The organism is Leuconostoc aquikimchii, from assembly GCF_040838325.1.
GTDB classification, from domain to species: domain Bacteria; phylum Bacillota; class Bacilli; order Lactobacillales; family Lactobacillaceae; genus Leuconostoc; species Leuconostoc aquikimchii.
On record NZ_JBFPER010000001.1, the window covers coordinates 1,730,142 to 1,960,827 of the forward strand.

The window sequence follows — 230,686 nt, forward strand, 5'->3', positions numbered from 1 at the left end:
TTTGGATATCGCGCGCTTCTTCTAATACGCGATCGTTAAATGCTAGCCAACTAATTTCACGATTCACATAATATTTTGCACGTTTAAGATCAACCATTACACTCTTCTCCCTTTTCGCTTCAACACAATGGGTAACCCAAACACCGTTTCAAAAAATTTCGCTTTTTGCGCAAACATATAAATTTCAAGTTGCAAATCAACGATTGTCTGTCCTATAATCGTAATGCTATCATCTGACATAGATACAGTCAGCTTATTAATTTTTTGTAGCCGACTATCGTCCAATGCATCAGCCAATCGTAACAATGCCGCTAGTTTTGCAATACGTAATCGTTGTTGTGGTGAGAAATCTTGCACTGTGCGCAAGGCATTATCTGGTGTCTCAGCACTATGATAGCGAGCTATGGCTGCAATCATGCGTTGCTCAGAGGTGGATAAGCCATGAAAATCAATGCCTTCAAGAATTTCTTCTGAATACTGGTAATGTTTTTGAGAATTAATAAAACCACCGACATCATGCACTAAAGCTGCAACCCCCAACAATAACCGATCACGTTTATTCAAATGATGAATCTTTTTCAAACGATCAAATAACTGTCTTGCATAAATCAACACAATTTCACGGTGTTTCTCTTCAACCATATAACGGTCGGCAATACCACGTGCAGCCGTAATAATATCATCTTCAGCATGGTCATCAATGACTGACAAACCATCTAATACCGTTAGATTACTAATTTGCAGTGTATTAACGCCAATTGCAGTCATAATATTCATTAATAACAGCATTTCCGTTAATGCAAATGGTACGTCATTTAAATCAACAGCATATTTTCCAATGATTGCTTGATCATTCATAATTGCTAAATCATTAATCACAATTTGTAATTGTTCTTTTGATACAACAATCCAGGGTTCATTTTTTGGTGAAAATATACGTTGCGCTGAATCAGCACCCAATAAAATGAGTGTTTCAGTTTGTTTAAATGGTGGTAACATATGCCAAAAATCAGCTAATTTACTACTAATGAACTCACTAGCCAATGATTTTTCCTGTGCAACTTCAACTGACATGCCATTAATCGCTTGTGCTAGTTTAACTGGACCGACTGATGAATGTTGCGAAAACTCAAAGCGATTCTTCTCAAAATATCCTAAATCAATACGCCCTGAACTCATACCAAGTACAAAAGTATTTTTTTCAATTAACACGGTATGCTGAATTTCTTGTGCATGACGCACAGCAAGTTGCCGATAATAACTTTCTTGATTGCCATTTAACCAACTAATTCTAAGTCCTGTGGTACTTTCTATTTGATCTGCGAAATACACTGCATTTTTCACTTGTGATAAGGCTTCACTACCAAATAATCGTATATCATTGACGCCATAATCACGTAATAATTGTTGAAAACTTTGAACCTGTTCTAGTATACGTCGCATGATCTCAATTGAAAACGTTGGCGTATTAATGTCACTTTCACTAAACTCACGGTTAACATTTTCAATTTTTTTGCCATTTTTGACATCTATAATCTGCAATGCCGCTGTGCTGGAATTTATTAATATGATACCCTCTAATTTCGCCATATTCATCCCTACCTCTAATGTGTATGCTACCTTTAGTTTATCACATGTTTGTCTTTTTTCACTCATAAATTTAACAAAAAATTAACTTCGTAATATATTTTGGTTTATTTATGATACTTGAATTCACAAGTAATTTCATGATCATTAATAATTCCCATACCCTGTAAATATGAATACACAGTCACAGGACCTGTAAATTTAAACCCGCGTTTTTTCATATCTTTTGCAATAATTTGAGATAACGTATTTTGAGATGGTATGTCTTGATTAGCCATAACCTGATGATCTATTATGTCATTCTTTGTAAAATGCCACATGTAACTCGAAAAACTATTAAATTCATCTTGTATATGTTTTATGGCCTGCGCATTAGTAATTGTTGCCGCGATCTTCATGCCATTGCGAATAATATTTGGATTATTTTTTAGCGCTAATCTGTCTTCCTCTGTCATCCGAGCCACTTGTGTTATGTCAAAATTATGGAAAGCTGTTTTTAATCCTGACCTTTTTTTAAGTGAAATCTCCCAACTTAATCCTGCTTGAAAGACCTCCAGTGTCAATAATTCAAATAACAATTGATCATTCCCTTGTAAGGGGTGCCCCCATTCTTGATCATGATATTTTATCATAGCATCAGACACGTCATATTTTGCGACCCACTGACAACGGACAACGTCTTTTATACCCATTAAAATACCCTTTTCAGTGGATTATGTCGCTTTTTTTCATCATCTCGCGTGTGCCAATATATCACATGCGCCATTGTTGCTAAAACAACAGCAGTTACAGCGACTAAACATATCTTTTTATTAATCATATAGGCATCTCCAGTATTTTTATGTACTAAAAAATCATCCCAAAATGGCATGATTTTATAATTATTTAAATTACTTGTTTTGAATCGTTTCACGAGCAGCAGCTGACAAGTTATAGAATGACTGAATGCCCTTATACTTAGCAGTTGTATCCAATAATTCTTCAATACGAATCAATTGGTTATACTTGGCAATACGATCAGTACGTGACAATGAACCTGTCTTGATTTGACCAGCATTAGTAGCCACAACAAGATCAGAAATTGTCGTGTCTTCTGTTTCACCTGAACGATGAGAAACAATAGCTGTGTACCCAGCTTCTTTAGCCATTTCGATAGCTTCAAAAGTTTCTGTCAAAGTACCAATTTGGTTAACTTTGATCAAGATTGAGTTAGCTGCACCCATGTTAATACCCTTTTCAAGATATTGTGTGTTAGTAACAAAGAAATCATCACCAACTAATTGCACTTTTTTACCTAATTCAGCAGTAATTGTAGCCCAATCTTCCCATTCGTTTTCATCAATAGGATCTTCAATTGAGATAATTGGGTAACGGTCTGCCAAATCTTCAAGATACTTAATGAATTCAGGTGTTGTGAATTCATCACCAGTTGACCAACGCAACTTATATGTCTTTGATTCTGCATCATACAATTCTGATGAAGCAACATCAACGGCAATAGCAATATCTTGTCCTGGCTTATATCCAGCAGCTTCAATTGCACGAATCAAATACTTTAAAGGTTCTTCGTTATCAGCGAAATCAGGTGCAAATCCACCTTCATCACCCACTGACGTTGCCTTACCATCTGCTTCTAATAACTTCTTCAAAGCGTGGAAAGTTTCTGAACCGTAACGGATTGCTTCCTTAACGGTTGGGGCACCAACAGGCATAATCATAAATTCTTGGAAATCAACTTTGTTAGCTGAGTGAGCACCACCATTGATAACGTTCATCATAGGTGTTGGCAATACGTATGAATTTGCGCCACCCAAATATGAAAACAAAGGTACACCTAATTCATCAGCAGCAGCACGAGCAGCAGCAATCGAAACAGCCAAAATAGCGTTTGCGCCTAACTTGCCCTTATTTTCTGTACCGTCGAGTTCGATCATAGCTTGATCGATTGCACGTTGGTCAGTGACATCGAACTTACCTACCAAAGCTTTAGCGATAGCATCGTTAACATTGGCAACAGCCTTTGTTGTCCCCTTACCACTGAAACGTGACTTGTCACCATCACGTAATTCAACAGCTTCGTGTTCACCAGTTGAGGCACCTGAAGGTACCATTCCGCGACCGAAACCACCTAATTCTGTGATGACTTCTGCTTCAAGTGTTGGGTTTCCACGTGAGTCCAGGACTTCGCGTGCGATAATATCAGTAATTAAAGACATATGTCTAATTCTCCTTTGGTTTATGGTTTTATACCATGTATATTATATCACAGGGAAGTGACTGAAACACATATTGTGTACACAATATTTTATTGCGATTTAGAAATTGCCGTGTGCAGCGCTTTTTTAAAACGGTATTGCATTTGTTCAAAACGACGTGTTGTAATCTCTGAATTAGGATTATCAATACCCAAAAGTTGTCGCACCGTTTGTTTAAATTCAGGCGTTTTCGCAATTTCTGTTGTACTTAACATATCACGTAACAAGCACAATTGCTCCGGATTATAGGTATCCGTTCCAATATTAAATAAGTTTCCTGAATCGTCACTATTTTCCGAAATAACATTTTTTTCAAAATCTGACTTTGCCGTATAATACGTCCGTACCAAATCCGTCGCGTGATTTGATAGTGCAGTAATAAAATATGTTGAGAATTTAGCACGTGGATTCACCGTATCGAATTTATTAACACACTTTATCAACACTTCTAAACCATCTGAATACCAATCATCTGCAGTAATACGACTGCTAATTTTTCGTCGATGTACATCATAAACTGCCCCACGCAAATGTTTAATGAGTACGTCATATGCAAATTCGTGTCCATTTTGTGCAGCATGAACAACTGCTATCAATCTATCTTTCCCCAATGTTCTTCTCCCACTATAATCGTGTTTAAAGTAATGTTTACTTGTAATCGCTCACAAACAAAAATCACTTGTACACTTTTTTATAATGGATTACGCGAGCTAAATCCTTGATACATTAGCAAACTTGCAGCAACACTGGCATTCAAACTTTGAACATGACCGGTCATTGGAATTGTTAACATGCTATCGACTTTTTGCTTTAGTAATGGTGAAATGCCTTTTCCCTCATTACCAATAATCAAAGCAGTCGCTCCCTTTGCATCCCATCGGCGGTAATCTTCCCCAGTTACATCTGTTCCAAACACCCACATACCACGATCCTTTAGTTCACTAACTGTGTTAACTAAATTGGTTACACGAGCAACAGGCACATGTTCGATTGCGCCAGTAGAAATTTTAGCCACTGTGGCTGTCAACTGTACTGCCCTTCGCTTTGGAATAATAATACCATGTACACCAGCAGCATCAGCTGTTCTTAAAATCGAACCCAAATTATGTGGATCTTCAATACCATCTAGAATTAAGAAAAATGGCTCTGCCGATTGTTTTTTAGCATTTTCAAATAAGTCATCAATTGTGGCATAATTAAATGCTGCAACACTCAGAACAACCCCTTGATGATTGCCACCATCTGTCAGCTCATCTAGTTTTGATTTTGGTGCTTGTTGTATGACCAATCCTTTTTTCCGAGCCAGTTGCGTTACTTCATTGCGGATTTTGTCCTGTAATCCTGTTTGTAACCACACTTTATTAATTTCTTGTGTTGATTTTAACGCTTCGACACTGGCATAATGGCCATAGACAAATTCTGTTTGATCCGGTTTTTGTTGTTCTTGTTGTTCTTGCTTCATTTGCTTGTTCTCCCTGATTCTACTTGTTCAAAAATCCATTTCATTAATTCACTAATGCGATCAGGTTGCCCCGACAAATGCAAAAATCCAAATAACGCCTCGACACCAGTTGATATACGATATGTCACAACATCTGTGTTTTTAGCTTTTGTATGTGATTTTGCATTTCGCCCACGTTTGAAGTAAATTAATTCATCGTCTGTTAATAGGCTATCTATCATCATACATTCAAACAACGCAGCATGTGCTTTAGCTGAAACATAATGTTTGCTGCGTTTTTGCAGATCATTGACTTTTGTTAAACCTAACAAGAGCAAGTGCTGACGCACCTCAAGTTCGTAAATTGCATCGCCGATATACGCTAACGATAATCCATTCATCTGTTCATATTGTAAATTTTGCATATCTTTATTATACGCGAGATTTGAACTGCACGTATAAGTTTCGTGTGTGTTCTGCAGAACTATTTTAGTGTAAATGAAAAAACCAATTATGGCTATACTTTTGGCCTAATTGGTTCTGTTTTTGGCCTAATTGGTTTTTTAACCGCCATTTAGTGACATAAAAAAGCTGCCCATGACTTTTCATGAGCAGCTACTTTTAAATCTTTAAAAAAATTAGTACTTATTCTTCAAACGTCTTTGCAACATCATCTAACTTAGGAATATCTGAGGCAGCTTCGTTAGCAACTTCAGGTTGTGCAATAATATTACCAACAACCTTACTCTTAATCTTACGATATTCAGCCATACCAGTTCCAGCAGGAATAATTTTACCAATAATAACGTTTTCTTTCAAACCTACCAATGGATCGTTCTTACCGCGAATAGCAGCGTCAGTCAAGACACGTGTTGTCTCTTGGAACGATGCAGCTGATAAGAATGAATTTGTTTCCAAAGCAGCTTTTGTGATACCAAGCAGCACAGGACGTGCAGTTGCTGGTACAAGGCCTTCAAACAATGCTGGTTCATTAGCACGTTGGAAGTCCGCAATATCCATTAACATTCCTGGTAGAAGGCTTGTTTCACCCGGATCCATGACACGGATTTTACGTAACATTTGACGAATCATAACTTCGATATGTTTGTCAGAGACTTCAATACCTTGCAAACGGTAAACCTTTTGAATTTCCGTTAACATGTATGATTCTGTTGTCAATGTATCAGTAACAGCTAGCAATTCCTTCGGATCAACTGGTCCTTCGTTAATTGCAGCGCCACGTTGAATATCGTCACCTTCAGCAAAACGCATGCGTGCTGCTAATGGCAAAGTATACGTACGTGTATCTGTTTCACCTTCAATCGTCACAGCCTTGGTACGTTCAGCTGGATTTTCTTCAATAGAAACAACGACACCAGTAACTTCTGAAATTTCAGCACGTCCCTTAGGAATACGTGCTTCAACAATTTCTTGCACACGAGGCAAACCTTGCGTAATATCGTTACCACCGGCAACACCACCCGTATGGAAATTACGCATTGTCAATTGTGTACCTGGTTCTCCGATTGATTGTGCAGCAACAGTTCCAACTGCTTCACCAACTTCAACTTCTTCACCTGTAGCCAAGTTACGACCATAATCAAGCACAGAAACACCGTGTTCTGTTGTTGATGTGAAGACCGAACGAATTGTTACTTCTTCAATACCAGCAGCAACAATAGCCTTTGCAACGTCTTCATCAATCATTTCGTTACGTGAAACAATCTTGTCTCCAGTTTCTGGATTAAAGACTGACTTCATCGCATAGCGACCCAAAATACGATCATAAAGTGGTTCAACAACGGAATTACCATCCATGATTGCCTTAACAGCAACACCACGATCAGCATTGTTGTTCCACTCACGAACAATAACATCTTGTGCAACGTCGACAAGTCGCCGTGTCAAATAACCAGAGTTGGCTGTCTTCAAAGCTGTATCAGACATACCTTTACGCGCGCCGTGAGTAGAAATAAACATTTCCATCACTGTCAAACCTTCTCGGAAGTTAGCTGTAACAGGCAATTCAATAATCTTACCGCCAGGTCCAGCCATTAATCCACGCATACCAGCCAATTGAACGAAGTTCGAAATGTTACCACGCGCCCCTGAATCTTGCATCATGAAAATAGGGTTTGTTGGTTCAAACAAATCAATCAACTTATCTTGAATAACATCTTTAGCTTTAGTCCAGATTTCAGTCACACGTTGATAACGTTCTTCATCTGTAATCAAACCACGACGGAATTGCTTTGTAACTATCGCAACCTGTTTATGCGCATCTGCCAAAATTGCTGGTTTTTCTGGTAATTCAGTCACATCGTTCATTGAGACAGTCAAACCAGATTCAGTTGACTTTTCATAGCCCAAATCTTTCATACGATCCAACAATAGCGATGTTTCTGTCACTTTGTAACGCTTATAAACTTCAGCAATGACATCTGACAAGAAACCTTTCTTGAAAGCAGTAACCGTTGCTGTATCGGCCAAATAGTCATGAATATCTTCACCCGATGCAATGAAGAAAGTATCATCAATACCTTTAAAGTTATCTTCAGATGGTTCGTTAATGTATGGGAAATCAACAGGTAAAATTTCATTGAAAATTAACTTACCAACTGAAGTCACCATAATTTTTGAACGTTGTGCATCTGTAAATGGCTTTGCTTCAGGGAAAGATGACGTCTGAATACCAATACGTGTATGGTAATGAACAACCTTATTTGCAAAAGCAATTTGTGCTTCTTCTACAGATGAGAAGATCATACCTTCGCCTTCACGGCCAATTTCTTCAGCCGTCAAGTAATAGTTTCCAATAACCATGTCTTGCGATGGTGCAACAATAGGTTTACCATCTTTAGGTGCCAAAATATGACCAGCGGCAAGCATTAATAGACGTGCTTCAGCTTGTGCTTCATCAGACAAAGGTACGTGAATGGCCATTTGATCGCCATCAAAATCGGCGTTATACGCTTCTGTAACCAATGGATGCAGACGCATTGCTTTACCAGAAACTAGTACTGGTTCAAAGGCTTGAATTCCTAAACGATGTAATGTCGGTGCACGATTCAAAAGAACTGGATGTTCTTTAATAACGTCTTCCAATACATCCATAACATCTTCATCAGCCTTGTCAATCTTACGCTTTGCAGATTTGACATTACCAGCCAACTTACGTGTTGTTAGTTCTTTCATGAGGAATGGTCGGAATAATTCAATTGCCATTGGTCGTGGCAATCCCATCTGATTCATTTTCAAGAAAGGTCCAACATCAATAACTGAACGACCAGAATAATCGACACGTTTACCCAACAAGTTTTGACGGAATCGACCTTGCTTTCCCTTCAACATATGTGAAAGTGACTTTAATGGTCGGTTTCCTGGTCCAGCTACTGGTCGACCACGACGACCATTATCAATTAATGCATCAACAGCTTCTTGCAACATACGTTTTTCATTTTGCACGATAATGCCAGGTGCATTCAAATCAAGCAAACGCTTTAAACGATTGTTACGGTTGATCACACGACGATACAAGTCATTCAAATCAGATGTCGCAAAGCGACCACCTTCTAATTGAACCATTGGTCGTAAGTCTGGTGGGATAACTGGAATAACATCCATAACCATCCATTCAGGCTTATTGTTTGATTGGAAGAACGCTTCAATGATATCCAAGCGACGTACCGCGCGTACACGTTTTTGACCCGTTGCTTCTTGCAATTCACGTTTCAGTTGATCTGCTTCAGCAGCTAAATCAACACTAGCCAACAAATCTTTTATTGCTTCAGCACCCATGCCAGCTTTAAAGCCAGCACCATATTCGCGCTTCAATTCACGGTATTCACGTTCCGTCATTAATTGTTTCTTTTCGACAGGTGCATCACCAGGTTCGATAACAACATATGAAGCAAAGTAAATAATTTCTTCAAGTGAACGAGGTGACATGTCTAGAACGAGACCCATACGTGATGGAATACCCTTGAAGTACCAAATGTGTGTAACAGGTGCAGCTAATTCGATGTGACCCATACGTTCACGACGAACTTTTGATGATGTAACTTCAACGCCACAACGATCACAAACAATTCCTTTATATCGGATTCGCTTATATTTACCGCAGGCACATTCATAATCTTTTGTTGGTCCGAAGATGCGTTCATCGAACAAGCCATCTTTTTCTGGCTTAAGTGTGCGATAATTAATCGTTTCTGGCTTCTTTACTTCACCATGAGACCATGAACGGATCTTATCAGGAGAAGCCAAACCGATTTGCATGCTTTCAAACTTATTAACATCAATTGCCATCTATTTGCTGTTACCTTTCATTATTTATTACGTCAACGTATATGCACAGTATGCACGTTTGCTATCAGCTGCTTGCTAGTATGATGATAATCAAAAGCACCTGATAACAAACGTGCAATATCTATACTGACACGTTATGTTTTATATTAAACTTCGTCGGTTGCTTGCGTCGTATCTTGCGATGTGACTTTCAAGAATGCTGCAGCAACTTCATCATCTTCTTTATTCAACAAATCAGGATTTGAACGCACTAACTTTTCAAGTGCATCAACTGGTAAGATTGAATCATCTTCATCCATTTGACGTAATTCAACCTCTTCTCCGCTACCATCCAAGACTTGCATATCCAAACCAAGTGCTTGTAACTCTTTTACAAGGACACGGAATGACTCAGGCACACCTGGACGAGGGATTGGTTCACCCTTGATAATTGATTCGTAAACTTTTACACGACCAGCAACATCATCTGACTTATATGTCAAAATTTCTTGCAAAGTATATGCAGCGCCATACGCTTCAAGTGCCCAAACTTCCATTTCACCGAAACGTTGGCCACCGAATTGTGCTTTACCACCCAAAGGTTGTTGTGTGACAAGTGAATAGGGTCCTATTGAACGTGCATGGATTTTGTCATCGACCATGTGGGCCAACTTCATATAATGCATAACACCAACACCAACACGCTTATCAAAGGCTTCACCCGTGCGTCCATCGTAGACAACTGACTTACCATCTTGTGGCAAACCAGCTTCACGCAACGCAGCTTCGATTTCATCATCGCTCGCCCCGTCAAAGACAGGTGATGCAACATGAATACCTAACTTTTTAGCAGCAAAACCAAGATGCATCTCAAGCACTTGACCAATATTCATACGCGAAGGCACACCCATGGGTGACAACAAGATATCAATTGGTGTACCATCTGGCATGTACGGCATATCTTCCTCAGGGACAACAACGGAAACAGTTCCCTTGTTACCATGACGACCGGCCATTTTATCACCAACTTGAATCTTACGCTTTTGAGCGATGTAAACACGCACCATCATGTTAACGCCTGGTGCTAATTCATCACCATTTTCTGGTGTATAGATACGCACGTTTTGAACAACGCCACCACCACCATGAGGCACACGAAGTGATGTATCACGAACTTCACGGGCTTTTTCACCAAATATGGCATGGAGCAAACGTTCTTCAGCCGATAATTCTGTCACACCCTTAGGTGTCACTTTACCAACCAAAATATCACCGTCATGCACTTCAGCACCGACACGAATAATACCATCAGCATCTAAATCCTTCAACTGATCTTCACCAGTATTCGGAATTTCACGTGTCATTTCTTCCGGTCCAAGTTTTGTATCTCGTGCTTCTGAATCATATTCTTCAATATGAATCGATGTATAGACATCTTCACGAACCAATCGTTCGTTCAAAACAATGGCATCTTCGAAGTTATAACCTTGCCAAGTCATGAATGCAATCAATGGGTTTTGACCCAAAGCTAGCTCACCTTGTTCCATTGATGGCCCATCAGCCAAAACCTCGTCAGATTCAACATGTTCACCTTCATGAACAATAGGCTTTTGGTTATAGTTTTTTCCACCGTTAGAACGGCGGAATTTCATCAATTCGTAATGATCTAATTGCCCATCCTCACGACGAATACGAATTTCATGGCCGTCAACATATTCAACCATACCCGCTGCACGTGAAATCATGGCAACACCCGAATCGTGGGCAGCCTTGTACTCAATACCTGTACCAACAAGTGGTGCATGTGGGTCAAGCAATGGTACCGCTTGACGTTGCATGTTAGCACCCATCAAGGCACGGTTAGAATCATCATTTTCCAAGAAAGGAATAGCAGCAGTTCCAACAGAAACAACTTGTTTTGGCGACACATCCATATAATCAATACGATCAATTGGTGTTTCAATGTTTTCTTCACCAAATCGAGCCATAACTGTTTCAGAAACAAAGCTACCATCATCATTCAATGGTGAGTTTGCTTGTGCAACAATAAAGTTATCTTCTTCATCAGCTGTCAAATAATCAATTTTGTCGGTAACCATATGCGTTGTCCAATCGACACGACGATATGGTGTTTCGATAAAGCCATATTTGTTAATACGACCATATGTAGCCAACGAGTTGATTAAACCAATGTTTGGACCTTCTGGCGTTTCAATTGGGTCAATACGGCCGTAATGTGTGTAGTGCACATCTCGCACTTCAACACCGGCACGGTCACGTGTCAATCCACCAGGTCCAAGAGCTGATAAACGACGCTTATGGTTCATTTCCCCTAATGGGTTTGTTTGATCCATAAACTGTGACAATTGTGAGGAACCGAAAAATTCCTTCACAGCAGCAACAACAGGCCGGATGTTAATTAGTTGTTGTGGTGTGACTGTGTTGGCATCTTGAATGGACATACGTTCACGTACAACACGTTCCATACGAGTCAAACCAATACGGAATTGATTTTGTAACAATTCACCTACTGAACGAATACGGCGATTTCCCAAATGATCGATATCATCGACATTCCCGACACCTTCTTGCAAATTGAGGAAGTAGTTCATACCTGCCAAAATATCCGCAGGACGTACCGTACGATCGGTTTCGTCAATATGACCGTTACCGATTAATACCAAAGTCTTTTCAGGATCTTCAGGTGATTCAATTTTAATTTTTTGAAGTACCACAGGTTCTTCAAGTACAGCATCCCCTGAAGGCGTATATGTTGTGGTCTTAAAGTCTTCACGTTCCAAGAATGGACTCAACTTTGACATCACTGTTTTATCAACTATTGTGCCTTTTTCAGCAATAACTTCACCAGAATCTGGATCAGCCAATGTTTCAGCCAACGTATAGTTCAACAAACGTGTCTTCAATGAGAGCTTTTTGTTAATTTTATAACGACCAACTGAAGCCAAATCATAACGTTTTGGATCAAAGAATCGTGCAACCAATAACGCACGTGACGAATCAGCGGTCTTTGGTTCACCCGGACGCAAGCGTTCGTAGACGTCTTTCAAAGCTTCTTCAACACGTGAATCAGACATATCTTTATGGACATCTTTTTCCAAAGTCATGTTCAAAGCATCATATTGATCTGAGAAAATATCAAGAATATCTGAATCTGAACCAAATCCAAGCGCACGTACTAGTTCAGTCATCAATAACTTACGCGTACGGTCAATACGAACGTTAGCAATGCCTTTGGCATCTGTTTCGTATTCTAACCATGCACCACGGTTAGGGATAACAGTCGTGCCATAACGCGGACGACCATTTTTGTCATTTTCTTGGTTATAATAAATTCCAGGAGAACGCACCAATTGTGAAACGATTACTCGCTCTGCACCATTGATAATAAACGTTCCTTGTTCTGTCATCAATGGGAAATCACCGAAGAACACATCTTGTGACTTGATTTCACCAGTTTCGTGGTTCGTCAAACGCAAAGTTACATGTAACGGTGCTGAATAATTGGCGTCGTGTTCACGCGCCTCATCAATATTATATTTCGGTTCCATCAATTGATAGTCGACATATTCCAAAGACAATGTGCCTTGGAAGTCGTCAATTGGCATGATGTCGCCAAACATTTCTTTGATACCATCATCCAAGAACCACTGATATGATGCCGTTTGAATTTCAATCAAATTAGGCACATCAAGTACTTCTTTGATGCTAGCATATGAACGACGGGTACGATGCTTACCGTACTTTACTAAATGTCCTGCCACATTTATCACCTCACTTGTTTTTCACTGCGTTCTAATTGTTACAATTTAGTTACAAAATCGTTTTTTCTTCTGATTTTGTTCCCGCATAGGCACAAAAAAAGCAATCGCCGCTGTTTCCGCAGATAACGTTTGCTTCAATATAAAGGTATTGCGGACAATATTTCGCAAAATGCCGTATTTATTCACAGTATTACTATTAATAATTATACGCTTTTAACAATATTTTGCAAGCCAGTTCAACCAATAATAAACCATTATTATTTAAAATTTAAAATCTGTTTTTTAAACGTGATCTATATCAAATTCTGGCACGTTTGGGTCACGCGCAATCTCAACTAATTGTAAAAACTGCACCGGATCTAATGCCGCTGTCCCCACAAGCACCCCATCTATATCTTTTTGTAACATGATTTCACGCGCATTATTAGGCGTTACCGAACCCCCATACAGAATCCGAACTTTCTCCGCAATTACCGGCGAATATAACTTGGCCAACGTTTGTCGGATCAGGTGAGCTGCTTTTTGCGCTTGATCAGCACTGGCCGCTTCACCAGAACCAATGGCCCATGTTGGCTCATATGCAATGGTAACATTTCGAATTTGATCTACAGAAACGCCCGCTAATGCTGCAGCTACCTGTGCAACGGAAGGTTCGGCATCCATAAACTGTGCATACGTGCTCATATCCTCATCAACATCGATAATTGGCCGTAAGCCATTTCGCAAGGCTGCCGTAACTTTCAAATTCACTGTGGCATCTGTTTCGTTGAAAAACTTACGCCGTTCAAAGTGGCCAATCAGCACATATTTTGCGCCAATGTCTTTCAATGCTTTTGGTGAAGTTTCACCTGTATAAGCGCCATTATCTTCCCAATGAACATTTTCGGCCACAACATGAATCGGTGAATCCGCTGTCGCTCTCACCATGTCTGCTAAAAACAAATCTTGCGCTGCAATCCCTATCTCGACGACTCGTTGATCAGGCACTTTACCATTAATTTGTGCCAAAAAATCAACGACATCTGCCTGTAACTTATTAATTTTCCAATTCGCAACCACGAAGGGTACACGTTGCGTTTTATGCGTCTTAGTCATTATTTATCCCCGCCTTTTAACATCACAAACATAAATGCTGCCTCTATTAAAAGTAACATCGCTATGTATTGTGAGTCTTCATTAAGTATATACAACACCGCAAAACTAATAATTAAAACACTCAGTCCTATACTTGTTTTAACCAAGGATTGATAGTATTTACTGCGTGTCAACTGTTCGATTAAATGCTGATTTTTTTCAGTTAATTCTGATACATCCAGCTTTAATGTTTCTAATTGATCTAACAATTGATCATTTTCTTGCTGGATTGTATCAAGGGCCGTACGCGAAACAACATCTTCATCTAGCTGTGAGTCATTATTTTTTTTAGTTCGTTTAAAGAGTAACATATTATTCTCCATTGTTTTTATTTTACCACAACAGATGTCACATGAACTAGAAAATCAAACGCTTTCATACATTAACCACGCCGTTTGACAATTGCGTTAAAAGTATTCTTAGATTAATCATAATTATAGAAAAGCAAAAATAATGACTATACGGTGAACCCAATAGCTTTTTAGACAACTTTTGTCCAAATTATCCGGCGCGCTACAATTACCTATTTATACATTTTCATCGTTCAAGGCTCCCATTTGCTTGGTCAACAATACCATTCAGAGCTAATCTTAATTGTCGATTATCAGCGATCAATTCGTTAATTTTTTCATCCTCACTACCAAAAATATCATACCCACTAACGTTCAATGCATTCATTAATTTAAATAACGTTGAGACAGACATATTCGTATGTTTTTTGGTTTCAAGTGTTGAAATTGTGCCAACGCTAACATTCGATAATTCACTCAGTTTCTCAATCGTTATACCTCTTTGAATGCGTTTGTTCCTTAGGGTTTCGACAACTGCTTCTAGTGTTATTTTCATAATAATGAACCACCTTCCATGCTTCAATTTAAGCAAGGTATGCTTAAAAATTACATATTATTAATTGAAAGTATATTCATTATAGTGAATAAGTGTGGTATTATTGTTTTCATAAAGTATGATGCTAAAAATAATTGGAAGAGAGTGAACGAAAAACATGCACGAACAACAAGTGGTCATGGTGACCAACAAGAAGAACGGACTAGGATTAACCGGTTTCGTTTTAGCGATTATTGCCTTATTTGTCGGAGAAATACCGATTATCGGTTGGGTTGTTTGGCTATTAGGCGCTGTGTTTAGCGTTATTGGCCTATTTAAAATGCCACGTGGTTTCGCCATTGCCGGTACGATTATTTCATTTATTGGACTAATCATGATTATTGTCATTGGTGGTATTATTGCGTCAATATTTGGCGCAAACATGTAAACAAAAATAGATTTAGTGAACTAAAGAGGAGAAGAAATTTGATTATTGTTAAAAAAATTAACGAAGATGAACAACAAGTGATTGTGAGTGAAGATGGTATTATTCAAGAAATCAATATAAACAAATTTCTTACGATACCTAAAATAGATGATGTGGTTACCATTCAACAGAGTGTTGATGGTCCATCAAAATATGTCATCATAAACTCAATTCTTGAATCGACACGCATGTCACCTAAAAGTAAATTAGTTGCTGGTCTTTTAGGGATATTTCTAGGTGGTTTAGGTATTCACAACTTCTATATTGGTCGTACAGGAAAAGGTGTTGTTCAATTACTTTTAGGCATATTCGGTTGGCTTGTGTTACTAGGCTGGATTGCTAACGTTTGGGGTCTTATCGAAGGTATTTTGATTTTAACTTCAACTATAGGTTCAAATTGGCATAAGGATGCCCAAGGTTTGGACTTACAAGATTGATATGTTTACCTCACGATTGGCACTTGAACTTTCAAATAAAGTATATTCACATACTACTTTAAATAAAACAGTCGTTGATGTACACTATGCTGGGAAAAAATTTCGGTTTTTTGTTTTGGATAAAATAAATACTTCTCAAAAACTAACCGGCGGCCTTGAAGCATTAGCTTTGTCATTTGAAAATAACCTCGTTTTTGTTATTAGAGGAGCAGATGTCGGTATCGGCCGTAATGTCTTTAAAATGATATCTGCTGAAGAAAAATTCATTCCATCAGGCTCAGGCCCAAATGTTTTTAAATCATCTTTTCAAGATTGGTTATGGAACGGCCTTTTGGGTTCTCTAGGTATTGTAAGATTGACACAATATGATGACATGAAAATATTTTTCAAAAAAAATGTCAAACAGTTCTCAAATCATCATATATTCATAGTCGGACATTCGTTAGGTGGTGAAATTGCGCAAAGGTTATCTCTAGATTTCCATGCCGACACGATTACTTTTGGAGCAATCAGCCCGTGGTGGTCTCTCAGTCATATCGAGAGAAAGAAATTTCTAAACAATGGTATAAAAGATGATAAAATCAACAACTTTTATTCTACTAAAGACCCTTTTCACTATTTTCCTTCAAGAAAGCTTGGTAATCAAAATAGCATAGTATTAAAAGACTATACTTCTAACTCAACATTAATGGCCATGTTCGTTGAAAGAATTTACTGGGCACACGGCCTAAACTTTTACGAGTTCAACAAATACGGGGAAATCATCATTATGCAAGACGCTTCAAAATACGAAAATTTTTTTAATTATTTAAACAAAAAATCAATCCATACTTTTTGGATTGATTTATTTATTGTGCTTTCAGGTGTTTTACCAACCATAGTCATGTGGTTAACTGTTCAGCTAGGTATCGAAAAAATATTTCCAAATTATGCGTTATCTAACATCAGCATATCACTGCTAGTTGGCATGTCTCTACTAGGTTTAATGTCTACTATTATATATATGTTACCAACTTTTATCGTTCATTCAAGATGGAAATATCTTATTTGGGCCTTAAATTTAACATTAAGTTGGACAGGTATCGGATGGTTTATTTTGTTAATCATTGCTTTTATACTTAATAATTCATACACCAGTAAGAACATTGCTACTCAGAATAAGTTTTAATCATACAACACAATGGTAAACCTAACATACTTTCATAAACCGTTTAAGGAAAAAACACCTCATTAATTTTTATTTTAACTTCTCAATTGCAATTCACATTGTCTAAAATCATCACGAAAACTCAAATCACAATGCATTATTATAACAAACATAAAGACTCTGCAACTCATGACTAGTTTATCATCTCAAGAACGCACTGTCATTCAAACTTTGCTGGAACTAAATTATTCTGTTCGTACCATCGCTCGCTTCATTCATCGTTCACCGTCAACTGTCTCAGTTGAAATTCATCAAGTAACACCCTATAAATCTGATATTACACATGAATTGGCATTAAATAAACGTCATCTGCGTGGCCGACATTGTAAAGTAACATCAGATATGACTATCCTTCTCAATCACCACATTGGTGTTTTAAAATGGTCACCAGAGACAGCTGCTCATGTACTAGGACTGCCTTTCAAAACCATCTATAACTGAATTAATAACGGTTTACTGAAATTGACAATATCTGATTTACCTGACAAAGGTATTCGTCACAAGCGTAATCTGATAGTAGACGATAAATATTTGTTCATGGTCGTTCTATTGAAACGAGGCATAAAAGTGTTCAAAAGCGACAAATATTTGGACGTTTTGAAGTTAATACCATGCAATCTGGTAAGCAACGTGATGATGTGCTAGTGACAATCACTGAAAGACTGAGCCGAACAACATGTTGTTCGGCATGTAAGTGGTCGCAATAGTCAGGCAGTGACACCAGCCTTAATTAATTTCTTTCATGGCATAAAGAATGCTCAATCAATCACTGTTGATCGTGGACGAGAATTTGCTAAATATGACGAAATTGAGCAAGTGCTAAGCATTCCAGTTATTTTGCACATCCATATTCACCAGAAGAACGTGGTAGTAATGAGATATTAAACAGTTATGTCCGTCGTTTTATACCAAAAGAACGAAAAATTGAAACAGTTAGCGCCAAGGAATCAGATCAAATTAACCATTGGATCAATGCACGACCAATGAAAACACTCAACTGGCAATCACCACGAAAAGTCTTTCAGCAATTCGTAGTGTTCGGTTAATTCTTGCAATCTACCAATGTAATAAAATAATTACTATTACAATTATAACTATTAGGAGAAATATTTTGAGAAATAAAGTGTATGGTATATCAACATTATTAATAATAATCATTGTTTTTTTATTAATAACCTTTGGAATTAAAAGTCCAAAAAGAGATGTGACCCATGATGTTACTAAGCAATCTGGGGAAAGTGCAACGCAGTTATCATTAGGCGATATTGTAAAAAGTAATAAATTAAAACTATTTTTCATATCGAAAGGTAATGTAACACGCAAGTCAACTATATCCCAACTAGTCGCAGTTAAAGGGAAAACGGCTGCCATTTATAACCTGAATGATGAGTCTCAACATAGAGAACTTACTGATGGGTTTGCAGATGAAGACTTTATTAATAAGTATCAAAAGCTTCAGTCAAAGGATGTTACAATTAAAGATTTGGAGAAGTTGTCGGAAGATGAAATTTTGAAGTTAGCAAGAGATAGAGACAAAGAAAGCTTTAATTTAACGAAGTTTTTAGCGCAAGATACTTTAAAGCAACAACAAAACACTGAAGTAGAAGATTCTGATAGAGCTGAAAATAGTGTTGTTAAGGACAAAGTAACAAAAAAAGAAGCAAGTGCATCATATGCTTCTCCGAAATATGTTGATTTTAAAGTCGTTGGTGAAGATAACGGAAGAGATGAAAAGTTAGTCAAGGAAATAGTCACCTTTTATAGTACTAATACTTGGAAAGCTACGTTAGATAGCAACGATCCTGTTAGTCAGGATGTTGAAGTTACAATGTATGGCGGACAACAGAACTTCAAAGCAACTGTTGATGAGACGAATTTTATTGGCATAGGATCAACTTCAGACTCAGACGATACAATGATGTTTTCAAAAACAAACAAAATATCAAATTCCTTTGTTTTAGATAAATACCACAATTCTATTATATCCTCAATAAGTGAGTCAGATGATTAATTAGACCTGTATCAAAAAAAATGACTAGAAGTTAATCCAAAAAAGATGTCCGTGACCGTAGTTATGCACTATTATATTAGGTACTTTTGATATCAAAAATAATTATAAAGAAAATTGAACCACTCCCTATCAAGAAGGTTAGTAAAGAATAAAATTAAAAGCTATCGTTTGAAGTGAACCCGATAACTTGGACAGAATAAAAATCTCTTCAGAAAGTGATGTGTACCCTGAAAGTTAAACAAACTTTCAGGGTTTTATGATAACAAAATGTTCAAATGAATTTAAAATAATAGTTGTTAAAGAATAACTTTTGTCTACTTTTACATCATAGGACCAATATAAGAGCGCCCCTAAATTTGAACAAATTAAAAAATCAATCACAGAATAAGAACAACATGGCACATTGCCATGTTCCCCCCTTAACAAAATAACAGACTTATTTTGTGATAGTATAAGTAGCTTAATCACAGAAATGTATTTAAGCTACTTTATTTTTGTGCCATCTAATATTTGACATAAATCGGTCAGTTTAAAAAACAATGAACAGCACACACTAACCCGCCTCGAAATGTAAGTGTTACAGAGCTATTTAGCTGACGTAGCCATGATGAATGTGTTACATTAACGGTACCTATATTAATCGGTTTAGTACAATCAAAAAAAAAACATCATTTGCCTGACAAATTAAGAAACCATGGTCCGTCTTCATGAATATTAGAAAAATTAAAAAATCACTGATGGCTGACAAACAAAAATTAGCCATCGCTGCTGTGATTATCGTTGTTGCACTTGTGCTTGGTGCCTCTACAAATTACGATCAGCAAACAACTCATAATAACGCTAAAATAACAGCCACTAATTTAAACAGACAATTGCAAAATACGTGGTCTAAGGTTGACACAGACGGTATTACAAACGCTCAGATTGCAGTGTATGACAAAAAAACAAGTAAAGTGTATACATATACCCATGGTTCTAAAAACAGCTATCCCACGGCTAGTATCATCAAAGTGTTTATTCTCACATATAAAATGTCCTTGGGTGAACTAACCAACGATGACAAAGATTTGGCAACACAAATGATTGAAGAATCAGACAATGAAGTCACCACTGAAATGGTGACTTCATTTGGTGGTATTTATCAATTCCCCAAATTATTCAACAAACTAAGGATGACGCATTCTAATGTTAACCAAACGTGGGGATTGACTCAAACGACGGCCACAGACCAGTTAAAATTATTAAATGAGCTATTCTACAACCATAAAATATTATCTCAATCAGACAGCAATTATATTGCCAATTTAATGAGCCACGTAGATGACAATCAAAACTGGGGTGTATCATCAGGCGTTGCTGATGATACCATGATACAACTTAAAAATGGTTGGTTACCACTAGATGATAACTACCAAAATGCGATTGTTAACAGCATTGGACATGTCCAAGACGACAACGTTGATTATACAATTGCTGTGCTGTCCAATGGTGACAGCACACAAGACGACGGCATTGATTACGTGAGTGCTTTATCGCAGGCTACGTATAAAGCACTCTCAAGATAAAAAACTATCATCTGTATAGCGACCCCCATGTGTTAGACCAAAAAATCTAACACATGGGGGTCGTTATTTTTACCATACAGAGCAGAGTTTTGTATTATATAATACAAACGAAAAAAGGACTTACTTGCTTATTCAAAAAGTTTCGTTAAATACTTACCATTTTGTGTGAAACACAGTGCAATTTTTTTCATAAGAAAAGGCGCTACATCAAGGTTTTGAAACCTGATGCAACGCCATGACATGTGATTATGCAGCTGGCGGGAGTCGAACCCGCACGCCCTTAACGGGCACAGGATCCTTAATCCTGCGCGTCTGCCAATTCCGCCACGGCTGCAATGTTATCTGTATTGACAACTATATAATTTTATCGTTAATAGATACCCTTGTCAAGGTTCATATTTTTTAAAAAGGTAATAATAACCTGTTCTATCGGACTTTCTAAACACAATTCTGGTATGCTATTTCTCCCCTACTAACAATGTTTATTATTTCGCTTGCTTATTTTCACCAGTATGCTATACTAGGTCTTGTAATAAAAGTTTTTGATTTTGATTTGTTTTTCTCGGAAGGCGCTCAAGTACCAATTATTTAAGTTACAAAATAAAATTATTGGTGGAGCACACCAAAGGAGAAACATATCATGGAAAAAGGCACAGTAAAGTGGTTTAACGGAGAAAAGGGTTACGGTTTCGTAACTCGTGAAAACGGAGAAGATGTATTTGCACACTTCTCAGCTATCCAAGGTGACGGCTTCAAGACTCTTGAAGAAGGTCAAGCTGTTGAATTCGAAGTTGAAACTTCAGACCGCGGTTTGCAAGCTGCTAACATCTCAAAGTTGTAAGATTAAGTTCTAATACTTTGAAAACTCGCTTAGGCGAGTTTTTTTGTGTCCTCTTTTCGTGGTATAATATAGTCGTTAAATTAAACACAAACTAAGGAGTTTAGCACACATGGCTAAGTTAGTATTAATCCGTCACGGTCAAAGTGAATGGAACGCATTAAATTTGTTCAACGGTTGGGTCGACACAAAGTTATCAGACAAAGGGATCGACCAGGCCAAAGAAGCTGGTGAGCTATTGGCTGCTGAAGGCATCCAATTTGATCAAGCTTATACATCAGTTTTGACACGTGCCATCACAACATTGCATCTTGCATTAGAAGAAGCTGGCCAATTATTCATTCCCGAAGCCAAGTCATGGCGTTTGAATGAACGTCACTATGGTGCCTTGCAAGGGCAAAACAAGGCCGAAGCCGCTGAAAAATGGGGCGATGAACAGGTTCACATTTGGCGCCGCTCATACGACGTATTACCCCCATTGTTGGACAGCTACGAAGAAACTGTTGAAGTACAAGGTACAACTTACCCTGCTTTTGATCGTCGTTACGCCGATGTGCCTGAAGGTGAATTGCCTTTAGGTGAAAATTTAAAGATCACTTTGGAACGTGTTTTGCCATTCTGGGAATCAGATATTTCAAAAGACTTAAAAGCTGGTAAAAACGTTGTCATTGCTGCCCACGGTAATTCTTTACGTGCCTTAGCAAAACATCTTGAACATATTTCAGATGATGATATCCTCAATCTTGAAATTGCCAACGGACAACCTTTGGTATACGATTTAGATGATAATTTAGAAGTTATTTCTAAGAAAACATTAAGTAAGTAAGTACAAAAGCCGTTACTGGTTGACCAGTAACGGCTTTTGTACTTTACACAATAAAAAAAGAGCTTTTCAGCTCTTTCAATGATTGCCCCTGCTGGATTCGAACCAGCGCATAGCGGTACCAAAAACCACTGCCTTACCACTTGGCGAAGGGGCAATAGTTAATCTTTTTAGCCGTTAACTATTAAATCGGCTATGGGAGCGGTAGGATTCGAACCTACGAACCCGAAGGAACGGAGTTACAGTCCGTCGCGTTTAGCCAGACTTCGCTACACTCCCATATCTCAAACAACTATATAATCATATCAAATTTTGGCAAGGTTGACAACCCCTATTTAAAAATCCTTGTAATAACACATTTTTTTGACTGATTAGTAGTCGTTAAATTTAATAAACAGATTATTATTGATTTGCTCACCTAATAACCTTGTTTATGTCGGTATCTTTCATTATACTAGAGTAAGGTAAAAATCCGCATTTGGAGTCGTACATTATGATCATATCTATTACAAACAAACAAAGTCGACAAGCAATTATCAGTGGTATTGTTGCTATCGTCTTGGCCGTCCTGATTAAATTTCACGTCATATTCCCAACCATAATTGATAACATCATTCACAGCTGGTTTACCAACATACAAACTGGATACGGCGACGTCGTGATGGCTATTGCTACTTTTGTGGGCAACCCTGTGGTGGATGTTGTTTACATACTCATTTTGGCCGGCGTTCTTATTATTGCCAAATTGCATATACCAGCTATTTGGATCGTTGCCACTATTCTATCAGGTGATATCTTTCTAGCCATAGTAAGGGCAATTGTTGGCCGTACACGGCCAGTGGGACATCTACTTTCTGATAGTTCATCTTCGTTTCCAAGCCCCCATGTCTTTGGTTTATTTATTGTCATATTTATTATTGCAATTCTCGTGACACCTAACATTAATTCTACGTACACACAGATACTTATTAATTGGATTAGCATCATAATAGGTTTAATGACAATTCTAAGCCGCATTTATTTTAATGCGCATTTCCTTAGTGACACTGTAGCAGCTGTATTGTTTGCTTATAGTTGGGTCATTTTGTCCGCCGCGCTCTACCCGAAACTAGCTGTATTTTTACAAAATCACATTGCAATATTCAAACACGACGAAATATAAAATAAAGCCCGGTAACATCAGAAAATGATGTTACCGGGCTTTATTTTATATTTAATTATTGCCAATGCTATAATCGTCTTCTTCCATCGCTTCAACCGCACCAAGTAAATAGCCATTCCCTACACCTGAGAAAAAGTCGTGGTTAGCTGTTGAAGTTGAAATACCATTCATAACAACTGGGTTGACATCATCTGCACCGTCTGGAAACATTGGTTCTTGACCCAAATTCATCAACGCCTTATTAGCATTATAACGCAAGAAGGTTAACACCTGCTCCGTCCAACCTAAATCATCATACAATTCATGTGTATACTTTTCTTCATTTTCGTATAATTCATAAAGTAAGTCATACATCCAGCTTTGTAATTCACTTTTTTCTTCCGCTGGCAATTGATTGAACCCTATCTGAAACTTGTAACCAATATATGTGCCATGAACAGATTCGTCACGTATAATCAATTTAATGATTTCCGCCACATTCAGCATTTTATTATGCCCCAAAAAATATAACGGCGTATAAAATCCAGAATAGAATAAGAAAGTTTCCAAAAATACCGAGGCTATTTTCTTTTGCAATGGTGATCCTGTCTGATAAATACCATTAATACGATTGGCTTTGTATTGCAAAAATTCATTCGTATCAGCCCAATCAAAAATAGCTTCAATTTCTGTTTTCTCATTCAAAGTTTCAAAAATTGATGAATATGACTTAGCATGAACTGATTCCATAAATTGAATATTATTCAACACAGCTTCTTCTTTTTGATTAACAACATCTAATTTCAATTGCGCCATGCCATCTTGTGATTGCAATGTATCCAAAGTTGTCAGGCCACCAAATACCAAATTCATCGTTTGACGTTCTTGATCTGACATATTACCACGCCATGTTTTCAAATCATTTGAAATTGGAATACGTGTATCAAGCCAAAATTGTTGTGTCAATTTTTCCCAAGTCGCCTTGTCCAGTTCATCTTCAATTGTATTCCAGTTAATTGCTGTATATGAGTTATCTTTTAAATGTTCCATGGGTTTTATTCTCCAAATAAAGGTTTAATTAAGTTGTAGGCTTTCTCTGCCTCAAATATGCTACCACGTAGTTCATAGGCAAATATCATTGGTACATGAAATTTGTCAGCATAACGTAACGCCGTTAAATTAAATTGTACATTAAAATTACGGTTTCCTGATCCAATAATCCCTTTTAAATACTGACTATTGCGCCCAAATGATAAGTAATCTCCTAAAGCATTCGTGAAAATTTCCGTAACTTCCGGACCAGTCCCTGTGCCCCCAGTCAAATATGTGGGGACAATGGCAACATACGGTTCTGTTTCATTCGCATACTCTGTCTCATCACCAACCATACGTGTTTCAAGTACATCACCATTTTTTTCAGCAAATGCTTGTAATTTTTCCACAAAAGATTGTGTATTCCCCTCAGTGGAGGTATATAAAACGTTAATTTTTGTCATAAATATAGTCCTTCAATCGGCGCCATGCTGTATGTACAAACAAATCATCTGATTAAAATAACTAGACGATTTATTTTTAAACTAAATTGAGCAGCTTTCGCACTCATTCACGCCTGATTCTTGATTATCATCTGTAAATGTTCGCACATAATACAATGACTTAATCCCTTTATTAAAGGCATAGTGACGTAAAATAGTCAAATCACGCGTTGTCATTTTGTCTGTCCGGCCTTTTTTCCACTCATACAAGTCATGTGACAACGTTGAACGCATAAACAGGGTTAATGCCATGCCTTGATCAATATGTTCCTGAGCAGCAGCATAGATGTCAATAACTTTACGCATATCGATATCATATGCTGACACGTAGTATGGCATTGTTTCATTATCCAACCCAGGTGCTGGATAATAAACTTTTCCAATCATGCCTTCTTGACGCTCTTCTATTCTATTAACAATTGGTAATAATGTTGCTGTTGTATCATTAACATAAGAAATAGAACCAGTTGGCGCAATAGCATGACGATACGCATTGTACATACCATATTTCGCAACGTCAGCTTTTAACGCCGCCCAGTCATGTTTCGTCGGAATATTATGTTGAGCAAATGATGCAATAACTTTTTGTGTACGTGGCGACCAATCTTTCTTTAAATACTTATCAAAGTAAGACCCATCAGCGTACGTAGATTTTTCAAATTCAAAAAAAGTTTCATGACGTTCTTTAGCAATCGCCATCGAAGCTTTAATTGAATAATAATTTAAGGTCATGAAAAATGTCGTTGTAAAGTCTAGCGACTCATCATCCCCATAATACATTTTATTTTGAGCAAAATATGCAGCCAATCCCATGGCGCCCAAGCCAATTGCATGCTTTTCAGTATTACCTTTTGCAATTGACGGGACAACATCTAAGTTCGATGTATCTGACACATATGTCAGGGCACGCACCATTGTGTCCACTGATTCACCAAAGTTAGTCGTGGCCATCATGTTAACAATGTTGATCGATCCCAAGTTACAACTCACATCTGAACCTAAGCGTGTATATTGCTGCCCATTATCAAGTTCAGAGGGTGTTTGTACTTGTAAAATTTCTGAACACAAGTTGGATGAAATAATTTTACCAGCAATCGGATTTGCACGATTAGCAACATCAATGTTAATGACGTAAGGATAGCCAGACTCTTGTTGTAACTTTGAAATTTCTTCTTCCAAGAAACGTGCATCAATATGATATTTTGTAATCTTATCGTTATTCACCATATTATCATATTCAGCTGTAATATCAATATAGTTAAATGGTTTACCATAAACTTTTTCAACATCCACTGGGCTAAATAAATACATCATATCATTTTTACGTACCAAATCATAAAACTTATCGGGAACTGTCAGGCCCAACGATAACGTTTTGACACGAATTTTTTCATCAGCATTTTCTTTTTTAGTTGATAAAAACGATATAATATCCGGATGGAACACAGACAAATAAACAACCCCAGCACCTTGTCGCGCCCCAACTTGAGAAGAAAAAGTAAAGGAATCTTCCAATAACTTCATAATAGGCACAATGCCACCAGCAGAGTTAGCAATCCCCATAACTGGTGCGCCAGCTTCTCGCACATTTGACACGTTAATACCAACACCGCCACCCATTTTTGACAATTGTAATGCCGAGTTAATAGTTCGGCCAATTGAATTCATATCATCGGATGTTTGAATAATAAAACAGGATACCAATTCACCACGGCGCGCACGACCAGCATTCAAAAAGCTTGGTGTAGCCGGTTGGTAACGCTGATGAATCATTTCATCAGCCAAACGTAATGCCAATTCCTCACGGCCATCAGCATAGTACAAAGCATTCATGGCGACACGGTCTACATATGTTTCAACATAGTGTTGTCCATCATTAGTTTTCAACGCATATTGATTATAAAACTTAAATGCTGCCATAAATGATTTGAAATTAAAATGTTGACTTTCTAAATAAGCGTACATTTTTTCGATAAATTCAAGACGATATTTTTCGATAAAGGTACGTTCTAAAAAATTGTTTTCAAATAGCCAATCAAAACGGTCTGCTAATGAATCAAACTGGATCACATTTGGCCAAACATTTTCCTTTAAGAAAGCATCAAGTGCTTCTTGGTCTTTTTCCAACTGAATTTGATTGTTTTTGGGAATGTTGACTTGGTTATTTAAGTCAAAATACGTCACTTGTTCTAAGTTAAGTTCTTTTAATGGCATGAATTTTGTCCTCTATGGGTCTAAAAATTTATAATTCTAAGTGAAATAAAAAAACATCGGTTGATTGCCTCACGATGTTAATGTCCTTCAGTTTAAGCTGAAATCTGTTTTAGTACATCTGGACGAAAACCAGAAAACTTCGGCATACCTTCAATTGAAACAACCGGTGTCTGACGGAAACCATCTGCTTTTAGTGTATCAACATATTGTGTATCCTCTTCAATGTTGATTTCCTTAAACGGAATACCTTGAGCTTCCAAAAACTTCTTGGTCATCTTGCATTGCACGCAATCATACTTTGTATATACTGTTACTTTTTCCATAAGCGCCTCTTAATTATATCTATTATTTTTCATCACAAAATCAAATATCTGTTACTTGTTAGTTTACCTGCTTTTAGAAAAATAACAAGGACAACATGCGTCCTTAGCAAACAATTGTTCGACACATTCCCATGAGTTCAACCTATACAAAAGAAATACTACTATAATTTTCACAAATTAAATACACGAACGTTATAAACACTGTTATATCAGCACTAGTTATCAAAAACAACAACTTAAATTAAACGTCAAAAATTTAGAAAAGTCGTCAAAAGTGCGCAATATTAGACTTTAAACACGGCAGTCAATAATTTAATAAATAATCAGCCCGAAATTTTGTTCGATTTTATCTCTTATTAATATGTTGTCACCATTAATTGTTCGTTTTTTAAAAACTTATAATTTTGATAAACAGCTTAGCTTTTTCACTATTTTCTGGTATAATAGCGGGTAGTTATACATTAGAAAAGAGGTTTACGAATTTGGATTCTGGTCCGTCTATGCTCCTCAACTTTGTCATTATCGTTGTGGTGTTACTACTCGCTATTCTGTTTACATTAACAGAATATTCTTTGGTTAAAGTCCGCCTTAGTGCTTTACGGGATTTGCAGGAAAATCGTGAAAAGCCTTCACGAAATATCGCAAATGCCATTCACATGGTGACTCACCTAACTGAATATTTATCGACTGCACAAGTTGGTATTACATTAACAAGTTTGATATTAGGTTGGGTCGGTGAAGAAACTGTCGCTAATATTATTCTAAATTCAGGTGTCTTACCACCTGAATATGCGCGTGCAGTAGCCTCCGTTTCGGCCATGATTATTTTTACAGTGGTTCATGCTGTATTTACTGACTTGGTCCCAAAAAATATCGCTATTGAGTCGCCTGTTAAAGTTTTACTCTTTATTGTTCGGCCTGTTCGCTTTTTCCACATTACACTCTTCCCAATGATTTGGGCCCTAGATCATTTATCAAACGTTATCACACACATGTTGGGATTTCGTACTGATGGTGAAGAAGACATTTACTCACAAACTGAGATTTTATCTTTGTCTAAGAATGCGGCAGCTGCAGGAGAATTAGATGCAGAAGATTTAACCTTTATGCAACGTGCCTTTGAAATGAATGATAAAGTTGCCGTTGATATTATGATTGATCGTACATCTATGACAGCGGTCGACGTCAAAACACCAATTGCTGATGCACTTAACTTGTATTTGCAAGAACGTTATTCTCGTTTCCCCGTCATTGCAGATAATGATAAAGACAAAGTTCTCGGTTATGTCTTTAACTATGACTTAGTCAGACAAGCACGTATTAAAGACACTGATCCTGTCTCTAAAATTATGCGTGACATCCCAGCCGTTCCCGAAAATATGGATTTACATGATGTCATGGATGAAATGATCATTAAACGTTCACCAATCGCCATTGTCGTTGATGAATATGGTGGTACAAGTGGTTTAATTACTGATAAAGACATTTATGAAGAACTTTTCGGTACAGTTCGTGATGAGATTGATGATGTCTCGGATGATTATATTGAAAAACTTGGTGATCATCATTATAAAGTTTCTGGTAAAATGACACTGTATGATTTTGAAAGATATTTCAGTCAGAATGTCAAAGAATTAGAAGATAATGACGCCGTCACTTTGACTGGTTACGTACTAAATGAAGATCCTGAGTTTAGAGCTGGTGACACAATGAAAGTCGCTAACTTCGAGCTGACGGCACTAGACTATGATAATGCATATATCTCTCAGTTTACTGTCAAAGTATCCCCTACCCCACGACAAGACCGTAATAATAATGGTGTCTTTGATGAGGAAGAAAATAAATCGGCTGAAACATCTTCAGTGGGCATAAATTAATTGAATTAATTCAAAAACCGCTTAAGCGGTTTTTTTGCGCAAGAATTTATCCCAATTAAATGTTAAAATAGATATAATAAACTTTAGGAGGAAACGCACTTAACGCATGTGAAGTGCACACCCACGATTATGGCTATTAATCTTTATATTGTGCGTCATGGTGAAACCTATTTTAATTTTTTACATCGTTTTCAGGGCTGGTCAGATGCCCCATTAACACCAAAAGGTATTCAGCATGGACTGAATGCAGGTACTAGATTAGCTAACATTCATTTTGATGGTGTATACTCTTCAGACTTAACCCGTGCCGTCCATACTGCACGTTATATATTAAAAAATAATACTGCCAATTCACCGCTCGAACCAAATGAACTACCTGATTTCCGAGAACAATTTTTTGGTTCGTTTGAAGGCATTGACAGTGAAGCTGTCACAACGACGCTTAGCGCGTATACAACAAAAACCTTTGATACCTATTCAGACCTTATTACAGGCTATGGTATGGCTGAAACGATGAACACAATTCGATTAGCTGATCCCTTCACTTTCGCAGAAAATGATGAACAATGGTGGCAACGGGTATCACATGGCTTTGATGATATTCGCAACCGGCATCACGATGGTGACAATGTGCTCATCGTATCACATGGCACAACAATACGCGGTATTGCTGACAAATTAAATCGTCATGATCTTGCAAGTAACGCTGTTAAAAATGGTGCATTAATGCAAATTGAATTAATGTCAAATTCAGCAAATATCTCTCGTTTTAATGATGATACAACAGTTTTTTAATGGACAATATCTTCAAAAACTGTTACACTAACATTAACTTAAATAAAGGAAGTACAATACATTGTTGACTAAATTTTAAGATTCCGCATACAAAGATAACTTGACTATTTTTGTGTGTACATCTTGAGATTGGTTTGCAATTTTGCCTTTAACACGTCAAAATGCCCCCAGTCTCATATATACTGGAGGTATTTTTTTATGACACAGCAACACTCAAATATTGACACACCACGCCAGATTTTTCTGGTTGGATTAACCACGAGCAACACAAACTTAACCTATGAATTAGAAGAACTAGCAAATTTAACGACAGCTAATAATCTCGATCCAGTTGAAACATTTACGCAAAAACTAGAAAGACCGAATCCCGCTACCTATTTTGGTAAAGGAAAAGTCGAAGAACTAGCTGAAGCTGTTAAAAGTTATGATGTTGATATGATTGTCGCAAATGACGAATTATCCCCTTCGCAAATTCGTAACTTAGAAAAAGCCACAAATGCAACTGTACTCGACAGAACAGGCTTAATTTTAGATATTTTCGCACAACGTGCGCAAACAAAAGAAGCCAAGCTACAAGTTCAGTTAGCAAGATTACAATACCAGCTCCCTCGTTTACGTACCAGTATGTCTGTCAGTTTAGATCAACAAACTGGTGCGGGTGGCGGTGGTTTCACTTCTCGTGGCTCAGGTGAAACTAAGTTAGAAGAATCACGTCGTCGCATTACAGCACAAATGGTCCATATTCGTCAAGATCTATCTGACTTAACAAAGGGAGATAGCACACGGTCTGCACGTCGTCATGAAAATGACTTGCCAAACGTTGCCCTAGTCGGATATACCAACGCTGGAAAATCTACTTTAATGAACCGTCTACTTGAACGATTTGGTGTTGGCTCTGATATAGCAGATTCTAAACAAGTTTTTGAAAAAGATATGTTATTTGCCACCTTAAATACAACGGTCCGCCAATTAACTTTGCCAGATAAAAAACAATTTTTATTGAGTGACACCGTTGGCTTTGTCTCAAAATTACCCCATAATCTAGTAGCAGCCTTTAAGTCCACTTTGCAAGAAGCTGCAAATGCAGACCTCTTGTTACATGTTGTGGACGTGTCTGACGAACATTATAAAGACATGATGGCAACCACCGAAAAAACACTGTCTGAAGTTGGTGTCACTGATGTCCCTATGATTACAATTTACAATAAAGCTGATCGTACCGAGCTAACTTATCCTGAACTATCAGGCGAAAATACCATTACGATTTCAGCACTAGATTCAGATTCTCAAACCGCATTAATTGATTTAATTAAAAAACACATTTTTAACGATGTTGAAACAGTTATTCTGCACATTCCCTTTGATCAAGGTGCTATACAGGCACAATTAGCAGCTAAACATACCTTCTTAGCAGAATCATACGACGAAACAGGCGCCCTCTTAACCGTCGAACTTTCAAAATTAGAGCGTGAATTATTTGCAACATATATATATATTGTTTAATTAGTTTGTTTTTAAAAAGCGAAGCGCTGATTTTCATGTCAACGTTTCGCTTTTTAATTTGTCAATATTATGCAATTGCAACAGAATGTTCCCCTAGTACTGATTAATCATTAAAATGGCCATCAGCAATTTCAGCTAACGTATCACGAGAAGGAATAAAAAATAACTGACCAGATAAAATATCAGAAAAGCTCAATAAATAATCAGATTTTTCAAGCATATTTTCCAACATGCCCTTCGTAATTGTCCAATGACGTGAATAACCCATAAAATAAGTCCCAGTTTTACCAGATGCTGGTTCTGAAAACGGGACGTTCATTCGAATAATTTTTTGCTCTTCTCCATCTTTTTCTAATTTAGAGGTGACATTATGGGCATTCTTAAACTTATCTTCATCTGCCAACTCAAGATCTGTAAATTTTTCACGACCAATAGCCTTCTCCTGCTCTTCCGTCTTAAGATGCTGCCATATAGCCATATTATGAAGCCATTTTTGTGCGAAAGCATATGATCCGTTGATAAATTCTTTATCTTCATCACCAACTAGAGCATATGGCGCTGCATCTTCAACCGCTGGTGCCTCTGTCCCATCTATAAATCCAATAATTGCGCGTCCTTCAAAATAACGGAAACCTTTGGTCTCATCGACAACGGTTGTCACTTCTTTTATGAATCGCATAAATTGTGTCTGCGCTTCATACACAACAGCTTCATTACTGGCACGAATATGAAAAAATAGATCACCCTCAGTTGCCGGCATACTATACTGTGGTCCTGATAACGATTCATACGTTTCTAATTCAACCGGTTTCGGCTGATCAGGAAATAAAAAATCCCACGCAGAGTTACTGAATCCAAAAGATACCTTTAATTCTGATCCAGCTGATTTTGAATCACGAATTCTTAAGGATCTAATGATTGCTTGAGAGCGATCGGCAAATTCTTGAATCGCTTCCTGTACTTCAGTTTGGTTGGTCCGCTTTAATTTTAAAACAGTGAATTGGACATGCTCACCAATATCTTTCCAAACATCTTGTGCTTTTGATGGTTCGATTGTCATTTTTGATTCCCCCAAATATTTATTCTTACTCTATAATACATCATATTTTATTTTTTATCAAGAATGATTCTAAATTAAAGTTAATACTATTATTATCGAGTTTTTTATTTAATCGCTCACATGTTGAAATATTCAATGAACTAGTTTAGAATTATTATAAATAAGACCAAAAAGGAAGTCATTATGTTTAAAAACATCCGTCAACTAACACCATTTTCATTGATGTTACTAACCATTTCATTTATCATGTCAATTAGTCAGTCAACAATGACTACAGCCTATCCAATATTAATGCAAAGCTTCAACGTTGGCGCCACTACTGTGCAGTGGCTCACGACAGGTTTTATGGTGGCAATGACGCTGGTCATGCCGCTGAGCCCTTGGTTACTAGACAATATAAACTTGAGGCCTTTACTAAATAGTATTGTCGCCGTTTTTTTAGTCGGTACGGCCATAGCTATGTTGTCAACAAATTTTTTAGGCATTATTATTGGCCGTTTGCTTGAAGGTATGGCTGTAGGTGCCCTATTTCCAACATTTCAAAGCGTCATCATGGAAAACACAACAAAAGAACAACGCGGTCTCACAATGGGTGTTGTTGGACTCGTGATGGGATCAGCACTGGCTGTCGGTCCTATTATTTCTGGTGTTGTTTTACAATGGGTGTCTTGGCGAGCTTTATTCGCCTTGTTTTTCTTTGCCTTATTGATTGTAGTCATTGCCTTTCAGCACGTAATCAAAAATACGCATCCCATGCAACAGTCCAATTTTGATTGGTTGTCTGCCACAACACTCATTGGTTTTGGTGGCATTTTGTACGCTATTGCAAGTCTCCCCAGCACCGGTTTTAATTTAAACTGGTGGCTTATTTTGATAGTAAGTATCCTCCTACTGATTGTTTTTGTTGTACGTCAGCAAAAACAATCACACCCTTTTTTAAATTTAACCGTCTTTAACTATCAAGGCTTTTTACCCGGTTTACTCCTAACGGGTATATCGTATTCTGGTTTGATTATTGCAACTGTATTGATGCCACTTTTTTATCAACGTGTCTTTTATTTGTCACCATTGTGGTCAGGGCTATTAATGGTGCCGGCGGCAATTTTTCTCAGCCAACTCAACCCACGTGCAGGCCGTTTATTAAATCAAATTGGTTTGAAGAAGTTAGTTTATATTGGTATGTCTATGATGATCATCGGTTACGCCTTACTTGCCGTTGCCGGAACGACTTCTTGGTTCTATGGGCTAGTCGCTGCTATGCTGTTAGAAGGCGGTAACGCGTTTGTTATGATGCCATCTGTCACGGCTGCTAACAACGCCTTACCAAAAAATCTAGTCAGTCATGGTACGGCACTGATTACGACCATGCGCCAAGTTATTGGGGCTAGTAGTGTTGTCGTAGCAACTATTTTAATAACTTATTTCAATGAACACGTTTCAATTGGCCACTCGTTAGTACAAACTAGTGGTTGGTTTATCATCGTCCCAGTTGTTGGTTTGTTATTAGCCACTAGGCTTAAAAACCATTCTCAAGACTAATTATAACTGTCAATTGGGGGTTCATTTTTTAACGAAAAAGTTGTTACGCATGAAATAATGCGTAACAACTTTTTATGTTGGTATTTGTTTAATATAGACATATTTTATAAATTAGGTAACCAAAGATATCGAGCCAAATCATCAATAACAACATACTCATCTCGTCGTTAATAAATTTCTTGCATTGATTCAGCTGAGTTGTCAAACGATACCCTTGTTGCTTAGCTTTTTTAATACGAGTTGCATCTGACTTCCCAGATAATGTTGTTTCCTGATGAAACGACTGCCCTTCAGCTATATACGATCGCATTTTTAGCACAGCATTTTTTTGCGCCAGACGCTTGGTCATATGAATCATCTGAATTTCCACCCAAGCACACTAACTCTTCATCAGCATTCACACGATTTCCGCGAGTATTCTTAAACCAATCATTTTCTATACCATACAACGTTGATTTCCCGGCACCGTTAGTCCCCCGCAACTAAGATGTAGTTTTTCATAGAACAAACTTGCTTACAATAATCTTCTTCTGATCTTGCGCACGGTAATAATCTTTTAACTTCAATAGAAATTCTAATTTATCTTTAGGTAAATTAGATTCTAACAGTTCCCCAAAATCACCGTTATCATACATTTTACGCAATTCATCTTGCATATCTGAAATTTTTCTTCTTTAGTCATTTATATAGCACCTCCTGCAATTATTTTTATTCTATTGTCTCACACAAATACAAATAAACCTATTCACACACTTTTTCAACTAAATTCCATTCTCGAACATCTTCGTACCTATTATTTAAACCAACTGATTTTAAAGACACAAAAAAACACTAACTGCATAAGCAACTAGTGTTCTTAAAATTTGAAGCGTCTAACACTTCACGAATCCGCTAAAACATTGATAAAATAAGGCCTGAGCCAAATGTTTATTAACGCTTTGAGAATTGAGAAGCCTTACGAGCCTTCTTCAAACCTGGCTTCTTACGTTCCTTCATACGTGAGTCACGAGTCAACAAACCTGCTGCCTTCAATGCTGCACGAAAATCAGGATCTACTGTCAACAACGCACGAGCGATACCGTGACGTGTTGCACCAGCTTGACCAGAATAACCACCACCAATAACGTTAACTAATACATCGTAGTTACCTAATGTTTCAGTCGTGTTAAATGGTTGCAAAACAACTTCACGCAAGTTAGCGAAAGGAATATATTCTTCGATTGACTTGCCGTTCATTGTGATTTGGCCATTACCTGGAACCAAACGCACACGAGCAACTGAGTTCTTACGACGGCCTGTGCCGGCATATTGTACTGCTGTAGCCATAATTTAGATTCTCCTTTCTTAAATCAACGTGTTGATGTCAAGTGCTTGAGGTTGTTGTGCCGCATGACCATGTTCTGATCCTGCAAACACATGCAAGTTCAAGCCTTGCTTACGACCCAAAGTGTTCTTTGGTAACATACCGTGTATTGATAATTCAAGCAACTTTTCAGGGTTGAATTCACGATAGTTTCCAGCTGTGCGAGCCTTCAAACCACCTGGGTGGTTTGAGTGATGATAATAAATCTTATCAGTGGCCTTTTTACCAGTCAACTTAACTTCGCCTGCATTAATAATAATAACATGGTCTCCCATGTCAACGTTTGGTGTAAACGTTGGCTTGTTCTTTCCACGTAAAATTGAAGCTACTACTGTTGACAAACGTCCCAAAACGACGTCTTTGGCATCAATAATATACCACTTCTTTTCTATTTCACCTGGTTTTGCTAAAAATGTTGTACGCATGTTTGCGCTCCTTTGATTAGTTGTTTACAGGCGTGACCGTTCCTTGTCACGCAATGACAATAAGTTTCCGGGGCTTATCGTGAGGTAAACAATACCGTGTATAATCTTACCTAAAATAAGACGTTTTGTCAATGATTTTAACTAAAGTCACTGACTTATACAGTACATATTAACTATTTAATTTATTTTTTAATAAAAACGATGCTTTAACCTTATCATTTAGCTTATTCTTATGACTTAATCATAATAAATTTCATCTAAATACAGGCCACTTGCAGGTGCAGTGAATCGTGCTTGTTCTCGATCCTTAACGGCAATTAAGCGGATAATATCGTGCACGTCACGTCGGCCGTTACCAATTTCTAACAGGACGCCCACCATGATTCGAATCTGATTGTACAAGAAAGCATTCCCTTCAAAAGTAAAAATCAACTCTTGCTCGCCACTGTTTACCCTCACATCGGCACGTGTAATTGTACGTATCGTAGTGGTAGTTTGATTGCCCGATGCTGCAAAACTAGCAAAATCATGCTCGCCCAATAAATCAGGCAAAGCAATTTTAATACGATCAACGTCCAACTGCCACTGAAAGTGTCCGGTGTAATAGCGTTTAAATGGATCTGTAAAATCTTGTGTCGATACCCGGTACACATACCGTTTAGCGTGTGTATTAAACCGTGCATGAAAATCATTCGCCACTTTATCAACAGATTGAATGATAATATCTCTTGGTAACAGTGTATTTAGTCCCTTGCGTACACCAATGACATTAATATCAAATGGTAAGTCAAAATGTACAACTTGTCCAAAAGCATGAACGCCAGTATCTGTTCGTGACGCGCCAACGACTTTAATGTGATTTGTTGGATTTTTAGCCATTTGGTTTACTGCCTTGTTCAACTCACCTTGTACCGTTCGTTGTCGTTCAACCCCATGCTTAGTTTGGACTTGAAATCCAGAAAATCCTGATCCATCATAGGCTATTATCGCCTTGTATCTTGGCATATTATTTAACCGTGTGCCAAATTATTTTTAAGCACACCTTTCCTCCACTAATTTAACCCACAGATCACCTTAAAAATTATCCATGTAGCCACTCTTTAATTACAAAAAAAACAATAACAAATCCACCAAGTGCGATAAAGGCCATCTTATCTATTTTTTGATAACTCAAAATACGGTATTTGGTGCGCTGTACAGCATCCTTAAACCCACGAACTTCCATCGCATTAGCCAAATCTAAGGCGCGCTGAAGTGCGCCTACAAAGAGCGGTATCAGAAGTGGAATAATAGCTTTTGCCCGTTTGATCGGCCCACCTGTTGAAAAACTCATGCCACGTGATTTTTGCGCATTCATAATTTTTTGCGTTTCATCCATTAGTAGTGGGACAAAACGGAGCGCAATAGCCAGCATTAAAGCTAATTCTGCTACTGGTACCCCAATTTTTTTGAACGGACTGAGAAGAGATTCCAATGCATTGGCAATGCTAGTTGGCGGCGTTGTCAGTGTCAAAATTGTAGACATCAAAATAATCAACACAAAACGTATCATCACATAAATAGCATTTAAAATACCTGGTACTGTGACGTGTAACGGCCCCGCACTAAATAATACGGGCGTTCCTGGTGTAAAGAGTAACTGCAGCACAACAGTAAATAAAATCAACCAAAAAATAGGTTTTAAACCATCCCAGTAAAGCTTGAATGGCTGATCTGTTAATTTAACCATTGCAACAACAAATGCTGCTGTCCAGGCATACGTCTGCCAATTATTCGCCCAAAGCATCACAATGATGTAGATAAAAGTTATTACCATTTTTGTGCGTGGATCTAAACGATGAACCAAGGAATTTCCCGGCACGAAGCGCCCAATCATAATATTATTCATGACTAACCTCCGTATTTATCAAACGCGCTAACTCATTTAAAATTAAGGGCCGTCTGGACAAATGAATGCCATTAGCTTTCATTTTTTCTGCTAACTGCCCAGCCTTTGGTAAATCTAACTTCATCTTCTTAAACCACGCGGCGTCGCGATTAAATAACTTTTCTGGTGTTTCTTGCGCCACCACACGTCCCTCATGCATAACGACGACTTGGTCTGCAACTGCAACAACATGATCCATTTGATGAGAAATAAGAATAACTGTTTTACCTAAACTTTTTAGTTCTAACACTAATTGTAATAACTCAGTCTGCCCTTTAGGATCTAATCCGGCAGCTGGTTCATCCATCACCATTACACTAGGATTACTGGCCAACGTTCCCGCCATAGCAACGCGTCGCATTTGCCCACCTGACAACTCAAAGGGCGATTTGTGCCACAAATCCACCGCAACTCCGACACGTCTTAAAGTGTCCTCTGCAGCCAATTTAGCCTCTGCCTTTGTTGCACCAAAATTTAAGGGCGCGTACATCACATCTTCTAAAACCGTATTAGCAAACAGCTGATTTTCAGGGAATTGAAACGAAATACCAACTTTTTGTCGTAATTTAACTAATTCTTTTTCTTTTGTATGTTTAGTTAATTCAAAATGATCAACAATAACACGACCACTGGTTGGTTTTAACAGGCCATTAATATGTTGAATCAGCGTTGACTTGCCAGAACCCGTTTGCCCAACAATTGCAGTTACAAGGCCTGTTGGCATCTCGAGTGTGACATCATGTAAAATACTTTGCGCCAAGACAGTCCCGGCACCATAACTAAAATTTACTTTTTCAAATGTGATAGCCATTGTATTAATTCTCTCTCATCTAAATAACCATCAGGTTTTGAATCTAATCGCACTGCTAATTCTCCAACAAAGGGTAATTCTAAACCATTACGATGCATCACATCATATTGACCGAACACATCTGAAGGCGAGCCATCTAAAACAAGTTGTCCGTCATTAATGACCACCACTCTATCTGCTAACACGGCTTCATCCATGTCATGTGTGATAGTAATTAATGTTAATTCTGCCCCAAACTGTTGCTTTAAATGCTGAAGTGTTGCCATAATTGTTGCACGACCGTCCGGATCAAGCATTGCTGTTGCTTCATCTAAAATAATGATTTTTGGCTGTAAAGCTAAGACACTGGCTAGCGCCACACGTTGCTTTTGCCCACCAGACAACATATGTGGTTCGCGATCTTTGAAATTTTGCATACCAACTATTGTCAAAGCCTTGTCAATAACGCTAGGCATTTCAATACTTGCCATTTCTTTATTTTCTAACCCAAACGCGACGTCATCAGCAACGGTTGCACCAACAAATTGATTATCAGGGTTTTGAAATACCATGCCAATTTGTTCTCGCACATGATGCACCGTGTCAATATTTAATGGTTCACCAAAAACCGTAATTGTGCCGTTTGTAGCTTCAATTAATCCTAAAATCAATTTTGCCAACGTCGATTTCCCTGAGCCATTATGACCTACTAATGCTACCCATTGACCAGATTCGATTTCCAGGTTAAAGTCATTAAACACCGAGTCGTTATCATCGTAATTGTATTTTAAATTGTCTATTTTAATCGCTTGAGTCATTAGTTATTATTTTATCATAAGTTACACCATTTAGACTATATTTAATTCACGCCCTATACAATGCGCATAATTGATATTTCACAAAGAACTTTTACCCTAAACCCTTTTAAAATAACGATAATTAGTCTATAATTAAATAGATATTTCACAATAATATTAGATAATATACAAAAGGAAGAAAATAGTCATGGCAGAAAAAAATATTGTCATCGTTGGCGCTGGCTTTGGTGGCGTATTTGCAGCAAAAACTTTGTCAAAGAAGTTAAAATCACACAAAGAATACAATATCATTTTAATTGATAAGCATTCTTACTTCACGTACATGACCGAATTACACGAAGTTGCATCTCAACGTGTTGCGCCAAAACACGTACAAGAGGACTTAGAGCATCTCTTTTATCAAGATAAAAACGTTAAGTTGTTAACTGCTGAAGTTAACGGTATCGACAAAGAAGATAAAATTGTCAAAACAACTCATGGCGATATCAACTACGAAAAATTAATTTTAGCAGTTGGTGGTCAATCCAACGACTTTGGTACACCTGGTGTTAAAGAACATGGTTTCGAAATGTGGTCAATGGAAGAATCACTACAAATTCGTAATCATATTGAAAACATTATCGGACAAGGTGCAGCTGAACTCGATCCAGCCAAACGCGCGCAATTATTGACAATTGCGGTCGTCGGCTCTGGATTCACCGGCGCTGAATTAATGGGCGAATTTATCGAACAGCGTAAGGTACTCGCACAAAATTATAAATTAGATGAAAAAGAAATTAAACTTGTCTTACTAGAAGCCGCACCCTCAATTTTGAATATGCTAAAAGATCGTAACTTAGCTGACAAAGCATTTAAATACATGGTTAACAATGGTGTTGAAATTCGTTTAAGTGCTATGGTAACAGGTGTTGACGAAAACGGTGTTCTCTTCAAAGATGGCTCAACTTTGCCAACAAAATCATTAATTTGGACGGCTGGCGTTAAAGCAAAATCCTTTATTTCTGACTGGGGCTTCAAATACGGTCGTGGCGGACGTATTGAAGCAGACGATTACATGCGTGCAACACTAGAAAATGAAGAACCAGCACAAGATATTTACGTGGCTGGAGACACATTATCATACGTTGACGAAAAGACAGGACCTGTCCCTCAAACCGTTGAAGGTGCAGAAAGTGCCGCTCGTGCAGCAGCACATAATATCTTAGCTGATCTTGGTTTTGGTAAAACAAAAACATTTTCTGAGGCTGTCAAGTATCATGGTTTCGCCGTTTCTATCGGTTCTCATTTTACAGTTGCTAGTTTAATGGGTTTGAACTTCTCTGGATTTTTTGCAAGTATTGCAAAACATGGTATCAATTTGTTTTTCTACTCACAAATACGTTCCATGTATTCAATTTTCCACTATATGCTGGATGAATTCTTCCGTACTGAAAATGGCCGTAATCCATTTAGAGGCACAATCTCTCGTCTTGGTAACGTTTTATGGTCCACGCCTTTACGTATCTTCCTTGGGCTCTTTTGGATACTTGCAGCCTTGGGAAGCCTTGGTAGTTTAAATGATTTATTTTGGCAACATGGCCTAGTTAGTTTTATTGAAATTATTACGGGTGCTGGTATTTTACTTGGTTTATTGACTTGGCCATTAGCAGTTGTTTCAATTATTTTAGCGATTACAGCTTGGGCCGTAAATGGATTTGACATGACGCACTGGTTCCTGATTTTTTCAAGTATTGCTGTCATGAATGGTTCTGGCCGTGGCTTTGGTTTAGACTTTTACGTTGTACCGCTACTACACAAACTCTTTGGTGGTCTCTGGTATGGTAAAGCAAAATCGTTGTACGATGAATTAGATAAATAAGTTATAATAATAGCATGCGGAAATTAATTTTTTCGCACGCTGTACATAAATATACGTATACCTGTGTATACATGAGAGAAGTAGAAAAATTGATATGGCAACGCCTACCCTACCTAAAATTTGGGAAACATTCCCTGAACTATCTGACCCACTTCACGCTGTTTTAACAGAAATCTCTGCTAGCTGGCATATTGGTTTTGAAGAAATTGATCGTGCTATTCGCTCACAATTAAATGCCGGTAAACTCGTTCGTCCGGCCCTAACACTTATTTTTTCGCAATTATCAGATCAGGCATATAATAAAAGCGCAATATCTCTTGGTGCTAGTGTAGAACTATTACATCTTGCAACATTAATACATGATGATGTCATTGATGAATCCAAACTTAGGCGTGGCCACGAAAGTATTCAAAGCCAATTTGGTAAGGACACAGCCGTCTACGCTGGTGATTATTTGTTAACTGGTATGTTCTCACTATTAGATAGTGCTAACAGACCCTTTGCAAACAAACTTGCATTATCAGCGTTACAAGATATTTTGTTTGGTGAATTAGTCCAAAAACAAAACCGGTATAATATTAACACAACTTTTCCAAATTATTTTTCTCAAATAAAAGGTAAAACAGCAGCACTTTTTAAATTGAGTGCCACTTTTGGACTAGTTAGTAATAATACCTATAATGAAAATTTACTCGAAACAGTTACTAAGTTAGGCGAAAACATTGGGATTACCTTTCAACTACTAGATGACTACTTAGATTTCGAATCAATGACAGATAATTTAGCATTAGGAAAACCAATTGGTCAAGATATAAGAAATGGCATTTACACCGCACCAATACTATTCGCTTTAGCAGATAGTGATGTCAATACGTCTGTTAAATCTTTGCTTCTTAAACGCGATGACATTTCTGATTCAGATATGATTCTACTACATGAGCTGATTAATAGCAGTAATGCCATGTCCAAATTAGAATCAATACTAACGGAATATAGCGATTCACTAATGACATTAATTACTGCACTTCCTGACACACGCATGCAGGATCAGTTAACTCAACTTAGTCAATTATTATTAAATCGTCATAATTAAAAAAAGTTCTTGAAAGTTATAACTTTCAAGAACTTTTTTTATTGATAACTTTGACTAGTAATTAATCAACGAGTTCCAAGATGACCAATTGAGCGGCGTCGCCACGACGTTGGACAGTCTTGAGAATTCGTGTATAACCACCATTACGTTCAGCAAAACGAGGTGTAACGTCATCAAACAGCTTTTGTAAAGCTGATTGTACTTTAACGTTGTCGCCTTCTTCAATAACATCCGCAACTTCGTTACGGACAAAGGCAGCGGCTTGACGACGAGCTGCCAAGTCACCACGCTTACCTAATGTAATCATCTTATCTGCGGTCTTACGAACTTCTTTAGCGCGAGCTTCAGTAGTTGTGATACGACCATTAATCAAAAGATCAGTAGTCAAATCACGTAACATAGCTTTACGTTGCGAAGACGTACGACCCAATTTACGATATGGCATTGGTGAATCCTCCTTTATTAGTAATTTAAAGACATGTTTTAATCTTCCTTACGGAATCCCAAACTCATTTCAGTAAGTTTTTCTTGGATTTCGTCAAGTGATTTCCGACCGAGATTACGCACCTTCATCATGTCAGCTTCAGTGCGATCCGTCAACTCAACAATAGTGTTGATACCGGCCCGTTTGAGACAATTATAAGAACGAACTGACAAATCCAAATCTTCAATTGGCGCAGAATCCGAAGCATTAACTGCAACAGGTTCTACTTCAACCATAACATTGGCTTCAGCTGCCACTGGAGAAATATCCATGAACAAGTTTAAATGTTCAGCCAAAATTTTTGAACCAAGACTTAATGCATCACTTGGCTTAATTGAACCATTGGTCCAAATATCAAAAGTAAGCTTATCATAATCGTCACGTGAACCTACACGTGTGTTTTCCACATGGTAGTTTACACGTTCAATCGGTGTATAAATAGAATCAACTGCTAAAACACCAATAGGCATTTCATCACGCAATTGTTTATTTTCGTCTGCTGATGAATATCCACGGCCTTTAACTGCTGTGACTACCATATGCAATGACTTACCTGCAGCAACAGTGGCGATATGTAATTCAGGGTTCAAAACTTCGACATCAGCACCTGCTTGCAAATCCGCAGCAGTAACATCAGCCGGTCCTTGAATATCAACTTCAAGGCTACGTTCTTCATCTGAATCAATCGCCAACACAACTTTTTTAAGATTCAAAATAATTTGTGTGACATCTTCGACAACGCCGTCCACTGTTGAAAACTCATGAACAACACCATCAATTTGAACTGTATTAACAGCTGCTCCTGGAAGCGAAGATAACAAAATACGACGTAATGAGTTACCTAACGTTGTACCGTATCCACGCTCAAGAGGCTCTATGACAAATTTGCCATAGCGGGCGCCCTCTTCGATGTTATGAATATTTGGCTTTTCAAATTCAATCATCTGTAATTCTTACCCCTTCTTTCAAAGCAAGAGCAATGAAAATCAATTAAACACGACGACGCTTTGGTGGGCGTGATCCGTTGTGGGGAACTGGAGTAACATCTTTAATTGATGTTACTTCCAAGCCAGCTGCGGCCAAAGCACGGATAGCTGATTCACGACCAGAACCTGGTCCCTTAACAGTAACCGCAACAGTGCTCATGTTCATTTCCATGGCACTTTTTGCTGCTGCCTCCGCTGCCATTTGAGCAGCGAATGGTGTTGACTTACGGCTTCCTTTGAAGCCAAGCGCACCAGCTGATGACCAGGCAACTGCGTTACCCTGGACATCAGTAATCATGACGATTGTGTTGTTGAATGTTGAGTGAATGTGAGCCACACCAGCTTCAATATTCTTTTTTACACGACGCTTACGCGTTGTACGACCTGCCATAATGTTTGCCTCCTTTTCAATACTTTTTGTATAATTTCTCGGGTTAATTTTTTAACCAACATTACGCAACTATGGTTGCGATAATCATGTGCCGTATCGATGAGGATACAACTGAAAGAAATAAATTAAATATTATTTCTTTCTACCAGCAATTGATTTAGCTGGGCCTTTACGTGTGCGGGCGTTGTTCTTTGTATTCTGTCCATGAACTGGCAACCCTTTACGATGACGAATGCCACGGTATGAAGCGATTTCTTGCAATCCTTTGATATCTAATGATATCTTACGACGCAAGTCACCTTCAAGTTGTAAGTTCAACTTGTCAACTGTTGCACGGATGGCATCTTCTTGATCTGCTGAAAGATCACGAACGCGGACGTCTTCTGAAACGCCTGCTTCAACCAACACTTTTTGTGCAGTATTATTACCGATTCCGTAGATGTAAGTTAAGCCAATGACAATACGCTTGTCACGTGGCAAATCAATACCTGCTATACGAGCCATAACAATTTACCTCCTAATTAGTATTTTGAAAACGACAATTATGTCTATTTACAATAAATTTTAAACGATACTGAAAATTTACTTTCCAGCACGTTGCTTATGCTTGGGGTTAACTGCGCATATGATCATTGTGCGACCATTACGCTTTATAACACGACAAGCATCACACATCTTTTTAACTGATGGACGTACTTTCATAATCGATTCCTCCTATTCGGTTAACTGATTAATCCAAATCATTTCTTAACGGAAACGATAGGTAATACGACCTTTTGTTAAGTCGTAAGGTGACATTTCAACTGTGACACGATCACCTGGCAAGATTCGAATAAAATTCTTACGAATTTTACCTGAAACATGTGCTAAAATAACCGCCCCATTTTCTAATTCCACCTGGAACATCGCATTTGGTAAAGTTTCTTTAACTTTACCTTCAATTTCGATGACATCGTTGGCCATGCACTTAACCTCCTGTGCTAATAATGTTCAACATTGATGATAAGTGCTTAACCTATCAAATTATACCAGATAAGCTAGTACTTCTCAATGTAATTTTAGAAACTTTCATAAGCTATCTAAAATGTTTCTCACATCATGATACACCTCAGTCAGTTCACGATCGCCATCGATTGTGTACAAAACGCCTGCTTTTTTGTAATAATCTACTAAAGGCAAGTTAGCAGCTTTATTGACTTCTAAACGGTTGTCAATAACTTCAGGTGTATCATCTGCGCGCCCACGCCCTAAAAGACGATCACGCAACAATGAATCAGAGACTTTAAAGTAAAGCGTTGCCAAAATTGACTTACCATTCTCAGCCAAATAATTATCCAGAAACGCAGCTTGTGCCTCATTACGTGGATAACCATCTAACATAAAACCATCAGATTCAACATCTACTTGACTTAAACGATCAGCAACCATTGCGTTTGTAATCTCGTCAGGAACTAAGTTTCCAGCATCCATGTATTCACGTGCTTGCTTACCCAATTCAGTATCATTAGTTAAGTTAGCTCGGAAAATATCTCCTGTAGAGATATGTACTGTTGCGTAGTCCTTAACAATAAAATCTGCCTGTGTACCTTTACCAGCACCTGGCAAACCCAACAAAATTAAATTTTTAACCATTAGTTGTCTCCCGAATTGCTAACTGATTTTTTTGTAATAAACCCAATATAGTTTCTTTTTTGCATCAAACCATCAATTTGTCGAATCAGGTCCAAGGCAACACCAATTGCAATAAGCAAACTTGTACCACCAAGACCAATTTTCTCATTCAAACCCCAAATATTTGAGGCGACAAGTGGTACCAATGCAACAAATCCCAAAAAGAGTGACCCAACAAAGCTTAAGTTTAACAACAATTGTGAAACAAATGATTTTGTCTCATCACCAGGACGAACACCTACAATGTAGGCCCCCTGTTTTTGCAAATTTTCAGATAGTTTTTCAGGATTAACTTGTACAAATGCATAAAAATAAGTGAATACAATAATTAATACTGTATACAAAATCGCACCTGGTAACGTTGTCATACTAAAAATTTGTTGCAACACTTGATACCATTGTGCTGAAGCATATTTTTCCTGAAATGCCATCATAATTGTTTGCGGGGTACTAATAAATGACGAAGCAAAGATTACTGGAATAACTCCTGAAACGTTAACTTTCAAGGGTAAATAAGCCTCACTGCCATAAGACGTCGCTGACCGCGTGTATTGCATCTGCAGACGCCGAGTTGCTTCATAAAACCATGTTGTAATTGCAATAACCAAAATCATGGCTATAAGTAATACAACCATGAAAACAACTCCATTTGTTAAATCATCTGATCCAGCTTGTAAAATATTTTCTTTAAAAATTTCGTACAAGCCTTCAGGGGCTTGCGCAATAATTCCAGCGAAAATAATCATAGAAACACCATTTCCAAGGCCCTTTTCAGTGATCATTTCACCAAGCCACATTGCGAAAAATGTTCCAATTGTCATAACTGAACCAATGATAACAAACGACATTGCATTATTTGTTTGGCTAACTAATCCATATGCAGAAAGTGAGTTAAATCCTGCTGTAATACCAACAGATTGAACAAAAGCAAGCACAAGTGTTAACCAACGCGTGGCGTTGTTCAACTTTCGCCGACCAACTTCCCCCTGCTTACTCCATTCAACAAAGCGAGGCACGATATCTAATTGCAAAAGTTGCACAACAATTTGTGCCGTCACGTATGGTGAAACACCCATTGCAAACAATGAATAGTTCATCAAGCCACCACCAGAAAAGATATTTAAAATATTCATCAATCCCGAGTTAGCCATATTCGCCATAGCTGATGGATTTACACCTGGCACAGTAATATGCGTTCCAATTCTGTAAATAAACAAAATTAGTAGTGTCCAACCCATCTTTCTACGAATATCTTTTTCACGTACTGCATTAAATAACGTGCGTAGCATTACATCACCTCAGTCGATCCACCGGCTTGCTCAATAGCAGCCTTTGCAGCGCTTGAAAACTTATGCGCCTTAACAATTAACTTTTTGTTAAGTTGACCAACAGCCAAAATTTTAATTCCTGACTTTTGATTTTTAACAATACCGTTTTCAATCAAAAGTGTTGGTGTGATTTCTGTGCCATCTGTAAATGTATTTAACTTTTCCAAGTTAACAACAGCAAATTCTTTACGTGAAATGTTAGTAAATCCACGCTTTGGAATACGACGGTACAAAGGCATTTGTCCACCTTCGAATCCTAAACGTACTTTGCCACGGGCTTTTTGACCCTTTTGACCACGTCCAGATGTCTTACCATTTCCTGATGACGTACCGCGACCGACACGGTTACGCAACTTGCGTGAACCTTCAGCAGGTTGTAATTCGTTCAAGTTCATCTTTCGGTACCTCCTATTTTAATTGTTATTACTTTACTTCTTCAACACTTACCAAATGTGCAATATGAAAAATTGCGCCACGGGTAGCTTCGTTATTAGGCTTCACCACTGAGCTCGATACACGACCAAGTCCAAGAGACTTAACAATCGTACGTTGCTTAGGTAAACGATGAGCCACACTCTTAATCAAAGTGATTTTCAAATCAGCCATTTTATCGCTCCTTATTCAGCCAAGTGTTCCAAAGAAACACCACGCAAAGCTGCTACTTGTTCAGCATCCTTCAAGCTTGTTAAAGCGTCAAAAGTTGCACGAACAACGTTCACTGGTGTAGATGATCCAAGTGATTTTGCAGTCACATCTGTGATACCTGCTAATTCCATAACAGAACGTGCAGCACCACCAGCAGCAACACCAGAACCTTCTTCAGCTGGCTTGACCAAAATCTTACCACCGCCCCATACGCCAAGAACGTCGTGAGGAATAGTTGTTGAAACTGTAGGAACAGTGATCAACTTACGTTTAGCATCTTCAATAGCTTTACGGATAGCTTCAGGAACTTCTTGTGCTTTACCAGTACCAAAACCAACGTGTCCTTGCTTATCACCTACAACGACCAACGCTGCAAAACGCAAACGACGGCCACCTTTGACAACTTTTGTGACACGATTAATAGCAACAACGTTTTCTTCTAATTCACCAAGTGACTTAGGGTTAACGAATTCAACCATTTTATATTCCTCCTTTCCTTAGAACTTCAAGCCGTTTTCACGGGCTGATTCTGCCAATGCTTGAACACGACCATGGTACAAATAACCACCACGATCAAAGATAACATCTTCTAATCCTGCAGTTTTTCCACGTGTAGCGATCAATTCACCAACTTTAGTTGCTTGTTCTGTTTTTGAGCCTGATACTTCTGCATCATGGCTTGAGGCACTTGCTAGCGTTACACCCGCTACGTCATCAATTAATTGCGCGTAGATGTTTGCATTAGAACGGAATACGTTCAAACGTGGGCGAGCAGCAGTACCAGAAATCTTACCACGTACGCGCTTGTGGCGCTTTACGCGGAGCTTGTTTTTATCTGGTTTTGAAATCATAGCTGTGCTTTCCTTTTCTTATGGCATTTGCCATTGTAAATTTATTATTTAGTAGAAAATAATACTGAGATAGTAAAAGAATATAATAATCTTTTACTTACCAGTCTTACCTTCCTTACGACGAACGATTTCGCCTTCGTAACGAATACCTTTACCTTTATAAGGTTCAGGTGAACGTACGGCACGAATTTCAGCTGCTAAATCACCAACTCGTTGCTTTGAAATACCTGCAATTTTAATAGTTAATGCGTCTGGCACATCAACTGTTAAATCTTCACGTTCTTCAAAATTAACGGGATGTGAATAACCAACTGCCAAAGTCAATTTTGACCCTGACTTTGCTGCACGATAACCAACACCGACAAGCTTCAAGGTTTTAGTGAATCCAGTGGAAACACCTTCAACCATATTAGCAACGTTTGCACGAGTAGTGCCATGCAAAGCTTTAGTTTTGTTGTCATCGCTTTCGCGTGAAAATGCTACTGTGTTATCAGTAACAGACATTGCAATTTGTGAAGAAATTTCACGAGACAATGTCCCCTTAGGTCCTTTAACAGTTACAATAGTACCTTCTTGAGATACTTCAACACCTGTTGGCAATGTAATTGCTTTATTTCCGATACGACTCATGGTAAGTCTCCTTTCTTAGATATATTACCAAACGTAAGCGAGAACTTCGCCGCCAATTTGCTTTGATCTTGCTTCCTTGTCAGTAATAACACCAACAGAAGTAGACACAATAGCAATACCTAAACCATTCAAGACCTTTGGTAATGAATCAGATTTAGCATACTTACGCAAACCAGGCTTTGAGATACGCTTAATTCCTGTAATCACACGGTTACGGTCTTCACCGTACTTAAGAAATACACGAATAACACCTTGCTTGCTATCCTCAATGTACTCTACGTCGCGGATAAAACCTTCTGATTTCAAGATTTCAGCGATGCTTTTTTTAATTTTTGATGCTGGAATTTCAACAATATCGCGGTGCGCCAAGTTGGCGTTACGGATACGTGTTAATAAATCAGCAATCGGATCAGTCATAGACATCTATCGATATCCTCCTTTAATTTTTGAACGAGACATAATTAAATGACACGCTCTTAACTATTATAGACTATTTTAGTCAATTACAGTTAAAAACGTGTCACTCTATTTAATTTTAAGAGCGACAGTCGTTTTTAGAATACAATTACTTAGTAAATGGCATTCCTAGGAGTGTCAACAATTCACGACCTTCTTCATCGTTTTGTGCTGTTGTAACAACAACAATATCCAATCCGCGAACGCGGTTAACTTGGTCAAAATCGATTTCAGGAAAGATTAGTTGCTCACGAATACCTAAAGTGTAGTTACCACGACCATCGAAGGCCTTTGATGATACACCACGGAAATCGCGAACACGAGGCAATGAAATATTGATCAACTTGTCTAAGAAATCGTACATACGCTTACCACGTAATGTAACCTTAGTTCCGATTGACATACCTTCACGCAAACGGAAACCAGCGATTGACTTCTTTGCTTTTGTGATAACAGGCTGTTGCCCAGCAATCAACTTCAATTCTTCAACCGCTTCATCCAAGTTCTTAGAGTTTGAAACTGCATCACCAACACCCATATTAAGAACAATTTTATCGATCTTAGGTGCTTGCATTGATGATTTAAAGCCAAACTTTTCGATCAAAGCAGGTTGAACTTCATTAACATATTTTTCTTTTAATGCGTTAGCCATGAAAATGATTTCACCTTTCAAAATTAGCCTAGTATGTTACCAGACTTTTTAGATACGCGAACTTTCTTGCCATCTTCAATTTTGAACGCAACTTTAGTTGGTTCGTTAGTTGAAGGGTCAAGCAGTTGCACGTTTGATACATGGATAGGTGCTTCAATATCGATAACACCACCCTGTGGGTATTCGTTAGAAGGTTTTTGATGCTTCTTAACGATGTTCACGCCTTCGACAACTACGCGATCTTTTCCAGCAACAATTTTAGCAATTGTGCCTTCTTTTCCCTTATCTTTGCCGGCAATGACGCGAACTTTATCACCTGTTTTTACAAACATGTTTTGGCTCCTCCTTGTCAGTATTAGAGCACTTCTGGTGCCAATGAAACGATACGCATGAAATCACTGTCACGTAATTCACGTGCAACAGGACCAAAAATACGCGTACCAACTGGTGACTTATCTTCTTTCACGATAACAGCGGCATTTTCATCAAAATTGATGTATGAACCATCTGTACGACGAACGTCAGAAACAGTACGAACGATGACTGCCTTAACGACATCACCTTTCTTTACGTTACCACCAGGGATAGCTTGCTTAACTGTGGCAACAATCATGTCACCCACACCAGCAAACTTACGGCCTGAACCACCGAGCACTTTAATCGTTAAGATTTCACGTGCGCCAGAGTTGTCAGCCACTTTTAAACGACTCTCTTGTTGAATCATGGTTCTTCCTCCTTAGTTAGCAATTAATTACGACGATTTAGTATCGAACCTATTAGAGAACTACTGCCTCTTCAACGATCTTTACCAAACGGAAGTGCTTAGTTGCAGACAAAGGACGTGTTTCCATAATTTGAACAATATCATTCATCTTAGCGCTATTGTTTTCATCATGACTTTTAAATTTCTTCGTGTACTTAACACGCTTACCATAGACGGCATGTATTACATAAGTATCAACAGCGACAGTAATTGTCTTGTCCATCTTATCTGAAACAACACGGCCTTGGTAAACCTTGCGAGCATTACGTTCTTCACTCATTTTTCAGCTTCTTCCTTTCGTCTTATTTACTGGCGTTTGCCAATTCTTGTGCACGGATAACTGTCTTAACCCGTGCGATGTCCTTACGAACTTGTGCGATACGCGCCGTGTTTTCAAGTTGACCAGTGGCCAATTGAAAACGTAGGTTGAATAATTCTTCCTTGAATTCGGCTTCGCGCTTTTGCAAATCCGCAAGTGACAATTCTTTCAATTCACTTGCTTTAGCCATTATTCAGCCTCCCGAGCAATAATCTTTGTACGTACAGGCAACTTGTGTTGTGCCAATCGTAATGCCTCACGCGCAGTTGCTTCAGAAACTCCTGCGACTTCAAACATTACCTTGCCACGCTTAACTGGTTCAACCCAACCTTCGGGTGCACCTTTACCGTTACCCATTCGAACACCAACACCTTTAGATGTATACGACTTATGGGGGAAGATTTTAATCCAAACCTTACCTCCACGCTTCATATAACGTGTTATTGCAATACGGGCAGCTTCAATTTGACGACTTGTAATCCAGCTTGATGTTGTTGCTTGTAAGCCAAAATCACCGAACGTTACCGTCTTTCCACCCTTTGCTTCGCCACGCATGTGGCCACGGTGTACACGACGGAATTTAACACGCTTTGGTACTAACATGTTCGCTTCCCTCCTTACTTACTGTTCTTTTTTTGTGGTAAAATATCGCCACGGTAGATCCAAGTCTTGATACCCAAGTTACCATAAGCAGTCATTGCTTCGTCCCATGAGTAGTCGATATCAGCGCGCAAAGTATGCAAAGGAACAGTTCCTTCAGTGTACTGTTCGATACGAGCAATATCTGCTCCATTCAAACGACCTGAAACCATAACTTTGATACCCTTAGCACCTGAACGTGTCGCACGTTGGATTGCGCCACGCATAGCGCGACGGAAAGCCACACGGCGTTCCAAATCACCAGCGATTTGTTGTCCAACCAAGTGTGCTGACAAGTCAGGCTTCTTGATTTCAACAATGTTGATAAAGACACGTTTTGAGCGTCCCTTTTCATCAGCATTAGTTAACTTAGCCAATTGTGTACGAAGCTTTTCAACTTCAGAACCACCCTTACCAATAACCATTCCTGGCTTGGCGGTATGGACAGAAACGTCAACACGTGATTTTGTGCTGCGTTCGATTTCGATGCGATCAACTGCGGCGTCCGCTAAGTTCTTTTCGATGTACTTACGAATACGCAAGTCTTCGTGAAGTTGGTTAGCATAATCAGCCTTGTCAGCAAACCACTTTGCATCCCAGTCGCGAATAACTCCGACACGGAATCCAGTAGGGTTAATCTTTTGACCCATTACTTTGCCTCCTTCTCAGCAACCACAATAGTGATGTGACTTGTACGCTTGTTGATAGGTGAAGCAGAACCTTTGGCACGGGGACGGAAACGCTTTAGCGTTGGTCCTTCGTTAGCAAAGGCTTCCTTCACGATAAGATCTTCTCGGTCTAATGAGAAGTTATTTTCAGCATTAGCAACTGCTGAGTTCAAAACCTTATAAATATCTTCAGTAGAAGTGTTAGGTAGGAACTTCAAAATTGCATATGCTTCGTTAACGCTCTTACGACGAATTGTGTCAAGAACTAGGCGTGCCTTGCGTGGGGCAACGCGAACGATCTTAGCTGTCGCGCGAGCTGAAGTAATTTGTTCAGCCATTTTTCAATTTCCTCCTTTATTTTTTAACAGTTTTCTTATCATCAGCTGTGTGGCCTTTGAATGTACGAGTTGGAACGAATTCACCCAACTTGTGTCCAACCATATCTTCTTGCACAAAAACTGGAACGTGCTTGCGCCCATCATAAACGGCAATTGTAAAGCCAACAAAGCTTGGGAAGATTGTTGAACGACGTGACCAAGTCTTGATCACTGACTTTCTTTCAGAAGCTGCTTGCGCTTCAATCTTCTTAAGCAAGTGTGGGTCCGCAAATGGTCCCTTTTTTAAACTACGAGCCATTAGTTATCTCCTTTCCCTTACTTACTTTTACGACCACGAACGATAAGCTTCGTTGAAGCCTTCTTCTTATCGCGAGTCTTCTTACCAGCAGTCTTCTTACCCCATGGTGACATAGGACTTGGACGACCAACTGGTGCTTTACCTTCACCACCACCGTGCGGGTGATCGTTAGGGTTCATAACTGATCCACGAACGTGTGGACGCTTTCCACGCCAACGGTTACGGCCAGCCTTACCCCAGTTAATTAATGAGTGTTCTGCATTACCAACTTCACCGATTGTTGCACGGTTTGTTGCCAAAACTAAACGTACTTCGCCTGAAGTCAGACGAACGATGATATACTTACCATCTTTACCCAAAATTTGTGCTGAAGTCCCAGCTGAACGTGCCAATTGACCACCTTTACCAGGCTTCAATTCGATGTTGTGAATCAAAGTACCTTCAGGGATATTACTCAATGGCAAGGCATTGCCGGGCTTAATGTCGGCATCAGGACCAGATTGAACTTTATCGCCAACCTTTAATCCTTTTGGCGCCAAGATATATGACTTAATACCATCTTCATATACTAACAAAGCAATGTTTGCTGTACGATTTGGATCGTATTCGATAGCTTTAACAGTAGCTGTCTTCTCGTCTTTAATACGTTTGAAGTCTACCAAACGGTAAGCTTGCTTGTGTCCACCAGCATGGTGGCGAACTGTCATACGACCGGAGTTATTACGTGCTCCAGTTTTTGACTTTTTGGCCAACAAACTCTTTTCGGGCGTTGACTTCGTGATTTCAGCGAAATCTGAAGTCGTCATGTTACGACGTCCGTTAGAGGTTGGCTTATACTTCTTGATAGCCAATGTCTTATCCTCCTACTTTAGATTTAACCTTCGTTAAAGATTTGAATATCTTTTGAATCTTTTGACAACGTTACAGTCGCCTTCTTCAACTTACGTGTGTAACCAACGTAACGACCCTGGCGCTTTAACTTGCCTCGGACATTAGCTGTGTTCAAGCCTGAAACTTGAACGTCAAAAATTTCTTCAATAGCCTTTTTAATTTGAGGCTTTGTTGCTCGAATATCAACTTCGAAGACATAGCGCTTACGTTCTGTTTGCGCCATAGAAGCTTCAGTGATAATAGGGCGACGGATAATATCGCGTGCATCCATTAGGCAAGACCTCCTTGGATTTCTTCGATTGATGATTGAACAACCACCAGCTTATCTGCATTAACAACGTCGAGTACGTTGATACCCTTTGTTGTCATAACTTTAACATTAGCCAAGTTACGTGCTGACAAAATAGCATTTTCATTGTTTTCATCAACTACTACTAATGTCTTTGTGTCAGCTGACAAGTTAGCTAAGACCTTCTTGAAATCTTGTGTTTTTGGTGCTTCAAATGACAAAGCATCAACTACTACTAACTTACCATCAGCAACCTTTTGAGACAAAACTGACTTCAAGGCCAGTTGATATGCTTTACGGTTAATACGATATGCGTATGAACGCGGTGAAGGCCCGAAAACAATACCACCACCACGGAATTGTGGTTCACGAATTGAACCAGCACGTGCACGACCAGTACCCTTTTGCTTCCAAGGCTTACGTCCACCACCAGAAACCGCTGAACGGTTCTTGACAGCATGTGTTCCTTGACGCATTGATGCGCGTTGCATCAATACAGCATCTGTGATAACGGTGTTGTTAGGTTCGACAGCAAAGACTGCATCGTTTAATTCGATTTCAGCAGCTTGACTACCATCTTGCTTTAATACAGCAACTTTAGTCATGATTGATTGTTCTCCTTTCTAATAGTTTATATTAAGCTTCTTCAGTTACAGCAGATGTAGATACACCAGCCATTTTAACTTCAGGATGCTTTGCGTTAACTTTAACAGTTGATTTTACTGTTAATAGTGACTTATTTGCACCAGGAACATTGCCCTTCAATAGCAATAAGTTGTTTTCAACGTCAACATGGACGATGGCAACATTTTGCATTGTGCGCTTGTGATTACCCATGCGACCAGGTAAAAGCTTACCCTTGAAAACACGGTTGATAACAGCACCCATTGAACCTGGACGACGATGGAAACGCGATCCGTGAGACATAGGCCCACGAGATTGGCCATCCTTTTTAATATTACCTTGGAAGCCATGCCCCTTCGTAATACCGGTTACGTCAACGTATTCACCTGCTTCGAATGTATCAACTTTGATGACATCCCCTGCGTTAAATTCGCCTTCCGCATTGCGGATTTCACGAACGTAGCGCTTAGGGGTCGTATTTGCTTTAGAAGCGTGACCTTGTTCAGGTTTGTTTGACAAAACTGTGCGCTTGTCTTGGTAACCGAGTTGTAGTGCACTATATCCGTCTGTTTCTGCATTTTTAACTTGCAAAACAACGTTTGGTGTAGCTTCAACAACAGTTACGGCGATCAATTCACCAATTTCAGTGAAAACCTGAGTCATACCGACTTTACGGCCTAAGATACCTTTAGTCATGACTAATCTCCTTAATTATTTTGTTTGACAATATTTTCGTCTCATTATTAATGAGACGCGAAGTGTATTCCGTAGAATTACAACTTGATTTCGATTGCAACACCAGATGGCAATTCAAGTTTACGCAATGCGTCAACTGTCTTGTCAGTGGGGTTCACAATGTCAATCAAACGCTTGTGCGTACGCATTTCAAATTGTTCGCGACTATCCTTATGCTTATGTGGTGAACGTAAAATTGTATATAATGTACGTTCAGTTGGTAGCGGAATAGGACCAGCAATTTCTGCGCCCGTGCGCTTAGCCGTTTCAACAATTTTTTCTGCTGATTGGTCTAAGATGCGGTGCTCGTATGCCTTTAAACGGATACGGATTTTCTTTTGTGCCATTCTTTCGTGCCTCCTCGTTGATTTTGTAAATCAGCTAACTTCGATTAAAAACCGACAACACTGCTTGTGTTCTGCGCGCCCATGGCAACGCGGCCGCGCGTGTCGCAACCTTAATCATCATCGCTAAACATTGATACACCAGGCTTTCGGTAGGTTTATGTGACTACTGTTCCAAAAGCGTACTTATTTATAATACCAGAACCTTCACTATAATGCAACAGTTTTTATAAACTTATCTCTATGATTTCAAGACTTTCATTTTTATTATTCACACGATTAAACTATTGCGCACAACCATTTCATGCTTTTTCATCTTGGCGTCATTTTAAATTCTAAGAAAGCATCATTGTATCGTTCTGTCCATAGTTGCCCTAAATCATCATATACTTGTAACCGACTCACTGTTTGATTATCTGGATAAAACTGTTTATCATCACGGATCGCACGAGGTAACAACGCTAGTGCCGCTTTATTTGGCGTTGCATAGCCAATGTATTCCGCGTTTTGGGCGGCGTTTTTAGGTTCACTTATAAAGTTAAGAAAAGCATACGCAGCCGCTTTATGTTTCGCAGTTTTTGGCATAACAATATTGTCAAACCAAAGATTTGATCCTTCACTTGGCACGATATAGTGTAAATGTTTATTATTACTCAATGCCTCAGAAGCCTCTCCTGAATAAGTAACCGCAATTGACGCCTCATTTTGAGCCATATACATTTTAATTTCATCAGCCACGATAGCTTTGACATTCGGCATCAACTGACGCAATTTTGCTTGCGCTCTAGCAAGATCTGCACGAGATTTATCATTCACTGACCTATTTTGTGTAATTAACGCTATAGCAAGCGCATCACGTGCCGAATCAACAAGCATGATTTGATTCTTAAATCTTGGTGACCAGAGATCATCCCAATGTTGAACATCTTTGGCCTTAACATATTGATCATTATAAATGATACCTAATGTTCCCCAAAAATAAGGTAAAGAATAGTGATTATTTTTATCAAACGCTTGATTTAAGAAACGCTTATCATAGTTGTTCATACCCGTTAGTTTATTGTGATCTATGGGTAAAAGTAAGTTTTCACGCTTCATTTTTTGAATCATATAGTCCGAAGGCACCGCTAAATCATATGATGTGCCACCTTGTTTAATTTTAGTGTACATGGCTTCGTTTGAATCAAATGTTTCATAGCTGACCTTATATCCCGTTTCCTTCGTAAACTTCTTAAGTAACGCAGGGTCAATATAATCACCCCAATTATAAAGGTTTAAAACTTTAGACGATGAAACGCCTGTACCAGTTTTTAATGACAAATAACGTTGTGTCCCAAATAATATGAGGACAACTACGAGAATAGCCATAATACTCGTTAGTATTTTTCGCATATCACAATCCCTCAGATGCTGGCAGAACAAGTCTTGTGCCACGCTTTTTATTCTTTACAGCACGCGTTGAAATAACATAGTAAAACAATACCAGCACCAACGACACCATAAACATCATTGCTGATAACGCATTGATCTCGAGACTGACCCCTTGACGTGCACGAGAATATATTTCTACCGACAAGGTTGTGAAACCATTCCCTGTCACAAAAAAAGTGACTGCAAAATCATCAAGTGAATAAGTAAATGCCATAAAAAATCCCGCCAATATACCCGGTGAGATAACCGGTAAAATCACACGAGAAAGCATTTGCCAATTATTTGCCCCTAAATCCTTCGCCGCTGCGACCAATGATTGATTCATCTCCTGTAAACGTGGTAGCACCATTAGCACAACAATCGGAATACTAAAGGCAATGTGTGATAACAAAACCGATGTGAACCCCAGTGCAAACCCCATCACTGTAAACAAAATTAAAAATGATGCACCAATAATAACATCTGGAGAAACCAATAAAATATTATTTAAGGAAAGAAAAACGTTTTTCACTAATGTATATTTTAAATTATAGATATATAATGCACCCGCCGTACCAATAATACTAGCAATTAGTGATGATAAAAGTGCAATCAAAAATGTACTCACAACAATTTCTAATATACGTGTGTCTGCAAACAACTCACTATAATGTTTTAAGGAAAAGCCATCCCAGCCTTGCATCGCATCCCCAGCATTAAAAGAATAGACAATTAGGAAAAAAATAGGGAGATACAATAGTATAAAAACAACCCATAAATAAAGATTAGTCCATTTAAATTTTCGACGCATTTATTTAACCTCACTTCCTAGCTGACTTCGGTCCACGATCACGTGTCAAAATCATAGTAATCACCATAGCTACAATCAAAATAACACCAATTGTCGATCCTAGTTGCCAATTTTGTGTGACTAAAAAATGTTCTTCAATGGCTGTCCCCAAAGTAATCACACGATTTCCGCCTATCAGACGTGTAATCATAAATAAAGACAGGCTTGGAATAAACACTGCTTGGATACCAGCCTTAATACCAGGCATTGATAGTGGCATGATGACACGTCGCAATGTCTGCCACCTATTAGCACCTAAATCTCTGCTCGCTTGTTCCAACCTTGGATTAATGTCAGCTAAAGAATTGAAAATTGGTAATATCATGAACGGAATTTCAATATAGGCCGCAACTAATAGAAAACTCCAATTTGAAAAAAGTAATTGTTGCGGTACAATACCAAATAAACTAATAAAATTGTTAACCGTCCCTGTTTTTGACAGTAGCCCTATGAAAGCATAGGTTTTTAACAGTAAATTAATCCAGGTAGGTAAAATAACTAATAACAACCAAAACTGTTTTTGCTTTAATTGATTCAGTAGATAAGCTGTAGGATAGCTAATTATTAAAGTGATGACAGTAATTAAAAAGGCATACCAAACAGAATTGAAAGTCATCAATAAGTACGTGGCACTAGAAAAATAGACAGCATAATTATGTAACGTAAAATGCCCATTTTGTGTTGTTAATGACTGGAAAAGTAATAAAATCAACGGCGCCACCACAAACAATAAAAGCCATATACCGTAGGGAATCAAATAAAACAATTGCCGTTGTTTCTTACTTTTTGGCATCATCTCCATCACCCTCATAACTTTCCAAGCGCGCGTCAAAATCATTTTCAGATTCATTAAATCGCATAATATGGATATCTTCAGGATCAAACGTCAAGCCAACACGCTCATCTATTGTCACTTTATTTGTCGCTTGCACTTGCCACTCATTACCATCATCATCTATTGCCGTAATTTCATAATAATCTCCGCGAAATGATTGATCAGCAATAGTAACAATTAATTTGCCATTCTCAACTGCTGTTAAATCTAAATCCTCTGGACGCAACACCACTTCAACACGTTCATCTTGTCGCATACCAGCATCGACATTTTCAAAATCTTTTCCTGTAAAGTGTACAAGATAGTCTGACTTCATAATGCCCTCTAAAATATTTGATTCGCCAATAAAATCAGCAACAAAATGATTAATTGGTTCATCATATATGTCTTCTGGTGAACCATTTTGTTGAATGACTCCGTCATTCATCACAAAAATCCAATCAGACATTGCCAATGCTTCTTCCTGATCATGCGTTACAAAGACAAATGTTATGCCAAGACGCTGTTGAATTTCTCGTAGTTCATATTGCATTTCTTTACGTAATTTATAATCCAACGCAGATAATGGTTCGTCCAATAATAGAACTTCAGGGTCATTTGCCAAAGCACGCGCTATTGCAACACGCTGACGTTGCCCACCGGATAGTTCTGTAATTTCTCGATCAGCATATTGGCTTAATTTAACCAAAGCTAACATTTCTGTCACTTTAGCTTTGATAGCTTGTTTGCTCATCCCTTTAATGCTTGGACCAAACGCGACATTTTCAAAAACGGTCATATTTGGAAATAAACCATAATCTTGAAAAACCGTATTCATATGCCGCTTTTCAACAGGTACGTCATTAATAACATTCCCCTCAAATAAAATATCACCGTGTGTGACAGTCAGTTGACCCGAAATTAAATTTAAGATAGTTGTCTTACCTGATCCTGAAGGTCCCAACAACGTATAAAACTTCCCTGCCTCCAACTCGAGATCAATGTTCTTCAAAACCTCGTCATCGCCATAAGACAATCCGACATTTTTAAATTCAATAATTGGTGTTGATGTGTTAGTCAATTCTCAACCCTCACTTTTATTCAATAAATCTATTGTAACAAGAAAAGCATGCAACTTCACTGGTTACATGCTTTTCTCGTTACAATATTTTATCTTTTCTTTCAACTATAACCATCGCAATAATCATTAATATAAATAATATCAAAATGACCACAATTTGTGGTGTCCAACTATTAAACCAAGAAAAAGCATACCCAAATAATGCAGGACCGAGCGCCGCAATTAAGTAGCCCCCAGTCTGGACCATACCTGATATTTGTGCTGTTTGACTTGGACCGCTTGTCTTCAAACTAAACGTGGTTAGTAAATAAGGAAATAAGCCAGATGTACTAATACCAATTAATAAATTAACCACTAACCAGTAACTAAAAGTACCCGAAGGATACAATAATAACAAATAGCCAATCACACCAGTCAAAGAAATAATACTCATTAAAATTTGCCGTTGTTTACGCGTCAATCGTGCAATTATGGTTGGTATAACCAGTGCAAATGGTAAACCAATCAACGAATTCAAACCAGAAAATATCCCAGCAATAGTTGGTGATAGGCCTGACTGCACCGCCATAGTCGGCCCCCACGCCATCAACACATAAAACATTGCCGATTGCATGCCACAAAAGAATAATAACAACCAAGCATATTTATTTTTCCAAACGTTTATTTTTTCTGTCGTTCGAATGGCATGCTTTTCTAGTGTTTTCTTTTCTATGTGCTTTTTGGCAAATATTTCATTCGGTAACCAAATAATGAGCGCCAGACACAAAGCTATGGTCAACATAATGATAAATATATGCCAATTTGTTACAGCCGTAATCGGCGCTGCCATGCTGGCACCAAAAGCTGTTGCCAACATCATGCTAAATGTGAACAATGATGTCATCGGCCCAATTCTCATTGGAAAATATGTGCGAATAACACTTGGCAACAACACATTCAAATGCGCAATACCAATACCAATCAATAACGTACCTATGTATAAGAGTGGCGTATTGATCACTCTTATAATGGAACCAATAATCATCAAACCCAACATTAAGGCAAACGCGCGTTCTAAACCAAACTTTTGAGCGGTCTTCGGCGCAAGAGATGAAAATGCAGCAAATGCTATCAATGGAATTGTTGTTAACAGACCCAATTGTCCAACTGACACATGCTGTGATTTAGCAATGCTGCCAAGAATTGGTGGAATAGATGTAAATGGCAAACGCAGCACCATTCCCACCACTATAATCCCTGGAATTAAAAATTTACTATGTTTTTCGTTCATATTGTTCTCTATTTTCTTTCAAATAAAACGGCATCACTCCAAAGAGTGATGCCGTTTTTACTGAACCATCGGTCAGTTGACTTAAAAAAATGTTATTTATATATTACTTTAAGTATTAATCTTCTTTACCGCTGTTTTTAATAATTTCTTCTTGAATGTTCTTAGGAACAGCTTCATAGTGATCAAATACCATTTGGAAAGTTCCACGACCTTGTGTAGCTGAACGTAGCGTTGTCGCATATCCAAACATTTCTGACAAAGGCACCTTGGCCTTAACAGCCAAAACAGGTCCACGTGATTCTTGCCCTTCAATCATGCCACGACGTGCAGAAACGTGTCCCATAACATCGCCAAGATTGTCTTCAGGTGCAACAATATCAACAGCCATGATTGGTTCCAAAATAACGGCACCAGCTGTTTTAGCAGCTTCTCTCAAGGCCAATGAGGCAGCAATTTTGAACGCTGCTTCAGAAGAATCGACATCGTGGTATGATCCGTCATACAACTTTGCCTTCAAATCAACCAATGGGAATCCAGCTAAAGGACCAGCGTTTAATGAGTCCTTCAAACCAGCTTCAACTGAAGGAATATATTCACGAGGAACAACACCACCAACGATGGCATCATCGAACTCAAATCCGGCGCCTTCTTCGTTTGGTGAGAATTCAATATAAACATCACCATACTGACCCTTACCACCCGATTGACGCTTGAAGTAACCACGCGCTTGCACTGTTTTTGTGAATGCTTCACGGTAGGCAACTTGAGGTGCACCAACAGTAGCTTCAACGTTAAATTCACGACGCATACGGTCAACCATGATATCCAACTGTAACTCACCCATACCAGCAATTAAAGTATCACCAGTTTCAGGGTTTGTTGTTGCACGGAATGAAGGATCTTCTTCAGCTAACTTTTGAATAGCATTAGACAACTTGTCTTGATCCGCTTTTGTTTTTGGCTCAATAGCTAATTCAATAACTGGTTCTGGGAACTCCATTGATTCAAGAACCAATTGATGATCAACAGCTGTTAATGAATCACCAGTTGTGGTATTCTTCAAGCCAATAGCTGCAGCGATATCACCAGAGAACACTTCTTCAATTTCTGTACGTGATGTCGCATGCATTTGCAACAAACGACCAACACGTTCACGTGTATCCGAAGAAGTATTTTGTACGTATGAACCAGACTGTAAAGTACCAGTATAAACACGCATAAATGTCAAACGACCAACGAAAGGATCAGTCATGATCTTAAATGCTAAGGCAGCAAACGACTTGCTATCATCAGCAATCAAATCAATTTCTTCACCAGTCTTAGGATCGTTAGCAATATATGCCTTAACATCTAAAGGTCCTGGCAAATAATCAACAACAGCATCCAACATCATTTGGACACCCTTATCTTTATATGCTGAACCAGCAAGTACTGGATAGAACTGCAAAGCCAATGTTGCACGACGAACAGCAGCTTTCAATTCTGCAACTGAAATGTCTTCGCCTTCAAGATACTTTTCCATCAAGTCATCATCAACATCAGCAACAGCTTCAATCAATGTGTTACGCTTTTCCTCTGATAAATCTTTCAATTCTGCAGGGATATCGCGTGCTTCCCACTTTTCACCCAATTCATCAACTGGATAATAAGCTTCTTGTGTAATCAAGTCAATCACTGCTTCAAAGTCATCTTCAGCACCAATTGGCCATTGGATTGCTTCTGCATTAACTTGTAAACGTTCATGTATTGAGTCAACTGACATTTGGAAGTCAGCACCCATCTTGTCCATCTTGTTAACGAACACGATACGTGGCACATCATATGTTGTTGCCTGACGCCAAACAGTTTCAGTTTGTGGTTCAACACCTGCAGCGCCATCCAAAACAGCTACAGCACCATCCAAAACACGTAAGGCACGTTCAACTTCAATTGTGAAGTCCACGTGACCTGGTGTATCGATGATGTTAACACGGTAAGGCGTCTTTTCGAATTGGTCAAAGAAACCATGCCAAACAGCTGTTGTAGCAGCTGATTGGATCGTGATTCCACGTTCCTTTTCTTGTTCCATGAAATCCATTTGTGAAGCACCATCATGTGTTTCACCGATTTTGTGAATTTTACCTGTGTAGTACAAGATACGTTCCGTAGTTGTTGTCTTACCCGCATCAATGTGGGCCATGATACCAATGTTACGTGTACGTTCTAGTGGGTATTCACGTTTTGCCATTGTGAGTTATCTCCTGGTTTTGTTCTGTATGCAACAAAAAGCGACACAGAATTGTGTTCGCTTTTTGACGGTAAACACTGGCAGCGTATTACCGTCTACTCTCATTTTACGCTATTTATTGTGTTTGTGAATAATTAAATTCGTAACAATTATAAACAACGCTAATCACACACTACGTAATATGACATTACGTAGTAAGTTTTACCAACGATAGTGAGCAAATGCGCGGTTAGCTTCGGCCATCTTATGCGTATCTTCACGCTTCTTGACAGATGCACCAGTATCATTGGCTGCATCCATAATTTCTTTGGCCAAACGTTCGTCCATTGTATGTTCGTTACGCAAACGTGAATAGTTTACCAACCAACGTAGTCCTAATGTTGAACGACGGTCTGGACGGACTTCAATAGGCACTTGGTAGTTAGAACCACCAACACGGCGGGCCTTAACTTCCAAAACTGGCATAATGTTTTCCATGGCTTTTTCGAAAACTTCCAATGGTTCATTACCAGTAGATTCCTTAATACGATCAAAAGCATCGTACAAAATAGTTGAAGCTGTACCACGTTTACCATCAAGCATTAACTTGTTGATCAAACGTGAAACGAGTTTTGAATTGTAAATTGGGTCAGGTAAAACTTCCTGACGCTTAGTATAACCTTTACGTGGCATTAGTCAGTCTCCTTCTTACTTCTTTGGCGCCTTTGTGCCATATTTTGAACGTGATGTCATACGACCATCAACGCCCGCAGTATCCAATGCACCACGGATAACGTGGTAACGTACACCAGGCAAATCCTTAACACGTCCACCACGGATCAAAACAACCGAGTGTTCTTGCAAGTTATGTCCAATACCTGGAATATAGGCAGTCACTTCATACAAGTTTGAAAGACGCACACGAGCATACTTACGCAAAGCCGAGTTAGGCTTCTTAGGTGTCATTGTACCAACACGCGTGGCAACACCACGCTTTTGTGGTGCAACATTGTTTGTTGCTTTCTTTTTCATTGAATTATAGCCGAAGTTCAAAGCCGGTGACTTTGACTTAGTCACTAGTGACTTACGAGGCTTGCGAACTAATTGATTAATTGTAGGCATTCTACGATCTCCTTAAGATTTTTATTAATAACACAGTTCCAGGTGTATCATTATTGTACTTAAACAAAAATGACCACTGAAAATCTGCTGACAATTGCCTTTACAGCGCTATTCAGCACGTTGTGATGATATCACAGAACAGATTACTTAAAAGCACGTTCAATATAATACCAGATTGAGCATTATTGTCAATAGGTAACAACATACTTTATTTATTTTTGTTGCTTAGTTAATTATTTTTGTGCGTTTATCATTATTTTACGTATCATTCAGCATGGAAAACTTACTCATTATTATTTTAAATGCCGTTCTCGTATCAACCGTCATGTGCCTTGCTGACCGTGTAAACAATCATATTCATATTTTTGTTAAACGCTCATTTTGCATGCAATGTGGTCATTTTTTGCGCTGGTTTGATTTAATTCCTATATTATCGGCCGTATTAACTCGCGGTCGTTGCCGTTACTGCCACAATCATTATGGTGTGCATTACGCATATCTTGAATTCATTGGTACGATTATAGGTAGTTATTTATTTTCTGACCCTTTAACTTGGATAACAGCCTACTTATTGTTATTTCTTGCCTTAGAAGATTGGCACTCTGAAAGTATTCATGCAGATATTTTAATTCCCGGGATTATTTACTTATTTATTAGCAATTGGGGTGATCTAAAAATATTGACGACTTGTGCCATACTAATTATCAGTTTATTTCTAGTATACTATCGTCAAGTTATGGGTAGTGGTGATATTCCGGTACTGGTGTTGTTAGCGTTGACTACGACCTCACAGAGCTTTTCACTGACTTTACTTTTGGCTTCAATATCGGGGCTTCTATATCTTATGACACATCATGCTCGCCGTCTACCGTTTGTCCCATTTCTTTATTTTGGTTGGCTCGGTGCTATTTTATTTGAAAAAATCATTATATTTAATAGTTTATGAAAAAATTTAATATTATGCCTTCGTTGGTAATTTTTCAAGCGCCTTGATATTAATTTTAATGGCGCCATTTTTTGCACCAATTGTCACAGAACTTTCAGTCGTAATATTGCCGCGTAGCAATTCTTCGCTCAATACGTCTTCAATCTGAGTCTGCAAAGCCCGTCGTATTGGACGTGCGCCATATTCAGGATCAAATCCAGCGCTAGCAACAACATCAATTGCTGCGGGCGTTATTTTGACAGAAATTCCTTGCTCTGCCACACGTTGCAAAACTGATTGGCTCATCAATTTCACAATTTGATGTAATTCATCTTTTGTTAATGAATCAAAAACAACAGCCTCGTCCAAACGATTAATAAATTCTGGACGGAAGGTTTCCTTTAATGTTTCGCGGATTTTTTCAGCAACAGCCTCATTGTTATTCTTTAAATCAACGGCACCAAACCCCATTGACTTTTCATCACGTAAACGTGTAGCGCCCAGGTTAGACGTCATAATAATGATTGTATTTCTAAAATCAATTTTACGACCTTTCGAGTCCGTCAGGTAACCATCATCAAACACCTGCAACATGAGATTAAATATGTCTTGATGTGCTTTTTCTGCCTCATCTAATAAAACAACAGAATATGGATGATTTCGCACTTGTTCAGTTAATTGACCACCTTCATCATAACCAACATACCCTGGCGCTGAACCAACCAAACGTGAGGAAGACCATCTTTCCTGGTACTCAGACATATCAATTCGAATCATATTATCTTCACTACCAAACATAGCTTCAGCCAATGCTTTAGCTAACTCTGTCTTACCAACACCGGTTGGCCCTAAGAACATAAACGCACCAATTGGACGACTCGGATCCTTTAAGCCAGATCGCGCACGTCGAATTGCACGTGCGACAGCTGAGATGGCAGTTTTTTGTCCAATAACACGTTTACCCAAAACAGCTTCTAAGTTTACCAAGCGTTGTTGTTCACTTTTTTCAAGTTGTGTTAAAGGTACACCTGTTTGCTGTGAAATCACTTCACTAATATCTTCCGCTGAGACATGTAGATTATATTTGGGTTGATCATTATTTTCATCAACTGACAATTTTGCAGTCATTTTATCGATTTTTGTTTTTAACTTCATTTCTTCTGCACGCTGCTTGGCCGCTTCTTCAAAATTAAGCGCTGTAATTGCTTCATCCTTAGCAGCCGTCACTGCCACCAAACGTGCCTTACTTCGGCTCATTGGCGTTGGCTTATCAATTGCATCAATACGTACTTTTGCGCCTGCTTCATCCATCAAATCAATCGCTTTATCTGGCAAAAAACGATCGGTAATATAACGAGATGACAACTTAACTGCCGCTTCAATGGCTTCATCATCAATTTGAACCTGATGATGCGCTTCAAACTTGGGACGAATACCTGTTAATATTGCAATAGCATCCGCTTGTGTCGGTTCATTCACTGTGACCGGTGCAAAACGACGTTCCAATGCGGCATCAGATTCGACATACTTTTGATATTCATCAAAAGTTGTCGCACCTAATGTTTGCAATTCTCCTCGTGCTAAAGCTGGTTTCAAAATGTTGGAAGCATCAATTGCCCCCTCAGCACCACCCGCACCAATGAGTGTGTGTAATTCATCGATGAATAAAATAACATTACCATCTTGATAAATTTCATCAATGATTTTCTTTAATCGATCCTCAAATTCACCTCGGTATTTTGTTCCTGCGACCAATGATCCCATATCCAAAGCCATTAAACGCTTGTTTTTTAAAGTTGCCGGCACATCATCATTAACAATTTGTTGCGCTAAACCTTCAGCGATAGCTGTTTTCCCAACACCAGGTTCGCCAATTAGCACTGGGTTGTTTTTAGTACGACGAGATAATATTTGAACAACCCGTCGAACTTCTTTTGAACGACCAATAATTGGATCTAACTTCCCTTCTTTAGCCATTTGTGTCAAATCGCGGGCTAATCCATCCAAAGTTGGCGTCCCTTGTGTTTGTTGTTTATCACGTTGTTTCAATTGTTTGCGCACATCAGTGATGCCTAATTTGCGTAAAATAGCACGTTTCATGTCTTGTAAATTAGCATCTAAGGCAAGTAAAATACGTGATGACAAAATACTTTCATCCTGTAATAGTGCCAACAAAATATGCTCTGTGCCAACCTTTGGCTGTCCTAACGTACGTGCTTCCTCACCTGACTGACGTAAAATATCAGAGGCTTTTGGCGAATATGGCAAGTAACTATTTTTATCATAGCGTGTGGTCATACCGTATCCAGTAAAGTGTTCTATTTCTTCACGAATATCATCATCCGCCACATTAAATTGTCCAAGTATTTTACTGGCGATACCTTCCTTTTCAATAGCTAAGGCAAGTAATAAATGTTCTGTTCCCACGGCTTGATGTTTGAAATATTTAGATTGTTCTTGTGCTAAAACTAATACGTTTTGTGCACTTGGTGTATAGTTGGTATCCATATTTTGCCCTCCATTTATTAGGCAGTTAATGTCTAATGTTGACTTATATTATAGCGCATTACACGCACATTAGAAACTAATTTGTTTCATAATTCAAAAAGCCGAAACTAATTGTTTCGACCTTCACTCATTTTAATTTGGGTTTTTCAAACTTAATTGCCATTGTAGATAAGCATTTATAAAAGGATCTAAATCGCCATCTAATACTTGTTGTGGTTGATTAGTTTCATAGTCTGTTCGATGATCTTTGACCATTTGATATGGATGCAGCACGTACGAACGTATCTGAGATCCCCAGCCATTCTCTAATTTTTCACCTGTTAGTGCAGCACGCTCTGCCTCTTGCTTTTCCAGTTCGAGTTGGTATAGTTTACTTTTTAACAGACGCATGGCATATTCACGATTACCATACTGCGTACGATCTACTGTCGATGATACGACAATACCCGTTGGTTCATGAGTCAAACGCACACCAGTTGACACCTTGTTCACGTTTTGTCCACCGGCACCACCGGAACGGAAAACGTCCATTTTAACATCATCATCACGTACTTCTACTTCAATTGTGTCATCTAATTCTGGCATAACCTCGACACTCACGAAACTTGTGTGACGACGTCCCGCTGAATCAAAAGGTGAAATACGTACAAAGCGATGAACGCCTTTTTCACTACGCAAAAAGCCGAAAGCATTATGCCCAGTAATTTTAATCGTTGCACTATCAATACCAGCCTCATCACCAGAGTGATAATCTAAAACGTCAACTTGGAACCCATGTTGTTGTGCCCAACGTGTATACATACGATACAAGTTTGCACCCCAATCAGTTGACTCTGTGCCACCCGATCCTGGATGTACTTCTAAAATGGCATTATTGGCGTCATATGGTTCTGTTAACAACTGCTCTAAATTGTATGTTTCAATGTCCTTTTGTGCTTTAGCGACAGTTTCTTCAAGTTCTGCCACTACTTCAACATCAGTGTCATCTTCTGAGAGCATCTCAATTAACAACTCAATTTCTTCAGCTTGATTCGTTAAATTCAAAAATGAATCACGACGATTTTTTAATACGTTGTTTTCTTCAATTACTTTTTGTGCCTTGACGTTATCATCCCAAAAACCAGGCTCTGTCATACGATTTTCAAAGTCGGCAATTTCTTCTGTCAACGCTTCTAAATCTAATGTACCACGAAAGCGAGCGATATTTTCTTGAATATCTGCTGCAGCATGCTTTGCATCGATAATTTCCATTATTACTGTGTCCCTTCAAAACAAAAAAGTGTACTATGCTTGTTATCCTTAATGTTGCTTTCTTCAGCAGCAATCATTATGAGCGTCTACTAATAACAAACCATAACTATTGTTTACGCTTTCAAATTCTGACGGATTTCAGCCTTCATAAACGTTCGAGTTGCATCATATTCAACATCAACAATCATTTTATTAAAGTTTGTAAATGCTTCGTTTTGATACTCTATTAGTGGATTCAATTGGCCATAACCACGTAGTCCCACACCTTGTCTTAGACGGTCTAATGAATCAATATGATCCGTCCAGTGTTGATCAACAGCACGTAAAATAACAACTTTTTCAAATTCCAACATTTGATCTGGGTCGTATAGCTGTCCTTTTTTAACTTTATAATTTGTCTTGGATAAGTCCAACAATGTCGTCTGAATCTCGTCACGAGACAAGTCTTGTAACTGCTTCACCGTCACGTCACCATCACGGACTAGTGCATTATTTGCAAAAATAATGATTTGATCTAAATGCCACTCTGCTGTTTTTTTGCTTTTTGTCTGCGCGTCTACAACACGATTAATTGTCCGCTCAACCATGGGCATCAAGACCCACTCAAGGGACTTCTTTTCATCAATAACGATATCTCGTTGTTGATAAATAAGCTCTCGTTGTTCACGTACAACGTCATCATATTGCAAAACATTCTTACGTGTATCATAGTTATTACCTTCAACACGTTTTTGAGCTGATTCTACTGAACGTGTTATCAAACGATTCTTAATAACCGTCTCTTCTTCATCAAGATTCATCCGTTCCCAAAGTACTCGAATACGATCAGCGCCAAAACGGATCATTAAATCATCTTCGAGTGATAAAAAGAATTGTGAAAATCCTGCATCACCTTGACGCCCTGCACGACCACGTAACTGATTATCAATTCGACGTGATTCATGTCGTTCAGTCGCAATAACTACCAAGCCACCCAAATCAGCAACACCTGGGCCAAGTTTAATATCTGTCCCACGACCTGCCATGTTTGTTGCAACAGTGACAGCCCCTCGTTGTCCTGCATTCGCAATGATTTCTGCTTCCTTAGCATTATTTTTAGCATTTAAAACATTGTGTGGTACATTTTGTGCCATCAAAATCTTAGATAACAGTTCAGAAGATTCTACCGATCCAGTACCAATCAAAATTGGTTGCCCCTTAGTGTGCAAATCCTGTATCATTTTAACAACAGCATTATACTTTGCACGAATTGAAGGATATAGCAAGTCAGCGTAATCCACGCGTTTAATCGGACGGTTTGTCGGAATAGTAACGACTTCCATATTATAAATTTCGCGTAATTCTTCCTCTTCGGTTTTAGCGGTTCCAGTCATACCTGACAACTTTTTATACATACGGAACAAATTCTGATATGTAATTTGTGCCATAGACTTATTTTCTTCTTGAATATCCACGCCTTCTTTGGCTTCAATCGCTTGATGGAGACCATCTGATAGCCGTGTGCCTTCTGAAATACGTCCAGTTGATTGGTCAATTAATTTAACTTCACCCGCTTGCACGACGTAATCTTTATCGTTAATATAATTCAAGTTAGCTCGTAATGCTTGATCAATATGATGCGTTAAAGCAGTATCACCAGCATCATATAAATTATCCAAATTGAAGAAAATTTCACCTTTATGAATGCCTTCATTTGTTAACATCGTTGTTTTGGCTTCTTCATCAATTTTATAATCTTCCTCGTTTTGTAATGTTTTTACAAAACGATCGGCACGGGCATATAGTTGAGAAACACCCGAACCTGGTCCTGAAATAATCAAGGGGGTACGTGCCGTGTCAATTAAAATAGAATCAGCCTCATCAATTAACGCAAAATTCAAGCCACGTTGCATCACACGTTCATCTGCACGACGTACCATATTATCACGCAAATAATCAAAACCAATATTAAAGTTAGTTGAATACGTAATGTCGGCGTCATACGCCGCACGTTTTTCATCTGCGGGTGAATCACCAACGTTAACACCTACCGATAAACCAAGCCAATTATATAATTGGCCCATCTGTTCTGCATCACGTGCTGACAGATAATCATTTACAGTAACAACATGAACGCCACGTCCAGATAACGCATTTAAATAAACTGTCATCGTGGCTGTTAAGGTTTTTCCCTCTCCAGTACGCATTTCAGCTAAATTGCCATCATGTAACGCCGCAGATCCCATTATTTGGACATGAAATGGGTACAATCCTAAAACTCTTTTTGCCCCTTCACGTGCCACAGCAAAAGCCTGAGGCAAAATCTCATCCAACGTTTTTGCCAACATTTTATTTTGTTTGTCTTGGCCCTTTACATCAGCCATTGCATCCGCAATAATTTGCTTAAACATTGGCGTCTTTGCTTGCAATTCTTCATCAGACATCGCAGCCATTTGGTCAGCATAACTTTCTACTTGATCAGCAATATGACTTAATTCTTTTAATTGTTTTTTAGAATTATCAACTAATTTACGTATTGGATTTGCCATTATTTTTAACACACAACATTATTTTATCGTGTGTTTCTCCTCTGAAGTCTTAATTTGTGTAATTTTGCGCACAATAGTCTACTGTCAATTATATCAAAAAAGCCTGATAAATACAGGTTTTTCATGATTAATGATGTGACGTAGCAACTAATTTATCTTGCTCACCCATGTATGGTCGTAAAGCTTGAGGAATTGTTACGGATCCATCTTCGTTTTGATAGTTTTCTAAAATTGCTGCAACAGTCCGGCCAACTGCTAAACCAGAGCCATTCAGTGTGTGCACAAGTTGTAACTTATTATCATCATCTCGATAAGTAATATGCATGCGACGTGCCTGAAAATCCTCAGTATTTGACACCGAAGAAATTTCACGGTACAAATTTTGTTGTGGCATCCAAACCTCTATATCATATGTTTTAGCAGCAGAAAAGCCCATATCTCCTGTTGAAAGCATAATAACGTGGTAAGGTAACTCTAATTTTTGCAAAATGTTTTCTGCATTCGCTGTCATACTTTCCAATTCAGTATAAGATTGTTCTGGCTTAGTGAACTTGACCATTTCAACTTTATTAAATTGATGTAAGCGAATCAATCCACGTGTATCTTTACCAGCAGCACCAGCTTCTTTTCGGAACGAAGGCGACAATGCTGTCAACTTAATAGGTAAATCAGCAGTAGGCAGTGTTTCACCTGAATAATAGTTTGTTAAAGGTACCTCAGCTGTTGGGATATACGTTTGTTCCAAACCAGCCACACGATAAGCATCATCTTGAAATTTTGGATATTGACCCGTACCAAACATAGCAGAATCATTCACCACAATAGGGGTAATCATTTCGGTATACCCCTCTTTACGATGTTCGTCCAGCATAAAATTATAAATTGCTCGTTCTAATCTTGCTCCATCGCCAACATAGTAAAGAAAGCGTGCCCCTGATACTTTTGCTCCACGTTCAAAGTCTAAAATACCTAACTGTTCACCAATATCATAATGTGCTTTTAACCATTCGGGTGTCTTTAATAGCACCTGTGGACGCTGTTGATAATCAGCTGGTTCCCAGACACGTTGCTCAATATTAGATGATTCATCTGGTCCTATGGGCACATCATTTGCCGCTAAATTAGGAAAATGCGCCGCTAAATTTTGTACTTGCTCATTTAATTCTAACTGGCGCGCGTCTAATGTTTTAATCTCCTGACTAACCTTTTGCATCATTGCAATGATTTGACTTGCATCTTCATGATTACGCTTAGCATATGCAATTTTTTCAGATGTAGTATTTCTATCAGCTTTTAAATTTTCAACTATTTGAATTGTTTCACGTCTCTCTTGGTCTAACGTCAACAATGTTCTCACATTTTCTGGTGCAACACCACGATTCTGAAGCTTTTGTGTGACCTCCGTGATATTTTTACGCAAATATTTCATATCTAACATAACTTTCTCCTCCATATAATATACTTAATATTAAAAAACGTATTTTCATCCCATCCAAAAAGGATAAGGGACGAAAATACGCTTCCGTGGTACCACCCAGATTCTATGTACGTTAATACATAACACTCGTTATCTGATAACGGTGAATGACCGAGCGGTATTACCCCACTACTGAGACTTACTGGAATTTCAGCTCGTTGCTTTTCATCATCCAACAACTTTCTTAAATAGCCTACTTATGGTAAGTTAATACGTTTATTGTATCGAAAACGAACAAAAAAAGCAAGCTTCAATCGAAACTTGCTCACCAATGGGCCATCCAGGACTCGAACCTGGGACCTCTGCGTTATCAACACAGCGCTCTAACCAACTGAGCTAATAGCCCATTCTCTCTTTATGCGCATCGGTGCATAAAAGCGAATGACGGGAATCGAACCCGCATAGCCAGCTTGGAAGGCTGGAATTCTACCATTGAACTACATTCGCATCACTTCTACCAATGTACCTTCGCACATCTATGGCGCTGGACGGAGTCGAACCGCCGACACTACGAGCTTCAATCGTATGCTCTACCAACTGAGCTACAGCGCCATCTTACTTAGCATGTGTTCGTCACACTAAACGGTCACAGCGGGGCTCGAACCCGCGATCTCCTGCGTGACAGGCAGGCGTCCTAACCAACTGGACCATGCGACCAATTGCGGGAGCAGGATTTGAACCTGCGACCTTCGGGTTATGGGCCCGACGAGCTACCAGACTGCTCCATCCCGCGATAATTTTATGTCGGTATCTCTACCTAAGGAGAATGTGGGATTCGAACCCACGCGCCGATTTCTCGACCTGACGGTTTTCAAGACCGTTCCCTTCAGCCAGACTTGGGTAATTCTCCATCTTCTGTTCCCATACAGCCTAGTCCTGCATGGACCTTGTTGGACTCGAACCAACGACCGGACGGTTATGAGCCGTCTGCTCTAACCAACTGAGCTAAAGGTCCTTTATCAAGCCTATCGCGGCAGGGGGGATCGAACCCTCGACCTCCCGGGTATGAACCGGACGCTCTAGCCAGCTGAGCTACACCGCGATCTTCTTTGACAACACTGTTTGTTGCCAATCGGGACGACAGGATTCGAACCTGCGACCCCCTGGTCCCAAACCAGGTGCTCTACCAAGCTGAGCTACGTCCCGATAAGTTCTATCAGAGCACTGCCCCTTTAAACTTAAAAAAAGAGTTTGAATCACTTCAACCTCTATGCACCTAGCAGGAGTCGAACCTGCAACCTCCTGATTCGTAGTCAGACGCTCTATCCAATTGCGCTATAGGTGCATATATGCCGACGACCGGGATCGAACCGGTACGATATCTCTATCGCAGGATTTTAAGTCCTGTGCGTCTGCCTATTCCGCCACATCGGCATATAAGCGGAAGACGGGATTCGAACCCGCGACCCCCACCATGGCAAGGTGATGTTCTACCACTGAACTACTTCCGCATAATAATCATGCCGACTAAAGGACTCGAACCTTCGACCCCCGCTTTACAAGAGCGATGCTCTACCAACTGAGCTAAGTCGGCAACGCTTTCGACGTGCCAGGGTGTTCTTTTTGGCTTTCGCCAATGGACGCTACAGGGATCGAACCTGTGACCCCCTGCTTGTAAGGCAGGTGCTCTCCCAGCTGAGCTAAGCGTCCATAATGGAGAGGAAGGGATTCGAACCCTCGAAACAATTCCTTGCTTACATAGTTTCCAACCATGCTCCTTCGGCCAGACTCGGACACCTCTCCCGATTCTTCCTTACCCTCGTGTTACTTTTCTTTCTCTTGAAACCAAAAATACCCTTCTCAGAGTACTCTCTATGTACGGCACCGCATCTTCCTATCCTCGCAGCCAGCGATCCGGCAACTACTTTCGGCGTGATAGAGCTTAACTTCTGTGTTCGGAATGGGAACAGGTGTGTCCTCTATGCTATCAACACGACACCTTTGAGTTTTACACTCAAAACTAAATAGTATCAAATTCTTCTTCTAAATTTTGCCACTCATATCTTCTCTTGAACTTCCGTTCTTGACTTTGGTTAAGTCCTCGACCTATTAGTACTAGTCCGCTACATTGATCGCTCAACTTCCACTTCTAGCCTATCTACCTCATAATCTCTAAGGGGTCTTACTTCTTACGAATGGGAAATCTCATCTCGAGGCGAGTTTCACACTTAGATGCTTTCAGCGTTTATCTCTTCCAAACATAGCTACCCAGCGATGCTCCTGGCGGAACAACTGGTACACCAGCGGTTTGTTCACCCCGGTCCTCTCGTACTAAGGGCAACTCCTCTCAAATTTCCTGCGCCCGCGACGGATAGGGACCGAACTGTCTCACGACGTTCTGAACCCAGCTCGCGTACCGCTTTAATGGGCGAACAGCCCAACCCTTGGGACCGACTACAGCCCCAGGATGCGATGAGCCGACATCGAGGTGCCAAACCTCCCCGTCGATGTGGACTCTTGGGGGAGATGAGCCTGTTATCCCCAGGGTAGCTTTTATCCGTTGAGCGATGGCCCTTCCATGCGGAACCACCGGATCACTAAGTCCTACTTTCGTACCTGCTCGAGTTGTTGCTCTCGCAGTCAAGCTTGCTTATGCCTTTACACGCTACGAATGATTTCCAACCATTCTGAGCAAACCTTTGAGCGCCTCCGTTACCTTTTAGGAGGCGACCGCCCCAGTCAAACTGCCCGCCAGACACTGTCCACGATCACGTTGAGTGACCAGTGTTAGAATGTTCATACAACGAGGGTAGTATCCCACTTTGTGACTCCGACTAGACTGGCGTCCAATCCTCTTCGTCTCCTACCTATTCTGTACAAGCAGCACAAACATTCAATATCAAGCTACAGTAAAGCTCCATGGGGTCTTTCCGTCCTGTCGCGGGTAACCCGCATCTTCACGGGTATTTAAATTTCACCGAGTCCCTCGTTGAGACAGTGCCCAGATCGTTACGCCTTTCGTGCGGGTCGGAACTTACCCGACAAGGAATTTCGCTACCTTAGGACCGTTATAGTTACGGCCGCCGTTTACTGGGGCTTCAATTCGTACCTTCGCCGAAGCTAAGCACTCCTTTTAACCTTCCAGCACCGGGCAGGCGTCAGCCCCTATACTTCATCTTACGATTTTGCAGAAACCTGTGTTTTTGATAAACAGTCGCCTGGGCCTATTCACTGCGGCTCATCTTTTACAATGAGCACCCCTTCTCCCGAAGTTACGGGGTCATTTTGCCGAGTTCCTTAACGAGGGTTCTCTCGCTCACCTTAGTGTTCTCCACTCGACTACCTGTGTCGGTTTGCGGTACGGGCAGTGTAATACTTCCTAGAAGCTTTTCTCGGCAGTGTGACATCTCAGACTTCTCTACTTTATTTCGATCCGCATCACAGCTTGTTCTTATCAGTAAAAAGCATTTCACTCTTCGCCAAACTTACTGCTTGCACGCACTCATCCATCGGTGCGCTTCTGTTAGCCTCCTGCGTCCCTCCATCGGTCAAACGCATTACTACTGGTACAGGAATCTCAACCTGTTATCCATCGACTACGCTTCTCAGCCTCGCCTTAGGTCCCGACTAACCCTGGGAGGACGAGCCTTCCCCAGGAAACCTTAGTCATTCGGTGGACAGGATTCTCACCTGTCTTTCGCTACTCATACCGGCATTCTCACTTGTAAGCGCTCCAGTAGTCCTTACAGTCTACCTTCATTGCCCTTACAACGCTCTCCTATCGCGTACTTTTAAGTACACCCGCAGTTTCGGTAATATGTTTAGCCCCGGTACATTTTCCGCGCAATGGCACTCGACTAGTGAGCTATTACGCACTCTTTAAATGGTGGCTGCTTCTGAGCCAACATCCTAGTTGTCTATGCACTATCACATCGTTTTCCACTTAACATATATTTAGGGACCTTAACTGGCGATCTGGGCTGTTCCCCTTTCGACGGTGGATCTTATCACTCATCGTCTGACTCCCATTCATACATAGCTGGCATTCGGAGTTTATCAAACTTTGGTAACCCGAGATGGGCCCCTAGGCTTAACAGTGCTCTACCTCCAGTATGCTTATAATGAGGCTAGCCCTAAAGCTATTTCGGAGAGAACCAGCTATCTCCAGGTTCGTTTGGAATTTCACCGCTACCCACAGTTCATCCGAGCATTTTTTAACATGCACCGGTTCGGACCTCCAGTAAGTTTTACCTCACCTTCATCCTGACCATGGGTAGGTCACCTGGTTTCGGGTCTACAGCATCGTACTATTCGCGCTATTCACACTCGCTTTCGCTGCGGCTCCGGTCTTTCCACCTTAACCTCGCACGATACCGTAACTCGCCGGTTCATTCTACAAAAGGCACGCCATCACCCATTAACGGGCTCTGACTTCTTGTAGGCGTCGTGGTTTCAGGAACTATTTCACTCCCCTTCCGGGGTGCTTTTCACCTTTCCCTCACGGTACTGGTTCACTATCGGTCACTAGGGAGTATTTAGCCTTACGGGATGGTCCCCGCAGATTCCGACCGGATTTCACGTGTCCGGCCGTACTCAGGATCCTGAAAGAAGTGTGCTTTATTTCGCGTACGGGGCTATCACCCTCTTTAGCCAAGTTTCCCAACTTGTTCTGCTATAAAACACTTTTGTAACTCCTATTTATCAGTCCTACAACCCCAGAATGCAAGCACTCTGGTTTGGGCTCTTCCCGTTTCGCTCGCCGCTACTTGGGGAATCGATTTTTCTTTCTGCTCCTGCTGCTAATGAGATGTTTCAGTTCACAGCGTGTTCCGTCAATAATCTATGTATTCAATTATTGACAACTCTTTTCGAGTTGGGTTTCCCCATTCGGAAATCTCTGGGTCATAGCGTACTTACCGCTCACCAAAGCTTATCGTAGTTAGTCACGTCCTTCATCGGCTCCTAGTGCCAAGGCATCCACCACGCGCCCTTATTAACTTAACCGTCACAACCGTAGTTGTGCTTTAAGTTTATGAGTTGGTCTTCTTTCAGACCTGCGTTTTTTATCCATTCCTGTTACAGAATTTCTTTTTTGCTTTGTTTCTCGGCTTAATTTATTAATAATTTTACTTATCTTTAAAAGAATTTGTTACTATTCAGTTTTCAATGTGCAACTCCGGCAGCTTTGACACTGCCTATGGAGAATAGCGGGTTCGAACCGCTGACCCCCTGCTTGCAAAGCAGGTGCTCTCCCAGCTGAGCTAATTCCCCATAGGTGTCATCTTTGACCATGATCCCTATGTCGGTATCACACTCAAAACTAAACAAAACTTTGAACTTCTCGAATTTGACAATCTAATGCCCCTGCTACTTTCCGTTTATCCTTAGAAAGGAGGTGATCCAGCCGCAGGTTCTCCTACGGCTACCTTGTTACGACTTCACCCCAGTCATCTGTCCTGCCTTAGACGGTTCCCTCCTTACGGTTAGGCCACCGGCTTTGGGCATTACAAACTCCCATGGTGTGACGGGCGGTGTGTACAAGACCCGGGAACGTATTCACCGCGGCGTGCTGATCCGCGATTACTAGCGATTCCGACTTCGTGCAGTCGAGTTGCAGACTGCAGTCCGAACTGAGACGTACTTTAAGAGATTAGCTCACCTTCGCAGGTTGGCAACTCGTTGTATACGCCATTGTAGCACGTGTGTAGCCCAGGTCATAAGGGGCATGATGATCTGACGTCGTCCCCGCCTTCCTCCGGTTTGTCACCGGCAGTCTCGCTAGAGTGCCCATCTGAATGCTGGCAACTAACAATAAGGGTTGCGCTCGTTGCGGGACTTAACCCAACATCTCACGACACGAGCTGACGACGACCATGCACCACCTGTCACTTTGTCTCCGAAGAGAACACTTCTATCTCTAAAAGCTTCAAAGGATGTCAAGACCTGGTAAGGTTCTTCGCGTTGCTTCGAATTAAACCACATGCTCCACCGCTTGTGCGGGTCCCCGTCAATTCCTTTGAGTTTCAACCTTGCGGTCGTACTCCCCAGGCGGAACACTTAATGCGTTAGCTTCGGCACTAAGAGGCGGAAACCTCCTAACACCTAGTGTTCATCGTTTACGGTGTGGACTACCAGGGTATCTAATCCTGTTTGCTACCCACACTTTCGAGCCTCAACGTCAGTTACAGTCCAGTAAGCCGCCTTCGCCGCTGGTGTTCTTCCATATATCTACGCATTCCACCGCTACACATGGAGTTCCACTTACCTCTACTGCACTCAAGTTGACCAGTTTCCAATGCCTTTCCGGAGTTGAGCTCCGGGCTTTCACATCAGACTTAATCAACCGTCTGCGCTCGCTTTACGCCCAATAAATCCGGATAACGCTTGGGACATACGTATTACCGCGGCTGCTGGCACGTATTTAGCCGTCCCTTTCTGGTATGGTACCGTCAAACTACAGTCATTCCCTACTCTAGCTGTTCTTCCCATACAACAGTGCTTTACGACCCGAAAGCCTTCATCACACACGCGGCGTTGCTCCATCAGGCTTTCGCCCATTGTGGAAGATTCCCTACTGCAGCCTCCCGTAGGAGTTTGGGCCGTGTCTCAGTCCCAATGTGGCCGATCAGTCTCTCAACTCGGCTATGCATCATTGTCTTGGTAAGCCTTTACCCCACCAACTAACTAATGCACCGCGGATCCATCTCTAGGCGACGCCGTAGCGCCTTTTAACCAGTCATCATGCGATCACTCGTCTCATTCGGTATTAGCATCTGTTTCCAAATGTTATCCCCAACCTTGAGGTAGGTTATCCACGTGTTACTCACCCGTTCGCCACTCGCTTGAAAGGTGCAAGCACCTTTCGCTGCGCGTTCGACTTGCATGTATTAGGCACGCCGCCAGCGTTCATCCTGAGCCAGGATCAAACTCTCAATTTAAATGAATTTAAATTCATCGCTTGAAGATGTACTCTTCGATTAAACTGACTTTTGCTATATCTCTATAACGTTTATCCGTTTTTTTGTTTGTTACGAATTGACTTCGCAAATTTGTTACTTCTTAATGCTCTCGCATTACAGCAACAGATTCGTTTGTTCAAAGTTTTGTTCAGTTTTCAATGTGCTACGCGCTATCTCTCTCTGAGACAACTATACTATCTTACCACGCTCATTTCGCTCTGTCAACTACTTTCTGAAGCAATTTTTCTTCGCTTCTTACTTCATAGTCGCTCGCTCTTGCTTCGCGTTGTCCTGCGTTAGAACATATACTAATATACCAACTCTTTCCTCCCTCGTCAATACCTTTTTAACGCTTTTTTCTTACCTTTTCTTTACTTTCGCTTTTTGCCCTCTTATCTGCTTTTTTCCTCACTTCCCGTTCGTTTTTATTTCCTTTCTCCCCCTGACATTCTTACTCTCGTTCTTCTTTTTTATTCCCACTTTACGCTTTCTTATCCTTTTCTATAGTTCTTAAAAATAAAAAAACCGCTGAAGCGGTTTTTTTATGCTTGATGCCAACGTTGTCCTTGCGCAGTGTCTTCTACGATTATACCTACCTCACTTAATTGCTGACGTATTTGATCCGACAAATCAAAATCATGTGATGCGCGCGCTGATTCACGCGCATCTAATAGCTGTTTTTGCATGTCTGTTATTTGTGGCTCGCCACTTAACCCAGTTATTCCGAATATTCCCATAAACAGGCGTATCGTATCAAGCAAGTGCTTTACTGTATTAGAGTGAACTGCTTTATCTTCAGCATATCTATTTGCCAATGTCACGAGTTCAAACACTGACGCTAGTGCGTTCGGTGTATTCAAATCATCATCCATTGCTGATTCAAAAAAAGTTATTTGTTTTTCGATAGCTATTTCAACAACGTCATCTTGACCAACTGCTGCTTCATTCAAACGGAACAATAGATTACGATAGCCCGTGCGAATGCGATCTAACGCGACACGCGCTTGTGCTAAAGTGTCAGGCGAATAATTGATCGGGCGCCTATATTGCGTAGTCGCTAATAAAAAACGGATTGTCATTGGATCATCGTAATGTTTTAACATATCATGAACAGTGGTGAAATTGCCTAATGATTTAGACATTTTTTGATCATTAACATTGACAAAGCCATTATGCATCCAATAGTTGACAAATTTTTGTCCCGTATGAGCTTCTGATTGCGCCATTTCATTTGTATGGTGCGGAAAGGCTAAATCAATTCCGCCACCATGTATATCAATCGTATTTGCTAAATATTTTTGCGCCATGACGGAGCACTCAATATGCCAACCCGGTCGCCCGTCGCCCCATGGAGATTGCCATGAAATTTCATCTTTTTCATGTGTCGCTTTCCAAACAGCAAAGTCAATCGGATCTTCTTTTCGTATCAATTCATCGTCATCTAATCGACCCGCAGCATTTTCTGTCATTTCATTGAGATCTTGATGCGCTAATATGCCATACCCTTTAAATTTTTTTGCTCGAAAATACACATCCCCCTCTGATTCATACGCATAACCTTTTTCAATTAAATCTTGTACAAATACAATAATATCAGGAATGACTTCTGTTGCACGAGAGCGTACTGTTGCCGGCTTAATGTTTAAAGGTAATGTATCTTCCTCGAAAGCATCAGCATATTTGTTAGCAATCGTCATCTCATCCACGCCTTCTTCACGGGCACGTTTAATGATTTTATCATCAACGTCCGTAAAATTTGAGACGTAATTCACCTCATAACCACGGTATTCAAAATAACGTCGCACAACATCAAATGCAATTGACGAACGTGCATTGCCAATATGAATGTAGTTATAGACTGTTGGTCCACACACATACATGTTAATTTTACCCGGCGTAATTGATTTGAATATTTCTTTTTCGCGGGTTAAAGTATTATAAACTTGAATCATGGCGCACCCCTTTTTTGTTACTTAATACCTATTATACAGGACATCACAACAGTTTTACCAGCCACATGTCTGACCATTAATCCTCCCTATAAACCTAGTCACACATGAATTTAAAATGAACAGATAACAAAAAGTACCCCAAACCTAACTGGTTTGGGGTACTTTAATATCATACATTTTTTACTTTTCAGATATAGCAGCGATACCAGGTAATTCCTTACCTTCAAGGTATTCCAATGATGCGCCACCACCAGTTGAAATATGCGATAGCTTATCAGCAACACCCAATTGTTGTACGGCTGCAGTTGAATCACCACCACCAACAATAGTTGTGCCACCATTTTCAGTTACTTTAACAAGTTCTTCACCAATAGCCAAAGTACCCTTGGCAAATTTTGGCATTTCAAAAACGCCCATAGGACCATTCCAAACAACCGTCTTAGCATCAGCTAAAGTTTCTTGCAACAACTTGATTGACTTAGGCCCAATATCTAGACCCATGTAACCATCTGGAATACCAGCTTCAGCGTCAACAATTTCAGTCTTTGCATCGTTTGAGAAAGCATCGGCTGCAATTGAATCAACAGGCAAAACTAACTTGTCACCAGCTTCAGCCATCAATTGCTTCGCCAATTCAACTTTATCAGCTTCAAACAATGAATTTCCGATCTTGTTGCCTTTAGCAGCATCAAACGTATAAGCCATGCCGCCACCAACAATCACCTTGTCAGCTTTGTTTAACAATGACTTAACAATTTCAATCTTATCAGAAACTTTTGCACCACCAATGATGGCCACGAAAGGACGAACTGGGTTAGCGACCGCATCACCCAAAAACTTGATTTCTTTCGCCATCAAAAGACCAGCTGCTGCTTGAGAAACATTTGCTGAAATCCCGACGTTTGAAGCATGGGCACGATGCGCTGTACCAAAAGCATCATTGATAAACAAATCATCCCCTAGTGAGGCCCAATACTTACCCAATTCAGGGTTGTTCTTTGATTCGTTTTTAACTTCTTGGCCGGCCACAACGTCTTCAAAACGCGTGTTTTCAACCATCAAAACTTCACCATCTTGCAAAGCGTTAATAGCAGCTTCTAATTCTGTACCACGTGTTTGTGGCACAAATTTAACAGCCTTACCCAATAGTTCGCTCAAACGCGCAGCAACTGGTGCCAATGATAATTCTTTCTTGTCATCTTCAGACTTAATACGACCCAAGTGTGAAAACAAGATTGCGCGGCCATTGTTTTCAAGCACATATTTAATTGTTGGCAAAGCTGCCACAATACGGTTATCGTTCCCAATAACACCTGCCTTGATAGGCACGTTGAAATCAACGCGCATTAATACTTTCTTACCTGAAAGTTCCAAATCCGAAACAGTCAATTTAGCCATGATAGCCTCCAAAATTTTATAGTTACAACTCTATTATAAAACAAAAAACGTCAGTTGTGTTGCGATATGTGAAATGCTACTCAAATTATGCCAACATGTAATTTGTGCGTCGAGAAACCAAGTGCTTTTAAACTATCAAAATCACTTTGTGTGACAGTCACTTGTCGTATTTTATGCGTCACGTCTCGCAGTATGAGAGCTAAATTCGGCCAAACTTTGCCTTTTTCATCCAAAACACCACCAACTATTGTTAACCTTGTATTTTGCGGTGCAAAGTTAATTTCACGGCCTAATTGCGTCACGTTAAAAGTATCTAGAGAAAACTTGTTGCCAACTTGCGCGATATAATCCTCGGCTAATGCATATTTTTGATCATTCGCATAGACAAAGTTACGATGATTTTCAAAATAAAAATCTCTGACTTGAACCGATTCATGACCAAAATAGAAATCTGATGTCAGCAAATTTCCTGCGCTAAAATATTGCTTAGCAAATAGTTTGCCATCGCGTCGGTAAATATCTTTATAATCAATTTTACCGTCTAAATCGTACCAAACAACGGCTTGCACGATACGTTTTGAATCATTAAACCATCGGACACGCGCGAGTTCATGGCCACGACTGATAATACTTTTAGTCCGATCCTTATTAATGACAAACTGCGCATTATTAGGCACTGGTAAATCCGTCCACCAAATACCGTTTTTACTGTCAATATTTTCCAGATAGCACTGCGCATACATGTCATAAACAAGCGCAGGGTCAAGACCTATTTTTGTCAACAAATAAGCAGCATCTTCATGCGGCGTCGCCAGCCACAGTGCGTCACTTTTGCCTGCCTTCACTTGTTCAATTTGCCAGGCAATGCCCGGAAAATTAGTATAGGATAATGAGTTAATAATTTCAATTGTCATAGTAATTTTACGATCACCTTTTGCCATTGATCAGCAATAATTTCATTGCTAAATTGCTTCGCCACTTCGGCTGCTCCCACTGACAGTTCATCGTAATGATCACACACACGACGCATTGCATCCATCAGTTGCTTGACATTGGCTACTTCATCCGTATTTTTTGGCCCAAATGTTGCCAAATGACCATTGACGCCGTCACGAACTAGCGTTTGTGCCCCGTATAAATTTGCATACGTTGCAATGGGCATCGCATTGCTAATCGCTTCAATGTACGTTAACCCAAAACCTTCAGAATAGGAAGCAGACACAAATACATCATATGCTTGCATATCTTGTATCATATTTTGACTCAAGCCTTTCAACTGTATAAATTGCGACAAATTAAGCGACGCAATATATGATATTAACTGCTTCTCCTCACTGCCAGCCCCATAAATTGCTAGTGTTGCAGACATCCCTTGCAAACGCAGTTGGCTGATTGCTTGAATAATGTGTATGATGTGTTTTTCTGGATGTAATCGCGAAGCTGTCACAAATTGGATCGTTTCACCATCCCACTTTTTAGGTGTTATCAAGGCAGGTGAAGACACCCCACCAACAGCAATCGCTATAATTTTTTTTGACACATCTATCATACCAATGGCAGTTAATTGGGAGATCATCGCCTCCCTCTGTAACTGTGTGGCAACAACAATCAGATTAATATCATTGAAGTGATCAAACATGTACTGATAATAATTATTCCACAGTGGATGCGCTGCATCCCATGCAACAAAATGTGCAGCATGAACAACATCGACTATTTTTAAAGGTATGCCTTGCTGTTTCATACGAATCAGCGTCTCTTCATTTTCCGAACCGCGGTCGATAATATAGACATTATCTTCAAATCGACGCTGTAACTCTAAAAAAAAGAAATCAAGTAACTCTTCAAAAGTTGTGAATAAGTAATGCTTACCACGAAAGTTATCCACTCTAATATTTGTCGCGCGCTTACCACGCGATCCCTCATTACGATAATGCCAAGAGATTTTATGACGGCCATTGTCAAGTATGACACGATCATCTTCTATACGATAAACATTTTTTTCCTTTAAATATTGTTTGCGGCGTTGCACCGTCTCTGTATAATGTCCGGTTGCCTGTCGTCTAATGAGACGCTGTGTGTCAGTTGTATCCCACAGTACTTCTTCGTAGAAATCATGTGTGTGCTGCTCGCCTACCTGTAAATAATTGTCTGGATCATCACTCAAAAAATAATCATATATGCCGATGACTTCTGACTCAGCAATGTGCCACTCTTTCATATGCTGATGTAATTGTGGTAAACGATCGGTAAAAATTAATTTAAAGGGTATATTTTTCTCACGAAAGCGTTCCGCACGATAAAATTGCGCGTGCTCAACGCCACTATTACCATGCCCCATACTTTTATTCACAAAAAAATTCATCGGATTTTTGCTCCCTGACGTTGATTATTTTTTCTAAGATCATATCTACTTATCATTCATTTGCCATTATCATAGCACAAAAGCGACAATCTCTGAAATAGAGATTGTCGCTTTTTGAGTGTTTATTACCATGATTAATCAATTTTTAAAACACTTTTAATTTGATTAACTTCTAGTGTCGCAGCCTTATCTGGATTAACTTTTGCTAAGTCTGAAAGCTGTTTTTGTTGTTGCTCTGCAATTGTTCTCTCAGCCGCGCTTTTTGGCGCTAATTTACTGGCTAACGACTGCGCTTGCGTTGTTGTCAACGCTACCCATGTTGCTGGTAATTGATAGGTAATTTGACGATGTTTGACTTGTTTATCATTATCTGCAATACCAAACAAGAGGTTAAATACCTTAGATTTGTACACATATCGTGTTGTGCTAGCAACGCGATAAGCTTGATTACCTGAAACATTGACGCGTTTAGATCTCGTATCCAAATCAGGTTTAGATACTGTCGTTTTTTTGTCATTTGCCGATGCGCGATAAATATAAACGTTTTCTTGTCCATTGGTTCCAACATTTTGATACAATAACATACCAAAGTTTTGTGTACTTGGTCCAGCTGAATAAATTTCTCTTTTGGTGGTGGTTGTGACTGATGTCATGCCATAATGATCATGCATGTTTGCAATCATCGCAATCACACTTAAAATCAAGCCGGCGAACATAAGCAGTGTCACAGTGTAACGTATACCAGCTTTTTTGATGGTCATGTTAGCAAAAAACGCAAATAGTGCAAATAGTGCCATAATTAGGATAATCATTTTAAGCTTCCTCCTTGATTGGTATATTCACCTTGCCACTATGCAATAAGAATGTTACAAGCAAGGCAACGACGGCAAACACAGCAGCCAGAAGGAATGACGCATGAAAACCACTGAGCGTTGCATCTAAAGCGCGGCGACCAAATTCTATTGGATTTTGGCCCTTCAAAGCGTCTTTGGGCATATTATTTTTTGTAACAGACTGCATAACTGAGGCCAATACTGCCGTCCCCAATGACGAAGCAATTTGACGCATTGTATTGTTGGCAGCCGTTCCTTGGGCAGCTGTTTTTGGCGACAATGCACCCATAGCTGATGCAGTTAATGGCATCATCGTCATAGCAATACCAAACATACGCAATGTATATAGCGCTGTAATATATATGGTTGGTGTCGTAGCTGTCATATAAAATAGTGGCACAGTACCAATAATCAAAACTGTAAACCCTGTCATGGCTAATCGCTTAGCTCCATGCTTATCATAAAATGAACCAGCAATCGGTGAGATAATTCCCATCATCAAGGCTCCAGGTAACAATGTTAATCCTGAATTAAGTGGCGTTAAGCCACGAATGTTTTGCATATAAATAGGCAAAACCATTTCAACGCCAATCATTGCCATCATTGCCAAAGATACCAAAATGGTGGTAATGGTAAACTGTTTTGATTTAAAGACTGACATATCCAAAAATGGCTTGTCCATTCTTGATTGATGCCACATAAATTCAACCACAATGATAAGCCCAACAATTAATGGCAAAATAACATTGACACTGCCCCAACCGTCTGTTGCAACCATGGCAAAACCATACAATACTAAACCAAATCCTAATGTTGATTCAATCAATGACCGTACATTTAATGTCACTTTTTGTGTTGGTAAGACATCGTGGAAGAAGAAAAATGACGCAATCATCACAATAATGACAACTGGTAAGACAACGCCAAAAATTGACCGCCATGAATTTTGTAACGTCAATCCTAAAAATGTATGATCTTTTTCTAAAATCCATCCCGATAGCGTTGGACCAATGGCTGGCGCCATACCAACTACTAAACCACCAAGGCCCATGGCTTTTCCACGTGATTGGGCATCAAACAACGACAACGATACAACTTGCATCAATGGCATCAAAATTCCTACGGCCATTGCCTGCAAGACACGTGCAACCATTAACAACCAAAACGCATTAGTTGGCGTCACAAAAGCCACTAATGTGCCAATTGTGAACAGACTTAACGCTGATAAATATAATCTTTTCGTTGGAATACGTGTTGTCAGAAAAGCTGAAACTGGCACCATAATGCCGTTAGCCATCAAGAAAATCGTTGTTAACCACTGTACTGTTGAGGCGTTCACATCGAACGCTCGCATTAACGCTGGTAAAGCTGTGCCAAGCGCAGTCTGCATTAACATTACTGAAAAGACGCCGACTAGTAAAACCAGCATCATCGCTACACGATTGACTGGATTACCATGTCTATCAAGTATTTCTTCACTCATATTTGTTTTCCTTTTTTAATTACTCATTGACCAAGTAGTTCTTAAAAATATTTGGTCTAATTACTTAAATTATCTTACGCCTAACTAAATAGATTGTCAACAAAGTTGACAATCTATTGTAATTATTTTATTGTGATACGTTGAATATCATGGTTTTCATCAAGCATAACTAAGGCATCTGCACATTGCTTAGTCGGTAAAATATAACGATCCAGATTTACCTGATTCGTCTCGTCCCAAATTGTCATCACCAAATTTGAGAATTCACCAATCGGCATCTGCGCATACTGATAACGCCACGATGTTGGATCATTTTTTGACAATGCCGTCATTTCTAGTGTTCGCGTTAAATACCACGACTTAATATCTGACAAATCAGCATCTAAATAAATCTTAAAATCTGTTTGCTGTAATTGTAACGCAACAACACCTTCAATGATAAGAATTTCAGGTCTTTGAATTATTTGTGTTTTTTCCGGATGAATGTCAGCCGCTTCTTGTGTATAGTAAGGTATCTCAACTGATAATTCTCCAGATTGAAAAAGTGTCATAACCCGTTCTAATTTTGCCATATCGTACGTTTGCGGAAAACCTTTTTGATTAAAAAGGTTTTCCGCATGTAGCACGCTATTTGGCATTAAAAAATCATCTGTACTAATGACTGTCGCTTGTTGCGTCAAAGATTGCGCTAATTTGTTAGCAAATGTACTTTTCCCAACAGATACCGATCCCGCAATAGCAATAGTCATAAACTTATGTTGAAATTTTTGATTAATTTTTTGAATTAGTTCGTCCATCATTTGGCCTCATATAAATACTTTGGTACCTCATTTAATAAAATGGACGCACTGTTTTCGGCCAACAGTGTCAATGTATGCATAGCACGACTTGCCACAGTGTACAACAATCGGCGTTCAGAATCATCCCCATAACGCGAGTTATCAGCGTGCCAAATAATCACGGCATCAAACTCCAACCCTTTGGCTAGATATGAAGGAACAATAATCGTCCCTTTTGCTAATCGCTGATTTTCTGATTGAATCAATGTCACTTTTTTATCGTCAAGTTGCGCGGCTAAAGCCTGAGCATCTGCACGTGTTTTGGTAATGATTGCCGTTGTATCTTGATTTAACACGTGTTGTTCTACTTGTGCACGTAGTCTTAATAGCATGTCGGCTTCACTTGGTAACGTGTAAAGCACTGGCTTTTTACCATCACGATTAAAGGCATCAATGTCTTGGCCATCGCGTAAAATGTATTTCGTAAAATCAGTGATTTGCTGCGTTGAACGATAAGTTTGTGTCAGCTTAACATTTGCAACACGTTCACTATCAAATAACGACGCAAAATCAACTTGTAGATTTGTCGCATTATCTTTGGTGAAAATTGCTTGGTTCAAATCACCCAAAACAGTAAATTTAGCTCTAGGGAAACTAAACTTTAAAAATGCCAGTTGGAACGGCGTGTAATCTTGAATTTCATCAATAAATAGGAAACGAATGTCACGCTCACCACTTTTACCCGTGATCAAATCATATAAATAAAGGTATAACGTGGTGTCAGTCAATGATAATTGTTTGGCACGTAATGACGCAATAACTGTTTCCACATGGGCTAACCAGTCAGAATCAGTAATATTAAAAGTTTTCAAATCCAAATAATGATGCGCTTGTCTTAGAAAATCAACAAATTGGGCGTTAATATTTAAAAAGTTTGCGCGACGTATTTGACGCGCTAACGGCCTTAATGATTGGTTAACAATTTGCCTAGACAAAAATTGACGCTCTGCTTTTTCACTTGCAAACTCACGTTCTTTGGGGCCATCCCCAAGTTGCGCTTGTCGTGTCATTGCTGCAGCATCCTGCTCTTGATCGTCACCTATGCGTACTTTACCTGCACCAACAAGTTCGTCATATTCTTGCTTAGATAGATTTTCAATGGCTAATTCAACCCAATCTTTACGCACTTCTAGGCCAACTTGCGAACTTAATATACGCATCAAAGTATCTCGTGTCGCTTCTATTCGTTGGCCTAACTTATAGTTTTCATTGTATTGATAATATATTTCAGTAATACGTTCTTTTGAGATTAACGGCTCGCCACGAAACATAACACTGCGAACTCGCACATCTGAACGATTTAGATGCTCTGCGTATGCCGTGACAGCCTCAAACATAGCCAAACTGCCCTTGGCAAAGTTAATCGTTGTATCCTTTGCATCGTGCTCAAAACGCGTCTGCAAAGTCTCAACGTCAATTTTAGGTAATCGGCGTGATGCATATTGATAAAATGTCATCTGCACCATATTTTGCTCACCAAGTTCCGGCAAAACATTATCAATGTAATCATTAAACAACTGGTTGGGACTAAATAATACAACTTGTCCTGATGTTAATTTCCCACGATAACGATAAAGTAAATAAGCAACACGCTGTAATACAGCTGCTGTTTTACCAGATCCGGCAGCACCTTGAACAAATAATAAATCGGCACTTGTATTACGAATAATTTTATTTTGCTCTTTTTGAATCGTTGTGACGATGGATTTCATTTTAGTTGATGATTCACCGGACAGCGCATTCATCAACATCGCATCCCCAATTGCTTCTTCCGTGTCAAACAGCGTTACAATCACGCCATCTTCAATTTGGAATTGACGTTTGAGTGTCACGTTGGCTTGTTGCGTGCCATCAGGTGTTAAGTAGTCAACATCACCAATACCGCCGTCATAGTAAATTGAGGCAACCGGTGCGCGCCAATCGTAAACTAAAAAGTGATTCTTTTCATCGCTAAATGAGCCCAGTCCAATGTATATTGTTTCTTGTTCAGGATTTTGACTAGAAGATTCACTAAAATCAATACGAGCAAAGTACGGCTTATCAATTTGCTTCGTCAACGTGGCAAAGCGACGTTCCGCACGCGTTTTGGAGTTCTCACGTTCAGATAGCATTTGCTGTTGCTGACGAATTGAAGCAGCCGTTTCCACGATGCCGGAGTAGGTATCTGTTTTTAGGCGAACATCACCCCAGTTGCGAGCAACTGAGTCGATATTTTTATTCGTAGCTTTAATTTCAGATGCTGTCATTTGCAACGATTTTTCCATCGCATGTTGTGTTTTATTGAGATATTGCGTTTCATCAATTTTAATTTTATTGTCCAAAATGAGTCTCACTCTCTTCAAATTCAGTGCTTTAATTATACGCTTTTTAGTGATAAAACACAAAAAATGGTTGCATTAAAACGCACATAAAAAGCCGCAACCGAAGTTGCGACTTGATATAGCTCGTGAGAGAATCGAACTCTCGATTCCGCCGTGAAAGGGCAGCGTCTTAGCCGCTTGACCAACGAGCCATGGTCAGTGATGTCTGATATCTACCAGACAACTATACTAGTATAGCAAGAATTAAATTAATCGTCAATACTTTTTTAAAAAATATTTTTGTTTTTTCTAAAAACAGCAAATATACCGCATTATTGCCGCTTTTTCAACGTCATTAACTGTGTCGGATCAATCGGTTTAGGCGTTTGAATCACAGCATGTTTATAATACTGCCATGGTTTCATCGGATCAAATTCAAAATCTGTCGTAATTGGTAGACCATTTCTAAAGCGCGTTAACAACCATTTTTCTAATATTTTGGGTATGCCAAGTAACTCAAAATCTGATGGTGATAAGGCATAACGAATTGCCGCTTCATCGTTATTTTTAACTTTTTGTACCCAATTCGGTTCAATAATCAATTCACGTCCTAAAGCCGCAAAAGTACCTGCGCCACCTGTGTCTAACAACGACTCTACCTGCTCTGGTTTTTTGAGTAATCCGGCCACGAAAAGCGGATAATTTTGTGGCAAAATCGCTCTGTAATAATCAATGATTGCTTGCGTATCTGCTTGATCTCGAAAAGGAGATTGAAAAGCATCCTTTAACGATAAATGAAGGTAATCAACAGACAACGTCGTTATTTGCTTAGCGAATTCAAGCGATTCTTCTAGTGTTATGCCAGGTGTCATCGGTTCCTCCGGTGATTGACGATACCCTAATAGAAATGGTTTATCAGCATATTTTTCAATTGTCTGTGCCACTTTAGCCGTAACTGCTAAACCGAAGCGCCGGCGTTTTTCAACGGTACCACCCCAAAGATCATCACGTCTATTACTATCTGGTGAAAAAAACTGCTGCATGAGATAAAGATTTGCACCATGTAATTCTACGCCATCAAATCCTGCCAAAATTGCCCGTTTGGTAGCTTGGGCAAAGTCTGCAATCGTTTGAGAAATTTCGTCGTGGGTCAGAGCACGTGGCACTTCATGCTCACCATGTGGATAAGCTTGCTGTGAAGCAGATACCGGTTGCTGCCCGCGTAAAATGTCAGTTGTTGTTTGTCGACCGGCAGCAAAAATTTGTAAAATAGCTTTAGCACCACCTGACTGGATTGTGCTGGCCAAGCGACGCAAGCCAGGAATTTTATCATCATCAGAAACGGAAATACCGCCTTCCCAGCCACGACCAAGATCGTTAACATAGGCCGTCTCAGTGATAATCATCGCCGGACCCTGAGCACGCATACGATAGTAATTTAATTCATTATCACTGACACTACCATCTGCCAATGACGCTCGTAACGTTGTCGGTGCCATAACAATATGGTTGCGTAAAGTAACAGCCTTATTGTTAAAAGTATAATTGTCTAAAAAATCATAATTAATTTGCATAGTTTCATTATACAAAAAAAATTGTTTTTAGGCGAATTTACGGGTAATAAAATCAATATTTAAAATTTTATTCAAATTAAAAAACGACCAATTGTTTTGGTCGTCACTTTATCTATTTTTTATAGTGCCTAGAATATCATATTTTTTATATATACCCAACACTATACCACCAAAAATGCTGCCCATAGCAACAAGAAAAATACATGAATTAATTCTAGTGGGCAATATGAATCGGTTTTCCCAACTACTGATCAATGAAAACGCCACCAGCAATAATAGCGTACACATATATATCACATTTAATTTTTGCGTATCAAGATGTGATAAAAGATTGAATCGTTTCACAACATACATGCCCATTAATGTTGTAATCGCAACCATTGAGATCAATGTGGCTAATAACGCGCCAATTGTCCCAGTCAGATAAATCATTATTGGTTGGCACAATAATTTAACAACCATGCCAATACCGATAGCTCTCAAAGCGACGAGCGTCTTGCTAAGCCCCTGTAGTATCATGGCCAGAACTGTAGTCAATCCCATAAGTAAGGCAATAAAAGCCGAAATTTGAACCATCGGCATATATTGCTGTGGCTGAGCATAATTACCATAGAACACGATATAAATCGGTCTAGCTAACGTGTAAAGTGTTGCACAAGCAGGCAAAGTGATTAAACAAAATAATAAATATGATTGACTAATATATTGTTTCAAAATCTGTGAATCAAAGCGATGTTTAGTCACAAGTGGTAAAACAGTAGCAGCAATAGATACAGAAAGCGAGACAATAATCATAATTAATTTATTGCTATTAAAATTAAATATACCAAATATTGTTTCAATTTCTTCGCTAGATACATTGGCATAAAATTTTGCCATCAAAGGATGAAAACTAAATTGATCAATCCATTGATATGTCGACAAAAAGCCACCGATAAGCACAAATGGTACTGCTTGAATAAGTATATGCCGTAATTTGATTTCTTGATTGGCAGGTACCTGTTTTATTGATTGTTTCAACGGTATACTTTTATTTGAACCATAAATACGAAAAACCAAGAAAATAGTTGCTAACCAAGCACCCAGAGAAGCAGCAAAAGTCGAATGGACTACAACCGTTATCCAGCTACCATGTTGAATGTTCAAAATAAAATATGCTGATGATAACATATAAACTACTCGGAAAAACTGTTCAATAATATCAGACTTAGCAATGTCTACCATTTTAAGTTCACCCTGCAATTGCCCCCGTAAAACCGATAGAAAGGGAAAAATAAGCACCGCAAATGATAGCGAACGTAAAACAGGCGTCACGTTTTGATCCCCCATTGACAAAAGTGGTGCTAATATCCAAAGTAATAGGCTACATAGCAGGCCTGCACACAAACTAATTAAAGTTGCCTTATAAATAAATTTATGTTTTTCATATCCCTGCAGCTGCGCCGTTAGTTTGGCAACAGCTGAGGGTAATCCAGCTGTCGAGAGCATTAAGAAAAACTGATATAAATTATATCCTTTTCCCATCAGTGTGTTTGCCTGCAAGGACAATGTCCCTAACATGAGTGTCCATGGAATAACATAAAGTGCACCTAATACTCTGGAAGTAATGTTACCAAATGCAAGCCAAGCTGTTCCATTAGTTAACTGATTTTTTGGTTGATTAGTTTGTTTCATGAAAATTTGTTCACCTTAGCCATCATAACGATCATTCTTCCAACTCTTTTCAAGATATTAATGCTCTATGTCATGTCGCATTAGTCATATTTTAACACGAAAAAGTTTGAATACTTCAAAAGTCTGTTAAATTCAGTCATATTTTATCGAAAAAAAAAACGCCAAAGCGTTTTTAAATTTTGTATCTATACAATTATGAATAAAATTCTAATTAATACCAACCATTAGCTTGTGAATGTGCCCAAGCATTTTCAGCACTACCGTAACGGGCGTTGATGTATGACTTCATGGCGTTCAATTGATCATTGTAATCAGCAGAGTTACCACCGTACATTGCACGTGCTTGTGGTGACAACTGACCAATACCATAGTATTGACCGTTTGTGGCGTTAACATTGCCACTTGATTCACGTGAAATTAATGAATCCAAAGCAGAAGACGATGCCACTTGTGCTTGTGGCGCCGGAGCTGCTACTGGTTGTTGAACCTGTACTGTAACGTTGTTGACAACAGGTGCTGTTGGTTGTTGTACAGCAGGTGCTGGTTGTTGTGCTTGTGGGGCAACAGCAGCGACTGCTGCTTTTTGAGCGAATGCCAAATGTTGACCAACCAGAATAACATCAACATTACTAATGTTATTGTTAGTGGCAATTTGTGCCACAGATAGGTTGAATTCTTGAGAAATTTTATTCAGCGTGTCACCCGACTTAACAACATAATCTGTTGGTACGTTTTGTGAGCTATTTGTTGTATCAGCGTTAACGTTTGAAGCACCGAATGCGAATGCGCCGGCAACACCAGCAGCGATTGTTAATGACTTTGTAAAACTAAACATGTATTATCTACCTCATAGATTTATTTGATTTCTTTTGTCTTGTTGTATGTAGATAAGTTTATGCTTTGAATATAATAGCGAAACATCGAGATGATGTCAATTCTATTACGTTCTGTTATTTAATAAACATTTCGCGCATTTTTGTTTAAAATTTAACGTTAAAATGTAATTTTGGTGTTTGAGGTAGTTGTTTATTTGTCTTAAAAAACGTCGTAAGCATATCTTGTATTGCCTGATCACCAGCTAAAATTGTTTTAGATTGCCTATATTTGGGATAATTTCCACCCCCAACAGCACGATAGTTGTTCATTGACACTGTGAGCACATCATTATCTGTCACTTCAGCACCTTGATAGATTAATTTTGTCACACGTTCCCCCACGGAACGAGAGATATCAAATTCGTAATCAATGCCATAAGCTAAATCATAATTATAATGTTCTACTTTGGGTACTAACCATTCCGGATTAACCGCCAATTGCTTGTTTAACATGCTAAAGTAACTTGCCGTGTGTTCCAAGCTGAGGCGTAAATCATGTCCTGTCACTTGTTTTGTGACCAGTGTGTTATCAAACGGATAGTTTTGCAAGATACTGCGAACAGTAACATGTTGTGGGAGATTCGACGAATTATTATTTAAACTGACTAAAGTAATGTCTGCTGCTGATGCTAGGAGTTGCACATTAGCAACCCACTGTAAAATTTTATTGCCATGTTGTGCTAAGTACAAAGGTGGTTTCACTTCAATACTGTCATCTAATTGTGCTATCGGTTGATCCAACCAATGTTCGACTTGAGTTTGCAAGGGTTGTAGTGCCGCGGTTATATCAGGTTGACTAACGATACCAACTGATTTTGTTTCAGCCCTGATTTGCCACTTATCATTTATTTTGCTCCCCTTAATCTCGGCATACATTTGTGCTTGATTGGGCATTTGTAAGGTCAATACGCCATTGACGACTTGTGGTGGCACGTTGCCATGCTGATGACCCGTTAATAATACATCCAGATCAAGTTCATTTGTCAATTGCCATGCAATATTTTCTGTGGTCTCACTGACAACATTACCCGTTACCATGTCACGTTCATATCCGCCATGATAGACACCAATCACAACGTCTACTTCTTGACGTAATTTTGAAATAGTGTCCGCTGCCTTAATCAAAGGTGATTCAATATTAATTCCTTGCAAATGTTCTGGCTTTTCCCAAACATTGATATAATCTGTTACCAACCCAATTAAGCCAACCTTCGTGCCATTCTCAAGAACTTTCACCTGTGCTGGATAAATTGTTTTTCCTGCCTCATCGACGACATTTTCAGCAATAACTGTTGCATCTAGATGAGATAAATGCTTTTTTAACACATCATAACCAAAATTAAAATCATGATTGCCCAACGTGACATAATCATATCCCGCCAAGTTCATCGCTATTGTAACCGCATCTATACCATTATTTTTTTGCAGGTACTGTAACATTGGTGATCCTTGATACATATCACCCCCATCAACAATAATTGTATTGCCATCCTTTTCGTAATTAACTGCGACATTGCTCAACCCAAGCGGCTGACTACCATTTTTTATATAGTCTGTTGGCAACAAATAACCATGTACGTCAGATGTATAATAAATTTTAAACTGTGTCATATTTTTCTCCAAAAAAAGAACGACATCAGCCGTCCCCTTATATACTTAACCATGTAGAATCTTTTGGCGCAGTTTGTCTGATAAAATCTCAACAACAAAAACCAAAAGGAACAAACCAATCAATATTGCCCCCACTTGATGCCAATGGTAAGCACTTAGAGCAAAAATCATAGGTGCCCCAATACCACCAGCGCCAACAAGACCCAAAATAGTCGCTTCACGTAAATTCATATCAAATCGATACACTAGGATTGAAATAAAATCTGATCCAAGCTGTGGCAAAATGCCATATCTAATTTTTTGAAACAATGTTGATCCAAAGGCATCTAATGATTCCAGAATGCCAGCATCTAAATCTTCAATTGTTTCAATAAAGAGTTTTGAAATCATACCAATGGATACAATTGCCAATGTCATGACGCCAGCAAAAGGCCCGGGACCAGTTACGCGAATAAACATTAAACCATATACCAATGAGGGTACCGTACGGATTGCCATAATGATAAACCGCGTGACTAACACAACTGGTCGTGGCACAATGTTTGTCGCTGATATAAATGACAATGGCACAGCAATCACTGCACCAACTAGTGTGCCTAAAAAAGCAATTGCAATAGTTTGTAATATCAAATAGGCAACACCACTGTCCCCTAAACCGAACAGCAAACTTGTATCAGGCGTAAAAATACCAGTTAAGATGCTCCAGCCAATTTCAAACCCTTTAGATGTCATCTGTGCACCGCCCAATGCAGGAGCAGATGATACTAATAATATCAAAAGAATAGCAATTGTAACACTATACTGCACTCGGCGACTTGGTTCCTTACTGAGAACAGCCTCTAATTTCTTGTTCATGTTGTTCTCTCCCTAACTCAAATGCTTCCGTAGTTGTTGGCTAACTGTTTCAATAATGACCACAGCAACGAATATGGACAACAGAATCATACCGACACTTTGGAATTCACGCCAGCCAATTTTTTCATTTAAAATCATACCAATACCACCAGCACCGACATAACCCAGAATGGCTGCATAGCGTACATTACCTTCAAAAGCAAATAATGCCGTTGAAAGATAGGTAGGTAAAATTTGCGGGAAAATGGTTGTCACAAATGCACGTGGTGTATTTGCACCCGTAGCAGTCAACGCTTCATAGGCGCCCATGTCAACTGTTTCCATATATTCAAACAGTTGCTTACCAACAAATGAAAAACTAAATAGAAAGATGGCAACAGTACCAGCAAATGTGCCTAAGCCAAAGATATAGGTGGCAATTAAGGCGGAAACTAGTGTTGGTATGGTACGTACGACGGTTAAAACAAAGCGCACAATAATATTAATTATACGATTATTGGTGATGTTACTGGCCGCCAAAATAGCAAATGGTAAAGCCATTAAAGAGCCAAAAAACGAACCAAAAAACGACATTTGAATAGTCATCAATAACGGCCGCCATACTTGTAAAAAATATGACAATTTTGGCGGAAACATACTACCAAAAAGATGCCAAAAACCAGCAATATTTGCAAATAACGTCACCAAACTAAAACCGGTCACCCACACAGATACAGCAATACCAATCACCATTAAGAGTATGATTAATGGTATGCGCGTAAATTTTCGAGATACAGTTTTACCATTGGCCAGCGTAAAACTTTCAGCTTCAAATAATTTATCATACCAACCCATTATTCAGCCTCATCTTTACTATAAATTAAATCTAAAATATCTTTTGTCACACCAGAAACTGGGCCATCATATACAATCTTACCCGAACGAATACCCACAATGCGCTTAGAATATTCCAGAGCTAAATCGACATGGTGAATATTAATCAAAACTGTTTGTCCTAGTTCTTCATTAATTCGTTTAAAATCATTCATTACTTCATGTGCCGTAACAGGATCCAGGGCTGCTACTGGTTCATCAGCCAATAACACACGTGGATTTTGTGCCAACGTTCTGGCTAAAGATACACGTTGTTGCTGACCACCAGATAATTGGTCAGTACGCACAAAAGCTTTTTCTAACATTGAAACACGGTCTAATGCCTCCAAAGCACGGATTTTATCTTCCTTTGAAAACAGACCAAACATAACACGCATCAATGACATATCAGGTACTAACGAACTCAAAACATTTTTGATGACCGAGATACGTGGTACAAGATTGTATGATTGGAAAATCATGCCTACTTTGCGACGATATTGACGTAACGCTTTGCCCTTTAATCCAGAAATCTCTACGCCATCAACTGTTAATTGTCCCTCAGTTATGTTATTTAAACGATTGATTGTTCTAATGAACGTTGATTTACCCGCACCGGACATACCGATGATACCAATAAATTCACCATCTTGAATTTCTAAATTAATATCTTGTAGTCCCTTTACGCCATTGGGATATGTTTTTGAAACATGTTCAAATTTAATCATGATTGCCATCCTAAAATTTTATGTAGTTACGCCTTAATGGCTCTAACGCAAGAAAAGCGGCGCTGTTTGCGCTGCTTTTCTGACGTCTTAATTACTTTTGAGAATCTCGTAATAATTTTTGTGCTGCACGTTCACCATCATAATTAGATGACTTCGCTGGGACATACCCTTCATGTGAATAAATGGCAATCACTTTCTTGCCTTCTTTAGTTTTTGCTAAGTTAATAAATGCCTTTGACAGCGCCTTTTCAAGTTCAGTTGTCATTGTCTTAGACTTCTTTGATACTGAAATTGTATCATTATAAATTTCTTGTGACACACCGATAACATTTGTTTCTGCCCAAATTGATTTTGGTTGCTTATAGTCTGTTGTCCATGCAGTCGCAAAGTCACGACGTGCATCACCATAAGTAGGCATAATATCAATTTGACCTGAAGCCAAACGCGCCATACCTGAACCATATGAGTCAACTGTTACGGTACTTTTTAAATCTGCAACAGTTTTCTTATAATTTTTATTCAACCACAATGATGGGTAAATATAACCAGCTGATGAGGTTGTTGATGACAATCCCCACTTGGCTGAATTAACATCTTCCCATGTTAACTTTTCACCAGAATTGATTTTTTTAGCCAATTCTTGTCCCTTTTTTGAAGGGCCTGCGATGAACAACGAACGGTAGGTTGACGCTTGTTTAGTGACTAGTTCAGTGGGTTTCCCATCATTCCATTTCGCCGCATTTGAGAAATCTTTGTTTAAGCCAGCACGCGTGGCTGTCAATAATGGTTTGACACTATCTTGATACATCACATAAGTGCCACCAGGAATGAAACCTATATCGGCCGTGCCAGAAGAAAGCGCCTCACCAGCAGCCTCATAACTTGTCCCAACTTTGATATCAACATTTTTAACATCATAGCCTTCTTTTTTCAATTCTTTCGTCAACAACCCCTTCATAGGTTTTGTCATCGTCACAATTTGATCAGGCTGTTTTGAAGGCACAAAATAAATTTTTAAATCTTTTATAGATTTGTCAGATGACGCCTGTGATCCAGTATGCGTGAATCCGAAGTATGCTGCAATTGCAATGACAACAACGATGACGATCCCTACGAGTGTTTTCGTGTTCTTACTCATAATGCTTTCTCTCCTGTATGCCTGTTGGCAGTTCATCTGTCAAAAATAGTACAATTTAACTATATTAAAATCGAGTCAACATAACGTTTCTTTTTTGTAAAGATATTGTATATTCCCTCGATTACTAATATAACAGAAAAATAGCCCGTGAAACCTTTTTCACAGTTAGAATCATCTCATTTAAATATGGAACGTCCGGCACATGACGAACATTAAACGAAAATATAGCCACATTTCCGAACGTTTGGTTTTTACACCGTTTTCCTGCACATGATTATGCCAGATTATTACTGTCAAATACAAAAAAGCCGAATGTTTTCATTCGGCTTTCAATATCAACTTCAATACTGATTTTGCATCTCTGTTAATTATTTACCTTGTCTAATTGCAGCAACATGAATACGGTTTACGGCACGCATCAAAGCAACACGCGCACGCATCAATTCTGCATCATTGTTGTCATTTTGTGCATGTGCAATACGTGTTTCAGCACGTTCTTTTGCATTTTCAGCACGTGTCATATCAATATTGCCAGATGTTTCAGCACTATCTGCGACAACAGTCAACAGATCGTTAGAAAACTCAGCAATCCCGCCATTAACAGCTAACGTCTCCGTTTGACCATTACTTTTAACCAGCAGTTCATTGATTGTCAAGGCAGCCAACAACGGTACATGCTTACGCATAATACCAATTTGCCCACCTTGCGTATTTACAATAGCCAATTCAATATTGCTCTCATTATAAATTTCACCAATAGGTGTTACAATTTGCACTGTGATACCCGTTGTTGCTACAGTAGCTGTTTCATCTGCCATTTTTCAATACCCCCTTATTGGGCCATTGTTTTGGCTTTTTCAACAACTTGTTCAATGGCACCGACATTACGGAAGGCGTCTTCAGGCAAATCGTCATATTTACCATCTAAGATATCCTTGAACGAGCGCACAGTTTCAGCAACTGGTACATATTCACCATTGATACCTGTAAATGTTTCAGCAACAGAGAATGGTTGTGATAAGAAGAACTGAATACGACGTGCACGATTAACAGTCGTTTTCTCCTCGTCTGACAATTCATCCATGCCCAAGATTGAGATAATATCTTGCAATTCACGGTAACGTTGTAGCGTCCGTTGTACTTCTGTTGCAATTTCGTAATGTTCTTGACCAACAATTTGAGGATCAAGCGCAGAAGAAGTTGAAGCCAACGGATCAACAGCTGGATAAATACCCTGTTGCGTCAATGAGCGTTCCAAGTTCGTTGTCGCATCCAAATGCGCAAATGTCGTTGCAGGCGCTGGATCAGTATAATCATCGGCAGGCACATATACGGCTTGGATTGACGTCACTGAACCCTTCTTTGTCGACGTAATACGCTCTTGCAATTGTCCCATCTCTGTTGCCAAAGTTGGTTGATACCCAACGGCAGAAGGAATACGACCAAGCAAGGCTGAAACTTCAGACCCAGCTTGTGTGAAACGGAAAATGTTATCAATAAACAATAACACATCCTTACCTTCATCATCACGGAAGTTTTCAGCCATTGTTAAACCAGTCAAGGCAACACGCATACGTGCGCCTGGTGGTTCATTCATTTGACCATAAACCATGGCAGTTTGTTTCAAAACACCTGACTCTGCCATTTCATGATACATATCATTTCCTTCACGTGTACGTTCGCCGACACCCGTAAAGACAGAAATACCATTGTGACCTTGTGCAATGTTGTGAATCAATTCTTGAATCAGAACTGTTTTACCAACACCAGCACCACCAAACAAACCAATTTTTCCACCACGAACATAAGGTGCGAGTAAATCAATCACTTTGATACCCGTTTCCAAAATTTCCGTAGAGTTGGCTAATTCATCATATTTAGGTGCTTCACGGTGAATAGAATGTCGTGGAGTTTCGGCAGAAAGATCACCGTTATTATCCACTGGTTCTCCCAACACGTTGAAAACGCGACCTAAAGTAGCCTCTCCAACTGGCACTGTAATTGCATCGCCAGTATCAGTTACTGACATACCACGTTGGAGTCCATCCGTTGAATCCATAGCAATTGTACGGACGATCCCGTCACCCAATGCCAATGAAACTTCAACTGTCAATGTTTGGCCTTCGCCCTTATCGATCTTAAGCGCATTATTGATATCAGGCACTTGTTGCCCTGCTTCAAACGCAACATCGACGACCGGACCAATCACTTGTACGACTTTTCCAGTACTCATTGTCGTTTTCCTTTCAGTTTAGAGCGAGATAATGTATGCTTTACTGTTGCACATTATCTCTCACATTACTGCCCGAAAGCAGTTAATTTAATAGTAGTCATATGTCTTTTTCATAAACACGTTCGCGCTGACAAGTGCCAGTGTGAACAGGCTGTTTACTCCAATGCAGCCATACCACCTGTAATTTCTGTAATTTCTGTCGTAATCGCTGCTTGACGTGCACGGTTGAACTGCAATTCCAAGCGACCGATTAGGTCTTTGGCATTATCTGTAGCCCCCTTCATCGCTGTAGATGAGGCTGCATGTTCAGCTGTTTTTGCGTCAAGAACTGCTTCATACACTAGACTTTGTGCAAATTGCGGCAATACAACATTTAAAACAGCTGTTGTATCAGGCTCAATTTCATACGCACTTTGAATATTCAATTCTGCTTTTTCAGCTTCTGTACCACCCATGGCATTCAATGTATCACCAGTCAATGGTAGTAATTGCACATCACGATACTCACTCGTCATACGGTTTACGAAGTGATTATATACGACATGAAGTGCATCAAACACTTCAGTCTCATACAAACTCGTCACCGTTTTAACAACTGAGCGAATTTCATTAAATGATGGTACATCTGAAACACCGCGGTGTTCTAAAATGACTTCAAAGCCACGTTTCTTATAGAAATCAGCCCCGTTACCACCAACGGCAAGAATTGTCGTGTTGGTGGTATTCAAATTCAATCGTGCCATCAAAGCATTTGTTTGCTTGATGACATTGGCATTATATGAGCCAACTAATCCACGATCTGATGTCACAACTAAGATGCCAGTTTTTTCGATGGTCCGTTGCGCAATCAAGGGAATATGATTAGCATCTGCATTATCAAAGAGATGAGCAGATACAAGATGCTCCACAATCGCTTCCAAACGAGCAGCATAAGATTGGTAACCTTTACTGTAACGTTGAATTTGTCCTAATTTAGCCGTTGAGACCATTTGCATGGCACTCGTAATTTGACGCGTCTTTTTAGTGGATGAAATACGACGCTGAATATCTTGCAAAGAAGCCATTGCAGCGTCCTCCTATTATTCCGCTGTTGAACCAGCAAATCCAGCCTTAAAGGCTTCGATTGCTGAATTCATTGCAGTTTCTTCAGGCAAATTCTTTGTCTCAAGAATTGTCTTGAACAAGTCATTGGCATTGGCATCAACATAAGCAATCAATTCGTCTTGGAAACGTTGAATGTCCGCAACAGCAACATCATCGATATAACCACGTGTCAAAGCATACAGTACGACAACTTGTTGCTGTACTGGCATTGGCTTGTGCAATGGTTGCTTCAAAATTTCGACTGTACGACGACCACGCGCTAGCTTAGCTTGCGTTGCCGCGTCCAAATCAGAACCAAATTGCGCGAAACTTTCGAGTTCACGGAATGAGGCTAAGTCCAAACGCAACGTGCCAGCAACCTTTTTCATTGCCTTAATTTGCGCATCACCACCAACACGTGAAACAGAAGTTCCAGCATCAATGGCAGGACGAACACCTGCATAGAATTGATCAGCATCCAAGAACACTTGACCATCAGTGATGGAAATAACGTTCGTTGGAATATATGCTGAAACATCCCCGGCCTGTGTTTCAATAAATGGTAATGCAGTCATCGAGCCACCACCAAGTTCGTCAGATAACTTAGCCGCACGTTCTAACAAACGTGAATGCAAGTAGAAGACATCACCTGGGTAGGCTTCACGTCCGGGCGGACGACGAAGAATTAATGACAACTCACGATAAGCTGTGGCTTGTTTTGACAAATCATCGTACACAATCAAAACATGTTTGCCGTTATACATAAATTCTTCACCCATGGCTGCGCCAACATAAGGTGCCAAATACAACATTGGTGCTGGTTCTGAAGGACCAGCATTGACAACAATTGTATAATCCATTGCGCCAAGTTGACGTAATGTCTCAACTTGTGTACGTACAGTTGAGTCTTTTTGACCAATAGCAACATAGATAACAATCATGTTTTGATCTTTTTGGTTCAAAATTGTATCGATGGCCAAAGAAGTTTTACCTGTCTTACGGTCTCCGATAATCAATTCACGTTGCCCACGTCCAATTGGAACGAGTGCATCGATTGCTTTAATACCTGTTTGCAACGGTTCAAAGACTGACTTACGTTGCATCACACCAGGTGCTTTAACTTCGACAGGACGTGTCTTGTCTGTTTTGATTTCACCCAATCCATCGATTGGTTGACCCAAAGAGTTGACAACGCGTCCAATTAATTGTTCGCCGACCGGCACTTCCATGATGCGGCCAGTACGCTTAACTGTATCACCTTCGCGAATGTCATCATAACCACCAAGAATGATGATTCCAACTTCACTTGAGTCGAGGTTTTGGGCCATACCGAATGTGCCATTAGCAAATTCGAGCAATTCACCAGCCATAGCATTTGCTAGACCAGTTGCACGAGCCACACCATCACCAATATAGGTAACAGTTCCCACTTCTTCTACAGTTAGCGTTGTGTCGAACTTTTCGAGCTGTTGCTTAATTAAAGCAGAAATTTCTTCAGCTTGAATAGCCATTATTCTTCCTCACTAACCTAATAATTGTGCCTTCATTTTGGCAATTTTTGTTTGTAAGCTACCATCAATTAATGTTGACTGTGACTTTAAAATCACGCCACCAAGTATGCTTTCATCCACAACATTTTTTAAATTCACGTGTTTTGCACCTGTTTTTGATGCAAACACAGCTGCTAATTTATCTAAACGCGTTTCGTCTAGCGCAACGGCTGTGGTTGCCGTAACATCCACAATACCATTAGCGTCATTATAACGATCATCAAACGCATCAACAACCTGCAATAAAAGGTTCAAACGCTTATTGTAAGCCAGCAACTTAACCAAGTTTTGAATTGGTTCTGATGCTCCGCTTGTCAATGTTTGTAACAAATTATCACGTGAGGCCATATCAACATCATTGGACGTTATCACCATAACGAAGTCAGGATTATCGTTTAGAACGCTTTTTATAACGTTCAAACTCGCCCTAGTTTCTTCTATGCTGTTTTGTTCACTAGACAATTCAAAAATTGCTTTGGCGTACTGGTCAGCTATATCTTTAAGATTTTTTGCCATCCCAATACTCCTTATTTAGTTTCTAAATCTGAAATGTAAGCATCAATCAATGCTTGTTGATCATTTAACGATAGTTCTTTTTGCATAAGTTTTGAAGCAATCGCTACTGATAGCGATGCCACATCATTCTTTGCGTTAGAAATCGCGTCTTCCTTGAGCTTTTCAGCATCAGTTTGCGCTTGCTTATTAATTAAAGTAGCACGGTCAGAAGCAGTAGAAATTAATGAATCACTCTGCTTTTGCGCGCTGGCCTTTGCATCAGCAACGACTTTTGTCGCTTGTTGACGTGTATCTGCCAGTTCACTTTGCCGTTGTACCGCTAACTTTTCAGCATCTTGACGTGCCACTTCGGCACCATCAATATCAGCAGAAATTTTATCAGCACGTTCGTCAAGAACCTTTGTCAATGGCCCGTAAGCCACCTTCTTCAAAATGAGCATCAACAAGAGGAATGAAATGATAATAAACAACATATTACCCAATGGCAATTTATTTGCTGCTAAGGTTGTTAAACCAAACATAATTTTCCTCCACTATATACTTGTGATTACTTGCCCATCAACATGAAGGCGAAGACAATTGACAAAATCGGCATAACTTCGACCAATGCGACACCCAAGAACATACGTGACAACAATCGGCTTTCAAGTTCAGGTTGACGACTCATACCTGCCAAGAATTGTGAAATCAAAACACCGTTTCCAACACCACCACCAATAGCGGCTCCAGCGGCCGCAAGGCCCGCTGCGATTACACCAAGATTGTGCAAATCCATGAGATTACTCCTTATTGTACAGCGTTTGGCAGTTATTGACTCAACATTTGAACGCAAACTATAGTTATCAACCTGAGTTGAATCAGTGAAAAAAACTATCATTCGTGTCCGCATAATTAAGTACCACCAAACGCGACTCCATTTTAATTGGATGAAACGCTCCCGCGTAATTCACAAACCAACTCGTGTCATAACTTGATTATCACTAGTCAAATTGTGGCACAAATCTCATTTGCTTGAACACTCTTTATTCATCACCTGACAATTGTGAAATAAATACACCTGTCAAGATAACAAACACGTAGGCTTGTATCCCACCAATAAAGAGTGAAAATCCTTGCCAGACCATTTCAATCGGCAACGCTAACACAGTCACGAACCCATTTAAGTGTCCAGGCCATGCTAAGCTATTGGCCACGAGTGTTAATAACATCTCGCCAGCGAAAATGTTACCAAACAAACGCAGTGATAACGTCAAGAAGTTAGCCAATTGTTCAATGATATTGAGCGGTAACATCCAAGAATATGGTGTAAGTAACATATTTTTAAGGTATCCCTTAAAGCCAAGTTTCTGTACACCCATTCCATGTGCGACCATCAAAGACATAATTGCTAACGTCATCGTTACGATCGGGCTCGCTGTTGGTGATTTAATATAAGTCACACCATCAGTTCCCTGCAATTGAAGTAACAAGCCCATTTCGTTTGATACTACGATGAAGAAAAACAACGTAAAGGCATACAAACCAAATTGACGCGCCTGCTTCTTTTGCAATTGTCCATTAACAATACCATTAGTAAAATCAAGTAAGTATTCAATCACATTTTGTCGCTTACCTGGTCTTATTGTTGGTCTTCGTGTGAGTACAACCGATACAATCACAACGATTGCCATAGCCAGCAACGTTGAAAGTATCGTGCCCCAATCAAATGTGAGGCCAAGAAACTCAAACGGTGCCGTAGGGTCATCCATGCGCCTTCTCCTTTCTCAATAAATTTGGCGAAATGGTCGTAAACGGCTATTCGTCTTAACATATAAACCTATAATACGCCTTTCAAAATGAAATACAACCATTTTATGGCACTTTTTCACAAAGAAATAAGACAGTATCGCTCAGAGTATTGCTGGGCTGGTTGATAGCGGTTGATTATTAAAAATCGTTTTGCTTTTAATTAGCTCTATCCCGCTAAATTTTTAATGAATTCAGGTCAAACCTTACTTTTTTCGAGTTTGATTAACGACACTCACGCTTAGTATACTGATTGATAAACACCCTTTTTTAGGCCTATCAGCAGCGTATTCTTATCAAATCTCTGCGTAATCTGGCATGATTTTGTGATGAAACAAACAAAAATCCGATACTAGTATCGGATTTTTAGTTTGTTTTATTCATTTTTCACTTGCTGCTATTTTGGGTAAAATAAGATTCAAAATAATGCCTAATAACGTTGCAATAGCAACCCCCGAAAAATTAACTTGCGTACCAAGTTGTAGGTGGAAATCACCAATACCAACAACCAAAATAGGTGCTGCAATCATCAAATTGCGCTTCTGGCTGTAATCAACTTTATTATCCACAATGACTTGTAAGCCTGCTGCTGCAATGACACCATAAAGCATAAAGCCAACACCACCAGTGACAGCACCAGGGATAGTTGAAATCAGTGCTGATAATTTACCTATAAAGCTAAAGACTACTGCAAAGAACGCCGCACCACCAATAACCCAAACTGAATAAACACGACTGAGCTGCATCACACCAATATTTTCACCATATGATGTGACTGCTGGTCCACCAACTAGGCCAGCAACAACAGAAGCTGCGCCATCTCCGGTTAGCGTCCGCTTTAACCCAGGATTAGCAAAAAAATCATGGCCAGTAATTTTTGATAACACCATCAAGTGACCTAAGTGCTCAGATAAAGTAACCAACGCTAATGGTGCCATACTCAAAACCGCTGCCGGATAAAATTTAAAACCATCTTTACCAATAAATGTTTCGTAGTCCGGCAATTGGAACCAGTGGGCTGTGGCGATTGGCGATAAATCAACCAAACCAAACAGCAAAGCGACAATATAACCAAAAATAATCCCTAATAAAATGGGTAACAGACCAAGGAACCCCCTCAAAAACATGTTAAAGGCAATTGTAGCCAATAAGGTAATGAGCGCCACCACGAAAATCTTCCAATCGTATTTACCATTCATTGTTGTTGCTGAACTGGCAGCTGAACCAGCCAAACTCAGACCAATGACCATAACGATTGGTCCAACGACTTCTGCTGGAAAAATAGCATCAATCCATGAAGTTCCAGTGAAAGTGATGATGAAAGCCACGATCAAGTAAACTAAGCCAACCGAAATAATTCCCTGCGCCACTGCTGGATAGCCGATTGTTTTCATGAGTGATGCCATTGGAATGATAAAAGCAAAACTCGAGCCCATGTACGCTGGCACTTTACCCCGTGTAATTAACAAATGAAGTAATGTTCCCACACCCGAAGTAAACAGCGCCACACCAGGGTTTAAACCAACTAATAGCGGCACCAAAACTGTCGCCCCAAACATCGAAAAAAGATGTTGTAATGATAGACCTAACCATGTGAAAAATGGTGGTTTATCATGTAGGTCATAAATTGCATTATTTTGTTTCGTTGCCATGTTTTTATTGTGTACGGCTCCATTACCGTACACTTCCTCCTAAAATATTTCAAACAATATACTGATCGACAAAGTGTCAAACAGATTAATTATAAACTAAAAACCCGACATAGTGTTTTACTATGTCAGGTCCTCAGTTTATTTAATTATTAGCTGCGCTGCAAACGCATCGTTGTTGCTGAAATATCCACAACTGGTTATTATCTTGCTTCTTACCAATTCATCACGGCTGCACAGTCGCTATTTGGTGTCCAGACATTTTTGGGTCTGCGTTTAATTTTACTATTTGCAGCTGGTGAATTTTTATAACTCTAGTTAATCACTCAACTCATTTGTTAATGTTATTCCTAAAGGAATTTACTATATTATTAACTGTCGTCTACAAGATAATAGCCCATGAAGTTTCAATTTCTGTCAAATTGTTTTGCGTCATTCATGGCCTCCTCTTCATTTGTTAACTTTATTATAGCACATTTTGTAAGCGCTTACAACATTTTTTGACTAAAATAGCATCTCAGCTATTTTAGTCAAAAAGAACCCATGAGACCGCGTTTGTCACTTACATTTTTTCTTCTAAAACAACAGCTGGGTACTTATCATGGAACCAATTCATAGCAAATCTGTTTTCAAACAAGAAAACTGGTTGGTCATAGCGATCTTTTACTAATAGATTACGACTCGAAGCCATCTTTTCATCTAGTTGCTCTGGTGCAACCCATCGTGCTACTTTTGAGCCGATTTGCTCAAATTGTATCTCAACATTATATTCATTTTCCATACGAAATTGAAACACTTCAAACTGCAATTGACCCACAGCACCAATAATATATTCACTACCTTGCCATGACTTATAGAGCTGAATCGTACCTTCTTGGACCAACTGTTCAATGCCCTTATGATATGATTTTTGTTTCATCACATCTTTAGCAATCACGCGATTAAATAATTCAGGTGTAAATGTTGGTAAATCAGGGAATTGTACCGCTTTTTTCCCAGCATAAATCGTGTCCCCAATTTGGAAATTACCGGTATCATAAACACCAATAATATCACCTGGTACAGCTGTTTGAACATTTTCACGTTCTTCCGCCATAAATTGTGTGACGTTGGATAGTTTTAATTTTTTATTGCTTCTTTGCAGTATGACATCCATCCCGCGATTAAACTCACCAGATACAATACGCACAAATGCAATGCGATCGCGATGACGTGGATCCATATTAGCTTGAATTTTAAAAACAAAACCTGTAAACTGTGTATGATCTGGTGCGATTATATCACCATTAATGGTTTTAATAGCAGCGGGTGCGGGTGCATATGTGAGATACTCACGTAAAAATTCTGTCACCCCAAAATTGACCAAAGCAGAACCAAAAAATACAGGCGTTAATTTGCCATGCGCAATTGCTTCTTGATCAAAAGTATTGCCAGCATCACGTATTAATTCAACTTCATCCATCGTCTCTTCAACAACCTCTGGATGTGCAGTCGCTTTTTTAAATGGTACCATTGTGTTCTTTTGTAAATCATAAATCCCTTGTAATATTTGTCCTGAACCAACCGGCCAGTTCATTGGATAAGCTTGAATGCCCAAAATCGTTTCTAATTCATCAAGCAAATCTAAAGCTGGTCTGGCATCACGATCAATTTTGTTAAAAAACGTGAAAACAGGGATACCACGCTGTGCAACAATTTCAAATAATTTTTTAGTTTGTGGTTCAATACCTTTAGCAGCATCAACAACCATCACAACCGAATCAACAGCCATTAACGTTCGATATGTATCTTCTGAAAAATCTTCGTGACCAGGTGTGTCCAAAATATTAATACGTTTGCCATCATAATCAAATTGTAACACGGAAGACGTAACCGAAATACCACGTTGCTGTTCTATTGCCATCCAATCAGATGACGCTAATTTATGTGACCCACGGCCCTTAACAGTTCCTGCTTCACGAATAACACCACCATGTAGTAATAGCTGTTCTGTTAACGTTGTTTTACCGGCATCCGGATGAGATATAATAGCAAAAGTGCGACGATTTTTTAATTGTTCTTGAAAGTTTTCCATAATGTTTAGTTTACCTGATATAACAGTGTTTCACAACAAAAAAATGAATCATTTTGTGACACGAACCGACAAGACGTTACGCCCAGCAATATCTTGCACGTCACGATAATTGGCAGGATAATGCTCATGTATCACTGCTAAATCAGCAACGCCTACTGGAATTGCTTCCGTCAGTATTACCCAAGTGACATCTTGACCGAGCGGGGGTGTTGTCAACGAGCCAACATAACTATAATATGAATGGCTTTTGGGTAACCAATTAGCCAATATTTTTGCATCTATTGTGTCTGAAAATACATCTTGAATATGCGTATCAATTGGTTCATTTGACACATCACCTAATACTGCCAAAACTAAAATGCGATCCTCAAGCCGGTAAACAAAATGAATTTCGACATCATGACGCATGCCATCTATAACATGTTCAGCGCCATCATGGAAATGAAAGCGTTCTAATGACCAGACGTTTCCTCCAATCATCAATTCTCCAGAAACTAAAAATTGTTCCCCAACGATACGATCATCGTATTGTGTCTGACCAGTAAAAGTAAGCGATAAATCAGACGCCATAGCAGTTTGTGTTTGTTGACTATGAATAGCAATAGGTGATTGTAACGGTGTATCACCTGCTTCACGCCAAGCCTCTTGTTGGCTGTAATCTAAGTGTTTCATAATTACCCTCGCAAAACATTTATTTTATATTGTATCAAATTTAGACACGAACATTACAAAATCTCATAAAACACGTCCACTTGTCCGCCATTATCCTGTATAATAAAAATAAGATTGAGAAAGAAAAGTGACTATAATGCAACTTGTAACTGCTTCTGAAATGCAAACAATTGATAATTATACTATTGAAACGATTGGTATGCCCCAAGATGTGCTCATCGAACGTGCGGCCCTGTCAGTAATTGATGTTATTGGTGCGGGCCATTTTAACTTAGATCATATTTTGGTGCTAGCTGGACTCGGCAACAATGGTGCGGATGGTGTCGCCATCACAAGACTTTTATACGCACAAGGTTTTAACGTTTCCTTGCAATTTGTTGGTAATGTCTCGCGTGCTAAAGACAGCGTGCAGCGACAACTAGCAATCATTGAAAAATATGGTCTTGTTCGCGCTGAAAAGAGTGACTTCAATGAAGCAACCTTAATTATTGACGCCATATTTGGTACCGGTTTAAATAACATTTTGCCGGAAGGTCTGCAAAAAATGATTAAGGCTGCTAACCACATCGAAAAAGCAGTGATTGCTGTGGATACACCCACTGGCATCGACGCAACAACTGGCGAAGTCCGCGGTGCGGCTTTAAAAGCACATACAACTGTTACATTTGGCTATAATAAGATTGGTTTAACACAACGCGTTGGTGGTTATTTATCAGGTAATGTGATTGTGAAAGACATTGGCTTATTGACACCAGCTGATTTTTTGTTTTCAAATACTGACAATAAAAATGCACCTACAAATGTCTAACAGTAAGCGTATAAAAAATACGATACCATCATATCGCGAGACGATGGTATCGTATTTTTATGTTTTCATATATGAAAAACGTTTATGCGCTTACTATATATATTATTTAATAAATCCAGCAAAACCAAGTAGCAAGAAGATAGCACCAATTGCAATACGATACCAACCAAAAATCTTAAAGTCGTTGTTTTGAATGTATCGCATCATAACTTTAATTGCAAAGAACGCCACAATCCATGACACGACGAACCCAACGAACATCACAATACTTTGCATACCTGTAAATCGGCCACCATGCAGCAAGAATGTGCCAACCTTTAAAATTGTGACACCAAACATAATTGGAATAGACAAGAAGAATGAAAATTCTGCCGCAACAAATCGTGAGGCACCCAAGATAACAGCACCCAGAATTGTGGCCCCTGAACGTGATGTACCAGGAACCAAGGACAAAACTTGGAACAGCCCAATGAACAATGCCAGCTTAAATGTTATTTTATTAACATTTGTAATTTTTGGCGCAATATTTTTTTGACGATTTTCGATCAAAATAAAGGCAACACCGTAAATAATTAAAGTTGCGGAAACAACCCAGAAATTAAGCAAGTGTGCATCCATAAAATCATTGAGCAATAAACCAAATACCATTGCTGGTATAACACCCACAACCACTTTTATCCACAAACGCCACGTTTGAAAACGTTCTCTTGACGTTTTTTGTGGTGAAAATGGGTTTAATCGGTTAAAGTAAAGCTGAATGACAGCGAAGATTGCGCCAAGCTGAATCGCGTAATCAAAGACTGGCTTAAAGCTATTTGTCCAAACGTTACCACCAGGTATACCCATTAAAGCTTCTGCCAGAATAATGTGCCCCGTAGATGATACGGGTAGGAATTCGGTGATGCCTTCAACAATACCAATGATAATTGATTTTAATATATCTAACATATGCTATAGTGCGTGTGAGCTGGCCATAGGGGTACTTCCACCTAGACGAGCGTCACGTTTCCTTCCAATTTAACTCTCTTTATTCTATACTATATTGCAACGTTGTGCCACAATTCGCCTGTTTCCAAAAAAGTGTTGTAATTTAAAAATTCACATGGTATTATATTATATGTTGTTTAAAAGATAATTATTATATGGACAGCTAGCTCAGTTGGTAGAGCAACGGACTCTTAATCCGTGGGTCCAGGGTTCGAGCCCCTGGCTGTCCACTAAGTTAAACCAGTAAATTTACTGGTTTTTTTAATTAATTTATGACACTAAAAAATCCGAATCAGTTGATTCGGATTTTTTGTTTACAAACTGATATAAATACTAGCAAACATTAAACCAGCGCCACCTAAAACAAACACATGCCAGTAAACATGTCCCATTGGGATTTTGGGTACAAGATAGAAAATAGTGCCGGCAGAATATGTCAAGCCTCCAGCGACTAACAGCCAAAAAGCAGTATGCGACAATATCCCCCATAGTACCGGCATGGCCAAAACAATCAACCATCCCATAGTAAGATAAATCGTTACCGAGACCCACGGCCATCTGCCAACAAAGAATAGATCATAGGCAAATCCAGCTATGGTCATCGCTAGGATTGCACCCCAAATTGTCCATCCTGCCCACCCCTTCATTAACAACCAAGTATATGGTGTGTAACTTCCTAAAATAACCAAATAAATCCCAGCATGATCAAAAAACTGGAAAACTTTCGCTGCCCTTGTAAATACAAGCGAATGGAACAACGTTGATGCCAGTAAAAAGAAACCGACCGTTGTAACATATATAGCAATAGCAGTCATTTCAAAGGCCGTTACAGGCCGTCTTAAAACATGAAAAATCAGGGCAATGCCTGCTAACACAGCTAGTAAAAATCCTAGCCCATGTGTTACAGCATTTAAAACTTCATATGTAATTTGGTAACGTTTAGATCGTTGCATTTAGTTGTCCCCATAAATCAATTTATTGTTAATATTATAACATGATTCCCAATTTTTATTAATCATAAAAACCCCACAACTTTCTCAGTTATCGGGTTAACATCTAACTTGCAGAATGATTGACTACGAATTTTAAATAAGTGTTTCCCAATCACGTGCCCATATAACGCCCATGGCACCATCCCCAGTATGTACACCAATATAAGCACCAATCACACCGCGTTCGAACTTAACTGTCGGATAATCATGCTGCAAGTCCTTCAACCACTTATCGCCAAGTTTAGCATCATTCCCATCTACGACAACTGCGCGAACTGGAAAATCAACTTGCGTCAAATAGTGATTAAGCGCTGTCTTAATGTCTTTTAGGGCACCACTCATTTTACGTGCTTTACCAACCGCACCGATTTTACCTTCATCTTGAATATCCATAGACAAAATAGGTTTAATGTTAAGCAAGCCACCAACTAAGGCTGCCCCACGAGACAAACGACCCGTGCGTTGTAAATGCGAGATATCATTAACGACAAAGCGTACATCAAATGTCTTTTGCAAAGCTTGTAAGGCCGTTATAATATCATCTAATGTCTTGCCGTTTTCTGCCATGACTGCTGCCATGACCGCCTGCATACCAGATCCCATTACCGCAAATTTTGAGTCCCATACCCGAACATCTGATAGTCCGTCATATGACTCTGCCACAAGGTGCGCTGTTTGATAAGCACCTGATAAACCTGAAGAAATTGGTATAATTAACGCTTTATCATAGCCAGACGCCTTGGCAACGCTTAAAACCTCTTCCCAGTCGCCTGGCGCTGGTTGAGACGTTGAAGCCACCATCTTTTTATCTTTCATCATCTTAACTAACTCGCCAAGATCGTGAATATCCACTGATTCTTTATACACTTCTTCCCCAAAAATAATTGGGTCATTCACTTGGAAAATATGATAACGATTACGAATCGTTGCTGGTATTGCTGAAGCTGAATCACTAATTATTGCTATTTTAGACATTTTTTTCTCCAAAAATCACACACCGATCGGTGGCGTGCGTCATTATCTCTGTCATTGTTTTTTAAAATATATTGATTAATGCGACACCCACCATAAAACATAGTATACCGCCAATCAATTGTACCATGAGATAAATTAATTGCTTGTAAAACGGCAGTTGCGCGCTTTGAACCATCATTGTACTAAATGTCGTCAAGCCACCTAGTAGACCAACAGACCAAAAATTGTGCATATCAGATATTTGATTACTTGCAAATATGATGCCCATAAATAATGCCCCAACTAGGTTAATCGCAAAAACAGCTGTAAAAATGGGTGTATGAAATGGCCAAAACATGATAACCAAGTATCGCAACATTGCCCCTAGTGCAGCACCAATAAATACCGATAATAAAGTCATCGCGCACCCCCACCTATTCTTCGACCAATATGTTGCCCGATAGTGACCATGACAACACCACCAAATACAGTCAATAAAATATATAACCACGCGACTTGCACATCATTGCGAAGTAATTGATTAAATTGTAAAATCATTGTGCTAAATGTGGTAAACCCACCAATAATCCCTGTGCCAATGAACGGTTGCCATTGTGCTAAGTGGTTACTATTTCTGGCTAAATACGCACCAAGAGTGGCCAGTAATAGGGCCCCTAACCAATTAATTCCCATTGTTATAATTGGTAGATGCCCAATAATCGGGATCACACTGAGTGCGTAACGCAAGCTACCACCAATGCCACCACCGAGTCCAACAAGCAGCAATTCACTTAAAATTTGACGTTGTTTTTGCATAACTATCATTTTAACAATTTTAAGTGTGATGAGCAAAAAAAATGCTTGTCACATTGCTTTTTTATCGGGTTCATGACACAATATAATGGTTGATTTTTTCTTAAATGACAACCAATTGAGTGAGGGGTTCCTATGTTTTCCTATTATATTTTACCAACCATCTATATGTTATTGCTCTTTATTTTTTCACTACTCAAACCTGAACGTTTTGCAATCACAGCGTCTGAATTTCAACGCGTCACAATGAAGGCAGTGTTGTTCGCCATGTTGGCACTCACACTGACAACAAGTACGCTCACGCAATTCTACGGCTTTTGGTTCAATATCACATTACTCTTGTCATTAATCCGTGTGGTAATGCGTATCCGACAACAGAAAAAATAATAATACTTGCTAAAAAACATTGATTGAAAATTTTCAATCAATGTTTTTTAGCTTATCTTGTCTTGTCGTTATGAATATTTTTTATAGAGCGTTATTGTGGACTATTATTCGACTCGTTCAGTAATCGCTTCTAAATATTTCTGTTGTTGATCCCGTATTCTTAAATAAAATACTATCAATTCTTTGTAAGTAATTATTCAAATTATCACTCCTAACCTACAGATTTCTTTGTAAAAATACCACTTTTTATATACAAAATCAAAGAGAATAGAACCATTATTGCCGCAAATAGTGCTATACCAAAGAATCCATAAAACACGTGAAACAAAACACCACCAAGAATACCAGCAACTGTTTCACCAAAGTACATAGCTGCATTAGAAAGTGACGAAATAGTACTTCGCGCATTTTCGGTAGTACTTTGTAATGTAGCCATAAATAGAGGAAAAATTAATCCATTGAATAAGAACACAACTGTAAGTAATATTTCGGCTTGCCAAAAGGTTCTTGTAAATGGCATTGTTAAGTATAAAATAATCAAAATTATTAATTCAAAGAAGAATGCTTTTTCAAGACCTATACGGTTGACCAAGTGACTCCCCAATAATGATCCAATGAGGTTACCAGCGCCAATGGCAATCATAGCTGTACCAACCTCCGATAATGTCAATCCAAAACTACTTGTGAACCATGTCGAAATAAACGTCATAGAAGTAAAAGATCCCGTTTGAAATACAAAATACGCTATTAAGTAACTAACTGATTTATGGTTCATCAAAACATTTTTATATGTTTTGATAAATGAAAAATGTTCTCTCTTTTCAATTTCCAAGGTAGGTAGAACAAAGAAAATTAGCAACAATAAAACTAATGAGGCAAACGAAATTATTAAAAACGGTGCATGCCAGCTAAAAACAGCTAAGTAACTACCAATAGGAATTCCTACAAGTTGAGAAACTGATAAGCCAGCTGTTGCATACCCCATCACCTTTACAATGTCTTTTTTTTGAATCACTACTGGTATTGAGGACCATATTTGGGGTGTGACAAATGATGCACTGACCCCCGCTAAAAATCTGAATAAGAGCATTAATTGAAAATTTACCGCATATGCACAAAGAAAGGTGGCAACAGTAAATGCAACTAATCCCCAAATCATGACTTTTTTCCGATCGTGTCCATCAATACATTATAATTAGCTTTACAGGAATTTGAAACGGCTAATTGGCTGAAAAGAGGTCACTTTAATACTGACCTCTTTTCAGCCAATTTTATCTTACCCATTTATTGTTAATAATAAATAAATGCCACTTTGTAACATATCTTGAAAATAGTTTATTACGATCGTGTTTTAAACTGTTTTTGTGGTCAGATTTAATAATTAGAGCCCATAGTAAAACCCTTGAAGCTAGACTTGTTCTAACTTCAAGGGTCGAATGCACAATTATGTGATTATTAGTAAACTTAAACAAGATAATAAGGCATGCGCAAATACTTAAACAAAAGATATTTTGTATAAACTTATATCAATTGGACACAGTTGACTTGGAATTAATTTTATGTTTGATGAGATAAAAATCAAACCATAAATTTTTTAACAATTAAAAATTTTCATCGCCATAAATATTTCTGATGAAATATTCGTGTCAGGCTTTTTACTGCATCCCCGCCTGTAACTTGACTTAATTGTTCTTGGCTCAACACTTTAACATCTTTTATTTCTGACATAACATTCTCTTTTCTAACTTAATTTTATATTACTATTATCAATAATATGATTCATAAATCAAAGGTATGCAACATGACTGGTTAGTATTTGACACTAAATGGTAGAATATAACATTTTCCTTAAAATATAGTAAGCGTTTATCTTTTACTGTACAATATTAAACAGAAGGAAACGGGGAAGTATTGTGCACTTACTGTCAATTTTTAATATTATACTAGCTATTTTTTTCGTATCAGTAGTTGAATACACTGTATTTATTTCTCTTTTAAAATTAAAATTTTCATTCACTCATTATTTAATTTTTTTGCTTTTGGGAACATTAACAACAATAACCATTGGCGCATCTGGCCGTATTTTTCATGTGATACTTTTGGTTCTGATAGCTAGGTTTATTTTAAAATCCTCTCAAAATATCAATTTACTTTTCTTTTATGCACTGTACACTATTATATCCATAACCGTTTTCGGTGCAATAACACAGTCGCTAGAAAAGCTACTCTTTCCTAATGTGTTTGTACAGGATACGCCCTCTATTTTTGACGCAACTGTGACCCCTATTTTTCTAATTATTATCCAATATTTTATCATAAAATATATCACACCTAGTCTGCTTATTTTAAAAAAAACCGACGATTACAACAAAATTTTGTATTTAAATTAATGAATCTACTTTTATTTTTAAGTTTAATATTTTATACGGCTACGTATATTTTTAATATGGACAGTTACAAGCACACTGTTAATCTCTTTTTTGCCTATGGTTTAGCCATTGTTCTGGTCTATTTGCACTACATCACACGCAGCCACCTTAATCAGCAAATCATTGATCAAAAGCAACACCAACTAGACAATTTAACTCATTATACACAGCAAATTGAAAATCTTTATCACAGTCTCAATGCTTTTCGACATGATTACGCCAACCTCATGATTAGTTTAGATGAAAGCATTCAAACAAATAATATGGCGCATGTTCGTCACATTTACAATGATGTTCTAAAAAATGCCAAAATTAAATTACAACATAATGACTATTCTTTAAGTACACTCAGAAAGGTTGAGATCCCCGCTATTAAGAGCGTTTTATCTCATAAAATCATCTATGCTTTGGAAAAAGGCATTCGTACCGAAATTGAACTTGAACAACAGTGGACAAGCTGTCACATGGATACGCTTGATTACATTCGAATTCTTGGCATTTTACTTGATAATGCTATCGAAGCAAGCGAAAAAAATGCCAACGCGTTTATTCGTATTGCCGTCATTACTGATCCTATACATCAAGAAAATCGCTTCATCATTGAAAATGCCACCACCGAGGAAAAGAGCCCAATTCATCAGCTTTTTAAACATGGTGTCACAACAAAAGGAAACAATCATGGCACAGGGTTACACAACGTGCAACAAATTTTAATCGATTATGAACAAGCACACTTAGAAACAGCGCATGCCAATCATAAATTCAGCCAAACGTTGGTTACACAAGGATAATGCTTATGAATATCAATATTTTAGAAGATGACATTATACAACAACAAAAATTAAGACGTTATTTAGATGACATTATGCAGGAAAATAATTGGTCTTATCAGCAAATCAATACGTATTCCAGGCCAGAACAATTACTCGCTAATTTGACTAGTCGTGGCACGCATCACGTCTATTTTCTTGATGTTGAAATCAAAGGTTCCGATAAAAAAGGGTTCGAGGTTGCCAAACAAATCAGAAAGCATGATCCGTATGCCACCATTATTTTTGTGACGACACACTCCGAATTTTTATTACTCACTTTTAAATATCAAGTATCTGCACTAGATTTCATTGCAAAAGATCAAGATGCCAATGATTTTAAACAACAACTTAAAAATAATTTGCAGCATATCGTTGAACAATTCAACATAAACACGCCCATTGACTTATTCCAATTCAACACACCAAAAGCCAACTTTCAAATACCCTTTAATGATATTCTGTATTTTGAAACACAACCCGGCACACGACAAATCATACTCGTTGGCGTTAATAAGCGTATTGAATTTACTGGCCAATTACAAGACATTGAGGCAACGGATAGCCGTTTATTCCGCAGCCATCGTGCTTATCTTGTTAATGTTAATCATATTGAACAGGTCGATAAGGTTAACAATGTCATTATTTTTAAAAACCAATCAAACTGCTTGATCTCGCGCCGAAAAATGAAATCATTGATAAATATTTTATAACTAAAAACCGTTGAAAACGCTACTAATAGCGCTGTCAACGGTTTTATGCTGTGTATATCAACTCAAACGATAATTGTTAATGATGCTTAACCGAACTGCCCCCAGACAAAACAACGGTCCAAACTATTGAATGAGAAACATACCGTTATTTGAAAAAAGTTTAGTGACTAACTTACTTAAGAAGCGATTCACCACAACCAACTAATGTTACTATATACAGCAATAAATAATTATCAATTTTTTGTAAAAATCCAATATACATGAGTAGCGTGATAATAGTCATTGATATTACTATCAATGTACCGCTAACTCTCATGACTTTTTCCCCTGTTATAATCATAGACACCTCCTTATTAAAAGTTACTATCCTTCTTACGAATAAATTAGCGTCTTAATCCTTTTTCTACAGTATACCCCAACGCAAAGGTGCCACCGACATAGCCAGATTCTTTAAGAATGAGCGCATCACCATTGGTGTTAATTGTGTAAAAAAATGAGGTTTTTCCTATTATTAGTACAAAAATGATCATATCATGTGCTAAAGTTTCATTATTCTCACTGCTTCATTTTTAAATAGAATATGTAACTGGCTATAATCAAGGTGAAATATATTGACAAGCCACCAACAATTATATTTATGATAAAACTGTCAATAATTTTGATAATTAAACTATTTAAAAAATCTCCAATGCTGATTCCAATTAAAATAACTATTACAACATAAATCGGATGTACATTGGCAAAGAAACGGGTGACTTTCTTCTCCATATGGATTTCCTCTACTTTTTTAATTCCCTTAACAATTTGATCTGTATGTGTCCATCCATCTTTCAAAAGATACAGGCCTACAGCTCTGGTAATAACGATTGGTACCAAATCACAAGGAACTTCACTATTAGATAATTTTTTATAGTCTTGATAATTCAAAGTTTTTCCTATTTTACTTAAACGGTAGATTGTAAAATTAAACCGAACATTTGAATAAAAAATTCGTAACCTAGTTTTTTTTACTTGGTATCTGAGCGATTATGTTAATTTGACTTCCTGTTATTAATCCACAGACTAACTGCCGCAAGGGTCGTAAGCAATACGTTAACGTAAGATAGCTGATTCAACGTTAATCCTAATCCTAAAAAAACTAGAAGATAAGATATATCTGATGATTTAAACTTTGTTTGATTCGACTTTAATCCATGTAGGACAACATCTATAAACGATGCCATAGTCAGAACACCTATGCATGCCTGAATTACTAATATCATCATATTAAATTATACAGTCTCCCCGAAATGAACATCAATAACAGCTCTAACTAGACCTACTGATCCTATAACATTACCTTGCCATGTGTTTTTCACACCTGTCACTTCATCCAATTCGATTTCTGTTAAATATTTGAACCCGTCGTTCATGATATTACTCTGCATAATACTTTACCTCTTTTTATTTTATACTCTCCATTAAATTACAATAAAACTATTTCTTTTTCTCTAAATATACTGCTAACATTGTTGCAGATCCTATTGCTAAAATAGCATAAAAAAAGTAAGCAGTTAGACTCATTTCCGAAAATATATTATTGATTATCGTTCCTAAAATTACTATGTAAAGAACTAATACTAAAGTTATGTTTTTTTTCATAGTCATTCTAACCTCCTAAATATGAAATCATGAAAGCGATATATTAAGCAATATGTGATCCCATACTAAAATTCAGAACGCCTTTATTTCTCAAGCACAATCTGAGGTAATCTGAACAACACTAACTATGTATGTCGGTCTCTTTTTACGATTAACATTGTTATCCCAACCAAAACCGCATTTACAAGCATCAGCAATGTATTCATACTACAATTGATTTTGTTATATTTAACACCAATTACTGGGATAAAAACTAACCATTTTTGTTTATAAACACTAAAATTTATGATTGGATACTAATGAATAAGCAGTACAAAATTAATGCAGTAATATAGTTTTGGTCAACTAGCTTAACATTTGGCATAAGACCAGTATCGCCCAATATTAGAACATTTATCATTGTATTTGTTACTATTTTTTTAATTGGTGATATGAATGCTACAAAGTGATACTTAATAATATAAAATCTCCGCCTTATGCTTTATTTAACACCTACCGTAAAGTTAAAAACGAAGTAGAAAAACATAACAGTATCGCTATTGTCAATGTGTCATCGTTTGTGACCCACCCCATTAACGATGCTATGAGATAACAGGCGTAAAAAACGATACTCAATTTTAAACTGAATTTCATAACCATATCTGATGTAATAATCATCTTGATTGGTCGTTTTTAATTTTGATGTTTAATTTTCATATGATAGTTTCTCTTATCTTTCATTGATATCAGTAGTGCAAGGACTTGAGTTACTTTTTTCTTTTAAATAACAAAACACCAATGATACCTGTAAATAAAAATACATCCCGCAAAGATTTTCCCCTAAAATACTGTGACAGAGTATTTTGCATTTTATCAGACAAATATGCAGATATCAGTAACAACCAAAATTCTAACGCCAGCAAAACATTGCGCATCGCAAGCATCAATTGATGCGACAGCATATCGAACTTCTGCTGATCGCTCAGCCCGATTAATACCATTAATAAAAATGAACCCATAATTATCATTAATTGTAAAAAAAGTAGTATCTTTTTCATTAACTTTGACTCCTTTAACTCGGTAATTGTTATGACAAATTACTCACTATTCAATATACACAAATCTATTCTGAATGCCCATAAAAACAACATGAATGGTCACTTTTTGACGCTAAATGGTTACAATACATTCAGGCAGACATCACTATAACGCACTGAATGATCAAATAATTAACTTAAAAAGCCTTATTTTAATCAATTCTTAAATGTCTTCTCTAAATTACGTCATTTGGCAATATTAATTTTATTCTTATCACGGAAAGTGGTATCATTTTAAGAATAATGTCACGGAGGACACATGGACACACATCATAGAAAAAAGATCGGATTATTCCAATTAATCATGCTGGGATTAGGATCACTTATCGGATCAGGTTGGCTATTTGGCGCTTGGGAAGCTTCAAAAATTGCCGGCCCAGCATCAATTATTTCTTGGGTAATTGGTGGAATCATTATCGGTACGATCGCTTACAACTACGTCGAATTAGGTGCCATGTTCCCACAATCGGGTGGCATGAGCAAGTATGCACAATATACCCACGGGGCATTGCTTGGCTTTATTGCTGCTTGGGCCAACTGGATATCATTAATTACCTTAATCCCTATCGAATCGGTTGCAGCTGTACAATACATGAGCTCATGGCCTTGGTCATGGGCCAATTGGACACAGAATTTTATCTCAAACGGTTCGATTACAACAACTGGTTTACTCGTTGTGTTTGCTTTTATTGTCATTTTCACATTACTCAATTATTGGTCTGTCGCACTATTAACTAACTTCACAAGTGTGATTTCCATTTTCAAAATTGGTGTGCCTATTCTGACAATCATCATGCTCACGTTATCGGGATTTCACCCAGAAAATTATGGCACTAGCCTGCACGAATTTATGCCTTATGGCACGGCACCTATATTTGCTGCAACGACAGTATCAGGTATTATCTTCTCATTTAACGCTTTTCAAACAGTGATTAATATGGGTAGTGAAATTGAAAATCCCAAACGTAATATTGGGCGTGGCATTGCCTATTCCCTTATTATTAGTGGTATTTTATACATTTTACTGCAAAGTACCTTCATTACATCACTTAACCCAGCTATGATTGCTAAAAACGGTTGGCATGGCATTAACTTTGCATCGCCTTTCGCTGATTTGGCGATTTTGTTAGGCATCCATTGGCTTTCAGTGCTACTATACATGGACGCCTTTGTGTCACCTTTTGGGACCGGTGTATCGTTCGTGGCATCTTCAAGTCGAACTTTGGCAGCAATGGTGTCAAACAATCATATCCCCAAATTCGTAGGTAAAATAAACCAACACTATGGTACCCCACGTATTGCTATGATTGTCAACGCAATTCTGAGTATGCTGATGGTATCAATTTTCAGATCATGGGGAACCCTTGCCAGTGTGATTTCAACATCAACCCTAATTGCTTACCTCACTGGGCCGGTAACGGCAGTCTCATTACGTGAAATGGCACCTGAATTCACACGACCCTTCCGTGGTAAAATGTTAAAATATATGGCACCTTTATCTTTCGTTCTCGCATCTCTGGCTACTTATTGGGCCATGTGGCCGACAACCGTTGAAGTCATTTTAGTGATTCTATTAGGTCTCCCATTTTATTTTTATTATGAATGGCGTAGTGGCTTTAACAAAACTGGCCGTGCATTTAAAGGCAGTTTCTGGATGATCGGTTACTTAATTTTCATTTCTATCATGTCTTACATCGGATCAAAAGAATTTAATGGTCAAAATTGGATTCATTATCCGCTTGACTTTGTCTTCATAATTGTTGGTTCCTTACTATGTTTCTATTGGGGAACCGTTAGTTCGGTGATGACAAAATACTTTAAACAGGCACAGCGGGTTAATGCAAAAGTGAAGAAGTAACTAGTCAACATAAACCTGTAGACTAAAATACCGGACAAGAGAAATCTGTCCGGTATTTTAGTCTATTTTTTTATGATGGTAACTATCAACTATGCACTAAAGATTGCATGTCATAACCTTATACGTGCGATATATGCGTCACTGATTGTGCCGATCCTTGTCCATAATAAGCATTAGCCCCATGTTTACGATAATAATGTTTATCTAATAGGTACTGTGGTACGTGGATATCTGATCGTGTTGATTGCAGTGCATGATAACTAATTTCAGCTGATACCTCTAATACTTTAGCGTTATAAACTGATTTTTCAGGTGTTGGTCCCCAGGAAAATGGGCCATGTTGGCTAACCAATGCCGCTGGTGTTGCATCAGGGTCTATCCCTCGGCGTTCAAATTCTGATACAATGACTGCCCCTGTGTTCAACTCGTAGGCTGATCGAATTTGCGCTTCATTGAGTGCCGGTACACATGGAATATCACCATAAAAAGTATCTGCATGTGTTGTACTCACCGCTGGAATGTCCATTTTTGCTGCTGCAAAGGATACGCCCCAAGGCGAATGTGTGTGCGTAATGCCACCAATATTTTTAAAATGGCGATACAGATAAGCATGCGTTGGTGTATCGCTTGATGGGTTTAAGTCACCTTCAACAACGTCGCCATCTAAATTAACCACAACCATATCATCAGGTTTTAGTTGCTCATATGCAACACCAGATGGTTTAATAACAAATAACCCTTTTTCACGATCAATACCTGATACGTTTCCCCATGTAAACGTGACGAGCCCTAACTTAGGCAATGACATATTGGCATTGTACACTTCTTGTTTTAGCTTTTCTAACATATCATTATCCTTCCACTAATAAACCAGCTTGCGTTAATAAATCAACAATGAAATCATGGGCAAAAATAACCTTGCTAGCAACATCCTCATCGTTTTCTGACCACATCTCAATGGTGAACGTGCCTTGGTACCCAACCCGCTTTAATGCCTTAAACAAGCCTAGAAAGTTAACATCCCCTTCACCAAATGGGACATCTTTAAATTTTCCAGATGTTTGTTCAGTCACAGATAACACATCTTTTACATGAATGGCAATAATGCTATCTAAACCTTGCGTCAAATCTTCTATTGGTTTATTATCTGGCCAAGCTGAAATATTTCCTAGATCAGGGTAAGCTTGTAACCAAGGTGATACAATAGATTTTTTGACATTCTTTATTTTAGCAATTGAATTGATGAAGCAATCATCCATTGTTTCAATAGAAATCATGACTTGATGTTCGGCTGCAAAATTCACGACACGTTGCAAATTTTCAATAAAGTTTTCATGCGTCAATGGTGTTTTTGAACCGTAATACTCATCATAACCAGCAATTTGAATATTGCGTATACCGAGATCTTTGGCTAAGATAATGGCTTTTTGACACATATCAAACGATTGGGCATAGATATTCTTGTTTTCTGAACCAAGTGGCAATTTTCTGAGTGCCGACAACATCATCGTATCAATGGGGACACCAGATTGATAAATATCTTTAACTAAATCAAATCGCTGCTCTTTGTCCCAATTCAGGCGCGCAATACGTGCATCAGTTTCATCAATAGACATCTCTACAAATGAAAAGCCTTGATTTTTAGCAAAATTTAATTTGTCCAACCATGACATCGCGGCCGGCAATGATTTTTCATTGATTCCAAGTTTCACCATTATTATGACCAGTACTTTTTAATTTCATCTTGGAAGTCTTTGGCAGCTGCAGCAGGATCAGTCTGACCAGTAATCGCACGGCCAGCAATAAATGTATAAACCGGCACGTCTTTAAATAGTTTGATTGTGTCTAAGTTTAACCCGCCTGTCACAGAAACCTTAAATCCCATGTCAATAAATTTTTTGACAATATCTAAATCTTTTTTACCCCATACTTCTCCAGCAAGTAGTGCATCTCGACTTTGATGATAAATAACTTGTTCAATACCAATTGCCTGCCACTTTTCTGCTAAATCCCAATTCCATGCCGAATATAACTCAACTTGAATACCATCTAACACTGATTTTGCCGACTTCATCGTCGCAATCGTTGCAGAGTCAATCACAGTCATCAAATCAGCACCGGCATCTTTAGAATTTTGTGCGACTGTTCCGCCAGCATCGGCACATTTTGTGTCAGAAGCAATGATTTTATCCGGAAACATTGCTCGAAGCACACGAATTGCATCTTGCCCTGCTTGTAATTCTAAAATCGTTCCCACTTCAACAATGTCAACAATAGCGCCAGCTAAATGGGCTATTTTAACTGCTTCCGCTAACGTATTTTGATCTAAGGCTATTTGTAAATTAGGTTTTGTCATTTTTCTATCCTCACTTTTTATATTTTTCTTCAAAATCGGTTTCGTCAATAATGCGCTGTGTAATTTCTTTATCACTCATAACGTTTTTCACACCGACAACTGTGACACCTTTTTTAGCAACATCTGCAAACATGTCGACAAAGTTTAAAGGGGTAAAAACTGCATCATATTGGGCAGCTGTGGACTTACCTTCAGCAATGCTCGTGTGGTTAATCTTCGTTACTGGAATGCCTAGTTTCTTCATTGATTTTTCGACACTCTTCATCATCATTAAACTGGTACCAGAACCGTTAGCACAAGATACTAAAATATTCATTATATTTCTCCATTTCTATTTGTGTAAAAAGTATGCTTAATCAATACCTTTATTCTTTTTATAAGCTTCATAATCTTCAACCATCAAAAAGTAATTTTTAGGATCTTTACGATACTCAAGTTGGGGAATAATCAGTAACAATGCGGCTATAACAACAACCCCAAAGTAACCTAAATACTTCAAAATAACTGCAAATCCTGGCCAAACAGTATCCCAATCGAACATGCCTAAGTAACCACCAAATTTTGACATGCCAATCCATGTGGAGATTAAAGCAGCGCCGAACACTTGAATGAGGCCAGAGAAGAATGGCAAGATCATAGCAGCTTTGGCCCCTGCACGATTATTGGCGATAACACCGAAGACAGCGTTATCAAAGAATAAGGGAATAAAGCCAGCAATAATAATCGTCGGTGAATGGAAGACCATCAACGCACCAATCGCCAAGAATTGTCCTAATGCACCAAATAAAAAGCCAATCGTTACAGCATTTTGCTCACCAAAAGCAAATGTTGCTGCAACATCAATACCAGGAACTGAATTGGGTAAGATTGTATCACTGATACCAGTGAAACTTTCTGTCAACTCACCAACGAATGTTCGTACACCTAATTGCAGAATAGCTAAATTAACCGCAAATCCCAATGATGTCGTCAAAATATAGAAGAAGAAACTTGCGCCACTAGCTAATCCAGAGGCACCATTACTGGTAATAAACACTTGATGGAAATAACTTGGTCCTAAAACAACCATGATAATTCCGAAAAACAAAAACATTAAAATAGCGGTTGCGACCATATTTTCATTAAATATTCTCAAAAATCCTGGTAAGGTGACATCTTCCAAACGTTTTGATGGCTTATGATCCTTTTTATCTGATGCTTTTTTCATTTTGTCAGAAATCCAAGCCACAAGCGCTATGCCAAACATTTGTTGATGGGCAATCGCAAAACCACCACCATCAGTTAATTGCTGTATTGGTTTAATTGTCATATTTGACCCAACAGCCCAGTACAAACCAAGGATAACACCCATAACTAGCAACACTTCAACGCGTCCTAAACTCGGAATGGCAAACAATAAAATCCAAAATGCGGTTGCTGCTTGTTGTACTTGTACATTTCCAGTTGTGAAGACAGCACGTAACTTCGTATATTTTGAAAAACGTACCAACAAAATGTTGAAGACAAAGGCAATCAACAATAGGATCATGACATCCCCAAATGAGCGACCAAATGTTTTTTCTAGACCATCTGTCACAGCATTTTGACCAAAGTACGGATCAATCACTGTTGCCGTTAGATGAAAACGATCTTTCAAACCAGTTAAAATGGGTCGGAAACTCGTGACCAATCCGCCTGAACCAACCATCAAAATCATATAACCAATTGTTGCTTTCAAAAAACCAGCTAGACTTTCATACCACGGTTTCTTTTCTAACATATAGCCAATCAGTACAATGAATCCAATCATATAGGCTGGCTGAGTCAAAATATTATTGGCAAAAAATTCCCAAATGTTCAATATTCCTGCAAATATACTACTCATAATTTTCTCCTCATTGCTCCGCAGGGGTATTTTCAAATTGTGCCATCACTTGAACAAAATCTGATAGTGTGGCAATATTTGATAAGGCTTCAATCATGCCATCCGTCATTAATAATGCCATCAAATTTTGAATGTTTTCCAAATGCTGTGTCTCGTCTTTAGCTGCTAAAGTAAAGAACAATTTGCCTTGTTTATCCGGATTACCCGCTTCGAATGACACTGGCTCACTAAATTTAGCAAAACCTATTCCTGTTCCTAATACGCCTGGACCCGTCGCCAATGCGTGTGGCATGACAACTCCTGGCGTTATGACAATGTAGGCGCCATTTGTGTCGACATTTTTGATGATTTCATTGACATAATCATCGGTTATAATGCCTTTTTCTTTCAAATTTTCACTGGCTACACGTAATGCTACTTGCCATTGTTTAGGCGTTTCATCGTAAATGCGTATCAAATCATTGTCATAAAAATAATTAAGCATTGTCATTTTCTTCTCCTTATAGAAATGATGGAAATGGCACGTCATTGTCTGTTGAAAAGACATCTGAGAAGCCTCGGTCATAGTGATATTGGACTTTGTCTTTATCTTGTGGAAACGTATAACTGCCACCAACTTTCCAAACAAACGGATGAAATTTATAGTCCAGTGTATCCTTTTTCATTTCCCAAATTTTTACAATTTCTTGGGGATCAGCATCAAAGTTAGACCAAATATCGTAATGCACTGGAATAACAACCTTTGTCTTCAAATCTTCTGCCGAGCGTAAGACATCTAATGATGTGACTTTATCAGTAATACCACGAGGATTTTCCCCATAATTGATTATTTCAACATCAACGTCATTTTCATTACCATGCTTAGCAAACATATTCGACATATGCGAGTCAGCTGCATGATACAAATTGCCGCCTGACGTTTTGAATAAATAATTGACTGCAATTTCATTCATATCTTGAGGTAATGAATCTTTTATTTTAACATCTGAGTCTACTGTCAAAAGTGCTGTGCGATCAAACGCTTCCAATGCTTTAATTGTTACTGACTTCACTGTGACTTCGTCACCGGGATGCACAACAACTGTGCGCTCTGCTGGCACACCCCAACTTTCCCAAATATCAACCACAGCTTGTGGTCCAATAAATTTTGTTTCCGGACCACTATTTTGTAATACGGCAGCTGCTGTATTAATATCTAAGTGGTCAGAATGAATATGCGTCACAAGTAAGGCATCAACATTTTTAACAGCATAAGGATCAATAACAAATGGTTGTAACCTTAAATTAGGTTGCATCTTTTGGACACCACTCATTCGCATCATCTGATGCCCTTTTTTCATTAGCCCTGTACCATGCGTTTGTTTTCCTGTACCGTTCCATAAATCAACTAAAATATTTGTATCTTCGTGCGTTTTCAACCAAATGCCGTTATTTGCTAACCACCACATTTTAAAATTCTTTTCAGGTACATTGGCCTGCTCAATTTCTTCGTTCAACCAAGTTCCCCACTCCGGAAATGTGTTCTCAATCCAATTTTCACGTGTTGCTTCTTCGATGTTTGTTGCTTTTGCCATGATGCAATCCCTTTCTAATTTCTAAAGTATTATCTTAAAATGTATGCGCTTACATTTATTTGGTACAATTACATTATCTGTTATCATGATATAAAAAAACAGTCTCATTGTCCCACAATAAAATTGCCTTAATGAGACTGTATCGCTTATCAAACAAGTCGTATAATAAACGTGAACCAAATTAGGTTCATTTAGAGAAAGGATTGTCGCCATGCAAGTGTCTGGTATGAACTATACAAAATTCATCAATTATATCTCTACACAACAGTTACTACCAAGTGTTCAAACAATTGCAAATCATCTCAACCTATCAAGCCGTAAAATTTATTATCTGCTACAGGCTGCTAACTCTGAATTACGCTCAGCACATCAACCTTTTTTAGTGCCACATTCAAAAATTACTGATCAGCAAGTGTTGGCATTAACAACTAAATTATCAATTGCTGCTACTAACGAATATATAAATTCTTACGATCGCCAACTTATTATGTCTATTTGTATCGCATTACCTTTAAAAAAATGGACGTTATCTGAATTCCAGTCACTGTTTGATGTCTCACGTAACACTGTTTTACGAGATATAACCGAGCTAAAACAAAGAAAAAAATTCAAACCCGAATTTTCTAAAAAAAATGGGTTTGAATTTAAAGAATCTTTATTTGATTTGTTGGTTAACGTGTACAATAATTTAATCTTATTACAATATCACGCTAGCGCTTTAGATCATTTCATTCACACCTTAGACAACCAACTTTCTTATTCCAAGTTTCTATTAGTCAGCGATAAGTTAAAAAATATGTACAAAAGTTCTTTAAAAAAACAAATATCAGCTTCCGATGCTATGACACTCACTATTTTTTGTGTCTTAGCTTCTCTATATAATAAGCATCATCCAATGACAGCCGTCACGCCACTTTTTAATAATACTGATATTGCATCCTTTAAAAAACGTCAAGAAAATCATATTATCAATGATTTTGCGCTGATTGTAACAACAAATTTCACTATCACTATGCCAACTTCAGTAAAGTTGTTTCTAACGTTGCAACTACTTAGTGTCACCAAAGAACAGGATGAACATTTTAGTTCACATTCTTTCCAAGACCTACTCATACTTAGTGAGCATATCGTTAACTCGTTTATGGCTACTGCTCATATGACTAGTACCCCTTCTGAAAAAAAGGCGCTCACAAGGGACGTTCAAACCCAGCTAAAGCCTTTTTGGTATTCAGTTCGATATCAAAGTATCACGGTATATGATTATTTGTTCCACGAACCATTTTTTGAAAACTATGTCAAAAAATCACTAAGTCATTTACCTGACCATGCTCTATATAATCGTCTTTTTCCATTTGGTTTATTACCAGACCAAATTTCAATTCTTGCCATGATATTTTATAATTTCAACCTACAGCATCAAGAAGTGCTACGACTGAAAATACTCATGCTTACCTCGTTACCAATATATAGCCAGAATCTATTTCAAACGGTCATTGAAAAAAACAATGCGACACCTTGTGATTTAACAATAAGACATTTAACCAACACTAAAACATCTATCATTGATGACAATAATTTTGATTTAATCATCACTGAATCAACTGATATTGATACTAAAATACCCACTTTCCTAATTGATCGAGAATTAACAACGACTGAATTTGATCGATTAGGAACAGTTTTATCCCAACTTTAAATAATGGAGAACACACATGGAAAATATTAAAATGATTGCTTTAGATATGGATAACACGTTACTTTTACCCAATAAAACACTATCTGAACGAAACACTCACGTGCTCAAAAAATTACATCAAGCTGGTAAAAAAATCGTTTTAACTACTGGCCGGCCATTACCTAATGTTAAGCCTTTTATTGCGCAGTTAGGGCTCAATCACCCAGATGATCACGTCATTTTATTTAATGGTGGGTTAATTAAGAACAGCTTCACTGATCAAAATATTTTAGACAAACATTTTACCCTTGAGGATGTTAACCTGATATTTAACGTGATAGCTAATTTGAATTTACCGATCGATATTGTAGCGCAAGATAGCGTTTTTTCAATTAAAGATTTTGGCAAATCACATTATGTTGATTTGGTGGGCCAATTAATCTCCTATTTTGAATCGACATTGAGGCAATTACCACAAACCATAACATTCAATAAATTCGTTGTTTGTGCGGATGAATCCAAGTTAGATTATTTAGAAACTGTTCTGCAACACACGCCACATCTAACGCAAAACCTATCTTTTGTTCGTTCAAGGCGCATATTATTAGAATTCGTTCCTCACGGCGTTAATAAAGGCACTGCTTTATCAAAATTACTGGCTCATTTTTCGTTAACATCAGACAATCTGATGGCGTTTGGTGATGAGGAAAACGACTTCTCCATGCTTAAACTAGCAAAAGTTAGTGTCGCTATGGCTAATGCCATTCCAAGTATTAAACAAGTTGCACATCATACAACTAAAAGTAACCAGCAAGATGGTGTCGCTGTGTTTTTGGAAAAATATTTTGAATAATCGCTAAATGGTGGCATATTCTGTCTACCAAAATACCCTAGCTGGTCATTATTTGACTTTGAATGGTCAAATAAATCAATACTGTGTAAAAGTAAGTTGATTTTATCCAGTAATCCACAATTTAGAAATGATTTAAATTATTAATCTATTTCCAATAGCTAATCTTTGTGAATATTTTACTTTTTGAATAGTTTCTTGTATAATAATAAATTGTGATTAAAAAAACAATATTACTAGGGGAAAATCATGACAAAAACAAGACAGCAGCAACAGATTATTGTTGCACTTAGCATAAGTATAGCAACATTTAGCTTCTCACCTTGTGTTAATGCAACAACAATTCCTGCAAGTTTGCAACGGGCTTCACTAGAATCAGCCGACGCTTCACAAGGATTTGCTGCCGGTACAACAGGTGGTAGTAAATCCGATAGTGCACATACTTATCAGGTTAGTAACCGCACGCAATTACTCAGCGCTTTAGGAAACGAAACAAACCAAACGAACAAAATTATTTATGTTACTGGTACGATAGACATGAATACTGATGGTACTGGCAAAACCTTAACTGCCAATAATTATGCTAATGGGACTGGTTATAATCTTACTACTTATTTAAAAGCTTATGATCCCAGTACCTATGGCAAAAAATTACCTACCGGCTCACAAGAGGCGGCACGTAACACAGCTCAAAAGAATCAGGCTAAACAAGTTCAATACAAGGTACCGTCCAACACAACGATCATTGGCACTAGCAATGCTAAAATTACCGGTGGCAATATGATTATTAACGGCCAAAATGTCATTGTCCGTAACATCATATTTGAGAACGCTTATGATTTTTTCCCACAGTGGGATCCGACAGATGGGGCTAGCGGTAACTGGAATTCACAGTATGATAATTTGACTGTCGCTGGTGGATCAAAGGTATGGTTAGATCATAATCGTTTTTCTGATGGTTCACAGACCGATAACCAAAATGGTTCATACTATGGCCGAGAGTACCAACATCATGATGGTTTAGTGGACATTGTTAATGGTGCTAATAACGTTACACTTTCATATAATACCCTGCAAAATCATGACAAATCCATGAACATTGGTAATAGTGATAGTAAAACAAGCGATGCTGGCAAATTGCACGTGACAATGCATCATAATCGCTTTGATAACCTTATTCAACGCCAACCCCGTGTCAGATTTGGTCAAGTTCATATGTACAATAATTACTATTCAGCAACTAATCCATCTATTTACAAATTCATGTATGCTTTTGGCGTTGGTAAACAATCTCAAATTTACGCGCAAAATAACATTTTTGATATACCCAATCTTGCTACTAAAGACATTGCCAAAACATTTGGTGGTTCCAATCTTACTGATAGTGGCACACTATTAAATGGTCAAAAAGTAACTGGTATAGCAGCAGGCAATAAACTCAGTCCTGCATCTTGGACCCCCCAGTATAAAAACACCTTGCAGGATCCAGTCGTTGCCAAAACTGCTGTATCTAACGGCGCGGGTCCCACATTAAAATAATAGCCCATATAAAAATTCGTAACCACCATCATTAAGGGTGTTACGAATTTTTATATACAACTAACAGTCTTTTGCATTTTTCTCTACTTAGTTGTTATGCCCTTTTCAAATGATACTGGTATGACGGTTGTCTCTCCCAAAAAAGTAGGTTTATTTTTAGAGTCAATTTGTAATAATAATTTTTCAACCGCATATTTTGCAATATGAGCAGTTGACTGTTTGATTGATGATAAGGTAATTCTTTGTCTCGCATACACGCGCGAACCATCAAATCCAATAATCTGTACTTGGTTGGGCACCTCAATGCCTGCCTGCACGAGTATATTGTAGAAATCACTTGCATACTCATCAGAATCAGAAAATATCCCGTCATAAGGAAACTGATGATCAACTGCATTGTCCTTAACAAATCGTTTAAAATCACTAATAAAATTTGTTTTCTTTCTGGCTAAAAAAACGTCAGCAACAATATCATTTTCTTGACAATAATCCAAAAAACCTTTTTCTCGCACTGCTGAAATATTTCGCACTGGCTTTTTAGAAACAAATAGCAATCTCTTTGCCCCTAATTTCGTCAATTTTTCTCCAGCAAGTCTGCCACCTATATAATTATCTGATATAATTAACGGCACATTTTGAGATACACGCTTTTCTATAGAAACCAACGGAATATTAGTATCGACTAAGTTAGCAACATTTGCATAAGACATCGTGATTAACCCCGCTACTTTTTGTGCATTGGCCATCTGGATATACGCAATTTCTTCTTCTGAACGATTATTAGAATTACATAAAATCATTTTATAGTCATGATATTGTAATTCCTGTTGCATATGATAACTCAATTCCGAGAAAAATGGTGAATTAACTGTCGGAATAATAAATACAACAAAATTCGATTTGCTCGTTTTTAACGATCTTGCCATGGCGTTAGGCACATAATCCAAGGCAGCAATAGCTGATTTTATTTTAGCCTCTGTACTTGCCTTAGTCTTTTGACCGTTAATGTAATTAGATACTGATCCTCTTGAAACACCAGCCAAGCTAGCGACATCATTCATATTTACCAATTTCAATGACCTTCTCTAAATTAATGATTTAATAAAAAAATGCCTGACGGCATTTTTTACAATGATTATGGTGTAAATCTTCCTGATAACATTTTATCAAATAAATCTAACATTTGCTGTTGTTTCATCTTACCAATTTGATCAACTTCCAAACGATTAAAATCTTCGATCAAGAAGTAGGCCTCTAGATAAAGCGTTAATTGTTTTTTAATAAATGCTTGATTGGTCATACTATCAGATTGCTTGACATCTTTGATCAATCCCATTGCAAATTCATTAGGATCAATGGTTATTTTTTTATCACTCATCTCTTACCCCTTTACATCATTTATAACTGCTGCATTATCTTCTGAATCTTCCCTGGCGTGCTTTGCATTAATATAACGTGTCATTTCTACTTCCTTTTCAGGCGTTAAGCGATAAAATAATATTAAGATAAATGAAATAACTAAGGCAATCAATGGCACCCAGACATAATTTGCTTCGATACTAAATAACGCTGATGCCGTTTGGGTTTTATTCGGTGCATAATGGCCAATTGATAGCAGCATACCAGTTATGGCACCACCAATACCCATACCAAACTTAGCGGTGAAACTAGAGGCAGAAGTCACAATACCTTCCGCACGAACACCATTTTTCCATTCACCGTAATCCACGGAATCTGCTAGCAAAACAGCAATTAATGCGCCAACAAATCCGTTACCAAAGTTACCAACAATTGTGCCAATAATAACTAAAGGAATGTTCAACATTTGTGCACCAACACCTAAAATTAATTGACCAAAAATACTCATTGCTAAGCCTGATAATATTGTCCGCTTTTTACCAATTTTCATCACAAGCTTTGGTGTCAAAAAGACAGATATCAGACCCACAGCATTAAAGAATAGCGCAAGTGATGCAAGACCAGGCTTGTCCAAATTATATTTGAAGAAGTAAATTGTTACCTGACCTTTTGTTTGCATCCCCAACCAGTAAATAAAATTCAAGCCGACCACAACAACCCAAGGCCAATTGTTTTTGAGTGCTTTTAGAGATGTTTTAATAGGTAACGCTTTTTGGGACTGTCGCGTTTGCACATGTTCACGTAAATTAGCAAAAACAACCAGATAAATAACGAAAAATACTAGCGCGGCCATAACAGCTAACCAGAAGAAACCGCGCCGCGGATTATCATTCCCACCAAATAGTGCCACCAATGGTAATGCTATAACTGAAATTAATGTGCCACCAAAATTAGAAAATAATGAACGAATTGTTGAGAGTAAGACACGCTCATCAGGATCAGTTGTCATACTTGGCAAAATTGATGTCAAAGGAATATTGACTGCCGAATACAAAATACCTATGCCAATATACGTGACATATGCCCAAACAATTTTCCAATTCATAGGTAAGTCTGGCGTCGTAAAACACAACACTGTAAATATTGTAAATGGCGCATTGAACCACAATAAGTAGGGCCGACTACGCCCCCACTTTGTATGTGTATGATCGATCATAATGCCCCAAAATGGGCCATCGAACGCATCAATCACACGAGCAACCAACATTAATGTACCAACTGCTGCTGCTGTGATACCAAAAACATCGGTGTAAAAATACATCAGATAAGTACCGATCAAACTAAACGTGAAACTACATGCAAAATCACTGGCACCATAGCTTAACCGTTCATTCCAAGGTGTTTTACCTTGGCCTTCTCTTATCGTTATTTTTGCATTGTCAACCATCTTACTAACTCCCTTCCTTATATGGATTCAGCGTTTTAATTAGGAAATAGGTATACTCTAACTTCATACGGTCTCAGTGTTGTGCTTGTCACATCTGGATAATTTTGAATCAAAAGTTCACTATCTTGCGGTATATTATAGTCTCGACTAACAGACTGGGCCGTGAAATTTGCTATCACCAACAGGCCTTCGGTGTCATTTTTTCTGGTATATGCAAATACGGCTTCGTCTTTGTCATTTTCTGGGACTAAATCAAAAATACCATCAGTAATAACAGGTAATTCGTGACGTAAGGTAATTAATTTTTGATAGAAATAAAATAATGACGCTTTATCTTTTAACGCTGCTTCAACGTTAATGGATTCATGATTAGCATTGACTTCTAGCCAAGGCGTGACATCACTAAATCCTGCATAAGCTTTGTTGTTCCATTGCATAGGCGTACGTGAATTATCTCTTGAGCGCTCCCGTAAATAATTCATCATCACGTCAGCAGGAATTAAATGCTCTTGTTCAACGAGTTCATGATAAGCATTGATTGACTCAAGGTCTTTATACTGCATCATTGTCTGGAAATTTGCATTTGTCATGCCAATCTCCTCACCTTGATAAATATATGGTGTGCCTTGCATAAAATGCAATAATGCCGCAAGCATCTTACCTGAAACTACCCGATACTCAGGCGAATCATTTCCAAATCGCGATATGGCACGCGGTTGGTCATGATTGTTCCAATATAAGCTATTCCATGCTTTACCAGCTAATGCCTTTTGCCATTTGACCAAATTACTGCGCAGTGCCGTTAATGAAACATGTTCATCAGACCATTTACCAAGCGTCGGATTATGATTACCATCTAAACTAACGTGTTCAAATTGGAAAACCATATTGAGTTCTGTGCCGTCGAGATTAGCATATTTTTCGGCCTCACTGGTTGTGACGCCCGCTGTTTCTCCCACAGTAATCCAATCATGTTTTTGTAAGACCTGTTTGTTCATTTCGGTTAGATAGTCATGAACATGTGGTCCATTAGCAGCTTCATCCCCAGAATTGCCATACAACGCCCCTTCTGCAACGGGTGCGTTTGGCAAACCTTTAGGCTTTGAAATTAAAGAAATAACATCCATTCTAAAGCCATCAATGCCTTTAGAAGCCCACCAATTCATCATGTCAAAAATAGAATTTCTCACTGCTTGATTATCCCAATTTAAATCTGGCTGTTCCTTAGCAAATAAATGCAAATAGTATTGACCGGATTTTTCGTCATGTGTCCATGCGGGACCTGAGAAAAAAGAGCCCCAATTGTTTGGCTCATGCCCATCAACAGGATCACGCCAAATATAATAATCACGGTATTTGTTATCTTTACTGTCATCTTGCACACTTTTTTGGAACCATTCATGCTCAAAAGAACTATGATTAACCACAAGATCCATCATAATTTTCAGGCCTTTTTGATGCGCTTTATCAAGAAGTTCTTCAAAATCAGCCATATTACCAAAGGTAGGATTAATTTTTTGATAATCTGAAATGTCATATCCACCATCAATGTTTGACGTTTTATAAATTGGATTTAACCAAATGACATCAACACCTAATTGCTTAATATAATCTAACCGATTGATAATTCCTCGCAAATCACCCATGCCATCATGGTCACTATCTTGAAAGCTTTTGGGATATACTTGATAAACAACCGCTTTTTGCCACCACATTTCTTCTGTCATCATTTCTCCTTTTTTACATTTGGAACGTTCCATTTCTACACTGCAAGTATAAAACAATAAAAAAGATATTGCAAGCGCTTACATTATATTTTTTTATTAACTTTAATTATTCAGATAAAAATTAAAAAACTACCGCAAAGGTAGTTTTATGTTGTCCCAATATTTTTTAAACTTGATGAAATTCATCACCGTTCTACTACAATTCACCATGTTTCTTTCCGATAATGACATGTGCCACATGTTGTTTTGTAGAGTTGATGACATTCAGAATATGTGGATCGTTTAATTGATATAAACTTTTTTTACCGACTTTTTCTGCACTCACTAACTGATGTTCTTTTAAAATCGCTAATTGGTGAGACACTTGTGGTTGTGTAATTTGAAGTTGTTGAACAATATCATTGACACTAAGTTGTTCATTTTCTAGTAACACTAAAATATTTAATCGGGTTGGGTTACTCAATAATTTGAAAATGCGTTCCATTTCACTTTGATACTGTTCATCGTTATTTTTTTCCATTATATGTTGACTCCTTCATATGTTAATGTTAACATATGTTTATACTGATATATCTTAAGTATATCATGAACAGGAGAAACATTATGCCAGATTTACCACTAGTAACAATGCTATTCATTGGCGTCAATTTAGATTTCTTTGTTATTTTATTATTTTTATTACAAAAATACCGTTTTAGAGATAACCTCATTGGGTATGAATTAGGCATGCTACTTGTTTTTGCTATCAGTGCGGTGGCTGGCCAATTAATTCAGACTGTTATCCCCACATGGACAATTGGGTTCCTGGGTTTACTGCCAATTTATATGGGTATCAAAGGTGAAGATGATGATGATCCTTCAAAGTCAACGTCAAAAAAAGGTATGATCGCCGTTTTACTCATGTACCTGATCAGTTGTGGCGCTGATAACATTGCTGTCTATGTCCCTGTTTTAGCCACAATGACGACAACTGCTATTCTACTAACAACGGGTTACTTTATTATTCTGACTGCCATATCATTAATATTAGCCTATCTCTTTGGCCAAATACCAATCATCAAGCATGTTTTTGAACGATGGGGATCACCAATAAGTCGCATCATTTATATTCTAATCGGACTTTTTGTGATGTTTGATACGGGACTTATTCAGTTTATTTTCAATTTACTTTAAGGATCGTTGTTAGATTTGTATATCAACCCTCGCCACTCAAATTCAAGCGACTATTTATTCCGATTATCCATACAAATCTGATGACTGTTGTAAACAAAATAAAACTCGGCAGCATAAGTACGATAAATTACCGAACTTATACTGCCGATTCGACTACACAATATATTAAATTTTTAGTTGCCACTTCAAAAAACAAGCTTACACTCTGCAACAAACTCTTCGCAATATTGTTTTGAAATTTGTGGTAACTATTCAGACACATTTGACTTACTTCAAATTAGAATTTAGTCATACCACCATCAACACCTATTGTTTGTCCAGTGACAAATCCAGCGTCATCCGAAGCCAGGAACAACACAACTGGCGCGATATCTTTTTCAGAATCTCCAAACCTGCCTATAGGGACAGCTTTTAATAAATCAGCATAAATATCAGGTGTATTCTTCTTAAGCGTTTTTGCACTCTCAGTTAATCCTAATGGTAAGATTACATTTGCAGTAATACCATATATACCATTTTCATTTGCTACAGTTCTAGTAAATCCACGGATAGCTTCTTTGTTAGAACCATAAGCGCTGAACTTGGCCAACCCAGCAACACCAGCATTGCTACCAATATTGATAAATCTTCCAAACTTCTGCTCCCTCATATATGGCAAACTGGCCTTTGTAAACAAATATGTCCCAAATAGCCCTGTCTCCCATATTTTTTTCATTTCAGCAGGTGTGGTATCTTCAACATTACGCGTGATACCCATGCCACCCTGCGCATTATTGATAACAACGTCGATTCGTCCATACTTGTCAATTGTTTTGGTAACAACATGATTGACATCTTCTTCATTGGAAACATCACATTTGATAAATAGCGCTTCGCCGCCTGCTTCTTTGATTGCTGCCTCGGCAGCAACGCCTGTCTCTTCACTGTACTCGGCAATGACAATTTTCGCACCTTCACTTGCAAAAGACTTTGCATAGATAAGTCCTATACCCTGTCCAGCCCCAGTAATAATTACAACTTTATTTTCAAATCTCATATTTTTTCCTCTTAGTCCATTTTTTTCTTATTTAAAATATTGGTAGTCTCTACCCCTAATTATAGAAGAAGTGGCTCCTGTGTCAATTAATCGGTCTACACAGTATTGAAACTTTTCAGCGTAGTGGTCATTACGATGCCGCACAGCTGTTAATTAAAATTAACACTGGCAATATCTTAACAAGCAATTTTATACCCTATCGCATGCTAATTTATTAACTTTTATTCATTCTATGATTGTGGTGAAAGACGTGGCAAGTTCACGTAAATGCTTATGGCCCAAAGTAGTTGCTTTCCCTACTGGTAACAACAAAATTGGTCGCCATTCTCTAGGTAACGCAAGGATCTTCATAACACCTGAAAAATCCACACCTCGCATTGGAACGGAATCATAGCCAAAAGCGCGTAACACATGCATTAAGTTCATACTAAATAGCCCAACATCAAATCTCAGGCCAGCCTCTTCCTTATCTTCTGGGTGCAGTGTAAAATATGTTTTAATTCTTTGTGTCTTTTCCGCAATTTGTGACTCTCATATTAGCCCATATTTTACGCCTCGGCTTATTAGGGTATCAATCTGATATACTTGTGGATCTCCTAGAATTAGAAATACTGCTGAAGCCTGTCCCACCTGTTCTTGATTAAAAGAAAGTTCTTGTAATCTTTTTATTAAATTTTTTTCTTTAATCACGACAATTTTCCACGGCTGTGCATTGTTACTCGACGGTGCATGCGCAGCATGATTTAATATTTCCAAAATTTCAGCATCGCTGATCTTCTGATTGACATCAAAATGGCGAATTGATTTTCTTGCATCTAAGTTTTCTAAAAAATTCATTTCCACTCTCTCTTCTATTAAGTAAGTAAAATAAGTATAATCAATATTATATAGATTAACTAGTAGGCACAATTTTGATACTTAGGAGATATTTGATAATGCAATCAACAGATAGCTGGTCATGTGGCATTTCAAAAATTATGGATACCTTATCTGGTAAATGGCGACTCAACATTATTTGGGTCATATCTAAACACGACAACATTGGTTTTAATCAATTAAAAAATAATTTGCCTGGCATTACAAATATGATGCTTATGCGATCACTTGAAGCGTTGACGTCAGAAGGATATGTGTCAAAAAATTTATTTGGCGATAAACCACCACTTCATTCAGAATATCATTTAACTATAAAATCCCACAAACTATTGCCATTACTGTTAAAGTTGAATGACTTAGAAAGCAGTTAAGACGAAACAAAACAAATACATCATAAGTAAACAAACTGCCCCCACATTATTTTTGCAAACATGTTATTAACTCAGATTTCATGATGATTCATCTATTAATCGTTTTAATTTCAAAAAACCTATTGACAACTCATCAAATTCTTAGTATTCTTAACCTATAAATAACTCGGAGATAACACATGCAAAAAGTAGTAGCACAATTTAACAACGCCTGGTGGCGTCGGTAAAGTCGGCTTTTCGGTAACGGATAAAGCTGATGTTTAAAACATTTGTTTTATCCATACCGACGCATTTTGTGTAGCAATCGGGTCTGTATGGGAATATGCCATGCAGACTTTTCTTTTGACCTTGGAAAGCCTTGTGTGGCCGTCCAAGGTCAATTTTATTTTAGAGGAATTTCGGAGAAAAAATTATGAATAAACGTCTCATATCTACCATTGCAATTATCGTTGCTTTTCTAGCAGTTGCTTTTGTCGTCACTGGCAAACCTGCCCAGCAAACCAAAAACAAGGATTACGTGCCAACAGTTGGCATACTACAGCTCGTCACACACCCTGCACTTGACGAAATTCATCGCGGCATTGTGGCTGGTTTGAAAACACAAGGTTATACGGGTAAAAAAATTAAAATTGATTATCAAAATGCGCAAGCTAATCAGGCCAACCTCAAAACGATGTCTCAAAAATTCACTAATGAGAATGCTGATTTGACACTTGGTATCGCAACACCGGCAGCCTTATCTTTGGCTAAAACAGCTGATGGTAACAGCCCAGTCATTTTAGCCGGCATTACCGATCCAACTGGTTCTGGGTTGGTCAAAACCGCGCAACGGCCGGGTGCAAATGTTACTGGTACATCAGGCGATTCTCCCTTAGAACAGCATCTTAGTGTCATCAAACAAGTGGTACCCAATGCTAAAAAATTAGGCATCATCTACACCACATCTGATCATGGTGGTGAATATAATGCTAAAAAAATGGCACAATTGGCGAAAACAGCTGGCTATGACGTGCATATGTATACGATTTCCACAACGAACGATATGCAACAAGTGGCCGAAACAATGGCCAGTCAGGTGGATGTCGTGTACGCGCCACAAGATAATGGTGTGGCCAGTGCCATGAAGACACTCATTAATATCACTAATAAAGACAATATCCCAGTCATTCCAGCTGTTGATACAATGGTAAAAGATGGCGGTGTGGCAACAATTTCAGTTAGCCAATATGATATTGGTTATCAAGCAGGTATTATGGCGGGGCAAGTGTTAAAAGGTAAAAACACTGCAACTTATCCTGTCAAAACAATTACCAAGGGCGACATGGTGATTAACTTAAAACAAGCTAAATTACTTGGTTTGCGGTTACCAGCAGACATGATAAAGACAGCAGAAACTAAAGGTGAGGTATTCAAATGAGTATAATTGTATCTAGTATTGGACAAGGACTTCTCTGGGCTGTACTTGGGGTAGCCTTGTTCCTCACATTTAGAATTTTAAATTTCCCTGATATGACTGTCGAAGGCTCTTTCCCCTTAGGTGCAGCCACGGCAGTTGCCATGATTTCTCATGGCATTAATCCCTATTTAGCGACACTAGCAGCCTTTGTTATCGGTACCATTGCCGGACTGGCTACTGGTTTGCTCTACACTAAAGGCAAAATTCCAATCCTATTAGCTGGTATTCTTGTCATGACAGCTGCACTCTCGATTAACCTGCGTATTATGGGTTCAGCCAACATTTCACTCTTAAATCAAAAGTCGATCTTCTCATCCCCACTGTTACAACACTTACCAAAAAACTTTGATTCTGTTCTGGTAGGCTTTATCATTATTACGGTCATCACATTGGCACTCATATTTTTCTTACAAACAGAAATTGGTCAATCTTTTATTGCTACTGGTGATAATGCGAACATGGCACAATCCATTGGCATTAAAACAGATCGTATGACAATCATGGGCTTAATGTTATCGAACGGCTTAATTGCTTTCGGTGGTGCGGTGATTGCCCAAAACAACGGCTACGCCGACATCAACATGGGTATTGGCATTATTGTCATTGCTTTAGCATCTATTATTATTGGCGAAGTCGCTTTTGGCGACTTGTCACTTAATGGCCGTCTTGTTGCGGTTATTGTTGGCTCAATTCTATACCGTCTTGTGCTGTTAGCCGTACTCAGTCTTGGCTTTTCGACAAACGATTTGAATTTGATTTCAGCAATTGTGCTGGCTGTCGCTATGATGCTCCCACAATTACGTAAAGCACTGAAGCTCGATACAGTAATCAAGAAAGGTGTGGCTACACATGACTGACCCTGTTTTCTCACTTAAAGATATTATTGTCACTGTTGGTGACAACGTACAAATCTTAAAATCACTTAATCTCGATATTTATGAGGGCGATTTTATCACTGTTCTTGGTACAAATGGTGCTGGTAAATCAACTTTGTTTAATACGATTGCTGGTAATTTAGCCATTGATTCTGGGCAATTGCTACATCACGGTCACAATATTGCGCATGAATCTGCTGTGACGCGTACAAATTATATCGCGCGTGTGTTCCAAGATCCAAAAATGGGTACCGCACCACGTATGACCGTTGCTGAAAACCTGTTGCTTGCTGAAAAACGTGGTCAAAAACGCACATTACGCAGCCGTGGTTTGACTAAAGAAAAACTCAGCGAATATGCTAAAATCACGCAAGTGATGGGCAATAATTTAGATACACGTCTGAATACAGCCACTGGTAATTTGTCCGGTGGTCAACGTCAAGCACTTAGTTTTCTCATGGCAACCCGCGTAAAACCTGAACTGCTACTGTTAGATGAACATACAGCAGCGTTAGACCCAAAAACTTCTGAACAACTGATGTTAGCCACTAATCAGCAAGTCACTGAGAACCAATTAACTGCACTGATGATTACACATAATTTAGCAGACGCATTAAAATACGGTAATCGCCTCATTATTCTCAATGCCGGTGACATTGTGCTTGATGTGCGTGGTGACGACAAAGCAGCCTTAGATGAAACACAAATTCTAAAGTATTTTATCGCCTAATCGATCAATAAAGCAGGGGTTATGTTTCACGTGAAACATAACCCCTGCTTTATTTTAAATAGGCATCGTACTTGATTGAATTATATGATTGTATTAATATAGCATATAGTTTTGATTTCATAGCGAAAACAACAGACGTGATAGTGTAAAGGCTTACTATTCTAAATAATAATTTGGTAAATTATCAAAGAAACTCGGTATAAGATTTGTAATAACTGGTGTGATTTTGTACAACACATATTTCCCTACACGTCTATGTGAAACTAAATCCGTTGCCTTCAATAGTGATAAATGATGTGCGACATTAGATTCACTCAAGCTCAATAATTGCGCCAAGCCTTGTGTTGTATTTTCAGTTTGTTTCAAAAAATTAAGAATTTGGATTCGTGTTGTATCACCAACAGCACTTAAAATCAGCTGCATTTTTTCAGGTGTGAAATTATTTGTAATTGGTAAATTGACAGCATATGTAATCCCTGTTCCGCCTTCAACAGCTGACACAAATAAATGTGGCCAAACAAAATAGCTCGGTAAAAAATATATTTTGTCTTTGACACTCAACTGTATATTTTTTCTTAAGGGTTCATATAACATTAATTTTTTTCCAGCCCAATAAATCTTGTCGTTCTTTAATGCAATAATAGTTGCACTAACGCCTTGTGTTAAAATATTTTGTGATTGCTTCACGATTTCTTCAGTTAAAATATTCTTTATATGTGATTCTTCCCAAATATCGTTAAAAATTAATTCATTGTACTTTCGTAGAAACGAAATAAATCGATCGCTAAATTCTTTGGGACTTTTCAAAAAAATATCTTGAATTTTTTCAAATTCACGTGAATTATAGTTAATTAATTCTAACTTTTTTTCCTGAACTTTTAAAAATTCTGAACGTTTAATTTTTTCTACCACTAAAAAATAATCAATTATCTCTTCTTTTTTAATATTATATAATCGATTTTGTAATAATTTAAATTCAGTATTCATACTTATTGTTTTATTCGTTAATATTGGCAGCATAAAACTAGGTATTGTGTAATCGAAAATAGGCCCAAAAAAGTCAAAATCATTTTGTAAAATATTTTTTATTATTACTTGCGCTCTTAATTCCCAAGAAATCATCGTTTCATGATTTCTTGGTGTTCTCAATACATGGAGACTACTAAACAATTCATTCATCGGTGAAAAAGTAAACTGAATTGTTTGCTTCAATTGCCGACTATTTTTTATAATCGTCGCGGGAAACTCAATTTCAATTGTCAAAACCAATCCCCCCTCTATACTTCAAAACTTCGTTAACAAATACCATTATAGCAATTTTTTATTTTTGTATCGTTGTATTGACATTTATTGGCTTAAGTAATGTACGTCGAAGCATAACATTATTTAAAATAATTGATCCAATTGTTAAGAGTGCCCCAATCAGTTCAATCAGCGATAAGTTATATCCTTGTAGTATCTCAATCATAAACGTTACTATTGGTACTAAGTTCATAAAAAGTGATCCGTTTTGTGGTGTTAAAATCTTATTCCCAACATTCCACATTAATACACCCAAGACCCCAGCAATCAGACTCATATACAAAATCTGCCATTTAATGTCTACCAATATTGTCATTGTTGGCATTTTAATAAAATGAGTTTGTGTCATAATAACAACTAATATAATTGACGCAACATCTCCAAATAAACAACTTAATGTTGTATATTTAATTGATGACCACGCTTTAAATCTTGAACCACCAATTGTGTACAGAACCCATGCAATCACACTAATAACCATTAACGAAATAGGAAATACAAGTCTCGCATCCTTAACAATAACATCTAAACTCCCTTTTGTAATAACTAGCACAACACCAAGAAGTGATGTTCCTACAAAAACAAGCGTCATCTTGCTTGGCCTCTTTTTATCTATCAACCATACCATTAAAACAGATACCATTGGAATGAGTGCCATCAGTAAAGACGCCAATATTGTACCACTAGTTCCAGCCATTTTTTGCCCTGCAAAAACTAAAAAATTATAAACACAAAAGGCCAATGTTCCCATAACACTTACTGATAAAATTTGCTTTTTTTCAATTTTAAATCCATTTTTTCCTTCAGTTAAAAATAAAATAATTGATAAAACAATTGCAACAATTGAATATCTAATCAATGTAAAGTAATATGGATCTATTTCTTTCAACGCACTGCCTGCTACTGGCCATTGTGTCCCAAAAGCAACTCCGGCAATTGTACATGCTATAACACCTTTAATCATTTTATTCATAATATTAATCCTCAATTTTCAATAATTTTGCCAACTCTTTAAAAGCAACATCTACGCAATATTGCCTAAAATCATTTCTACCTAAACTTGCATCATTGACTAAATATGTCTTCATCTTACCTTTGATGTTTATGCCAATCCATGCTGTTCCTACTGAGTTCCCATTAACGGCTCTTGGACCAGCAGCACCTGTAAACCCAATGCCAATATCACTCTGCATAACACGCATACAACCGGTTGCCATTTCGGCAGCAACCTCACTACTAACAACACCGTATTTATTTATTAAATCAGATGAAACACCTACCAACTTGATCTTTGACCACTTTGAATAAAGTACTAATCCACCTTCAAAAACTTTTGAGGCACCTGGATACTGAACAATTGTTGATTGAAATAATCCACCTGTTAAGCTTTCAGCAGCGCTAATCGTTAATTCATTAACACGCAAATATTCAATTACTGCTCTTTTACGATCTGTCATATTTAATCTTCCAATCTATCAATTAGTTTTTTATTTCATTTTAGCGCACGCTAAAGATTTTAATATAGGTTAACAGTTCGCTTTAATTACGCTCGTCTGACATGGATCAACTTATACAATATGCTAGCCATTACTTCAATTTTCATTTTTTGTTTGCCCTCCCCTGTTGCAATCTAGAATATACCTTCTAATTATCAAGTGCAATCAATTCCATATATATAGAATCGATTGACCAATAATGACTTATATGCATGATTAAAATTTAGTCGTATCAATACTAGAATTCAATCCAAATTAAAAAGCCAAAAACCGATACAATAACGGTTTTTGGCTTTAAAATACACACTTGGGAACAGAACCTACAATTTGCTAATACATATGATTCAATTACTATCAAACGCAACAATATCCCTCATAGATAGCTTTGTGAGCGATAAAAATTTAGGACTGAACGTTTCAATTTTTTCGGGAATTGGCTGAACTAGCCATGCAGAAATAACTGCAATTGTCATTTTAACAACTAGATCCTTCGCAAATGATTGTGACACAGGTAAAATAACATTAGCGTAGTTATTCATATAATCTTCTGCCCAATCATGATACTCTTTTTCTAAAAATGAAAGCCACCGACCATTAGCATAATTACCACTATAAAGAATTTTCAATTCATCACTACGTTCATAAAGCACTGGCAACACTGCATACGCTAAAATTTTAAAAGGATCAATGTGATCACTATGTGCAATAGCAAGTTTAACTTCTTCATCAATGCCTATCATAATGTAATCTAAAATTTCATATTTAGAATTATAACATTGTGACTGATCATTAAGTGCCATTCCAGCGCTTTGCCAAATGAGTTGTAATGTCAGCTCATCCAAATTATGAGTCGTTAGCAATGACAGAAATGTTCGCGCAATAACATCCTTTTGTGCTGTTTTAATAAAAGCAACATGTTCAATTTCGGCCACTATATCTGCTAAAGCAACGTTGAATTCATCTGAAAGCGACATCAATGTTTCCAACGACGGTATCGCAGTCCCTTTTTCCCATTTTGAAACAGTTTGATGAGAAATATATAACCGTTCTGCAAATGCTCTCTGTGACAATTGACGTACTTTTCGAAAATTAAAAATATAGTTCCCGAATCCAGAAAACCCCATTTTCCAGCCCCCTTAAAATTAAATTTGGCACTTATTATGTGCCAATTAGTTTATGTATTAATGATATAGTTAAGCTTATCAAATGAAAGAGGGAAACACAAATGAAAAAAGGAATCATTCTAACAACAATGTTGTTAGGCGGATTAGCTGTCGCTTCATCAGTAAGTGCTGCAACCGTCACCAATCCAAACAACGGTCATTCTGGATCATGGAATTACGGACACGATTGGCGGATCGTTTATACTTATTCAGAGACAGGATCAACATACTACTATCATTCAGCTTCTGTAGATAGCACTCAGTCTGGTTCACAAAGACCTGGTGTCAGAGCACACGCTGAAAAAATAGGCGGTTCAGGTTACTACTGGTGGATTTCATAAAGGAATTTCACTATGAAAATAGCTAAATATTTTGGCATTATTGTCGCAAGTTTGACACTCGTCATTGCGGCTATTTTGTTTATACAATTTAATGATTCTGAAAAATGGTCCAGCAATGCACATCAACCGACCGTTGCTAACCAAATCATCAATATCAATTCAAGTGATACACCACAAGAGCAACAAAATATTTTAACAGCTTTTCAAACTATCGCTGATAAGTATCAACTAGGTGTTATCCGTATTGACGATCAAGTAAGCCAATCCGCTAGTTACGCAATAGGCGTTTATGACCCCAAAAATAAAATCAAATTTACTAACCTATCCGGTCATTTAGAAAATTCTGGTATCAATACGATGACCAGTTCAAAAATCTGGTCGACACAACAATTAGACCGTAAACACCAACGGCTATTTAATTTATTAAATGGTAGTACAGTTCAAATTACAGCTTTACAAGCTATGCGTAATCATACCCAAACGATTAACGGTCAATACCAACTGTTTGGCAGTAATACGGTTAATTATACGCAAGTATTGACTAATTTTTCTCAAGCATCAGATATCTCATTAAAAAACTTAACCACACAACATGCCTTTAAGCGGCACAGTATCTCAATGTATTTTAATTTAATTCTGTTGCTATCTGTTTTAATGGGTCTTCTCATTATTGTCAGTGGTCTATTCACTGTATATCATAATGGTAAACTTATTGGTGTCCAAAAATTGCTCGGTTACTCGAATTTAGCTATTATCAAATCAGATGCGCAAAATGCTTTATTGGTTATTATCTTGTCACTCTTTGCAGAAATTAGCTTGATTAATTTCTTTTTCAAAAATATTAATACATCAGTCTATCCCATACTGATTGGCTCACAAATACCGCTTATTCTAACAGTTGTTATGAGTTTTCTGATACAATATACGTTAATTAATAAACAAAAATTATCTGATTTTATTAAAGGTAATCTTAAAGCAAAATTCATGTTAGTTGTCGTCGGCTTTATATTTGTTATTGCGACGGCCTGCTCAGCTTATACCTTAAAAGTCATTGATTATCAAGCAACACAGCTCTATTTGAACGCTAGAAAAATGACTAACTGGTCACAACGACAAAATTTTCAGGTCCTATCAGAACTCAGTACCGGTAATGATGCTGCCAGCTTTACTTATCAATCTTCAAAATTAGGTCATGATTTTAAAAGTTTTTATAGCAAACTAGCTGATACACCAGGTGTTTATTGGGCAAATTCGATGTGGTTTGAAAACAATCACCAACAACAAGCCGCTCTGTACCAGTACTGGCACCTGCCAAATATCAATACATTTTCCTTACTACAGTTTTCCCCATCAGCGCTTGAAAAGTATCATCTCACTGATGGTAACAATAAACCAATAACTATTGAAAATTCCGATCATAATCGCTATTATTTACTTCCCGAAAAATTCAAAAGTCAGCCCACCTATACAACATTTTTTAATAAATACCCTGTGTTAGCCAGCTCGATTGAACCTACTGATTCAAAAGCAGTGACTCAGTTTTTAGCAGCACATCCGGTTAAAATTCTATACTATCACGAACCGAAATCTTTTAATTCATGGAGTACGGCTGACAATAGGCAACTTACCTCTCCTGTTATTGAAGTCATCACAAGTGAAAACATGACTTCAATTGATGCCAGTAATTTGAATGTTATTGGCGTGGATAATCCGCTGCGATTGACTAATAAAGTTACCAAATCAACACCATTCAAAGAAGCACTGAAATCTTCCGATTTAGAAGATAATCATCTCGTGTTTAGCAGTATTAAAGATACGCTATCAGCGAATCAGTCGCTTTTTTATAAAGCCTTATTCGCGGGTGCTTTGTTTCTTGTTATTCTGCTCGTAGTTATTTGGTACACAATTATAGTCCTGAATGAAATTTGGCAAGCTGTTCATCATAAGACACTTATGGTCAAGCGATTCCTAGGCTATAAAAAATGGCATAAATATCGTGGCTTTTATTTACTAATTGGCAGTGTTAACTTACCAATTATCATTTTGGGTAGCGTTCTGAAATCTAATTTTATGATTTTAGGTTTCATAATCATTTCACTGCTCGAACTAATCATTATGAATCATAGTATTAATCAAGTTGAACAACGCAAAATTAACGACACAATGAAAGAATAACGATGGCCATACAACTCTCAAACATTAAAAAAACTTACAATAGTCGTCTCATTATCGACGACTTTAATTTAACAGTGAATGATGGCGATTTCGTTGGTATCATTGGTAAATCCGGATCTGGTAAATCAACGATTTTAAACATACTTGGTTTATTTGAAACATTTAATTCGGGTCAGTATTTAATCGATGGTCAACCAGCGCCAAAAATTAACTCGAACAGTAGTAATCGATTAATCAGACACCACATCAATTATCTATTCCAAAACTTTGCCCTCGTTGATGAACTTTCTGTCTACAAAAACCTCGAGATGGCATTAAAATATACAAAATTATCAAAGTTGGATAAACAACAACAAATCACAGACGCCATGAATCAAGTCGACTTGATTGACCGTGAAAAAGACATTGTCGCAACCTTATCAGGTGGTGAGCAGCAACGCGTTGCCATTGCACGCGCTATTATCAAACCGGGGAATCTCATTTTAGCCGATGAACCAACTGCCTCTTTGGACGAAACTAATCGCGACTTAGTTTTCCAATTGCTAAAGCAATTGAACTCAGCAGGTAAAACCATTATTATGGTAACACATGATTTAACATTAGCTGATCGTATACCAGTAGTTGTGCAGCTATAAAAAACAGTATAGCGTGCACGCCAAAAATGCTATGTATCCTGAAAGTAACTTTCGGGATACATAGCATTTTTTATTTTCTAAATTTAATCATGCTTATCACTTACTATCCCAACTAACCACGGTTACCTTGCCAATCATATGCCCTGATTCTACATCAGCGTGTGCTTGTTTCATATTTTCAGCATTAATTGGCTGGTAAGTTTTTGTTACAATGGGTTGTAGTTTTTCTTCCTCATACAACTTTGCCAAGTGGCCTAAAATGTCATGCTGACTAATCATATCTTCAGTCTGATAGTATGATTTGCTGTACATCCATTCCCAACTAAAAGTCACCCGCTTTTTGGTCAATTTTTGAAGATCAATTAATCTGTGGTTTTCTGTCGTAGCAACAACCTGCCCATCTGGCTTGATTAATTCAGCAATTTCAAACCAGTGTGCATCTAAATTGTTCAGATTTAAAATGTAGTCAACATATTGATGACCAGTTTTGTGAACTTGTGTGATTAAGTCTTCATGATGATCGACAACATCACTTGCACCTAACTTTTTAACCCATGCCACTGATTCTGGTTTTGAAGCAGTGGCTATGACAGTTAACCCAGCTAATTTTGCAAGTTGAATAGCTATAGAACCCACACCACCAGAACCATTAATAATTAAAATGGTCTTTTTAGTATTATTCCCAGACCAATTAATATTGAGCTTTTCAAATAGTGATTCATAAGCAGTTAACCCTACTAACGGTATCGCTGCTGCCTGTGAATCTTCTAAATTATGAGGTGCTAAACTAACAATTCTTTCATCCACCAATTGCTGTTGTGCGTTACTACCTGACCGTGTAAAATCCCCTGCGTACCATACGCGATCACCGATATTAAAAAGTGATACGTTATCACCTTTTGCAATAACTGTCCCGACAGCATCCCAACCAATAATTTTTGGTTTGACTAATTTATTTTTTCGGCCACCTTTACGAACAAATGTATCAACAGGATTAACTGAAACACCATCAACTTTAACGAGAATATCATGCCCGCTGGTATCTGGTGTATCAATTGACACATCCTCAAAGCTATCGCTATCCATAATAGGTAAGTGGCGATAAAATCCAACTGCCTTTACTTGTTTTGTCATTTTCTTGCCTCCCGACAAAACTAATGATAACCCTTTTAAAAAAATTGTTAAGACGTGAATTTAATGACACTAAGTGCCTGAATATAGACTAGGTGCCTTTTAATTCACCTGATTTTTCTACCTGATACATGCTATGATAAAGTCAGTAAAAATTAAAGGTGATCTGAAAATGAAAGAAATTTATGATTGTGACTTAGGCTGCCCCGTTCAGAACACACTGCAATTCATATCTGGAAAATGGAAAAGTGTCATACTTTATCATATTTTTAAAAATGATGTTTTGAGATTCTCAGAATTACAAGCAAAGCTACCTTACGTTTCGAAAAGAATGCTTGCAAAGCAGTTATCAGAATTGGAAGCAGATGGTATTTTAGATAAACAAATTTATCCCGTCATTCCGGTTAAAACCGAGTATCGGGTTACTAAATTAGGCAGTAGCCTCTATCCTGTTATTGAAGCGATGGAAATATGGGGAACCAACTACACCCAAATAGTTAAGTAAGCATTTTTGATCAACACAGTTAATGTCATTTTTTAAGCGTTCAAATCAATTTATTGATATTTATTCTAGGTCTGGTATAATTAAGGCATAAGAAAAAGCACCTACTTGTAATAGGTGCCCACAACGTTACTATATCAAATTGTTGTTAAAAAATAACCTCAACCGGTCAAAGTTAAGTGGTTATTTTTTTGTGCTGTTAATTATCAATATTATAAGGCTTAGCAAAGCAATGATAAACATACCAAAACTGAACATAAGTCCTATAGCTGACTCAATAGACACAAGGGCTTTTCCTTTCCTAGAATCTGATACAACGGTTTTAACACCATACGCACCACCGCCATTTCCGGATAGCCACCACTTAACTTATAACGCTGTGTTACTAGTATATCATATATACTTTTTGGCTTTAAAATTATAAATTATTGCACGTACTAATACGTATTAATTGATCTGAGTTAAATAGAATTTTTCGTGACTATGTCTAACAAAAACAAGATAATATTTAGTTGCCTTGTTCAAAATCGGTGTTGTCATTTCGATTTTGTTACGACCTAAAGTCAATTTTTTACTGTCTTCCTTACCATTAATTTTAAATTTCAGAAAGCTATTTGGCGCATATGGTTGCCCGCTTTTTTCAGAATATAATCGAAAAGACTCAACCGGGAACGTCATATTGGGATTTGTGACATTGACTGTTAAATTTGCCATATATAAATCAGCATTTTCATCAACACCATGCTTGATTATTTTCTGTTGATTCTGTAATAAAATAATGTTTTTATTTAACACAAAATCAGATTTTTCTAGATTAACACTGGTTTGATTAACGCCAAATCCAATATATTTCTTTTGCATTTGCGACCTAACTATAAGCAATGGCACTAATAAACAAATGATAACTATTAATACATACTTCTTCATAGTATTTGTTCACCGACAATAGTGCCTTCATTAAACTTAAAAATATGATCAGAAACTCGATTCAAAAAAGTTTTATCATGGCTAGATATCAAAATCGTCTTACCCTTTAACTTTAAATCGTTAATCAGCGCAACAAGAAATTCTTGTCCCGCATCATCTAACGCGTTGGTTGGTTCATCAAATATTAAAATATCATTATCATTTAAAAGCGCAACCGCTATTAATAATCTTTGCTTCATACCAAGTGAATAGTTCTTAATTTTATCTTTATTGTTATGGTCCAAACCAACATATGACAATAATTGTTGCATACTCATATCAGCTGTCTCTGCATTATTATTCAACATATTGAGCAAAACTAGATTTTCTGTCGCTGTTTTATCTCCTAATACACCATAATCTTGCATTGAAAAACCAATATTTTCAGCAAACATCGTATCTTTTCTTATTCGTTTGCCTGCCACGATCACTTCACCATTGGATGGTTTGATAAACCCTAATATTGTTTTAAATGTCAGCGTTTTTCCTGCACCATTGGGACCACTAAACCCATAGACCTTATTCTCATAAACCTTTAAATTTATGTTATGAAGCACATTTTTCCCTCTAAATTTTTTATTAACACTGCGTAGTTCAACAACAATTTGTGCCATTTTTATTTCCTTATCTGTGTAAATTCTATCAATCGAATGCAACTAAACAATATGATCACGATTAAAATTAAAATAATTGTGTTAAGCAAGTTAACCATTAAATTTGAATCAAACCGGCTAAGCATAAATTGAGATAGTATTGGCAAATTATTATTCGCAATTGTCATCATTGTTAACAGTATAGCTATAAAATATACAATAGCTGGTGGTAAAAACAAGCTGATTAATGAGAAAATAAATATGCCCAAACTGACATTTAAAAACAAGATCAAACTAAACCAATAATAATGATTACTCCCAGGTATTAGAATCCATAATAGCCAAAACATAAACAACATTTCAGATATGATTTGAAATATACTGAAAACATACATGCCCAATCCCACACGATTCAACAAGGGATATTCTATCTTCACTAATTGATTGAAACTGTCGCCAACAACAATAATCGGCAATAATATCATGAAAAACCATTGAATTGGCATGACGAAATCATTTGGTGCTTGTACGACACCATAAAAAATGCCATAAAATTGTTGCTGATACCTTCCTTGTAACAAAAGCATCACATAAACAAGCGTGACAATTATAAACTTGAGGCGTATTTGCTCCCAATACAAAATACGGTTTCTTTTTAATAATAAATGATAATGCGGTCGTTTCATAAATTTATACCAACTTTTGCAACCAATTTATTTGAATGATAGATACAGTATAAATATACTGAAAAAATAAGAAAATTGAAGATTAGTAAGCTATTATAACTTTGGGGATCTATCCACAAACCACGAGAAAAAAATAACGTGACATGCAGATTTGTGAATAGAAAATTTTCAAAGAAAAGTAATATGAATCCGAACGTTAGCCCAATTAATTTACTGAATAGAACAGTTATAACATTTAACAATAATACTAAAGTGAATATACTCAGAAAATATAATACTAAAAGTATCAAACTGAAAATAATTGTGCTCTGCTTGATAACATAGTCATGATCTTGAATAAGCACATAAAAAATAAGCAAGGCTGTCATTGATCCCAATAAAAAAAATAAAGCAATTTTAAAAGAATAGTGCCATATAAATTTTCCCAAAGCCTTATTATTAACTAAAATATAAATCTCATGTGCAGTAGGTTTAATGAACATGATTAAAGCCATCACAATTATTATAGGAATACCATAATGCACTTGATTTCTAGGATTCTGAATCGCAGTAAAAAAAAGTTCGAATAAATTATGTTCAGATTTCAAATGATTAGCTGCACTCAAGATACCAAAAAGACATAAAACAGTCCATGTCATAAAAATTAACAGCTCTTTTATTCGTTGTGTGCTCGTTTTTTTTCTAGCAAGAAATTTATTGATTAACATGACGTCTGACTCCAAATATAATTGCTATACAGATAAATAACATTGTAATCACATAGCTAGAAATAACTCGCAGAAAGTTTGGTAAGTAAACAGGACTGGAGGCTATGGAAATTAGGTTTGGCGCATAAAATATATCGGGTAAAATTCCTGATATGACAGATAATACTGATATCAATAGAAAACTAGCTGTGACACTTAAGAACTTTTTTCCTGTAAAACATGCAATCATAGTCGAAAATAAAGCATACATACCGCCAAAAAATGACGGCAGTAAAATATAAAAAATTATAAATAGCAATGGCTTGGTGTAATATGTATTAGCAAAAAAAGTTGTTGCATTTAATACGGTTAAATTTTCGTTAACAACTAAATTCGGCAATAAATATGGTAGAAAAAACCATAAAATAACAAAATCTATTAACAGTGGGATAAAGACAGTTATAAAGCCACTCAAAAATGAAATGATTTCAATGCTTAATATGTATTTTTTTAACGGTTTTTTTTGAACAACATGCCAAACAAAACCAGATTCAATATCATCACTATATATTTGACTACCTGATAAACAACACAAAAGTGGTAAACTCAAAAATAAAAGTAATGTTATTGGTCCAGAATCAATTGAAATCCATTTTGTAAATGGTGTCAATAAAAAAGGTGATTGATCTAAAAATGACCAAATGTTTAAAATTGTTGAACCAGCGTGAAAAATACTTATAACTATAGCTATAAATATGCCTATAAAATATTGTTTTAATTTGAATCGATGCACCCAAAAATTCATTTTACTTCCCCATGTATATCATTATTAATCATAAAAAAAATCCATGAATAAAATTCACAGATGTTTTTGCATCAATCCGCGTACCAACTGCCATTGTTTTGGGAATATGCGTTAATAAATGCATTATTCCCAGTGCCATACCACGCAACTAACTTATTATAAAGATATATATTGCTATATGACCTAACAACATAACTTCGTCCTTCAGAAACATCGACGTTTCCAGGCTGTGGCTTCCAACATGGTTGAGCAAATTTTTTCAATAAAAATATAATATTACAGGTTAATATAAAACTTGTCAATAAAAATTAAATTCAAGCCAGATCATAAAATATACTACGTAATTTGAAATCACATAATTAGTAAAATATTTAATTGCTAGACACACAAAAATAACTACAATTACGACTTTTACAAATATATCCTTCGCAAACAAATATGATACACTATCATATAAGAGATTTATTCAAAATCGGTGAAAACATTCTGATAACAATCGGATAGTCTAATAAACTTATACATTATTAACTGGTACACACCATGGTCTAGGAGAAGCGAGCATGCAAACTTATATTTTTGATTTTGACGGTACCTTAGCAAATTCTGGTAAAACGGGTATTTTAGCCACTCAAGCTGCTTTTAAGGCATTTTCATTTCCTATACCTGAAGAAAGGGTTATTAACTATTACATGGGTATTCCGATCGAAATATCTTTTAAAAAAATGTTACCAAATTATCAATTTTCTACGCAAGAATTTGAAGATTTGTTAACTTGCTTTAGAAACTTCTATCGCAAATATGAATCAGATAATCTAACATTATTTAATGATATTATGCCTGTTTTACAAAGTCTTAACCAACAGGGTAAATTACTCTACATTGTTTCTAGTAAACATTCAACAGCCTTACTTAGAAATTTAGAGAGTTTAAACATTGACCAATTCTTTGATCTTGTGGTTGGATCAGACCATGTCCAAAAATTCAAACCTGCTCCTGACGGAATTTTAGCAATTATCAATCAACATCATCTTGATCCTTCACAATGCGTCATGATTGGTGATGCGATTTTTGACCTTCAAATGGGTCAAGCAGCTGGTGTTCATACTTGCGGTGTATTATGGGGTGCCCATGATAAGAAAGCTTTATCAAATGAACATCCAGATTTCTTATTGACCACTCCTCAAGAATTACTCTCAATATAAAAAATAAGGCACGATAGTTTTTGTAAAAAAATCAAAAACTATCGTGCCTTATTGACGTTATTCTAACTCACACACTAACAGCTAAGCTGCCTTAATATAATTTACACCATCAGCCTTAGGGGCACGTGTCTTACCAAAGAAGAACACGAGCACAATAATTGTTAGGATATAAGGTGCAATTTGTAGCCATATGGATGGCACATTGTTCAATCCTGGTAATTGTGCGCCAACCACCGCTAATGATTGTGACAAGCCAAAGAATAGTGAAGCAAATAGCGCCCCGATAGGATTCCAACGACCAAATATCATGGCAGCCATCGCCATAAATCCTTGTCCAACAATAGTGCTGGCAGAATAGTTCAAGGAAATTGATTGTGCGACAACAGCACCACCAACACCACCCAGTAACCCAGAAATCATAACACCTGAATAACGTAACCGTGCCACGCTTAATCCAAGTGTATCAGCTGCTTGTGGATTTTCACCAACTGATCTTAGACGTAAACCAAATTTTGTTTTAAAAATAATATACCATGAAATGACTGCAACAAGTATTGCCAACCATGCGGGTCCAGACGTCTTTTCAAAAAACAATTGTCCCAATAAAGGAATTTTTGACAAACCTGGTACAGACGCATAACCAAAATCTTGTGCAATGGGTGCAGTTTGACCTTTTCCATAGAGCACTTTGATCAAGAACACACCCAATGCTGGTGCCATCAAATTAATTACCGTTCCTGAAATAATGTGATCGGCGCGTAATGTGACTGTCGCAACTGCATGTAATAGGGAAAATAGTAGCCCCACAATAGCACCGGCTAGTAATCCTAACCAAGGTGTGGCAGCGCCTAAAGTATCTGCAAATGTCAGGTTAAAGACCACGGCGGCAAATGCGCCCATCCCCATGATACCTTCTAAACCAACGTTAACAACGCCGGCACGTTCGGAAAAAGTGCCACCAATTGAAGTGAAAATTAACGGTGCAGAGTAGACTAATGTACTAGAAATAATAAGTGCTAACATCGCCATTAATGTCATATTTATTCACCGCCCTTCTGATTGTTGTCATTGTCCGACCCAACATTTGCCAGTTTTTTGGCTTCGGCTGTTTGAGCGGCCTTCTCATCCATTGCTTTGATACGTGCCTGCATGAGTTTAATCAAGTAACTGGCACCCACGAAGAAAATAATCGAAGCAGTCACAATATCAACTAATTCAAATGGGACACCAGAAGACATTGGCATACCCAAACCACCAATTTTTAATACGGATAAAATAGCCGCAGCGCCAAGAACACCAAGATATGAGCCACCACCCAATAAGGCAACGGCCATGCCATCAAATCCAATTGCTGGTGACCCGTTTTGTGTAAAGAAGTTCAGATAGTTACCTAAACCTTCGATTGTGCCGGCCAAGCCAGCCAAACCACCAGAGATAGCCATAGCCACAACCGCATTACGTTTAGCTGACATACCTGCGTATTTAGCTGCATCAGGGTTTAAACCAACCGCACGAATTTCAAAACCAAGCGTTGTTTTTGTCATAATAAACCAAATGACAACAATCATAATTAATGAAATGAAGATACCCGCTGAAATACTAGAACCTTGGGTTAAATCAGTTAACCATTTCATTTGCAAAGAGGCATTTGCCCCAACTTGTTTCGTTGTTTCTGCAGATTCTTTAATGCCTTTAGACATCGTATTTTGTAAAATATTATTACCTAAAAATAATAAAATATAATTCATCATAATGGTGACAATCACTTCACTGGCACCAAATTGCGCCCGTAACCAACCTGGAATTGCACCTGCTAAAGCACCCAATCCTGCACCTATAATCAACGCACTGGGAATCATCAGATAGATTGGCATATTTGGAAAACTGAGACTATACCAAACGGCCCCGACCCAACCAGCTAGTGCTTGACCAGATAAACCAATGTTAAAAAAGCCGGCTGTTTGGGCAACTGTGAACCCTAACGCCGTTAATATTAACGGTGTCATTTGAGTTAAAACACCACCAATATCTTGCATCGATCCAAAAGCTGAACCAAGCAATGCCATATAACCGGCGATTGGATTATAGCCAAACACTAGCATAATGATAGCACCGATAATGAGGCCAAAAAGAACAGAAAATAGTGCAACTGAAAGCGAATTTTTTTGTGCTGTCATTAGGCATCTACCCCTTCTTTAAGTGCTGCGCGTGCCTCTATTAAACTCATCCCTGTCATTAACAAACCTAATTCTTGCTTATTTGTATCTTTTGCATTGACAATGCCTACAATTTGCCCGGCATTGATCACAGCAATACGATCTGATAAGTTCAATATTTCATCTAACTCAAAGCTCACTACCAATACTGCCTTGCCTGCGTTTCGTTGCGCAATCAAGCGTTGATGAATATATTCAACAGCACCAACATCTAATCCACGTGTTGGTTGCGCGGCAATAACAAGTTCATTATCTCGATTTAATTCACGCGCAATAACCGCTTTTTGTTGGTTACCACCAGACATTGAACCCGCAGTCACTTGAATGCCAGCTGCACGCACATCGAATTCTTTGACTAACTTATGAGCTAATTTATCCATTTCAACTGGCTGTAGTACGCCAGCTTTTGAAAGAGGTGATTTATAGTACGTTTGTAGTGCCAAATTTTCTGACAAAGTCATGTCGACTTCCATGCCAAAACGCAACCGATCTTCTGGAATATGTCCGATGCCAGTCTCAGTAATTTGACGTGGTGTTTTGTTCGTCATATCTTTACCTTGTAACAGCACAGCACCGGATTGCACCTTGGCTAACCCAGTAATGCCTTGGATTAATTCTGTTTGACCATTGCCGTCAATTCCTGCAATCCCAACAATTTCGCCCGCTTTAACTTCTAGTGAGAAATCTTTGACGGCAGCAACACCACGCGCATTTTGGACTTCAATTTTGTCAATTTTAAGGATTGTTTTCCCAACTTCAACAGTATCCTTGAACGTTTTGAAATGCACTTCGCGACCGACCATGAGGTCAGCTAACTCTTGGGAAGATACACCGGCAACTGGAAATGTCTCAATAGATTTTCCAGCACGAATCACCGTCACAGTGTCCGCAGCAGCACGAATTTCATCGAGTTTATGTGTGATTAGAATGATTGATTTGCCTTCTTTGGCCAAATTGTGGAAAATTGTGATTAATTCACCAATTTCTTGTGGCGTTAGCACCGCAGTCGGCTCATCAAAAATCAAGATATCAGCGCCACGATATAGTGTTTTTAAGATTTCAACACGCTGTTGTTGGCCCACTGAAATATCTGAAATTTTTGCATAGGGGTCAACTTGCAAACCATACTGTTCAGATAATTGTTTGATTTTTTTGGCTGCTGTTTTGGTATCCAGCGTCAAACCCTTGGTAATTTCTGACCCTAACATAATATTTTCTGTTACTGTAAAGGCATCAATCAGCATAAAATGTTGATGTACCATACCAATGCCAAGTGCATCAGACTTGGATGGCGAATCGACCGTCACTTGTTTGCCATTAATCAAGATTTCTCCTGATGTTGGTTGCAACAAACCAGTTAAAATGTTCATTAATGTTGATTTTCCGGCACCGTTCTCACCAAGTAACGCGTGAATTTCACCTTGTTGGACTTGTAGGTTAATGTCATCATTGGCTGCAAAACTACCAAATTTTTTGATAATATGTCGCATCTCAATGACTGGTGTTAATTCGGTCATTATATTTTACCAGAGCGTCAGTCGTGATACGACTCACGCAATTCCACTTTCTAAAATATTTTTAAAAAAGCCACGAACACACATTGTTCGTGGCTTTTTCGTTAAAGAATATTATATCATGTTTGTTGCGGTCCAATTGTTTCAATTAATTTACCGGACAGTTGATGGGAGTTTTATCGCACATTATTAAAGAAATTTTTTCAAAAAATGAGTATAAATGGGTTTTTATTTTCCTCTTGCTGAGTCCATTGCATTCAAAAGCATACTTGATAATTCTGACACACTAATATTTTCTCTATCAACTGCCAGCCATTGACTCAATACATTCCAAAAACCACCGTTACCATATCTCGTGGCATACACAATATCACGCTGATTTTTTGATGCAATCTGCCATGGTGCCGCAACACTCGGATATAAAATGGGTATCATTTTATTACTGGTTTCTAAAATCAGTGAAAATAAGCCTGCCTTTTGGAGAATTGATAATTCGTCCGCATACTGCGTCCAAAAGTTGAAGAAAAAAACAACTAAATCTTCAAATTTTTCCAGACGACTTTGTTTTAATTCTACAATGTATTCATTAATCAAACTGGCTATATAGTTTGTTAAGATTTCTTCTTTAGACGCATAATAGCGATAAAAAGTCCTACGAGAAATGCCCGCTTCGTCACTCAATGCTGCTATTGTTATCATCCCCAGGTTCTGTTCTTCTTTTAATAATGTCAGCAAAGCATCCCTAATTCTGCCTTTAGTTTGTACCGCTATTCTGTTTTTCATGTCCTTTTCCTTATGGGTAATAATTTCATCATGCACATATTTTAAAAAATGCGCCACTAGTTAAAATAGTATTCACATCACGTTTCTTTCACCATCTTTAGCGTACACTATACATTGATGTCACACAAGTGACAAAAATTACGACTGCATTTTAAGTAGCCTAAAAAGGAGGAAATTAACAATGTTATTCAAAAAGGCGGGTCTTTTTAATGAGTAGAACAGGAAAGTTGTTTGGTTTTGCAGGCCTTATCATTGCGATGTTTATGGGGACACTAGATAGTACGATTGTTAACATTGCGTTACCTAAACTGATGACAGAATTTAATACCAATTTATCTGGTGCAAGTTGGGTGGCAACGATTTATGCCTTGGCGCTGGCTGTATTTATGATTTCGGCAACTAAACTCGCTGACAAATTTGGTCGCAAAAAGGTCATGCTATTGGGATTGGCTTTTTTTACCCTATTTTCTGCAGCTTGTATGTACGCTAATTCGTTATCCATGCTACTCGTATTTAGATTTTTACAAGGTATTGGTGGTGCAATTATCACCCCACTGGTCTTACCAATCGGTATTGATCTTTTGGGAAAACAGAACATATCTAAGATCGCTGGCATTGTCGGTGCATTTACGGCCCTGGCTGCGGCTAGTGGTCCTGCTGCCGGTGGTATTATTTTAGAATATACCTCGTGGCATTGGATTTTTGGCTTAAATGTCCCAATTGGTGTGATTGCCTTCCTACTTGTACTCATCTTTACAAGAGAATCTTATGACGACACCTTGGTCGGAAAATTCGACATACTGGGTATGCTCATGTTAACGCTGACCTTAGGTGGTTTGACATTTGGTCTACTAGAGGGCAGAGAATATGGTTGGACCTCAACCTTAATCTTGTCAAGTTTTGGTGCTGGGATCATCGGATTATTGCTATTTATCTTTGTGGAGCTCAAGGTGTCATCTCCCATTGTTGAATTCAATCTTTTCCGTGAAAAAACATTCACAGCCTCAAGCATTGTTTATTTAATCACTGGTTTTGCTTTAGTTGTCCCAAGTGTTATTTTCAATTATTATTTGCAAAACGTTTTAAATTATACGGCCTTACATTCCGCATTAACAATTATTCCAGTTTCTCTAGCAATCGTTGTCGCGATGCCATTAGGTACAAAATTAGCCGACAAAATTGGTGCCAATCCGGTTAATTTTATTGGTATATTACTCATATCAGCGAGTTTTCTGACGCTATCATTGATAACCACAGATACTTCTCGCACAGTGATGATCGTATTTTTAATTATTAGCGGTGCTGGCTTTGGGTTTTCTACTGTGTCTTATGTATCCTCAGTTAAACACCTGCCGCAAGCTAAAACCGGTACTGGATCTGGCATTGCCAATTCTGCACGCCAAATCGGCATGTGCTTAGGGATTGCCGTATTGGTAACAATCCTCAATGCCAATGTTGCGACTGCTAAAAATGATATTCGCGACACCGCTATTGCAACTGTTAACAGCAAAAACATTTCTGCCCACACGCGTCATGTTGCGACCACCGAAATTAAGACACTCTTTTCAAAAGATGACAGTAAAAATACGGACTATGCCGCGAAACAAAAACAACTCACGCATAAACTTAAAGCGGCTGCTTCAGATCAAAGTCATCTACCTATTCCCGCAGCAAATACAGATTATAGAACACTCTATGACGCCTCGCAGAAACTGAGCGTGGGCACGAATCAATTAACCGAAGCCCTTCAAAAAACGAGTCATTTGACAGCTTCAAATGCACAAGTAACGACAGTGATTAACTCGCTAATAAGCGGTAGCACCGTGCTTGAACAGGGTCAGAACAAAACATCAACCGCAGTTCAACTTTTAGCACAGAAAGATGAATTGCAAGACGCATTACATCAAATTAAAGCACACAAAAATACACAAATGAGTCAGGCGTTTAGTAAGACCTATCTCATTTGTGCCATGATATTAGTTATTTGTTCGCCTATTGCTTTATTTTCAGATAGGCGTGTGCCATTGACATGACATAAAACCCGATAACTTAGACGTCTACGGCGTCTAAGTTATCGGGTTTTATTGTTTTAAGTATGTGCCTTGATATTGTTGATGATGGCATGAGCCCATAAGATCACTCTTTTGCCAGTGTAAAAAGAAAACATGATCAGTAGACTATCTACGATTGCAATGACCCACCATATGTCTGATGTTAGCATGGGTAATAATGCAAGCGCAAAAATAATGGCTGTCATTAAAAAGCCCAAAGAAGCGAGCCACACAATCACAGATAACCAAAATTTAAAACCAAAAGGTTTTTTATCGTCCACATCAAACAGCTCATCAGCAAATATGACAATCATTCCCAATAAATCAATCACGTTAACTCAATCCACCTATTCCCTTTAATTTTATCGTGGTTGTCTATTAATCTAGCTAAATATACATCAAGATTGGCAACTTTAACTAACGCACCTGTAGAACTTTTTATAAAATATGAATATTGTCTTGAATGTATTTTAGCAGCCACTCGACTTTGTAATGTAGCAAGTACCCAATTAAAAGCATCCTGTTTGTCATCATCTGTCGCTAAGTTCATTTGCTCTACAGCATTTTCAACTAACAAAATATTTTATACTCTATTTTTAAACTCCCAGAGAAATATCTGTTATTATACAAATGTTTCCAGCTACTCTTGAACAGTTTTACACATCCTTAACGATTTCATTAGTCAAAAGTAATTCAACAAAGGACGTATAATCTGACATTAACTTTTCGGGTTCCACATCAGGAAATACTTTAGATAGTCGACCAACAATTTTTTCAGATTCCATTTTACCATTCAATAATGAAAAAATACGTGCGCCAACTTCGTTAATTTTAAATAAACGTGTTCCGTCACTCAAATAATACTCATCTTTTAAATTTGCAACCATAAAATCTCGACTCTTTTTCAGCATATTTATTTACCCCAATTCTTAATAATTATTAAATGATCCTGTTTTCTGTTGTTTTCGCTCGGCAATTCGTATCAACAAAAATGTTCCCAAAACTGTTCCGATTAAACTAATAAGAAAGAAAAGTACATGCATTCCACTAATATCTCCAGTTAGTAAAAACTGCCTAATCAGTATGAGAACATGTGTTGCGGGGAAAATAGCCCCTACTACTTGAAATACTATAGGAAATCTTTGAATGGGAATTTGTGATCCCGATAAAAACCGCATAGGCTCATCGAACAGTGTAAAGTAGAATGTTGCATCCCGAGATATAAGAAATAACGAGTTGATAAATGCGCCCCAAATCGTTGACGAAAAAATAAGTATTATAAAACAAATAATCAAATGACCAAATTCGGGTCCATTAAATCTACTCGATACAGTAATCATAAATAAGGAGAAGATTGTAAACATCCAAACCTCTGGGATTAATGTTCCTAACGCGCGCCCCAACATTAATGCGTACCTGTTAGCGGGACTCAAAAACTGAATTTCCAGTGTTCCAGACGCACGCTCACTAACCATTAGGAATGCCGTTTGTACCGACAACCAGAAAAAGTTATATGTCAATGCCCCAGTGACGAGAAACAGTAATAAGTCCGCTTGTGATTGAATTCCAATGTTTGATAAAACATTTACGTTAAATGACTTATAGGTACCGTACATAATACTTAATATCAATATAGGCCACAACAAGGTAGATATTAATTCTATCTTATTTCGTTGATGATTACGTAATTGCTTTTTAAGTTCACCTAAGAAGGGAGTAATAATCATTATTTTGCTGTCTCCTTAAACAATGTCACTAAGGAGTCTTCTAACGTATGTCTAGTAATTTTAATATCTAAAACTGAAATATTTTCAGATGATAAATGAGCTAGCGTTGCTTGTAATGATTCGACAGAAATAGTTAGTTCATTTTCTGATACAACATATTGTTTAAAGAATCCCACTATTTTTGTTGTGTCATCAACTGTTAATGACACAACATCGCTATCAATTGTTAGTTGTTGATTCAATTGGGTTGGGGTTCCCTCAAAAATAATGTTTCCGGCATCTAAAACATAGATATAATCACACAGCTCCTCTACTTCTCGAATGTAGTGAGATGTTAATAGAATACCTTTTTGTTTGTCAACAGCAAGGTGTTTAAGATGCTGACGAACTTCTTTTGCAATTAAAATATCGAGTCCTAGTGTCGGTTCATCTAAAAATATGTATGTTGGGTCATTAATTAATCCCCTCGCAATCTGAAGCCGTTGTTTCATACCTTTGGAATAGTTTTCAACTAATATATCTGCTGCATTAATTAATTGAACTGTACTTAATATTTCGTTGATCTGATCATCACATTTTTTCCCTCGAAGGCCATATAAACTACCAAAATACTCTAAATTTTCACGACCTGTCAAGCGCCAATAGAGATTTCGTTCGCCGCCAGGAATAATGTTCAACTTATTTTTTAAATATTTGGTTTGAGAGGTTAATTCTATATCATCGATGAAAATATGACCAGTATCAGGATTAAGCAGGCCGGATAACATTTTAATTGTCGTCGTTTTACCAGCACCGTTCACCCCTAGAAGACCAATAATTTTACCTTCTTTCATAGAGAGTGAAATATCTGAAACAGCATTGTTTGTTTTAGCGAAAGTTTTAGAAATATTTTTAGCAATTAACATGGGAATTCTCCTTAAAGAGTTTCATTAACTAGTTTTTGTTCTAATTTTTTATACCAACATAGCCCAATAATTAACACAACAACTGATATAGACACTGAATAGAAAATACTATAACTCTCTGAAACTAGGGAATGTTTCAGAATAACAACATTTCTGAAAGCATTCAGTAATTGCGTAGTCGGTAGCAGGTTTGCAATTATCCGTAATAGACTTGGTAGAAAAACTGTAGGAAAAGCTGCACCTGAAAAAATTGTTAACACTATTAATAATGTATTTTGAGTAATAAAAGTATCACGAGAAAATAACATTATATTAGAAATTAAAATAGCAAGACAAAACGCAGTAAATGAGAAGAGGATAATAAATATTATTAATGGCAGTATAGACGTTAACCCAATTCTAGCGCCAAAGAGTATACCAAAGATTAATACAGTACCCAGCTCTATTATTGATCGAATTAGTTGTTCTAGATACACACCCACGAAATATCCCGCTCTTGACATTGGTGAGAGTAATAAATGATGTAGTGTTCCCTCTCTCATTTCCATTATCAGGCTCCTGGAAACACTCATAATAGTTGAAATGGTAAATATCAGTGCACTACTTCCTAAAGTAATATAACTAATATACGTGATTCCGGGATACGCTTGTACAAAACTTCCAGACATTTGCTTATCAAACACCAAATAATACAAAGTTATAGGAAATAGTAACCCACCGACAGCATTAATGATACGGCCAAGCATAAACGAAAAAGGATATGCCCGTTTTGAAGTTCGTTGGTTCTTTTTAAGAGTCGCCCAACTACTTAGTAAAAAATTTTCCATTATCGTCATCATTCCCATCTGTTTAAAACGTTACAACGTTGTTTTTAGCTAACCGGATTAAAATTGGTAACCACTGAGATACGTTAAAAATAAAATGAAGGATCACTATCAACACAAACGAATGATATTCAAAGTACAGAGCCGACAGAATTACTCCCAAGATGAACTGTAATAAGTATACTCGTGCTGTAAATTTAGTAGACCAACGATTTAAATAGTGAGCAACTAGAAATAGTACGTTAACAGTTAAAATAGTCCACAAATAATTTTCAAAATGAAACATATTTCCTAAAAAAAATCTGAATAAAAATTCTTCTGAAATAACAGTTAATACAGCAATCACTATATCCTGAGCTGCTTTTGTTTTTGAAATTGAAAACGCAAGATTTAATGACGAAAACGCAATAGCAAGTTCTTTACGACCAGCAAATAACAAAATTGCGACACCCATTATACTAAATATCCAAATTTTCATCGCTGGTATTTCTAGCATTGGTGCTTGATGTCTACCAAAAATAACCCATCCTAAGTACATAGGCATAATAAAAATAAGGCGATGAAAAAAAATTGGATATTCCCATTTCATTCTAACTATTGGAATCAATGTCATACCCACAACCAATAAAAAATATGAAAACATGCCCATTAGTACTAATTGACTTCCGTTCACACTAATTAAAATGATCATAAGTACGATAAAAACACCTAAGGTAACCCATTGTTTTGGAAGGGTGCGTGATAAAAGATCCATGAAATAGTCCTATCCCATCTTCGTCATATTTTTAATGAAAACACAATTGATTTCATTTCAAAGTTCGGTTTTTGCCAAAAATCTGACTGAAAAAAAACATTATAAGTCATTATAGACTATTATTCACTAACATTCTATACTCTTTTTAATTCAATGTTCATGATTAGACGTTGAAAATATCTAAAAAGGAGAACAATTCTCATGGAAAAAATGTATGTTGCCCCTGAATTGGTTGAAGTCCACGACTCAGCCTTACTTGCCGGACTTTTGGCTGCATTGCTTGCGTAATAATTCAAAATAAACGCTATTTTTAAAAGAATTAGTGTTTATTTTGTTGCGCAGTTCGAAAAGAACTAGTTAGTTTCTCTAGCGTAAAATTGGCCGTTTTACGCGTACATAATTTATTTTGATCATAAAAGGAGTAATGATATGATAAATTCAGATATTATAGCCCAGTACCTAGAATCAAAAAATACAACCCTTAACGAAGTACTATCTACCATCCGTCAAGGAATTCCAGACGATGTACCTTTCACAACAGTGTTCTATTCTTCAGCAATGGAAGGATTAGGAACATTTAGTTCGGACATAGACGTTTATGTCTTGATCCCCAAAGATCAAGGGCTACAATATCAACGTACTTATAATTCGGGAATCGGTGTCAGAGTCGAAAAAATAAAAAAATCGGAATTTGATATTGAATATTGGCCGATTGCAAGATTGAATGATTTTTTACGTATGTTAAAAAAATCAGATGGTGTAACTGGTGATTTCAATACACTAAAAGTATTCATGAGATTAAACACAGGCTACGTTATTCGTAATGAGAATTCTGATTGGGATATTCATTTTTGGAATGAATTACAAACAGTAAAGCTAAATAATTTGATTGCTAAACGTTTTTTATTAGATGGCCGCTCAATGTATGATGATGCTATTAAACTACATCGTGGTGGGGAAGCACTATTAGCTTACGAACAGCTTCAACGCGCTTCATGGATGGTCATGAGTGCTGCTAATGCAATACAAAATAAGGCTAATTTGAAAGAGAAGTGGATTGCAAAAATTTTCTTTAGTACTGAAATGGGGAACGATTATAAATCATCTTATGAAGAAAGTTTTCTAAGCGCGTTTTCTGTCCCTATTTTAGAAACGAGATTTGATTTCGTCCAAAATTTAATGTCAGAGTTGAGTTTCAGAGGTTCATAATTCAAACAATTCAAACAATTAATTATTTTTCTAATTTTGACCAATTTAAAGTTGCTGTCGATACATCTCATATGGCGCATATCGATGCTTTACGAATTAATCTATCAAAATATGATTCACAAGAATTATTAAGTGTTGTTGACATAATCTCAGATTACACGAAATTATATCCAGAACATTACCCCATATATTTTGATTTACCGTTTCCGAAAAATAAAACTCGAATTTCAGATTTTAATGTTGACAATAATTGTGTTTTAAAAAGTAAGATATATACTATCGTAAAAAATCAAACAAATCTACTTTCCAATCAACTTTCGTTAAATGCTAATAAATTTCAACACGTTCAAAACACCCTTTTCTATGGTGATGGTGAAGGAAGTTTTACGGTAATAAAAAAATCTGAAAACGAGATAGAGGTAGTTGCCAATAACACATTTAAAATTAAAAAAGGAAAGTCTATTCTAATCGGATTTGTACAAACTAGTGAATGGGATTCGATTATCAGGAAGTTGGGTGATACATTTTATGACGTAACATACCTCCTATCATTTGTAGAAAAAGCTTCCGATATTCTTAATTTTAAAGCTAGTCTAAACAACAACAGTTGTCGCGTAATACCCAAATTTGAAACCCCTGATTCTGTTGATAATTCTCAAGAAATTTTAGAGGTGTCAGAAGGTGCTTTCATAGCACGAGGAGATTTAGCATTTACTATTCCAACTGATCGATTATTAAACGCCGTGGAAAGAATTACTCAGCAAGTCAAATCGGGCAAAGAACTAATTTTTGCAACCGACATTTTAACTAGCCTAGATCATCAAATGTTTCCTAATCGAGCTGATTTATTTGATTTTTTGTACATTCAAAATTTAAATGCAACAGGAATAGTATTTGGTGGAATTAAAAATTTTTTTTATGACAAAATTGACTCGGAAATTGTGAACACGCTAAACCGCAAAACACAATTTGTAAAGGAGCGGTAATAATGATTGAAAACGAATATAAATTTATTCTCTTACAAGATGAATATAATAATTTACTGAATGAATTCGATTGGCAAAATAAATGGTCACAAAAAAACACTTATTTCGAGACGCCAGAATTGTCGTTGTGTTTGCAAGATATTACTCTTAGGGTTCGTGAGACGCCAATCCAAATTTCTGTAGACACGAAAATAAAAAAGAATAACCCAGATAAAATCTCTAATCTAGTTAGCAAACTGCAATTAAAGGAAATTTTTAAAAATTACAAGGATGCGGTTAAATATATTCAAACTGGCATGCCAACATTGTACGAACACACGAATATCTCTGGAAATCAATTGGCATTACAAGGATTTATGTATACTGAACGTTTTGAAATTCAAAACGAAGCATACAAAATCCATTTAGATCATAACGTCTATCTGAAGCAGTATGATTTTGAACTTGAAATTGAATTAACTAACGAAATTGAATTTCCAAAAGAATTGCATCAATTGACAAATAACTTATCACTGCGGAATGTCGAAGTAATCGGTAAGCGAACACGATTTTTCAACACTTTAACAGGGAGAAAATTATGATTAATGAAGTCACTAAAGGCTCTCTATTTCCAGTTGAAGAAGGTGCTGAACTATATAATTTTAAATTTAATAAAGGAACTGAATATGTTCAAGCTTATGTTTTAAATGCCAATTCATTTTTAGATAATACTACCGTTCCGTATCGTTTAAATTCAGCTTGTATCACTAGTGAATTATTTGGAGATTTACGTTGTGATTGTAAATGGCAATTAGATGAAGCGATTAAGTTAGTAAAAAAACAAGGCTTTGGAATAATTACATACCACGCTAATCATGAAGGCAAAGGACATGGATTGAGTGCCAAATTATCAACATTTAAATCAAATGGGGAAGTTAACGCAAAATATAAAAACGTTGGAAAAAATGAAGAAGATGTTCGCGATTTTTCCACTGCCGTTGAAATTCTTAAATATTTTGGAGTTACAAACGTTGAATTAATTGGAAATAATTATAGTAAAAAAAACTATTTAACAGCACATGGAATTATTATTAAACACCAAACGCCACTCATCTACAATTTGGAATCATAAGGTGTCATTGATTATTTAAAAGTTAAAAGCAATGATATAAATCATGCCCTATTAAAGGAACGATACTAAATTATGAAAATAAATATTGAATCTAGATGTGTTTTGGTAACAGGAAGTAGCGGTGATATTGCCCTTCCATTTATTTCATCTTTGCTAAAAGAGAATATTAAGGTTATTGGCCTAGATAAGGTCCCTTCTAAAATAGATAATCCTCTTTATGTACATAAAACTGTTGATTTATCTAAATTAGAACAATTAGAGCATATGTTAAACGATATTCCCGACTTGGGTAGCATAGATTCGGTTATTCATTTATCGGGTATTTACTTAAATAAAAGCTTAGAATGGTATCGTCCGGCTACTATTGAGGCAGTATTTGCTATTAACGTTATTTCTATTATGGAAATCCTTCAACGTATTTTAAGTGACACTAGCAGTGCATTGAATAATGTTATTTTAGTCTCGTCTACTGGAGCTACTACAGGAAGCCGAGATCCCGCATACGCGGCCTCAAAGTCTGCCATTAATGGGTTAGGGAAATCTCTGAGTCGAAGTTTATCATCACGTGGAATTCGTGTTAATATCGTTTCTCCTGGTATCATTGATACTCAAATGTCTAGACATGCGCAATCAGATTTTCAAATTCAAGAACATGTTAAAGAAACTTTAAGTAAACGTATTGGATATGCTACGGACATTTCTAATTTTCTGCTATTTCTATTAACCAAAGAATCAGAATATTTAAGTGCACAAAACATTCACATTAACGGGGGGCTCACGATATGAAAAATTTACTAATTGCCTTTTGCGGTTTGGATGGTTCGGGTAAAACGACACAATTACGGTTACTAGCACACTGGCTGTCATCTAACCAGCAAGTGGTATTAACTACACGCCAACCCAGTGACGACTATAGAAATAACGATCGCGTACGTAATTATTTAGATAACGGTATCGTTTCAAACATGAAGGCTATAGCATTATTGGCTGCCGCTGATCGTCAAAATCACATTTTCGAAGTTGTTTTACCAGGTTTAGAAAAAGGACATGTTTTAACAGATCGCTATTTATACAGTAGCTTTGCATTTTTTAAAGCACGTGGCGTAGATATTGATTTTATACGGTCGATTAACCCAGATGTACCGGAACCAGATCTAACTGTATTTTTAGATTTAGCCCCTAGAGTAACGTTAGAACGCGTTGCTAATCGAGATGGATCATTAAAATTTGAAGAGCGTAATTCAAAAATATTTAAAAATGTTCGAGAAACTTTTCTAGAAGTTCTCCCAGAAAATTCGTTAATTTTAGACGCGCAATTATCAGAAAACGATATTCATAAAATTATTATAAATAAAGTAAAGGAATTGCTAAACAATGGATTATAATTTTGCACAGTTGTATGAACAATTATCCATCGAAAAGAGTTCAAAGGTTTCGGTGGGTTTGGATCCTAATTTAGAGCGAATTCCACGATTTATTTCAGAACAATACGAAACAGCAGGAATTGATTTATCAGCTGATATAGTTTTAAACTTTAATAAATTTATTATCGATTTAGTTGCAGACTTGGTTCCTGTCGTTAAACCACAACTTGCATATTATGAAAAATTGGGATGGCGTGGTTATCGCGTATACGAGGAAACCGTTGAATATGCTAAGAGCAAAGGCTTGTTGGTTATTGCTGATGCTAAACGCGGAGATATTGATTCTACAGCCACAGCATATGCTGAAGCATTTTTAAGTGATCGATATGGCAGTGTATCAGCGGTAACTGTGAATCCTTATTTGGGAAAAGATTCAGTTATCCCCTTCTTTAAACAGAGTCGTCAAACTGGAAAGGGCATATTTCTTCTGGTAAAGACCAGTAATCCCGGATCACAGGATATCCAAGACGTTGTTAGTTTGCGCGGAACTTTAGTGCGTGATGTAGTGCGTGATTGGATAGTCGAGGAAACTGAAAATGTAAACGGACAATATTCAAACATTGGCGCTGTTGTGGGAGCTACTCATCCGGAAGAAATGTCACAATTGCGAATATCTTTGAAAAAGTCATTATTCTTAGTTCCAGGAATTGGTGCTCAAGGCGGTGATATTAAAGAAATTCATCGTGTATTTGATAAAAAAGGTCATGGTGCCGTGATTAACTCATCTCGTGGCATTTTATATCCTGAATCTGTCACGATTAATTCAACTAAAGAGGAATATGCTGAAGCAGTGATTTATGAAACTATCAAATTAAATACTCAAATAAATGAAGTATTGATTAACAATGGAAAACACTAAAAAAACTGTCACTTTTGAATTGTAGACAGTGTTTTGTTTTGCAATCAAAATCCTTTATAAAATGGTACCACTATTGAAATTTATAATACGCTTTGAAACATATATAAAAGGGATATAACGATATCGCCCAATATATGGCGCAGTATGTGTTAATCTCACTAAATTGGTTAACCACTTCAAAAATAATTACTATGATTAAAAATTCAAAAGAAGACCACTGAAAATAAAATACCTGAGTATTCAGCCCTTTATCCCTTAAAAACAGCGCAAATTATTTTTTTTATCTCGTACAATGATATAATTTGATTATAGAATATATAGGTCTAGGAGTTCGTCGCCTGCCAGCGATGAACTTTTTTTGTGAAATGAAAAGCCCCGTCCTGCCAGACGAGGCACATGTATTTAACGATCTTAATCGTTAAACAACTTCTGCAACAGCTCCCTTTTAAGCACGCTTCACTTGAAACCTTTTGGAAAAGTAGATGGCAAACAATCCAAAAATAAGTATTGACAAGACCACTGCTAGCCAAGCAAAATGTTGTAGTCCATTGACAGCACCATACTTTGCTTGGAACAGTGCACCGACAGTGGTTCCAAGTGCACCCATAAACATTTGTAAGGTTTGTACAATAGCCATTGCATCAGCCTTCTCAAGTGAGTCTTCATCTACAATGACAGCAGTTTGTGCGCTTGTATATGCCATGTTGCGGCCAATAATAAAAAGAATATAAAGGGTAATAATTAAAGGTAGTGATAATTTTGGAACCCATAAAGTCATGATAACGATGACTACTGTAAAAATAGTATTTCCTAAGTATAATGGTATTTTAGCGCCCTTTAAATCATATAGCCGGCCAAATATTGGTGCTAAGAGTGCACCAATAAGTGCACCTGGAAGCAAAGAAAATCCTGCCCAAAAACTTGAAGCGTGTAAAAAGTACTGCAAATAGGTTGGAATAATGAGATTTAAACCAAGTAAAATGAACATATACAGCGCGATAGGTATCAATAATGCTATAAATTTTGGTTTTACAAATAGCTTTAAGTTTAGAAAATTAGCCTTGGAAGTCATTCCGCGAATAATAAATGTAATTAGTGTGATGATTGCTACAATAAGCCATGTCCAATCAACCTTCCCGCTCTCTAATTTATTGACTAATAGTAAGGCACTTGTTAAAAATATTGCTAATGATACAAAAGCTAGGCCATCAAATGAGCCTTTTATTTCATGCCGCTTTACTGCACGAACTGTTTTCCAACCTAAAATCAGAGAAATTGTTGGCGCAATTAACAAAATAAAAAAGATTGATCGCCAACCAAACGTATCAGCCAAGGCACCACCATACGTTGGTCCAAAAGAGGGCGCCAAGCTAATTATCATAGAGGCTATTCCCATCCAAACCCCAATTTTAGCGGCTGGCACAGTTGCCACAACAATATTAAAGACTAATGGCATTGCAATGCCAGCAGAAATGCCTTCCAATACGCGCCCTAAAATCAATAGTGTCATATTTGGTGAAAATCCACAAATTAATGTCCCAATTACGAAAAAAACGATACTGACAAGCCAAAGATTACGGCTACTATAACGTTTAATAAGATAAGAACTGGTTGTTATCATTATCGTAACCGCGAGTAAGTAAGCAGTGGTCACCCACTGAATGGCATTCAAGTTAGTATGGAATTCTTTTGACAGGGCTGGAAAAGTGACATTCATTGCTGTTTCTGCCATGATTCCTGAGAACGCCACGAGAGATACTGATACAATATTTAAAATTGTTTTTAACGACGTATTTTCTTTCATAAAATGAGCTCCTCTATTTCAAAAAACAAAAACTGATCTCCCCTATTTGGTAGTTCAGCTTTGGTACACGCTATAATTATTATTTGATCCAAAGTCAACTATAGATGAATTGGGATGAAAGTCAATATGAAAACAAGTCATTCGCCATTTTACATGTCGCCCATTTAATCATTTCTACAACTTGTTGTTTTATAAACAACAAGTTGTGCTATAATAATTGTATATCAAACAATAACATCAACAGAAAAGGAAAAAACACCATGAAATATGCAATCACCGCTGCAACAGGTCACTTTGGCCAATTAGCTTACCACTATCTACAAGAATTAGTTGACGTCAAGGACATTGTTGTTATTGCTAGAAACCTAGAAAAGGCGCGCGCACTATTTGCTGGTGCCGATATCCGCGAGGCAGATTATGACGATACAGATTCAATGACACGTGCCCTAGCTGGTGTCGATCGTGTTTTGTTTATTTCATCTCAACCAGGTGGTCCAGTTCCACGTGAAACACAGCATCAAAATGTTATCGACGCTTTAGTGGCTAACAACGTCTCATTTGTGGCTTATACAAGTTTTGCTAAGGCAGATCAATCAATTAGCGCGTTAGCTAGTGATCATCTCGCAACTGAGCACGCATTAGCTGCGTCCGGTCTTTCAAACTCATTATTGAGAAATAATTGGTACCTTGAAAATGAGATGGGCTTTATCACTGCTGGCGCCAGTCAACATGCTACATCTTATTGGGCAACCGGTCGTGCTGGATGGGCTTTGGAACGTGAATATGCCGAAGCTGCTGTCAAAGTACTTGTCAGTGATGCACCAAAAGCCATTTATGAATTTTCTGGCTCTGTCAATGATTATGAAGCACTTGGTTTGGCCTTAGCCCAAGCAACAGAAGAAAAAATTACAGTAACAAAAGAAACACTGACAGAACATATTGCAACATTGGAAAAAGGTGGTTTACCACATGATTTGGCAGCAATGTTTGCCTCATTCCAATCGCCGACTGATGAAGGTTCATTGTATGTGATTTCAACAGACTTACCTGATATTTTGGGACGCGACTTAACACCATTACCAGCGGCACTTCAAGAGATTCTGGCTCGCAGCTAAAATTATCAGAAGGTATCACTAATTGGATGCTTTCTTTGTGTCGCAAAACTGTGCTATAATGCTTGAATGACTAACTGATAGGATGGAAATATGCGCCTTTCATATAAATTAAGCGATGCCATACACATTTTAGCTTACATTGAGATATTGAAGCAACATGATTTATCCAGTAAATCTATTGCAGCAAGCATTGGTTCAAATGCCAGCGTTGTGCGCAATTTAATGCTTGATCTCCGGTCGGCCAATCTACTCACAACCCATCAAGGCATCGCAGCACCAGAACTAGCAAAATCACCAGATGATATTAGTATTTATGATGTTTATTGCGCTATTAATATGACACATAACCTACTGAATATTGACCCCAAAACAAACCCGAACTGCTTAGTTGGTGGGCATATTCAAGACACCTTAAATCAATTTTACGGTGACATTGAGACAGCTGCTTATGAACAAATGAAAAAAATTTCACTGGCTAACGTGATTCAAGATATTTTAAAATAAAAGCTGCAGATTCTTTAATGGTTATTTTCGAAAATAACCATTAAGGATCTGCAGCTTTTTTAAATGTTTAGTTGTCTATTAGAATCTATCCTAAACCTATTTTTTTATATTTCGAATAGCTCAAAATATTGAAACCACTGAAAGTTTGACTATTTCAAAAAACAACTAAAACTAAAGCTTACTGCATCATGTTACTTATTAACAGGTGTTAATACAATTGAAACATTTTCATCAGATACATTCATCATTACCACACTAACTAGGCGATTTTTTTGAACAGCAAGCATACCTGATTTGTGTCCAGAATCTTTCCCCTGTGCCTCGTACATAGTGACATTAAAATTATCTTTTTCAGTGCTTTTCGGTATAACCGTTCCCTGGTAGGTCGTGGTAGAAATCGATAACATGGATCCAGCCTTCGCCGTTGCACTCACTTCTTGACTCACTAAGTTACCTTGATAGGTTACTTCATACTCTCCAACGGGCAGCTGAATTTCTGGGAGATAGTTACCAGGATTAGTAATAACATAGCTTTCCCCTTGCTTTTTCAAAGGTGAGAATTTTGCTGGTGTAAATACGGCTTGACGATTTTGCTCTAAATAAACTGGGTCTGTAGCACTCACAATATGCCCATACTCATCCCTTTTTGTCGTCAGACCAGTTGTAGATAGATACTGCGTTTGACCTCCAGTAAGATGAACATCATAAAATCCAGGCTTAAATCCCAATTCACTCACACTTTTACCTTCGGTAATCGGACCTTTTAACGTAAACGTCTGTGCCGGGTTATTTGATTGTGTACTCGAATCTCCTGTTTTTTGGCTATGTTTCTTTATAATCGGAACATAATTTTTAGCAGCATTTTTGCTCATTTGTGTATGTAAATAATTGAATAAAATTGCCACAAATAAAACACCAATTATGATAATAAAAACTATCATTGTAGATTTTTTACTGCTTCTCATTGATCAATCTCCCATCGGACATACTAATAATTTCATCAGCAAGTATGCTTAAATCTTCTGGATTATGGCTAGCTAAAATGATACTTGCCCCGCGTTGCTTTTCTGCCTCAAACAACACACGCATTTCTTGTACACCATCATAATCAACCGCATTGGTCGGCTCATCTAATAGAATTAATGCAGGCTTTTCAAAAATAGCCTGAGCAATTGCTGCACGTTGTTTCATACCTAATGAATATTGTCGAACTTTTCGCTTATCATTTGGATCAAGACCTACTCTTTTAATTGCATCATCAATCATATCGTCATTAGCTACTTTTTTTATTTTTGCTAATATTTGTAAGTTCTTTTTCAGTGTAAAATTTGGCAGCACATTATTATTTTCAATTAATAAGCCGAGCTCTTTTGGAAAATCAATATCTTTATGGATTTCTTGACCATCAATCACTATTTCACCTGAATCAAGCCTGATCAAACCTGCAATAGCTCGTAACAACATGGTTTTACCTGCGCCATTACGTCCACGCAGTCCGAATATTTTTCCATCTTCTAAACTTAGATTGACATGATCTAATACTGTTTTTTTGCCAATGTTTTTCGTCGCGTCTTTTATTTTTATCATTATCAATCACCCTTCGCCATAAAAATCTTTTTTTTGAATTGTCTTATACAAAATTATTAACACAACGCCAGTTCCAAATATTGTTACGATTGGTTGCCAAAATGCATCACATGTTTGGAAAACAATTGTACCTAGTAAGCCAAAATTACCACTACCAATAACTAATATCAATAGCACACCGCTTATCATTAAGATGGCTGTCCCACTATTAAACAGTGCCTCTAATAGCATATACACCGCCACATATAATGAATACGAAACAAACAGATTTACAGTGGGCAACAGCTGTTCTGTATTAAGTAACAATTGATTGCCCACACTAATCAGAGCAACAGCAGCAATCACTAACATTAAATTTTTAAAATAAGACACGATGACTAGCTTTAAAATATTATCCACTCTAATCAATCTGTTCAAATAAGCACCTGTTTGCCAAATTGCTATGTTTCCAATAATTATTAAGATAGGTGACATCAACAAGCCAAAGTAAGTCATTTTAGCCAGTAAAGGTTGCGCACCATAGTCAATAAAATAAATAGGTGTTTCTCCATGATATAAAAGGCTGGTTAACATAATCATGACAAGAAAAATAGTAAGCCATAATTTCATGTTTACTTTAACCATTCCCACCTCCTCATACTTCTTAAAAACAATTTTTGTAAGAAATATAAAATGACACTCATAAGTGTGCCAGTGATAATAGCTCGCGTCATACCCGAACTATATTGACGGTTATTAATCATTGCGGTGACTTGCGTATCAGCAAACAGAGACTGACTAAAAGGCCAAACATGCAATAAAATTACAGTAATAATCAAAACAATTAATCCGATAGTTAATATAATCTGTTGGTAATAGCTGAAAATAACCAAGGTTAACTTGATTATTAACAGTAACCACAACATAGAAATTACCACCTGTAAAAACCATACTATCGAAAAATCACTAAGTTGATTGTTCGTTGGATGGAAAAAAAATATTCTAAAATATGGTATTATCCAATAGATTAACCCATATAGACTAGCAAGCAAATTTGTGCGTTTAATCAGCTCATGTCCCAATTGGCCATTTATGCCAAATCGAATAATGTGTTGAACAGGCATATTGTAGTTGATTGACCAATATAGTAAAAAAGTAATACTTAACACAATCTGCCAAGTCCAGTTTTGATAATAATTACCACCACCTAGAACTTCAAAACTTAGCCAATCACTATAATTAATGGCTTCCCAACTCATATTTATAATATAAAACAATGCGAGAAACATTATCATAGAAATTGTTGAAACCCACCATTTACGTTCATAAATCATGTTAATTCCCCTGATTTTTTCCAAAAATAGATCACACCATTAATCATGATGAGTATGACAATGAAAATTAACCAACTTGTAAGCCATTCTGAAAATGATGCTAAATGAGCAAAAGACTGAACTAGCCCGCCAATATCAAATAATTGGCTACCCAACAAAACCGTTGCCAAAACAACCAACGTCAAAACTTGATAAAAATTATCAAATAATAAACTAATTGAAATCATTAACATAGAAGTAAAAAATACAGCAATCAAGAAAACACCCAAATACAATAAAAAAGTTAACATCGGATGCTCTAATTGCCACCATACAAAATGGTATTTATCTAGATCTGGTAATCTCGAACGATCTTGTAGTAATCGCATTTGCCCATCATATTTTTTAAAATCAAACCATTGTATTATTGCAACAACAATAAGATTAATAAACAGTGGCACTGAGAAAAGTAAAACACCTGATAAACCGGCGGCAAGATACTGCCCCTTTAGATACTTTGCTATACCAGATCGACTAGCAACATTGTAAGATTGGCCAACAGAAAAATCATTTAGCAATGCAAACCCAGATCCCAACAGTAGCCAAATAGGAAATAAACCAAGTAAAAAAGATGTTAACATATGGCCATATGTACCGCCAACACTACTAGCCATAAATGTATTTAACCAAATTGACTTTGATAAAGAAATGCCGTTCAACATGACAACATGTTGAACGGCATCAATAGTAGTGATAACAGTCATAATCAGCATAACAGTTAAAAATTGCTTCGTTCGTAATATGCGAATAAGACTATATTTTATCATTTGTTAATTACCACGTTTCTTCGTCCCAAGCACCAGTTATATATTGTGAATATCCCCGCAACAACTACTGAACCCAATATTTTTTTAATACTAATAATCCTTACTCCTCTTATTCTAAAAAATTATGACAACACAATATTATTATTGATTAAATTATATTAACATTAAAATATAATTTAATCAATAGTTATAGCAGCTTTAAGCTAACACTATTCTACAGTTTTTTACAAATATTGCCAACTACTACTTAATCCTGACTTCCATCACCATTCGAAAATATAAACTGCACAGACTATGTTACTTAACATCAATCAATAACCTTATACCGTGTATAATGAAATAAAGCATGTTAAAATAGTTAAATCCTCACTTTGAATATAAAGGAAGTTAAATTAAGCAAAATATGTCACGGAAAATAGAACTCCCCACTGAAGCAGAGATGAAAAAATTTCATAATCAATCCCAGCGCCGTACTTTTTTCTCGCGGCTATCTATGCCACAGCGCTTGACTTTAGGGTTTTTATCAGTCATTACGGTCGGCGCATTATTACTCATGCTGCCTTTTAGCTACAATGGTGACATGGGACACTCGTTTATGGATGCCTTATTTACTGCAACTTCAGCAGCTTCTGTCACCGGCTTAACTGTCGTTAACACAGCAACCCATTGGACGACTTTTGGGCAAATTGTGATTATGTTTTTAATTGAAATTGGCGCCCTCGGATTCATGTCGTTTTCCGTACTCCTGTTCACAGCAACACGCCGGAAAATGAATTTACGTGATAAAATGATGGTACAAGAAGTTTATAGTTTAGAGAGCCTTTATGACACACGTGTTGTGTTCGGTTATGTCATTAAGCTATCTGTCATCATTCAAATTGTTGGCGCTTTGTTATTGTCCCCATTCTTTATCCTCGATTTTGGTGTCAAACGTGGTTTGTTTTATGCAGTGTTTCATGCCGTTTCAGCATTTGGAAATGCTGGTTTCACCATTTTACCTACTGGTGACATGGCGTATGCCAATCAACCTTGGATTTTACTCATTATTGCAGCACTGATTATCGCTGGTTCCTTAGGCTTTCTGGTTTGGCGTGACCTATTACTCTATCATCGTACGCATAAGTTAACACTGCATTCAAAACTAGCCCTTGTTATGACTGGCGCATTAATTATTGGCGGTTGGCTGCTATTTGAATTAACAGAGCGAAACTTGGCTATTGCACCACATGTCACGCCAACTAATCGCGTGGCTAACACACTATTTATGTCAATTTCTTATCGTACAGCTGGCTTTTCACAATTTAGTTTTACTCAAATGGCCCCTGCTACAATTCTGTTAACCATTATGATGATGTATATCGGTGGCACCCCTGGTTCTACAGCTGGTGGCATCAAAACAACAACATTAGGTGTCCTTTTACTCAAAACACATGCGGCGTTGCGTGGTAAAAAAGATGTGACATTCGCACATCGTCGTTTAACAAACGAAAACATTTCACGCTCGCTTTTACTTGTTTTTGTATCCTTACTTTTCCTAGGTGTGCTGTCTTTCTTACTTATGCTAACGCAAGGTAGCGACTCAAAATACGGATTAGAATATATCATTTTTGAAGTTGTCAGTGCCTTTGCAACAGCTGGTTTAACGCTTGGTCTCACACCACATTTAAACATTTTTGGCCAATGTGTCATTATGTTAACCATGTTTATTGGCCGTGTCGGTGTCTACACTGTCATGTTCTCAATTCTCAACGTACACTCAGATCATGCCCCTTACCAATACCCAGAAGAATCAGTCATTATCGGTTAGCTTAATCGCTATGTTATAAAAATTTAGGAGATACTCATTATGCGCCAAACTTATGCTATCATTGGACTCGGCCGCTTTGGTGGTGCGCTACTAGAAACCCTTATCGCCAATGGACAAGACGTGCTCGGCATTGATATCAGTGAAGAACATGTTAACGAATATCGTGATATTGCAACGCAAGTTGTCATTGCTGATGCGCAAGAAGATGATGTTTTACGAAAGCTAGATATTGCCAGTTTTGATCACGTTGTCATTGCTATCGGTCATAACATGCAGGCAAGCATTTTAGCTACCATCAACGCGAAAGATCTCGGTGCTAAAAATGTTATCGCTAAAGCCGAAAATCGTACCCATTTACGTGTCTTGACAAAAATTGGTGCTGACTTGGTTGTGCAACCCGAACGAGAAATGGGTGAACGTATTGGTCGTAAACTCCTAGCACCAAATATGTTAAATTTTATCGAATTATCTGATGACTATTCAATGGCAGAGGTGCAGATTGTCAACCCTACCTTTACTGGAAAAACCATTTCCGAACTGAATATTCACAAAAAATTTGGTTTAAATGTCATTGCCGTACGTCATGAAGGTGAAGTGATTGTTGCGCCCGAATCAAAATATAAAATACACCATAAAGATATTTTATCTGTTGTGGGGCCAAAAGATATGGTTGATGATTTTGATCAAATGACAAATAATTAAAAAATACGCGACATGTTTTAAAACATGTGTCGCGTATTTTTTATGATTTTTAATTAATAATTACCCCAATACTTTTCCATAGTTGTTAAACCAACACCTGGATTAAAGCTATTGGTAGGGTCGTTGCGCTTATAATGATTCACTAACGTTGATGCAGCATGATAGAGGTGTCCAACGTTGTGCTCGGCAGGGTAAATAGCCCCACGTTTATCGAGCAATTTTAACATTTCTAATTTCAATTCATGTGGATCAACACCTGGCTTCAAAATATAGTCCTGATGCATGACATGATCAAGGAAATGACCATAATACAACTTATGCTCAATTTTATCTTCAATTTCCTTTGGTAAATGTTCGAACCAATCTAACTCATTACGCGGCAAGGCAATATCTAACGGTAAAATATCCAACTTTTTATTTTGGAAAACTTCTTGATATCTAATCGCTACACCAGCTGTTACATAACGGTGCGTAGCAGCTCTGTCTGCCTCTGAAGGCGTGCATTCCAAATAGTCGCCTGACTCAGTTTTGAAAAATTCTTTCAAGTATTGACGTGCCTCATCAATCCCTTCACCAACCATCTTTAATTGCAGATAGTGTTCATATTTGTCGCTATAGGCTTCAATTCTTTTTGGCAATTGATTAGGAAATACTTGGCCGACATGTTGTAACATTCGGTCAGGAAAATAAGGTTTAAAGGTTGGAATATGTCCTAATATACGTTCAGCAGTTGACTTCAAACTAAACAAATATGGCAACATGTTCGTCCCGATTGTATCAATGACAAGTAGTGAATCTTTGCCATATTTTTTAGCTAAATCATATGCTTCTTTATGCATATATTCCCCAGATACGGGTAAATTCTTAAATTCAGATAAAATATGGCGACGCAACTTTTCCAACACAGCTGGCTCATTCGTGCCAATGTAAAATACTTGTGACGCACCTTCTTTTGGAAATGTATCCAAGCGGACGGCGAACGCAGCTAATTTACCAGAGGCACCGGAAACTTCATATAATTCGTTGGGATCAGCATTATACCGCGTTGGTGTATGTGACCCAATATTACGAACACGCGATTCATAGTCACGATTGTGTCCGACACGTTTCTCATCTTTTGGCACCTTATCAATATCAAAATTACGATTTTCAAGATTATTAATCATTTCCTCAGGTGTGTCACCTAAGTCAATACCTAAATGATTAACGAGATGCAATTCATCATTTGCATCAATTTGAGCGTACAACGATAGTTCAGTATATGCTGGTCCACGTTGAATCAGCGCACCACCAGAATTATTGTTGATGCCGCCAATGACTGACGCGCCCAAATTTGATGAGCCAATAACTGAATGCGGCTCACGATTAATCGCTTTTAACGTGTTTTCAAGTTTAAATAGCGTAGTACCTGGAAAAGCAAGCGCTTCTTCACCGTGATTAATGAGTTGTACACCTTTGATTCGTGTGCCATTAACCACAACACATTCACGATCGTAACCTGGTGCTGGAATTGAACCTTCAGTTAAGCTGGTATTAGAAGCTTGCATAATAATAATTGTGTTATGGGCGTGTAAGACTTTCAATACTTGCCATAATTCCATCATATTACCAGGCAACACAACCGCCAAAGCATCCCCCTGTCCACTTCTGTAACCTTTGCGATAACGCAATGATTTCGAAGCTGAGGTGATGATGTGATTGTTACCAACAATGTCTGTCAATTCTTGAACAGTTGTCATAATAAGCCCCCATAAAATTTATGTTTTGAAAATTTTTCAAAGCATAGTATATTTACACTATACCACTTTGATTTTAAAAAAGTCGACTTTAAAAGACTTAGGGCACTTTTATGACACGAATTGCAGTTTAAAGTATGAATTTTATCATTTTGTGAATGACAGCACAATTTTATTAATATATTAAGCGCGTTGATAGTATTTTCGGACCCGTGTTTTAATTAACTTTATGTCGTTCCAAATAAATGATAGTTATGATTAAGTTGACACCTATTTAACACCATGGAGACTGATTGAAAGATAACTTTATGTCGTTAATTCATTAGTTACTATAGCCATTTCAAGTCCCTTAAGACTACCTTGTTTCTAATTTTGATATAGTGCTTTTAATCGATTAATATCAACTGCCTGAATGCCGTATTCAGATCCTTGCGTTTGCATAACAGACTCACGATCAGCTGTGTGATCTAATCCAAGTGCGTGTCCTAGCTCATGTTCCGCTGTGTTGGCCTTTCGCGTAGCAGAATAATAATTCAGATAATGCACATTTAATTTTGCTTCAACGTGTGTCATCACTCTTTTACCCGTTAGTGGATTAACTAAGAATTGCGTTTGCGCGACTCCTGCCTGTTGTGTATCACTACGATCTTCGGTCGTTAAAACAATATCCGCTTTGGATTTATCAGCGACCGCCACCAATGTTAACACATCAACCGCATTCCAACTATCAAATGCGCGACGCCATGCTGCAGAATATTCTGGCATACTATCCGCTGGTACATCGAAATAGACCTTCAGCGTTTTTTTGGCCCAAACTGCCCCATCTAAATGCGTTGCATCATGTGTGTTAGGTTCCTGTACAGCAGTATCATTATTAGCGGTCGACGTTTTTTCTGGTGATCTATATTGATCACCTTTTTCGTCCAAAAGAACTGCCCATTGTTGTACTTTTTCACTGGCCCATTCTCGCCCTTGGGTAACCTTGTCCGGATTTTGAAATAAATAAGTCGCAGCAGCGACTATGATTATCAGTTTAATAATTCTAGAAATTCTCACGTGATATCCTCCACCACTTTGGATTTAGATTGGAAACTAAATTATACACGTATGACATTAAATTGATGTTAACTAATTATAAGTAAGTAAAAAGCGACTACTTTTTAGTACTCGCTTTGATCAGTTTACTGCTTAAAATTAAATTCATCAACCAACATGATGTGAACGTTCGAGCTACCTGATAATAGTTTAGATACAGGACATCGTTGCGCAACAATTTCTAAAATGTTTACTGCCTCTTGATGTTTGACATGCGGTATTTTTACTTGTGCGACAACAAAAAACTGAAATCCCTTCGTATCACGCGCCATATCAACACCGACACGAACAACACTTTTATGTTCTAATTGTCGTCGTTTTTCTTCAGCTTCGATTGTTGCATTCAAGCAAGTGGCTAGCGCCGCCCCTAATAACTGCTCAGGATTAGTACCTGGTTTGTCACTGAGCGGGCCACTCGTCTGAACGCTTAAATCACTGGTTGTAACCGTTTTGACATGGCCTACTAGACCAGCTGTATTTTCAATTTCAGTATGATACAAACTTTCATTTGTCATAACATCTCCTGACGGACAATATACTTTTACAAGATTATTGTAGCAGGTTCATGTCCTATTTGCTGACTATTGATTTGATTTTGCTGCTTTTTTCAAAACTGCTAGTGTCGCTGTGTAATAGGCAATGCCATAGTCAAACGTTATCTTACGTTGCTCTGTCATACCATTTTCTAGCCACGTTGCTAATTGCGATTGTAACGCCGCTATTTTAGCTTCCTTACGTGCAATTTCTTCTTGAAAAAATAAAGCCACCTGTTCTGTTGACAAATCCTGGCTAAAATAAAGATGCATCAAAAAATCAGATTTGAGAATTTCATCCGAAGTCGGTTCGTTAATGGCTTTTGAAAATACTGCTTGCCCTGCTGCCGTAATTGTATAAATATTCTTATTTGGTCGATCAGTTTGCGATATCTGTTGCTTAGTCACTAATTTTTCGGCTTCTAACTTTTTTAAAGTCGGATAAATCATGCCAAAAGTCGCATCAAAAAAATGACTTAACCGTGTCTGTAAAATGTCATTAATTTCATAACCAGTATGTGGGCTCTCCTGCAAAATACCTAAAATGACCTCTCTACCCTTCATTGTCATAATTTTACCCGCCTTCTATTCGTTATTAAATATTATACACGACATTTACCGCGGTTGTTTTTCTTTCAAGAATAAACTTAGCACTGCACACATTAATAAAAATGGCACAGAAACCGCATAAAGTTTTTCAAACGATGACCGCAACGACACAACAGTATGTGCTTCAATGTCTTGAATACTGTCCGATAATACTCGTGGTAACGCAGTCGTATCTGTTTGAACTAAATGATCACCATGCAATTTGTGTGTTATTTTGCCGATCATAGCTGTTTTTTGTTCACTTGGTATGGCTAATTTGTTCACGCTACTTTCTGCATAAGATTGTGACTGTTTTTGTGATATAGCTAAATTACCATACAAACTTGTTATAAATATAGCAACTGCCAGCATAGCACCAACTTGACGTAAAACACTTGTGACACTTTGTGAAGCGGTTAATAATTTACCATGCAAACTGCCAGCTGCTATCACTAATATTGGCCCAGCTATTAAACCATAGCCCATACCCACCATTAATTCAGATAAAATAGTTTGTGTTTGATTGACTAACGCACCATTTGCCAACCATAGATAACCACAAGTCATGATCAAAAATCCCATAGTGAGCAGCCATTTTGGTTGAATAATTGCCCGGGCAAATCCTGAAATTGGTGAAAATATAAAAATAGCCAATGATATCGGTGCGACTAACAAAGATGCATGTAGCGCATCAAACCCAGCAATGCTTGTAAAATACGTTGGCAAAATCACCGTCGTAGCCACTAAAAATAAGTTACTTAAAACAATAATCACAGCAGAAATTGAAAATGCGCGGTTCTTGAATAATTGCAATGGTACCATCGGATTCACACTACGCTGCTCTACAATTAAAAATAATATCAAGCTCATACTACTCAAACCAAAACATGTGATGGTTAACCAATTATGCCATCCCCACACACGTCCTTGGATGAGACCAATCGATAAGCTAGACAGAAAAATAATACTGAGTAATGCACCCCAAAAGTCTAATCGTTGTTTGTGTTGTACTTCATTTTTTAGTGTGAGATAAGTCATCCCCAAAATAAGCATCACAATAACTAATGGCACATTAATTAAAAAAATCCAGCGCCAACCAAAAAATTGTGTCACAATACCACCAATAGTCGGTCCAAGTGCGGCAGCAATACCTTGTGTAATCCCTAAGATACCTATCATGCCTGTTCGGTGATCATCGTTCACTAAACCAATGGCCAATGTCATGGCTAATGGAAATACGATAGCCGCACCAATGCTTTGAATCGCTCTGCCCACTAATAAAATGTTAAGCGCTGGCGCCGCGGCTGACACTACTGATCCAATCCCAAATAAAATGACCCCCAGTAAAAAGCCTTTCTGAATACCAAATACTTCTGCTAAACGTGTCAATGGTATCGTCAGCGCTGCAAATAAAATAAGATAGACATTTAATGCCCACGACATGTTATCCAAACCAACATGAAAAGCATGACTAATAGCAGGTAAACTGACATTCATAATCGTCGTATCCAACATGCATATGAATAGACCGAGTACAAATAGTAATGTTAAAAACTTTGTTTTCATCTTTCAACTCCTTGTTTATATTAATATAGTTAATATAAACAATATTAATAAAGATGTCAAGTTTTTTTCTGAAAAACATATCATTGATAAAAAAAACAGCTTGCGCTGTTCAAAGATAATATGACTAATATATTTTTATAATTGTCCCCATGTTGCCATACCAATCGATGGGAATAAATGAATTAATCGACCAATTTCATCCGGTCCAAATTTAAATTCAATGGCTGGCAATAACGTATTAACGACATTTTCAGCTTGTTCACTGACTTCGGTAACGCCAACCAAATGATGTTGTTGATCAAAAATCAAGGTGTTATCAGCGATCGTTTCGTTGTCAACTTGGCGATACCAATCTTTTGTGAGATCGGTTTGTTGCACCTCATAATCGCCTTTTTCAGCATCTTGTACCAAAACACCAGCTTGCGCAATTCTTGGTGATGTAAAAACGACTGATGGCACAACAGGATACTGAATTGGTGCGTTTGTTTGACCAGCAAACTGTTTGAAAAGATACGTTGATTCAAATATGGCTGTTGGTGTCAATTTTGGTTGCGTTTTATCAATCACATCCCCTGATGCATAAATATTATCAATATTTGTCTGGAGATAGCCATTGACAGGAATACCTGATTGATTGTAAGTTAACCCGATTTTTTCTAAACCAATATTGTCTACATTTGGTATCCGCCCTGAAGCATCCAAGACCCAATCAACTGACAAAGACTGATTATCGCTATATGTCACTTGAATTTGATCACCCTTTTCTTCAAACGCAGTCACCTCAGCATTTTGAATAAACGTGACACCGCGTTGCTCTAAGTCGGACACAACTTTGTCAACATAAGGGGCGTGGAACTGTCGTAACGCACGGTCGCCATGCATTAACACGGTAATTTCAGCGCCAGCTGCATTCGCAATTGTCACAAATTCCATGCTAATATAACCCGAACCAATAATGGCTATTTTCTGTGGCAAAGACTTCAACGCCATAAAATCACGACTATCATGCGCCAGTTCAGAACCAGAAATATCAAGACGATGAGGCCTTAGCCCAGTCGAAACGACAATTTTGTCAGCAGTTACTGCCTTACCATCAACAATGATTGTATGATTATCTTCAAACACACCACGTCCGTGAATCACGTCGATACCAGACTGATCTAATAACCCACCAATCATATCCGGCAAATCATTAATAACCACTTCCTTATGAGCCTCATTCTGCGTCCAATCAATTGTCAGATTCCCCTGAACAATACCAGATAGGCGCTCGGCTGCTCGCGTTAACACCACCGGTGCATCGAGCGTGATTTTAGCGTTACAACCGTAATTAGGGCACGTACCGCCAATCATATCAGCCTCAATGATACCGACCTTAACACCTGATTGTGCCAACGGAATCGCCCCGTCAAACGTACCATGCCCACTACCAAGATATAAAACATCATAATCATATTGCATTGTCATTCACTAGCCTCCTAATGGCATACTAAGAATCCGCGCTAAACAAATTATTATTTAGTGTCTGCATTACCTATAGTATAAACCGCTTTGGGTGAAGTTACATGAATTAGCTTTGGGGTTGTATGATATGTGATCTGGTACAGGAAATTCTTAAACTATGTCTTAATCAGAACGTAATCTGTGCTGTCATTGTAGGAAAAGTGAACCAAACCAGCCTTATCTGTCGTTATTATGCCACCTGTGCGTGTGTCCAAAACATGTTCAGTAAAAGAATCTCCTTATGCCCCTTTTATTTAATTACTTCCCGTTTTTGATCTGCTACATTAACAATCAAAACGATGACAAACAATATGAGCGTGACACTGAATACTGTATGCATGCCTGTTAAAATGATTTGATTGATTGTGTGCTCATCTACAACCAATGGCGATTGATACACACCTTTTATAGACTGATTAATCATATTCTGATCAATAATGGGATGTTTCTTTAATCCCGAATTTAAACTCATGTTGAATGCTAAACCAAAAATTCCTGCCGCTAATGTCTGCCCTAGTGTTCTGCCTAAAGTGATCATTGCTGAGGCAGTACCTAAACTTTCTTCAGGAACAATTCTCTGAGCAACAAGTGTGTTCATTGTTATCGTTATGCCTAACGTCACGCCGGTTATGCCAGAAACAAAAAAGAAAATTGTCTGATTAAAACGACTATCAATAAAAATAAGCGGTAAATAGGCTAACATCATCAATGCAACGTAAAGGGCTCTAAAAAAGTTAGTTTTTGTCTAACTATTTTAGAGCCTTTCATAATTATATCCTTTTAATAATTCTTTTTTTCGTCAGTAGTAATAATCCAGTGATAATAACCAAGGCTATAAATCCAGATGAAATAAACACTTGGTAACTTTCAAAACGATCAAACAAGAGGCCGTAACATAATCCTCCCAGAGGAACAAACAGTTGAGAAACTGCATTGATGATTGAATAAACACCACCCTGCTTATTTTCTGGCACTTCCATTTGTAAATAAGTTGTCATTGCTGTATTAGCAAATACGACTATTAATCCGAAAGCAACTACTAATATCCCTAAAAATCCAATAATTATTAAATCATTACGCGTTATTAATTCTGGAAACCCGAATAAAACAATGATTATAGTAAAGCACAACATTGATTGATACATGATTTTTAAGTTATCTTTAATAGTATGAATAGTCAATATGATGCCACCTACTACCATTGCAACACTAGTTAAACTTTCCAAAAAACTGTAAACTAATTTTGACAGAGACAGTTGATTAATAACAAGTACCGGTAAACCAATCGTTATGGCTGAGGCGAATAAGTTTATAAACATCGCAATAATAACAAGAGATAAAATTTCTGGCCGGCCTTTAATAAATTTTATAACCATCACAAAAGAATTTTTGCCAGTGGCTGCTATCCTATGTGACGGATCTAGTTTTAGCGTACTGGTGGATAAGATTGACACGCCAACTAGAATAATTATTAGAAAAACAAAGAATGGTAGTGTGAGTAAACTAAATGCTAATCCTCCTACAATAGGACCAAGAATATTTGCAACCGAAGTAGCGGACTGAACTGATGCATTCAGTCTTTGATATTTGTGCTTTTCAACCAACTGTGTAGTAGACGCTTTTAACGTGACGATAAATAATTCCTCACTAACCCGAATAATAATCATCAAAATATAGACATATGCGAGTGTACCAGCATCTAAATGATCACTAACTACGACCCAATAAGCTAAAAGAAATACTAACGAAACTATTTGAGCTATTAATAGTATTTTTTTGTGTGCAATTGTATCTACAATTCTGGTCATAATCGGTGTCAGTAATAGGCTGACCAATGGCCCAATAATTGTTAGTGTTCCAAAAATGAAAGCTGACCGAGTTATTTGCAAAAAGTACAATCCGAAAAAAAAATTTAAAGAGGTTATCGATAAATTAAAAATGAGGCTAATTAATGATGTCTTTATAATTGTATTGAACATTATCGTACGCCCTTTCCTTATTTCTAATTTATCATCAAATATATCTAGACATTTTATTAATATGTGTAGTATAGTTTACGTTATTAGATATAAGCGGAGGCAGTTAGGAATTATGAAAACACTTGGAGACACGATTAAAACAATTCGTAAACAAAAAAAACTCACTCAAAAAGAAGTTTATATGGGGATTGTGTCTAGAAACTTCGCATCACGATTTGAAAATGGACATAACAGTGTTGAATCCGAAAAACTATTTGCCATTCTCAAACGATTAGAGGTCTCTCCAAATGAGTTTCAATTTATTCACTATAATAACTCCGAATATCGGTTTAATAACATTTTAAACCAGATTGACAATGATGCTAATATGAAGAAAACAGCCACGTTAATGCAGAAACATATTGCATTAAAAAAGGATCCATCTCTAGAAAGTCAAATTCTCGCTGCTATTGCATACATCAAGGTATATATTATTGGCAATAACCCTTTAAGAATGGATGTCGATCCTGCATACCCATTAAAAAGACACTTAACCGAAACTAAATATTGGTCGGTGTTCGAATTAAGAGCATTTGTTGATGGTATTTTTATTTTTAGAAAAGATCCAGTAGAATTACTTGAATGTATGACTAAGGTTCATGAATTATATAAAAAATATAAAGGATTTACAGAATATTCGTATATAATTGAACAAAGTGTCGCTAGTATTGTTCTTAATTATGTTCAGATTGAACTCACAAATTTTAACTATAATTCAAGCAGTTTTCAAAAAATCACTGATAATTCTTGCTACAGTACAATAACCGATTTTACGGCTAAGATCACTATGGATTTTGCTAGATTGATCATTTTTCTCTATTTAGGATCAGATCAAAAAAATGATGAAGCTAATTGTTATGAATTTATAAGAATGCTAAAAGTGCTGCAACATGATGATTATATAGTATTTAATGAAATCTATCACTATCATTTACCTCTAAGCCAACGATATCGAAAGTCACAATTTTCCTAACTACGAACGCTTAACAATCAAAAAGCGCAAAACATGAAATTGTGTTTTGCGCTTTTAATTATTTTATTCGAGTACACTATAAGCCACTGTCGTTTCCACAGTTTCAGGAAAAAACATTTCAATACTGCTCGCGTCAGTATTTGAATTATAAAGACAAATCAAGTGTCTCTTTTAAAAATCTAGTACCGTTAGGCGTTAAAGACAGTGCACGTTTAATATTTTTATGCGGTAAAACAAAGTATTGATCTTGAAAAAATTGATATAGTGCATTTCCTAAAGCCCCACCCAAATGATATTGACGTTCACTCCAATCAAGACAGGAAGTAATAAACTGTCTTTTTTTCTGTCGTAATTGAATCATATCAATGTTTAACTGATTTTCGAAAAATAGTTCACCTGATGCTGTAATTTGTAGCTCGTGATTATTTTCAGACAAAAAATTGTGAGTTATGAGTGCTTCTGTAATTTCTCGGCCAACATATCCAGCCATATGATCATAACAACTACGAAAATGACGTATATGATCAGTTTCAATAGCCTGTTTCATAGATACAGTTTGTGATTCAAGTGAAACTGGACTAAATAGTTCGATTAATTGTGCCACTTGTTCATTTTCTAAGAAAAAATAATGGAAACGACCAGATTTTTCTATTCTGACCCAGTTCGCCTCGATAAACTTTTTTAGATGATAGCTTGCAGTTTGAGGGGCAACATTAGAGGATTTTGCTAATTCTAGTAATGTATGTCCTCGTCCATCCATCAAACTATCTAAAATTGTTAGTTTTGTTGAATTAGCTAATGCACTAGCAATCGTGGCAATATCTGGTAAATTTTTAGACATTTACTATACTCTTTTCAATTTTCTTTAATTATTCCACATTTCGATGAAAATAGAAACATTTAAATTGTATACTCTATTTACCGATGACCATGCCGGCACATCAATTCGACAAAATAACAATACTATACAGAATTAAAAAAGTACAATCGATGCAAAATATGTGGAGAACTGAATGACTAATCATATTCTAGAAGTAAAACAGTTGATAAAAAAATATAACAAGTTTTCTGCGGTAAAAGGCATATCTTTTAATCTTGCGAAGGGCGAAACGTTAGCTATATTAGGACCAAATGGCGCTGGGAAATCTACGACACTCAAAATGATTTATGCTACGACACCTATAACTAGCGGGCAAGTTTTGATTAACGGTATTGATGTTGCTCAAAATGCTCGTCGCTCTAAATGGGAAATAGGTGTGGTCATGCAAGAGGATCTATTAGATACAACGCTATCAGTCCTAGACAATATGGTTGCACATGCAATCCTCTTTGACATACCATTCAAATTAGCACGTAAACGGGGAATCGAGTTACTGAATTTTGTTGGTCTGTCCAATTACTGGAACAAGCAAGTTTATAGTTTATCTGGGGGAATGCGAAGACGGTTAGTATTGGCTCGAGCACTAGTGAATAATCCTAAGTTAATTATTTTAGATGAACCAACGACAGGACTTGATATCCAATCACGACATGTCTTTTGGGCAAAACTCAATGAATTAAAATTACAAGGTGTTTCCATTCTACTAACCTCACACTATGTTGATGAAATTGAGACTTTGGCTGATAGCGTATTGATGATCGATCACGGCACAATTATAGCAAGTGGCAAAGTTAACACATTAGCCTCCGAACTAGGCTACTCAAATTTAGAAACAGCTTACTTGTCCCTAACAAAGTTTGACGAGGAGGCAAAGAACATTGAACAAACTAGGTCTTAAAGCTATTTGGCATGTCATTCAACGCAACTACATGAGTTTCACACACATGCTGAAAATTTCTATTTTCCCCAATCTCTTTGATCCATTATTATATCTAGTCGCTATGGGTGTTGGTCTTGGTCATTTTGTTGGTACGGTAAATGGCATGCCGTATCTAACCTTTGTGACACTTGGACTAGTTGCAGCCACTGCTATGAATGCTGCCAATGCTGAAAGTACAGTCAATGCGTACATCATGATGCGGATGGATAAAACGTACTATGAAATGAGTACTGGGCCCATTAGTTTGCCTGATATTATTGTTGGTCAGGCTTTATGGTCTGGTATTAGAGCTTGCTTTTTTGGAACGTTGTTCCTTGTTATTGCAGTTATTTTGGGGACGGTTCATAGTTGGTTAGCAATCCTAATCCCATTCGTTTTATTGCTTCTTGGCGTATTGTTTGGATTTTTAGGACTAACATTCGCTTTGCTAGCACCTACAAGAGATTATCTGAATTATTATGGTATGCTTTTAATTCAACCAATGTATATGTTTTCTAATACCTTTTTCCCAACAAACAGTTTGGCACCATGGCTACAAAAAATCACCTGGTTTTCACCCTTAACTCACGCTGTAGCCCTGATTCGTTCATTAGCAACTAACGGCATATTTTTAACTGGTGATTTTGCTTGGTTAATTGTTGTAATGGGTATTTTCGCAGTACCACCAATTTTAATTGTTGAAAAAAAATTAAATTATTAATTAGTATGATTGAATGCAGATTCTAAAGTCCGCCTTATACAAAAAGAGCTATGATTCTAACTACAAACGAGTTACTTAACAATCAAAAAGCGCAAAACACTAATTCGTGTTTTGCACTTCTACTTACTTTATTCGAGTACACTATAAGCTACTCTCGTATCCCCGTTTACCTTAACTGTGACATGATTGTTTGATGTTTCAGAAAACTTAGCTAAAGAATAGGTTTCCCCAGTTTCAGGAAAAAAATTTCAATACTGCCAGCATCAACAAATAATTGCACATTCAATTGATTGACCGCATTTATCTTAGCCACGTGCGCTTTGGCATAATGATCATAAGCACCTTCTTCATTTTTGATGTTTGTGCTATCTCTAGATACCATATAGTAACCATTAGTTGTATCCAAATCAAACTTGAAAAAACTATCCTGATTGTCAATTTCAATATGTATATGTGACGGGAACGCCTGATTATCTTTGATGGTGTTTAGATTTAATGCAAAACTCTTCAATGGTATATTTTTATCAACAACAGTTTTATACCCTAAAGCATCAGCTGTGGTCGCTTTTGTATTGATCGTTTGCTCATCAACTTTGTTTTTAAATAAAGTTGAAGTTAAAAAACTGTTTGTTGTGAAGGGCTCCAAGAAAGTTAGACACAAATCTAACTGACCTGGAGCCCTTTTATTATGACAAAATATAGTTTTGAACAGAAAGTAACGGTTGTAGCAGCCTATTTTTCTGGCACACTGACGCAAAAAGAACTGGCACAACACTATCATATGACACCGAGACTAGTCAGTAAATGGGTTAATCAAGTGCGAACTACTGGCTATGATGCCCTTAAAATCAAAAATAAGCAACGTTATTTTGATGCCCAAGCAAAATTTGCTATACTTAATTATAAGACCACTCATCATATGAGCTAAAAAGCACCAGGAAATAACAATGCTGAAATCAAGATAGATACATATGTTTCATTTTTCATTGTCCAGTCACTTTTCTAGTAAATATTATTCATTAAAATCAGTCTAATTTATTGATGTTCAAGCAACCTGATGTGGCCAAAACAAATAAATAGAATACCCGATTAAAATAATTCCAATAACAAAGCATAACACTTTGATGGTTACATTGTTGGTTTTAAAGGCAGAAAATATTGATATAATACCAATAATAAAACTTAGTAACATAATATAAAAAAACATATCAGTCTCCTAACTGTATAATTTTGTTGTGTTGTAGGGCAATATCTTTGTCATGTGTGACTGTTATAATTGTTGTTCCCATTTTATTGAGTTGTTTTAAATAGTCTAACATTATCAAAGCATTATTGGAATCCAGAGATCCCGTAGGTTCATCAGCTAAAATAATACTTGGACTCATGATCATTGCACGAGCAAACGCAACCCGTTGTTTTTGCCCGCCGGATAATTCGGAAATACTATTATCTAAAAGCGACCTTAGTTGAAAAATTTCTATCAATTTTTCAAAATCGCCATCAGATTTCATTTTTCCGATTCTTCTAGGCAGTAAGATGTTTTGTTTGGGAGTGAGGTCATCGATCAACTTAAAGTCTTGAAAAACAAATCCAATACTTTTATTTCTGAGCGTAGAAACCTCTTTTTCGGTCAATAATTTTGTGTCTTGTTTGTTTAAAAAATAGCTTCCAGATTCTTTTCTGTCTAATAAGCCAATTATATTTAATAGTGTTGTTTTCCCAATACCTGATTTGCCAATAACAGCAACCATTTCGCCAGAATTAATAATTATTTTATTGGGGAATACGATTGTGTTTTTATTTTCAAATTTCTTCGTAACATTAATAAGCTCAATCATGTATGTTCATCCTTTACTTTAGATTGCTATTTATTTTTTTAAAATTCTTCATTACTATCATATAGATGAGTAAGTACATGATTGCCATCATAACAATTAGAACCATAATACATTGAATATAAACGTTTGTTACTACATCTGACCATGATTCTATTGGCGTCCCGACTACTGGGGAGTATTGTAACTTGTACAGCTCAAATAAGATAATTGGTGTATTTGCTATAACTAATATGGTTCCAAAACAATTTTTAATTGAACGTTGAATGTCGGATACTGATTGTCCCAAAATAAAAATTGTTGTTATATTTTTTTGTTCCTCTTTCAATAATGAATGTATCATTCTACGAATGATCAACATGCACACTATAAAACATATTAGTAACGCTGTAAGTTCAATAATCAGTTTCTGCTTGAAATAATGAAGATATTCTTCTACATTTTTCTGTTCAATATTAAATTTAACTTTGTATAAGTGCTTATTTATAAGACTTTGTTCTAAATGGTTAATTTTTTGTGTTTTATTAGTAAATATAATTAAATTCTGTAAATACAAATCAAAGTTATCGTACGCTATATTTTGTTTAAAATAATTAATTTGTAGAGGAACTAGATAACTGTCATTTAAAGAAGTATAGTCATTAACATTGTAAAATGATGGTATTCTAGCATTGTCCTGCAATATTCCAACAACATGATAATGTCTTTGTTTACCACTAATTTGATCCATATCGGTGAATGTTTTATCAATTCTATATTTTTTAGCAAAATGCGATCCCACAAGAACTGGGACTGAATTTTTATTAGAATAATGTTTATTAGTAAAGTATTTCCCCTCCTTTACGGCTATGTTGAATAACGAAAGAGCATTTGGAGATATTGTAATTTGTGTGCTCCCATTAAATTTGGGCGAGTCAAACTGAATTTGAGATACTGATTTAAAGTTTTTATTTACTTGATCTATGATCGAAACCATAGAATCTTTTGTTTTACTAGTTTTGTCATTGCCAATCTTTTCTCTGAGAGAGTCACTAGATTCATTATTTCCAATGTATGCTGTTGATTTTGTCAGTTTAGATAGATTTTGGTACCCACTACCAACCTGAATAACATCAAATGAAGTAACAAAAAGAACAATGTTCATAAAAAAAACAGTCACAATTAATATTATTAACTGCGACAAATGTTTTTTTAGGAAAACACTGATAATATCGTTCATATTAAATTAATTCCTATCTGTATGATTAAGTATATTCCAATGGTTCCTAAGCAATCTGCGGTTACCAAGAATAGTATAAGTTTATGTTTGGGGTAACCCATAAATTGGAACACAGTTATTATTGATTTTGAATATCGGTGTATAAATAAATACTCTGAAATAATTATTAATATACATATCAGTATTAAAACTATTTCACCCCATTTTGATTGAAACAAACTAATAAATATTTTTAACGAATTGAGGTGACTTATTAAAATGTATGATATGGATTGGTATAAACAAATTACTAATATTTTTTTCCCGAATAAGGTATATACAATATTAATCAAAAATACCACCAGGCATAATGATATTGAGTTCTTGGTCCGTTCCAACTAAGATTGTCCCAAGCACTAACTTTTTGTGTGACATAAAAGTCAGAATACTTGTTAGTAGCTTTCGTCGTATATCCTGAAGCAACTACTTTACCACTACGGGTATACTTTTGATATCCTTGACTTACATGTTTTCCCGCCTGTAAACCATAACCTGCATTCGCTGAATTTATATATATTGGGAGGAACCGTTGTGTCCCTGTATAATGAATTTGAGCGGTTTCTGTTGATTGAGCGTAGTTATAACTTTGGGCGCTAACGGATTGAATTTGAATAGCAGATATGCCAATAATACTTAATGAAACAACCGTGGCAAAAATTCTAGATAATATTTTCATATTTTCTCCCTTTGTGTAAATGATCAATAATAAAATAAAAACACAACTACAATTCTTAATAAATTATTATGATCGTTATTTTTGTTCTCACTTTAAAAATGATTTCCTTTTTTGAAGTTACTGTGATACATCACACATTAAAATTATATTTCGCGAAAAATATTAATATCAATGTGTGATAGATCAAACAATCACAATGACAACATTGATTATTTTAACATACAAATTTTAAAATGTAAAACATGAAAATTTATGAAAAAAATGTAAAAAAAAACAAATAATACTTGAAAAGCACTTATATTAATGCATTTATTCAACTAATTGGATTGAAAATATTAACTTATTTAAGAATGAAAATGATATACTTTAAAAATAGATAGATAAATAAACAACGTATTATCATATAAAATTGATCAGTAAATAACAAATAAGAAACTTGAAAATTTATTACTGCCATTTTTTAAGTTACTTAACAATCAAAAAGCGCAAAACACTAATTCGTGTTTTGCACTTCTACTTATTTTATTCGAGTACACTGTAAGCTACTGTCGTATCACCGTTTACTTTGACTGTGACATGATTATTTGATGCTTCAGAAAACTTAGCTAATGAGTAAGTTTCCCCGGTTTCAGGGAAAAACATTTCAATACTGCCCGCATCAACAAATAATTGCACATTCAATTGATTGACCGCATTTATCTTAGCCACGTGCGCTTTGGCATAATAATCATAAGCACCTTCTTCATTTTTGATATTTGTGCTGTCTCTAGATACCATGTAGTAACCATTAGTTGTATCCAAATCAAACTTGAAAAAACTATCCTGATTGTCAATTTCAATATGTTGATGTTAGTCTAAAAACATGGACACGGTTTCTACTGCGATATAATAGACGTAGGAGAATAACCCATGACGCAAAAACTTACCCCAGAATTTCAATTTCAACAAGCAATCATTGATCTTTATCATTCTGGCACGCCAGCTAGCCAATTGGCTAAAGATTACGGTGTGTCTGTTCCAACAATTTATAAATGGACACATAAAATTCGAATTGCCCTCTCAAAATCATATACAGTCATAAAAGTACAACCTTATGATAATGTCTTTTCATGTCACGCTACAGAAATTAGTCCAGATTTTTCATATAAGAACAATAAGTCTCAATCAAATTCAAATAAACAACCAACCATAAAATTTAATTTTACGGTTGGTTGTTTATTTTTCACAGCGATTAATGATATAAAATAGTCATCACACAACCTAAATAATTAATCAAATCTAACTAATTAGCTATTCCACACCTTTAAGTGCTTGGACCATATTTAAACGTTTAATTCTACTACTAATAAACAAGGTTGTACTCATCGCACATACAACGACTATAATTGTAGATAATAAAATATTATGCCAGGTCACATATGGCGTATAAGCTAATTTTATCGTACTAAATGTTTGAACATACGCGTTTAAGAACCAATATCCAAGAGGCACCCCGAATACCCAGCCAATAACTGTCGTACCAAGATTTTCAAGCATCGTAATATTCCGTAACTCGTTTTTCTTAAATCCAAGCACACTCAGTGTTGCATAGTCTCTAGTTCTCTCAACAAAATTTAACGACCCCAGATTATAAAGTACAACAACTACTAAGAGAATGGCAAAGCCCACGATCATCAAAAATATACTCATCAAACTTGTCACAAAGTCCTTTGCATTTTTTTCTTGATCTCGCATCTTAATAACAGACACAATATTCTTATCATCCTTTATTTTCTTATCATAATCATTATTTCTAATGAGTAATGTACTAGGAGAAAAATGCCCTTGATGCTTTTCAAATAATTCTTGTGTGATATAAGCGCCCTGATTTGTCTCACTCGTGATAATGCCTTTAATCTCAAAACGATAATCTTTATCATCTAAATAAGGCGTGACCTCAAGTTCTTGACCAACAGTTAAGTTAGCGCGCTTTGCAAAGTCTTTAGTCACATAGATACCGTCAGATTTAACTGGATCTCCGGATACAGTTTTCATATTAACGTAGTCACCATCACTCATCACAATCAATAAACGATTATAACCATCATCTGGTGTAAACTTAGCTTGCTTAATATCTACCCATTGACCCTTTGGATAGTTGTTTTTTACGGTTTCATAATTAGGAATATGCAATCTAGTATCATAGTTAAAATCTTCATGATAGGCTTTATCTACCAAGTGATTAATTGATTGTGGCATGCCAATACCAGCAATAAGTAACATCATGCCAAATGCTACACCAATAATCCCCATTAATAGTCTAACTTTATTAGATAGTGCATCTCTAATCGCCCATCTTTGCTCAAAGCGTAATACCTGCCAAAGTGGTTTAAAATGTTCTAAGAATACCTTACGCCCAACTTTTTGCTTATTGCCTCTTAAAAACTCTGCCGGTAGACCTTGTATGGCCTCACGACTTGCAAGAAAAGATGCCAAGATACAAACGGATAGAACGAGGATAATCACATAAAGTGAGCTTGCCGAGTAAGCTATCGTCCACGAAGGTATCGAGAACATTTCTTTTTGCGTTCCCAAAACAAACCAAGACATAAGTGGTGATACAACTGCGCCTAGGGTAGCGCCGGCACTACCAACTAACAAACCAAAACTAGTATAGTGCCAGCCAACTTTCCAGTTTGAAAATCCTAATGCTTTCAAAATGGCAATTTCTTTTTCTTGTGTTTCAATCATTCTGCGGATCGTTGTGTACATTGCTAAAATAGCTAGCAAAATAAAAATGAAAGAAAATAAATAAGATAGATTTCTGATTTGCCCCACGCGATCCAGTGCATCAGAAACATCTACTAAGGTATGACGATCATTATAAGCCATCAATCGCTGACCAAGTATCTTAGCTAATTGTTCACGTATTTTTTTAGGCTGTCCTTTCATCTCTAACAAATTTGGACGGCCTTGATAGCCTAATTCCTGCTTTAATGTTTCATTTGAAATATAACCATAACCGTAATCTGCATAACTAGGCGAAATAAGTTCTTCCGTCCCTGTAAAGTATATCCGATCAGCCGATTGTACCAATCCTAACACTTTTAGGGAAGTTGGTTTTCCTTGAGACATAATCGGCACCACATCGCCAACTTTTATTTTGTTTGCTTTTGCATATTCAAGGTTTAACCAAAGGCCGTTTTTATCATCTTTTAATTTTTCACCCTTTACCACATGCGGTTTAGTTAATTTAGATTTAAAAGTGTCCAAAAAAAGTTGCTTTTCGGTGTCACTCTGACTAACATCTTGAACTTGAATCCGAGTTGTTTCACTCGTCTCCTTAACACCTTTTATCGCATTTATTTCATCTACGTCATGTGCTGTAAAACCAGTACTCATCACCCATGAATCTGCAAGATGTGAATTATTAATATATCGATTGACACTCACTTCTAATCCATGCCATGCACCTTGTAAACCGACAAAAATAAGAATGCTTAAAAATGCCATCAAAAATACTGAAAAAAATTGAGTCCAATTTTTACGAAAATCCCTTCTTAATTTTAAATTTAAGAATTTCACTATACAATTACCTCCGATAAATTAGCTAGTGTCTTATTTGTCTCAATAGATGCGACTTCTCCATCATGAAGACGAATAACTTTATGTGCCAATTTAGCAAACTCTGCATTATGTGTGACCATCACGACAGCAGTTTCACTACTTTCAGAGGCCTTACGAAGAATATCAATAATTTTTAAGCCAGTTACGGAATCTAGTGCGCCAGTTGGCTCATCACATAGCAACAACTTCGGTTTTTTGGCCAACGCCCTTGCAATTGATACACGTTGCATTTCACCACCAGATAACTGGGCAGGAAAATTATGTTTTCTATGTGACAGGCCAACCTTTTCTATATAGGCATTAGCAAGCGATTGATTACCTGTCAGCTGAGCCGCAATGCCAACATTTTCTACAGCAGTCAAGCTTGGGATCAAATTATAAAATTGAAAGACAAATCCCACAATATCACGTCTATAATCAGATAACTTTGCCTCAGTTAGTGAATTAATTTCTAATTCATCAAATAAAAATTGCCCACTCGTTGCTTTGTCTATGCCACCTAAAATATTTAACGCAGTACTTTTCCCTGACCCTGACGGGCCTAAAATAACAGTAAATTCACCCTTTTCAATCTCAAAATTAACATTTTTTAACGCTTTAACTTCTTGATCACCAATCTTGTATATTTTATTAATATTTTTAAACTGAATCATCATTGCCTCCTAATATTTTGATATAATTTTTATTTTTTCTTTTAGCGTTGGTTCCGTATATTGTTCAATTCTCTTTTGAGAAACTGCCTCTCTACTTTTCAATAATACAATTGATATCAAAAAAAGGCATCCGTATTAAACGAATACCTTTTTGCGGAAGTCCGCATATGACATGCTCATACAAGTCTTAATTTTAATCCTTCTCGAACTGCTCCAATACGAGAGTTAACTCCTAATTTCCGGCAAATATTTGAGACATGTGTTTCCACCGTTCTACGACTAATGAACAATGCTTTTGCAATTTTTTCATTAGTATACTCATCTATCAGTAATGACAAAACTTCCCGTTCAATATTAGATAGCAAGATTTGTTGCGTATTTTCTATCAAAAAGTCAGGAATAATGTGATTACCATTGGCTACACTGATGATACAACTAATTAATTCATCATAACTGACCTCTTTTCTTAAGAACGCTTTAACTCCTAATTCTAATGCGCGTTTATGCAGTAACTCTTCATAAAAACCTGAAATAAGAATAATTTTCAAATCAGAATATCCCATATTTTGTATTTTTTTAATTAATTCAAAACCATGCATTTCTTTAAGCATTAAATCCATAATCACAACATCAATTTTCTTATGTTTTAAGCAGAGTATGAAACTTTCAACGTTATTATAACTTCCAATAACATTAAAATCATCTACTGTCTGTAGCTTTTGTTCCAAACCATGTAAAACTAATTGATGGTCATCAATCAAAGCTAAATTCATCGTCATTTGTTCATCTCCTTCATCTTTGGGACCGTAAAACTGATACATGTTCCTTTATCTGTGTCAATTTGTAGGTCGCCATTTAGTAACCTTAACTTTTCTTTGATAATATCTAGGCCAAAATGATTATCAGGTGTTGCTACATTTTCTTTGATGACAAAATCTCCATCATCTTCAATAGAAATGTGATAATCACTGCCATCTTCTTTTATCGATAAAATAATCTGCTTGGCTTTCCCATGAAAGATACTATTATTCATTAACTCTTTGACTGATCGCAGTACAAAATTACTCATTTTTTCTGATAACTGTATCACTACTATCTCTATTTTTATCGTAATCAATACTGGATATTCTTTTTGGAGCTGGTTGGCCATATTATCTAGTGCGTTTTTTAGCCCTAACTCTTGAATCATCAAAGGATAGACATCTGTACATAACTCTCGTAACAAATATATTGTCTCCTCTAATATCTCGATTGCTTCAGAATCTGTTGTAGCAACGTGTTTGTTTTCTTTTAATTTTCTGATAAAGTACACAATATCTTGAATCAACGTGTCATGAATATGAAGAGATATTTTTTCTCGCTCTTCCTCTGCAACTAAAAACAAAGCTAAATCATCATTTGATTTCTTATCTCTTCGAATCAGAGACACCATTTCTACCATAATAGATACTAAAGCATAAGTGAGTAAACTGCCATATATAGCTAAGATAACTAGAGGCACATAGTGACTTAATAGAATAAGTAATATCATCACCAATGTAAACATCGCTGTAATAATAAGGTATAAAACCTGTTCAGGAATTCTATATCTAAAGAGCAAACTTTTTGAGATTGTCAGTCGGTGAAAGAATGCGATGATTGGTAAACAGAAAAAAGGAATAACAACTGAAAAAGGCGCTTGCCACCCTAATTGTAAAAAATAACAAAAAAGAAAGGGTAGCATACTTAGCAAGATCAGTAATACGAGATTGGCATCACTACTCTTATTCTCTTTTTTAAACACACGATCAATACTAATCACAAGTAATGATGCAAATAACGTATAAAACAGTCCCTTATCTAGGTAAGTGATCACCCACATCGGCATATCTAATATCAAATTACCTAATAACAGTGTCGTATTCACAACTAAGACACCTAAGCAAAGCAATGCTATGAAATTATGCCTCAATTGTTCTTTTATAACAAAATTTTTATAAGAAAAAACACTAATGAACAGGGGGAAAAATGAAATCATGATAATGATCGTAGCACGTCCGATTGTATTACCAACACTAGAGGGAACAATAGCTAGTAAAGTGAGGATCACACTAACTAGAAAATAATAAAAGTAACGACTTCTTCTGCTGATAATTTGTCTTTGGCTGTACCAGCCTAAAAAAATTAGCAAAACAACCACGATGATCAAAAATTCACCGAATCTCTGAAAATTTACTTTATTTTTGATAAAAGTATAAGAACTCGACTGCCCACCTCTATCAATGTTGATCCGGTGAGCTTGTTCTACGACTAACCATTTTTTAACAGCTATCTTATCAGTTATCGGTTTACCGTCTACAGATATAATAGTATCTCCTACTAACAGTCCAGTTTGTTCAGCTGAGCCACCTTTCTGTAGTTTGTTAATAGACCATTTTTGATCATTTTTTGTAACACCTATACCAATATAAGTGGTAGATGACAACATTAGATAATAAAAAATAGTTAGACAAATAACAAAAATACCTAGTAGTGCACTTTGATAAACATAGTCGTTTTTTAGTTTATGGCTTTTCACTTAGTTTATTTCCTATCTATTTTTACTTTTATTACTTAATCAATTGATCCTATATTGAACTTCCGGACTACTTTCTGTCTAAAGTCTTTCGTTGACACTGCTTTCCATTCCATACCATTTCTACTAATGTTAAAATATTTATTATTAAAATAATCTAATTTGCATTCATGCGTCTTTTCATCGCAAACAATACTTTGAGTATCATTCATAAAACCTGATTTGGTATGCCAATGATATTTTTGACTATATTCACCAATCACATCTCCTAAAAAATAAGTAACCCTACTAATATAGCATGATTTCTCTTTTTTAAAGAATAATTATTGAACTGACGATGCTCAAAAAAAGCTTAGGTTAGCAGTTATCAAACGGTCAGACAAGCAAAAATGCGACTATGCCAATACATTGAAGATTGGTACAATCGCAAACGTATTCACTAAGCTATTAGGTATTTAACCCCAGTGGCCTTTGAGTAACAATAGCAATTCAAAGTAGAATACGTGTCCGATTTATTGACGTAGATCCACTTTGAGATATTCTGTTAATATTTTTTCTGATCGGTTAAAACTATATTTATTTTTATTAACGGTTACTTCGGAACCATCTTGATCAAAAAAAACGCCATTTTTTTCTTTCAAGGATTCATCTAATATGATATTTCTTCCCATCAACACTCTCGTATTACTTAAATTTTGTGTATAGGGCATTAAATCACTCTTGACGTCACCAGGGAAAAAACTATTTACTCTTATATGGTATTCTTTTAAAATTTGAGAAAGGTATACCATAAGTAACGTTTTATGTGTAACAACCCATGACATTCTTTCAATATAATTACCTTGTTGTTCACATATTGGGATAATATCAATTGCATGAGGATTACCAGTTATTAATAAGACATTGCCGCCATTTAATAGAGGCAGTAAGTTATTAACCGTATTATAGTGACTCATCAAATTGTTGGAAATATTGTCATTTTTGTTTTCCGGCATAATACCTGAACTTAGTAATAGTGTGTCAATATTTTTAAATCTAGCATTTATTTTATAAACTAAATTACTAATATCTGATGCTAAGTCGGCTTGTATAAATGTTACATTTTTACCCAATTTTTCTGCTTGTAATTCCCCTTTTGTTTTGTTTCTTCCAATAATAATTATATTATGATCAATAGACAAATCCTTAGCTATTGAAAAACCGACACCAGAAGTACCACCAGTTATTACTATATTTTGTTTCATAAAGAATACACTCCCATTAATATTATTAGTTTACGAGTCCCAGCCCACCATTTAATATGTATCATACAATCATTTGAATTCACTTTCTATTTCTTCTTTGTTGCTAATGTCAAACTGTACAGTGTCAATCAAATTTTGATGCTGTTGCTGAAGTAATAGAGTGTCTGCCGTGAAGAATGACATGGAAATCATGTTTGTCAAATTCTTTCGCAATTGCTAATCCTATTCCTCGACTTGACCCTGTAATCAAAACAGTCTTCTTTAAACTACTTTCTACCATTACTTCTTCTCTTTAATTATATTCTTTACAGATTACTGTGTATTTCTCGTTAAAATATCAAAAAAAACGACATGTTTATTATGATAATGCTCAGATTTCAAATGATCTCCTAGTTTTTCGTAGCATTGAGAAATGCTCAGAGCATATTCTGCCAGCATAAAATAAGATTGCTTCATAATTACAGCATCAAATCCATTCAAAAAAACTTTTAAGGCTTGTGTATAGTTTTTGGTAGCGTACAGATAATCGCCATAGTGATATAAAATGACATTTAGATTTTCACTCATCACTGTGCCTTTCATAAATTGCTTATATACTGATTCAAACAATATAGAAGATTTTTCAAAGTTACCTATTTCTAAGTAAAATGAAGCTAGCGTGTTGATCAATAACATTTCAATTTCAGATTTGGGATTGTAAGGTTGTGCCATTGTAAAATGTGCTGCCAACTTCAAATATCTAATTGCATCTGTTGTGTCAATTTTTAAGTGATATAAAGCACATGAATAGTAATAATAATATATCTGTATATCTTGATCTGAAACTAATTTTTCTAAGATATCGCTTTTGTTCATCAATGTGAGCATATCTTTATATTGATGTTTTTTACACAATTCAAATAGCGTATCACTGAATTCTAAAAATGAGTTTATATCCAGTGACTGCGTGAGAAACTGGTCTGTGGTTCTTATGTTCAACCTTTGGCAAATTTGTGTAAATAAAACCACGTTTGGCACATCAATTCCTCTTTCGATGCTACTAATCATAGATTGTGAACATATATTCTCTGCCAGTTGATACTGTGTCATACCAATTTTTAATCTATTTAACTTGATGAAGCTACCAAGTTTTTCTGCTACATTGAAATTATGTTCACCCATGAAAACCACTATTATCTTTCTTAAAAATATAAGTTGTTATTTTCTACAATCATTTTTAAATTATTTAAGCTCATTTTAAAAGACTTATCCATTGTATGTTTCATAAATCGTGCGATTGTAGTGAAAGGGAAATTGTCTTAAATAACCACACTTTGAATGACAATAGAATCTCTTATCTCCCAAATTATAGCATAACAACAGCCCCATATTGTCTTCGTGTGTCTACTTAATTAGTAGCTTTGATTTTCAAAATAGCCACCAAGCATTAAATATATGACTAAATGCTTCAACTTTAGTTAAAAAATACCTTTTTATGTTAGTAACTATAAAAGTAACAAGTCGGTTCGATAAACTAAGCTTAATATAAACCAGTATTTTAGAAAATTAGTATTCTGATATGTAAAATCAAAATACTGGTATTATATATGTCAGCTCTTACATCAACAGTCCAGAAATTTAGTATGAGATCAAAATGCCCCCTTGCATTAATGATTTATTAAAAATATTTTTTGTGACAATATACACGAAAAAGTGTATAATTTCGGTATGATAAAAGTGTGGCACGATAAAGACCCTTCCCGAATAAAATACATAAACGGAGGTAAATTTTATGAATAGAGCGATACAAAGAAGCATGAAGCACCATGAAATTTGTCCTTTAGATACTACATTAGAAATACTATCCGGCAAATGGAAATCAGTTATCTTATGTCGATTAATGGCTAAAAATCTACACTTCAATGAATTGCACAGGTTTATGTCAATGTGTTCAAAAAGAATGCTAGCAATACAATTAAAACAACTTGTATCAGACGATATTGTTAAAAAAAACATATTAATTACAAATGAAAGCCAAATTACAATAATATATTCATTAACAAGTTTAGGAGAATCATTAGTACCTATTATCAGACAAATGGATACCTGGGGTGAAAAATATATAAAAATAGAAAATCAGAACTAAAAAATTCTGCCTTTCTATTTTTTAATTTACTAAGTTTATGATTCGTTTTTCGAAATTTTTTGATAAGCTCTTATCACTATTTTTAGACTAACAACCAACCATCAGAATTTATCCTTCAATATAATTTTTGTAGCGTTTAAAATTTTATATTAATTCTTTTTTAATAAGTTAGTAATAACCTGTGCAATTAATAATCCTAATATCGCCATTGAGCACACGCCGAAAAAACCGAAATTTTCATAAATTTGCCCACCAATTCCCGAACCAAAAGTTAATCCTAAATATAGAGATGAACTATTAAATGCCATCAAAGTTGACCGGTTTGAAGGCACTATGTTTACAATATAGGCATTTAAAGAAGTTACACCAAAACCTTGTGCAAATGCCAACAAAATTAATAATAATATCAAAATTAATATATTATTTTCTGAAATCATTAGTCCCAAAATAATTATGATTGATATGCTCGCATTTAAATTAATTGATCTTTTTTTGCCTAACAAAGTCATTACTTTACCCCCAAAGAAACTAGCAATAAAATTTGAAAGACCATAAGCTATAAATATATATCCAGTCATCCCAACATCAAATCCAAAAGTACTTTGAATATAAGTACCTAGAAAAGTATACACGCTGTAAAAACCTATCATCCAGGTTAATGTAATCATTAAGGCTATCACCGCATTTTTGGCTAAAAACACATTTTTAAAAGATTTAATATATGACATGCGTGCATTCGGATTAATAACGTTTTGATTAGGCATAAAAATAATAAATACGAGTACGATAAAAGTCAGAACTGCAGACCCCCAAAATGCCATATGCCAATCACTTATTTGTGCAAGCGTTGTACCTAGAGGAACACCCACAGCTATTGATAATGATAAAGCTGACATAACAATCCCCATAACATGATTTAATCTTTTGCCATTAAAATTAGAACCTATAAATGCCCAAACATTTGGGACAAACATCGAAGCCCCAACTCCTGCAACTGCACGATAAATATAAAAGCTAAGCAAGTTAGTGGAAAATCCACATAACATTGTTCCTAGAAAGAAAACTACAATACCTGTGATTAGCAATTTTTTCTTATTATATTTGTCACCCAAAGGCCCAAATATTGGCGACCCAAACGCAAAGCAAAGCGCATATATTGTGACTCCGTATGCCGTTAGTCCCACCGATGTTTTAAAACTCGTGGCTATTTCTGGCAATATTGGAGAAATGATAAAAGAATCTGCACCAGTTACAAAAATACCCAAGAATAACCCTAAAATAATCATACTGTTTCTATTTTTACTCATTAACTTCGTCCCTTTTCATTTGTGAATACTTTAAGTCACAAATGAAAAAGAAACAAGTGAATAAAAAGATACTAGGTAACATTTTTATGTACAGCTGTTTTTTGTATTGTTACTATAATAAAACAATTTTGACTTTTGGTTATCAAAAAATTGTAAAAAAGACTAACAATAACGCCTTACAACAAAAAAGTAGTATGCTTAAATTAATAATTATTAAGGACTGTGTTTTAAAAAAATGACTAAAAAAACTAAAAAAGCATCGTTATCATCATTTCTGTCAGAGACAAAAGACCTAAATACCAGTGAATTGAGCCTTATTTCTAACGTCATCGGAAGCATGAATGATCATAAACTACCTGAACAAAAAGCGATTAATTTACTTATATCTGGTCTTCGAAAATTATCTTTAGAACAAAGCCTCTCAAAACAAGGTTACGCCCTACTAGAAAAATTACAGCGCGGTGACTGGTCTAATAGCCTACAATGGCTAGCTTTTTCTGGGTTGGGTATGTAACTAAATACTTGAATTAAAAAGACCAAAAAAGCGATCACGTATAACTATATACGTGATCGCTTTTTACTTGATGCGTTAAATTTATAACTGGTACAGCGCGTTGAAATATCCCTACTTTGCATCCTTCTTGTATAAAACTATTAGTTCTTTGACCAAATCTTGATAGGTAATAGCAGTCATTAAATGATCTTGCGCATGAACCATATATAAATTCATCTCGGTATGATCACCTTGCGCTTCTTTTGTTAACATATCACTTTGAACATTATGAGCTTCTGTCAATGATTGGTTAGATTCTATCATCAGTTGATTCGCTTTTTCAAAGTCGTTCAGTTTTGCAGCCTCAAGGGCTTCGTGTGCTAATCCCTTGGCATTGCCAGCATTCATGATGATACCCATGACAACTTTCAAATACTGGTCATCCATATCATTCAACTCCCATTAATTCATATGCCTGTAACAAGACCTTTTCACCGTTCATCATGCCGTAATCCTGCATATTAATCACACTTAACGGAATATTTTTATCCTTGAGTTTTTCTTTAAAATCTTTTTCCATATAACTAACTTGAGGTCCTAACATGACACAATCAACCTGCCGACTAGCTAATTCTTGATCAAACCCAGAAACTGATGTGGCAAATATAACGACATCTTTTTCTAGTTCAGTAGCTGCTTTTTTCATTTTATTTACTAATAAACTAGTACTCATCCCTGCGACACAGCATAACATAATATTTTTTGTAGACATCAGAATATATCTCCTTTTTTGTTATTGGTTCTGTTTTAACAAAACCTGTTCGCTGATCTTCATAAATGGTATGTAGAACAGTACGCCAACAATGAAACTTAGTAATTGCACAACGACAGCCCGCCAATCACCACCAGTTGCTAGAAAGCCATTAATTAACGGTGGTGTAGTCCAAGGCACCAACACAACTGTTCTGTTCATTAACCCTAACACGGTAGCATAATAAGCAATTAGCAATGATATAACTGGCGTTAATACAAATGGTATAAGTAACGGAATATTGAATACAATAGGATAACCATAAATAACTGGTTCATTAATGTTGAAAATTCCAGGAACAATTGACAGCTTTGTAACCTCACGACTAGCCTTTATTCTAGAAAATAAAAACGTTGCGACTAGCAAACAAATGGTACTACCTGTTCCCCCCATCATACCAAAAGTGTCTCTAAACACACTAGTGATAATGTAAGGCACATGATCTCCGGCAGCGAAAGCCTGCATATTTTTATTTGTATTAATCAATAACACAGGATCTAGCAAAGTACCGTTAATTACCGCTTGGTGAATACCAAATCCAAACAGTAGATTTCCCACTGAATATATTAATAAAAATCCCGGTAAACTAGTATTTACACGACGTAGTGGTTCCTGGATCAACGTAGTAATCAATTTAATCAAATCAGTGTGGAATCCGACAAACAATATTGCAGAAATGATGGCCAAAATAGAGATGACAGCTATTGTAGGAATTAAGGTTAAAAATGATTCACTAACGGCTGGTGGCACATTCTCTCCCAAGTTAATTTTTATTTTTTCAATTTTAGATAATTTAATGAATAATTCGGCAGCAATTAATCCAACAATAATACCGGAAAACATCCCAGTAACACCAATATTACTATAAGATAGAAAACCAGAAATTTCTATGGCTTTCTTACCATTGATTGGTAATGCTTGTAGTGTTACAGGCATTACCACAATCAATCCTGCTAAGGAGACGATAGCTGCGCCAAGCGCATTTTTATAGTTTCGATTGCGTGCCAAGCAATAGCCGACTACTGGGGCAATGATCAAACCTGCAATATTCAAGGTCCCATTAACAATAAGATTACCAAATATTTGGAAATTTGCCAGTGACGCGCCTTTTAAAAAGAGTGGAAAAAAAACATTATTAATTAGTACGCCCAAACCCGCAAGGATAAAAAGTGGCATAATCATTGCAAAGGCATCCCTTAAAGAACGCAAATGTATTTGATTCCCTATTTTTATAGAAATACGTGTAAATCTATCTATGAATTGTTGCCAAAGACTTTTATTTGTCATTTTAGTGCGCCTTTCTCAATGTGTCGTTTTTTTCCTGTATAAATTTTTTAAACCAAAAATAGCTTTTTTTGGGAATTCTTTTAAGATCCTTAATATCATGATTACTACGATTGACATACACAAATCCATATCTTTTTTCAACATTTCCTTTGGAGCTGGGTATATCTATTAAGCCCCAACCTAAGTAACCCATAACATCTGCACCATCTATTTGAATAGCCTTCATCATTTCATTGATATGATCCTTATGATACGCAATGCGGTAATCGTCTTCTATCCTGTCGTTACCATGCCATGTTTCAGAAGCACCAATACCATTTTCGGCGGGAAATACTGGTAACATAAATCGATTATGAATTTTAGTAATTGTATTTCTAAAGCCAATGGCATCAATTTGCCAGCCAAAATTTGACGTTTTTAAATGTGTATTAGTAACTTTACCTTGTGCCATGAAGTAATTTGGCTCAGATTTGTCGCTAATCAACTGACTGTCAATAACTAAGCTGTAATAATAGCTAAAAGCTAGAAAATCACTGGTCATATTAGGATAATTCAGCAGGCATTTGCTAATATCATCATTAAGGTATGCTAAGTTATGCTGCTTCATGTAATTTACTACTTCCGGTGAACGTTTCCCAGTAGCAAAGAAACTTAAAAAGTCTTCATTAATAAATTCCATTGCTTTACGCGTGTACATGACATCTTCTGGAGATTGAGAAGCCGGGTACATTTCTTGGTAAGCAACCATACCACCGACCTTCATATTGGGGAAACTATGTACGAAATCAGCAATTTGGGCATAAGCAATTAATGAGTTAGCAGAAATTTTGTATAATTCTGAGATGCTTTTTGATCCAGATAGATAACCTGAATTTTGAAATCCTTCTTCAAATGTCATACAATTTTGTTCATTAAAAGGGATCCAATACTGAACTTTTTCAGAAAATCTCTCAATAACGATCCTTGCAAATCGAACAAATGCTTCTCTAACATGGTCGCTAATCAAACCATTAAATTTTTTTGCCAAAGCCAAAGGCATATCAAAATGATATAAACAAATAACAGGAACGATATCATGTTTTATTAGGCTATCAATAAAACGATCATAATATTGTAATCCTTCTTCATTGATATCACCATCGCCATCAGGAATCACACGCGACCATGAGATTTGAAAGCGATAACAATTCATCCCAATGTTCGCCATTAGTTCAAAATCTTCATCATATCTGTGATATTCATCAATCGCCACCTGCCAATCACTCGACTCTTCACCGGCTGTTTTAACATCGTAAACAGAGGGGCCTTTTCCGTCAACATTCCATGCACCTTCAGTTTGCATACTTGAAACAGAATTACCCCAAAAAAAAGTTTTTTCACTCATAAGCTACCTTACCTCTCTGTAATGGATTTATAATTGACTTTATACACGTATTATCTCTCAATTAAATAATTTGTCAATACATATTATTTAATTGTATTTACATATTTAAAATACGTGTATATAACATAAAAATATGTTAATATTATATTGATTAATTACTTTTAAAAGGACACTTTATCTATGAGCTTATATCAAAAAATAGCAAAACAATTACGACAAAAAATAGAAGATGGCAATTATCAACCTGGAGAAGCATTGCCCAGGCAAGCTGCTCTTGCTAGTGAGTACAATACGTCACGTGTGACTATCCAAAAGGCTTTAGACGTGCTTTTTAACGATAACTTAATTATTAGAAAACAAGGTAGTGGTACTTTTGTATCGCCTACTTATTCTTCTGCGTTAGACATCATTTCTTCACAATATGGTGGTACAACGCAACTTTTTTCTGGAAAAGCCGACGTGTCGACCAAAGTCTTACATTTTGAAATTCGGTTGCCAACAAACGAGGAAAGCAAAAAACTAAACATCTCTACAACAGTCCCTGTTTACGACATTTATCGTTTAAGAATGCTTGATCACGAGCCATATGAACTCACTCAGTCAATTATGCCCTTGTCCGTTATCTCGAACTTAACGAAAGAAATAGCTGAACATTCTATCTTTTCCTTCATTCAAAATGATCTAAAAATGACAATAGGCAGTGCAGTGCGGCATATCAGTGCAGATAAAGCAAGCGCTGACGACATAGCATACCTTGATTGCCTTAAAGAAGATCCCATTCTACAAATTACTCAAACTGTTAGTTTAAAGGATGGACGTATCTTTGAATACGCTCATACACGTCATAGATATGATAAAGGCAGTATTGTTGTTTTCAATAAGGTACCTTTATCATAAAAATGATTAATAATCGCTCTTCTTAGATACGATTATTAGCTCCTTATTAATTATTTTTAGAGATAATACTGTATCAGCGTTTTGATGGTGCGTTAAATTTCATTGCATAAACAACTGTTCGACTATTCAAAATTTTAAATCATTTTGTACAAAAAAACTGCATTAAAAAATGCAGTTTCCTAAACATAATCACAGTATTTCTTACCTTTATGCATTCAACGTTCGTCATCTATAACAAACTAGTCAACGCTCATCCTCATCGATCTGATTAATTTTATCAAAGACACGGAAAAGGTTTTCCATTTCAGTCAACTTATATTTTTTTAAGTTGCGATCATACACGATTTCTGACTGCACTGTTTCACCAACTTGTAAGTCATGTAAAAAGTCACGAATCTCAGAAATGTCACGTTGCACCGTTTTTCGGCCAATAAAAAACATATCTTCGATTTCCTCAATCGATAATGCTCGTCGACTAATCAATGCTGAATAGAGTCGCAGAATGCGTTGTTTATCATTAAATACCGTTTTACGTGCTGACATGATTTTCCCCAGATTTAAATGTTAAATTTATTGTACCAAATAAAACAAATGTTCGGTACAATAAAGTTATAAATATTTTATACGAAAGGTTTGAACTATGTCATTCTTTAACTTATTTAAAAAGAAAACGTCAAATACAAGCAACACTGAACCAGAATCTACGCCAAATGAACCGATTACTTGGGAAAATACAACTGTGACAGATGATTTTTTTACAGGCTACCTTAATGCCATTTCTCAATTAGAAAGTGCTGGGCAAACTGCCGCAGCCGAAACGCTGCGCGCTAATGAACCAACGCTACAAATAGCCTTTATTGATCGTTTTGCAAAACATGTGCAATCTGAAACAGCGACCATTAAAGACGCTGACGAACGCACCACAGCAATTATTACAGCCGTAAATACTATACGTGTGCATAATAAACAAATGAACATAGCAGTTCGGGCACATTTAGCGCAAACAAAGAAAAAGTTGATCGGAGAATAACATGAAAATTAATATCGCTTTAGAAAATGGTTTGATTCCAGATAAATATGCCAAACATGCACCAGTAGCTTACCGTACACACGATACGCCAACAGTGAACTTTCCCGTGATCATTACTGACATCCCCGCAGGCACACAATCTTTATCGGTTAGCCTCATTGATTATGATGCCGTGCCAGTTACTGGGTTTCCTTGGATTCACTGGTTAGCAGCTAATTTGCCTGTCGGTGACATCCCTGAGAATCTTCGTGCGACACAGCAAGGTGTTTCCGGTACTAATTCAACATGGCATCTCGTTAAAACAGCCAATGAACCTGCTGATCCAGCACTTAACCAAGCTTATATTGGCCCTATGCCACCAGATAAGACACATAATTACACCCTTAGCGTGTTTGCATTAGACACAACACTTGATATTGAAGATGGGTTCTTTCTCAATGAACTACGCACCAAAAGTAATGATCATGTCTTAGCCATGTCAATTGCAGAACTCCCTGCCCGTATTTAATTAATATGTATATAAATAAAGCCCCCCTAACCGTTTCACGATTGGGGGCTTTATTTTGCTTTAAAACTGCAAAAAAATTGTGTCCTATCACGTGATTATTGATTAATAAAATTAGGAACAGCAGCCGTTCATTTGCATTTTTATTCATTTTAATGATTATATTCATTCTTGTCCTGCATATTAATTGTATTTAAATACATATAGGTTTATATTTATAACATTAACTAATCAAGGGGGCACAACATGAATAAAAAAATAATCAATGTCGCAATTGTCGGCGTTACTGGTTACGGCGGTCTTGAATTACTGCGACTATTGTATAATCATCCTGCTGTTCATGTTGTGTCGATCCACAACACATCTGATAATACAGAAGATATCAGTACGAGCTACCCACATCTTAAATTTATGTATAAAATCAAACCAACACCGCTTGACCCAGTGCATATTATGCAATCCACTGACTTAGTATTCTTTGCTACTTCTAGCGGTGTATCCAAAGACTTGGTACAGCCGTTCATTGCGGCCAACTTTCCGGTAATTGACTTATCCGGTGACTTCCGACTTACTGCTGATGACTATCAAACTTGGTATAAAAAGACACCTGCCGCACAATATTTATTAGACCAAGCCAATTATAGCCTCGCTGATTTTTACCAAAATGATAGTCACTACATTGCCAATCCTGGTTGCTACGCAACAGCAACATTACTAGCCTTGGCACCACTTGCTCAGCAACAATTATTAGATCAGGATAATATTATTATTGACGCTAAAAGTGGCCTCTCGGGCGCTGGCAAGGCACAAAACTTATCAAGTCATTTTATTAATGTCAACGAAAATTTCAGCATGTACAAACCCAATCAACATCAACATATCCCAGAAATTACACAACAACTTAAAAAATGGCAAGCAACTATTCAACATATCCAATTCACAACATCATTATTACCCATCAACCGTGGTATTTTTGTTAGTGCTTATGTGAAGTTAAACAAACAAGTATCAGCTGATACTTTGCAAGAAATTTTCGAAGACACATACAAAAACAAACCATTTGTACGGGTCATGCCTAAAGAACAACTGCCGGATATTAAACAAGTTGTTGGCACAAATTTTGCAGATATTGGGTTAACTTATAATCCTAATACAAAATATCTCACAATTGTCAGTGTCATTGATAATATGGTCAAAGGCGCAGCTGGCCAAGCAATTCAAAACATGAACCATCTATTTAACTTAGATGAAACGACTGGTTTACAACTGATCGCCCAGTATGCTTAACATAAAACTTTCATGAACAAGGAAAACATTATGACAGAACTACTTCAAAAAATTCATCAACTTAATATTGCTGACATTTCGGCACCGCTGGGATTTCACGCTGATGGTCAACATGTTGGTTTGAAACACAAGTCAAAAGATCTTGGTTGGATTTACAGTGAGACACCTGCTACTGTGGCCGGCGTCTTTACAACAAATCAGGTACAAGCCGCCCCTGTTCAACTCAACAAAGCCACCATTAAAAATGGCGAATTACAAGCTATTATTGTTAATTCCGGTAACGCTAATGCCGTCACTGGCCACATTGGACTCGAACACGCAAAAATCATGCAAGACACGACTGCAAAGGTTTTAAATATTGACGCTAGCTTAGTTGGTGTTGCGTCCACAGGTATTATCGGCCAAATCTTGCCAATTGATACAGTCGTTGCCGGTATTCATCAACTCAACATCGATGGTGACACGAACGGCTTTGCCCACGCTATTATGACAACTGACACGCAGGAAAAATCTATCACTGTCCAAAGTACCATAGATGGGCACCTCGTCACAATGAGTGGTGTCGCCAAAGGTTCTGGCATGATTCATCCCAACATGGCAACTATGCTTGGTTTTGTTACAACAGATGCTAGTATCACATCCGACTTGTTACAGCAGGCTTTGTCTGACGACGTCGAAACCAGCTTCAACCAAATCACAATTGATGGCGACACAAGTACGAATGATATGGTGCTCGTTATGGCAAACGGTCTTGCGGGTAATAAAACGATCACGACTGCTTCTGAAGATTATGATCACTTTAAAGCCATGCTGCATGCTGTGACAACTGCACTCGCCATTGACATTGCTAGTGACGGCGAAGGTGCCACTAAGTTATTGTCCGTTACGGTTAACAATAGTGACTCTGAATTAGGTGCGCGTATGGTTGCCAAGAAGGTTGTTGGTTCATCCCTTGTTAAGACAGCGATGTTTGGTAAAGACCCAAACTGGGGTCGTATCATCGCAGCTATCGGTGCAAGTGATGTTGCCATTAACCCTGATATAATCGACATTGCGCTTAACAACATACCTGTCATGAGTGCCGGCGCGCCTGTTGATTTTAATCAGGACACCATGTCTGAATCCCTGGCACAAAAAAATATTGCTATTACTATTAATTTACACAATGGTGCAGCTCATGGTCAAGCATGGGGATCAGATTTAACTTATGACTACGTTAAAATCAATGCACTCTACACAACATGATCACCATGTAGGAGGACGACACATGACCCAAAAAATAGTCATTAAAATTGGCGGCACTGCTGCCACACAACTCACACCCGCTTTTTTTGAAACAATTAAAAACTGGCAAAAAAAGCATGCCCAAATCGTCATCGTTCATGGTGGTGGTGACCACATTTCCTCTTTGATGGCACAACTTAACGAACCAATTCAAAAAATTAATGGTATTCGTTTCACCACACAAAATGGTATTAATATTACTAAAATGGCTTTACTGGGACAAGTTCAGCCTGCGCTTATTGAAACCTTTCGTCAAAACGCGGTCCCAGCGATTGGCCTAAATGCTGGTAGCAACCAATTATTAACTGGTCATGTTTTAGATCAAGACGTTTATGGTTACGTTGGCGCCATTCATCAAGTCAATACACAGCTTATTCATAATATGTGGCAACAAAATCTTGTCCCTATTATCGCGCCGTTAGCCATCTCAAATGATGGTCAGTGGCTCAACGTTAACGCTGATCATGCAGCTACTGCAATTGCAAAATACCTAAAAGCTGACGAACTTTATTTATTAACTGACGTCTCTGGCGTTAAAGTCAGTGGCAATATTTTACAAGAACTGACACCACAAAAAGCACTTGAACTACAAACGTCAAATATTATCACTGGTGGCATGATTCCCAAAATAAACAGTGCACTTGATGCCGTTCAACGCGGTGTCCACAACGTTCATATCACAAACACAGTAACTCATCCTGGCACAATTGTCACACTATAACATCATTTTTAAGGAGAATAAACATGGCGCTATTTCCAAACTATCATCGTGCCCCCGTCACATTTGTATCAGCAAAAAATGCGACTTGGTTTGACGATGACAAGCAATCATATAGTGACTTATCAAGTGGTATTGGCGTTTATAACGTCGGCGCCAGTAATCCTAAAGTCGTCGCTGCACTAACAGAACAAGCTGAAAAAATGTGGCATGTACCTAATCTATATCTGAATCCTTTACAAGAGCAAGTCGCACAAAAACTTGGCGGTGACCACTATACCGCTTACTTTGCTAATTCTGGTGCTGAATCTAATGAAGCTGCCATTAAGTTAGCACGCTTAGCAACTGGCAAATCAACCATCATCTCATTTTCAAATTCGTTTCATGGCCGTACCTATGCTGCTATGGCCGCCACTGGACAAGATAGCATTCACGCCGGATTGCCAATGTTAACTGGCTTTGAATACGCAACATTTAACGATATTGACAGTGTCAATGCACTCATAACAGATGATATTGCTGCTATTATGCTTGAGTTGATTCAGGGTGAAGGTGGCGTCATTCCTGCCGAACCTGAATTTGTCAAAGCACTTGTCAAACTAGCACACGACAATAACATTCTCATTTTAGTTGACGAAGTTCAAACCGGTATGGGTCGTACAGGCACTAAGTTCGCCTTTGAACACTACAATTTTGAGCCAGATATTTTCACGAGTGCTAAAGGCTTAGCTAACGGTATCCCAGTGGGCGCAATGCTTGCCAAAAATGAATTAGCACCTGCACTGGCATATGGCACACATGGCTCAACATTTGGTGGCAATCCCCTTGTGATGGCGTCAGCTAGTGTGACTCTCGACGTCTTAGCCGACATATTACCCGAATTGCAGACCAAAATAACTGTATTTTGGCAAAAGCTAGCTGAATTCAATCAACTAAATGTCGTAACAGATATTCGCGGTCTGGGTATGATGGCTGGTATAGCGTTAAATATTCCCGTCAATGACGTCGTCGCCGATTTGTTACATGAAAAAATCATTGTGCTATCGGCTGGTGGCAACACCTTACGTTTGTTGCCACCACTGACTATCCCAACAGAACAGTTGTTAGAATCACTTGATAAAATTAAAGTATATCTTTCTGAAAAATAAATATTGACATTTGTTTTCAATCTTGATATACTTTAATAGTTGATTAAACAACTCATTGCTCCATAGTTCAGCGGTAGAATAGCACACTGTTAATGTGATGGTCCCTGGTTCGATCCCAGGTGGAGCAGTCTCAAAAAGGTAACCTCATCAATTGATGAGGTTACCTTTTTTATGTTGGTTTCCAGCAAAAAAGTCGATTAAGCATCCCTTAATCGACTTTTAGACAAATGATCTACTTGATCGCATAATGTACTGCTGCTGCACCTAAATTGAAACGTGAAATGGTTACTTTCTGAAACCTTGTTTTCAACAATACTTGCCCAAGAGTGAGGTAGTCCATAAAGTTTTCAGTCGTTTCATCCAAATATTTATACTCTGTATATTTACCCTTAGCAAATAATTTACCAAATATTGGCATCACTTTACCAAAATAAAGCTGCCAAAATGGCTTCACAAATGAATTGTCCGGTTGTGAGGTTTCCAAAATAACAAGTTGCCCACCCGATTTCAATACACGATACATTTCCTGCAGTCCGCGCACTGGATCAGGCAAATTACGTAATCCAAAACCAATTGTCACAATATCAAAAGTGTTGTCTTCAAATGGTAATGCCATCGCATCCCCTTGAACCAACGTAATTTTATCAGAAAAATCACTGACATCAACTTTTTTTTGCCCAACCGCAAGCATTTCCTCGCTAAAATCAAGCCCTGTAACATGTGTGGTAGCATCACTTTTTTCAGCCAAAGCTATTGCCCAATCAGCTGTACCTGTTGCCAAATCAATAATGCGAGCACCTACAGGAAAGGTCATTTTAGTCATCACTTTTTGACGCCATAATTTATGGGTCCCAAAAGAGATAATATTATTCATTTTGTCATACTCAGGGGCAATTTTATTAAAAAGTGCCTGAACATCCGTATTTTTAGGTGATTGTGTCATAATTTTAGTACGTGAACCCAGTAAAGGCACGCATTTCTCCTGTTATTCATATTATTTCAGTTCTTTTAATTCAGATAACGCAGTCTCAAAACGACGGCGCTGAACCTTGCCACTCGCAGTACGATACCATGTTTTAGCAACGTAAAAATGCTTCGGTACTTTATAATGCGCTAATTTTTCACGCCCATATTGGCGTAACTTGGCCACTGACAAATCTACACCTGATACCACAGCGACAGGGACCGAACCCCACAATTGATCTGGGACACCAACAACAACCATGTCATCTAATCCAGGCATTTTAGCATAGGTGGCTTCAATTTCATCTGGAAAAATATTTTCACCACCAGAGCTAATCATATCGCCTGCACGACCTTGAATATATAAAAAACCATCGTCATCAAAATAACCATAGTCTTCAGTGTTAAACCAACCAAATTGCATATTTTCAGTTAATTTAGCTGGTTGATTGAGATAACCAACCGTCAAGGTCGGTGACTTAATCCAGATACTACCTTGTTGCGCTGATTGACCAGATTGATCCCGTATTGCAACAGAAACTGGAAACAACGGTTTGCCAACTGAACCCAGTTTATCATGAATATCAGCTGCGTCAAGCGCAACTACTTGAGAAGCAGTCTCCGTCATACCGTAAGACTGAATGATTGGCAAACGATGTGCCTGCGCTTGCTGTAGGGTTAGTTTATCTGTTGGTCCACCACCAAGTAACATTGCACGAAATTTATCATTATAATTGACATTTTCTGGTAGCACGGCTAACAATTGTTTCAGCATAACTGGCACAACAGACATTGTCGTAATTGTATCGTGAATTAACAACGTGTTAATTTGGGCTGCATCAAATTTTTCCACAAGCACGACGCGCATACCATATATCAAACTACGCATTAGAATTGAAAAACCACTGATATGAAAAATAGGTACGACTGTCAACCATGAATCATCCGCAGTTAGACCAAGATTTAAAGCACTCCCTACTGCTGACATAAAATGATTTTGATAAGTTTGCATCACACCTTTGGGACGATTTGTCGTGCCTGAAGTATACATCACACTTGTTACAAAATCTTCTGGATACTCAGCGATCGGTAACACTGGTTGACCTTCTGGCAACTCAGAAAATTTGATTTGCTGTGCGACCGCAAGCCGACTATCATAATGATCATCCGTCAACACTAACGTTACTGATGCATCCGCCAATTGATAATTTATTTCAGCAACAGCTAGGCGACGATTAATCAATACAATTGTTTTACCGAGTTGCTGTAATGCCATAATGACAAGGTAACCCTGTATATTATTCGTCATAATCAGTGCGACACGATCATTTTTATCGTGCAACGCAACAATTTTTCCAGCAATATTTGTTGCTGCACTTGCCACTTGACTAAATGTCATGTTTTTTTTGCCGTCAGTGACAGCCACGCGCGTTGGCGTCAATCGCGCACGCTTTATCAACCAATTTTCCATGTCAAAACCTCTTAATAACTATATTACCATATCATTTACATCAAAATACTGCTTGCTTTTATAAGTCTACAAATGTAAACTAAAGGTATGATAAAAGATAAACAAAATATGACAACAAGTGAATGGGAAATCATGCGTGTTATTTGGACGCTAGGAGAAGCGACTAGTCGACAAATTATACGTATCATGGCACGCAAAAAAGACTGGTCGCCATCAACCATTAAAACATTACTTACGCGATTACAAAATAAAGGCTATTTGACTGATAACGGTGCTATTCGAGATCGGTTATATATCCCAACAATTGCTGAACACGATGCCATGACCAGCACCTTACATCAGACAGTTAATTCGATGTGCGCCATGTGTGTCGGCACAGCTATGGCTGACGTGCTTTCAACGATAACTTTATCACAACATGATATTTTACATTTACAGGACATTTTAACGCAAAAACTTGTGACTGCACCTGAAAATGTGGCATGTGATTGCATGCCTAATAACTGGGAGGATTAACAATGAAAATGAATGAACACAACCACCATGACATGCCCCTAAAGACAGAAACGACACCAACTCATCCGCACCACATGAATGATATGTCTATGTCTGAAACTATAAATGATATGTCACAGCATCATATGCATATGGCTGATGACCCCGGTATGGCTAACATGGATATGCTAGACATGAAACGTCGTTTTTGGTGGTCGTTTGGTTTAATGATTCCTATTATTGTCATCACACCTTTCATGGGTATGTCTTTGCCGTTTACACTGACTTTCCCCGGCAGCAATTGGGCAACAGCTATACTCTCATTTGCACTTTATATGATTGGATCAAAGCCATTTTTCGAGGGTGCTAAAAGTGAAATTAAAGCTCGAAAACCAGCCATGATGAGCCTCGTTAGTATGGGATTATTGGTTACATTTTGGTATTCCATCTACGCTTTATTAGTCAATCAATTTCTTCACAGCGCGCATATCATGGATTTTTTCTGGGAATTTGCCACATTAACAGTCATTATGCTACTCGGCCATCGTATTGAAATGACGGCAACAATGAAGGCCGGCGATGCCACTGATAAATTACGTGCATTACTGCCAAATATTGCCCATGTTAAGCACGATGACATGATCATGGATATGCCAATTGCTACGTTGAAGCCCGATATGATTATTCAAGTATTAGCAGGAGAATCTTTCCCGTCAGATGGTGTCGTGGTTACAGGTCACAGTCAAGTTGATGAATCACTCATGACCGGTGAAAGTCGGCTCATTGACAAATCTGAAAATAGTCCTGTCGTTGGCGGCACGATTAACGGCAATGGATCGTTAGATGTGCGCTTAACTCAAGTCGGCGTCAACTCTTTTGTCGGTCAACTTCAAACAGCTTTATCAACATCTCAAGATCAAAAATCACGTGCCGAAACACGCGCTGATCGCGTAGCGAGTTATCTCTTTTGGGTCGCGCTACTATTTTCCCTTGGTGCTTTCATTGTTTGGACCAATTTACGCGGATTTAGTGCAGCAACTAATATCGCAGTCACCGTTCTCGTCATTGCCTGCCCACATGCGCTCGGTTTAGCAATTCCTTTGGTTATTCAAAGAACAAAATCAGTGGCAGCATCGCAAGGTATTTTGATTAAAAACCGTAAAGCCTTGTCAGCAGCCAACCGGTTGCAATATGCTTTAATGGACAAAACTGGAACGTTAACAACTGGACAATTTAGCGTCAATCGCATTGTCACTCATGACTTAGACAAAACACAAGCTGTTGCTATTATGTCAGCCCTAGATTCACAATCAACTCATCCACTTGCTAAATCAATCACAGCTTACAGACGTCAAATTAAGGCGCCACAGTTACAAGCTGAAAATGTCACCAATATTGCCGGCTATGGCGTCTCTGGCATGGTCAACGATGATCACTATTTATTAGTATCTGAACGCTTTTTATCTGAGCACAATATATCTTTCACGCCATTAGATGATGAGGGTTCAATTTCATATTTATTAAAACATGATCAAGTTATTGCGGCCATCTCACAAGGTGACACGGTTAGAGACACAGCATCTGAATTTGTAAAAAATCTTGTACAGCAGGGTATAACACCTGTTCTCGTCACCGGTGATAATATAAAAACTGCACACGATGTTGCTGCACAATTAGGTATTACCGATATTCACGCACAAGTTTCGCCGCAAGAGAAAATTACCTTAGTCACCAAATATCAG

General features: G+C 37.4%; 234 protein-coding genes, 22 tRNA genes, 3 rRNA genes and 3 pseudogenes (2 of these 262 only partly in view). 64 read left to right on the forward strand and 198 right to left on the reverse strand.

Annotated elements, in window-relative coordinates; genetic code table 11:
* From AB3K24_RS08510 to AB3K24_RS08570, 13 genes are all read right to left on the reverse strand, one after another.
* On the reverse strand, nucleotides 1-97 hold the start of the coding sequence (locus AB3K24_RS08510; RefSeq protein WP_367975115.1) for an RNA degradosome polyphosphate kinase. Its footprint begins 2,048 nt before the window's first position; 97 of the gene's 2,145 nt are visible here — the first part of the coding sequence; it begins with the start codon at nucleotides 95-97; the stop codon falls past the left edge of the window.
* Entirely contained in the window at nucleotides 97-1,590 is a 1,494-nt protein-coding gene (locus tag AB3K24_RS08515; RefSeq protein WP_367975117.1) for a Ppx/GppA phosphatase family protein, read from the reverse strand. Before AB3K24_RS08515 ends, AB3K24_RS08510 begins: the two co-directional genes overlap by 1 nt.
* Nucleotides 1,591-1,694: 104 nt before the next feature.
* On the reverse strand, nucleotides 1,695-2,279 hold the full coding sequence (locus tag AB3K24_RS08520; RefSeq protein ID WP_367975118.1) for a DNA-3-methyladenine glycosylase I: 585 nt from the start codon (nucleotides 2,277-2,279) through the stop codon (nucleotides 1,695-1,697).
* The gene (locus tag AB3K24_RS08525) at nucleotides 2,279-2,407 is read right to left on the reverse strand and encodes a hypothetical protein (protein WP_367975120.1); all 129 of its coding nucleotides are present in this window, start codon (nucleotides 2,405-2,407) and stop codon (nucleotides 2,279-2,281) included. The genes AB3K24_RS08520 and AB3K24_RS08525 overlap by 1 nt, the downstream gene beginning before the upstream one ends.
* Nucleotides 2,408-2,477: 70 nt before the next feature.
* Nucleotides 2,478-3,803 (reverse strand): phosphopyruvate hydratase, encoded by a 1,326-nt coding sequence (eno, locus tag AB3K24_RS08530; RefSeq protein ID WP_367975121.1) that lies wholly within the window; start codon nucleotides 3,801-3,803, stop codon nucleotides 2,478-2,480.
* A gap of 89 nt (nucleotides 3,804-3,892) precedes the next feature.
* On the reverse strand, nucleotides 3,893-4,453 hold the full coding sequence (locus tag AB3K24_RS08535; RefSeq protein WP_367975122.1) for a sigma factor: 561 nt from the start codon (nucleotides 4,451-4,453) through the stop codon (nucleotides 3,893-3,895).
* An 80-nt stretch (nucleotides 4,454-4,533) separates the two neighbouring features.
* Nucleotides 4,534-5,304, reverse strand: coding sequence for a 23S rRNA (guanosine(2251)-2'-O)-methyltransferase RlmB (gene rlmB / locus AB3K24_RS08540; RefSeq protein ID WP_367975124.1), 771 nt, complete (start codon nucleotides 5,302-5,304; stop codon nucleotides 4,534-4,536).
* Nucleotides 5,301-5,708 carry a Mini-ribonuclease 3 gene (locus AB3K24_RS08545; RefSeq protein WP_367975126.1) on the reverse strand — a complete coding sequence of 136 codons (408 nt, stop codon included), beginning with the start codon at nucleotides 5,706-5,708 and terminating at the stop codon, nucleotides 5,301-5,303. Before AB3K24_RS08545 ends, rlmB begins: the two co-directional genes overlap by 4 nt.
* 220 nt (nucleotides 5,709-5,928) lie before the next feature.
* Entirely contained in the window at nucleotides 5,929-9,591 is a 3,663-nt protein-coding gene (gene rpoC, locus AB3K24_RS08550) for a DNA-directed RNA polymerase subunit beta' (RefSeq protein WP_367975128.1), read from the reverse strand.
* Between the two features lie 146 nt (nucleotides 9,592-9,737).
* Nucleotides 9,738-13,352: a DNA-directed RNA polymerase subunit beta gene (gene rpoB / locus AB3K24_RS08555; protein WP_367975130.1), complete on the reverse strand. Its 3,615-nt coding sequence runs from the start codon at nucleotides 13,350-13,352 to the stop codon at nucleotides 9,738-9,740.
* A gap of 282 nt (nucleotides 13,353-13,634) precedes the next feature.
* Nucleotides 13,635-14,447 carry a triose-phosphate isomerase gene (gene tpiA, locus AB3K24_RS08560; protein ID WP_367975132.1) on the reverse strand — a complete coding sequence of 271 codons (813 nt, stop codon included), beginning with the start codon at nucleotides 14,445-14,447 and terminating at the stop codon, nucleotides 13,635-13,637.
* Nucleotides 14,447-14,797, reverse strand: coding sequence for a hypothetical protein (locus AB3K24_RS08565; RefSeq protein ID WP_367975133.1), 351 nt, complete (start codon nucleotides 14,795-14,797; stop codon nucleotides 14,447-14,449). The genes tpiA and AB3K24_RS08565 overlap by 1 nt, the downstream gene beginning before the upstream one ends.
* A 226-nt stretch (nucleotides 14,798-15,023) precedes the next feature.
* A complete protein-coding gene (locus AB3K24_RS08570; protein WP_367975135.1) occupies nucleotides 15,024-15,332 on the reverse strand; it encodes a helix-turn-helix domain-containing protein in 309 nt (102 codons plus the stop codon).
* A gap of 157 nt (nucleotides 15,333-15,489) precedes the next feature.
* Here AB3K24_RS08570 and AB3K24_RS08575 point away from each other — a divergent pair, with 157 nt between their 5' ends.
* The 6 genes and pseudogenes from AB3K24_RS08575 to AB3K24_RS08600 all read left to right on the forward strand — a co-directional run bounded on the left by AB3K24_RS08575 (nucleotide 15,490) and on the right by AB3K24_RS08600 (nucleotide 21,018).
* Nucleotides 15,490-15,759, forward strand: a complete 270-nt coding sequence (locus AB3K24_RS08575; protein WP_367975136.1) for a hypothetical protein — start codon at nucleotides 15,490-15,492, stop codon at nucleotides 15,757-15,759.
* A gap of 38 nt (nucleotides 15,760-15,797) precedes the next feature.
* Complete coding sequence (locus AB3K24_RS08580) at nucleotides 15,798-16,235, forward strand: NINE protein (protein ID WP_367975137.1); 438 nt, start codon at nucleotides 15,798-15,800, stop codon at nucleotides 16,233-16,235.
* 1 nt (nucleotide 16,236) lies between these two features.
* Entirely contained in the window at nucleotides 16,237-17,403 is a 1,167-nt protein-coding gene (locus AB3K24_RS08585; RefSeq protein ID WP_367975138.1) for a hypothetical protein, read from the forward strand.
* 168 nt (nucleotides 17,404-17,571) lie between these two features.
* Nucleotides 17,572-18,488, forward strand: a pseudogene (locus AB3K24_RS08590) (IS30 family transposase).
* Nucleotides 18,489-18,553: 65 nt separating this feature from the next.
* Nucleotides 18,554-19,453 carry a hypothetical protein gene (locus AB3K24_RS08595; protein WP_367975139.1) on the forward strand — a complete coding sequence of 300 codons (900 nt, stop codon included), beginning with the start codon at nucleotides 18,554-18,556 and terminating at the stop codon, nucleotides 19,451-19,453.
* Between the two features lie 707 nt (nucleotides 19,454-20,160).
* Entirely contained in the window at nucleotides 20,161-21,018 is an 858-nt protein-coding gene (locus AB3K24_RS08600; protein WP_367975140.1) for a serine hydrolase, read from the forward strand.
* A gap of 249 nt (nucleotides 21,019-21,267) precedes the next feature.
* On the opposite strand, the gene AB3K24_RS08605 is transcribed toward AB3K24_RS08600, so the two are convergent.
* Nucleotides 21,268-21,352, reverse strand: a tRNA-Leu gene (locus AB3K24_RS08605).
* 306 nt (nucleotides 21,353-21,658) lie between these two features.
* Here AB3K24_RS08605 and AB3K24_RS08610 point away from each other — a divergent pair.
* The gene (locus tag AB3K24_RS08610) at nucleotides 21,659-21,859 is read left to right on the forward strand and encodes a cold-shock protein (RefSeq protein ID WP_010015676.1); all 201 of its coding nucleotides are present in this window, start codon (nucleotides 21,659-21,661) and stop codon (nucleotides 21,857-21,859) included.
* Nucleotides 21,860-21,968: 109 nt separating this feature from the next.
* Complete coding sequence (gene gpmA, locus AB3K24_RS08615) at nucleotides 21,969-22,682, forward strand: 2,3-diphosphoglycerate-dependent phosphoglycerate mutase (RefSeq protein ID WP_367975141.1); 714 nt, start codon at nucleotides 21,969-21,971, stop codon at nucleotides 22,680-22,682.
* 82 nt (nucleotides 22,683-22,764) lie between these two features.
* On the opposite strand, the gene AB3K24_RS08620 is transcribed toward gpmA, so the two are convergent.
* A tRNA-Gln gene (locus AB3K24_RS08620) sits at nucleotides 22,765-22,836 on the reverse strand.
* A gap of 39 nt (nucleotides 22,837-22,875) precedes the next feature.
* Nucleotides 22,876-22,958: transfer RNA gene (locus AB3K24_RS08625), tRNA-Tyr, on the reverse strand.
* Nucleotides 22,959-23,172: 214 nt separating this feature from the next.
* Between AB3K24_RS08625 and AB3K24_RS08630 the strand changes: the two genes are divergently transcribed.
* On the forward strand, nucleotides 23,173-23,841 hold the full coding sequence (locus AB3K24_RS08630; protein WP_367975143.1) for a phosphatase PAP2 family protein: 669 nt from the start codon (nucleotides 23,173-23,175) through the stop codon (nucleotides 23,839-23,841).
* Nucleotides 23,842-23,892: 51 nt separating this feature from the next.
* On the opposite strand, the gene nrdF is transcribed toward AB3K24_RS08630, so the two are convergent.
* The 4 genes from nrdF to nrdH form a co-directional block, all read right to left on the reverse strand.
* Nucleotides 23,893-24,870, reverse strand: a complete 978-nt coding sequence (nrdF, locus tag AB3K24_RS08635) for a class 1b ribonucleoside-diphosphate reductase subunit beta (protein ID WP_367975145.1) — start codon at nucleotides 24,868-24,870, stop codon at nucleotides 23,893-23,895.
* Nucleotides 24,871-24,875: 5 nt separating this feature from the next.
* Nucleotides 24,876-25,316 carry a class Ib ribonucleoside-diphosphate reductase assembly flavoprotein NrdI gene (locus tag AB3K24_RS08640; protein ID WP_367975146.1) on the reverse strand — a complete coding sequence of 147 codons (441 nt, stop codon included), beginning with the start codon at nucleotides 25,314-25,316 and terminating at the stop codon, nucleotides 24,876-24,878.
* A gap of 81 nt (nucleotides 25,317-25,397) precedes the next feature.
* Nucleotides 25,398-27,569: a class 1b ribonucleoside-diphosphate reductase subunit alpha gene (gene nrdE / locus AB3K24_RS08645; protein WP_367975148.1), complete on the reverse strand. Its 2,172-nt coding sequence runs from the start codon at nucleotides 27,567-27,569 to the stop codon at nucleotides 25,398-25,400.
* A gap of 92 nt (nucleotides 27,570-27,661) precedes the next feature.
* Nucleotides 27,662-27,892, reverse strand: a complete 231-nt coding sequence (gene nrdH, locus AB3K24_RS08650) for a glutaredoxin-like protein NrdH (protein ID WP_367975149.1) — start codon at nucleotides 27,890-27,892, stop codon at nucleotides 27,662-27,664.
* A gap of 482 nt (nucleotides 27,893-28,374) precedes the next feature.
* Here nrdH and AB3K24_RS08655 point away from each other — a divergent pair, with 482 nt between their 5' ends.
* The 3 genes from AB3K24_RS08655 (at nucleotide 28,375) to hflX (ending at nucleotide 32,067) form a co-directional block, all read left to right on the forward strand.
* On the forward strand, nucleotides 28,375-29,769 hold the full coding sequence (locus tag AB3K24_RS08655; RefSeq protein ID WP_367975151.1) for a hemolysin family protein: 1,395 nt from the start codon (nucleotides 28,375-28,377) through the stop codon (nucleotides 29,767-29,769).
* A 129-nt stretch (nucleotides 29,770-29,898) separates the two neighbouring features.
* Nucleotides 29,899-30,564 carry a histidine phosphatase family protein gene (locus AB3K24_RS08660; RefSeq protein WP_367975613.1) on the forward strand — a complete coding sequence of 222 codons (666 nt, stop codon included), beginning with the start codon at nucleotides 29,899-29,901 and terminating at the stop codon, nucleotides 30,562-30,564.
* A gap of 198 nt (nucleotides 30,565-30,762) precedes the next feature.
* Entirely contained in the window at nucleotides 30,763-32,067 is a 1,305-nt protein-coding gene (gene hflX, locus AB3K24_RS08665) for a GTPase HflX (RefSeq protein WP_367975153.1), read from the forward strand.
* A 103-nt stretch (nucleotides 32,068-32,170) separates the two neighbouring features.
* On the opposite strand, the gene AB3K24_RS08670 is transcribed toward hflX, so the two are convergent.
* Nucleotides 32,171-33,127 carry a Dyp-type peroxidase gene (locus tag AB3K24_RS08670; protein ID WP_367975154.1) on the reverse strand — a complete coding sequence of 319 codons (957 nt, stop codon included), beginning with the start codon at nucleotides 33,125-33,127 and terminating at the stop codon, nucleotides 32,171-32,173.
* Between the two features lie 183 nt (nucleotides 33,128-33,310).
* Here AB3K24_RS08670 and AB3K24_RS08675 point away from each other — a divergent pair, with 183 nt between their 5' ends.
* Nucleotides 33,311-34,666 carry an MFS transporter gene (locus tag AB3K24_RS08675; RefSeq protein WP_367975156.1) on the forward strand — a complete coding sequence of 452 codons (1,356 nt, stop codon included), beginning with the start codon at nucleotides 33,311-33,313 and terminating at the stop codon, nucleotides 34,664-34,666.
* Between the two features lie 88 nt (nucleotides 34,667-34,754).
* Here AB3K24_RS08675 and AB3K24_RS08680 read toward each other — a convergent pair whose 3' ends face one another.
* The 8 genes from AB3K24_RS08680 to AB3K24_RS08715 form a co-directional block, all read right to left on the reverse strand.
* The gene (locus tag AB3K24_RS08680; protein WP_367975158.1) at nucleotides 34,755-35,024 is read right to left on the reverse strand and encodes a hypothetical protein; all 270 of its coding nucleotides are present in this window, start codon (nucleotides 35,022-35,024) and stop codon (nucleotides 34,755-34,757) included.
* Between the two features lie 139 nt (nucleotides 35,025-35,163).
* Complete coding sequence (locus AB3K24_RS08685) at nucleotides 35,164-35,322, reverse strand: hypothetical protein (protein WP_367975160.1); 159 nt, start codon at nucleotides 35,320-35,322, stop codon at nucleotides 35,164-35,166.
* 274 nt (nucleotides 35,323-35,596) lie between these two features.
* On the reverse strand, nucleotides 35,597-35,992 hold the full coding sequence (gene rpsI, locus AB3K24_RS08690) for a 30S ribosomal protein S9 (RefSeq protein ID WP_010389963.1): 396 nt from the start codon (nucleotides 35,990-35,992) through the stop codon (nucleotides 35,597-35,599).
* 18 nt (nucleotides 35,993-36,010) lie between these two features.
* Nucleotides 36,011-36,454, reverse strand: coding sequence for a 50S ribosomal protein L13 (gene rplM / locus AB3K24_RS08695; protein ID WP_367975161.1), 444 nt, complete (start codon nucleotides 36,452-36,454; stop codon nucleotides 36,011-36,013).
* A 237-nt stretch (nucleotides 36,455-36,691) separates the two neighbouring features.
* A complete protein-coding gene (gene truA, locus AB3K24_RS08700; RefSeq protein WP_367975163.1) occupies nucleotides 36,692-37,459 on the reverse strand; it encodes a tRNA pseudouridine(38-40) synthase TruA in 768 nt (255 codons plus the stop codon).
* Between the two features lie 76 nt (nucleotides 37,460-37,535).
* Nucleotides 37,536-38,342, reverse strand: a complete 807-nt coding sequence (locus AB3K24_RS08705; protein ID WP_367975164.1) for an energy-coupling factor transporter transmembrane component T family protein — start codon at nucleotides 38,340-38,342, stop codon at nucleotides 37,536-37,538.
* The gene (locus AB3K24_RS08710) at nucleotides 38,335-39,192 is read right to left on the reverse strand and encodes an energy-coupling factor transporter ATPase (RefSeq protein ID WP_367975166.1); all 858 of its coding nucleotides are present in this window, start codon (nucleotides 39,190-39,192) and stop codon (nucleotides 38,335-38,337) included. The genes AB3K24_RS08705 and AB3K24_RS08710 overlap by 8 nt, the downstream gene beginning before the upstream one ends.
* Entirely contained in the window at nucleotides 39,168-39,989 is an 822-nt protein-coding gene (locus AB3K24_RS08715) for an energy-coupling factor transporter ATPase (protein WP_367975168.1), read from the reverse strand. The genes AB3K24_RS08710 and AB3K24_RS08715 overlap by 25 nt, the downstream gene beginning before the upstream one ends.
* Before the next feature lie 187 nt (nucleotides 39,990-40,176).
* Here AB3K24_RS08715 and AB3K24_RS08720 point away from each other — a divergent pair, with 187 nt between their 5' ends.
* On the forward strand, nucleotides 40,177-41,847 hold the full coding sequence (locus AB3K24_RS08720; RefSeq protein ID WP_367975170.1) for an FAD-dependent oxidoreductase: 1,671 nt from the start codon (nucleotides 40,177-40,179) through the stop codon (nucleotides 41,845-41,847).
* Between the two features lie 94 nt (nucleotides 41,848-41,941).
* Nucleotides 41,942-42,940, forward strand: a complete 999-nt coding sequence (locus tag AB3K24_RS08725; protein ID WP_367975172.1) for a polyprenyl synthetase family protein — start codon at nucleotides 41,942-41,944, stop codon at nucleotides 42,938-42,940.
* Nucleotides 42,941-43,001: 61 nt separating this feature from the next.
* Here the strand turns inward: AB3K24_RS08725 and rplQ are convergent, their stop codons facing one another.
* From rplQ to rpsL, 36 genes and pseudogenes are all read right to left on the reverse strand, one after another.
* A complete protein-coding gene (rplQ, locus tag AB3K24_RS08730; protein WP_367975174.1) occupies nucleotides 43,002-43,385 on the reverse strand; it encodes a 50S ribosomal protein L17 in 384 nt (127 codons plus the stop codon).
* Between the two features lie 38 nt (nucleotides 43,386-43,423).
* Nucleotides 43,424-44,368, reverse strand: coding sequence for a DNA-directed RNA polymerase subunit alpha (locus AB3K24_RS08735; RefSeq protein ID WP_367975175.1), 945 nt, complete (start codon nucleotides 44,366-44,368; stop codon nucleotides 43,424-43,426).
* Between the two features lie 46 nt (nucleotides 44,369-44,414).
* Nucleotides 44,415-44,801, reverse strand: coding sequence for a 30S ribosomal protein S11 (gene rpsK, locus AB3K24_RS08740; RefSeq protein ID WP_010391465.1), 387 nt, complete (start codon nucleotides 44,799-44,801; stop codon nucleotides 44,415-44,417).
* Between the two features lie 132 nt (nucleotides 44,802-44,933).
* The gene (rpsM, locus tag AB3K24_RS08745; protein WP_367975177.1) at nucleotides 44,934-45,305 is read right to left on the reverse strand and encodes a 30S ribosomal protein S13; all 372 of its coding nucleotides are present in this window, start codon (nucleotides 45,303-45,305) and stop codon (nucleotides 44,934-44,936) included.
* 78 nt (nucleotides 45,306-45,383) lie between these two features.
* A complete protein-coding gene (gene rpmJ, locus AB3K24_RS08750) occupies nucleotides 45,384-45,503 on the reverse strand; it encodes a 50S ribosomal protein L36 (protein ID WP_367975178.1) in 120 nt (39 codons plus the stop codon).
* Nucleotides 45,504-45,548: 45 nt separating this feature from the next.
* Nucleotides 45,549-45,764, reverse strand: a complete 216-nt coding sequence (gene infA / locus AB3K24_RS08755; protein ID WP_002816015.1) for a translation initiation factor IF-1 — start codon at nucleotides 45,762-45,764, stop codon at nucleotides 45,549-45,551.
* A gap of 105 nt (nucleotides 45,765-45,869) precedes the next feature.
* Nucleotides 45,870-46,433 carry an adenylate kinase gene (locus AB3K24_RS08760; protein ID WP_367975181.1) on the reverse strand — a complete coding sequence of 188 codons (564 nt, stop codon included), beginning with the start codon at nucleotides 46,431-46,433 and terminating at the stop codon, nucleotides 45,870-45,872.
* Nucleotides 46,426-47,761, reverse strand: a pseudogene (secY, locus tag AB3K24_RS08765) (preprotein translocase subunit SecY). The gene AB3K24_RS08760 and the pseudogene secY overlap by 8 nt, the downstream one beginning before the upstream one ends.
* Nucleotides 47,761-48,195 (reverse strand): 50S ribosomal protein L15, encoded by a 435-nt coding sequence (rplO, locus tag AB3K24_RS08770; RefSeq protein ID WP_367975183.1) that lies wholly within the window; start codon nucleotides 48,193-48,195, stop codon nucleotides 47,761-47,763. The pseudogene secY and the gene rplO overlap by 1 nt, the downstream one beginning before the upstream one ends.
* A gap of 28 nt (nucleotides 48,196-48,223) precedes the next feature.
* Complete coding sequence (gene rpmD / locus AB3K24_RS08775; protein ID WP_010391454.1) at nucleotides 48,224-48,406, reverse strand: 50S ribosomal protein L30; 183 nt, start codon at nucleotides 48,404-48,406, stop codon at nucleotides 48,224-48,226.
* An 11-nt stretch (nucleotides 48,407-48,417) separates the two neighbouring features.
* Nucleotides 48,418-48,924, reverse strand: a complete 507-nt coding sequence (gene rpsE, locus AB3K24_RS08780) for a 30S ribosomal protein S5 (RefSeq protein ID WP_010391452.1) — start codon at nucleotides 48,922-48,924, stop codon at nucleotides 48,418-48,420.
* A gap of 18 nt (nucleotides 48,925-48,942) precedes the next feature.
* Nucleotides 48,943-49,296: a 50S ribosomal protein L18 gene (gene rplR, locus AB3K24_RS08785; protein ID WP_367975186.1), complete on the reverse strand. Its 354-nt coding sequence runs from the start codon at nucleotides 49,294-49,296 to the stop codon at nucleotides 48,943-48,945.
* 93 nt (nucleotides 49,297-49,389) lie between these two features.
* Nucleotides 49,390-49,926, reverse strand: a complete 537-nt coding sequence (rplF, locus tag AB3K24_RS08790; RefSeq protein WP_367975188.1) for a 50S ribosomal protein L6 — start codon at nucleotides 49,924-49,926, stop codon at nucleotides 49,390-49,392.
* A 24-nt stretch (nucleotides 49,927-49,950) separates the two neighbouring features.
* Nucleotides 49,951-50,349 carry a 30S ribosomal protein S8 gene (gene rpsH, locus AB3K24_RS08795; RefSeq protein ID WP_367975190.1) on the reverse strand — a complete coding sequence of 133 codons (399 nt, stop codon included), beginning with the start codon at nucleotides 50,347-50,349 and terminating at the stop codon, nucleotides 49,951-49,953.
* A gap of 142 nt (nucleotides 50,350-50,491) precedes the next feature.
* Nucleotides 50,492-51,034, reverse strand: coding sequence for a 50S ribosomal protein L5 (rplE, locus tag AB3K24_RS08800; protein WP_367975191.1), 543 nt, complete (start codon nucleotides 51,032-51,034; stop codon nucleotides 50,492-50,494).
* Between the two features lie 23 nt (nucleotides 51,035-51,057).
* Nucleotides 51,058-51,366 carry a 50S ribosomal protein L24 gene (gene rplX / locus AB3K24_RS08805; RefSeq protein WP_367975192.1) on the reverse strand — a complete coding sequence of 103 codons (309 nt, stop codon included), beginning with the start codon at nucleotides 51,364-51,366 and terminating at the stop codon, nucleotides 51,058-51,060.
* 23 nt (nucleotides 51,367-51,389) lie between these two features.
* Nucleotides 51,390-51,758: a 50S ribosomal protein L14 gene (gene rplN, locus AB3K24_RS08810; RefSeq protein ID WP_010391491.1), complete on the reverse strand. Its 369-nt coding sequence runs from the start codon at nucleotides 51,756-51,758 to the stop codon at nucleotides 51,390-51,392.
* Between the two features lie 52 nt (nucleotides 51,759-51,810).
* Complete coding sequence (gene rpsQ / locus AB3K24_RS08815) at nucleotides 51,811-52,077, reverse strand: 30S ribosomal protein S17 (RefSeq protein WP_367975194.1); 267 nt, start codon at nucleotides 52,075-52,077, stop codon at nucleotides 51,811-51,813.
* A gap of 22 nt (nucleotides 52,078-52,099) precedes the next feature.
* Complete coding sequence (gene rpmC / locus AB3K24_RS08820; RefSeq protein WP_010391493.1) at nucleotides 52,100-52,306, reverse strand: 50S ribosomal protein L29; 207 nt, start codon at nucleotides 52,304-52,306, stop codon at nucleotides 52,100-52,102.
* Entirely contained in the window at nucleotides 52,306-52,719 is a 414-nt protein-coding gene (gene rplP, locus AB3K24_RS08825) for a 50S ribosomal protein L16 (protein WP_220735095.1), read from the reverse strand. The genes rpmC and rplP overlap by 1 nt, the downstream gene beginning before the upstream one ends.
* 14 nt (nucleotides 52,720-52,733) lie before the next feature.
* Complete coding sequence (gene rpsC, locus AB3K24_RS08830) at nucleotides 52,734-53,405, reverse strand: 30S ribosomal protein S3 (RefSeq protein ID WP_367975196.1); 672 nt, start codon at nucleotides 53,403-53,405, stop codon at nucleotides 52,734-52,736.
* On the reverse strand, nucleotides 53,405-53,761 hold the full coding sequence (gene rplV / locus AB3K24_RS08835; RefSeq protein ID WP_004899456.1) for a 50S ribosomal protein L22: 357 nt from the start codon (nucleotides 53,759-53,761) through the stop codon (nucleotides 53,405-53,407). The genes rpsC and rplV overlap by 1 nt, the downstream gene beginning before the upstream one ends.
* Nucleotides 53,762-53,777: 16 nt before the next feature.
* Complete coding sequence (rpsS, locus tag AB3K24_RS08840; RefSeq protein ID WP_367975198.1) at nucleotides 53,778-54,059, reverse strand: 30S ribosomal protein S19; 282 nt, start codon at nucleotides 54,057-54,059, stop codon at nucleotides 53,778-53,780.
* 17 nt (nucleotides 54,060-54,076) lie between these two features.
* Complete coding sequence (gene rplB / locus AB3K24_RS08845) at nucleotides 54,077-54,910, reverse strand: 50S ribosomal protein L2 (protein WP_367975199.1); 834 nt, start codon at nucleotides 54,908-54,910, stop codon at nucleotides 54,077-54,079.
* 23 nt (nucleotides 54,911-54,933) lie between these two features.
* Nucleotides 54,934-55,221, reverse strand: coding sequence for a 50S ribosomal protein L23 (rplW, locus tag AB3K24_RS08850; protein ID WP_294974099.1), 288 nt, complete (start codon nucleotides 55,219-55,221; stop codon nucleotides 54,934-54,936).
* Complete coding sequence (gene rplD / locus AB3K24_RS08855; protein WP_294974101.1) at nucleotides 55,221-55,844, reverse strand: 50S ribosomal protein L4; 624 nt, start codon at nucleotides 55,842-55,844, stop codon at nucleotides 55,221-55,223. The genes rplW and rplD overlap by 1 nt, the downstream gene beginning before the upstream one ends.
* A gap of 31 nt (nucleotides 55,845-55,875) precedes the next feature.
* Complete coding sequence (gene rplC, locus AB3K24_RS08860; RefSeq protein WP_367975201.1) at nucleotides 55,876-56,559, reverse strand: 50S ribosomal protein L3; 684 nt, start codon at nucleotides 56,557-56,559, stop codon at nucleotides 55,876-55,878.
* Nucleotides 56,560-56,636: 77 nt separating this feature from the next.
* Complete coding sequence (gene rpsJ, locus AB3K24_RS08865; RefSeq protein WP_002816040.1) at nucleotides 56,637-56,945, reverse strand: 30S ribosomal protein S10; 309 nt, start codon at nucleotides 56,943-56,945, stop codon at nucleotides 56,637-56,639.
* A 309-nt stretch (nucleotides 56,946-57,254) separates the two neighbouring features.
* Nucleotides 57,255-58,334, reverse strand: coding sequence for an ABC transporter substrate-binding protein (locus AB3K24_RS08870; protein ID WP_367975204.1), 1,080 nt, complete (start codon nucleotides 58,332-58,334; stop codon nucleotides 57,255-57,257).
* 1 nt (nucleotide 58,335) lies between these two features.
* Nucleotides 58,336-59,163 carry an ABC transporter permease gene (locus tag AB3K24_RS08875; RefSeq protein WP_367975206.1) on the reverse strand — a complete coding sequence of 276 codons (828 nt, stop codon included), beginning with the start codon at nucleotides 59,161-59,163 and terminating at the stop codon, nucleotides 58,336-58,338.
* A 10-nt stretch (nucleotides 59,164-59,173) separates the two neighbouring features.
* The gene (locus tag AB3K24_RS08880) at nucleotides 59,174-59,995 is read right to left on the reverse strand and encodes an ABC transporter permease (protein WP_367975615.1); all 822 of its coding nucleotides are present in this window, start codon (nucleotides 59,993-59,995) and stop codon (nucleotides 59,174-59,176) included.
* Nucleotides 59,982-61,097, reverse strand: coding sequence for an ABC transporter ATP-binding protein (locus AB3K24_RS08885; RefSeq protein ID WP_367975208.1), 1,116 nt, complete (start codon nucleotides 61,095-61,097; stop codon nucleotides 59,982-59,984). The genes AB3K24_RS08880 and AB3K24_RS08885 overlap by 14 nt, the downstream gene beginning before the upstream one ends.
* A gap of 79 nt (nucleotides 61,098-61,176) precedes the next feature.
* On the reverse strand, nucleotides 61,177-62,367 hold the full coding sequence (locus tag AB3K24_RS08890; protein ID WP_367975210.1) for a CynX/NimT family MFS transporter: 1,191 nt from the start codon (nucleotides 62,365-62,367) through the stop codon (nucleotides 61,177-61,179).
* 115 nt (nucleotides 62,368-62,482) lie between these two features.
* Nucleotides 62,483-64,594 carry an elongation factor G gene (fusA, locus tag AB3K24_RS08895; RefSeq protein ID WP_367975211.1) on the reverse strand — a complete coding sequence of 704 codons (2,112 nt, stop codon included), beginning with the start codon at nucleotides 64,592-64,594 and terminating at the stop codon, nucleotides 62,483-62,485.
* A 201-nt stretch (nucleotides 64,595-64,795) separates the two neighbouring features.
* Nucleotides 64,796-65,266: a 30S ribosomal protein S7 gene (gene rpsG, locus AB3K24_RS08900; RefSeq protein ID WP_367975213.1), complete on the reverse strand. Its 471-nt coding sequence runs from the start codon at nucleotides 65,264-65,266 to the stop codon at nucleotides 64,796-64,798.
* Nucleotides 65,267-65,281: 15 nt separating this feature from the next.
* A complete protein-coding gene (gene rpsL, locus AB3K24_RS08905) occupies nucleotides 65,282-65,695 on the reverse strand; it encodes a 30S ribosomal protein S12 (RefSeq protein ID WP_367975214.1) in 414 nt (137 codons plus the stop codon).
* 274 nt (nucleotides 65,696-65,969) lie between these two features.
* Between rpsL and AB3K24_RS08910 the strand changes: the two genes are divergently transcribed.
* Nucleotides 65,970-66,641 (forward strand): prepilin peptidase, encoded by a 672-nt coding sequence (locus AB3K24_RS08910; RefSeq protein WP_367975216.1) that lies wholly within the window; start codon nucleotides 65,970-65,972, stop codon nucleotides 66,639-66,641.
* Nucleotides 66,642-66,653: 12 nt separating this feature from the next.
* Here the strand turns inward: AB3K24_RS08910 and AB3K24_RS08915 are convergent, their stop codons facing one another.
* The 51 genes from AB3K24_RS08915 to AB3K24_RS09165 all read right to left on the reverse strand — a co-directional run bounded on the left by AB3K24_RS08915 (nucleotide 66,654) and on the right by AB3K24_RS09165 (nucleotide 113,322).
* A complete protein-coding gene (locus AB3K24_RS08915) occupies nucleotides 66,654-69,128 on the reverse strand; it encodes an ATP-dependent Clp protease ATP-binding subunit (protein WP_367975218.1) in 2,475 nt (824 codons plus the stop codon).
* A gap of 132 nt (nucleotides 69,129-69,260) precedes the next feature.
* Complete coding sequence (gene prfB / locus AB3K24_RS08920; RefSeq protein ID WP_367975220.1) at nucleotides 69,261-70,379, reverse strand: peptide chain release factor 2; 1,119 nt, start codon at nucleotides 70,377-70,379, stop codon at nucleotides 69,261-69,263.
* 113 nt (nucleotides 70,380-70,492) lie between these two features.
* The gene (secA, locus tag AB3K24_RS08925) at nucleotides 70,493-72,907 is read right to left on the reverse strand and encodes a preprotein translocase subunit SecA (protein WP_367975222.1); all 2,415 of its coding nucleotides are present in this window, start codon (nucleotides 72,905-72,907) and stop codon (nucleotides 70,493-70,495) included.
* A 127-nt stretch (nucleotides 72,908-73,034) separates the two neighbouring features.
* A complete protein-coding gene (gene serS, locus AB3K24_RS08930; RefSeq protein ID WP_367975223.1) occupies nucleotides 73,035-74,345 on the reverse strand; it encodes a serine--tRNA ligase in 1,311 nt (436 codons plus the stop codon).
* A gap of 311 nt (nucleotides 74,346-74,656) precedes the next feature.
* Nucleotides 74,657-74,730 (reverse strand) — tRNA-Ile (locus tag AB3K24_RS08935).
* A gap of 30 nt (nucleotides 74,731-74,760) precedes the next feature.
* A tRNA-Gly gene (locus AB3K24_RS08940) sits at nucleotides 74,761-74,831 on the reverse strand.
* A gap of 32 nt (nucleotides 74,832-74,863) precedes the next feature.
* Nucleotides 74,864-74,936: transfer RNA gene (locus AB3K24_RS08945), tRNA-Phe, on the reverse strand.
* 31 nt (nucleotides 74,937-74,967) lie between these two features.
* Nucleotides 74,968-75,041, reverse strand: a tRNA-Asp gene (locus tag AB3K24_RS08950).
* Nucleotides 75,042-75,043: 2 nt separating this feature from the next.
* Nucleotides 75,044-75,117, reverse strand: a tRNA-Met gene (locus AB3K24_RS08955).
* Nucleotides 75,118-75,144: 27 nt separating this feature from the next.
* Nucleotides 75,145-75,234, reverse strand: a tRNA-Ser gene (locus AB3K24_RS08960).
* 31 nt (nucleotides 75,235-75,265) lie between these two features.
* Nucleotides 75,266-75,339: transfer RNA gene (locus tag AB3K24_RS08965), tRNA-Ile, on the reverse strand.
* Nucleotides 75,340-75,352: 13 nt separating this feature from the next.
* Nucleotides 75,353-75,426 (reverse strand) — tRNA-Met (locus AB3K24_RS08970).
* 30 nt (nucleotides 75,427-75,456) lie between these two features.
* A tRNA-Pro gene (locus AB3K24_RS08975) sits at nucleotides 75,457-75,530 on the reverse strand.
* 65 nt (nucleotides 75,531-75,595) lie between these two features.
* Nucleotides 75,596-75,669: transfer RNA gene (locus tag AB3K24_RS08980), tRNA-Arg, on the reverse strand.
* Between the two features lie 5 nt (nucleotides 75,670-75,674).
* Nucleotides 75,675-75,758, reverse strand: a tRNA-Leu gene (locus AB3K24_RS08985).
* Between the two features lie 5 nt (nucleotides 75,759-75,763).
* Nucleotides 75,764-75,835 (reverse strand) — tRNA-Gly (locus tag AB3K24_RS08990).
* Nucleotides 75,836-75,845: 10 nt separating this feature from the next.
* A tRNA-Thr gene (locus tag AB3K24_RS08995) sits at nucleotides 75,846-75,918 on the reverse strand.
* Nucleotides 75,919-75,961: 43 nt separating this feature from the next.
* Nucleotides 75,962-76,034 (reverse strand) — tRNA-Val (locus tag AB3K24_RS09000).
* 4 nt (nucleotides 76,035-76,038) lie between these two features.
* Nucleotides 76,039-76,127: transfer RNA gene (locus AB3K24_RS09005), tRNA-Ser, on the reverse strand.
* 78 nt (nucleotides 76,128-76,205) lie between these two features.
* Nucleotides 76,206-76,322 (reverse strand): 5S ribosomal RNA (gene rrf / locus AB3K24_RS09010).
* 91 nt (nucleotides 76,323-76,413) lie between these two features.
* Nucleotides 76,414-79,328: ribosomal RNA gene (locus tag AB3K24_RS09015) — 23S ribosomal RNA — on the reverse strand.
* A gap of 194 nt (nucleotides 79,329-79,522) precedes the next feature.
* Nucleotides 79,523-79,595, reverse strand: a tRNA-Ala gene (locus tag AB3K24_RS09020).
* Nucleotides 79,596-79,712: 117 nt separating this feature from the next.
* Nucleotides 79,713-81,262, reverse strand: a 16S ribosomal RNA gene (locus AB3K24_RS09025).
* Together the 16S, 23S and 5S rRNA genes with 16 tRNA genes alongside form the textbook arrangement of a ribosomal RNA operon.
* Before the next feature lie 563 nt (nucleotides 81,263-81,825).
* Complete coding sequence (cysS, locus tag AB3K24_RS09030; RefSeq protein WP_367975225.1) at nucleotides 81,826-83,235, reverse strand: cysteine--tRNA ligase; 1,410 nt, start codon at nucleotides 83,233-83,235, stop codon at nucleotides 81,826-81,828.
* A 180-nt stretch (nucleotides 83,236-83,415) separates the two neighbouring features.
* Entirely contained in the window at nucleotides 83,416-84,633 is a 1,218-nt protein-coding gene (locus AB3K24_RS09035; RefSeq protein WP_367975226.1) for a phosphoglycerate kinase, read from the reverse strand.
* An 80-nt stretch (nucleotides 84,634-84,713) separates the two neighbouring features.
* The gene (locus tag AB3K24_RS09040; protein ID WP_367975227.1) at nucleotides 84,714-85,547 is read right to left on the reverse strand and encodes a glycosyltransferase; all 834 of its coding nucleotides are present in this window, start codon (nucleotides 85,545-85,547) and stop codon (nucleotides 84,714-84,716) included.
* Nucleotides 85,544-86,998: a glycosyltransferase gene (locus AB3K24_RS09045; RefSeq protein WP_367975228.1), complete on the reverse strand. Its 1,455-nt coding sequence runs from the start codon at nucleotides 86,996-86,998 to the stop codon at nucleotides 85,544-85,546. The genes AB3K24_RS09040 and AB3K24_RS09045 overlap by 4 nt, the downstream gene beginning before the upstream one ends.
* Before the next feature lie 134 nt (nucleotides 86,999-87,132).
* Nucleotides 87,133-87,810 carry a DUF4811 domain-containing protein gene (locus AB3K24_RS09050; RefSeq protein WP_367975230.1) on the reverse strand — a complete coding sequence of 226 codons (678 nt, stop codon included), beginning with the start codon at nucleotides 87,808-87,810 and terminating at the stop codon, nucleotides 87,133-87,135.
* A 1-nt stretch (nucleotide 87,811) separates the two neighbouring features.
* Nucleotides 87,812-89,314: an MDR family MFS transporter gene (locus AB3K24_RS09055; RefSeq protein ID WP_367975232.1), complete on the reverse strand. Its 1,503-nt coding sequence runs from the start codon at nucleotides 89,312-89,314 to the stop codon at nucleotides 87,812-87,814.
* Nucleotides 89,315-89,436: 122 nt separating this feature from the next.
* Nucleotides 89,437-90,111 carry a nucleoside/nucleotide kinase family protein gene (locus AB3K24_RS09060; RefSeq protein ID WP_367975617.1) on the reverse strand — a complete coding sequence of 225 codons (675 nt, stop codon included), beginning with the start codon at nucleotides 90,109-90,111 and terminating at the stop codon, nucleotides 89,437-89,439.
* Nucleotides 90,111-92,474, reverse strand: a complete 2,364-nt coding sequence (gene helD / locus AB3K24_RS09065) for an RNA polymerase recycling motor HelD (RefSeq protein ID WP_367975234.1) — start codon at nucleotides 92,472-92,474, stop codon at nucleotides 90,111-90,113. The genes AB3K24_RS09060 and helD overlap by 1 nt, the downstream gene beginning before the upstream one ends.
* Nucleotides 92,475-92,593: 119 nt before the next feature.
* Nucleotides 92,594-92,665: transfer RNA gene (locus tag AB3K24_RS09070), tRNA-Glu, on the reverse strand.
* A 120-nt stretch (nucleotides 92,666-92,785) separates the two neighbouring features.
* Entirely contained in the window at nucleotides 92,786-94,027 is a 1,242-nt protein-coding gene (locus tag AB3K24_RS09075; protein ID WP_367975236.1) for an NADH-dependent flavin oxidoreductase, read from the reverse strand.
* Nucleotides 94,028-94,135: 108 nt separating this feature from the next.
* Complete coding sequence (locus AB3K24_RS09080; protein WP_367975237.1) at nucleotides 94,136-95,701, reverse strand: oligosaccharide flippase family protein; 1,566 nt, start codon at nucleotides 95,699-95,701, stop codon at nucleotides 94,136-94,138.
* Between the two features lie 211 nt (nucleotides 95,702-95,912).
* Entirely contained in the window at nucleotides 95,913-96,536 is a 624-nt protein-coding gene (locus tag AB3K24_RS09085) for a LysM peptidoglycan-binding domain-containing protein (protein WP_367975238.1), read from the reverse strand.
* Between the two features lie 145 nt (nucleotides 96,537-96,681).
* A complete protein-coding gene (locus tag AB3K24_RS09090; protein ID WP_367975240.1) occupies nucleotides 96,682-98,187 on the reverse strand; it encodes a bifunctional metallophosphatase/5'-nucleotidase in 1,506 nt (501 codons plus the stop codon).
* Between the two features lie 45 nt (nucleotides 98,188-98,232).
* The gene (gene phnE, locus AB3K24_RS09095; protein WP_367975242.1) at nucleotides 98,233-99,042 is read right to left on the reverse strand and encodes a phosphonate ABC transporter, permease protein PhnE; all 810 of its coding nucleotides are present in this window, start codon (nucleotides 99,040-99,042) and stop codon (nucleotides 98,233-98,235) included.
* Between the two features lie 12 nt (nucleotides 99,043-99,054).
* Nucleotides 99,055-99,876 carry a phosphonate ABC transporter, permease protein PhnE gene (phnE, locus tag AB3K24_RS09100; protein ID WP_367975244.1) on the reverse strand — a complete coding sequence of 274 codons (822 nt, stop codon included), beginning with the start codon at nucleotides 99,874-99,876 and terminating at the stop codon, nucleotides 99,055-99,057.
* Nucleotides 99,876-100,622 (reverse strand): phosphonate ABC transporter ATP-binding protein, encoded by a 747-nt coding sequence (gene phnC, locus AB3K24_RS09105; RefSeq protein WP_367975245.1) that lies wholly within the window; start codon nucleotides 100,620-100,622, stop codon nucleotides 99,876-99,878. Before phnC ends, phnE (AB3K24_RS09100) begins: the two co-directional genes overlap by 1 nt.
* Before the next feature lie 91 nt (nucleotides 100,623-100,713).
* Complete coding sequence (locus tag AB3K24_RS09110) at nucleotides 100,714-101,760, reverse strand: phosphate/phosphite/phosphonate ABC transporter substrate-binding protein (RefSeq protein WP_367975247.1); 1,047 nt, start codon at nucleotides 101,758-101,760, stop codon at nucleotides 100,714-100,716.
* Nucleotides 101,761-102,128: 368 nt separating this feature from the next.
* Nucleotides 102,129-102,578 (reverse strand): F0F1 ATP synthase subunit epsilon, encoded by a 450-nt coding sequence (locus tag AB3K24_RS09115; RefSeq protein ID WP_367975248.1) that lies wholly within the window; start codon nucleotides 102,576-102,578, stop codon nucleotides 102,129-102,131.
* A gap of 14 nt (nucleotides 102,579-102,592) precedes the next feature.
* Entirely contained in the window at nucleotides 102,593-103,993 is a 1,401-nt protein-coding gene (atpD, locus tag AB3K24_RS09120; protein ID WP_367975250.1) for a F0F1 ATP synthase subunit beta, read from the reverse strand.
* Nucleotides 103,994-104,148: 155 nt separating this feature from the next.
* The gene (locus AB3K24_RS09125; protein WP_367975251.1) at nucleotides 104,149-105,057 is read right to left on the reverse strand and encodes a F0F1 ATP synthase subunit gamma; all 909 of its coding nucleotides are present in this window, start codon (nucleotides 105,055-105,057) and stop codon (nucleotides 104,149-104,151) included.
* Between the two features lie 15 nt (nucleotides 105,058-105,072).
* Nucleotides 105,073-106,587: a F0F1 ATP synthase subunit alpha gene (gene atpA, locus AB3K24_RS09130; protein WP_367975253.1), complete on the reverse strand. Its 1,515-nt coding sequence runs from the start codon at nucleotides 106,585-106,587 to the stop codon at nucleotides 105,073-105,075.
* 12 nt (nucleotides 106,588-106,599) lie between these two features.
* Nucleotides 106,600-107,142, reverse strand: a complete 543-nt coding sequence (atpH, locus tag AB3K24_RS09135; RefSeq protein WP_367975255.1) for an ATP synthase F1 subunit delta — start codon at nucleotides 107,140-107,142, stop codon at nucleotides 106,600-106,602.
* An 11-nt stretch (nucleotides 107,143-107,153) separates the two neighbouring features.
* On the reverse strand, nucleotides 107,154-107,663 hold the full coding sequence (gene atpF / locus AB3K24_RS09140) for a F0F1 ATP synthase subunit B (protein WP_367975256.1): 510 nt from the start codon (nucleotides 107,661-107,663) through the stop codon (nucleotides 107,154-107,156).
* Between the two features lie 26 nt (nucleotides 107,664-107,689).
* Nucleotides 107,690-107,917: a F0F1 ATP synthase subunit C gene (atpE, locus tag AB3K24_RS09145; RefSeq protein ID WP_010016495.1), complete on the reverse strand. Its 228-nt coding sequence runs from the start codon at nucleotides 107,915-107,917 to the stop codon at nucleotides 107,690-107,692.
* 247 nt (nucleotides 107,918-108,164) lie between these two features.
* Entirely contained in the window at nucleotides 108,165-108,890 is a 726-nt protein-coding gene (gene atpB, locus AB3K24_RS09150) for a F0F1 ATP synthase subunit A (protein ID WP_367975258.1), read from the reverse strand.
* A 417-nt stretch (nucleotides 108,891-109,307) separates the two neighbouring features.
* The gene (locus AB3K24_RS09155; protein ID WP_367975618.1) at nucleotides 109,308-110,579 is read right to left on the reverse strand and encodes a solute carrier family 23 protein; all 1,272 of its coding nucleotides are present in this window, start codon (nucleotides 110,577-110,579) and stop codon (nucleotides 109,308-109,310) included.
* Nucleotides 110,580-111,138: 559 nt separating this feature from the next.
* On the reverse strand, nucleotides 111,139-112,650 hold the full coding sequence (locus tag AB3K24_RS09160; protein WP_367975260.1) for a peptide chain release factor 3: 1,512 nt from the start codon (nucleotides 112,648-112,650) through the stop codon (nucleotides 111,139-111,141).
* Nucleotides 112,651-112,698: 48 nt separating this feature from the next.
* Nucleotides 112,699-113,322 carry a carbonic anhydrase family protein gene (locus AB3K24_RS09165; protein ID WP_367975261.1) on the reverse strand — a complete coding sequence of 208 codons (624 nt, stop codon included), beginning with the start codon at nucleotides 113,320-113,322 and terminating at the stop codon, nucleotides 112,699-112,701.
* Between the two features lie 136 nt (nucleotides 113,323-113,458).
* Between AB3K24_RS09165 and AB3K24_RS09170 the strand changes: the two genes are divergently transcribed.
* Nucleotides 113,459-114,130 (forward strand): NAD(P)H-hydrate epimerase, encoded by a 672-nt coding sequence (locus AB3K24_RS09170; RefSeq protein ID WP_367975263.1) that lies wholly within the window; start codon nucleotides 113,459-113,461, stop codon nucleotides 114,128-114,130.
* A gap of 102 nt (nucleotides 114,131-114,232) precedes the next feature.
* On the opposite strand, the gene AB3K24_RS09175 is transcribed toward AB3K24_RS09170, so the two are convergent.
* Entirely contained in the window at nucleotides 114,233-115,078 is an 846-nt protein-coding gene (locus tag AB3K24_RS09175) for an undecaprenyl-diphosphate phosphatase (protein WP_367975264.1), read from the reverse strand.
* 196 nt (nucleotides 115,079-115,274) lie between these two features.
* Between AB3K24_RS09175 and AB3K24_RS09180 the strand changes: the two genes are divergently transcribed.
* Nucleotides 115,275-115,347, forward strand: a tRNA-Lys gene (locus AB3K24_RS09180).
* An 84-nt stretch (nucleotides 115,348-115,431) separates the two neighbouring features.
* Here AB3K24_RS09180 and trhA read toward each other — a convergent pair.
* From trhA to AB3K24_RS09200, 4 genes are all read right to left on the reverse strand, one after another.
* Nucleotides 115,432-116,070 carry a PAQR family membrane homeostasis protein TrhA gene (trhA, locus tag AB3K24_RS09185; protein WP_367975266.1) on the reverse strand — a complete coding sequence of 213 codons (639 nt, stop codon included), beginning with the start codon at nucleotides 116,068-116,070 and terminating at the stop codon, nucleotides 115,432-115,434.
* A gap of 132 nt (nucleotides 116,071-116,202) precedes the next feature.
* The gene (locus AB3K24_RS09190; protein ID WP_367975268.1) at nucleotides 116,203-117,084 is read right to left on the reverse strand and encodes a DegV family protein; all 882 of its coding nucleotides are present in this window, start codon (nucleotides 117,082-117,084) and stop codon (nucleotides 116,203-116,205) included.
* Nucleotides 117,085-117,145: 61 nt separating this feature from the next.
* Nucleotides 117,146-117,484 carry a fluoride efflux transporter FluC gene (locus AB3K24_RS09195; RefSeq protein ID WP_367975270.1) on the reverse strand — a complete coding sequence of 113 codons (339 nt, stop codon included), beginning with the start codon at nucleotides 117,482-117,484 and terminating at the stop codon, nucleotides 117,146-117,148.
* Nucleotides 117,481-117,879 carry a fluoride efflux transporter FluC gene (locus AB3K24_RS09200; protein WP_367975271.1) on the reverse strand — a complete coding sequence of 133 codons (399 nt, stop codon included), beginning with the start codon at nucleotides 117,877-117,879 and terminating at the stop codon, nucleotides 117,481-117,483. The genes AB3K24_RS09195 and AB3K24_RS09200 overlap by 4 nt, the downstream gene beginning before the upstream one ends.
* 132 nt (nucleotides 117,880-118,011) lie before the next feature.
* Here AB3K24_RS09200 and AB3K24_RS09205 point away from each other — a divergent pair, with 132 nt between their 5' ends.
* Nucleotides 118,012-118,263, forward strand: a complete 252-nt coding sequence (locus tag AB3K24_RS09205; protein ID WP_367975272.1) for a hypothetical protein — start codon at nucleotides 118,012-118,014, stop codon at nucleotides 118,261-118,263.
* 211 nt (nucleotides 118,264-118,474) lie between these two features.
* Here AB3K24_RS09205 and AB3K24_RS09210 read toward each other — a convergent pair whose 3' ends face one another.
* The gene (locus AB3K24_RS09210; RefSeq protein WP_367975620.1) at nucleotides 118,475-119,449 is read right to left on the reverse strand and encodes an MFS transporter; all 975 of its coding nucleotides are present in this window, start codon (nucleotides 119,447-119,449) and stop codon (nucleotides 118,475-118,477) included.
* A 425-nt stretch (nucleotides 119,450-119,874) separates the two neighbouring features.
* Nucleotides 119,875-119,991 (reverse strand): bacteriocin, encoded by a 117-nt coding sequence (locus AB3K24_RS09215; protein ID WP_367975274.1) that lies wholly within the window; start codon nucleotides 119,989-119,991, stop codon nucleotides 119,875-119,877.
* A gap of 718 nt (nucleotides 119,992-120,709) precedes the next feature.
* On the opposite strand from AB3K24_RS09215, the gene AB3K24_RS09220 reads away from it, so the two are divergent.
* Together AB3K24_RS09220 and AB3K24_RS09225 are read left to right on the forward strand one after the other, a co-directional pair.
* Nucleotides 120,710-121,483, forward strand: a complete 774-nt coding sequence (locus AB3K24_RS09220) for a sensor histidine kinase (RefSeq protein ID WP_367975275.1) — start codon at nucleotides 120,710-120,712, stop codon at nucleotides 121,481-121,483.
* 5 nt (nucleotides 121,484-121,488) lie between these two features.
* Entirely contained in the window at nucleotides 121,489-122,214 is a 726-nt protein-coding gene (locus AB3K24_RS09225) for a response regulator transcription factor (RefSeq protein ID WP_367975276.1), read from the forward strand.
* Between the two features lie 172 nt (nucleotides 122,215-122,386).
* On the opposite strand, the gene AB3K24_RS09230 is transcribed toward AB3K24_RS09225, so the two are convergent.
* The 5 genes from AB3K24_RS09230 to AB3K24_RS09250 all read right to left on the reverse strand — a co-directional run bounded on the left by AB3K24_RS09230 (nucleotide 122,387) and on the right by AB3K24_RS09250 (nucleotide 124,892).
* Entirely contained in the window at nucleotides 122,387-122,554 is a 168-nt protein-coding gene (locus AB3K24_RS09230; RefSeq protein WP_367975278.1) for a hypothetical protein, read from the reverse strand.
* Between the two features lie 215 nt (nucleotides 122,555-122,769).
* A complete protein-coding gene (locus AB3K24_RS09235; RefSeq protein ID WP_367975280.1) occupies nucleotides 122,770-123,141 on the reverse strand; it encodes a hypothetical protein in 372 nt (123 codons plus the stop codon).
* 344 nt (nucleotides 123,142-123,485) lie between these two features.
* Entirely contained in the window at nucleotides 123,486-123,641 is a 156-nt protein-coding gene (locus AB3K24_RS09240) for a hypothetical protein (RefSeq protein ID WP_367975282.1), read from the reverse strand.
* 49 nt (nucleotides 123,642-123,690) lie between these two features.
* Nucleotides 123,691-123,861, reverse strand: a complete 171-nt coding sequence (locus tag AB3K24_RS09245; RefSeq protein WP_367975284.1) for a hypothetical protein — start codon at nucleotides 123,859-123,861, stop codon at nucleotides 123,691-123,693.
* Between the two features lie 740 nt (nucleotides 123,862-124,601).
* Nucleotides 124,602-124,892: a hypothetical protein gene (locus AB3K24_RS09250; RefSeq protein ID WP_367975285.1), complete on the reverse strand. Its 291-nt coding sequence runs from the start codon at nucleotides 124,890-124,892 to the stop codon at nucleotides 124,602-124,604.
* Between the two features lie 298 nt (nucleotides 124,893-125,190).
* Between AB3K24_RS09250 and AB3K24_RS09255 the strand changes: the two genes are divergently transcribed.
* A complete protein-coding gene (locus AB3K24_RS09255; protein ID WP_367975287.1) occupies nucleotides 125,191-126,789 on the forward strand; it encodes an APC family permease in 1,599 nt (532 codons plus the stop codon).
* A 118-nt stretch (nucleotides 126,790-126,907) separates the two neighbouring features.
* Here AB3K24_RS09255 and AB3K24_RS09260 read toward each other — a convergent pair whose 3' ends face one another.
* Genes AB3K24_RS09260 through ulaG form a run of 7 tightly spaced genes read right to left on the reverse strand, consistent with a single transcriptional unit; the run spans nucleotide 126,908 to nucleotide 132,583 of the window.
* Nucleotides 126,908-127,636 carry an L-ribulose-5-phosphate 4-epimerase gene (locus AB3K24_RS09260; RefSeq protein ID WP_367975289.1) on the reverse strand — a complete coding sequence of 243 codons (729 nt, stop codon included), beginning with the start codon at nucleotides 127,634-127,636 and terminating at the stop codon, nucleotides 126,908-126,910.
* Nucleotides 127,637-127,640: 4 nt separating this feature from the next.
* A complete protein-coding gene (locus tag AB3K24_RS09265) occupies nucleotides 127,641-128,504 on the reverse strand; it encodes an L-ribulose-5-phosphate 3-epimerase (RefSeq protein WP_367975290.1) in 864 nt (287 codons plus the stop codon).
* A gap of 2 nt (nucleotides 128,505-128,506) precedes the next feature.
* On the reverse strand, nucleotides 128,507-129,145 hold the full coding sequence (locus tag AB3K24_RS09270; RefSeq protein WP_367975291.1) for a 3-keto-L-gulonate-6-phosphate decarboxylase UlaD: 639 nt from the start codon (nucleotides 129,143-129,145) through the stop codon (nucleotides 128,507-128,509).
* A 10-nt stretch (nucleotides 129,146-129,155) separates the two neighbouring features.
* Nucleotides 129,156-129,461, reverse strand: coding sequence for a PTS sugar transporter subunit IIB (locus AB3K24_RS09275; RefSeq protein ID WP_367975292.1), 306 nt, complete (start codon nucleotides 129,459-129,461; stop codon nucleotides 129,156-129,158).
* Nucleotides 129,462-129,497: 36 nt separating this feature from the next.
* Nucleotides 129,498-131,009 (reverse strand): PTS ascorbate transporter subunit IIC, encoded by a 1,512-nt coding sequence (locus AB3K24_RS09280; RefSeq protein WP_367975294.1) that lies wholly within the window; start codon nucleotides 131,007-131,009, stop codon nucleotides 129,498-129,500.
* Between the two features lie 10 nt (nucleotides 131,010-131,019).
* Nucleotides 131,020-131,499 carry a PTS sugar transporter subunit IIA gene (locus AB3K24_RS09285; protein WP_367975296.1) on the reverse strand — a complete coding sequence of 160 codons (480 nt, stop codon included), beginning with the start codon at nucleotides 131,497-131,499 and terminating at the stop codon, nucleotides 131,020-131,022.
* Between the two features lie 10 nt (nucleotides 131,500-131,509).
* Nucleotides 131,510-132,583, reverse strand: a complete 1,074-nt coding sequence (ulaG, locus tag AB3K24_RS09290; RefSeq protein ID WP_367975298.1) for an L-ascorbate 6-phosphate lactonase — start codon at nucleotides 132,581-132,583, stop codon at nucleotides 131,510-131,512.
* Nucleotides 132,584-132,794: 211 nt separating this feature from the next.
* On the opposite strand from ulaG, the gene AB3K24_RS09295 reads away from it, so the two are divergent.
* The 3 genes from AB3K24_RS09295 to AB3K24_RS09305 all read left to right on the forward strand — a co-directional run bounded on the left by AB3K24_RS09295 (nucleotide 132,795) and on the right by AB3K24_RS09305 (nucleotide 136,647).
* Nucleotides 132,795-134,279, forward strand: a complete 1,485-nt coding sequence (locus tag AB3K24_RS09295) for a BglG family transcription antiterminator (protein WP_367975300.1) — start codon at nucleotides 132,795-132,797, stop codon at nucleotides 134,277-134,279.
* A 16-nt stretch (nucleotides 134,280-134,295) separates the two neighbouring features.
* The gene (locus AB3K24_RS09300) at nucleotides 134,296-135,111 is read left to right on the forward strand and encodes a Cof-type HAD-IIB family hydrolase (RefSeq protein WP_367975302.1); all 816 of its coding nucleotides are present in this window, start codon (nucleotides 134,296-134,298) and stop codon (nucleotides 135,109-135,111) included.
* Between the two features lie 246 nt (nucleotides 135,112-135,357).
* Nucleotides 135,358-136,647 (forward strand): pectate lyase family protein, encoded by a 1,290-nt coding sequence (locus tag AB3K24_RS09305; protein WP_367975304.1) that lies wholly within the window; start codon nucleotides 135,358-135,360, stop codon nucleotides 136,645-136,647.
* 83 nt (nucleotides 136,648-136,730) lie between these two features.
* Here the strand turns inward: AB3K24_RS09305 and AB3K24_RS09310 are convergent, their stop codons facing one another.
* The 5 genes from AB3K24_RS09310 to AB3K24_RS09330 form a co-directional block, all read right to left on the reverse strand.
* Nucleotides 136,731-137,708 (reverse strand): LacI family DNA-binding transcriptional regulator, encoded by a 978-nt coding sequence (locus AB3K24_RS09310; RefSeq protein WP_367975622.1) that lies wholly within the window; start codon nucleotides 137,706-137,708, stop codon nucleotides 136,731-136,733.
* A gap of 74 nt (nucleotides 137,709-137,782) precedes the next feature.
* Entirely contained in the window at nucleotides 137,783-138,025 is a 243-nt protein-coding gene (locus tag AB3K24_RS09315) for a hypothetical protein (RefSeq protein WP_367975305.1), read from the reverse strand.
* A gap of 3 nt (nucleotides 138,026-138,028) precedes the next feature.
* Entirely contained in the window at nucleotides 138,029-139,453 is a 1,425-nt protein-coding gene (locus AB3K24_RS09320) for a glycoside-pentoside-hexuronide (GPH):cation symporter (RefSeq protein ID WP_367975307.1), read from the reverse strand.
* A 35-nt stretch (nucleotides 139,454-139,488) separates the two neighbouring features.
* On the reverse strand, nucleotides 139,489-141,180 hold the full coding sequence (locus AB3K24_RS09325; RefSeq protein ID WP_367975308.1) for a glycoside hydrolase family 13 protein: 1,692 nt from the start codon (nucleotides 141,178-141,180) through the stop codon (nucleotides 139,489-139,491).
* Nucleotides 141,181-141,376: 196 nt separating this feature from the next.
* Nucleotides 141,377-141,700, reverse strand: coding sequence for an ArsR/SmtB family transcription factor (locus tag AB3K24_RS09330; protein ID WP_367975309.1), 324 nt, complete (start codon nucleotides 141,698-141,700; stop codon nucleotides 141,377-141,379).
* Between the two features lie 83 nt (nucleotides 141,701-141,783).
* Here AB3K24_RS09330 and AB3K24_RS09335 point away from each other — a divergent pair, with 83 nt between their 5' ends.
* A complete protein-coding gene (locus AB3K24_RS09335) occupies nucleotides 141,784-142,353 on the forward strand; it encodes a cadmium resistance transporter (protein WP_367975310.1) in 570 nt (189 codons plus the stop codon).
* Nucleotides 142,354-142,630: 277 nt separating this feature from the next.
* Here the strand turns inward: AB3K24_RS09335 and AB3K24_RS09340 are convergent, their stop codons facing one another.
* Entirely contained in the window at nucleotides 142,631-143,389 is a 759-nt protein-coding gene (locus AB3K24_RS09340; protein WP_367975312.1) for an SDR family NAD(P)-dependent oxidoreductase, read from the reverse strand.
* 225 nt (nucleotides 143,390-143,614) lie between these two features.
* Nucleotides 143,615-144,226, reverse strand: a pseudogene (locus AB3K24_RS09345) (nitroreductase family protein).
* Nucleotides 144,227-144,324: 98 nt separating this feature from the next.
* Here AB3K24_RS09345 and AB3K24_RS09350 point away from each other — a divergent pair.
* From AB3K24_RS09350 to AB3K24_RS09365, 4 genes are all read left to right on the forward strand, one after another.
* Nucleotides 144,325-144,636, forward strand: a complete 312-nt coding sequence (locus AB3K24_RS09350; protein ID WP_367975314.1) for a winged helix-turn-helix transcriptional regulator — start codon at nucleotides 144,325-144,327, stop codon at nucleotides 144,634-144,636.
* A gap of 412 nt (nucleotides 144,637-145,048) precedes the next feature.
* Complete coding sequence (trpX, locus tag AB3K24_RS09355; protein WP_367975316.1) at nucleotides 145,049-146,053, forward strand: tryptophan ABC transporter substrate-binding protein; 1,005 nt, start codon at nucleotides 145,049-145,051, stop codon at nucleotides 146,051-146,053.
* On the forward strand, nucleotides 146,050-146,949 hold the full coding sequence (locus tag AB3K24_RS09360) for an ABC transporter permease (RefSeq protein ID WP_367975318.1): 900 nt from the start codon (nucleotides 146,050-146,052) through the stop codon (nucleotides 146,947-146,949). Before trpX ends, AB3K24_RS09360 begins: the two co-directional genes overlap by 4 nt.
* Nucleotides 146,942-147,697 (forward strand): ABC transporter ATP-binding protein, encoded by a 756-nt coding sequence (locus tag AB3K24_RS09365; RefSeq protein ID WP_367975320.1) that lies wholly within the window; start codon nucleotides 146,942-146,944, stop codon nucleotides 147,695-147,697. The genes AB3K24_RS09360 and AB3K24_RS09365 overlap by 8 nt, the downstream gene beginning before the upstream one ends.
* A 156-nt stretch (nucleotides 147,698-147,853) precedes the next feature.
* Here AB3K24_RS09365 and AB3K24_RS09370 read toward each other — a convergent pair whose 3' ends face one another.
* The 4 genes from AB3K24_RS09370 to AB3K24_RS09385 all read right to left on the reverse strand — a co-directional run bounded on the left by AB3K24_RS09370 (nucleotide 147,854) and on the right by AB3K24_RS09385 (nucleotide 151,619).
* A complete protein-coding gene (locus AB3K24_RS09370; protein ID WP_367975322.1) occupies nucleotides 147,854-148,960 on the reverse strand; it encodes an ArsR/SmtB family transcription factor in 1,107 nt (368 codons plus the stop codon).
* Nucleotides 148,961-149,018: 58 nt separating this feature from the next.
* Nucleotides 149,019-149,972 (reverse strand): DMT family transporter, encoded by a 954-nt coding sequence (locus tag AB3K24_RS09375; RefSeq protein WP_367975324.1) that lies wholly within the window; start codon nucleotides 149,970-149,972, stop codon nucleotides 149,019-149,021.
* 4 nt (nucleotides 149,973-149,976) lie between these two features.
* Nucleotides 149,977-150,456 carry a CinA family protein gene (locus AB3K24_RS09380; protein WP_367975326.1) on the reverse strand — a complete coding sequence of 160 codons (480 nt, stop codon included), beginning with the start codon at nucleotides 150,454-150,456 and terminating at the stop codon, nucleotides 149,977-149,979.
* Between the two features lie 383 nt (nucleotides 150,457-150,839).
* Nucleotides 150,840-151,619: a helix-turn-helix domain-containing protein gene (locus AB3K24_RS09385; protein WP_367975328.1), complete on the reverse strand. Its 780-nt coding sequence runs from the start codon at nucleotides 151,617-151,619 to the stop codon at nucleotides 150,840-150,842.
* Nucleotides 151,620-151,720: 101 nt separating this feature from the next.
* On the opposite strand from AB3K24_RS09385, the gene AB3K24_RS09390 reads away from it, so the two are divergent.
* Genes AB3K24_RS09390 through AB3K24_RS09400 form a run of 3 tightly spaced genes read left to right on the forward strand, consistent with a single transcriptional unit; the run spans nucleotide 151,721 to nucleotide 154,809 of the window.
* Nucleotides 151,721-151,999, forward strand: coding sequence for a hypothetical protein (locus AB3K24_RS09390; protein WP_367975330.1), 279 nt, complete (start codon nucleotides 151,721-151,723; stop codon nucleotides 151,997-151,999).
* Nucleotides 152,000-152,011: 12 nt separating this feature from the next.
* Nucleotides 152,012-154,174 (forward strand): hypothetical protein, encoded by a 2,163-nt coding sequence (locus tag AB3K24_RS09395; protein ID WP_367975331.1) that lies wholly within the window; start codon nucleotides 152,012-152,014, stop codon nucleotides 154,172-154,174.
* Nucleotides 154,175-154,176: 2 nt separating this feature from the next.
* The gene (locus AB3K24_RS09400) at nucleotides 154,177-154,809 is read left to right on the forward strand and encodes a putative bacteriocin export ABC transporter (protein ID WP_367975332.1); all 633 of its coding nucleotides are present in this window, start codon (nucleotides 154,177-154,179) and stop codon (nucleotides 154,807-154,809) included.
* Between the two features lie 96 nt (nucleotides 154,810-154,905).
* Here the strand turns inward: AB3K24_RS09400 and AB3K24_RS09405 are convergent, their stop codons facing one another.
* A complete protein-coding gene (locus AB3K24_RS09405) occupies nucleotides 154,906-155,943 on the reverse strand; it encodes a zinc-binding alcohol dehydrogenase family protein (RefSeq protein ID WP_367975334.1) in 1,038 nt (345 codons plus the stop codon).
* A 169-nt stretch (nucleotides 155,944-156,112) separates the two neighbouring features.
* Between AB3K24_RS09405 and AB3K24_RS09410 the strand changes: the two genes are divergently transcribed.
* A complete protein-coding gene (locus AB3K24_RS09410) occupies nucleotides 156,113-156,445 on the forward strand; it encodes a winged helix-turn-helix transcriptional regulator (protein ID WP_367975335.1) in 333 nt (110 codons plus the stop codon).
* A gap of 180 nt (nucleotides 156,446-156,625) precedes the next feature.
* Here AB3K24_RS09410 and AB3K24_RS09415 read toward each other — a convergent pair whose 3' ends face one another.
* From AB3K24_RS09415 to AB3K24_RS09435, 5 genes are all read right to left on the reverse strand, one after another.
* Nucleotides 156,626-156,727, reverse strand: coding sequence for a putative holin-like toxin (locus tag AB3K24_RS09415; RefSeq protein WP_259650403.1), 102 nt, complete (start codon nucleotides 156,725-156,727; stop codon nucleotides 156,626-156,628).
* Nucleotides 156,728-156,889: 162 nt separating this feature from the next.
* Complete coding sequence (locus tag AB3K24_RS09420; RefSeq protein ID WP_367975337.1) at nucleotides 156,890-157,303, reverse strand: hypothetical protein; 414 nt, start codon at nucleotides 157,301-157,303, stop codon at nucleotides 156,890-156,892.
* A gap of 62 nt (nucleotides 157,304-157,365) precedes the next feature.
* Complete coding sequence (locus tag AB3K24_RS09425; RefSeq protein WP_367975338.1) at nucleotides 157,366-158,022, reverse strand: ATP-binding cassette domain-containing protein; 657 nt, start codon at nucleotides 158,020-158,022, stop codon at nucleotides 157,366-157,368.
* 2 nt (nucleotides 158,023-158,024) lie between these two features.
* Entirely contained in the window at nucleotides 158,025-158,687 is a 663-nt protein-coding gene (locus AB3K24_RS09430) for a hypothetical protein (RefSeq protein ID WP_367975340.1), read from the reverse strand.
* Between the two features lie 693 nt (nucleotides 158,688-159,380).
* On the reverse strand, nucleotides 159,381-160,178 hold the full coding sequence (locus tag AB3K24_RS09435; RefSeq protein ID WP_367975342.1) for a hypothetical protein: 798 nt from the start codon (nucleotides 160,176-160,178) through the stop codon (nucleotides 159,381-159,383).
* Between the two features lie 560 nt (nucleotides 160,179-160,738).
* On the opposite strand from AB3K24_RS09435, the gene AB3K24_RS09440 reads away from it, so the two are divergent.
* Nucleotides 160,739-161,380 carry an HAD family hydrolase gene (locus AB3K24_RS09440; protein WP_367975344.1) on the forward strand — a complete coding sequence of 214 codons (642 nt, stop codon included), beginning with the start codon at nucleotides 160,739-160,741 and terminating at the stop codon, nucleotides 161,378-161,380.
* Between the two features lie 81 nt (nucleotides 161,381-161,461).
* On the opposite strand, the gene AB3K24_RS09445 is transcribed toward AB3K24_RS09440, so the two are convergent.
* The 4 genes from AB3K24_RS09445 to AB3K24_RS09460 form a co-directional block, all read right to left on the reverse strand.
* Nucleotides 161,462-162,418, reverse strand: coding sequence for an ABC transporter permease (locus AB3K24_RS09445; protein WP_367975346.1), 957 nt, complete (start codon nucleotides 162,416-162,418; stop codon nucleotides 161,462-161,464).
* A gap of 2 nt (nucleotides 162,419-162,420) precedes the next feature.
* Nucleotides 162,421-163,557, reverse strand: coding sequence for an ABC transporter permease (locus AB3K24_RS09450; protein WP_367975347.1), 1,137 nt, complete (start codon nucleotides 163,555-163,557; stop codon nucleotides 162,421-162,423).
* Nucleotides 163,557-165,113, reverse strand: a complete 1,557-nt coding sequence (locus tag AB3K24_RS09455) for an ABC transporter ATP-binding protein (protein ID WP_367975348.1) — start codon at nucleotides 165,111-165,113, stop codon at nucleotides 163,557-163,559. The genes AB3K24_RS09450 and AB3K24_RS09455 overlap by 1 nt, the downstream gene beginning before the upstream one ends.
* A gap of 225 nt (nucleotides 165,114-165,338) precedes the next feature.
* On the reverse strand, nucleotides 165,339-165,893 hold the full coding sequence (locus AB3K24_RS09460; RefSeq protein ID WP_367975350.1) for a TetR/AcrR family transcriptional regulator: 555 nt from the start codon (nucleotides 165,891-165,893) through the stop codon (nucleotides 165,339-165,341).
* 209 nt (nucleotides 165,894-166,102) lie between these two features.
* Here AB3K24_RS09460 and AB3K24_RS09465 point away from each other — a divergent pair, with 209 nt between their 5' ends.
* Nucleotides 166,103-167,926: an MFS transporter gene (locus AB3K24_RS09465; RefSeq protein ID WP_367975352.1), complete on the forward strand. Its 1,824-nt coding sequence runs from the start codon at nucleotides 166,103-166,105 to the stop codon at nucleotides 167,924-167,926.
* Between the two features lie 56 nt (nucleotides 167,927-167,982).
* On the opposite strand, the gene AB3K24_RS09470 is transcribed toward AB3K24_RS09465, so the two are convergent.
* The 7 genes from AB3K24_RS09470 to AB3K24_RS09500 form a co-directional block, all read right to left on the reverse strand.
* On the reverse strand, nucleotides 167,983-168,276 hold the full coding sequence (locus AB3K24_RS09470) for a hypothetical protein (RefSeq protein WP_367975354.1): 294 nt from the start codon (nucleotides 168,274-168,276) through the stop codon (nucleotides 167,983-167,985).
* Entirely contained in the window at nucleotides 168,273-168,521 is a 249-nt protein-coding gene (locus AB3K24_RS09475; RefSeq protein ID WP_367975356.1) for a hypothetical protein, read from the reverse strand. The genes AB3K24_RS09470 and AB3K24_RS09475 overlap by 4 nt, the downstream gene beginning before the upstream one ends.
* 79 nt (nucleotides 168,522-168,600) lie before the next feature.
* Entirely contained in the window at nucleotides 168,601-168,855 is a 255-nt protein-coding gene (locus tag AB3K24_RS09480; protein ID WP_367975358.1) for a PqqD family protein, read from the reverse strand.
* A gap of 18 nt (nucleotides 168,856-168,873) precedes the next feature.
* A complete protein-coding gene (locus tag AB3K24_RS09485; RefSeq protein WP_367975360.1) occupies nucleotides 168,874-169,671 on the reverse strand; it encodes an ABC transporter permease in 798 nt (265 codons plus the stop codon).
* Nucleotides 169,671-170,576, reverse strand: a complete 906-nt coding sequence (locus AB3K24_RS09490; RefSeq protein WP_367975362.1) for an ABC transporter ATP-binding protein — start codon at nucleotides 170,574-170,576, stop codon at nucleotides 169,671-169,673. Before AB3K24_RS09490 ends, AB3K24_RS09485 begins: the two co-directional genes overlap by 1 nt.
* 11 nt (nucleotides 170,577-170,587) lie before the next feature.
* Entirely contained in the window at nucleotides 170,588-171,403 is an 816-nt protein-coding gene (locus AB3K24_RS09495; RefSeq protein WP_367975364.1) for an ABC transporter permease, read from the reverse strand.
* 22 nt (nucleotides 171,404-171,425) lie between these two features.
* Nucleotides 171,426-172,154 carry a CPBP family intramembrane glutamic endopeptidase gene (locus AB3K24_RS09500; RefSeq protein WP_367975365.1) on the reverse strand — a complete coding sequence of 243 codons (729 nt, stop codon included), beginning with the start codon at nucleotides 172,152-172,154 and terminating at the stop codon, nucleotides 171,426-171,428.
* A 429-nt stretch (nucleotides 172,155-172,583) separates the two neighbouring features.
* Between AB3K24_RS09500 and AB3K24_RS09505 the strand changes: the two genes are divergently transcribed.
* The 7 genes from AB3K24_RS09505 to pyrF all read left to right on the forward strand — a co-directional run bounded on the left by AB3K24_RS09505 (nucleotide 172,584) and on the right by pyrF (nucleotide 177,743).
* Nucleotides 172,584-173,363 carry a hypothetical protein gene (locus AB3K24_RS09505; RefSeq protein ID WP_367975367.1) on the forward strand — a complete coding sequence of 260 codons (780 nt, stop codon included), beginning with the start codon at nucleotides 172,584-172,586 and terminating at the stop codon, nucleotides 173,361-173,363.
* Nucleotides 173,364-173,434: 71 nt separating this feature from the next.
* Complete coding sequence (locus AB3K24_RS09510; protein WP_367975369.1) at nucleotides 173,435-174,349, forward strand: pyruvate kinase; 915 nt, start codon at nucleotides 173,435-173,437, stop codon at nucleotides 174,347-174,349.
* Between the two features lie 2 nt (nucleotides 174,350-174,351).
* Nucleotides 174,352-174,930 carry a CYTH domain-containing protein gene (locus AB3K24_RS09515; RefSeq protein ID WP_367975370.1) on the forward strand — a complete coding sequence of 193 codons (579 nt, stop codon included), beginning with the start codon at nucleotides 174,352-174,354 and terminating at the stop codon, nucleotides 174,928-174,930.
* Nucleotides 174,927-175,460, forward strand: a complete 534-nt coding sequence (locus tag AB3K24_RS09520; protein WP_367975372.1) for a GTP cyclohydrolase II — start codon at nucleotides 174,927-174,929, stop codon at nucleotides 175,458-175,460. Before AB3K24_RS09515 ends, AB3K24_RS09520 begins: the two co-directional genes overlap by 4 nt.
* A 72-nt stretch (nucleotides 175,461-175,532) precedes the next feature.
* A complete protein-coding gene (locus tag AB3K24_RS09525; protein WP_367975374.1) occupies nucleotides 175,533-176,246 on the forward strand; it encodes an SDR family NAD(P)-dependent oxidoreductase in 714 nt (237 codons plus the stop codon).
* Entirely contained in the window at nucleotides 176,243-176,845 is a 603-nt protein-coding gene (gene tmk / locus AB3K24_RS09530) for a dTMP kinase (RefSeq protein WP_367975376.1), read from the forward strand. Before AB3K24_RS09525 ends, tmk begins: the two co-directional genes overlap by 4 nt.
* Nucleotides 176,835-177,743, forward strand: coding sequence for an orotidine-5'-phosphate decarboxylase (pyrF, locus tag AB3K24_RS09535; RefSeq protein WP_367975377.1), 909 nt, complete (start codon nucleotides 176,835-176,837; stop codon nucleotides 177,741-177,743). The genes tmk and pyrF overlap by 11 nt, the downstream gene beginning before the upstream one ends.
* A gap of 445 nt (nucleotides 177,744-178,188) precedes the next feature.
* Here pyrF and AB3K24_RS09540 read toward each other — a convergent pair whose 3' ends face one another.
* Nucleotides 178,189-179,547: an MFS transporter gene (locus AB3K24_RS09540; protein ID WP_367975379.1), complete on the reverse strand. Its 1,359-nt coding sequence runs from the start codon at nucleotides 179,545-179,547 to the stop codon at nucleotides 178,189-178,191.
* A 260-nt stretch (nucleotides 179,548-179,807) separates the two neighbouring features.
* Between AB3K24_RS09540 and AB3K24_RS09545 the strand changes: the two genes are divergently transcribed.
* Entirely contained in the window at nucleotides 179,808-180,662 is an 855-nt protein-coding gene (locus AB3K24_RS09545) for an NAD(P)H-binding protein (RefSeq protein ID WP_367975380.1), read from the forward strand.
* Between the two features lie 90 nt (nucleotides 180,663-180,752).
* Nucleotides 180,753-181,166 carry an RrF2 family transcriptional regulator gene (locus AB3K24_RS09550; protein WP_367975382.1) on the forward strand — a complete coding sequence of 138 codons (414 nt, stop codon included), beginning with the start codon at nucleotides 180,753-180,755 and terminating at the stop codon, nucleotides 181,164-181,166.
* 191 nt (nucleotides 181,167-181,357) lie between these two features.
* Here AB3K24_RS09550 and AB3K24_RS09555 read toward each other — a convergent pair whose 3' ends face one another.
* Genes AB3K24_RS09555 through AB3K24_RS09575 form a run of 5 tightly spaced genes read right to left on the reverse strand, consistent with a single transcriptional unit; the run spans nucleotide 181,358 to nucleotide 184,872 of the window.
* Nucleotides 181,358-182,131, reverse strand: coding sequence for a hypothetical protein (locus AB3K24_RS09555; protein ID WP_367975384.1), 774 nt, complete (start codon nucleotides 182,129-182,131; stop codon nucleotides 181,358-181,360).
* The gene (locus AB3K24_RS09560) at nucleotides 182,118-182,753 is read right to left on the reverse strand and encodes an ABC transporter ATP-binding protein (RefSeq protein ID WP_367975386.1); all 636 of its coding nucleotides are present in this window, start codon (nucleotides 182,751-182,753) and stop codon (nucleotides 182,118-182,120) included. Before AB3K24_RS09560 ends, AB3K24_RS09555 begins: the two co-directional genes overlap by 14 nt.
* A gap of 6 nt (nucleotides 182,754-182,759) precedes the next feature.
* Nucleotides 182,760-183,377, reverse strand: a complete 618-nt coding sequence (locus tag AB3K24_RS09565; protein WP_367975388.1) for a hypothetical protein — start codon at nucleotides 183,375-183,377, stop codon at nucleotides 182,760-182,762.
* Nucleotides 183,365-184,066, reverse strand: a complete 702-nt coding sequence (locus tag AB3K24_RS09570; protein ID WP_367975389.1) for a hypothetical protein — start codon at nucleotides 184,064-184,066, stop codon at nucleotides 183,365-183,367. The genes AB3K24_RS09565 and AB3K24_RS09570 overlap by 13 nt, the downstream gene beginning before the upstream one ends.
* A complete protein-coding gene (locus tag AB3K24_RS09575; protein WP_367975391.1) occupies nucleotides 184,063-184,872 on the reverse strand; it encodes a hypothetical protein in 810 nt (269 codons plus the stop codon). Before AB3K24_RS09575 ends, AB3K24_RS09570 begins: the two co-directional genes overlap by 4 nt.
* A 403-nt stretch (nucleotides 184,873-185,275) precedes the next feature.
* Here AB3K24_RS09575 and AB3K24_RS09580 point away from each other — a divergent pair, with 403 nt between their 5' ends.
* A complete protein-coding gene (locus AB3K24_RS09580) occupies nucleotides 185,276-186,679 on the forward strand; it encodes a TrkH family potassium uptake protein (RefSeq protein ID WP_367975393.1) in 1,404 nt (467 codons plus the stop codon).
* A gap of 39 nt (nucleotides 186,680-186,718) precedes the next feature.
* On the forward strand, nucleotides 186,719-187,381 hold the full coding sequence (locus AB3K24_RS09585) for a potassium channel family protein (protein WP_367975395.1): 663 nt from the start codon (nucleotides 186,719-186,721) through the stop codon (nucleotides 187,379-187,381).
* Between the two features lie 53 nt (nucleotides 187,382-187,434).
* Here the strand turns inward: AB3K24_RS09585 and dld are convergent, their stop codons facing one another.
* The 8 genes from dld to AB3K24_RS09625 all read right to left on the reverse strand — a co-directional run bounded on the left by dld (nucleotide 187,435) and on the right by AB3K24_RS09625 (nucleotide 196,381).
* A complete protein-coding gene (dld, locus tag AB3K24_RS09590; RefSeq protein WP_367975396.1) occupies nucleotides 187,435-189,120 on the reverse strand; it encodes a D-lactate dehydrogenase in 1,686 nt (561 codons plus the stop codon).
* A 363-nt stretch (nucleotides 189,121-189,483) separates the two neighbouring features.
* Complete coding sequence (locus AB3K24_RS09595) at nucleotides 189,484-190,173, reverse strand: matrixin family metalloprotease (RefSeq protein ID WP_367975398.1); 690 nt, start codon at nucleotides 190,171-190,173, stop codon at nucleotides 189,484-189,486.
* Nucleotides 190,174-190,298: 125 nt separating this feature from the next.
* Complete coding sequence (locus tag AB3K24_RS09600; RefSeq protein ID WP_367975400.1) at nucleotides 190,299-190,727, reverse strand: OsmC family protein; 429 nt, start codon at nucleotides 190,725-190,727, stop codon at nucleotides 190,299-190,301.
* Between the two features lie 66 nt (nucleotides 190,728-190,793).
* On the reverse strand, nucleotides 190,794-191,315 hold the full coding sequence (locus AB3K24_RS09605) for a PadR family transcriptional regulator (protein WP_367975401.1): 522 nt from the start codon (nucleotides 191,313-191,315) through the stop codon (nucleotides 190,794-190,796).
* A 45-nt stretch (nucleotides 191,316-191,360) separates the two neighbouring features.
* Nucleotides 191,361-192,899, reverse strand: coding sequence for a DHA2 family efflux MFS transporter permease subunit (locus AB3K24_RS09610; protein WP_367975402.1), 1,539 nt, complete (start codon nucleotides 192,897-192,899; stop codon nucleotides 191,361-191,363).
* A gap of 135 nt (nucleotides 192,900-193,034) precedes the next feature.
* On the reverse strand, nucleotides 193,035-194,366 hold the full coding sequence (locus tag AB3K24_RS09615; RefSeq protein WP_367975404.1) for a dihydrolipoyl dehydrogenase family protein: 1,332 nt from the start codon (nucleotides 194,364-194,366) through the stop codon (nucleotides 193,035-193,037).
* Nucleotides 194,367-194,652: 286 nt separating this feature from the next.
* Nucleotides 194,653-195,108, reverse strand: a complete 456-nt coding sequence (locus AB3K24_RS09620) for an MFS transporter (RefSeq protein ID WP_367975406.1) — start codon at nucleotides 195,106-195,108, stop codon at nucleotides 194,653-194,655.
* Between the two features lie 64 nt (nucleotides 195,109-195,172).
* Complete coding sequence (locus AB3K24_RS09625; protein ID WP_367975407.1) at nucleotides 195,173-196,381, reverse strand: MFS transporter; 1,209 nt, start codon at nucleotides 196,379-196,381, stop codon at nucleotides 195,173-195,175.
* A gap of 112 nt (nucleotides 196,382-196,493) precedes the next feature.
* Here AB3K24_RS09625 and AB3K24_RS09630 point away from each other — a divergent pair, with 112 nt between their 5' ends.
* On the forward strand, nucleotides 196,494-197,393 hold the full coding sequence (locus tag AB3K24_RS09630; RefSeq protein ID WP_367975409.1) for a helix-turn-helix domain-containing protein: 900 nt from the start codon (nucleotides 196,494-196,496) through the stop codon (nucleotides 197,391-197,393).
* A gap of 145 nt (nucleotides 197,394-197,538) precedes the next feature.
* Here the strand turns inward: AB3K24_RS09630 and AB3K24_RS09635 are convergent, their stop codons facing one another.
* Nucleotides 197,539-198,234, reverse strand: a complete 696-nt coding sequence (locus tag AB3K24_RS09635) for an ArsR/SmtB family transcription factor (protein WP_367975411.1) — start codon at nucleotides 198,232-198,234, stop codon at nucleotides 197,539-197,541.
* Between the two features lie 172 nt (nucleotides 198,235-198,406).
* Here AB3K24_RS09635 and AB3K24_RS09640 point away from each other — a divergent pair, with 172 nt between their 5' ends.
* Together AB3K24_RS09640 and AB3K24_RS09645 are read left to right on the forward strand one after the other, a co-directional pair.
* Nucleotides 198,407-199,171 carry an ABC transporter ATP-binding protein gene (locus tag AB3K24_RS09640; protein ID WP_367975413.1) on the forward strand — a complete coding sequence of 255 codons (765 nt, stop codon included), beginning with the start codon at nucleotides 198,407-198,409 and terminating at the stop codon, nucleotides 199,169-199,171.
* Nucleotides 199,152-199,913 (forward strand): ABC transporter permease, encoded by a 762-nt coding sequence (locus tag AB3K24_RS09645; protein WP_367975415.1) that lies wholly within the window; start codon nucleotides 199,152-199,154, stop codon nucleotides 199,911-199,913. The genes AB3K24_RS09640 and AB3K24_RS09645 overlap by 20 nt, the downstream gene beginning before the upstream one ends.
* A 211-nt stretch (nucleotides 199,914-200,124) precedes the next feature.
* Here the strand turns inward: AB3K24_RS09645 and AB3K24_RS09650 are convergent, their stop codons facing one another.
* Nucleotides 200,125-200,559 carry a GH32 C-terminal domain-containing protein gene (locus AB3K24_RS09650; RefSeq protein WP_367975417.1) on the reverse strand — a complete coding sequence of 145 codons (435 nt, stop codon included), beginning with the start codon at nucleotides 200,557-200,559 and terminating at the stop codon, nucleotides 200,125-200,127.
* 42 nt (nucleotides 200,560-200,601) lie between these two features.
* Between AB3K24_RS09650 and AB3K24_RS09655 the strand changes: the two genes are divergently transcribed.
* The gene (locus AB3K24_RS09655) at nucleotides 200,602-200,841 is read left to right on the forward strand and encodes a transposase (protein ID WP_367975419.1); all 240 of its coding nucleotides are present in this window, start codon (nucleotides 200,602-200,604) and stop codon (nucleotides 200,839-200,841) included.
* 280 nt (nucleotides 200,842-201,121) lie between these two features.
* On the opposite strand, the gene AB3K24_RS09660 is transcribed toward AB3K24_RS09655, so the two are convergent.
* The 4 genes from AB3K24_RS09660 to AB3K24_RS09675 form a co-directional block, all read right to left on the reverse strand.
* A complete protein-coding gene (locus AB3K24_RS09660; RefSeq protein WP_367975420.1) occupies nucleotides 201,122-201,751 on the reverse strand; it encodes an ABC transporter ATP-binding protein in 630 nt (209 codons plus the stop codon).
* 13 nt (nucleotides 201,752-201,764) lie between these two features.
* Nucleotides 201,765-202,967 carry an ABC transporter permease gene (locus tag AB3K24_RS09665; protein WP_367975422.1) on the reverse strand — a complete coding sequence of 401 codons (1,203 nt, stop codon included), beginning with the start codon at nucleotides 202,965-202,967 and terminating at the stop codon, nucleotides 201,765-201,767.
* A gap of 328 nt (nucleotides 202,968-203,295) precedes the next feature.
* Nucleotides 203,296-203,682 carry a hypothetical protein gene (locus tag AB3K24_RS09670; RefSeq protein WP_367975423.1) on the reverse strand — a complete coding sequence of 129 codons (387 nt, stop codon included), beginning with the start codon at nucleotides 203,680-203,682 and terminating at the stop codon, nucleotides 203,296-203,298.
* A 522-nt stretch (nucleotides 203,683-204,204) separates the two neighbouring features.
* Nucleotides 204,205-204,483 carry a GH32 C-terminal domain-containing protein gene (locus AB3K24_RS09675; protein WP_367975425.1) on the reverse strand — a complete coding sequence of 93 codons (279 nt, stop codon included), beginning with the start codon at nucleotides 204,481-204,483 and terminating at the stop codon, nucleotides 204,205-204,207.
* A 108-nt stretch (nucleotides 204,484-204,591) separates the two neighbouring features.
* On the opposite strand from AB3K24_RS09675, the gene AB3K24_RS09680 reads away from it, so the two are divergent.
* Nucleotides 204,592-204,930 (forward strand): helix-turn-helix domain-containing protein, encoded by a 339-nt coding sequence (locus AB3K24_RS09680; RefSeq protein ID WP_367975426.1) that lies wholly within the window; start codon nucleotides 204,592-204,594, stop codon nucleotides 204,928-204,930.
* 42 nt (nucleotides 204,931-204,972) lie between these two features.
* Here AB3K24_RS09680 and AB3K24_RS09685 read toward each other — a convergent pair whose 3' ends face one another.
* The 7 genes from AB3K24_RS09685 to AB3K24_RS09715 all read right to left on the reverse strand — a co-directional run bounded on the left by AB3K24_RS09685 (nucleotide 204,973) and on the right by AB3K24_RS09715 (nucleotide 212,900).
* Nucleotides 204,973-207,174, reverse strand: a complete 2,202-nt coding sequence (locus AB3K24_RS09685) for an ABC transporter permease (protein WP_367975427.1) — start codon at nucleotides 207,172-207,174, stop codon at nucleotides 204,973-204,975.
* Between the two features lie 71 nt (nucleotides 207,175-207,245).
* The gene (locus tag AB3K24_RS09690) at nucleotides 207,246-207,941 is read right to left on the reverse strand and encodes an ABC transporter ATP-binding protein (protein ID WP_367975429.1); all 696 of its coding nucleotides are present in this window, start codon (nucleotides 207,939-207,941) and stop codon (nucleotides 207,246-207,248) included.
* 176 nt (nucleotides 207,942-208,117) lie between these two features.
* Nucleotides 208,118-208,720, reverse strand: coding sequence for a response regulator (locus tag AB3K24_RS09695; protein WP_367975430.1), 603 nt, complete (start codon nucleotides 208,718-208,720; stop codon nucleotides 208,118-208,120).
* A complete protein-coding gene (locus tag AB3K24_RS09700; RefSeq protein ID WP_367975431.1) occupies nucleotides 208,717-210,498 on the reverse strand; it encodes an ATP-binding protein in 1,782 nt (593 codons plus the stop codon). Before AB3K24_RS09700 ends, AB3K24_RS09695 begins: the two co-directional genes overlap by 4 nt.
* A 509-nt stretch (nucleotides 210,499-211,007) precedes the next feature.
* Entirely contained in the window at nucleotides 211,008-211,739 is a 732-nt protein-coding gene (locus AB3K24_RS09705; protein ID WP_367975432.1) for an SDR family NAD(P)-dependent oxidoreductase, read from the reverse strand.
* 124 nt (nucleotides 211,740-211,863) lie between these two features.
* On the reverse strand, nucleotides 211,864-212,019 hold the full coding sequence (locus AB3K24_RS09710; RefSeq protein WP_367975433.1) for an SDR family NAD(P)-dependent oxidoreductase: 156 nt from the start codon (nucleotides 212,017-212,019) through the stop codon (nucleotides 211,864-211,866).
* A 32-nt stretch (nucleotides 212,020-212,051) separates the two neighbouring features.
* Nucleotides 212,052-212,900 carry a helix-turn-helix domain-containing protein gene (locus tag AB3K24_RS09715; RefSeq protein WP_367975434.1) on the reverse strand — a complete coding sequence of 283 codons (849 nt, stop codon included), beginning with the start codon at nucleotides 212,898-212,900 and terminating at the stop codon, nucleotides 212,052-212,054.
* 610 nt (nucleotides 212,901-213,510) lie between these two features.
* On the opposite strand from AB3K24_RS09715, the gene AB3K24_RS09720 reads away from it, so the two are divergent.
* Nucleotides 213,511-213,864, forward strand: a complete 354-nt coding sequence (locus tag AB3K24_RS09720) for a winged helix-turn-helix transcriptional regulator (protein WP_367975436.1) — start codon at nucleotides 213,511-213,513, stop codon at nucleotides 213,862-213,864.
* Nucleotides 213,865-214,013: 149 nt separating this feature from the next.
* Here the strand turns inward: AB3K24_RS09720 and AB3K24_RS09725 are convergent, their stop codons facing one another.
* Nucleotides 214,014-215,171, reverse strand: a complete 1,158-nt coding sequence (locus AB3K24_RS09725) for an MFS transporter (RefSeq protein WP_367975437.1) — start codon at nucleotides 215,169-215,171, stop codon at nucleotides 214,014-214,016.
* A 235-nt stretch (nucleotides 215,172-215,406) separates the two neighbouring features.
* On the opposite strand from AB3K24_RS09725, the gene AB3K24_RS09730 reads away from it, so the two are divergent.
* The gene (locus AB3K24_RS09730; protein ID WP_367975439.1) at nucleotides 215,407-215,685 is read left to right on the forward strand and encodes a hypothetical protein; all 279 of its coding nucleotides are present in this window, start codon (nucleotides 215,407-215,409) and stop codon (nucleotides 215,683-215,685) included.
* 111 nt (nucleotides 215,686-215,796) lie between these two features.
* Here AB3K24_RS09730 and AB3K24_RS09735 read toward each other — a convergent pair whose 3' ends face one another.
* From AB3K24_RS09735 to AB3K24_RS09750, 4 genes are read right to left on the reverse strand one after another with little or no spacing between them, the layout of a single operon-like run.
* Nucleotides 215,797-216,111, reverse strand: coding sequence for a PTS lactose/cellobiose transporter subunit IIA (locus AB3K24_RS09735; RefSeq protein WP_367975441.1), 315 nt, complete (start codon nucleotides 216,109-216,111; stop codon nucleotides 215,797-215,799).
* A gap of 1 nt (nucleotide 216,112) precedes the next feature.
* A complete protein-coding gene (locus AB3K24_RS09740) occupies nucleotides 216,113-216,436 on the reverse strand; it encodes a PTS sugar transporter subunit IIB (protein ID WP_367975443.1) in 324 nt (107 codons plus the stop codon).
* Between the two features lie 21 nt (nucleotides 216,437-216,457).
* Nucleotides 216,458-217,762 carry a PTS sugar transporter subunit IIC gene (locus tag AB3K24_RS09745; protein WP_367975445.1) on the reverse strand — a complete coding sequence of 435 codons (1,305 nt, stop codon included), beginning with the start codon at nucleotides 217,760-217,762 and terminating at the stop codon, nucleotides 216,458-216,460.
* A 1-nt stretch (nucleotide 217,763) separates the two neighbouring features.
* On the reverse strand, nucleotides 217,764-219,146 hold the full coding sequence (locus tag AB3K24_RS09750) for a glycoside hydrolase family 1 protein (RefSeq protein WP_367975447.1): 1,383 nt from the start codon (nucleotides 219,144-219,146) through the stop codon (nucleotides 217,764-217,766).
* A 180-nt stretch (nucleotides 219,147-219,326) separates the two neighbouring features.
* Here AB3K24_RS09750 and AB3K24_RS09755 point away from each other — a divergent pair, with 180 nt between their 5' ends.
* Nucleotides 219,327-220,043 (forward strand): GntR family transcriptional regulator, encoded by a 717-nt coding sequence (locus AB3K24_RS09755; protein ID WP_367975448.1) that lies wholly within the window; start codon nucleotides 219,327-219,329, stop codon nucleotides 220,041-220,043.
* Nucleotides 220,044-220,286: 243 nt separating this feature from the next.
* Here AB3K24_RS09755 and AB3K24_RS09760 read toward each other — a convergent pair whose 3' ends face one another.
* Nucleotides 220,287-220,586: a kinase gene (locus AB3K24_RS09760; protein WP_367975450.1), complete on the reverse strand. Its 300-nt coding sequence runs from the start codon at nucleotides 220,584-220,586 to the stop codon at nucleotides 220,287-220,289.
* A 97-nt stretch (nucleotides 220,587-220,683) separates the two neighbouring features.
* Between AB3K24_RS09760 and AB3K24_RS09765 the strand changes: the two genes are divergently transcribed.
* The 7 genes from AB3K24_RS09765 to AB3K24_RS09795 all read left to right on the forward strand — a co-directional run bounded on the left by AB3K24_RS09765 (nucleotide 220,684) and on the right by AB3K24_RS09795 (nucleotide 226,143).
* Complete coding sequence (locus AB3K24_RS09765) at nucleotides 220,684-221,073, forward strand: GTP-binding protein (protein ID WP_367975452.1); 390 nt, start codon at nucleotides 220,684-220,686, stop codon at nucleotides 221,071-221,073.
* A gap of 1 nt (nucleotide 221,074) precedes the next feature.
* Entirely contained in the window at nucleotides 221,075-221,581 is a 507-nt protein-coding gene (locus AB3K24_RS09770; protein ID WP_367975453.1) for a YbhB/YbcL family Raf kinase inhibitor-like protein, read from the forward strand.
* A gap of 243 nt (nucleotides 221,582-221,824) precedes the next feature.
* Nucleotides 221,825-222,865, forward strand: coding sequence for an N-acetyl-gamma-glutamyl-phosphate reductase (gene argC / locus AB3K24_RS09775; protein ID WP_367975455.1), 1,041 nt, complete (start codon nucleotides 221,825-221,827; stop codon nucleotides 222,863-222,865).
* Between the two features lie 30 nt (nucleotides 222,866-222,895).
* Entirely contained in the window at nucleotides 222,896-224,110 is a 1,215-nt protein-coding gene (argJ, locus tag AB3K24_RS09780) for a bifunctional glutamate N-acetyltransferase/amino-acid acetyltransferase ArgJ (RefSeq protein WP_367975457.1), read from the forward strand.
* A 22-nt stretch (nucleotides 224,111-224,132) separates the two neighbouring features.
* Nucleotides 224,133-224,870, forward strand: a complete 738-nt coding sequence (argB, locus tag AB3K24_RS09785) for an acetylglutamate kinase (RefSeq protein WP_367975459.1) — start codon at nucleotides 224,133-224,135, stop codon at nucleotides 224,868-224,870.
* Between the two features lie 23 nt (nucleotides 224,871-224,893).
* Complete coding sequence (locus AB3K24_RS09790; protein WP_367975461.1) at nucleotides 224,894-226,015, forward strand: aspartate aminotransferase family protein; 1,122 nt, start codon at nucleotides 224,894-224,896, stop codon at nucleotides 226,013-226,015.
* A 56-nt stretch (nucleotides 226,016-226,071) separates the two neighbouring features.
* Nucleotides 226,072-226,143 (forward strand) — tRNA-Asn (locus AB3K24_RS09795).
* A gap of 104 nt (nucleotides 226,144-226,247) precedes the next feature.
* Here AB3K24_RS09795 and ubiE read toward each other — a convergent pair.
* Both ubiE and AB3K24_RS09805 read right to left on the reverse strand, forming a co-directional pair.
* Nucleotides 226,248-226,958, reverse strand: coding sequence for a bifunctional demethylmenaquinone methyltransferase/2-methoxy-6-polyprenyl-1,4-benzoquinol methylase UbiE (gene ubiE / locus AB3K24_RS09800; RefSeq protein WP_367975624.1), 711 nt, complete (start codon nucleotides 226,956-226,958; stop codon nucleotides 226,248-226,250).
* Between the two features lie 51 nt (nucleotides 226,959-227,009).
* Nucleotides 227,010-228,449 carry an o-succinylbenzoate--CoA ligase gene (locus AB3K24_RS09805; RefSeq protein WP_367975463.1) on the reverse strand — a complete coding sequence of 480 codons (1,440 nt, stop codon included), beginning with the start codon at nucleotides 228,447-228,449 and terminating at the stop codon, nucleotides 227,010-227,012.
* A gap of 87 nt (nucleotides 228,450-228,536) precedes the next feature.
* Here AB3K24_RS09805 and AB3K24_RS09810 point away from each other — a divergent pair, with 87 nt between their 5' ends.
* Nucleotides 228,537-228,965: a CopY/TcrY family copper transport repressor gene (locus tag AB3K24_RS09810; RefSeq protein ID WP_367975465.1), complete on the forward strand. Its 429-nt coding sequence runs from the start codon at nucleotides 228,537-228,539 to the stop codon at nucleotides 228,963-228,965.
* Nucleotides 228,966-228,967: 2 nt separating this feature from the next.
* On the forward strand, nucleotides 228,968-230,686 hold the 5' portion of the coding sequence (locus tag AB3K24_RS09815) for a copper-translocating P-type ATPase (RefSeq protein WP_367975467.1). It continues 357 nt past the right edge of the window; 1,719 of the gene's 2,076 nt are visible here — the first part of the coding sequence; it begins with the start codon at nucleotides 228,968-228,970; its stop codon lies off the right edge, out of view.

Bases quoted from the DNA above. Each gene is read 5' to 3' on its own strand.
- AB3K24_RS08515 (WP_367975117.1), bottom strand. From the start codon at position 1,590: ATGGCGAAATTAGAGGGTATCATATTAATAAATTCCAGCACAGCGGCA.
- AB3K24_RS08520 (WP_367975118.1), bottom strand. From the start codon at position 2,279: ATGGGTATAAAAGACGTTGTCCGTTGTCAGTGGGTCGCAAAATATGAC.
- AB3K24_RS08525 (WP_367975120.1), bottom strand. From the start codon at position 2,407: ATGATTAATAAAAAGATATGTTTAGTCGCTGTAACTGCTGTTGTTTTA.
- eno (WP_367975121.1), bottom strand. From the start codon at position 3,803: ATGTCTTTAATTACTGATATTATCGCACGCGAAGTCCTGGACTCACGT.
- rlmB (WP_367975124.1), bottom strand. From the start codon at position 5,304: ATGAAGCAAGAACAACAAGAACAACAAAAACCGGATCAAACAGAATTT.
- AB3K24_RS08545 (WP_367975126.1), bottom strand. From the start codon at position 5,708: ATGCAAAATTTACAATATGAACAGATGAATGGATTATCGTTAGCGTAT.
- rpoC (WP_367975128.1), bottom strand. From the start codon at position 9,591: ATGGCAATTGATGTTAATAAGTTTGAAAGCATGCAAATCGGTTTGGCT.
- tpiA (WP_367975132.1), bottom strand. From the start codon at position 14,447: ATGACTAAGACGCATAAAACGCAACGTGTACCCTTCGTGGTTGCGAAT.
- AB3K24_RS08565 (WP_367975133.1), bottom strand. From the start codon at position 14,797: ATGTTACTCTTTAAACGAACTAAAAAAAATAATGACTCACAGCTAGAT.
- AB3K24_RS08570 (WP_367975135.1), bottom strand. From the start codon at position 15,332: ATGAAAATAACACTAGAAGCAGTTGTCGAAACCCTAAGGAACAAACGC.
- AB3K24_RS08575 (WP_367975136.1), top strand. From the start codon at position 15,490: ATGCACGAACAACAAGTGGTCATGGTGACCAACAAGAAGAACGGACTA.
- AB3K24_RS08585 (WP_367975138.1), top strand. From the start codon at position 16,237: ATGTTTACCTCACGATTGGCACTTGAACTTTCAAATAAAGTATATTCA.
- AB3K24_RS08600 (WP_367975140.1), top strand. From the start codon at position 20,161: ATGAATATTAGAAAAATTAAAAAATCACTGATGGCTGACAAACAAAAA.
- AB3K24_RS08610 (WP_010015676.1), top strand. From the start codon at position 21,659: ATGGAAAAAGGCACAGTAAAGTGGTTTAACGGAGAAAAGGGTTACGGT.
- gpmA (WP_367975141.1), top strand. From the start codon at position 21,969: ATGGCTAAGTTAGTATTAATCCGTCACGGTCAAAGTGAATGGAACGCA.
- AB3K24_RS08630 (WP_367975143.1), top strand. From the start codon at position 23,173: ATGATCATATCTATTACAAACAAACAAAGTCGACAAGCAATTATCAGT.
- nrdF (WP_367975145.1), bottom strand. From the start codon at position 24,870: ATGGAACATTTAAAAGATAACTCATATACAGCAATTAACTGGAATACA.
- AB3K24_RS08640 (WP_367975146.1), bottom strand. From the start codon at position 25,316: ATGACAAAAATTAACGTTTTATATACCTCCACTGAGGGGAATACACAA.
- nrdE (WP_367975148.1), bottom strand. From the start codon at position 27,569: ATGCCATTAAAAGAACTTAACTTAGAACAAGTGACGTATTTTGACTTA.
- nrdH (WP_367975149.1), bottom strand. From the start codon at position 27,892: ATGGAAAAAGTAACAGTATATACAAAGTATGATTGCGTGCAATGCAAG.
- AB3K24_RS08660 (WP_367975613.1), top strand. From the start codon at position 29,899: ATGGCTATTAATCTTTATATTGTGCGTCATGGTGAAACCTATTTTAAT.
- hflX (WP_367975153.1), top strand. From the start codon at position 30,763: ATGACACAGCAACACTCAAATATTGACACACCACGCCAGATTTTTCTG.
- AB3K24_RS08670 (WP_367975154.1), bottom strand. From the start codon at position 33,127: ATGACAATCGAACCATCAAAAGCACAAGATGTTTGGAAAGATATTGGT.
- AB3K24_RS08675 (WP_367975156.1), top strand. From the start codon at position 33,311: ATGTTTAAAAACATCCGTCAACTAACACCATTTTCATTGATGTTACTA.
- AB3K24_RS08680 (WP_367975158.1), bottom strand. From the start codon at position 35,024: ATGATTCATATGACCAAGCGTCTGGCGCAAAAAAATGCTGTGCTAAAA.
- AB3K24_RS08685 (WP_367975160.1), bottom strand. From the start codon at position 35,322: ATGCAAGATGAATTGCGTAAAATGTATGATAACGGTGATTTTGGGGAA.
- rpsI (WP_010389963.1), bottom strand. From the start codon at position 35,992: ATGGCTACAGCAGTACAATATGCCGGCACAGGCCGTCGTAAGAACTCA.
- rplM (WP_367975161.1), bottom strand. From the start codon at position 36,454: ATGCGTACAACATTTTTAGCAAAACCAGGTGAAATAGAAAAGAAGTGG.
- truA (WP_367975163.1), bottom strand. From the start codon at position 37,459: ATGCCAAGATACAAGGCGATAATAGCCTATGATGGATCAGGATTTTCT.
- AB3K24_RS08705 (WP_367975164.1), bottom strand. From the start codon at position 38,342: ATGAATAATATTATGATTGGGCGCTTCGTGCCGGGAAATTCCTTGGTT.
- AB3K24_RS08710 (WP_367975166.1), bottom strand. From the start codon at position 39,192: ATGGCTATCACATTTGAAAAAGTAAATTTTAGTTATGGTGCCGGGACT.
- AB3K24_RS08715 (WP_367975168.1), bottom strand. From the start codon at position 39,989: ATGACTCAAGCGATTAAAATAGACAATTTAAAATACAATTACGATGAT.
- AB3K24_RS08720 (WP_367975170.1), top strand. From the start codon at position 40,177: ATGGCAGAAAAAAATATTGTCATCGTTGGCGCTGGCTTTGGTGGCGTA.
- AB3K24_RS08725 (WP_367975172.1), top strand. From the start codon at position 41,942: ATGGCAACGCCTACCCTACCTAAAATTTGGGAAACATTCCCTGAACTA.
- rplQ (WP_367975174.1), bottom strand. From the start codon at position 43,385: ATGCCATATCGTAAATTGGGTCGTACGTCTTCGCAACGTAAAGCTATG.
- AB3K24_RS08735 (WP_367975175.1), bottom strand. From the start codon at position 44,368: ATGATTGAATTTGAAAAGCCAAATATTCATAACATCGAAGAGGGCGCC.
- rpsK (WP_010391465.1), bottom strand. From the start codon at position 44,801: ATGGCAGGTCGTACAACGCGTAAGCGTCGTGTAAAAAAGAATATTGAA.
- rpsM (WP_367975177.1), bottom strand. From the start codon at position 45,305: ATGGCTCGTATAGCAGGTATTGATTTGCCACGTGACAAGCGTATTGTC.
- rpmJ (WP_367975178.1), bottom strand. From the start codon at position 45,503: ATGAAAGTACGTCCATCAGTTAAAAAGATGTGTGATGCTTGTCGTGTT.
- infA (WP_002816015.1), bottom strand. From the start codon at position 45,764: ATGGCCAACGATGTCATCGAAATTGAAGGTAAAGTTAAAGAAACTTTA.
- AB3K24_RS08760 (WP_367975181.1), bottom strand. From the start codon at position 46,433: ATGGTTAAAAATTTAATTTTGTTGGGTTTGCCAGGTGCTGGTAAAGGT.
- rplO (WP_367975183.1), bottom strand. From the start codon at position 48,195: ATGAACTTGAACGAATTACAACCTGCTGAAGGTTCACGCAAGTTGCGT.
- rpmD (WP_010391454.1), bottom strand. From the start codon at position 48,406: ATGGCTGATTTGAAAATCACTTTGATTAAGAGTGTGGCTCATCGTTTA.
- rpsE (WP_010391452.1), bottom strand. From the start codon at position 48,924: ATGGTTGAATTCGTTAACCCTAAGTCACTTGGTGAATTAGAAGAAAAC.
- rplR (WP_367975186.1), bottom strand. From the start codon at position 49,296: ATGATTTCAAAACCAGATAAAAACAAGCTCCGCGTAAAGCGCCACAAG.
- rplF (WP_367975188.1), bottom strand. From the start codon at position 49,926: ATGAGTCGTATCGGAAATAAAGCAATTACATTGCCAACAGGTGTTGAA.
- rpsH (WP_367975190.1), bottom strand. From the start codon at position 50,349: ATGTCTATGACTGATCCGATTGCTGATTTATTAACACGTATCCGTAAC.
- rplE (WP_367975191.1), bottom strand. From the start codon at position 51,034: ATGGCTAACGCATTAAAAGAAAAATATGTTAATGAAGTTCAACCTGCT.
- rplX (WP_367975192.1), bottom strand. From the start codon at position 51,366: ATGTTTGTAAAAACAGGTGATAAAGTTCGCGTCATTGCCGGCAAAGAT.
- rplN (WP_010391491.1), bottom strand. From the start codon at position 51,758: ATGATTCAACAAGAGAGTCGTTTAAAAGTGGCTGACAACTCTGGCGCA.
- rpsQ (WP_367975194.1), bottom strand. From the start codon at position 52,077: ATGAGTGAAGAACGTAATGCTCGCAAGGTTTACCAAGGCCGTGTTGTT.
- rpmC (WP_010391493.1), bottom strand. From the start codon at position 52,306: ATGGCTAAAGCAAGTGAATTGAAAGAATTGTCACTTGCGGATTTGCAA.
- rplP (WP_220735095.1), bottom strand. From the start codon at position 52,719: ATGTTAGTACCAAAGCGTGTTAAATTCCGTCGTGTACACCGTGGCCAC.
- rpsC (WP_367975196.1), bottom strand. From the start codon at position 53,405: ATGGGTCAAAAGATTAACCCTACTGGATTCCGTGTCGGAGTTATTCGC.
- rplV (WP_004899456.1), bottom strand. From the start codon at position 53,761: ATGGCTGAACAAATTACTTCAGCTCGCGCGACAGCTAAGATCGTTCGC.
- rpsS (WP_367975198.1), bottom strand. From the start codon at position 54,059: ATGGCTCGTAGTTTAAAAAAGGGACCATTTGCGGACCCACACTTGCTT.
- rplW (WP_294974099.1), bottom strand. From the start codon at position 55,221: ATGGATGCACGCGATATTATCCGTCGCCCTATTATCACTGAAGCTTCT.
- rplD (WP_294974101.1), bottom strand. From the start codon at position 55,844: ATGACTAAAGTTGCTGTATTAAAGCAAGATGGTAGTCAAGCTGCTGAA.
- rplC (WP_367975201.1), bottom strand. From the start codon at position 56,559: ATGACTAAAGGTATCTTAGGCCGTAAAGTCGGTATGACTCAGGTTTTC.
- rpsJ (WP_002816040.1), bottom strand. From the start codon at position 56,945: ATGGCACAAAAGAAAATCCGTATCCGTTTAAAGGCATACGAGCACCGC.
- AB3K24_RS08870 (WP_367975204.1), bottom strand. From the start codon at position 58,334: ATGCGAAAAATACTAACGAGTATTATGGCTATTCTCGTAGTTGTCCTC.
- AB3K24_RS08875 (WP_367975206.1), bottom strand. From the start codon at position 59,163: ATGCGTCGAAAATTTAAATGGACTAATCTTTATTTATGGGTTGTTTTT.
- AB3K24_RS08880 (WP_367975615.1), bottom strand. From the start codon at position 59,995: ATGCCAAAAAGTAAGAAACAACGGCAATTGTTTTATTTGATTCCCTAC.
- AB3K24_RS08890 (WP_367975210.1), bottom strand. From the start codon at position 62,367: ATGAACGAAAAACATAGTAAATTTTTAATTCCAGGGATTATAGTGGTG.
- fusA (WP_367975211.1), bottom strand. From the start codon at position 64,594: ATGGCAAAACGTGAATACCCACTAGAACGTACACGTAACATTGGTATC.
- rpsG (WP_367975213.1), bottom strand. From the start codon at position 65,266: ATGCCACGTAAAGGTTATACTAAGCGTCAGGAAGTTTTACCTGACCCA.
- rpsL (WP_367975214.1), bottom strand. From the start codon at position 65,695: ATGCCTACAATTAATCAATTAGTTCGCAAGCCTCGTAAGTCACTAGTG.
- AB3K24_RS08910 (WP_367975216.1), top strand. From the start codon at position 65,970: ATGGAAAACTTACTCATTATTATTTTAAATGCCGTTCTCGTATCAACC.
- AB3K24_RS08915 (WP_367975218.1), bottom strand. From the start codon at position 69,128: ATGGATACCAACTATACACCAAGTGCACAAAACGTATTAGTTTTAGCA.
- prfB (WP_367975220.1), bottom strand. From the start codon at position 70,379: ATGGAAATTATCGATGCAAAGCATGCTGCAGCAGATATTCAAGAAAAT.
- secA (WP_367975222.1), bottom strand. From the start codon at position 72,907: ATGGCAAATCCAATACGTAAATTAGTTGATAATTCTAAAAAACAATTA.
- serS (WP_367975223.1), bottom strand. From the start codon at position 74,345: ATGTTAGATATGAAATATTTGCGTAAAAATATCACGGAGGTCACACAA.
- cysS (WP_367975225.1), bottom strand. From the start codon at position 83,235: ATGATTCAAGTTTATAATACTTTAACCCGCGAAAAAGAAATATTCAAA.
- AB3K24_RS09035 (WP_367975226.1), bottom strand. From the start codon at position 84,633: ATGGCTAAATTGACTGTTTCGGATTTGGAACTTTCAGGTAAGAAAGTA.
- AB3K24_RS09040 (WP_367975227.1), bottom strand. From the start codon at position 85,547: ATGACAATTGAAATTATTAACTCATTATCCTATACTAATTTTCCGGGC.
- AB3K24_RS09045 (WP_367975228.1), bottom strand. From the start codon at position 86,998: ATGAATTTTTTTGTGAATAAAAGTATGGGGCATGGTAATAGTGGCGTT.
- AB3K24_RS09050 (WP_367975230.1), bottom strand. From the start codon at position 87,810: ATGATTATCCTAATTATGGCACTATTTGCACTATTTGCGTTTTTTGCT.
- AB3K24_RS09055 (WP_367975232.1), bottom strand. From the start codon at position 89,314: ATGAGTGAAGAAATACTTGATAGACATGGTAATCCAGTCAATCGTGTA.
- AB3K24_RS09060 (WP_367975617.1), bottom strand. From the start codon at position 90,111: ATGGACGAACTAATTCAAAAAATTAATCAAAAATTTCAACATAAGTTT.
- AB3K24_RS09075 (WP_367975236.1), bottom strand. From the start codon at position 94,027: ATGCAAATTAATTATGATTTTTTAGACAATTATACTTTTAACAATAAG.
- AB3K24_RS09080 (WP_367975237.1), bottom strand. From the start codon at position 95,701: ATGAAACAAACTAATCAACCAAAAAATCAGTTAACTAATGGAACAGCT.
- AB3K24_RS09085 (WP_367975238.1), bottom strand. From the start codon at position 96,536: ATGTTTAGTTTTACAAAGTCATTAACAATCGCTGCTGGTGTTGCCGGC.
- AB3K24_RS09090 (WP_367975240.1), bottom strand. From the start codon at position 98,187: ATGACACAGTTTAAAATTTATTATACATCTGACGTACATGGTTATTTG.
- phnE (WP_367975242.1), bottom strand. From the start codon at position 99,042: ATGAACAAGAAATTAGAGGCTGTTCTCAGTAAGGAACCAAGTCGCCGA.
- phnE (WP_367975244.1), bottom strand. From the start codon at position 99,876: ATGGGTTGGTATGATAAATTATTTGAAGCTGAAAGTTTTACGCTGGCC.
- phnC (WP_367975245.1), bottom strand. From the start codon at position 100,622: ATGATTAAATTTGAACATGTTTCAAAAACATATCCCAATGGCGTAAAG.
- AB3K24_RS09110 (WP_367975247.1), bottom strand. From the start codon at position 101,760: ATGAGTAAGAACACGAAAACACTCGTAGGGATCGTCATCGTTGTTGTC.
- AB3K24_RS09115 (WP_367975248.1), bottom strand. From the start codon at position 102,578: ATGGCAGATGAAACAGCTACTGTAGCAACAACGGGTATCACAGTGCAA.
- atpD (WP_367975250.1), bottom strand. From the start codon at position 103,993: ATGAGTACTGGAAAAGTCGTACAAGTGATTGGTCCGGTCGTCGATGTT.
- AB3K24_RS09125 (WP_367975251.1), bottom strand. From the start codon at position 105,057: ATGGCTTCTTTGCAAGATATTCAGCGTCGTATTTCATCCACTAAAAAG.
- atpA (WP_367975253.1), bottom strand. From the start codon at position 106,587: ATGGCTATTCAAGCTGAAGAAATTTCTGCTTTAATTAAGCAACAGCTC.
- atpH (WP_367975255.1), bottom strand. From the start codon at position 107,142: ATGGCAAAAAATCTTAAAGATATAGCTGACCAGTACGCCAAAGCAATT.
- atpF (WP_367975256.1), bottom strand. From the start codon at position 107,663: ATGTTTGGTTTAACAACCTTAGCAGCAAATAAATTGCCATTGGGTAAT.
- atpE (WP_010016495.1), bottom strand. From the start codon at position 107,917: ATGGATTTGCACAATCTTGGTGTAATCGCAGCGGGCCTTGCGGCCGCT.
- atpB (WP_367975258.1), bottom strand. From the start codon at position 108,890: ATGGATGACCCTACGGCACCGTTTGAGTTTCTTGGCCTCACATTTGAT.
- AB3K24_RS09155 (WP_367975618.1), bottom strand. From the start codon at position 110,579: ATGGCAACGAAACAAAATAATGCAATTTATGACCTACATGATAAACCA.
- AB3K24_RS09160 (WP_367975260.1), bottom strand. From the start codon at position 112,650: ATGGAAAACTTTCAAGAACAATTAAAAAATCGTCGCACTTTTGCTATT.
- AB3K24_RS09165 (WP_367975261.1), bottom strand. From the start codon at position 113,322: ATGAAACACTTAGATTACAGCCAACAAGAGGCTTGGCGTGAAGCAGGT.
- AB3K24_RS09170 (WP_367975263.1), top strand. From the start codon at position 113,459: ATGCAACTTGTAACTGCTTCTGAAATGCAAACAATTGATAATTATACT.
- AB3K24_RS09175 (WP_367975264.1), bottom strand. From the start codon at position 115,078: ATGTTAGATATATTAAAATCAATTATCATTGGTATTGTTGAAGGCATC.
- trhA (WP_367975266.1), bottom strand. From the start codon at position 116,070: ATGCAACGATCTAAACGTTACCAAATTACATATGAAGTTTTAAATGCT.
- AB3K24_RS09190 (WP_367975268.1), bottom strand. From the start codon at position 117,084: ATGTCTAAAATAGCAATAATTAGTGATTCAGCTTCAGCAATACCAGCA.
- AB3K24_RS09195 (WP_367975270.1), bottom strand. From the start codon at position 117,484: ATGACTTTATTATCGGTATTTATTGGTGCTGCACTAGGGGCAATGTTG.
- AB3K24_RS09200 (WP_367975271.1), bottom strand. From the start codon at position 117,879: ATGCAAAAACAACGTCAAATTTTAAGTGAATTGCTGCTTGTTGGACTC.
- AB3K24_RS09205 (WP_367975272.1), top strand. From the start codon at position 118,012: ATGTTTTCCTATTATATTTTACCAACCATCTATATGTTATTGCTCTTT.
- AB3K24_RS09215 (WP_367975274.1), bottom strand. From the start codon at position 119,991: ATGTCAGAAATAAAAGATGTTAAAGTGTTGAGCCAAGAACAATTAAGT.
- AB3K24_RS09220 (WP_367975275.1), top strand. From the start codon at position 120,710: ATGGACAGTTACAAGCACACTGTTAATCTCTTTTTTGCCTATGGTTTA.
- AB3K24_RS09225 (WP_367975276.1), top strand. From the start codon at position 121,489: ATGAATATCAATATTTTAGAAGATGACATTATACAACAACAAAAATTA.
- AB3K24_RS09230 (WP_367975278.1), bottom strand. From the start codon at position 122,554: ATGATTATAACAGGGGAAAAAGTCATGAGAGTTAGCGGTACATTGATA.
- AB3K24_RS09240 (WP_367975282.1), bottom strand. From the start codon at position 123,641: ATGCAGAGTAATATCATGAACGACGGGTTCAAATATTTAACAGAAATC.
- AB3K24_RS09245 (WP_367975284.1), bottom strand. From the start codon at position 123,861: ATGACTATGAAAAAAAACATAACTTTAGTATTAGTTCTTTACATAGTA.
- AB3K24_RS09250 (WP_367975285.1), bottom strand. From the start codon at position 124,892: ATGAAAAAGATACTACTTTTTTTACAATTAATGATAATTATGGGTTCA.
- AB3K24_RS09255 (WP_367975287.1), top strand. From the start codon at position 125,191: ATGGACACACATCATAGAAAAAAGATCGGATTATTCCAATTAATCATG.
- AB3K24_RS09260 (WP_367975289.1), bottom strand. From the start codon at position 127,636: ATGTTAGAAAAGCTAAAACAAGAAGTGTACAATGCCAATATGTCATTG.
- AB3K24_RS09265 (WP_367975290.1), bottom strand. From the start codon at position 128,504: ATGGTGAAACTTGGAATCAATGAAAAATCATTGCCGGCCGCGATGTCA.
- AB3K24_RS09270 (WP_367975291.1), bottom strand. From the start codon at position 129,145: ATGACAAAACCTAATTTACAAATAGCCTTAGATCAAAATACGTTAGCG.
- AB3K24_RS09275 (WP_367975292.1), bottom strand. From the start codon at position 129,461: ATGAATATTTTAGTATCTTGTGCTAACGGTTCTGGTACCAGTTTAATG.
- AB3K24_RS09280 (WP_367975294.1), bottom strand. From the start codon at position 131,009: ATGAGTAGTATATTTGCAGGAATATTGAACATTTGGGAATTTTTTGCC.
- AB3K24_RS09285 (WP_367975296.1), bottom strand. From the start codon at position 131,499: ATGACAATGCTTAATTATTTTTATGACAATGATTTGATACGCATTTAC.
- ulaG (WP_367975298.1), bottom strand. From the start codon at position 132,583: ATGGCAAAAGCAACAAACATCGAAGAAGCAACACGTGAAAATTGGATT.
- AB3K24_RS09295 (WP_367975300.1), top strand. From the start codon at position 132,795: ATGCAAGTGTCTGGTATGAACTATACAAAATTCATCAATTATATCTCT.
- AB3K24_RS09300 (WP_367975302.1), top strand. From the start codon at position 134,296: ATGGAAAATATTAAAATGATTGCTTTAGATATGGATAACACGTTACTT.
- AB3K24_RS09305 (WP_367975304.1), top strand. From the start codon at position 135,358: ATGACAAAAACAAGACAGCAGCAACAGATTATTGTTGCACTTAGCATA.
- AB3K24_RS09310 (WP_367975622.1), bottom strand. From the start codon at position 137,708: ATGAATGATGTCGCTAGCTTGGCTGGTGTTTCAAGAGGATCAGTATCT.
- AB3K24_RS09315 (WP_367975305.1), bottom strand. From the start codon at position 138,025: ATGAGTGATAAAAAAATAACCATTGATCCTAATGAATTTGCAATGGGA.
- AB3K24_RS09320 (WP_367975307.1), bottom strand. From the start codon at position 139,453: ATGGTTGACAATGCAAAAATAACGATAAGAGAAGGCCAAGGTAAAACA.
- AB3K24_RS09325 (WP_367975308.1), bottom strand. From the start codon at position 141,180: ATGACAGAAGAAATGTGGTGGCAAAAAGCGGTTGTTTATCAAGTATAT.
- AB3K24_RS09330 (WP_367975309.1), bottom strand. From the start codon at position 141,700: ATGGAAAAAAATAACGATGAACAGTATCAAAGTGAAATGGAACGCATT.
- AB3K24_RS09335 (WP_367975310.1), top strand. From the start codon at position 141,784: ATGCCAGATTTACCACTAGTAACAATGCTATTCATTGGCGTCAATTTA.
- AB3K24_RS09340 (WP_367975312.1), bottom strand. From the start codon at position 143,389: ATGAGATTTGAAAATAAAGTTGTAATTATTACTGGGGCTGGACAGGGT.
- AB3K24_RS09350 (WP_367975314.1), top strand. From the start codon at position 144,325: ATGCAATCAACAGATAGCTGGTCATGTGGCATTTCAAAAATTATGGAT.
- trpX (WP_367975316.1), top strand. From the start codon at position 145,049: ATGAATAAACGTCTCATATCTACCATTGCAATTATCGTTGCTTTTCTA.
- AB3K24_RS09360 (WP_367975318.1), top strand. From the start codon at position 146,050: ATGAGTATAATTGTATCTAGTATTGGACAAGGACTTCTCTGGGCTGTA.
- AB3K24_RS09365 (WP_367975320.1), top strand. From the start codon at position 146,942: ATGACTGACCCTGTTTTCTCACTTAAAGATATTATTGTCACTGTTGGT.
- AB3K24_RS09375 (WP_367975324.1), bottom strand. From the start codon at position 149,972: ATGAATAAAATGATTAAAGGTGTTATAGCATGTACAATTGCCGGAGTT.
- AB3K24_RS09380 (WP_367975326.1), bottom strand. From the start codon at position 150,456: ATGACAGATCGTAAAAGAGCAGTAATTGAATATTTGCGTGTTAATGAA.
- AB3K24_RS09385 (WP_367975328.1), bottom strand. From the start codon at position 151,619: ATGGGGTTTTCTGGATTCGGGAACTATATTTTTAATTTTCGAAAAGTA.
- AB3K24_RS09390 (WP_367975330.1), top strand. From the start codon at position 151,721: ATGAAAAAAGGAATCATTCTAACAACAATGTTGTTAGGCGGATTAGCT.
- AB3K24_RS09395 (WP_367975331.1), top strand. From the start codon at position 152,012: ATGAAAATAGCTAAATATTTTGGCATTATTGTCGCAAGTTTGACACTC.
- AB3K24_RS09400 (WP_367975332.1), top strand. From the start codon at position 154,177: ATGGCCATACAACTCTCAAACATTAAAAAAACTTACAATAGTCGTCTC.
- AB3K24_RS09405 (WP_367975334.1), bottom strand. From the start codon at position 155,943: ATGACAAAACAAGTAAAGGCAGTTGGATTTTATCGCCACTTACCTATT.
- AB3K24_RS09410 (WP_367975335.1), top strand. From the start codon at position 156,113: ATGAAAGAAATTTATGATTGTGACTTAGGCTGCCCCGTTCAGAACACA.
- AB3K24_RS09420 (WP_367975337.1), bottom strand. From the start codon at position 157,303: ATGCAAAAGAAATATATTGGATTTGGCGTTAATCAAACCAGTGTTAAT.
- AB3K24_RS09425 (WP_367975338.1), bottom strand. From the start codon at position 158,022: ATGGCACAAATTGTTGTTGAACTACGCAGTGTTAATAAAAAATTTAGA.
- AB3K24_RS09430 (WP_367975340.1), bottom strand. From the start codon at position 158,687: ATGAAACGACCGCATTATCATTTATTATTAAAAAGAAACCGTATTTTG.
- AB3K24_RS09435 (WP_367975342.1), bottom strand. From the start codon at position 160,178: ATGAATTTTTGGGTGCATCGATTCAAATTAAAACAATATTTTATAGGC.
- AB3K24_RS09440 (WP_367975344.1), top strand. From the start codon at position 160,739: ATGCAAACTTATATTTTTGATTTTGACGGTACCTTAGCAAATTCTGGT.
- AB3K24_RS09445 (WP_367975346.1), bottom strand. From the start codon at position 162,418: ATGACATTAATGGCGATGTTAGCACTTATTATTTCTAGTACATTAGTC.
- AB3K24_RS09450 (WP_367975347.1), bottom strand. From the start codon at position 163,557: ATGACAGCACAAAAAAATTCGCTTTCAGTTGCACTATTTTCTGTTCTT.
- AB3K24_RS09455 (WP_367975348.1), bottom strand. From the start codon at position 165,113: ATGACCGAATTAACACCAGTCATTGAGATGCGACATATTATCAAAAAA.
- AB3K24_RS09460 (WP_367975350.1), bottom strand. From the start codon at position 165,893: ATGAAAAACAGAATAGCGGTACAAACTAAAGGCAGAATTAGGGATGCT.
- AB3K24_RS09465 (WP_367975352.1), top strand. From the start codon at position 166,103: ATGAGTAGAACAGGAAAGTTGTTTGGTTTTGCAGGCCTTATCATTGCG.
- AB3K24_RS09480 (WP_367975358.1), bottom strand. From the start codon at position 168,855: ATGCTGAAAAAGAGTCGAGATTTTATGGTTGCAAATTTAAAAGATGAG.
- AB3K24_RS09485 (WP_367975360.1), bottom strand. From the start codon at position 169,671: ATGATTATTACTCCCTTCTTAGGTGAACTTAAAAAGCAATTACGTAAT.
- AB3K24_RS09490 (WP_367975362.1), bottom strand. From the start codon at position 170,576: ATGTTAATTGCTAAAAATATTTCTAAAACTTTCGCTAAAACAAACAAT.
- AB3K24_RS09495 (WP_367975364.1), bottom strand. From the start codon at position 171,403: ATGGAAAATTTTTTACTAAGTAGTTGGGCGACTCTTAAAAAGAACCAA.
- AB3K24_RS09500 (WP_367975365.1), bottom strand. From the start codon at position 172,154: ATGGATCTTTTATCACGCACCCTTCCAAAACAATGGGTTACCTTAGGT.
- AB3K24_RS09505 (WP_367975367.1), top strand. From the start codon at position 172,584: ATGATAAATTCAGATATTATAGCCCAGTACCTAGAATCAAAAAATACA.
- AB3K24_RS09510 (WP_367975369.1), top strand. From the start codon at position 173,435: ATGGCGCATATCGATGCTTTACGAATTAATCTATCAAAATATGATTCA.
- AB3K24_RS09515 (WP_367975370.1), top strand. From the start codon at position 174,352: ATGATTGAAAACGAATATAAATTTATTCTCTTACAAGATGAATATAAT.
- AB3K24_RS09520 (WP_367975372.1), top strand. From the start codon at position 174,927: ATGATTAATGAAGTCACTAAAGGCTCTCTATTTCCAGTTGAAGAAGGT.
- AB3K24_RS09525 (WP_367975374.1), top strand. From the start codon at position 175,533: ATGAAAATAAATATTGAATCTAGATGTGTTTTGGTAACAGGAAGTAGC.
- tmk (WP_367975376.1), top strand. From the start codon at position 176,243: ATGAAAAATTTACTAATTGCCTTTTGCGGTTTGGATGGTTCGGGTAAA.
- pyrF (WP_367975377.1), top strand. From the start codon at position 176,835: ATGGATTATAATTTTGCACAGTTGTATGAACAATTATCCATCGAAAAG.
- AB3K24_RS09540 (WP_367975379.1), bottom strand. From the start codon at position 179,547: ATGAAAGAAAATACGTCGTTAAAAACAATTTTAAATATTGTATCAGTA.
- AB3K24_RS09545 (WP_367975380.1), top strand. From the start codon at position 179,808: ATGAAATATGCAATCACCGCTGCAACAGGTCACTTTGGCCAATTAGCT.
- AB3K24_RS09550 (WP_367975382.1), top strand. From the start codon at position 180,753: ATGCGCCTTTCATATAAATTAAGCGATGCCATACACATTTTAGCTTAC.
- AB3K24_RS09555 (WP_367975384.1), bottom strand. From the start codon at position 182,131: ATGAGAAGCAGTAAAAAATCTACAATGATAGTTTTTATTATCATAATT.
- AB3K24_RS09560 (WP_367975386.1), bottom strand. From the start codon at position 182,753: ATGATAAAAATAAAAGACGCGACGAAAAACATTGGCAAAAAAACAGTA.
- AB3K24_RS09565 (WP_367975388.1), bottom strand. From the start codon at position 183,377: ATGGTTAAAGTAAACATGAAATTATGGCTTACTATTTTTCTTGTCATG.
- AB3K24_RS09570 (WP_367975389.1), bottom strand. From the start codon at position 184,066: ATGATTTATGAACGTAAATGGTGGGTTTCAACAATTTCTATGATAATG.
- AB3K24_RS09575 (WP_367975391.1), bottom strand. From the start codon at position 184,872: ATGATAAAATATAGTCTTATTCGCATATTACGAACGAAGCAATTTTTA.
- AB3K24_RS09580 (WP_367975393.1), top strand. From the start codon at position 185,276: ATGTCACGGAAAATAGAACTCCCCACTGAAGCAGAGATGAAAAAATTT.
- AB3K24_RS09585 (WP_367975395.1), top strand. From the start codon at position 186,719: ATGCGCCAAACTTATGCTATCATTGGACTCGGCCGCTTTGGTGGTGCG.
- dld (WP_367975396.1), bottom strand. From the start codon at position 189,120: ATGACAACTGTTCAAGAATTGACAGACATTGTTGGTAACAATCACATC.
- AB3K24_RS09600 (WP_367975400.1), bottom strand. From the start codon at position 190,727: ATGACAAATGAAAGTTTGTATCATACTGAAATTGAAAATACAGCTGGT.
- AB3K24_RS09605 (WP_367975401.1), bottom strand. From the start codon at position 191,315: ATGACAATGAAGGGTAGAGAGGTCATTTTAGGTATTTTGCAGGAGAGC.
- AB3K24_RS09610 (WP_367975402.1), bottom strand. From the start codon at position 192,899: ATGAAAACAAAGTTTTTAACATTACTATTTGTACTCGGTCTATTCATA.
- AB3K24_RS09615 (WP_367975404.1), bottom strand. From the start codon at position 194,366: ATGACAATGCAATATGATTATGATGTTTTATATCTTGGTAGTGGGCAT.
- AB3K24_RS09620 (WP_367975406.1), bottom strand. From the start codon at position 195,108: ATGATGTTAGCCTATTTACCGCTTATTTTTATTGATAGTCGTTTTAAT.
- AB3K24_RS09625 (WP_367975407.1), bottom strand. From the start codon at position 196,381: ATGTTCAATACAATTATAAAGACATCATTAATTAGCCTCATTTTTAAT.
- AB3K24_RS09630 (WP_367975409.1), top strand. From the start codon at position 196,494: ATGAAAACACTTGGAGACACGATTAAAACAATTCGTAAACAAAAAAAA.
- AB3K24_RS09635 (WP_367975411.1), bottom strand. From the start codon at position 198,234: ATGTCTAAAAATTTACCAGATATTGCCACGATTGCTAGTGCATTAGCT.
- AB3K24_RS09640 (WP_367975413.1), top strand. From the start codon at position 198,407: ATGACTAATCATATTCTAGAAGTAAAACAGTTGATAAAAAAATATAAC.
- AB3K24_RS09655 (WP_367975419.1), top strand. From the start codon at position 200,602: ATGACAAAATATAGTTTTGAACAGAAAGTAACGGTTGTAGCAGCCTAT.
- AB3K24_RS09660 (WP_367975420.1), bottom strand. From the start codon at position 201,751: ATGATTGAGCTTATTAATGTTACGAAGAAATTTGAAAATAAAAACACA.
- AB3K24_RS09665 (WP_367975422.1), bottom strand. From the start codon at position 202,967: ATGAACGATATTATCAGTGTTTTCCTAAAAAAACATTTGTCGCAGTTA.
- AB3K24_RS09670 (WP_367975423.1), bottom strand. From the start codon at position 203,682: ATGAAAATATTATCTAGAATTTTTGCCACGGTTGTTTCATTAAGTATT.
- AB3K24_RS09680 (WP_367975426.1), top strand. From the start codon at position 204,592: ATGACGCAAAAACTTACCCCAGAATTTCAATTTCAACAAGCAATCATT.
- AB3K24_RS09685 (WP_367975427.1), bottom strand. From the start codon at position 207,174: ATGGCATTTTTAAGCATTCTTATTTTTGTCGGTTTACAAGGTGCATGG.
- AB3K24_RS09690 (WP_367975429.1), bottom strand. From the start codon at position 207,941: ATGATTCAGTTTAAAAATATTAATAAAATATACAAGATTGGTGATCAA.
- AB3K24_RS09695 (WP_367975430.1), bottom strand. From the start codon at position 208,720: ATGACGATGAATTTAGCTTTGATTGATGACCATCAATTAGTTTTACAT.
- AB3K24_RS09705 (WP_367975432.1), bottom strand. From the start codon at position 211,739: ATGAAACAAAATATAGTAATAACTGGTGGTACTTCTGGTGTCGGTTTT.
- AB3K24_RS09710 (WP_367975433.1), bottom strand. From the start codon at position 212,019: ATGGTAGAAAGTAGTTTAAAGAAGACTGTTTTGATTACAGGGTCAAGT.
- AB3K24_RS09715 (WP_367975434.1), bottom strand. From the start codon at position 212,900: ATGGGTGAACATAATTTCAATGTAGCAGAAAAACTTGGTAGCTTCATC.
- AB3K24_RS09720 (WP_367975436.1), top strand. From the start codon at position 213,511: ATGAATAGAGCGATACAAAGAAGCATGAAGCACCATGAAATTTGTCCT.
- AB3K24_RS09725 (WP_367975437.1), bottom strand. From the start codon at position 215,171: ATGAGTAAAAATAGAAACAGTATGATTATTTTAGGGTTATTCTTGGGT.
- AB3K24_RS09730 (WP_367975439.1), top strand. From the start codon at position 215,407: ATGACTAAAAAAACTAAAAAAGCATCGTTATCATCATTTCTGTCAGAG.
- AB3K24_RS09735 (WP_367975441.1), bottom strand. From the start codon at position 216,111: ATGGATGACCAGTATTTGAAAGTTGTCATGGGTATCATCATGAATGCT.
- AB3K24_RS09740 (WP_367975443.1), bottom strand. From the start codon at position 216,436: ATGTCTACAAAAAATATTATGTTATGCTGTGTCGCAGGGATGAGTACT.
- AB3K24_RS09745 (WP_367975445.1), bottom strand. From the start codon at position 217,762: ATGACAAATAAAAGTCTTTGGCAACAATTCATAGATAGATTTACACGT.
- AB3K24_RS09750 (WP_367975447.1), bottom strand. From the start codon at position 219,146: ATGAGTGAAAAAACTTTTTTTTGGGGTAATTCTGTTTCAAGTATGCAA.
- AB3K24_RS09755 (WP_367975448.1), top strand. From the start codon at position 219,327: ATGAGCTTATATCAAAAAATAGCAAAACAATTACGACAAAAAATAGAA.
- AB3K24_RS09760 (WP_367975450.1), bottom strand. From the start codon at position 220,586: ATGTCAGCACGTAAAACGGTATTTAATGATAAACAACGCATTCTGCGA.
- AB3K24_RS09765 (WP_367975452.1), top strand. From the start codon at position 220,684: ATGTCATTCTTTAACTTATTTAAAAAGAAAACGTCAAATACAAGCAAC.
- AB3K24_RS09770 (WP_367975453.1), top strand. From the start codon at position 221,075: ATGAAAATTAATATCGCTTTAGAAAATGGTTTGATTCCAGATAAATAT.
- argC (WP_367975455.1), top strand. From the start codon at position 221,825: ATGAATAAAAAAATAATCAATGTCGCAATTGTCGGCGTTACTGGTTAC.
- argJ (WP_367975457.1), top strand. From the start codon at position 222,896: ATGACAGAACTACTTCAAAAAATTCATCAACTTAATATTGCTGACATT.
- argB (WP_367975459.1), top strand. From the start codon at position 224,133: ATGACCCAAAAAATAGTCATTAAAATTGGCGGCACTGCTGCCACACAA.
- AB3K24_RS09790 (WP_367975461.1), top strand. From the start codon at position 224,894: ATGGCGCTATTTCCAAACTATCATCGTGCCCCCGTCACATTTGTATCA.
- ubiE (WP_367975624.1), bottom strand. From the start codon at position 226,958: ATGACACAATCACCTAAAAATACGGATGTTCAGGCACTTTTTAATAAA.
- AB3K24_RS09805 (WP_367975463.1), bottom strand. From the start codon at position 228,449: ATGGAAAATTGGTTGATAAAGCGTGCGCGATTGACGCCAACGCGCGTG.
- AB3K24_RS09810 (WP_367975465.1), top strand. From the start codon at position 228,537: ATGATAAAAGATAAACAAAATATGACAACAAGTGAATGGGAAATCATG.